The organism is Rhodopirellula sp. MGV, from assembly GCF_002251265.1.
Lineage (GTDB): Bacteria > Planctomycetota > Planctomycetia > Pirellulales > Pirellulaceae > Stieleria > Stieleria baltica_A.
This window is the reverse complement of sequence record NZ_NPDI01000047.1, coordinates 1-200,270: the sequence shown is the minus strand read 5'-3', so window position 1 is coordinate 200,270 and position 200,270 is coordinate 1. Positions and strand designations below refer to the sequence as shown.

At 54.4% G+C, this 200,270-nt stretch carries 145 protein-coding genes, 3 tRNA genes, 1 other RNA gene and 5 pseudogenes; 78 read left to right on the top strand and 76 right to left on the bottom strand.

Annotated elements, in window-relative coordinates; translation table 11 throughout:
• Positions 1–140: 140 nt before the first annotated feature.
• On the bottom strand, positions 141–473 hold the full coding sequence (locus CGZ80_RS27665) for a hypothetical protein (RefSeq protein WP_143544007.1): 333 nt from the start codon (positions 471–473) through the stop codon (positions 141–143).
• Positions 474–2,381: 1,908 nt separating this feature from the next.
• On the opposite strand from CGZ80_RS27665, the gene CGZ80_RS17560 reads away from it, so the two are divergent.
• From CGZ80_RS17560 to CGZ80_RS17515, 9 genes are all read left to right on the top strand, one after another.
• A complete protein-coding gene (locus tag CGZ80_RS17560; RefSeq protein WP_198953725.1) occupies positions 2,382–2,750 on the top strand; it encodes a hypothetical protein in 369 nt (122 codons plus the stop codon).
• Complete coding sequence (locus tag CGZ80_RS17555) at positions 2,747–2,938, top strand: DUF2997 domain-containing protein (protein WP_094416792.1); 192 nt, start codon at positions 2,747–2,749, stop codon at positions 2,936–2,938. The genes CGZ80_RS17560 and CGZ80_RS17555 overlap by 4 nt, the downstream gene beginning before the upstream one ends.
• A gap of 53 nt (positions 2,939–2,991) precedes the next feature.
• Positions 2,992–4,470, top strand: coding sequence for an AAA family ATPase (locus CGZ80_RS17550; protein ID WP_094416789.1), 1,479 nt, complete (start codon positions 2,992–2,994; stop codon positions 4,468–4,470).
• A gap of 84 nt (positions 4,471–4,554) precedes the next feature.
• Entirely contained in the window at positions 4,555–4,734 is a 180-nt protein-coding gene (locus tag CGZ80_RS17545) for a hypothetical protein (RefSeq protein ID WP_094416787.1), read from the top strand.
• Positions 4,706–5,113: a hypothetical protein gene (locus tag CGZ80_RS17540; RefSeq protein WP_094416785.1), complete on the top strand. Its 408-nt coding sequence runs from the start codon at positions 4,706–4,708 to the stop codon at positions 5,111–5,113. Before CGZ80_RS17545 ends, CGZ80_RS17540 begins: the two co-directional genes overlap by 29 nt.
• Before the next feature lie 98 nt (positions 5,114–5,211).
• The gene (locus CGZ80_RS17535) at positions 5,212–6,165 is read left to right on the top strand and encodes a hypothetical protein (protein ID WP_094416783.1); all 954 of its coding nucleotides are present in this window, start codon (positions 5,212–5,214) and stop codon (positions 6,163–6,165) included.
• The gene (locus CGZ80_RS17530; protein WP_198953724.1) at positions 6,162–6,419 is read left to right on the top strand and encodes a hypothetical protein; all 258 of its coding nucleotides are present in this window, start codon (positions 6,162–6,164) and stop codon (positions 6,417–6,419) included. The genes CGZ80_RS17535 and CGZ80_RS17530 overlap by 4 nt, the downstream gene beginning before the upstream one ends.
• A 351-nt stretch (positions 6,420–6,770) precedes the next feature.
• Entirely contained in the window at positions 6,771–6,929 is a 159-nt protein-coding gene (locus CGZ80_RS28705) for a hypothetical protein (RefSeq protein ID WP_158249740.1), read from the top strand.
• Between the two features lie 416 nt (positions 6,930–7,345).
• Positions 7,346–10,234, top strand: coding sequence for an FG-GAP-like repeat-containing protein (locus CGZ80_RS17515; protein ID WP_158222753.1), 2,889 nt, complete (start codon positions 7,346–7,348; stop codon positions 10,232–10,234).
• A gap of 872 nt (positions 10,235–11,106) precedes the next feature.
• Here CGZ80_RS17515 and tnpC read toward each other — a convergent pair.
• Positions 11,107–12,279, bottom strand: a pseudogene (gene tnpC / locus CGZ80_RS17510) (IS66 family transposase); the annotation flags it as partial.
• 15 nt (positions 12,280–12,294) lie between these two features.
• The gene (locus CGZ80_RS17505; protein ID WP_094416772.1) at positions 12,295–12,558 is read right to left on the bottom strand and encodes a DUF6444 domain-containing protein; all 264 of its coding nucleotides are present in this window, start codon (positions 12,556–12,558) and stop codon (positions 12,295–12,297) included.
• A gap of 225 nt (positions 12,559–12,783) precedes the next feature.
• Between CGZ80_RS17505 and CGZ80_RS17500 the strand changes: the two genes are divergently transcribed.
• Complete coding sequence (locus CGZ80_RS17500) at positions 12,784–13,749, top strand: DNA cytosine methyltransferase (RefSeq protein WP_094416770.1); 966 nt, start codon at positions 12,784–12,786, stop codon at positions 13,747–13,749.
• A 354-nt stretch (positions 13,750–14,103) separates the two neighbouring features.
• On the opposite strand, the gene drmB is transcribed toward CGZ80_RS17500, so the two are convergent.
• Genes drmB through CGZ80_RS27660 form a run of 4 tightly spaced genes read right to left on the bottom strand, consistent with a single transcriptional unit; the run spans position 14,104 to position 23,574 of the window.
• The gene (drmB, locus tag CGZ80_RS17495) at positions 14,104–15,942 is read right to left on the bottom strand and encodes a DUF1998 domain-containing protein (RefSeq protein WP_094416768.1); all 1,839 of its coding nucleotides are present in this window, start codon (positions 15,940–15,942) and stop codon (positions 14,104–14,106) included.
• A 9-nt stretch (positions 15,943–15,951) separates the two neighbouring features.
• Positions 15,952–19,347, bottom strand: coding sequence for a helicase-related protein (locus CGZ80_RS17490; protein ID WP_094416766.1), 3,396 nt, complete (start codon positions 19,345–19,347; stop codon positions 15,952–15,954).
• A 13-nt stretch (positions 19,348–19,360) separates the two neighbouring features.
• The gene (locus CGZ80_RS17485) at positions 19,361–21,154 is read right to left on the bottom strand and encodes a nuclease-related domain-containing DEAD/DEAH box helicase (protein WP_094416764.1); all 1,794 of its coding nucleotides are present in this window, start codon (positions 21,152–21,154) and stop codon (positions 19,361–19,363) included.
• A complete protein-coding gene (locus CGZ80_RS27660; protein ID WP_233148489.1) occupies positions 21,142–23,574 on the bottom strand; it encodes a DrmE family protein in 2,433 nt (810 codons plus the stop codon). Before CGZ80_RS27660 ends, CGZ80_RS17485 begins: the two co-directional genes overlap by 13 nt.
• Before the next feature lie 1,129 nt (positions 23,575–24,703).
• On the opposite strand from CGZ80_RS27660, the gene CGZ80_RS17475 reads away from it, so the two are divergent.
• The gene (locus CGZ80_RS17475) at positions 24,704–25,090 is read left to right on the top strand and encodes a hypothetical protein (protein WP_094416760.1); all 387 of its coding nucleotides are present in this window, start codon (positions 24,704–24,706) and stop codon (positions 25,088–25,090) included.
• 1,590 nt (positions 25,091–26,680) lie between these two features.
• Here the strand turns inward: CGZ80_RS17475 and CGZ80_RS17470 are convergent.
• The 5 genes from CGZ80_RS17470 to CGZ80_RS17445 all read right to left on the bottom strand — a co-directional run bounded on the left by CGZ80_RS17470 (position 26,681) and on the right by CGZ80_RS17445 (position 33,541).
• Positions 26,681–27,508 carry a hypothetical protein gene (locus CGZ80_RS17470; RefSeq protein WP_094416758.1) on the bottom strand — a complete coding sequence of 276 codons (828 nt, stop codon included), beginning with the start codon at positions 27,506–27,508 and terminating at the stop codon, positions 26,681–26,683.
• A gap of 14 nt (positions 27,509–27,522) precedes the next feature.
• Positions 27,523–28,374 (bottom strand): hypothetical protein, encoded by an 852-nt coding sequence (locus CGZ80_RS28070; protein WP_146042971.1) that lies wholly within the window; start codon positions 28,372–28,374, stop codon positions 27,523–27,525.
• A 1,171-nt stretch (positions 28,375–29,545) separates the two neighbouring features.
• The gene (locus CGZ80_RS17455; RefSeq protein ID WP_094416750.1) at positions 29,546–31,357 is read right to left on the bottom strand and encodes a hypothetical protein; all 1,812 of its coding nucleotides are present in this window, start codon (positions 31,355–31,357) and stop codon (positions 29,546–29,548) included.
• A gap of 509 nt (positions 31,358–31,866) precedes the next feature.
• Positions 31,867–33,339, bottom strand: a complete 1,473-nt coding sequence (locus CGZ80_RS17450) for a site-specific integrase (RefSeq protein WP_143544003.1) — start codon at positions 33,337–33,339, stop codon at positions 31,867–31,869.
• 128 nt (positions 33,340–33,467) lie between these two features.
• A tRNA-Val gene (locus CGZ80_RS17445) sits at positions 33,468–33,541 on the bottom strand.
• 213 nt (positions 33,542–33,754) lie between these two features.
• On the opposite strand from CGZ80_RS17445, the gene CGZ80_RS17440 reads away from it, so the two are divergent.
• Both CGZ80_RS17440 and CGZ80_RS17435 read left to right on the top strand, forming a co-directional pair.
• The gene (locus tag CGZ80_RS17440; RefSeq protein WP_233148488.1) at positions 33,755–34,066 is read left to right on the top strand and encodes a hypothetical protein; all 312 of its coding nucleotides are present in this window, start codon (positions 33,755–33,757) and stop codon (positions 34,064–34,066) included.
• 227 nt (positions 34,067–34,293) lie between these two features.
• On the top strand, positions 34,294–34,590 hold the full coding sequence (locus CGZ80_RS17435; RefSeq protein WP_094416746.1) for a hypothetical protein: 297 nt from the start codon (positions 34,294–34,296) through the stop codon (positions 34,588–34,590).
• A gap of 196 nt (positions 34,591–34,786) precedes the next feature.
• Here CGZ80_RS17435 and CGZ80_RS17430 read toward each other — a convergent pair whose 3' ends face one another.
• Both CGZ80_RS17430 and rpsR read right to left on the bottom strand, forming a co-directional pair.
• The gene (locus tag CGZ80_RS17430) at positions 34,787–35,215 is read right to left on the bottom strand and encodes an acyl-CoA thioesterase (protein WP_094416744.1); all 429 of its coding nucleotides are present in this window, start codon (positions 35,213–35,215) and stop codon (positions 34,787–34,789) included.
• Entirely contained in the window at positions 35,212–35,475 is a 264-nt protein-coding gene (rpsR, locus tag CGZ80_RS17425; RefSeq protein ID WP_094416742.1) for a 30S ribosomal protein S18, read from the bottom strand. The genes CGZ80_RS17430 and rpsR overlap by 4 nt, the downstream gene beginning before the upstream one ends.
• A 1,101-nt stretch (positions 35,476–36,576) precedes the next feature.
• On the opposite strand from rpsR, the gene fusA reads away from it, so the two are divergent.
• From fusA to CGZ80_RS17370, 10 genes are all read left to right on the top strand, one after another.
• Positions 36,577–38,658 carry an elongation factor G gene (gene fusA, locus CGZ80_RS17415; protein ID WP_094416738.1) on the top strand — a complete coding sequence of 694 codons (2,082 nt, stop codon included), beginning with the start codon at positions 36,577–36,579 and terminating at the stop codon, positions 38,656–38,658.
• A gap of 400 nt (positions 38,659–39,058) precedes the next feature.
• Positions 39,059–39,457: a hypothetical protein gene (locus tag CGZ80_RS17410; RefSeq protein ID WP_094416736.1), complete on the top strand. Its 399-nt coding sequence runs from the start codon at positions 39,059–39,061 to the stop codon at positions 39,455–39,457.
• A complete protein-coding gene (locus CGZ80_RS17405) occupies positions 39,441–39,824 on the top strand; it encodes an FKBP-type peptidyl-prolyl cis-trans isomerase (RefSeq protein WP_094416831.1) in 384 nt (127 codons plus the stop codon). The genes CGZ80_RS17410 and CGZ80_RS17405 overlap by 17 nt, the downstream gene beginning before the upstream one ends.
• A gap of 111 nt (positions 39,825–39,935) precedes the next feature.
• Positions 39,936–40,154: a hypothetical protein gene (locus tag CGZ80_RS17400; RefSeq protein WP_143544002.1), complete on the top strand. Its 219-nt coding sequence runs from the start codon at positions 39,936–39,938 to the stop codon at positions 40,152–40,154.
• A gap of 302 nt (positions 40,155–40,456) precedes the next feature.
• The gene (locus CGZ80_RS17395; RefSeq protein ID WP_094416829.1) at positions 40,457–41,011 is read left to right on the top strand and encodes a dihydrofolate reductase family protein; all 555 of its coding nucleotides are present in this window, start codon (positions 40,457–40,459) and stop codon (positions 41,009–41,011) included.
• A 191-nt stretch (positions 41,012–41,202) separates the two neighbouring features.
• Positions 41,203–42,492, top strand: a complete 1,290-nt coding sequence (locus CGZ80_RS17390; protein ID WP_094416732.1) for a TlpA family protein disulfide reductase — start codon at positions 41,203–41,205, stop codon at positions 42,490–42,492.
• Complete coding sequence (locus CGZ80_RS17385; protein WP_094416730.1) at positions 42,489–43,250, top strand: hypothetical protein; 762 nt, start codon at positions 42,489–42,491, stop codon at positions 43,248–43,250. The genes CGZ80_RS17390 and CGZ80_RS17385 overlap by 4 nt, the downstream gene beginning before the upstream one ends.
• A 236-nt stretch (positions 43,251–43,486) precedes the next feature.
• A complete protein-coding gene (locus CGZ80_RS17380; protein WP_143544001.1) occupies positions 43,487–43,816 on the top strand; it encodes a hypothetical protein in 330 nt (109 codons plus the stop codon).
• 251 nt (positions 43,817–44,067) lie between these two features.
• Positions 44,068–44,676: a PEP-CTERM sorting domain-containing protein gene (locus CGZ80_RS17375; protein WP_094416726.1), complete on the top strand. Its 609-nt coding sequence runs from the start codon at positions 44,068–44,070 to the stop codon at positions 44,674–44,676.
• A 70-nt stretch (positions 44,677–44,746) separates the two neighbouring features.
• Positions 44,747–45,148: a hypothetical protein gene (locus CGZ80_RS17370; protein WP_094416724.1), complete on the top strand. Its 402-nt coding sequence runs from the start codon at positions 44,747–44,749 to the stop codon at positions 45,146–45,148.
• Between the two features lie 98 nt (positions 45,149–45,246).
• Here CGZ80_RS17370 and CGZ80_RS17365 read toward each other — a convergent pair whose 3' ends face one another.
• From CGZ80_RS17365 to CGZ80_RS17350, 4 genes are read right to left on the bottom strand one after another with little or no spacing between them, the layout of a single operon-like run.
• Entirely contained in the window at positions 45,247–46,938 is a 1,692-nt protein-coding gene (locus tag CGZ80_RS17365; RefSeq protein ID WP_233148487.1) for a hypothetical protein, read from the bottom strand.
• Between the two features lie 24 nt (positions 46,939–46,962).
• A complete protein-coding gene (locus tag CGZ80_RS17360; RefSeq protein ID WP_143544000.1) occupies positions 46,963–47,382 on the bottom strand; it encodes a hypothetical protein in 420 nt (139 codons plus the stop codon).
• A complete protein-coding gene (locus tag CGZ80_RS17355; protein WP_094416827.1) occupies positions 47,382–48,320 on the bottom strand; it encodes a DUF1559 domain-containing protein in 939 nt (312 codons plus the stop codon). The genes CGZ80_RS17360 and CGZ80_RS17355 overlap by 1 nt, the downstream gene beginning before the upstream one ends.
• A gap of 57 nt (positions 48,321–48,377) precedes the next feature.
• Entirely contained in the window at positions 48,378–49,133 is a 756-nt protein-coding gene (locus CGZ80_RS17350; protein ID WP_094416720.1) for a PEP-CTERM sorting domain-containing protein, read from the bottom strand.
• Between the two features lie 554 nt (positions 49,134–49,687).
• On the opposite strand from CGZ80_RS17350, the gene CGZ80_RS17340 reads away from it, so the two are divergent.
• Both CGZ80_RS17340 and CGZ80_RS17335 read left to right on the top strand, forming a co-directional pair.
• Entirely contained in the window at positions 49,688–51,040 is a 1,353-nt protein-coding gene (locus CGZ80_RS17340) for a sulfatase-like hydrolase/transferase (protein WP_094416716.1), read from the top strand.
• 104 nt (positions 51,041–51,144) lie between these two features.
• Entirely contained in the window at positions 51,145–52,065 is a 921-nt protein-coding gene (locus CGZ80_RS17335) for a PQQ-binding-like beta-propeller repeat protein (protein WP_094416714.1), read from the top strand.
• A gap of 64 nt (positions 52,066–52,129) precedes the next feature.
• Here CGZ80_RS17335 and CGZ80_RS17330 read toward each other — a convergent pair whose 3' ends face one another.
• The 7 genes from CGZ80_RS17330 to CGZ80_RS17300 are packed head-to-tail and all read right to left on the bottom strand — an operon-like array spanning position 52,130 to position 59,969.
• Positions 52,130–53,302 (bottom strand): type III polyketide synthase, encoded by a 1,173-nt coding sequence (locus CGZ80_RS17330; RefSeq protein ID WP_094416712.1) that lies wholly within the window; start codon positions 53,300–53,302, stop codon positions 52,130–52,132.
• 13 nt (positions 53,303–53,315) lie between these two features.
• Positions 53,316–54,527: an NAD(P)/FAD-dependent oxidoreductase gene (locus tag CGZ80_RS17325; RefSeq protein ID WP_158222751.1), complete on the bottom strand. Its 1,212-nt coding sequence runs from the start codon at positions 54,525–54,527 to the stop codon at positions 53,316–53,318.
• Complete coding sequence (locus CGZ80_RS17320; RefSeq protein ID WP_094416708.1) at positions 54,524–55,231, bottom strand: methyltransferase domain-containing protein; 708 nt, start codon at positions 55,229–55,231, stop codon at positions 54,524–54,526. The genes CGZ80_RS17325 and CGZ80_RS17320 overlap by 4 nt, the downstream gene beginning before the upstream one ends.
• Positions 55,221–57,506, bottom strand: coding sequence for an efflux RND transporter permease subunit (locus CGZ80_RS17315; protein ID WP_094416706.1), 2,286 nt, complete (start codon positions 57,504–57,506; stop codon positions 55,221–55,223). The genes CGZ80_RS17320 and CGZ80_RS17315 overlap by 11 nt, the downstream gene beginning before the upstream one ends.
• Complete coding sequence (locus CGZ80_RS17310; protein WP_158222750.1) at positions 57,506–58,303, bottom strand: NnrU family protein; 798 nt, start codon at positions 58,301–58,303, stop codon at positions 57,506–57,508. The genes CGZ80_RS17315 and CGZ80_RS17310 overlap by 1 nt, the downstream gene beginning before the upstream one ends.
• Before the next feature lie 58 nt (positions 58,304–58,361).
• Entirely contained in the window at positions 58,362–59,201 is an 840-nt protein-coding gene (locus CGZ80_RS17305) for a methyltransferase domain-containing protein (RefSeq protein WP_094416702.1), read from the bottom strand.
• A gap of 51 nt (positions 59,202–59,252) precedes the next feature.
• Positions 59,253–59,969, bottom strand: a complete 717-nt coding sequence (locus CGZ80_RS17300) for a YceI family protein (protein ID WP_094416700.1) — start codon at positions 59,967–59,969, stop codon at positions 59,253–59,255.
• Positions 59,970–60,313: 344 nt separating this feature from the next.
• Here CGZ80_RS17300 and CGZ80_RS17295 point away from each other — a divergent pair, with 344 nt between their 5' ends.
• Together CGZ80_RS17295 and CGZ80_RS17290 are read left to right on the top strand one after the other, a co-directional pair.
• Positions 60,314–61,072 (top strand): hypothetical protein, encoded by a 759-nt coding sequence (locus CGZ80_RS17295; RefSeq protein ID WP_094416698.1) that lies wholly within the window; start codon positions 60,314–60,316, stop codon positions 61,070–61,072.
• A 143-nt stretch (positions 61,073–61,215) separates the two neighbouring features.
• Positions 61,216–62,019, top strand: coding sequence for a hypothetical protein (locus CGZ80_RS17290; protein ID WP_143543999.1), 804 nt, complete (start codon positions 61,216–61,218; stop codon positions 62,017–62,019).
• Between the two features lie 51 nt (positions 62,020–62,070).
• Here CGZ80_RS17290 and malQ read toward each other — a convergent pair whose 3' ends face one another.
• Both malQ and CGZ80_RS17280 read right to left on the bottom strand, forming a co-directional pair.
• Positions 62,071–63,588: a 4-alpha-glucanotransferase gene (gene malQ / locus CGZ80_RS17285; protein WP_094416694.1), complete on the bottom strand. Its 1,518-nt coding sequence runs from the start codon at positions 63,586–63,588 to the stop codon at positions 62,071–62,073.
• Between the two features lie 310 nt (positions 63,589–63,898).
• The gene (locus CGZ80_RS17280; RefSeq protein ID WP_094416825.1) at positions 63,899–64,564 is read right to left on the bottom strand and encodes a sugar phosphate isomerase/epimerase family protein; all 666 of its coding nucleotides are present in this window, start codon (positions 64,562–64,564) and stop codon (positions 63,899–63,901) included.
• Positions 64,565–64,794: 230 nt separating this feature from the next.
• Between CGZ80_RS17280 and CGZ80_RS28315 the strand changes: the two genes are divergently transcribed.
• A complete protein-coding gene (locus CGZ80_RS28315) occupies positions 64,795–67,680 on the top strand; it encodes a PSD1 and planctomycete cytochrome C domain-containing protein (protein WP_198953723.1) in 2,886 nt (961 codons plus the stop codon).
• A gap of 41 nt (positions 67,681–67,721) precedes the next feature.
• Complete coding sequence (locus CGZ80_RS17265; RefSeq protein ID WP_094416692.1) at positions 67,722–69,227, top strand: DUF1501 domain-containing protein; 1,506 nt, start codon at positions 67,722–67,724, stop codon at positions 69,225–69,227.
• 25 nt (positions 69,228–69,252) lie between these two features.
• Here CGZ80_RS17265 and mgtE read toward each other — a convergent pair whose 3' ends face one another.
• Together mgtE and efp are read right to left on the bottom strand one after the other, a co-directional pair.
• Entirely contained in the window at positions 69,253–70,599 is a 1,347-nt protein-coding gene (mgtE, locus tag CGZ80_RS17260; protein ID WP_094416690.1) for a magnesium transporter, read from the bottom strand.
• A complete protein-coding gene (gene efp, locus CGZ80_RS17255) occupies positions 70,599–71,168 on the bottom strand; it encodes an elongation factor P (protein ID WP_094416688.1) in 570 nt (189 codons plus the stop codon). Before efp ends, mgtE begins: the two co-directional genes overlap by 1 nt.
• A 249-nt stretch (positions 71,169–71,417) precedes the next feature.
• Here efp and epmB point away from each other — a divergent pair, with 249 nt between their 5' ends.
• Positions 71,418–72,368, top strand: coding sequence for an EF-P beta-lysylation protein EpmB (gene epmB, locus CGZ80_RS17250; RefSeq protein WP_198953722.1), 951 nt, complete (start codon positions 71,418–71,420; stop codon positions 72,366–72,368).
• A gap of 28 nt (positions 72,369–72,396) precedes the next feature.
• Here epmB and mtnA read toward each other — a convergent pair whose 3' ends face one another.
• The gene (gene mtnA / locus CGZ80_RS17245) at positions 72,397–73,431 is read right to left on the bottom strand and encodes an S-methyl-5-thioribose-1-phosphate isomerase (protein WP_409994553.1); all 1,035 of its coding nucleotides are present in this window, start codon (positions 73,429–73,431) and stop codon (positions 72,397–72,399) included.
• Between the two features lie 250 nt (positions 73,432–73,681).
• On the opposite strand from mtnA, the gene CGZ80_RS17240 reads away from it, so the two are divergent.
• The 3 genes from CGZ80_RS17240 to CGZ80_RS17230 all read left to right on the top strand — a co-directional run bounded on the left by CGZ80_RS17240 (position 73,682) and on the right by CGZ80_RS17230 (position 77,342).
• Positions 73,682–74,992 carry a prepilin peptidase gene (locus tag CGZ80_RS17240; RefSeq protein ID WP_233148486.1) on the top strand — a complete coding sequence of 437 codons (1,311 nt, stop codon included), beginning with the start codon at positions 73,682–73,684 and terminating at the stop codon, positions 74,990–74,992.
• Position 74,993: 1 nt separating this feature from the next.
• Positions 74,994–75,743, top strand: coding sequence for a methionine-R-sulfoxide reductase (locus CGZ80_RS17235; RefSeq protein WP_233148485.1), 750 nt, complete (start codon positions 74,994–74,996; stop codon positions 75,741–75,743).
• 105 nt (positions 75,744–75,848) lie between these two features.
• Positions 75,849–77,342, top strand: coding sequence for a Gfo/Idh/MocA family protein (locus CGZ80_RS17230; RefSeq protein WP_233148484.1), 1,494 nt, complete (start codon positions 75,849–75,851; stop codon positions 77,340–77,342).
• A gap of 92 nt (positions 77,343–77,434) precedes the next feature.
• Here CGZ80_RS17230 and mdoH read toward each other — a convergent pair whose 3' ends face one another.
• Positions 77,435–79,408 carry a glucans biosynthesis glucosyltransferase MdoH gene (gene mdoH, locus CGZ80_RS17225; RefSeq protein ID WP_094416682.1) on the bottom strand — a complete coding sequence of 658 codons (1,974 nt, stop codon included), beginning with the start codon at positions 79,406–79,408 and terminating at the stop codon, positions 77,435–77,437.
• 20 nt (positions 79,409–79,428) lie between these two features.
• Entirely contained in the window at positions 79,429–80,067 is a 639-nt protein-coding gene (locus CGZ80_RS17220; protein ID WP_094416679.1) for a hypothetical protein, read from the bottom strand.
• Positions 80,068–80,492: 425 nt separating this feature from the next.
• Here CGZ80_RS17220 and CGZ80_RS17215 point away from each other — a divergent pair, with 425 nt between their 5' ends.
• The 7 genes from CGZ80_RS17215 to CGZ80_RS17180 all read left to right on the top strand — a co-directional run bounded on the left by CGZ80_RS17215 (position 80,493) and on the right by CGZ80_RS17180 (position 90,272).
• On the top strand, positions 80,493–81,740 hold the full coding sequence (locus CGZ80_RS17215; RefSeq protein WP_094416677.1) for a glucoamylase family protein: 1,248 nt from the start codon (positions 80,493–80,495) through the stop codon (positions 81,738–81,740).
• Between the two features lie 75 nt (positions 81,741–81,815).
• Entirely contained in the window at positions 81,816–83,513 is a 1,698-nt protein-coding gene (locus CGZ80_RS17210) for a glucan biosynthesis protein (RefSeq protein ID WP_094416675.1), read from the top strand.
• A gap of 298 nt (positions 83,514–83,811) precedes the next feature.
• A complete protein-coding gene (locus CGZ80_RS28065) occupies positions 83,812–84,174 on the top strand; it encodes a PilZ domain-containing protein (RefSeq protein WP_158222749.1) in 363 nt (120 codons plus the stop codon).
• Positions 84,175–84,261: 87 nt separating this feature from the next.
• Positions 84,262–85,572 carry a homoserine dehydrogenase gene (locus CGZ80_RS17200; RefSeq protein WP_094416671.1) on the top strand — a complete coding sequence of 437 codons (1,311 nt, stop codon included), beginning with the start codon at positions 84,262–84,264 and terminating at the stop codon, positions 85,570–85,572.
• Positions 85,573–85,800: 228 nt separating this feature from the next.
• Entirely contained in the window at positions 85,801–86,856 is a 1,056-nt protein-coding gene (locus CGZ80_RS17195; protein ID WP_094416669.1) for a type II secretion system F family protein, read from the top strand.
• Between the two features lie 253 nt (positions 86,857–87,109).
• On the top strand, positions 87,110–88,561 hold the full coding sequence (locus CGZ80_RS17185) for a GspE/PulE family protein (RefSeq protein ID WP_233148483.1): 1,452 nt from the start codon (positions 87,110–87,112) through the stop codon (positions 88,559–88,561).
• An 85-nt stretch (positions 88,562–88,646) separates the two neighbouring features.
• Positions 88,647–90,272, top strand: a complete 1,626-nt coding sequence (locus CGZ80_RS17180; RefSeq protein ID WP_094416665.1) for a sulfatase — start codon at positions 88,647–88,649, stop codon at positions 90,270–90,272.
• Between the two features lie 119 nt (positions 90,273–90,391).
• Here the strand turns inward: CGZ80_RS17180 and CGZ80_RS17175 are convergent, their stop codons facing one another.
• Positions 90,392–91,306, bottom strand: a complete 915-nt coding sequence (locus tag CGZ80_RS17175) for an alpha/beta hydrolase (RefSeq protein WP_094416663.1) — start codon at positions 91,304–91,306, stop codon at positions 90,392–90,394.
• Positions 91,307–91,533: 227 nt separating this feature from the next.
• A complete protein-coding gene (locus CGZ80_RS17170) occupies positions 91,534–93,168 on the bottom strand; it encodes an ABC transporter permease (RefSeq protein WP_094416661.1) in 1,635 nt (544 codons plus the stop codon).
• 307 nt (positions 93,169–93,475) lie between these two features.
• Here CGZ80_RS17170 and CGZ80_RS17160 point away from each other — a divergent pair, with 307 nt between their 5' ends.
• From CGZ80_RS17160 to CGZ80_RS17120, 9 genes are all read left to right on the top strand, one after another.
• Entirely contained in the window at positions 93,476–95,929 is a 2,454-nt protein-coding gene (locus CGZ80_RS17160; RefSeq protein ID WP_094416657.1) for a hypothetical protein, read from the top strand.
• Between the two features lie 13 nt (positions 95,930–95,942).
• Positions 95,943–96,869 (top strand): ATP-binding cassette domain-containing protein, encoded by a 927-nt coding sequence (locus tag CGZ80_RS17155; protein ID WP_094416655.1) that lies wholly within the window; start codon positions 95,943–95,945, stop codon positions 96,867–96,869.
• A complete protein-coding gene (locus tag CGZ80_RS17150; RefSeq protein WP_094416653.1) occupies positions 96,866–99,376 on the top strand; it encodes a hypothetical protein in 2,511 nt (836 codons plus the stop codon). Before CGZ80_RS17155 ends, CGZ80_RS17150 begins: the two co-directional genes overlap by 4 nt.
• 80 nt (positions 99,377–99,456) lie before the next feature.
• Positions 99,457–100,362, top strand: coding sequence for a 4-hydroxy-tetrahydrodipicolinate synthase (gene dapA, locus CGZ80_RS17145; protein ID WP_094416651.1), 906 nt, complete (start codon positions 99,457–99,459; stop codon positions 100,360–100,362).
• Positions 100,363–100,466: 104 nt separating this feature from the next.
• Complete coding sequence (locus CGZ80_RS17140; protein WP_198953721.1) at positions 100,467–101,108, top strand: sigma-70 family RNA polymerase sigma factor; 642 nt, start codon at positions 100,467–100,469, stop codon at positions 101,106–101,108.
• A complete protein-coding gene (locus CGZ80_RS17135) occupies positions 101,108–103,342 on the top strand; it encodes a serine/threonine protein kinase (protein ID WP_094416649.1) in 2,235 nt (744 codons plus the stop codon). The genes CGZ80_RS17140 and CGZ80_RS17135 overlap by 1 nt, the downstream gene beginning before the upstream one ends.
• A gap of 186 nt (positions 103,343–103,528) precedes the next feature.
• Positions 103,529–104,680 (top strand): prenyltransferase/squalene oxidase repeat-containing protein, encoded by a 1,152-nt coding sequence (locus CGZ80_RS17130; protein WP_094416647.1) that lies wholly within the window; start codon positions 103,529–103,531, stop codon positions 104,678–104,680.
• A gap of 22 nt (positions 104,681–104,702) precedes the next feature.
• Positions 104,703–105,482: a hypothetical protein gene (locus CGZ80_RS17125; protein ID WP_143543998.1), complete on the top strand. Its 780-nt coding sequence runs from the start codon at positions 104,703–104,705 to the stop codon at positions 105,480–105,482.
• Positions 105,483–105,639: 157 nt separating this feature from the next.
• Entirely contained in the window at positions 105,640–107,757 is a 2,118-nt protein-coding gene (locus tag CGZ80_RS17120) for a peroxidase family protein (RefSeq protein WP_094416643.1), read from the top strand.
• A 33-nt stretch (positions 107,758–107,790) separates the two neighbouring features.
• On the opposite strand, the gene CGZ80_RS17115 is transcribed toward CGZ80_RS17120, so the two are convergent.
• The 5 genes from CGZ80_RS17115 to ligA form a co-directional block, all read right to left on the bottom strand.
• Positions 107,791–108,129 (bottom strand): hypothetical protein, encoded by a 339-nt coding sequence (locus CGZ80_RS17115; protein WP_094416641.1) that lies wholly within the window; start codon positions 108,127–108,129, stop codon positions 107,791–107,793.
• 6 nt (positions 108,130–108,135) lie between these two features.
• Positions 108,136–108,993: an alpha/beta hydrolase gene (locus CGZ80_RS17110; RefSeq protein WP_094416639.1), complete on the bottom strand. Its 858-nt coding sequence runs from the start codon at positions 108,991–108,993 to the stop codon at positions 108,136–108,138.
• A 420-nt stretch (positions 108,994–109,413) separates the two neighbouring features.
• Positions 109,414–109,487, bottom strand: a tRNA-Met gene (locus CGZ80_RS17105).
• Positions 109,488–109,720: 233 nt separating this feature from the next.
• Positions 109,721–109,879 (bottom strand): hypothetical protein, encoded by a 159-nt coding sequence (locus CGZ80_RS28060; RefSeq protein WP_158222748.1) that lies wholly within the window; start codon positions 109,877–109,879, stop codon positions 109,721–109,723.
• Between the two features lie 176 nt (positions 109,880–110,055).
• The gene (ligA, locus tag CGZ80_RS17100) at positions 110,056–112,104 is read right to left on the bottom strand and encodes an NAD-dependent DNA ligase LigA (protein ID WP_094416637.1); all 2,049 of its coding nucleotides are present in this window, start codon (positions 112,102–112,104) and stop codon (positions 110,056–110,058) included.
• A 226-nt stretch (positions 112,105–112,330) separates the two neighbouring features.
• On the opposite strand from ligA, the gene CGZ80_RS17095 reads away from it, so the two are divergent.
• Positions 112,331–113,116: a sugar phosphate isomerase/epimerase family protein gene (locus CGZ80_RS17095; protein ID WP_094416635.1), complete on the top strand. Its 786-nt coding sequence runs from the start codon at positions 112,331–112,333 to the stop codon at positions 113,114–113,116.
• A gap of 14 nt (positions 113,117–113,130) precedes the next feature.
• Here CGZ80_RS17095 and CGZ80_RS17090 read toward each other — a convergent pair whose 3' ends face one another.
• Both CGZ80_RS17090 and CGZ80_RS17085 read right to left on the bottom strand, forming a co-directional pair.
• On the bottom strand, positions 113,131–115,137 hold the full coding sequence (locus tag CGZ80_RS17090) for an ATP-dependent helicase (RefSeq protein WP_094416810.1): 2,007 nt from the start codon (positions 115,135–115,137) through the stop codon (positions 113,131–113,133).
• Positions 115,138–115,301: 164 nt separating this feature from the next.
• Positions 115,302–115,940, bottom strand: coding sequence for a hypothetical protein (locus CGZ80_RS17085; protein ID WP_094416633.1), 639 nt, complete (start codon positions 115,938–115,940; stop codon positions 115,302–115,304).
• Positions 115,941–116,108: 168 nt separating this feature from the next.
• Here CGZ80_RS17085 and CGZ80_RS17080 point away from each other — a divergent pair, with 168 nt between their 5' ends.
• The 4 genes from CGZ80_RS17080 (at position 116,109) to CGZ80_RS17065 (ending at position 119,957) form a co-directional block, all read left to right on the top strand.
• On the top strand, positions 116,109–117,305 hold the full coding sequence (locus CGZ80_RS17080) for a Gfo/Idh/MocA family protein (protein WP_233148482.1): 1,197 nt from the start codon (positions 116,109–116,111) through the stop codon (positions 117,303–117,305).
• Positions 117,306–117,523: 218 nt separating this feature from the next.
• Complete coding sequence (ispD, locus tag CGZ80_RS17075) at positions 117,524–118,237, top strand: 2-C-methyl-D-erythritol 4-phosphate cytidylyltransferase (protein WP_094416629.1); 714 nt, start codon at positions 117,524–117,526, stop codon at positions 118,235–118,237.
• On the top strand, positions 118,234–119,517 hold the full coding sequence (tyrS, locus tag CGZ80_RS17070) for a tyrosine--tRNA ligase (protein ID WP_094416627.1): 1,284 nt from the start codon (positions 118,234–118,236) through the stop codon (positions 119,515–119,517). The genes ispD and tyrS overlap by 4 nt, the downstream gene beginning before the upstream one ends.
• 170 nt (positions 119,518–119,687) lie before the next feature.
• Positions 119,688–119,957, top strand: coding sequence for a hypothetical protein (locus tag CGZ80_RS17065; RefSeq protein WP_198953720.1), 270 nt, complete (start codon positions 119,688–119,690; stop codon positions 119,955–119,957).
• A gap of 344 nt (positions 119,958–120,301) precedes the next feature.
• Here CGZ80_RS17065 and ffs read toward each other — a convergent pair.
• Positions 120,302–120,396, bottom strand: an RNA gene (ffs, locus tag CGZ80_RS17060) — signal recognition particle sRNA small type.
• Positions 120,397–120,441: 45 nt separating this feature from the next.
• Complete coding sequence (locus tag CGZ80_RS27655; RefSeq protein ID WP_143543996.1) at positions 120,442–120,690, bottom strand: hypothetical protein; 249 nt, start codon at positions 120,688–120,690, stop codon at positions 120,442–120,444.
• A 102-nt stretch (positions 120,691–120,792) separates the two neighbouring features.
• Here CGZ80_RS27655 and CGZ80_RS17055 point away from each other — a divergent pair, with 102 nt between their 5' ends.
• The 6 genes from CGZ80_RS17055 (at position 120,793) to CGZ80_RS17030 (ending at position 130,388) form a co-directional block, all read left to right on the top strand.
• The gene (locus CGZ80_RS17055) at positions 120,793–121,746 is read left to right on the top strand and encodes a DoxX family protein (protein WP_094416808.1); all 954 of its coding nucleotides are present in this window, start codon (positions 120,793–120,795) and stop codon (positions 121,744–121,746) included.
• A gap of 91 nt (positions 121,747–121,837) precedes the next feature.
• Entirely contained in the window at positions 121,838–123,691 is a 1,854-nt protein-coding gene (locus CGZ80_RS17050) for a Gfo/Idh/MocA family protein (RefSeq protein ID WP_094416623.1), read from the top strand.
• Positions 123,692–123,981: 290 nt separating this feature from the next.
• A complete protein-coding gene (locus tag CGZ80_RS17045; protein ID WP_094416621.1) occupies positions 123,982–124,842 on the top strand; it encodes a YgfZ/GcvT domain-containing protein in 861 nt (286 codons plus the stop codon).
• Positions 124,843–124,963: 121 nt separating this feature from the next.
• The gene (locus tag CGZ80_RS17040; RefSeq protein ID WP_094416619.1) at positions 124,964–125,857 is read left to right on the top strand and encodes a DUF58 domain-containing protein; all 894 of its coding nucleotides are present in this window, start codon (positions 124,964–124,966) and stop codon (positions 125,855–125,857) included.
• Positions 125,854–127,842, top strand: coding sequence for a vWA domain-containing protein (locus CGZ80_RS17035; protein WP_094416617.1), 1,989 nt, complete (start codon positions 125,854–125,856; stop codon positions 127,840–127,842). The genes CGZ80_RS17040 and CGZ80_RS17035 overlap by 4 nt, the downstream gene beginning before the upstream one ends.
• Before the next feature lie 251 nt (positions 127,843–128,093).
• Positions 128,094–130,388, top strand: coding sequence for a hypothetical protein (locus tag CGZ80_RS17030; RefSeq protein WP_143543995.1), 2,295 nt, complete (start codon positions 128,094–128,096; stop codon positions 130,386–130,388).
• 465 nt (positions 130,389–130,853) lie between these two features.
• On the opposite strand, the gene CGZ80_RS17025 is transcribed toward CGZ80_RS17030, so the two are convergent.
• The 3 genes and pseudogenes from CGZ80_RS17025 to CGZ80_RS17020 form a co-directional block, all read right to left on the bottom strand.
• Positions 130,854–131,897 (bottom strand): methyltransferase, encoded by a 1,044-nt coding sequence (locus CGZ80_RS17025; RefSeq protein ID WP_094416613.1) that lies wholly within the window; start codon positions 131,895–131,897, stop codon positions 130,854–130,856.
• A 135-nt stretch (positions 131,898–132,032) separates the two neighbouring features.
• On the bottom strand, positions 132,033–132,329 hold the full coding sequence (locus CGZ80_RS29265) for a hypothetical protein (protein ID WP_409994552.1): 297 nt from the start codon (positions 132,327–132,329) through the stop codon (positions 132,033–132,035).
• 156 nt (positions 132,330–132,485) lie between these two features.
• A pseudogene (locus tag CGZ80_RS17020) lies at positions 132,486–133,438 on the bottom strand (sulfatase-like hydrolase/transferase); the annotation flags it as partial.
• 340 nt (positions 133,439–133,778) lie between these two features.
• Here CGZ80_RS17020 and CGZ80_RS17015 point away from each other — a divergent pair.
• Entirely contained in the window at positions 133,779–134,174 is a 396-nt protein-coding gene (locus CGZ80_RS17015; protein WP_094416611.1) for a hypothetical protein, read from the top strand.
• Positions 134,175–134,204: 30 nt separating this feature from the next.
• Here CGZ80_RS17015 and CGZ80_RS17010 read toward each other — a convergent pair whose 3' ends face one another.
• A complete protein-coding gene (locus tag CGZ80_RS17010) occupies positions 134,205–134,633 on the bottom strand; it encodes an Rrf2 family transcriptional regulator (RefSeq protein ID WP_094416608.1) in 429 nt (142 codons plus the stop codon).
• A 150-nt stretch (positions 134,634–134,783) separates the two neighbouring features.
• Between CGZ80_RS17010 and CGZ80_RS17005 the strand changes: the two genes are divergently transcribed.
• Positions 134,784–136,124 (top strand): hypothetical protein, encoded by a 1,341-nt coding sequence (locus tag CGZ80_RS17005; protein WP_233148481.1) that lies wholly within the window; start codon positions 134,784–134,786, stop codon positions 136,122–136,124.
• Here CGZ80_RS17005 and CGZ80_RS17000 read toward each other — a convergent pair whose 3' ends face one another.
• From CGZ80_RS17000 to CGZ80_RS16970, 8 genes are all read right to left on the bottom strand, one after another.
• On the bottom strand, positions 136,125–143,198 hold the full coding sequence (locus tag CGZ80_RS17000; protein ID WP_094416606.1) for a hypothetical protein: 7,074 nt from the start codon (positions 143,196–143,198) through the stop codon (positions 136,125–136,127).
• Positions 143,199–143,283: 85 nt separating this feature from the next.
• Complete coding sequence (locus CGZ80_RS16995) at positions 143,284–146,532, bottom strand: vWA domain-containing protein (RefSeq protein ID WP_094416604.1); 3,249 nt, start codon at positions 146,530–146,532, stop codon at positions 143,284–143,286.
• A complete protein-coding gene (locus tag CGZ80_RS16990) occupies positions 146,529–147,083 on the bottom strand; it encodes an RNA polymerase sigma factor (protein WP_094416602.1) in 555 nt (184 codons plus the stop codon). The genes CGZ80_RS16995 and CGZ80_RS16990 overlap by 4 nt, the downstream gene beginning before the upstream one ends.
• Positions 147,084–147,251, bottom strand: a complete 168-nt coding sequence (locus CGZ80_RS28055) for a hypothetical protein (protein ID WP_158222747.1) — start codon at positions 147,249–147,251, stop codon at positions 147,084–147,086.
• A gap of 83 nt (positions 147,252–147,334) precedes the next feature.
• On the bottom strand, positions 147,335–147,838 hold the full coding sequence (locus CGZ80_RS16985; protein ID WP_233148480.1) for a YaiI/YqxD family protein: 504 nt from the start codon (positions 147,836–147,838) through the stop codon (positions 147,335–147,337).
• A gap of 8 nt (positions 147,839–147,846) precedes the next feature.
• A complete protein-coding gene (locus CGZ80_RS16980; protein WP_094416600.1) occupies positions 147,847–148,695 on the bottom strand; it encodes a dienelactone hydrolase family protein in 849 nt (282 codons plus the stop codon).
• A gap of 154 nt (positions 148,696–148,849) precedes the next feature.
• Positions 148,850–149,938: a Gfo/Idh/MocA family protein gene (locus tag CGZ80_RS16975; RefSeq protein WP_158222746.1), complete on the bottom strand. Its 1,089-nt coding sequence runs from the start codon at positions 149,936–149,938 to the stop codon at positions 148,850–148,852.
• Positions 149,939–150,266: 328 nt separating this feature from the next.
• Complete coding sequence (locus CGZ80_RS16970) at positions 150,267–153,686, bottom strand: AAA domain-containing protein (protein ID WP_094416596.1); 3,420 nt, start codon at positions 153,684–153,686, stop codon at positions 150,267–150,269.
• 381 nt (positions 153,687–154,067) lie between these two features.
• Between CGZ80_RS16970 and CGZ80_RS16965 the strand changes: the two genes are divergently transcribed.
• On the top strand, positions 154,068–155,069 hold the full coding sequence (locus CGZ80_RS16965; RefSeq protein WP_094416594.1) for an aldo/keto reductase: 1,002 nt from the start codon (positions 154,068–154,070) through the stop codon (positions 155,067–155,069).
• Between the two features lie 27 nt (positions 155,070–155,096).
• On the top strand, positions 155,097–155,948 hold the full coding sequence (locus CGZ80_RS16960; protein ID WP_094416592.1) for a TauD/TfdA dioxygenase family protein: 852 nt from the start codon (positions 155,097–155,099) through the stop codon (positions 155,946–155,948).
• Positions 155,949–156,131: 183 nt separating this feature from the next.
• Here the strand turns inward: CGZ80_RS16960 and CGZ80_RS16955 are convergent, their stop codons facing one another.
• The gene (locus CGZ80_RS16955) at positions 156,132–156,572 is read right to left on the bottom strand and encodes a hypothetical protein (protein ID WP_094416590.1); all 441 of its coding nucleotides are present in this window, start codon (positions 156,570–156,572) and stop codon (positions 156,132–156,134) included.
• 237 nt (positions 156,573–156,809) lie between these two features.
• Positions 156,810–158,099, bottom strand: coding sequence for a DUF3472 domain-containing protein (locus CGZ80_RS16950; RefSeq protein ID WP_233148479.1), 1,290 nt, complete (start codon positions 158,097–158,099; stop codon positions 156,810–156,812).
• 165 nt (positions 158,100–158,264) lie between these two features.
• Here CGZ80_RS16950 and CGZ80_RS16945 point away from each other — a divergent pair, with 165 nt between their 5' ends.
• Both CGZ80_RS16945 and CGZ80_RS28700 read left to right on the top strand, forming a co-directional pair.
• Positions 158,265–159,599 (top strand): hypothetical protein, encoded by a 1,335-nt coding sequence (locus tag CGZ80_RS16945; RefSeq protein WP_094416588.1) that lies wholly within the window; start codon positions 158,265–158,267, stop codon positions 159,597–159,599.
• A gap of 1,366 nt (positions 159,600–160,965) precedes the next feature.
• Positions 160,966–161,598: pseudogene (locus CGZ80_RS28700) on the top strand (hypothetical protein); the annotation flags it as partial.
• Here the strand turns inward: CGZ80_RS28700 and CGZ80_RS28310 are convergent.
• The 4 genes from CGZ80_RS28310 to CGZ80_RS16930 all read right to left on the bottom strand — a co-directional run bounded on the left by CGZ80_RS28310 (position 161,515) and on the right by CGZ80_RS16930 (position 163,314).
• On the bottom strand, positions 161,515–161,703 hold the full coding sequence (locus tag CGZ80_RS28310; protein ID WP_198953727.1) for a hypothetical protein: 189 nt from the start codon (positions 161,701–161,703) through the stop codon (positions 161,515–161,517). The pseudogene CGZ80_RS28700 and the gene CGZ80_RS28310 overlap by 84 nt on opposite strands.
• Before the next feature lie 204 nt (positions 161,704–161,907).
• Complete coding sequence (locus CGZ80_RS29020; RefSeq protein ID WP_255407719.1) at positions 161,908–162,042, bottom strand: hypothetical protein; 135 nt, start codon at positions 162,040–162,042, stop codon at positions 161,908–161,910.
• A 3-nt stretch (positions 162,043–162,045) separates the two neighbouring features.
• Entirely contained in the window at positions 162,046–162,486 is a 441-nt protein-coding gene (locus CGZ80_RS16935) for a hypothetical protein (RefSeq protein ID WP_094416586.1), read from the bottom strand.
• Positions 162,487–162,672: 186 nt separating this feature from the next.
• Complete coding sequence (locus CGZ80_RS16930; RefSeq protein WP_094416584.1) at positions 162,673–163,314, bottom strand: hypothetical protein; 642 nt, start codon at positions 163,312–163,314, stop codon at positions 162,673–162,675.
• Positions 163,315–163,689: 375 nt separating this feature from the next.
• Here CGZ80_RS16930 and CGZ80_RS16925 point away from each other — a divergent pair.
• Both CGZ80_RS16925 and CGZ80_RS16915 read left to right on the top strand, forming a co-directional pair.
• Positions 163,690–164,053: pseudogene (locus CGZ80_RS16925) on the top strand (hypothetical protein); the annotation flags it as partial.
• Between the two features lie 483 nt (positions 164,054–164,536).
• Positions 164,537–164,935 (top strand): tetratricopeptide repeat protein, encoded by a 399-nt coding sequence (locus tag CGZ80_RS16915; protein WP_094416580.1) that lies wholly within the window; start codon positions 164,537–164,539, stop codon positions 164,933–164,935.
• Positions 164,936–165,178: 243 nt separating this feature from the next.
• On the opposite strand, the gene CGZ80_RS16910 is transcribed toward CGZ80_RS16915, so the two are convergent.
• The 7 genes from CGZ80_RS16910 to CGZ80_RS16875 all read right to left on the bottom strand — a co-directional run bounded on the left by CGZ80_RS16910 (position 165,179) and on the right by CGZ80_RS16875 (position 172,493).
• The gene (locus CGZ80_RS16910; protein WP_158222745.1) at positions 165,179–165,604 is read right to left on the bottom strand and encodes a PEP-CTERM sorting domain-containing protein; all 426 of its coding nucleotides are present in this window, start codon (positions 165,602–165,604) and stop codon (positions 165,179–165,181) included.
• A gap of 672 nt (positions 165,605–166,276) precedes the next feature.
• Positions 166,277–166,813 carry a DinB family protein gene (locus CGZ80_RS16905; protein WP_094416575.1) on the bottom strand — a complete coding sequence of 179 codons (537 nt, stop codon included), beginning with the start codon at positions 166,811–166,813 and terminating at the stop codon, positions 166,277–166,279.
• Positions 166,814–166,953: 140 nt separating this feature from the next.
• Positions 166,954–167,038: transfer RNA gene (locus CGZ80_RS16900), tRNA-Leu, on the bottom strand.
• Between the two features lie 208 nt (positions 167,039–167,246).
• The gene (locus CGZ80_RS27650) at positions 167,247–168,140 is read right to left on the bottom strand and encodes a hypothetical protein (RefSeq protein ID WP_143543993.1); all 894 of its coding nucleotides are present in this window, start codon (positions 168,138–168,140) and stop codon (positions 167,247–167,249) included.
• A 236-nt stretch (positions 168,141–168,376) separates the two neighbouring features.
• Positions 168,377–169,429 carry a potassium channel family protein gene (locus CGZ80_RS16885; RefSeq protein WP_158222744.1) on the bottom strand — a complete coding sequence of 351 codons (1,053 nt, stop codon included), beginning with the start codon at positions 169,427–169,429 and terminating at the stop codon, positions 168,377–168,379.
• A gap of 259 nt (positions 169,430–169,688) precedes the next feature.
• Positions 169,689–170,693 carry a hypothetical protein gene (locus CGZ80_RS16880; RefSeq protein WP_233148477.1) on the bottom strand — a complete coding sequence of 335 codons (1,005 nt, stop codon included), beginning with the start codon at positions 170,691–170,693 and terminating at the stop codon, positions 169,689–169,691.
• Positions 170,694–170,918: 225 nt separating this feature from the next.
• Positions 170,919–172,493, bottom strand: a complete 1,575-nt coding sequence (locus CGZ80_RS16875) for an arylsulfatase (protein WP_094416567.1) — start codon at positions 172,491–172,493, stop codon at positions 170,919–170,921.
• A gap of 352 nt (positions 172,494–172,845) precedes the next feature.
• Here CGZ80_RS16875 and CGZ80_RS16870 point away from each other — a divergent pair, with 352 nt between their 5' ends.
• A complete protein-coding gene (locus tag CGZ80_RS16870; RefSeq protein ID WP_094416565.1) occupies positions 172,846–174,075 on the top strand; it encodes a DUF1015 domain-containing protein in 1,230 nt (409 codons plus the stop codon).
• A 140-nt stretch (positions 174,076–174,215) separates the two neighbouring features.
• Here the strand turns inward: CGZ80_RS16870 and CGZ80_RS16865 are convergent, their stop codons facing one another.
• From CGZ80_RS16865 to CGZ80_RS16855, 3 genes are all read right to left on the bottom strand, one after another.
• A complete protein-coding gene (locus CGZ80_RS16865; RefSeq protein ID WP_158222743.1) occupies positions 174,216–176,084 on the bottom strand; it encodes a caspase domain-containing protein in 1,869 nt (622 codons plus the stop codon).
• Positions 176,085–176,172: 88 nt separating this feature from the next.
• The gene (locus CGZ80_RS16860; RefSeq protein WP_143543992.1) at positions 176,173–176,598 is read right to left on the bottom strand and encodes a hypothetical protein; all 426 of its coding nucleotides are present in this window, start codon (positions 176,596–176,598) and stop codon (positions 176,173–176,175) included.
• A 287-nt stretch (positions 176,599–176,885) separates the two neighbouring features.
• Entirely contained in the window at positions 176,886–179,084 is a 2,199-nt protein-coding gene (locus tag CGZ80_RS16855) for a serine/threonine-protein kinase (protein ID WP_143543991.1), read from the bottom strand.
• 390 nt (positions 179,085–179,474) lie between these two features.
• Here CGZ80_RS16855 and CGZ80_RS16850 point away from each other — a divergent pair, with 390 nt between their 5' ends.
• The gene (locus CGZ80_RS16850; protein ID WP_094416557.1) at positions 179,475–180,830 is read left to right on the top strand and encodes a PQQ-binding-like beta-propeller repeat protein; all 1,356 of its coding nucleotides are present in this window, start codon (positions 179,475–179,477) and stop codon (positions 180,828–180,830) included.
• 157 nt (positions 180,831–180,987) lie between these two features.
• Entirely contained in the window at positions 180,988–182,412 is a 1,425-nt protein-coding gene (locus CGZ80_RS16845) for a class II fumarate hydratase (RefSeq protein ID WP_094416798.1), read from the top strand.
• A gap of 189 nt (positions 182,413–182,601) precedes the next feature.
• Here the strand turns inward: CGZ80_RS16845 and CGZ80_RS16840 are convergent, their stop codons facing one another.
• The 3 genes from CGZ80_RS16840 to CGZ80_RS16830 form a co-directional block, all read right to left on the bottom strand.
• The gene (locus tag CGZ80_RS16840; protein ID WP_094416555.1) at positions 182,602–183,765 is read right to left on the bottom strand and encodes a sensor histidine kinase; all 1,164 of its coding nucleotides are present in this window, start codon (positions 183,763–183,765) and stop codon (positions 182,602–182,604) included.
• Positions 183,766–183,926: 161 nt separating this feature from the next.
• Positions 183,927–184,385 carry a response regulator gene (locus tag CGZ80_RS16835; RefSeq protein WP_094416553.1) on the bottom strand — a complete coding sequence of 153 codons (459 nt, stop codon included), beginning with the start codon at positions 184,383–184,385 and terminating at the stop codon, positions 183,927–183,929.
• A complete protein-coding gene (locus tag CGZ80_RS16830; protein WP_143543990.1) occupies positions 184,382–186,160 on the bottom strand; it encodes a sensor histidine kinase in 1,779 nt (592 codons plus the stop codon). The genes CGZ80_RS16835 and CGZ80_RS16830 overlap by 4 nt, the downstream gene beginning before the upstream one ends.
• A gap of 715 nt (positions 186,161–186,875) precedes the next feature.
• On the opposite strand from CGZ80_RS16830, the gene CGZ80_RS16820 reads away from it, so the two are divergent.
• The 3 genes from CGZ80_RS16820 to CGZ80_RS16810 all read left to right on the top strand — a co-directional run bounded on the left by CGZ80_RS16820 (position 186,876) and on the right by CGZ80_RS16810 (position 195,403).
• Positions 186,876–189,095, top strand: coding sequence for a hypothetical protein (locus tag CGZ80_RS16820; protein ID WP_143543989.1), 2,220 nt, complete (start codon positions 186,876–186,878; stop codon positions 189,093–189,095).
• A 150-nt stretch (positions 189,096–189,245) separates the two neighbouring features.
• Positions 189,246–193,382: a protein kinase domain-containing protein gene (locus tag CGZ80_RS16815; RefSeq protein WP_094416544.1), complete on the top strand. Its 4,137-nt coding sequence runs from the start codon at positions 189,246–189,248 to the stop codon at positions 193,380–193,382.
• A gap of 227 nt (positions 193,383–193,609) precedes the next feature.
• Positions 193,610–195,403 (top strand): hypothetical protein, encoded by a 1,794-nt coding sequence (locus tag CGZ80_RS16810; RefSeq protein WP_158222742.1) that lies wholly within the window; start codon positions 193,610–193,612, stop codon positions 195,401–195,403.
• Between the two features lie 187 nt (positions 195,404–195,590).
• On the opposite strand, the gene CGZ80_RS16805 is transcribed toward CGZ80_RS16810, so the two are convergent.
• A complete protein-coding gene (locus CGZ80_RS16805; protein WP_158222741.1) occupies positions 195,591–196,037 on the bottom strand; it encodes a DUF805 domain-containing protein in 447 nt (148 codons plus the stop codon).
• Positions 196,038–196,177: 140 nt separating this feature from the next.
• Positions 196,178–196,387, bottom strand: a complete 210-nt coding sequence (locus CGZ80_RS16800) for a 2-hydroxymuconate tautomerase (RefSeq protein ID WP_094416538.1) — start codon at positions 196,385–196,387, stop codon at positions 196,178–196,180.
• Between the two features lie 144 nt (positions 196,388–196,531).
• On the opposite strand from CGZ80_RS16800, the pseudogene CGZ80_RS29260 reads away from it, so the two are divergent.
• From CGZ80_RS29260 to CGZ80_RS28050, 4 genes and pseudogenes are all read left to right on the top strand, one after another.
• Positions 196,532–196,729, top strand: a pseudogene (locus tag CGZ80_RS29260) (transposase); the annotation flags it as partial.
• Between the two features lie 146 nt (positions 196,730–196,875).
• Positions 196,876–197,112, top strand: coding sequence for a toll/interleukin-1 receptor domain-containing protein (locus tag CGZ80_RS16790; protein ID WP_094416534.1), 237 nt, complete (start codon positions 196,876–196,878; stop codon positions 197,110–197,112).
• Between the two features lie 129 nt (positions 197,113–197,241).
• Entirely contained in the window at positions 197,242–198,960 is a 1,719-nt protein-coding gene (locus CGZ80_RS16785; RefSeq protein WP_094416532.1) for a DUF4062 domain-containing protein, read from the top strand.
• Positions 198,957–200,270, top strand: a 1,314-nt coding sequence (locus tag CGZ80_RS28050; protein ID WP_158222740.1) for a hypothetical protein, incomplete at its 3' end; no start/stop codon positions are given. The genes CGZ80_RS16785 and CGZ80_RS28050, both read left to right, overlap by 4 nt.

Here is a 200,270-nt window from a genome sequence, read left to right as displayed (position 1 = left end):
GAGTTTCTGCAGGGGAAGACGGACCAAGCGAGCAAGCTAGTGCGACGACAAGAATGCGGTCGAAAGCAGGCATTGGGGATAATTTAGGAAAATGCAAATAACGATTTCGATCACGTGGCCGCCGCGAGCAACTGACCACTTCATTGAACACAACTCGGCGGCTCACGTGCATCGAGTTGTTCGCGGTCTACCCTGGACGACAGCTTGCAGTACGCCGCTGACGACAAGTTTACTCGACTGGACCTGCGAAGGGTGACGAGCAGCAAACTGGCAGTCGGAACATCAGGCGTCGGATTGTCTTGAATCGTGCTCAGCAATGCGGTGCTCGTAATCGCAATCGGTTGCCAAGCGTCGGCTTGTCTCCATCGGCCGAGTCGACCGCGCACCAACCAAGGCGTCGATGAAACAGGTGAACCACGAAGTTCGCGAAGGACACGAAGACAAGACGGGCATGACCACAAGGCGTTGGTCATTGCAGTCACAACTGCGAGCGCGAACGATTTCGATCACGTGGTCGCCGCGAGCGACTAACCACTTCATTTAACACAACTCGGCGGCTCACGTGCATCGAGTTGTTCGCGGTCTACCCTGGACGACAGTTTGCAGTTCGCCGCTGACGACAAGTTTACTCAATCTGCATCGCGAAGGGTAACGAGTTGCGAACTAGCAGTCAGAACGTCAGGCGTTGGATTGTCTTCGGTCGTGCTCGTGCTCGTGCTCAGCAACGCGGTGCTCGTAATCGCAATCGGCTGCCAGGCGCCGGATTGTCTTCCTCGGCCGAGTCGACCGCGCACCAATCAAACCGTGACATCAAGAGCGATCAATAGGAAACGGAGGTTCCGTGAACTCCGATGGGCGAGATTCGAATGCACCATCCAGGCCGTCGACGAGCTGTTAAACCACGAAGTTCGCGAAGCACACGAAGAAGAGATGGGCACGACCATGAGGCGTTGGTCAGAGCTGCCAGCGCGAACGATATTAGTTAACGGTAACTCAGTGACGCATAATACCGGAATTTGGGTACTACGCCCCAACTCAGTGCGCCTTTTTCCTGGATATCGCTTAACTCGACCATCGGAGGGGTAGATAGTGTTTACATGTTTATCGTTCACGTGATTTTACCCCGGGGAAATGCTCGCAGTGGATCTGGTGCTTCTGCCGCAGCACGGGCTATTGAAGCCATTCAAGCGTGGATGTCGCCGCTAGCTATGTGGCTTGCGAAGGAGCGTCTTGACCGTTTGTGTTTGGTCGCCTGATGTGATGCACCTACTTAGGCTTCAACTTGATGTGGAAAGCAGACTCGGACGAACTTTCTGGAAATACCTGTCTCCGGTTTGCTAGCACCCATCCCATCGTGAAAGTATTCAATGCCAATCGAAGTCGTCGTCAGGTTATTGCTCAGCAACGCTCTAAAGTTGGGCTGCAGCCAAAGACTGTCGCATTCAGATGCGTCCCTTGCACCTTCACACATGCTTTTTAAGTGCTCGGTGCACCAATCGTAAAATCCGTCTCCCCTTGCAGCGTCCCACAGGTGCTTTTCGCGGCGTTCCAGACTCTCGCGGTACCTCCGTGGCTACGCCGCGACTTTGCGCCCAACTCGGCTTGGCAAGCACTTCACTGAGCACCGCTGATTAGCTCTCGCAAGACGCACAGCGAAGCTTACGTTCTGCGTCTGACTCCGTATCGGACAGGCCTGTATCCGCAGCGATTTCCCTCTGATCGAGCGCCCCTCCACGCCAAGGAAATTGCATCGCCAACCGGTACGCCTTTCGCCTCGAATTCGACCAACTACCAAAGCAACGCGTTTTGGTTAGCTGGGGCGGTTGGATGTGCAGGCACCAGCGGCGAAATACGACATCAATCCCTGATCGCAATGGCAGCATGATGGAGTTGCTGCTTTGAGAAGATACCCAGCATTGAATGGCTCGGAAACGCAGCAGGCGATAACAGAGGCCAAAGTCGTCACGACTCGAAAAGCTGCTTACACCTGCAACTGATGCCTCGGTGATGTTGGCACTGGCCTTGATTTCGCCTCTGAGGTCACTGATAGATCATCCACTTCGCGCCGTTCGCCGCGAGCGATCATCACAGGGATTCACTCCCTACCAATTGATCAAGGAAAATCAAGGTCTCCACGATTTCTTTTGCTCATCCACGTCGATCTCAACGTGAAAGCTGCTGCTCGATTGACAGCTGCAATTCGCCGCGTGCAACGTGAGCAAACTAGGCGGCGCGGTTACGGGAGCTCGATGATGGCGTCGCCGACCTCTATTCGCGGACCAACAAAACAAAATTTTCGACTTTATCGCGCTACGTCATGGTGAAGGGGGCCGAGTAGCCTCCAGCGAACGAACTCGTTATCTAGAAACGGAGGTTTCAACGTGTCACACGTTGTTGAGATCCAGACAGAAGTACGCGATGCGTTGGCAGTTCGCGCTGCCTGCAATCGTCTATCGCTCAATTCCCGGGCGCCCGGAGAATTTCCTCTTTATCGCCACACGGCTTCCGGCCAACCAGTTTTCCTTCGTGGATGGCGATATCCAGTGGTCTTTGATTTGGCCACCGGTAAATCCTCTTACGACAATTTCGAAGGCCATTGGGGTGATCCCAAGCGGCTGGATGAGTTCATGCAGGCGTACGCGGTCGAGAAGGCCAAGATTGAAGCCCGCAAGCAGGGCTACTCCGTCTCGGAACAGCTCCTAACAGATGGTTCCATCAAAGTCACCGTCCAGGTTGGAGGTGCGGCATGAAGACGATTGAATTGATCGTCTCACCGGATGGTTCGTCCAAGGTGGAGACAAAGGGCTTCGGCGGCACTCAGTGCCAGCAAGCCAGCCGATTCCTTGAACAAGCACTCGGCAAGAAACAGAACGAAAAGCTGACCTCGGAGTACTTCAAAACCCAGGTCAGCCAAACCAACCAAGCCCGGCAGCAGTGAACGCTCGCCGGGCTTTTTTATTGACACACACAACAACGAAGGAGAAGCTTCGAATGAAACTTACCGAACGAATGCGTGAACTGATCCAAGCCTGCTTCTCAGGCATCTGGATCGAGTCACATGAGCACAGCGATGCGATCGCTGAACTCTCAGCCTTGTGTCGAGAACATGACTGGGAACTAATGGCTTGGAACGTCAGCCAGGGACTGCGTCGAGGCGGCAATCACGCTGAAGAATCTGCAAGCGATCCACTCACGGCGCTGAGATCGCTGTCGGCGGGCGGCGCGACCGAGAAACCACGGCTGCTAGTGCTGGAAAATTTTCACCGCTTTCTTGGTTCGCCAGAGATCATCCAAGAAGTCGCAACAGCGGTCCTGAGCGGCAAAATTGATCGTGGATTCATCGTCATCCTCTCGCCGACCGTGCAGCTGCCTCTTGAACTGGAAAAACTGTTCGTTGTCGTGGAGCATCAACTGCCAGACAGGTCTCAACTGCTGGAGATCGCTGATGGAATCGCCACCGAATCTGGTGAAATGCCTTCGGGCACAGAACGAGACTTGGTGATTGATGCGGCAACCGGACTGACGCGGCTTGAAGCGGAGAATGCGTTTTCGCTTTCGCTGGTTCGGTACAGCAAACTGGAACCATCAGCGATTTGGGAATTGAAAACTCAAATGCTGAAGAAAACCGGAACGCTGGCACTACACCGAGGAATGGAGAGTTTTGAGCATCTTGGAGGACTCGATTCATTAAAGAGCTTCACAAAACGCTCGCTTCTGCGACGATCAGATGTGAACGGGCCTCGTCCAAAAGGCGCGTTACTTCTTTCACCGCCGGGATGTGGTAAGTCTGCGTTTTGCAAGGCACTTGGCAGAGAGGTTGGAAGACCGGTTGTCGTCCTGGACGTTGGCAGCTTACTCGGTTCGCTCGTCGGCCAATCCGAAGAACGAACCCGGGCAGCGCTTCGCACCATTGATGCCTTGGCCCCATGCGTTTGCATGATCGACGAAGTCGAGAAAGCATTCGCCGGGATGGCCTCGCAAAATGACAGTGGCGTGTCAGCAAGAATGTTCGGCACCTTCCTTAGCTGGCTCAATGACCATCAGTCAGACGTGTATGTCGTGTGCACTGCCAACGACGTGCAAAGTCTTCCCCCGGAATTCAGTCGAGCCGAGCGGTTTGACGGGGTGTTCTTTCTTGATCTTCCCGGACGTCCACAAAAGGATGCGATCTGGAGCCTGTACCGGTCGCAGTTTCGGCTGCCCCACGACCAACCTCTGCCTGATGATGAAGGCTGGACAGGGGCAGAAATCAAAGCGTGCTGCCGATTGTCAGCGTTGTTGGATTTGCCACTCTCTCAAGCGGCGCTCAATGTTGTGCCAGTTTCGAAAACATCGGCCGAATCTGTTGAGCGACTTCGAATGTGGGCCGATGGGCGCTGCCTGTCAGCCGACTCACCTGGTGTCTTCCAACTTTCGAACAACAAGCCAAAGCGAAGACGCAACGTTACAGCAAAACCATCGGTTAACTGACCGTTTCGTTTCCTTGGAAGTCCATCCTCTACGCAGACCGCAAAGTAGCTGTCTGCGTTTTTCTTTCTCAAACCGATGTTACCTATGACCCTTCAAATCGCACTGATCCTCTTTCTTTCGCTTGGAATCGCTATTGCCGGACTGACCGTGGTTCACGAGCGACGAGACAAGCTGGCAACCAAGCAACTACTGATCCGAGTATTGCGTTCAACTCAACACAAAGGAGTAACTGACGATGAAGCAGCAGCTGTCGATGCTGACTAGCATTGCCGCGATGGCCCTGATCCCTGGTTGCCTGGACTCTGATTCAGGCCTTACGAAAAACCAAGTCAGCCAGATCCTAGAGATCCAGCAAGAAACGCAGCAAGAACGTTCCAGCTTGTCGCGTCAACGTGATGACTTGGAACAAGACCGTCGCGCTTGGGCTGAGCGTGAACGGCAAGATCCAATTATCGCGACATCCATTTACAACGGAGCGTTGATAGTCGCGTGTTGCTTGCCATTGGCAATGATCATTTTGTTGCTTGCCCCAATCAATCGCGAACCGTCCGTGGAGCTGATTTGTGAAACACTGATCGATGAGACCTCGCCCGATCAGCCAAAGCAAAACACGATTGAAAAACAAAACCGTCGGCTCCATTAGTCCGACACTCGAACCTTTCCGCCAACGTCCAATGCCCGAGCACGTATTTATTGCTCGGGCTTTTTTTGTATCCCTACCTCTACAAAACGAGTTTACCAATGAGTATTGCCATTGAACCTGTTTCAATCGACTCACCAACAGACGTTTCGCCATCCACTGCTGAACTTCTGCAGTCAGAGACGATTGCCGTCCGAATGCAAATCCGCTGGCCCGGTGTTCGAAAGTCACTCTCGCGAGAACACCAACAGCAAGCGGCAAACACCTTTTCCGCCGAAACGAAATCCGTGTCGATCTCCAAAAAGCTACTCGATACCAGTCACCCTGCGTTTCGTGCGGCAACGGGCGTCCGCTCGAATGCAATTAAATACTGGAAACAGTCGACTTTGCCGTATATCGAGCCGGGGATCCGTTTGCTTCATCGCAAGGATATGCAAACATTCGAACTGTGCATGACGAGCCTGAAGAGCGATCTCGTCGATGCGGTTGACAAATTAAGTCTCCAGTACGAAGAGATGATCCATCAAGCTCGAGAGCGACTCGGCAACCTTTTCGATTCAGCTGACTACACGGCAAACGTCAGCGACCTTTTCGCCATTGACTGGGAATACCCTTCGGCCTGTCCTCCAGAGTACCTGCTGCAGCTAAGCCCGCGACTCTATCATCGCGAATGCGAGCGTATGAAGTCACGGTTCGAAGATGCGGTCGCGATGGCCGAACGCTCCTTCGCCGAAGAGCTTTCGCAACTAGTCGGCCACCTTGCGGAACGATTGTCTGGTGAACCGGATGGACGCCAAAAAGTTTTTCGTGACACGGCGGTTACGAACTTAACCGATTTTTTCGATCGATTTCAGCGATTGAATATTCGATCGAATGCGCAATTGGACAACCTCGTCGACCAAGCGAGGCAAGTTCTTCAAGGCAAGCAAGCTGAAACGTTGCGAACCAACGAAGATCTCAGGCAGAAGGTTTCGCGCGACTTAACTCGCGTGGAAGCATCGCTGGATGGCTGGTTAACCGATCGTCCCCGTCGCCGTATCATGCGATCTCGATGATGAACACGGAATTGGTCATCACAGCAACTGGGACAGTTCGAGCGATCTATAGCGAAACGATTTGCTTTCAGTCGCTCGGGCAACCATCGATTCGCAGGGCCTCCCACGTCGAACCGACGGAAGGAGGCCAGTGGATCGCCGACCTTTCACCGGTCGGCGGCCCGAAACTCGGGCCATACACCATTCGTTCCAAAGCACTCCACGCGGAAGTTGAATGGTTACAAACTCACTGGCTTGCAAATCCTTCAGATTAGCGAGCGGGGCAATTCACCGCCGTTTCACCATCTCTTCCTTGGTACTGCCACTGGGAGAATTATTTCGTTAACAAGGAACCAAAGATGCCTATGAAATTTACAGTCGGCTTTTTTCGCAAAAAGGGCTTACCAGACTTTAGCTCAATTGGAGCCAACTGCAGCCTTGAAGTTGAACTGGAATGCAGCGCGTATTCTGATCCTGCTCGCTTGCGATCAGAAATCAACCGTGCCTATCAAGAAATCAGACTTGCTGTCGAATCACAATTATCCGTTCCGATATGCGATAGCCTTTCCGATTCAAACGACGCTCAGAGCGCACAAACAAGAACGTCGAAAAGCAACAATCGGTCAATGCGAAAAGCAACTGAAAGCCAAATCCGTGCGATCCAAGCGATTTCAAAACGGACTGATATTGACCTCCAACCACTACTTAGCAAGCTAGGCGTCAACGAACTGAACGCCCTAACCGTAGCATCCGCTAGCACGTTGATTGATCAGTTGAAGTGCTAGGTAACGGTAACCGAATAGCCAGCTCGAATCACAACGATTCGAGATAAGCTCGTCTGAAAGGAACGCGACCGCCAGAGTCGCTTCCTTTCTTTTAGCCCACAGCCAAGGCAACACACACATTTCGATAACTTCGGCCCCAAGATTCATTACTCGCAGATCCAGGTCAACAGTTCAAAAACACTCGAAACGCAACTCTTGGGAACGAGGCTGGCTGGTTTCTGGTGAATCCGCCACCCCCCATTGCCAGAAGTCCCAGTTCAGCAAATCATTGCACGCAACATTCAAGACTTGACCAACCAGCGACAACAAATCCAGGAACGCCGAAAGTGCGAGTTAATCCCCAAAATTACAAACGAGGTCAAAGATTCAGGATCATTCAATGCCTGGAAACTCGGCACATGCTATCGGCGACAGGCATGAGTGAAAATGATGGTGTCTCATTTGGGCAACTACGAATCGGTCAACTCGATGCATTTGCGACGATCGAAGTGGTCGGTGGCCCGGCGAAGCTTGACGCGTGGATTGACTTCAATAACGACGGCGTCCTATCTGGCCAATCAGAACAAATCGCAGATTCACTTGAAGTTGCCGAAGGTTTAAACCTCTTGCAATTTGACGTTCCGCCAACGGCAGTGTCGGGTCTGGTTCAGTCTCGATTTCGAATTAGTACTGCCGGCAATCTTGGCGTTGCTGGGCCTTCGCCTGACGGAGAAGTGGAAGACTATTCGGTCCAGATTCTACCCAACGTTGTTTCAAGCGGTGTGTTTTCGGCAATCAAAAACATTTCTCTCGAATCCGATAATCCTCGTAGCGTCTTCCCGGCCGATCTTGATGCTGATGGTGACATGGACTTAGTGGGGGCTTCAGATCACGATGACACTCTCGCATGGTACGAAAATGATGGGGACCAAATCTTTGCGCGCCATGCAATCGACGAGACACTTGATGCAGCGTGGGATGCGGTTGTCGCAGATATCGACGGAGATGGGGACCTAGACATCGTCAGTGCATCACGGGGCGACGCAACAATTGCTTGGTTTGAAAACGACGGAAATCAGGAATTTGTAAAACATGTCATTTCAACGTCAGTTAGCAATGCCCTTACGGTCACCACTGCGGATCTGGATGGCGACGGTGACCTTGATATCGTTGCCGGTGGGCGCGAAGCAAACACGATTTTTCTATTTCTGAATGACGGAAATCAAGTCTTTTCCGAGTCTATTGCCAGCTCAGAAGCGAGTGGTGTCGAAACAGTCAAAGTCGTTGACCTTGACCGAGACGGTGACCTCGACTTGCTCGCATCTCTCGTTTTCAGCAATTCGCTTGTCTGGCTTGAGAATGATGGAAACCTCAATTTCTCGACTCACACGGTCGATTCCGCAACTCCCGGCGCGAGTTTCATAACCGCTGTTGATCTCGATGCTGACGGCGACTTAGATGTGCTCGGAACAGGAAGCTTCGGCAATGAACTACGATGGTTCGAAAATGATGGGAATCAAACATTCCTGGCTCACCTGATAGACGGCTCCACTGGTAATTTGACGACCAGCATCCCATTCGACATCGACGGAGACGGAGATCTCGACATCGCGGTTTCTTCTCCACGCGAAGGCGGGATCGCTTGGTACAAAAACGACGGAAACCAATTCTTTCAACGCCATGAAATAAGTGTTGAACCAGACTTCGCTTGGCACATTGACGCTACCGACTTGGATAGCGACGGTGACCTGGATCTGATTTCGACCTCGCTGAGCGACAACCGCATCGCATGGTTTGAAAACTTTAACTTTGACTTCGGAAACGCGCCAGCTCCATACCCGACCAAACTTGACGACAATGGCGCCCGCCACATTCCAATCGGGCCATCTCTCGGACCTACGAGAGACGATGAGACCGATGCAAAAATCGGTTCGGATTTAGACACAGACGGTGTGACCGCACCGATCTCTATCCTTGGATTCGAAACCTCCGAAAGCGTCAACTCTCTGATCATTGAACTGTCTGAACCGGGAATCGTCGAAGCATGGGCTGACTTTGATCGTAACGGTCAATTCTCGGGCTCAAACGAGCAGATCGTTTCTTCGTATCCGGGCGAAGAAGGTGTCAACGCGATCAGCTACAAAATCCCACAAAACCTTGCTGCTGGGGAACTCGTCGTCCGTGTTCGGGTAAGCAGTGACGGCGGGCTTGCCCCAGTTGGCTTGGCGCTCGATGGCGAAGTAGAAGACTACGCGTTTGCAGTGACCATTCCGCACGACTTAGTGATTCGGGAAGACGCTCTTCAAAAGCAAATCACCCTCTCTGTTGTCGAATCTGACCTTGTTGTTGAATACAGTAACACCGAACTATTCCGTGGGCCAATCGCTGAACTAGATAGCTTCCAAATTGCTTCCAGTGATCGCCCAACCCAGCTAGGCGTCAATTATTCCTCGCTTCAAAAGGTACTTGGCTTTATCGAACAAGCTGGCACCCAAATATTTGACTCAATCAGTTTGGTAGGCGGCGGCAGTGCCACCGTCTCCTTGAGTGAATTGCTCGGACGAAGCCTAGTTCAACTCAGTCGTCTGGACCTGGGAACAGATAACTCACTTGCAATCGAAATTGCGAGTTCGCACTTTTCTTCGAATGACGTCAACGAGAAAACCAAAATCGAAATCGGTGGCGAAACAGAAGACCGAATAGTCTTTCGAGATCCAAGCAATTGGAAGCTTGTCGCAACAATCCAAGACAACACATTGTCTCGACAAGTCTCAACGCTCGACGGAAAAGGCGAAATCACTCTAACACCAGAGTGGAAGCCTTGGCAGAACCCACTCGAACCGAGCGATGTTAACGGTGATGGCCGCGTTTCGCCCCTCGACGCGTTAATGGTGATCAATGCAATCGGCCGTGGCTCTTATTTGCACACTGGGACTAGCCAGCTTGTTTCGCCATCAACGCTAGCAGCATGGCCGAATGTTTACGTTGACCAGAATGGGGACGGGCAAATGTCTCCAATCGACGCGCTGAGAGTCATTAACCAAATTGCCAGAAACGAAACTGCACTGGCCCCTCAAGCTGCAACCCTACATTCCAACACGCCAACCATCGCAACTAGCGAGGAAGAGCAGGCAACAAATACGTTGCCTGGATTGCCAGACAAAACCAACCCCACGATTCCATCGGCCGACGATGGGAGGTGCCTAGAAACGGACGCGATTGATGCAGTGCACGCGACAGGCACTGAGTTTACTGTAGCGGAAAACTCGCTCTTTCAAGCATTGCTCGAAGGCACTGGCAGTGAATTTCCCAGCCTCAACTTCTAAACGTCCTGACTTCGGGCAAACGCTCACAGGCCGGGGTGGTAATCAGAAAATCAGCACGCTAGCTGTAATGACCGATCTGGTTGGCCGCTGGACTAGCTCGTACTGAATCAACCGAGAACGCGCGCGTGTATGGCTATGCGGCGGAGACATTTCCGAGTCAGCAGGATGCTCACGCCATCCTGAATCGAACCGGCCAAACGCTGTAGTACTCGCCCGCCATCCCGCAGTCCAGCTACCGGTGACAGTGCTCACAGAGGCATCTCCCCTGCCGCATCAGGTCACGGATCGAATCTCGAAGTCGACAAATAGGCGCGCATCGACCTCACCATTTGCAACTCACTTGGGGTAGCAGCCGCTGGAAAAACTTTCAAACACACGCTGGTTAACTGCGTGCTGACACGCAGCAACGTCGAGTCGGTCTCATTGTGCTTCTCTGAGCTGTCTGTGGTTCCCAGCGAAGGTACTCTTCAATTTCGGCGACGTGCCCGCACAATACCTCACCATTCTCTCAGTGCCGCAATTCGCAATCACTCCGATCGCAAAACGCTGACCGCTCGCTATGCGGCGTTTAAGGGCCAGCGTCCTGCTCAACGATCGACTCGACACCAGTGGCACGGCATGGAGAGACCTTTCTGATCTGTGATTCTCTACTATTCACGTTCAACGTGGATTCTGACGTCGCAACGTCCAGAGACAGCGACGCGCCGCACAACGATGCAGCCCCCCAGCGAGAGCCTTACGCAACAGCTCATGGAGCTTCGTATCCCGACTTTCCGCGATCAGTTCCAGCCGATGACGATACGTACGGATGCGGTAACTGTTCACGGTTCGGCGCGAACATTGAGACAGTTGACGTGAGACCAGAGAAGATTCTACCCGGCGGGAAGCAGAGGCGGTGGACGCTCGCCGCGGAAAAAGTGATCGAGGCAACGTCGTAGGACATTCAGTAGCGATTTGTCATGATCCGAACATGTCGCCATGACCGTCCAAATGCGTTCCAGCCAACGTTGACCGCTTTTGCTTTTGCTGCCCTGGGTCACCTTCCGGTCGATCACGACGAAACGAATTGCTTGTTCGGCAACGTTATTGGTCGGTTCCAGGCCCGGCGTCGTCAGGAATTTCAAATAGCTCTCGCCGTCGTTGGCAAAACGTGCCGAAAGGTTGCGAGCCTTCTGGTCGTCCGGAACGCGAAAGCGAGCTCGCGTAAGCACTTCCATCGCCGCGTCTTCCAGTTCTCCGTCAAAACGATCGCCCAACTCCTCGCGCCGATGAATCACACCGAACATATCCCGGATCGAATCGAGCAGGCGACTCGACCACCCGTGGGTGCGGCCCGTGGAGTGTTCTTTGAGAAATCGCAATTCACGAATCAAGTGTGCGAAGCAGAACTGAATGCTGCAATCGGTCAGCCCGCGATACTTGCGGTACGCACTGAAGTAATCGCAACCGATGATCCCGTTGAATTCTTCTCCAAGAACATCCAGCAGCACGCCGCTGCCTCGCGAGGGATCGATCTTGAAAACGGTGAAGCCGCTGCCGCGGAAGCACCATGTCCACATTCGCTTTCCGCTATCGCGGTGCCCGGTCTCATCAATGTTCAGGATTCGCTCGGCTTTCAGCCTGCCAAGCAAATCCTCGTAGAGCGGCGCAATTGCCTGACTGACTTTCGTAATCACTTTGGCAAGCAGTCCCCGAGAAAGCTTCAAGCCGTAGACGTCGCGAAGGTATTTTCGGATCGTTGCCAGCGAGGCGTGGCAGGCGCCTTTGAGGAAGCCGATGATGCTGGAAAGCTCGACGCCACAGAGACCGGCCTTGCGAATCTCCGGTGGGATAGTGCAGACGTGGGTCTTGTCGCATGCCGCACAGTGGCTGGCGAGCGCTTGGTGTTCGGTCGTTTGGGTGCGGCTGACGATCTCGATTTGCTGGACCGTGGAGACAGGGTTCTCCGTATCGATCGTTACCGGGCCACCACAACACGGGCATTGCTCAAAAGAATACTGGGTCAGCCAGTCAAGTTCATCCTCGGGCACCGCGGGGCGAATCGTTCGCTGATGACCCTTTTAGCCGCCTTTCTTGCGTTTTCCGGCGGGCTTTCGAGGCCGGATAGGCTTGACGATGTCCGAAGACGGCGACATAGAGCTGTTGCTCGAGTCCTTTGTCGCAGCAGCCAGTTTGGCTGTCACTTCGTCAAGCTTCGCACTGGTTTCGTTGAGCTTTGCAGTCGTTTCATCGAGTTGCTTGACTACAGCGTCAAACTTCCGCTCCAACTCGGCGAAGCGTCGCTCCCAGCGTTCACAGTCCAGACATCCATTTCCCGTGCTCATGGACGACGATTCTATCCGGCATCGTCGACTCCGCGAATATCAGTTTCCTACCTGTGAACAGTTACCGGATGCGGAACCGATGAGCCACCGGGAGCATCTGGCGGGCACCTCTAAACAGAAAGAAGCACGTCTGCTTTGGCAGCTGAGGTTTAGACAACCTTGACCTAGCCTTCAACCAATTCGTATGAGATACTGTGATACTCGATGATCTAGGGAAGCAATGGGATGCAACAAGAGATACGGACCTGTGACCTTTTCTGTGGTGTTGGCGGCAGTTCACGCGGCGCATTCATGGCTGGTGCCACTCCGGTTGCCGGCTTGGATATGTGGGGCCCAGCAACAGAAGCCTACAGCGCCAACTTTCCTGACGCGATCACCTATCGCATGAAAGCGAGCTCACTCAAACCTAAAATCTTACTTGATGATGTTGGTAGCATTGACTTGCTGCTGGCTTCACCGGAGTGCACAGCTCACAGCGTTGCCAAAGGAAAGAAACCTGGATGCGAAAAGAGCCGAGAAACTGCATTTGAAGTCGTAAGATTCGCGAAGGTGTTGAAACCGAGATGGATCGTTGTGGAGAACGTCATACAGATGCAAAGATGGGCCCGATTCGACGAATGGAAATCGAAACTTCAGAATTTGGGATACCACATTAGCGCTGGAGTCCTTGACGCACAGTACTTCTCAACAGCAACCTCGAGAAAGCGATTATTTGTCGTGTGCGATCGATTACGGATGCCTTCTCTACCAACTCAGCAACAATTGAGTTCAAAGACAGTAGAACATATCCTAGGTAAAGGCGAGCCACCGAACGCGCCTTGGGCACTTACTGAGGTGAAAACTCCAGATCGCGCTCTTGCTACGCTAAAACGCGCGGAACGAGCGATCGAATCACTCGGCAAGAAGACTCCGTTTATTATGGTCTACTACGGGAGTGACGGGGCTGGAGGATTTCAGCGAATTGACCGACCGCTAAGGACAATCACAACGCTCGACCGATTTGCATACGTGCGCCCATCCGGCTCAGGGCACGAGATGCGGATGCTACAGCCTACGGAGCTCGCAGCGGCAATGGGGTTCCCATCCTATCACAGGCTGCCGAATACAACTCGACGTGAGAAGATCAAGTTGATCGGAAACGCCGTTTGCCCAAAAGTCATGGCAGCAGTAGTTAAGACACTGACTTGCTAACTGGTGGTGAGCAACAAATTCCGGCAGTTTCACCCTTTCGACGGTATCGCTGACCAACCCTCCCAGATTCCGATTCTCTTTCAGTCGCCACGCCACAGTTTGCGAAGATCACCTTGGTCGCCCAAGCGTGCCTGAGTCATCTTATTTTTCCTTTTGAAGACCAGTACGTATTTCCAAAAATGAAAACGCAATTCACAACAAAAACTGCGGTCAATGAACACAGCCCCTAAAATCCGTGAAGAACCCCACTCTTTGACTCGACGCAATACAACTTCGCAACGGCCCTGTATATCCATTGCGAAAGTCGAAAAGTAGATTTAGATTTTATTGTCGAGCGATTCAATTCCTGTGTCTTCAGCCATTGATTAGCTCAGCAAAAAAACCAATACCAGCATCGATAGGCGTACCAACAAGGAGCCCTCGGTCTAAATACCGGTTGCCTTCTTCACAACTTGTCTCGGGAAGCAAGGCGCATGCATGACAAGCAGCTCGGTTAAGCGAATCAATGCCCTGGCCGCTGCTTTCGATGCACAGCGGGTCAGACGAACACCAGCGTGCATCCTGGATCGCACCACGGAACAACGATTCGAGTCGCCCAGGTTTTCCTTGTTGGACCAATCCTCCCATCGTCCCTTCGGAGTCACCAGCGGCGGTGTAGATCAGAATACCTGACATTTCTTTGCCGGGTTCGTCCCAGCAATAGAGTCGTTCGCGAAGCGAAGAACTGCCGTAGCCACACTCGAAACTGAGACGCCGAATTAGGATGTGGGCAAGCGTATGAAGCAAAAAAAAGCGGGGTGGGAAATTCCTCGGTGGCCGCTGCAGCTTTTCGCACATCTGATGATGCCCATCAATCATTGATTGAACTCTCTGCTGAACCGCAGACGTAATCCATGCATCGATTGCTGGAGTGTTAAATCGGAAGAACAGTCCTTCACCGTAGACTCGCATTGCGGGAAGCCAATTTCTGCGTTGCAGACTCAGCTGATCTTGGTCGTGGGTATCGAACTCTCGATACGGCGGCGGGTCGATTCGTGAAAATCCCGTAAGGGCACGAGTTTCAGCTAGTTTTTCGACCAGGACAATTCGGTCGAGTATTTTTCCAAGGAACGGTTCGTAGGCATCTAGCTTTTGAGGAACCGTGACAAACTCGTTCTCGTCGTCGCCCGAAGCCTCTGAAAGTGCAGTGTACTCCGAATGGCGAAACTCTTCTTCGCTGACCGCCTCCCCACTCGGTTCGAGGCCGCGCATCTTCTCTTGGGTCACGTCGAACAACCTGTCCGGGTCGACTTGAAGGATGGTGGCAATGTTTGTCACCGTTTGTCGATCCGGCGAATTATCTGGTTGAGGATTGCCGGCAAGTACCTGCCAATAGTGCGGTTGGTCAATTATCGTCCTGAGCGGATCGCTGAACGGCGGAATCAAAATGGCACTGGCGACTTTGGGGAAGTAAAGATTCGTCGCACCTCGCTGCAACATTCTTGGTGTTTCATCACACTCTTCGTCGGTCCCGTGCGGACCAAGCCATGGTCGGTTGCGGCTGCATAACAATCCTTCAAGTGACTTGGGGCCAGCCGAACCGCTCATTGTCCGAGATGACTCGCAGGTTTCGCAAACTACTTTTAATCCACCCAAGCCAGAGAAGCGTCCATAGTTCAGCCGAAGTTGCGGTCGTTTGCAAATCTGAACATCGGAAAGGTCTTCCCCGGATTTTCGGTGTGCCCACAGTTCCCACGGAAAGTCGTCGATGTGGCCATTTGGGCACGCCACAATGAAGCGGACCGGCACCATCCTCCACCGTTTCTTCTCGGGTAGCGATGAGCACGATGGTTGCTTTTTCTCGCCGGGCTTTGGTTTAAATCGGCTGCCTAGATCACTATCGCATCGCGGAGGTGCCGTTTCGTTCCACTTGCTCTGCTTCAATGCACGGCAACGTGGGCAAAAGTGCCACAATGGAAATCGAATGAACGGAAGCAAGGCACCCGCATGGCCGTCGCCAGGCGCTGGCGGCGGCGCACGAAAGAAAGTGACGCCCAGTCGCCTCGCAAGCCGGTCGTCGTTGATCGGACACTTCGGTTTGTCTGGCCAGACGTCGAGTCCCGCACTCATCAGGCTCTGACCGGGAAGATCAAAAATTGCTCCGACTCCAAACGGCACTACTGCTTGTGAGCGACGAATCGTTTTTCTTGCCATGATTTATTCCTATTCGTCGTTCTCGTAACTCGCGATGACTTCTGCTCGACACTCCACATCTACGTTTCGCATCGAGCTGGGTGTTGACCATGCCGAACCTGCCCAAGACGGCAATGGTTCGCTTCCTGCTGGATACATCAGCGGTCGAAGCTCTGGTGGTTTACCGAAACCGCCCCATTCCGATGGTTTGACGCTAGACCATTTCGATATCAATGTCTTCAATTTTGATTTCAAGCTCCCGGCATGTTCGGGATCGACAACTGAGCAACGTCGTTCAATCTCGTTGACCAACTCGTTCAACGTGACAGAAGCCGGGTCGAACTGGTCCGGCTTGGACACACCAACTAAGTGCCGCGTCAGTACCACCAGCACTCCGTGCAAGGCACGCTCCATGACCGGAAGCGAGAACGGCGTGACGCTCGTCGGCTCCACGTGCTTGTAGAACGCTTCGTGGTAGGCGCGGAAATGCTCGTAGTGCGATCTGTCTCGCGGTTTGCCGGGGTTGTACATCGCGACAACCAAACCGGGGGCATCCTTTGAACGACCGACACGGCTGCTGGCTTGGATATACTCCGAAGTCGTCTTGGGTTGCCCAACGACCAGCATCAGCCCAAGCCGATCGACATCGACTCCTACGGAAATCATGTTTGTCGCCAACAGGGTATCGAGCGGCTTGTCTTTCCAGTCGTCGGACACCCGCGGATACCTCTTTTCGAGCCGTTCCAAGATTGCCGGGATTTCATCGGCTGTTCGGCGGCTCGTCAGTTCGACAGGCGAACCAAGACTGCGATGCAATTCTTTCGGCGTCGCCGTGCGGGTCGTGATCGACCACATGTACTCGGGGATATCGGCTTCGACGAGCGTTGCCGCGTGCCCCAGTTCACGCAGGCTGCTGAAGTATTGCAGCACCGTCCAATAGGGATCGCGTGTTTCTTCCGGGACGCCCTCCGGCAGTGGCATCGACTTGCAAGCGTGGAAAAGCCCACCAAGGGTTCGCACCATGGCGGTCACGAAAGACGGTGCTGCGGTTGCGAAGATGCCGAGGTAAAGTCGGCCTGGAGTGTCCTGGTTTTCTTTCGCAAAGAACGAGTCCGAAATATCGAGTCCCTGAGGCGGGAATTGCGAAGTTGGTCGGTCATACAACGCTCGACATTGGTGCCACGCCCGGCGGATTGTTGCGGTGGACGCGACGATCTTCGGTTTGCGACCTTTCCACGAACAAAGCAAGTCGATCGCAGACTCGTACAACCCGACAACCGATCCTAATGGACCGGATATCAGGTGCAATTCGTCTTGGATAATCAGGTCCGGCGGATCATTTGAACCGGGAGTGCCAATGCCGAAAATCCGTCCTGACATTTCTCGCCATGCCAACATCGCGAACTTATCGACCGTCCCGATGATCAGAGTTGGAGGTGCCTCATAAACATCATCATCAATCACGACAACGGGCAAACGTCTCTTTGGCGATGAGAACTCACACGCCGCTTCGGGGCACACGAAGATCACTGTCTTCGGTTTGCCGTGAGGTTGGTAGCCAAGATTGTCGGGCTCATCCATTGCCGTGCCGCACCAAGGGCACTTGAGCATCTGAAATTCATTGGCTTCCTGGCTATTGGGCTTCGCCAAGTTGTTGAGCGACTTGACGGCAGGCTCTCGATATAACGGTGTCAAGGAACCTCCAACCCAAAGACCAATCGTGATCGCTTCCTCGCCCAAATCGTTGGGTCGCCCGCGACGAATTAATTCGCAAGCGCAGATCATCGAGCTTGCACGCTGGAATTGTTGTGCAGTCAAGAGGCGAAGTGTGTATCGCATCAACACAGTGCAACCCGCGTTGTCCGGCCGAATCAGCCGACGTAGGAAAATGTCGGTTGCCGCGAGTCCAAGGTAGGCCTCTGTCTTGCCACCACCGGTTGGAAACCAGATCAGATCGACAAGGTCACGCTCGGGATGCTCGGATCCATCTTCATTCGTCTTGAGCGACGAAAGATTCATCAATATGAATGCAAGCTGGAATGTGCGCCAACGTCCTTCCCACTGAATCTTCGGCTCGTAGCTCGTCGGTAGCGGTTTCATACCGACATCAGTTGGTCGTTTGGGCCGCCGAGAATGATGCTGCTGCATCAGAATCGCTTTGTTGGCAAGCATGAACGCTTCAAGCATCACCGAGTCGCTCCCGAGCAACTCGATCCCGTCGCGAATGCGACCAAGGCATGTTCGGCAATGCTTCAAGTTGTCGGTCGCTGGCTTCTTCAAACGGTCGGGCAGACCGGCAACCTCGGCTTCCTGCTCTTTGATCCAGTTTTCATAGTCGTCGCCCAAGGGCTGAAGGATCGAGGGGATGCTCGCTGGCTTGACCTGCCCGTCGGCTCCCGACAGAACGTACATGCTGAGTTCGTCGCCCTCGGTGCTTCGCGGCTCAACCGGTGGCACCTTGACGCGCGGAATTGTGACCGTGCCGAGAGACGCAACCTTTCCATCAGTTTCAGATCCCCAATCGACCGAGCATCCGTGGCCAACGGCAAACGCTTTTCTTGTTCGGTAAAGCAACTCCAAGGCGGCTTCCTCCTGAATGTCGGGGGTGTCGCTTTTGGTCGCGTCCCGATCAGGCAACACCTTGTATTCACGAAATACCGTCTTCCCAGCAGCTGACTCGACGCTTACCGAGACTTGAAAGAAGCAATCTTTCGCGCTGATTCGACTGTCCAGTCCGCTTTGGTGATCGTTTAACAGCGAAAGCGTCAGCAGAACGCTCCCGTCCGATCGATGGCGGAACATCCCTCGGATCAAAAGTGAATCTACAAGTGTTCGCTCCCAGGGAGTTAGCTGAGCTAATTTGGGTACGGTCAAGGTTTGATGGGGAATTTCGATTTGGACACGACGCCACTCCTGCCGCTCGCGTGTTTGTGGCCCATCGTCAGTTTCGACGACATAGGGAACAGTCCCGCTTTCGTATCGTGCAGCCGAAACGCGGATTATCAAGTCGCCAGCGTCGTCATCGCATAGGCATGAGAACCCGATGGCTGACGGGTAAAACTCGTTGGCTAATCGAACTGTTTGATCATAAGCATCGGTAAGTGAATCGCCAGAACTTCCATCGCGTTTGGGTTCACTTGTCGGGTCGCCCTCCAGCGGATCGGTTGGTTCTTCGTCTGCGACAGCGGCGGCCTCCGCTGTCTCGTCAGTCGCGTCGCCTTGGTCATCGTGCTCGTTAATCACCTGCTGTTGCGGAAACAGCACGCCGGCAGAGTACCGCTGGGTTGGTGACTCTTCCAACCTTTCAATATACGGCTGGTCGGCGTTGACATCGTAGTCGTGCGGCGGCAAGCCAGGGCCGACCAACTCTCGATCGAGCGCGTCGATCAACTCGTCACGGAACGTCTCTTCGTTTGATTTCGTCATGATATATCTCGATTCAAACTCCCAACTTGACTCGTTTTTTCAGCCAATCTTGTTGGCGTTCGTTGCAAAGAGCTTCCAGTTTTTGGTTAATAAAAACGCAAAGCCCAATCCTTGCCCGCGACATTCCGACGTAAACGACTCCTCGCCACCAATCGGGCGTCAGTTCGTCAACATCAGTCAGAATGATGAAGTCGTTTTCGAGTCCCTTGAAAGACGAAACGCTGCAAGCAGTGACTTGATTAAGCAGCGGCGTCCCCACTTTCCATGCGTTGTCTTCATCGACCGATGCAAGCGGGAAATCTCGGAATTGACTCGCGCAGCAGTCTTCCGCCTTGCGGCACGAAAGAACTGAGATCTGATAAGGGGCGATGTCCTCGTTAAGCAATTTCCTCAGCGTTGCCCCAAGCAATTGTCGCTGATCCACAACTTTTTTGTACCAAGCCGTTCTAACAGGGATACCATCAACGGTAGCGGCGGGCGGAAACTGCGGAAGCGTTTTTATCTCGGTTTCTTGTGCAATTTGAATTGTATTACGGCGGTTCGTTGGAAGCAGTGAGACGACTCCGACCGGAATTAGCCGAAACAATGCCTCGTCTTCATAGACTCCAAACACGGACGCTTGGTTGTTGCGATCACAGAAGAACCACCACCGCCCCTTGTTCAATCCGCCGACCACCATTGCATCGAGCACGTCAAGCATGGGACGCGAAAGCATGTCCTGGGCTTCATCAATGACCAGAGTCTGATACTGCTTGCAGTCCTTTACCATCAACGCTTGCAGCGCATACTCGGGCATCAAACGATTAAAAATCTCAGCAGGTTCTTTGCCAACCTTTGCTTCCTCAAAATCCGCTTGCACGTCCGAACCTTTGATCAGGTCATTCAGTAGGGAGTGGATCGAATCGACGATGACTGAACCACGCTCGGTTGATGCCACGTTCTTTCGCAAAACTCCCGCAAGCACGCGGTTGAAGCAGAGCAGCAGGACTTCACCGTCGGTTCGGCTTGCCTCTCGCCTCGTGATCTCGGCTGCCAACAATGTCTTGCCCGTCCCGGCTCCACCCTGAACGATCATTCTGGGTTCAGGATACTTCTCCAAAGCATCGAGAACCTGATACTGCTCCGCTTCCAAAGCATGCATTTTGTGTGTTGCGGCGTCCGCCAATGCCCCCATCGAGGGAACGCGATCAAAATCACCGCGAAGAAAGCCTGATAAAAGCTCAAGATCTTTCTCCGTGGGAGCATAACGCCCCTTACTGTTGCCAAGCGAACTACGCTCACGCCAATACGCCGCGAGCTGCTCCACATACTTTTTGAGTGACTGGTTGTTGGTCTTTATGTTCTCGCGGTCGTAAAGCTGACGGCGATCGGCCTCCGCACCAAGCTGATCGCCCAACGAGCAGTCGGGAGTAACGACACCAAAGCCGTAGAGCAAACGCTGCTGGCGACTGTCGCCCGATTCAAAATGCTTACGAACTCGCTTCTCAAGTCCGAACATCGCGCTGCTCGCTTGATCAAACGGTCCCTCGGATTTCGTCGTCGTCTTGTTGTAGCGGTTCGTGAATTTCCAAACCCCATTCTCGCGTGCAACTCGGCCGCCCTTGACTTCTAGAACGAAGATGCCAAGACGCGTCAGAAGCAAGAAATCAATTTCCCCACGACGCTTGGAATCGTGTTCGCTCAAACCCAGCGAATGCAGACAGATCCAGTCTTCCGTTCCTGGAGCATCCCGAATCCAATCAAAGACTCTTCGCTCTGCGGAACTCTGGACTTCGGGATGAATCGTGGGTGGGATCATTCGGGCCATGAATCACCGGCGACAAGTCGGTTGGCGGCCGTGTATTTGACGGGAATCGGTTTGGATGCCGTTTCCGCAACACGAACGAGAATGAGATCACCGTCAAGGTGGATAACAGGCTCGTCCGCCTGCTCTTGTCGCACTACCTCCGCAGCCTTCGCTCGAATTCGTTTGGCGATTAATCGAGGTGCTTTCTGCTGGTGAGCACTACGCACGTTGCGGATTGCCTCAACCACTGCTTTTAACTGGCTCTTAAGTGCCTCGTCGTCAGTAACCTTTGCGATAATTGGGACATCAGTACGATATTGCTGCGGAGCGATCATGCCATCATCGCGAATCCAGTTGCTGATTGCTTGAGCTTGAGAGTTGCAGCCCGCCGCCCGAAGCTTTGAGCACATCGACTCGTCCGACACAGAATGTTCGCTCATGTAATTGCGCAAAGCCACTCGCCAAAGTCCGCTAATTTCACGCTGGCCATCTTCGATCAACTCATCGGCAACTTCGCGAATCAGATCGCGGCTCTTTGTGCGAAAAACAATCCTATCTCCCACCGAAACATCTTTGGCACCACAGACCTTCACGATGGCCTTGTCGTCATCAGCGTCAAACGCCGTATCGAACAAGTGCGTGACCACGTTCAATTTGTAGTTGTCGGTGAAAAGGCCGTACAATCCCCCGGCAAACAGAAGAAGCCTTGCTTTGGTGTCAGCGTCCGAGTGCCCCCCACTGACTCGATCGTAGATCCGCTGTCGAAACCGTTCGTCGATTTCACTGCTGACCTCTTCAATGTTGTCAATTCCAGACTCTTCCGACTCAACCACTTCCACTTTCTCTTTCGGCTTCTTCCAACCATCAATCGCCGGGAAGATGGCCTGGCGCCCCTTCAGTCGCTTTCGCTCCTCACGCATCGTCAGGCGGTGCTCAGCAAACTGTTGATGCCAACGACGCTCGACATCATAAAGAAGCAGGATGAGCGGATCGGCGATTGGGGGCGTCAGTACAGAAGCCATCCGCGACTTCCTGAACCAGCCCGTTACCAAAAGCCCGTTATGAAATAGCTCGCCAGAGACGGCCGATGCGAAAACGCGATTTCGTCTATGCTTATATATGCCCTCGAGTTCCATGACCAATCGCGCATCAGGGCACAGCAAATCAATTGTGGGGTGTTTTTCAAGAACCCCCTGCAAGGCAATTTGCTTTGGGTTCCTTCTCAGCATCTGATCTCTGAACTCAACAATCCGATCGACCACGAGTGCGGCCGCCGAACGTTCCTCCGCTGAAAGGTAGTTCGATGAGTTCATGACCTTTGTCATGGCCGTGATACGGTGATCGACATCCACCACAGATTGCGACTTATTGGTCAGCTCAGCCGAACAACGCATAAGTCGCGTGATGGCGTAGAACGCTTCCGAAACTATCTCCTCAAGCTCCCGCGGGCCGTCTGGACCACGTTGCTTCGCGAGTCTTCGTAGTGAACAAAATGTCTTGTATGTGTCAGTGACAATTGGAAAAGCAATCTTCTCGACGATCGGTCTTGCCGACGATGTCGACTGAACCCGTGATTCGAACTTTGCAATCTCGCTATTGCTTGAAGGCAGCCGTTTTTCCGGCCAAACGAGCGCCCGAAGATCATCCGCGCCCCATTCCCAAACGCTAAAGTCGTTGTGCTGATCAACTTCGGTTTCGTTCGCTATCCGCTCAGAGGCAATAAGGAGGCACGGAATCTTGCGAGTATTCAGGCGTTTTATGCTCGCGTGCTTTTCTCGATTCCGACCTGCAACATCGACAATCACTAGCTCAATATCATCTTGATTGTCTTGCGCAAAACTACACGCAACATCCAGGTCCGAAGCGAATAGCAGCACTGGCTCTTGGGCCCCAAATCGTGTCGACCAACGCTCCATCTCTTCGCCGTCTGCTGACACTTGGCCGACTGGGATGACATCTTTGATCGGCTGTCCGTACAAGAGGGTCGACTTGCAGAAATCAGCTGCAACTGTCGTCGGCATTACGACGATTACCTTTTTCGTGATCGCGTGAACGTCTGCCTTGTTCGGACCGTTAAATAAGAAACTCAGTCCAGACAGCTCCGAGATTTCGTTTCGCTTCCCTCGTTTGATTTCGCCGCGAACAACACGGTCGCGGTCAACCGGCACCAAGCGATACAAATCCGAGATTGGCCAGGAAGTTCTCGAACGCGTCGTAACGCCCTTGGTTGTGTTGTATTTCAACAACCAAAACATCCTACGGCCGTTCGCATCTTCAAAACCATCGAATTCAGCCACCGCTTCGTAATCGACCAAGACCTTCTGCCCAGGTGAGAATGACTTTTCGGTCAGCTGCCGAAGCCCCGCTTCGTGTGCCAAGCCTAGCGTCGACACGAATCCGAGCAAAATCGCAATCGGTCCCGTCTCCGGAGCAATCAGCATCGTATTGATTGCATCGTCGGAACGCAGGTCTCCACAGGACAACGCAGAGTTCAAAATTGCAAACTCCGACGCGGGACGTGGCCCCGATCCATCGTCAAGAGTTAGCATATTCAAGAACGGCCAAACTCCTACGACATGATCGAGAAGTTCGATCAGCGGTTCGCGAAGAGGACTGACCAGATCAATCGCGGTCTGCAAAATAAATAGATCGTCCAAATATCCGATAAGGCCAAGATCGTCGTTGATCGCATCGTCGTCCTCAACGAAGTAACGAAGAGCACCTCGAGCGCAGATTTTGTCATCCTCGGAACGAGTAGGATCCTGCAAAACGCCCATGAGCGTCTTCGCGTTGTTCGACATTCGCTTTAGAAAGCCACATTCGGCAAGCCCTTGAAGCGCGTCCAAATTTTCTTTAACGCGATCAATAAGTTCCACATCGCAGCCATCCAAGAGCGAAAGTCTTTCGAAAATTTCCTCGGCCGATTTTTGTTCATCTTCGGTGATCGCAGGAGGATGGTAGGCAACCGGCTCACCGAGCCGCACCGCAATTTCGTGCACCGCGTAGCTCGCAATGAACGCTTTCCCAAGTGCGTGAAATTCAGCGGTATCTAAGGTGTCTTCCTCCACCGCCTCGCTGGTATCGTCTCCCGCCGGCCCATGGCTACTGACAATGAATTGGATCGCGCCACGAGCGATGGATGCAATGTCTTCCGCCGTTTCGTGAAGTCTTAGAAAGTTTGCAAGTTGGGTAAGATTGCGAAGTAGAGCCTGTTCGAATCCGAACTGAGGCTTTAAAGAATTTGCCCAATCGCCAGTCTGCTTCAATAGGACATCGACGCGAATTTCTTCACTGCTAAGGTTGTGTATGGTTTGAAGCAGATTCTCGCGATCTGCAAAAGAAAGATGTCTCGCCAAGACGTTCCGCCCTACGTTTCATACTCGACTTATGCACAAACTTCTTAAGTGTTGATCCAACATTGTAGATTACTTTCGTGCAGGATGCATCTGCGAGTTGAGCAGGACCCAGCTAGCCAATGTTGTTTTTTGCTTAATTAACCGACGCCCCACGCTCCCACACTACTTCCAGGGGGCAAGGGACGAACATCAAGACGCTACAGACTGCGATTTGATGGGCGAGTCGCGTCGATCACGCTACATACTCCATGGTGTCAATGACAAAACATTCGCACGGCGAAACACGGAGCGAGTCGCCCCGATCGCCACCAACTCACCGGATTTGCTTGTCTATCGCGACCCACCAACACTGAAACTCCGTAACCATGCTAGCGAGAAACTCGTCGATTCATGGCAGTTTTCTGGCTCGAAAAATCGTCGATTGCCCGAGCAGTGCTGGGCTGGCGTCTTCCACGAAAACCTCTTGTCGAACCTATTTTCCCGCCAAATCCTGCATCACCTTAATGACCGCCATGCCGCGTCAGCAGCGGGGATCTTTCAACATTGCCTTGGCTTCACGTACAAGCAGACAACGGAATCGGCCGCACTAAATATTGCCTGAGACTACGCACTAATTTAACAGCGTGCTAACGTCAGCGCCCCCCTGCTACCCACCTCGCCGACTGACTGACAGGCAATGCCACGAAAATCGGGAAACGAACTCGCGAGCACCTAGAACTGCTTGGGGTCGACCGGATAATTGATCAGCACGTTTCCCCAGCCATAACCTTTCAGTTCAAATCGCCCAGGTCGCTACGGATCCACAAACCGATGCCCGTCATTATGATTACCGCTTACTTTCCAACTGCCGCGACTTATTGAATAGGCCCAGCGTCCGGCACTCCTCAGCTCGCCACGAGAATGACTCTAAATCGCCAGCCAAGACCGGAACCGCTTCGGTATCAAAACACGGCGGCGAGTTTCACTATCCCGAAGCCTACCCACGATGACCAATCTAGCTTCAGTCGCCGATTTTCCGGGCGCCCGGAAAACGTTGACTCCGGAAAGTGGCGAACACTAGCACGCCGACTATGCAGTTGAACGACTCGCCTTCACAAGTCCTTGATACGGTCATTGCTTCGCTCGAAATCCCTGAACAGCGAAGCGTCAGTGGTGCTATGCAGCTCCTGTGATGGCGAAACACACTGGGCCGCCTAGAGCATTTCAGATACCGACCAACTGTCCACAGAAGACAAACAGGACACTGACAGCAAGCCAACACCAATCGCTCTCCACGCCACGGTCTCAATGCCGACCATTCGGCATCTCAACGTGGATACGAATTCGGCTCAGGTGCTGGATGGCGGTGCTCGCAGCGGGCAGCTCACCTGCCTCGCAAATTGCGCTGGTGCTTCCAAGCCACGGAGCGAGTTGCAGCGGTATGAACCGCAAAACCATATCGCCGGACGCCACCATCAGCTACCCAAAATCACGCATTCTTGACCTAGACGCCCCGACAAAGGCCTAGCCGTGAGGCCTCCAAAGAAAAACGAATTCCGTCGCTTAAAACGCGTCGTGCGGAAGGGCTCTCAAATGCCGTTTTCATTGGGATTTTTGGCAAAACGGAAAATTTTAGGTAGGTGATCTCTGCACGCTCGGCGTCAAGAAGAGCAATCAGACCACTCGCAGGGAAAGCGGAAAACGCCAAATTCCATCCGACCTGATGACGAAAAAACGAACCCACAACCTAACAGAGGTAGCTGCGAGCCTGGGTTTTCAACAAACAAACGAAAGCTTCTTGAACAGGTATGCGTTAGCCCATGACTAACGGACAGCACTAATGACGTACCGCGACTGCTGACGGAGATTGCTGTTGATGCGAGGCATGAAAGTCCGAAACGTCGACCGGTTCTTTGAGGTTGAATATCGCGGAAAGCCCTCGCACCGCCGCCTTGCAAGCGGGGATGTGCTCCACCGCTCCCAGCTTCGTTCGTTCCACACACGCTCGCCGATGCCACGACTGACGCTATGGGCAACCGTTCGCTACCTCACCCAGCTGGAACGCCTCTCAGTGATTCAAACCGCTTTTCTTTTCGCTGGCATCTGTCCTGGGTTCCGCTCGCTCTCCTTACCCTACGCTTGGCACGACTTCGCTGGCCGTTGGGCGGCTGCGCCGTCCGATGTCTCCAAGCGTCGCTCATCGTTTGGTGACTCAACAGTTTTCGCTTCGCCCGCCTCTTCCTCCACCTGCAAACCTAGATTCTGGACGCAGCTTTGAAAAACGGTCAGCCATCTTGGCAAATCGGTTGCAGGCACGATCCGCCTGTGCTTGTAACTTGCCATTCAACTCCCGGCCAACCGCGTCCACCTGAGACGCAGCCAAGGTACAGCGGAGAGACTCAAGCCAAGCGATGACAACAGCTTCAGCAAACATCCTTCTGAGTGGGTCACCGCCAGCGGCACCCAACATCTCTTCGATCCTGTGATCCACTTCGCGCAAAACTGCGATTCGCACGGCATACGAACTCCCAGCCAGTGAATCCGCAACCTGCGCACGAGCTATCTGCACGACGCAGAATAGCGAGCGGGCCAAATCATCTGACTGCTGAACGAGGCGACCTAATACCTCTCTCGAAAGCTGGCATCCTCCATTAGCTCGCTTACAAAGCTCTGAAATTCTGCGTCTCGCTGGATAACCATCCAGTACCGCTCGCAACTTACCGAGCTCGATGGACTCACTAGACATCGCGATCTCCTTAAAGACCTTCGAAGTACACAACTTGCCTAAAGATTTCCAAACTCCGGAAGACGCCTCAAGCATCGACAGCAACCGGTTGAGGTCGACGGCTTGACGCTGTTCCTTTTCAATTGCCTGGAACGCGGATGCCCTCTCCGCACTGCGTAGACGATAAGCTCGATATAGATAATGCGGGTAAGGCTGCGCATACGATCCTAGATGGAACTTCTTCACCTTTCCGCCCAGCCGAATCGTTTGTGTCACAAAGTCAGTTGACTTCACTGTCCTTAGTTCAATTGACATCACAATTCCCTTTACTAGGCGACATTCTTGGAATGCCCGCGCACGGAACGATCGGCGGTGCGAGGCTCCTGCATCGACGCTGCAGAACTGGCTGCATCAGAGCAATCAGAAAAAACGCTCTGGAGAAGTGAATCACTGACCTGATCTACCAAAACCGCTTCGCAGACCGCTTGCAATTTCCCTGCGACTGCGATTGGCAGTGATGCATTCGCGGCCACTTCTTCAAGCGACGCCTTGAAAAGATTGTCTGTCGGGGGCTGCCCCAAACGCGAAGCCAACACGATCAACTCCAAGCTCTCTCTTTCGCGCCCCACTGGCGTCGACAAATCATGGACAAGCCCTTGATCGACGAACCCCAAGTGTTCAATCCAATGCTCAACGACTTTCGGACCGCCTCGAAGTGCCTGCTGAAAGAGAACCATGCGAAGCCGATCATCGGCAAAACGACTATCACGCACGACCCGACTCGCGAGCCATGCACTGGCGCCGGACCTAGCCGATACGTCAAAGAACGCTGTTGAGTAAGCTTCGACCACGCCAATCGGCAACCGGCACAATCGAGCGACATCGGAGTGGCATTCGCACACAAGCAACCGAGCCTCAATCTCCAATCGCTTGAGCCGAACCCTGCGTAGGGCCATCGCTAGACGGATCTGGTCCGCTAGCTCCGCTCCGTAGTACACGCATCGCCTTTCATCACTAACAAGAACATAAACACCGATTTGGGTGAAATGATCTGCGGCGCAAAGCTCGGGATGTCGCTTTGCATAATGGGTAATGCGATTCCATCGCCAATCCGGAGACAACCGGGCGGCGTAACGACTGAAGTAGCTGTCAATCTGGAGAGAAGGGCGGGAGTCGATCATTTCTTTAGGCTCACGAACAAAGCGAAGCGTCTTTCCACTCGATTACACAACAAACCTGGAAAAGCTGCAAAAATTCGCTACCGCTTCAGCACGGCTGAGAAAACCTGACCGAGCTTGATTCGCTCGCAATTGACCTCCGCTTCGCACGAGCGACACTCCCAATCGCTGCTCTGGAAATCCCCAGAGAAAGGCATTGTGGCTTACCGAGCCTCTAAAAGGTGGCTTTGCCCTGCTGAGTGGTCGGCACCTTGAGCGATGACGCCTTCTTTCGATTTTGCCTGGGCGAGAGCCAGAACAAACGGAACGCGTGGAACTCCGCCATTTCGTTTCCACACACACGGCATTCGCTACGCCCGCTTGGCCTTGGCATGCACCGCCCCAAACGCGAGAGAGCGTCCTACGCTGAACACAACCATCATTCGGCTGCGAACGGCGAAACATGAGAGAAACGCTCCAACAGCGACGTCCTTGTCGCCACAACACGCAACACAATTCTCCCGGGCGCCCGGGAACTCGGGTTAGTCATGACAGTCCGGCGCCCGGGAATCTTCGCTAGCCATGGCTGAATCACCCGAATGGCTTCGATAATTCACTTCTCCCGACCCTATATTCCCCCAAAAAGCGATACGAGTCCATGCAAACCGAGGAGCTCAAAAACGACGAATCGCGACAACGCTCAATTGGCGACGAGCAACTATCGAAACACCGACTCCGCAAGAGGAAAGCAGCAACACGAAACCATTGGCAAAGACTACGTGGCACCCGCACGCTCACCGTCGCGAATCACTTACTCCTGCGAAAGGCAATTCCACCAAATCCAGCATGCCACCAGTCTTTCCGTTTCCCGGACCACAGACTCACTCTGCGGTTCCCAAGAATGCGTCTTACCGTCAACGAGATCCGTAATTGCCCCCCCTCGTCGACCAAAACACTGATTCCCAACATCCCCTGAATGCTTCACAACACCCACCGGCTATTTCGAAACGTGAAGACAACACACCAATCAACCAACTTAACACTGCTAATTTCCATTGCTCCTTTCGCGGCTTTTTGAATTCAAAAATCGCGATCTTTAAAACCAGACGGCTTAAGTCCCTGATACGGCTGATACCCCCTGCCTTATGGCAGCAGGTGACAGAGCAAGCTACCTGAATCTGCTCCCAAACTTCGATCACAGCCCAAGCCCCGACGAGCGTCCCCCCTTTGCCCTACGGCCGGACGTTGCTTCGCCTTTACTCCGCTTAATAAAGTTCGCCAACTTCTCCGGCGTGAAATTCGCTTTGACAGCGATTCCCCCATACACCATTGACAGCTGGAAATTCTTTCTGGCAGCTTTGTAAATTTCATTTGCTTCATCTACATCTCGCTGCCATTCGATGGGATCAAAAGTCGACTGAGATTTAACACACGCATACTGAGCAATAACCATCAACTGTTGAAAGGTAATTCCTGAGCACTTTCCGACAATCGTGTGTAGTGCTGAACAAGCTGGAAGTCCGTCCAAGCGGTGCCGACTACATCCGAGAAAACGCAAAATCAGCTCTTTGCCGAGAGTAAACGTATTACGCGCCGCTGCCACTGGCCGGGGGTGTTTCTGTTGACGAAGAGCAAGTTCGAGCACCCTTTCCCATTCAATCCACTTTGCTGAAAGAGAGAGCCGAACCCTGTGATCAACTTGGAGCATGACAGGAGTCAGCAAGTCGACAACATCACGCGCATCGCGGTTCGCAGCGATTGAGTTAGCCAAACAACACATTTCTTCAAATGCGTCGACTTGCTCTGGAACTGGCTTCATTTCCCGGTAGTAGGGCGGCTTGGGCGTTTTTCGTTTCGGCATTTTTTCAAAATACTTAAAGGCGTTTAATGGCTGCAATTGATTTACGATGAGCTCTTTTGCCTCAATCTCAAGACGCTTTCGAGTTGTATCGTAATCCTCTACGGAGATTGCATTGGCTTGACCAGAAAATTCAAAAACGATCACGCATTGTTTCCCCAACCTCGCAGGATGGAAATGATAGGCGGTGGATAGTTCCACACGATCGCCATTAATCAACCCCAATGGATTGATGCCAAATTCTTCGCACAGCTTGCTATGCCGAGCGATCGTGCGTGGGCTATCCTTCGGCTTGTAACATCGCCGAATGTATTCGATAGTGTTTACTAAGTGGCTGGCTTCCATCCGGTTTCTGCGACCACTTTTGTTGGTCAACTTCTCGGTGTAGATGCGGTCGCCGCAGGCACTAAACCCCACTGATTCAGAAACACCGAATTCCCGTCCAGTCAACTCCTCCCATTTGCTGTTGAGCTTGGCCTCTACAAGAGTCGGATTTGAAGGCGATTTCATGCATATCAACATATGAATGTGTGGGGAAATGCATCCATTCGACATCAGTTTGGGGTGCACTGCGATCTGCCGCATCACAATTTCGTGACCATCAACGCCATTAATACTGCGTGAAAGAAAGCGACTAAGTCGCTTAACCGAACTGGCGATGAATTCGTAGCTAAGGCGCTCACCCTCTTCGGAGTTTGGATGATGCGTCTCAGGAATATGGAAAACACAATGGTACACTTCCTCGTTTAGCTGAAAGCTGGATCCTCCAAACACTTTTGCATCCGCTATTTCAGCGGCCCTGCGCCAACGGCAACGCAAACAACACTTGGTTTGATCACATGCAAAACAGGGAGCAACACCGTCAAAGGTACCAGCGACGATCCTGCCACACAAAAGCGCTCTGCTGAATCTATCAAGCAGCCCTGTCGTCGACGGATTGAATATGTCCGGGTCGAGCAATTTCAATCGCTCCTTAACAATCTCAAGGCTATTCTCAACTACACAGCGGTACTTCGCTATCAAAAACTTTCTATTCGCATGCTGGACTATTGGATCACGCTCCAAAATGCCACAACTGCCATTTGGCCAATGAACTTCGCCGTCATATCCATGCACCAATCCAGGACGCCGCCTTTGGAAACCCACCATAACACTCACCAAATCAAGTACACCGAGGGTTCAGCTCCCAAAGCGACCTATCGCGTTTTGAAACCGAATGACTCAGCAAAACAGCACGAACATTGACTAATCAGCAAATCTAGGGCGTTCCGGCGCCAGCGCATCGCGGCACTTATCAACTGGCTGCGGTCTATTTACATTGACCAATTTACCCCATGGTCTATAAGAAGCAGTCTTTTGAGCACCATTACGCAACACGCTGTGGCATGATTGAACCGCACCGCACTCGCGACCCAACAGATCCCCTTAACGGAGCAACAACCAGCCTGCGGTGGCCCGGGCGCCCGGAACCACGCTAGCGTTCCCAGACAAATCACTTTAGCAAATGTGGAATGGTATCGCCCGGAATATTTACCTTGGTGCGATTACCCTGGCCCGCCGCTAGGCTATGCCGACCGATAGGCAATCAAGCAGCCCAAAAATCAACGGCGGTAAATATTGCTGGATCACATGCCAGAGAGACCCAATCACCTTAAGAGTCAAGAAGACCTGATCCCCAGTTCCACCTCAAGCCAATCGATCGCTTGGTAAAGCAATTGCTGGGGAGGCAGGGCGTAGTGCTTCCCACTGACACGGCTCTCTGCTTGGTCGAGAAAGAGAGACTCAAGCCCATTGAATTCCTTGCTGTCTCGAATCAGCGATGCGGATAGCTTCTTGAGCATCTTCATCGTAACTTCGATCCCCGTTTGACCGCGCAGGTACCGAATCGCCAAACGAACAGAGTCTCTCTTCTGAAGCTTGTTGTCATCCTTGATGCCGGACTCCACCAGAATACGCCCTTCCTTGGTTAACAGAACTCGCTCGGGCGACTCGCTGCGGAACTGCTTGAGCAACTCGAACGTCCGCGGCCACAACTGATAAGTGACCGTAGGGACACTTTTAAACTTACGGGTCTTATTTCGCTTCCGCGTGATCGTCCCTGCCTCCCAATCAACGTCGGCAGGACGCAAGTCGGACATATCGATTTGCGTCATCCCGCAGTTTAGCCCGAGCAGCATGTACAGCTCTGTTCGCTCTGAAGCGTTCGCCTTCAAGACCTTCCAGTCCTCAATCGAGACGACCTTGATCTTCACAGGCTTCACGGCGATCGACATGTGACGGCTATCAAGATTACGTGGAACTTGATCGATTCTTTCGGTGTGGTACAGCCACCGAACCCACTGCTTCACCGCACCAAGGATGTCTTTTGCGTAGCTCGTCGAAATCTCCTCATTTGAAATCTTCTCAAGCACGCTTTCGCGAAAGCCGTCCAACCAGCGAGCGTCAATTTGCTTGACGGATTGCCCGACGCCTTCCCAGCCCTCCAAATACGACAGGTGCCCACGCAACGAATCAGCACGCCCTGCAGAGATATTCCCAGAATTCGCCTCCGCACGCTTGTGATCCAGAAAGGCAGCAATGGTCTCAGCGATCGAATCTGGCTCCGCCTTCACTTCGGCATGCCCGAGCCGATCATCAATTCGCGATCGCCAGATCGCGTCGAGTCTCTTCGCGTGCTCACGCTGCGCCTCAACGCCCCCACCTTGGCTTCGGGGCTCATAGACCAACAACGCATCAATCTCGTGATCCTCGAGCTCTGACAGCGGCTGGGCAGCAAGGAATCGGCGACCGCTGGCCAGCGGTTCTAAAAACTCGGCGGCAAGATCTTTCTGCAAGCCCTTGATGACTCGACTGGCCCTAGCGAGAAGAGCCTTGTCTTCAACTTCGCTGGCATAACCTAGAACAGCCTGCCACTCAGCCAGGCAAGCCTCGTAATCTCGCTGATGCTCGCGAGCTCGCAGAAACTCAGAATCGAGCTCTGTCTTCCGCCTCTTCCAAGCGGCCTGAGCCGCCTTGTGAGCCACGCGATCTGACTTTCCGCTGCCACCGTCAAAGCGAAATGACTGGCCCCGATATCGGACACGCCATTTTCCACGGCTTGCCTCCCAATTCAGCTTTGCTTCACGTGCCATGTCTATTCCCCGGTGGGCCACTATCTTGGGCCACTAAACTGTGACCAAATGTGTTTTAGTGGCCCAGCGGGAAATCAACAAGCAAAGTCGGCGCATAAAAAAACACCGCGAATTGCGGTGTTTTTGAGTGGGCGATACAGAACTCGAATCTGTGACCTCCACGATGTCAACGTGGCGCTCTAACCAACTGAGCTAATCGCCCTTTTTGCTCGCCTGACAAGTGCTCTTGCCCGGGAGTGTCTTTGATCGGCAAGTGATGAACGAAACTTCAATCAAATGCGTCTCGCGACGGGTTGCGTAGTCTGTAGCGATCCGGGCTGATCGTCAAGACGCTCCCGCCATTTCTTGGCACAAGGATTGCCATTTTTTATTCGACTTGCCCGCCGCTTTCGGAACGCCTATTAATTCAAGCACTATGTCAAAGTTCTTCGCCGGAATGTTTTGCGGTGCCCTGCTGCTGTTCGTCGTCATGCACTACCACATCGTGCATGGAACCAACGGTGTCGTCCTGGTCCCCAAAATCAGCAACAACCTGTCAAACGTCTACACCGACATCCGTGACTTCGATCTGAACGATTGGCGGAACCACAAGACACTGGCTGCTGCCATCATGCAAAGCAGCCAGTCGAAACTACTCGAAGACTCTGCCTACAACAGTTTCGGGCAATCAATGCGACAAGCCGTCGACCATCTCTTCGGCGATGACTCACCGAATGGCGTGCATTAAACCGCCCGCCTGAACGGTCCCAAAGAATCCAAGTACTGAACCAAAACTCAGCACCGAGAGCGTGAACGCCCCCACGCGGTAACAGTTTTTGCGACGATGCGGCTTGGAATGGCAGGGTTTGACCAGCCCACGACATCTGGCCTTGGATCAGTCGTGCAAAATGGCTTTGGCAGACGATAGCAAAACGTGGACAACATCCTCCCATCTGATGCTGATCGGCTAGAACCATGTCAATGTACCGAAATCGATACTTCCTCTTCGGGATACTGCTTATCCTGCTGGGACTGCAATTTCGCCGCGTCGAGTCGTTTGTGCTGAACGAACCCTCTACACGATTCATGGCGAAGATGACCAACACGCCATTGGTCGACAATTCAACGACCGTCGGCGCGCTCATTGAACCCGTCGTCCCTAAACCCAAGAAACGTGTCCAACCGCCTCGCTGGCTGGGACTGTCCATGATCGCCGTTGGCGTCGTGATCACGTTTCATTCGTTTTCAATCCCAAAGTACAAAGGCGATTGATCGCGAGAGAACACGCGACTGATTCGAAAGTGGGGTCGTGGATTTTGCTAACGTAAGATCGCCTGCGGAGCTAGACGCTTGAAGGCTCCACTGAAGGATCTTTAACAAGATCCACTACGGTTGGAGATGAGCTGGAGGCGAGGGCCGAGACACCTGGGCGACGGATCTTTGACAAGATCCACTACGAGGCATTCACCTAGATCGATTCGAGCTTGGCTCGGATGTCGGCGGGGATTTCGGCTTTTTGCAAACGGCCACCAGACTGCAACTTGCAGCAGACGACGACGATTTTGCCGGTGGCGATGGGAAGCATTTCACCGGCGTCTGATTCGCGGAAGAACGCGATCTCATACTGGACGCTTGAGCGACCGACCTTGCCGACGGTCACATCGACGGTCAGCCAATCTTCGAAGCGCGCGGCTTGATGGTAGTCGCAAGAAACACTGACGCGCGGCCAAGTGACCTCGTCAGCAGCGTCGTGGGAATCGGGAATGATCTTGATTCCCATCGAACGCAGCATTTCGTGTTCGGCAGATTCCATCCAAGGAAAGAATGCCGAAAAGTGAACGATGCCAGCCGCGTCGGTGTCTCGAAACTCGACGCGGCGGTTAGTCCGAAAGCTCATTCGCCTTGGTAAGGCAGAAGCGCCATGTAGCGAGCGCGTTTGACAGCAGCGGTGACAGCGTGTTGGCTGACCGCGGTGCAACCGCTCTTGCGGCGACCGACGATACGGCCTTGGCGGTTGATCATTTTCTTGAGCAGTTCAACGTCCTTGTAATCGACATACATCGGACGTGGTCGCTGGCCATCAACGAAGATTGGATCCTTCTTCTTGGCGCGGGAGCGGACGCGTGAACGTTTGCGGGCTCGGCTACGCGAGCTCATTGGGCGTGGAGGCATTGCTTTTAATAGCTCTCGGGTTGGCGGCGATCGGGCGCGGTCGCAGCACCCTTGTTCGGCATCTTGGCATAACGGCCATAGTATCGAACCTGGGTTGGCTTTTCGGTGTCAAACCGAAGTGACCGGCAATCAGTCGAATTCGCCACCCGAACCGGGTCGGAATCAAGTGATCCGAGCGGTTTGTTTTCGCAGTCCGATTTCGACAGCGAGAGGGGGATTCGACGAAGCTGGCTCGCCAAAGCTGCGACGACGGTCGTTGAGACTGGAGCTTGCCTGGGAAACGGATCCCACGGCGCGGCTCAGCGACTCGCCTACAAAAAATCTAATGGAGCAGGAGTATGTCGGTCGGTTGAACCGGCCACAAGAGGAAACTATGCGGCAACGAAGCAAATCGCGAGGAATTACGTGTCAACCGGTGGCAAAGTCAACCGGTCGAGCTTGCGTTGCGTCGTTTACCGAAGCCGCAACGGGCCTTCACCTTCGTCGCAGTCACCTCTGTCTTAACCGCTGGGGCGTAAAACGCAGCTGCCTATCGACCCCATGTCTGGGTGCCCGCGGTCCGGCCATAAAGGCTTTTGATCGCGGCATCGTGGGGACTTTCCGCGACAATGCGAAGTCGGAATAAAGCGATGTTGTGTGAGGTTGAAAGCACCTGCTCGGACCTCCGCAAACGCATCAAAGCCGACTGAACGGGAAAATGGGCCGCGATCCCATGGCCGTTTCGCGTCGAGGGGCCGATTTGCCCTTCCCGCTAGGCCAATCCTTTGCCATATTCCGCAAAAATTTCCAGCCGCGCCGGCGAATTACCGATCCTGGTCAAACGAACTCGTTTAATCGAGCCGATCGGATCATCCGATCGTTCACCGGCTTGGCCCCACCCGTTGACCGGTCAGCGACGGATTTGAACCCGGGTGGTTCCCCAAGTTTGCGAATGTAGGCGTCAAAGGCTGATCGCCATCATTTCCACTCAAATCACTGCAAACTCAATCGCAGCTCGATAGACACGAAAACATTCAACCCCCGACCAACGACTGCGGCAGTTGCCGTGTTATCTCCCGGTCGGTTGCCAATGCTAGGTAAAAAAAGATGAAACTGGAGAACGTACGAAACATCGGGATCAGCGCACACATTGACTCGGGTAAGACCACCCTTAGTGAGCGAATCCTGTTCTACGCTGGCCGAATCCACAAGATCGAAGACGTTCGCGGCGGCGGCGACGGCGCGACGATGGACCATATGGAACTGGAAAAAGAGCGTGGGATCACGATCACCAGTGCCGCAACCAGCCTGAAGTGGAAAGGCAAGAGCATCAACCTGATCGACACCCCCGGCCACGTCGACTTTACCGTCGAAGTGGAACGCAGTCTTCGCGTTCTTGACGGTGCGGTCCTGGTTCTTTGCAGTGTCGGTGGTGTTCAAAGCCAATCGATCACCGTCGACCGCCAGATGAAACGCTACCAAGTTCCACGCTTGGCGTTCATCAACAAGATGGACCGTACCGGTGCAAACCCCTTCAAGGTTGTCGAGCAACTGCGTGAAAAGCTGGGCGCCGAAGCGTTCCTGATGCAGTACCCGATCGGCAAAGAAGAGCACTTCGAAGGCGTCGTCGACTTGATCGAAATGAAGTCGTATCGCCACGCCGGTTCTGAAGGTCAAGACATCGTCGTCGGCGAAGTCCCTGAGGACATCAAAGACGAGTGTGAAGAGCAACGCGTCCACATGCTCGAACAGTTGTCGATGTACAACGACGAGATGATGGAACTGTTGTTGAGCGAAGAAGAAGTTCCTAAGGAAATGATCTACAAGGTCACCCGTGACGCCGTCCTCGGCGGAGCGACTCCTGTTTACATGGGAACGGCGTTCAAGAACAAAGGCGTTCAACCGTTGCTGGACGCAGTCAACCGTTACCTGCCAAGCCCTCTGGATCGTGAAATCTACGGACGCGACCCTCAGGACGAAGAAAAGCGAATCGAACTGAAACCCGATCCAGACGCACCGTTCGTCGGCATGGGCTTCAAGATCGTTGACGATCCGTTCGGCCAGCTGACCTTCATGCGTATTTACCAAGGCAAGATCGAGAAAGGCGGCACCTACGTTAACCAACGTACCGGCCGCAGCGAACGATTCAGCCGTATCGTCCGAATGCACAGTGACAAACGCGAAGAAATCGATTCGGCAGAAGCCGGCGATATTATCGCTGTCATGGGAATCGACTCGGCGAGTGGTGATACCTACGGTGCGACCCGTGACCAGTGCACACTGGAATCGATGTTCGTCCCAGACCCCGTTATCAAAATCGCCGTGGCTCCCAAAAGCCGTGGCGACGGCGACAAGATGGGCAAGGCACTGCAACGGTTCCGCAAGGAAGACCCAACGTTCCGCGTGATGACCGATGAAGAGACCAACGAAATCCTGATCAGCGGGATGGGTGAGCTTCACCTGGAAGTTTACATCGAACGAATTCGCCGCGAATACGACGTCGAAATCGAAGTCGGAGCACCAAAGGTAAGCTACCGCGAAAGCCCAACCAAACCCGTCGAGTTCAACTACAAGCACAAGAAGCAAACCGGTGGTAGCGGTCAATACGCTCACATCGTCGGTAAGCTCAGTCCGCTGGAATCGATCAGCGAAGACAGCTTTGAATTCGAAGATCACGTCGTCGGTGGACGTATTCCTAAGCAATATATCCCTGCGATCGAAAAAGGCTTCCGCGACATCCTGGGCAAAGGCCCCTTGGCCGAGTACCCCGTGGTGGGAACCCGAATCGACCTGCAAGACGGCTCGTTCCACGAAGTCGACTCGTCGGAAAAGGCGTTCTACACCGCAGCTCAAGGCTGCTTCCGTGAGTACTTCAAGCAAGCCTCACCAAAGCTGCTCGAGCCGATCATGAAGGTCGAAATTGAGTGCCCTGAAGATTTCCAAGGTACCGTCGTCGGTGACGTGATTCGCCGCCGGGGTATCATGAGCAGCAACGACAGCGTTGATGGCAACAGCATCATCATCGCCGAAGTGCCGCTTGCAGAAACCTTCGGTTACGCGACCGACCTGCGAAGCATGACGCAAGGTCAAGGGACGTTCACGATGGAACTGGCAACCTACCGCGAAGTTCCTTCAAACATCCAATCGGACATCATCGAAGCAAAACGCAAAGAGAAAGAAGGCAAGTAATCGCCGTTCGCTCCAAGCGTTTAAATCAAAACGAAATCCCTCGCCAGCAGCTGCCGGCGAGGGATTTTTTTTGTTGAGTTCACGTTGCTGGAGTCTCGCCTTTAGGCGATTTTCGGTTCTCGGCTTGCGGCGATGGTGCAGGCGAAAGACCAGTACCATTCAACCGCTGGCTATCGCCTATGCGGCTTATGAGTGCGAGCAAGCATTGCGAAGCCCAAAGCAGGGACTCATCGCTTCGTCCACTACATTTGCCGGGGAACGTTCGCTCCGGTTCCGCCCGATTGTATCATGCGAGAGCCAGCTGCTGGTTGCTACGGTCGCAAGAGATGATGCGCATGGCGGTTTGCTCCCGCCGTCTTTCTCGCTTTTCTGGACGCGTTTCGCTGTTATAGTTCAATGCATGCCGCTTACAGAAATCAATCCCTACACGCCGACGGACTCTGACTCTACGGGAGCAGACGATCGCTCGCTTTGCCCTGTCTGTGCACAACGAGTTGAGTTCGCCCGATACGTCTTTCCGTTCGGGTTTTGCCCCGGATGTGGAAACTACTTGGCGGTCCGAAATTGGAATGGGAAATCAACGCTGTGGGCTGTGCCGATCGCTTTCGTGGTGCTCGCCTCAGTCGTTGCGGATGTCTTCTGGAATCTGGATCTCGACGACTGGATCTTGCCATCGTTCATCGCTGTATTCGCACTGGTATTTTTGCACGGACGAATTTTTGGCAAGTTGGTCCCCGCGGTCTGCTGGGGATTTTTTGCGGTTCCCGATGATGACCGAAACGATGAAGCCACCTCTTAGTTTAAAGATTGTCAATCTGTCGATTGGCTCTGGACGTCACTGCGTCCCCGGCGACGTCGCTGTCTGTCACTGCGTTTGTTTGCTTCATCAGGGCGATCAATTGTTTGCTTCTGAGGCGAGCCAACCTTACCAGATCCGCGTCGGTGCACGGAACAGCTTTGCCGGGATCGAGTATGGGTTGCTGGGCATGAAAATTGGCGGACATCGAAAGATCATCGTCCCACCAAACCTGGCCTATGGCGAACGCAAGGCTTTCCCCGAACTTTCCGAGAAATCATTGCTGGTGTATCAAATCAAATTGACCGACCTGCCAGCGAAATGGGATCCAGAGATGGATCGCCGCTTATCGGAACGCACCAATCCATAGCAGCCTCTCGATCAACCTGTTCATTGCGGCTTGCTGCTCGGTAGCAGTACAATTCTTGTCGGTGCTCCCGGTGCACTGGACGTCGATTGCGAAGGAGGTTTATCAATCACAATGCTTTTTGGCCCTACACAACCTGATTTGGTTCAACCAACGGATGCGGAACGCAAGCTGGTTGCGGACGCCGAAGAACGAATTGCCGAGAGGACAGTTCCAACGATCGACGGGAATCACGAATCGGCAACGTTCTCCTGGTTTGGAATGGGCCTCGCAATCGCAAGTTTGCTGCTGATCAGTCTGTTGGTCTTCGCGATCTTTACGGCACTTGCCTAGTGGGCGAACGCTTTCTGTAACATTTCGTTCGAGTTTCATTGCGATGGTGTCTTTTTTCCATCAGTCCATTCGACTACGAAGCAGATCAAGAAGTTGCTTCACCGGCTGGACAAAGTGCAGACGCGTGACGCTGCTCCGATCAAGTTAGAACGAGAACGTCGCGGTCAGCCTTCAGCATTATTGAACGCCAATTCAATCGCTCTCGTTGTTCATTTGCGTTGGCCACTACAAGCGAGCTTGAATCCGCTGTGATGAACCAATGCTACCACTTCCACCGGCAAATACTTGAGAGCTTGGATTCGATGGGTCAATTGACTTTTGCGATAAACGTTACCCTCGACGGATGCGTCGACCATCAAGAAGGGATCGCCGACGACGAAACGCACGCCTATTTCACGCGTCTGATGGATGAGTGTGGGGCGATGCTATGGGGGAGGGTGACGTACGAGATGATGGAATGTTTCTGGCCAAAGGTGGCTTCCGGTGAAATTGAAGCTGCCCCGGCGATCAAGGAATGGGCGGTCAAATTGCAGGCGAAGCCAAAGTATGTCGTTTCAACCACGCGAAGCGAGTTTCAATGGAACGGCAGCCATCCTATCGAAGGTGACTTGGTCTCGGGCATCACGCGGCTGAAAGAGGCGTCGCCGAACGGTGTGCTGCTTGGCAGTGGAACGCTGGCAACGGAACTCGATCGATTAGATCTAATTGACGAGTACAAGTTTCTCGTCCATCCCCGAATTGCCGGCCATGGGCCGACGCTATATCAAAGCGGACTACACGCAACTCGGAAACTTGAACTCGTTGAAGCAATGCCGCTGACCAACGGTGCGGTTGCGATGCACTATCGGCGGATGTAGTCCGGCAAGTTGTTTGGAATCAGTAAAAATTGGATCTGTGCATTCACCTGCTGCGGCAATGCAGTAGGAAGACTTCCTGTCTACAATTTGGGTGTGTTGCAAACGAGTCGTTCGCACCGAAGCCGGAGCAATGCTTTCCGCCGGTAGAGGTTGACTTGAGTTACCAGGTCGTTACCCGAAGAGACTGACCGATGTACCGATTCTTAGTTGCAGTCAAGTTGTCATTGATGTGCGCAATGGCTGCTCATGCCGGTGAGCTTCAAAACTTTTTTGTCGCGCCGCTAACGACTGAATTGCATCGAGCAACAGTGTCGGCGGATGCCGATGCCTATGCGGTCGTAAACTGCAACGGACTGATCGCAAATGACGAACCGGATCTGTCGAAGTTTGACAAAGACGGATTCCTTGCAGCGTTAGTCAATGCTGCTGACAAGCGAAAGAAGTTACGTCTTGTGTGCAGATACCAGGTTCCTGCAAATTTCGGAACCGACCTACGCCAACGTTTGAATAAACAGTTGAAACAGGTTTGCAGGGAGGCTGGGTACGAAACGATCTCTGCTACCGAGATGAGCACGTCCGCCGATTGGCGCAGTGAGTTTCAGAACGTTTTGTCTTTCGACCAGCCACTGCACGCGAACGAATCATTGTTTGAGAATGAACTGGTACGGGCCTACCCGATCCAGACTCAACTTTCGAAACACGTTCATGGTGACGCTGATTGCATGGTCAAGGTGTTTCACCCGATCGACGGGCACACGACGGGCATTTCCACGGAACTTGCTTCATCAATCCGACAATTCGTCGAGCAATCCAACTTGGGCAATAGGGAAGCGATCCTGTTCAAGTTGTCGAGCACGGAAGCTGGTAGCGAGCGGGTTGATGAACTGTTCAACGCAAGACGCCCACCACAAAAGCCCGACACCGATATTCCTGTGATTTTGGATTTGTACAAGTCCAGTGTTGCCGAATACAAACCGTCTGCGGCGATGGAATTGGCACTTAACCTAGGGTTCGAGCGAATTGTCTACTCGCATTCCCCCGGCGGCGGAGCACCAGAATTGTTGGTTGGAAAGGAAGCCCCAAGTTTTAACCTCCCGACGCTGGACGGAGGCCAACTGGACCTGCACGAATTTCGCGCCGGACGGCCTGCGTTAGTTACGTTTTGGGGACTGGCCTGCGGACCATGCAGAATCGAAGCGCCGCACCTCACGCAGCTTCATCAGCGTCACGGGCAGGACTTTGCGATTGTCGCTGTCAACGGCTACGATGATGACCGAGACTCTGTTGCGAAGTATGTTGCCAACGACGAACTGTCACACCCAATCGTTCTGAACGGCGGGTCGACCGCAGACGAAAGCTATCATGTTGGTGCCTACCCGACAACGTTTTGGCTCGATCGTGATGGGACTGTTATCGAGTACGAAGTCGGATTCACTTCCGCCAAGCGACTTGAAAATCATGTTTTGAGGCTGATGGAATGAATCGAATCACTGCGGTTCTCGTTGTATCGTTGCTGGTCGCCAAGTTTGCGGCGGCGGAGACAGCAACGCTGAAAATGCGATTTGTTTTTGATGGCGATCCGCCACCGCGAAAACCCATCAATGGATTGCCAGCGGGGCTAGGTGCGGCTGCGCCGATCGAAAGTGAACATTTGATCGTTGGTCCAAAGACAAAGGGGATCAAAAATGTCGTGGTGTATCTCTCTACCGGTCGTGGTGCTGCGGAGATCGAAATACCGACTTCGAAGCCGCAGACACGAACGATGAGCATGGCGAACTTTCGTTTCGATCCGCACGTGCTTATTGCTCACACCGGAGACACGCTTGAGCTTGCTCCGAAGGACCAGGTGACATACGCCCCAAACATCATGTTTTTCAAAAACCCGGCAAGCGGTCTCTATGTGCCGCCTGGAAAGCCACATCGATTTTCGCTGCGGTTCGATGAGCCAGCGCCCGTCCCAGTCAACTGCAACGTTCATTCTTGGATGCGAGCTTACGTCGTTGTGCTCAATCATCCCTTCGCCGCCGTGTCTGATGCCGAAGGCGAGTTGACCATTTCTGGTTTGCCACCTGGCCGTACGCTCGCTTTTCGCGTCTTTCACGAAGCAGGCCGTGTTTCGAAAGTGAAGCTTGCTGGCGTGGAAACTGAATGGTCGCGGCAACGTTTCGAAGTTGACTTGGTTCCGGGCTTGAACGACCTCGGCGAGATCCATGTCTCACCTGAGATGCTTGCACGTTGAAATAGCGACTTCATTGTCCGCCGCTCCAATCACGCAAGAGGTCCCCTCACTTAGCCTTGCGTCGATTCACCCGCAGTTTCTAGGATGCGCCACCGTTTTCGATCGATCAAAAATCAATTTTGGGGTCTCGTATGCGTTACTTGAAACTCGTCGGATGTCTTGCTGTTGTTCTAACAGCGGCGGTTTACGTGGTCGCGGATGCTCAAACGACTAGCGTTGCAAACGCAGACACTTCAGTGAATGCGGACGCAAAATTGCAATTCGCAATCGAATACGACCAAGCACAAGATCGACTCTACGCGGTCTCCAGAGCGAGTGCAAACAAAGCATCAAAAACAGCGATGCTTGTTACCTGTGACACCATCCGATTCGAACCCAACTCAATTGTCTTCACGAATGCGGAGTTGGAATCGCCAGGCCAGAAAATCAAAGCTGACGCAGCGACGGTCAGACTCGATCGCGTCACTGGCTCGAATGTGTCGTGGCATTTCTCTGAGAACGCAACGATTTCGATGAGCGGCAAGGATGCGGCCGAATCGTTCCTAAAAGAGTCTTCGCGAGATTGAACGAGATCGCACGACCATTAGCCGATCCTTTGAGTCCTGTTGATTTTCAGATTGGATCTCACCCAATGGATTCTTCTATTCAGCGAAAGTAGCAGGGTGAACACTGCTTTCGCGAACAAAGATACAGGTTGCTTGAATCGCAATTTTTGGCTGGCCGGCGTGTTTGCGTCACCGGGCATGTGGCGTGCGGATTTCCTGTATGATGCGGTCTTTACAAATGACCGCACCAAATTTCTATCCACGAGTCAGCGATGCCCCACATCCGATTTGCTTTTCTAGCTTTGCTTCTCTTGCCCGCGTCCGATCTGTTTGCGGGAGTGCTGCTCACGATACAGCCCAACGCCGCCAACGATGCGGTTTATTTTAGTGGCACAATGTCGTCGCCACTTTCCAACGATTCCACGTTCACGACTGAGTTTACAACTGATAACAACGGTACGGTGTTAGTTGGTGGAAGCCTCGCAACTTTCCTTAAGTTCGACGATGTTGGAAACTTTAAAACGAACAACAACAACGAATTGTCATTGCGTGATGGCTTCGGCGGGTTTCAGGTTCTATCGGGACCTGGATTGTTTGAAGGGCTTTATCTGGACGACGATGGCAGTGGTGTTAACGACGACTTGGCCATGATCTTTGGCGGAACTGGCCAGTTCACGGCGGGCGATTTTTTGGCAAAGGTGCCAATGCATCCCAATGGCTTTTCGTGGAACTGGAACTTGGGGACGTACACGAATAATTCGAACGTCACCATTTTGGTAACCAATACCCCTTATAGTGTCGGGGCAGTACCAGAGCCGACTTCACTTGCGATCTTCGCCGTCGGCATGGTTGGCTTTATCGGTAAAAGACGTCGCCGCTAGCACGTTTCCGTCGCAGCAAAGACACTGACTCTCCCACCACAAGAACTCCGAAACTGGAGCGAACGATTCCATGCCAACGCTCATGTATGCCTCGTCCAAGCCAATCGAGCTTGCCGCGATTCAAGATGTGGTTCCCGAAACGTTCGACTCGTCGGTTGTGGAGAAACTTGGTGGTTCGTTGAAGTTGCTCACGGTGGCTGACGACGGAGCTTCCTTTTTGCAGGTCAATGCTCTCGACGATGACTCCAATGCGGATACGGCTGAAGACTTTCAGGGAATCACTGAACCGGCCGATTTTGTAACGCATGCCCAGTCAGGGAGTTTGCATTTTGCGTTGTTTTCCTGCAACGATGCGAAGATGGCAGAGATCAATGACATTGTGCAGCGTTGCGCGGCGGCTGGAATCCTCCAGTTCGACGTGACGAGGGCTGACGTCGTCCAATTGGATGGTTCGTCTTCGGCAGCAGAGTAGGATTGTGACATAAAAAAAGCGAAGGGCAGTTGCCCTTCGCTTTTCCAATCGCGGACGCGATCTGGTGCGACTTGTTGCTGAGTGTTCTTACAGACCACTCAGTTCAATCGTATCGATGTGAGTGAACTTGCCGATTTCCATGTTGCTCCGCCGATCATCAACATTTTGTTATTGGCGACGGGGATCATGCGGTGAAAGAACCGTGCCGGATCAGCGGTTGCCAGCGTTTCCCAGCTCTTTGCGTCACTGCTAAGCAGGTGCAGTCCGCCGTCCATTGACGTGACAAATAAGTGTCCGCCGCAAGCGAATGCAGAGCTTCCAAAGCCGGACATGCCGCCGCCTGGGATTGCCGGGCCTTCGGACCATTGATCGGATTCCGGATCATAGACGGCAACTTTGGTCGTTGGCCCACGTTCCGACTGCATCCCGCCGATCGCATACAGTTTGTCATTGTAAGCAGCAACACTTAGTGCTCGGCGTTGGAACGGTGGCTCGGCAAGCGCTTCCCAAGTTGCGTCGTCCTTCGAAAGATCCAGTGAGTACGCCGATTGGTGCCACTGTTGACCTTCTTCGGTACCGTCCAGTTTCCAGCCGCCGATGACATAGACTTTGTCACCCAGGATGGCAGCATCGAACGACGAACGTGGTTCAGGCAGCGCGGGCATCACTGACCAAGCACCGGTTTTCGGATCAAATTTGGCGACATCGGTTTGTGAGACCAGCTTGTGTTCCTCACCGGTTTCGTTCATCGCGGTGAAGCCGCCGATGCGAATCAATGAATCACCGTAGGCGACCAAGGCCAGGCCTTGCAAACGCGGTCCGCTGGCGAGCTTTTTCCATTCACCATCTTTGTTTTCCAGATCCAAGCACCACAGTCGGTCGGATTGCTCGGCAACCGAGTAGGAGTGTGCTTCGCCGGTGTGTCCGCCATAGACATACAGTTTGCCAGCGCAGACAGCAGCACCAAAGCTGGTCAGTTCTTCTGGCAGATCTGCGTAGCCAGATTCGTTGAACGAGGCTTTGACCGATGATTCGGCCGCTGGTCGTTGTGGTTCGTGTTCTGTCTTTGGTGCAACGTCGGCGCCTTCGAAGTAAAACGTGCTGGTCAGGTAGTCAGCGGTGCTGGTGTATGCTTCGCCATCCAGTTCGCCTTTGACGTCTTCTTTGGTAACGCCGACCAAGATCGCATTAAGACCTTGCGTCATGTCTTTCGCTTGGAAGGTGACGTTTCCGTCGGCAGCGGTTGCTGCGGAAGCTTTGACCTCACCATGAGCGCCGTACAATTTGACTTTCGCGTCTTCGAGCGGTTTCCCGTTTTGCAAGACCGTGACAACAACGTGATCACTGTCTGCTTTTCGGATGACACTTTGCAGCACGGCGTCGCTACGGATTTCGCTTGGCCACTTCGCGGCATCTTGTTGCGGAAGGTGTTCGACGTGATACGTCAGTTTCATTCCGTGATACAGCCCGTACGTTCCGGTGGCGTAGAACTCACCTTTGTTGCTGACGGCACCATCGCTTTGTAATCCGTGCAGTTGGTCGGTTTCGACTTCGACCATCCCAATCGCATCGGATTCGCCCGTTTGATGAATCGCAATCTTTGCCAATCGTTCCGGCAAGTGGTAGGTACGGTCTTCGGTCGATTCACCGAACCAAAAGATGACTTCGCCCGACGGCGTCGAACCAAGCCAAGCCATGTGTGCGTTGGCAGTTCGCCCGGCCATCAACGCGACGGCAATCGCTACGAGCGAGTACGCCTGACATCGCGTGAGGAGGTTGCGCAAATTCATTTCAATACCGTGATTCAAAGGCTTTTATAAAAAACTGACGTCGAATTCTAAAATGTTTTCTTGATCGGGCTGCAACGTACATTCGAGTTTGCTGTTCTCGTCAAACTCCGGTGCGATAACCGCATCAGAAGGAGGCAAACCCGCTTTTTGCTCGTCGGGCAATGATCGTAGAACCCCAGCGGGGATCATCGAAAACCGCACGCGATAGGATCCTCCGTGCAACCCATTGTTCGGAGGAAGACTGAACTTGCCGGAAAAAACCGGCGCCGATGCTTTCGGCCCTGTCGTCTGGCCCATCGGTTCGAAGGTCATGACAGCACCCGACAAAGCCTGTCCATCAACCGTAACGGTTCCTTCGGCAGAAATCTCGGGCTTCGATTGACTGCAACCAACCAGCGAAGCAATTGTGAGAAACCCAAGCAACATGCAAATGCCTGAACGCATCACCATGGATCCTCACGAATGACTTCACCGTCGTTTCGAGCGGCGAGATAGCTGAGCACGGTCGCGTTCACTGACTCGGTCAAAAAGCGAACACTGCCGTCAACCAAAACCATTTGTACGCCACCAGGGTGTTGGCTTCGAAACGATTCATATGATGGAATGTCCAAGATCGAAATCTCGGTGGCATTGAAGGTCCCAAACACCGATGCGCTTGAATGGTACGGATAACTGACCGCCCACTGACCAAAGGAATCTCCGGCGCCACCTGGATAGGGAAACGGCAGCGAACTGGTCTCTTGGAATTGTTTGCCGAACTCGCCGGCAAGCAAAGTTGACGAAGCGCCATCGAAGGCACTGATGTCTGAAATATCGATCCAGTGCATCCAGGACCTCTCGGGAGCGAGTCCCAAGTTGATTCGTTCGCTGCGGAAGACGTTCATCGCATCGATGATCGCACCGTCGTTCATCTGGTTGCGGTACTTCTTGGTTCCAGTGGAGAACGCATAGCACGAATACCCGTTGGCTTCACCGCTTGGCAAAGGTACCGAGGGGCAAAGATAAACCTCCGGCGTTTTCTTGCTGGCCGCCAAGTTGTCTTCGTTTTCCAAGCCTTGATTGAGATCAAACGATTCGTACAAGGCTTGGTTTTCTAAATAAGGCAGGATCGAAACCCAGCCGGTCAGTCCCAACTCGTTGATGGGAGCTTTATTTGTCCCGTCGACTCGAACCCCAAGAGCGCTGGGCGGCAACTTTCGATACACATCGTTGTAGTTGTGCATCGCAATCCCAATTTGCTTGAGATTGTTTGAACACGACATCCGTCGAGCCGCTTCACGTGCCGCTTGCACGGCGGGTAACAGCAGCCCTACCAAGATGCCGATGATCGCGATGACCACCAGCAGTTCGACCAAGGTAAACGCGTGACGTTTTCGATTCATTTTCCCAAGCCCCCTCCTGCGTTTGGATGAACGAGTCAGTGTGACGAATTGGTTTGATCAGGCGACGACCGATTGGCGGCGACGACGACGCATGCTGACAACCGTACCGATCAACCCCAGTGCTGCGAATGCGCTCGGCTCGGGAATCGCGGTTGGCGAGAGAAACGCGGTGTTTGAAGTAAACGAATCGACGTGGAACTCGGCGAAGGAAACGTGTGGTCCCGTTGCAGAGAAGTCGATTCGGTATTCCGCTTGGCTTTCGTTGAGGTCCCACATCGCGAGGTAGTCGACGTTCGCGCCGCCGGTTCCGCCAGCGCCTTCACGAGACAGTTCTTTAACCATGGTGGGCGCGATCGTCCCGACGTTCGAAACGTCGCTGGACAGAAAGAGCGAGCTGTAGTCGATCTCGGCGCCGCTGGTCCGGAACTGAGCGACGATGCGAGTGTTCGCCCCTTCCGTTCCCGATGCCACGATGCTGTTGTAATTCAGTGCCGCGAACGGCGAGTAGATGTTGCCGCTACCGACTTGAATCGCACCAGGGCTGACCGAGAACGAGCCGACTGTGCCGAACTGACCCGCGTCAGGGGTGACGTCGGTGAATCCGGCGGTTGGGTTATCCGCAGTGGCTTCGAAAAAATCCCAGCCGTTGTACGTGCTGCCAGCATCGCCGCGATTCCAGCCAAAGACGTCGCCGGAAACTTCCGGGATCGAATCGCCCGGTGCATAGATGTCCGCTTTTGCGGTGGACACGGTGGACAGAATGCCGAGCAATCCAAGGATTGGCGCGGCGCAAAGACGCATGCTTAGACGCATGGCGAGGCTCCCAGTTGAAATGTCGAGTGATCAAAGGCGGGCGCACACGCGCCTGCCTTGCCTTCTGCTCGCTCGCTGGGTTGGTAACACCTGTCGCCCCGACATCGATCAGGGGAGGTCTGCCTGCCTTGCTAGATACAAAAGCTTGTTGAGAATGATTCGCATTACAATAACGACGGGTTGTAATGGTGTCAACGCCTACAACACGCAACTTTTGTTCGTTGTTTTGGTCGCCTGTGGCACACCTCTTAGTAAAGGGAACAAAAATCGCATTCGAGAATGGGTATGATGGTCCGTTGAACGGTCGCCACCTGATGCCAACCTTGCCTCATCGCGGCCCGTTGATTTTCCAATGTCAGCTTTTACCGGGCGAACGTCGCGTGCTTTACAGCAGCTGCGGATCTGAAGGCGGTATTGGCAGAGAGCAACGCTGATAATCAACAGGCTGTTCGTGATTGGTGCCTGACAAATTGGGTAACGCGATCGTCCCCTCCTGCCTCGATTCCCGCCGCGACAATTCGACGATCTGTCGCTCCCTCGAAGACTGTTGATTCATGCGAGTTCTGTTTGCTTTGGTTGTCCTCGCCGCCGCATGGTTTCCCACTGCGCGATCGCGGGCCGCTTCCCCACCTAATTTGATTCTGATCATTGCTGATGACCTTGGTTACGGCGATGTCAGTTACCAAGGTGCCCCCGATCTGAAAACGCCTCGGATCGATCAGCTGGCCAGTGAGGGGATTCGATTCAACAACATGCGGGCTAACTGCACCGTTTGCTCGCCGACGCGAGCCGCCATCATGACGGGACGCTACGCCGATCGGTCTGGTGTTCCAGGTGTGATTCGTACCAATCCTGAAAACAACTGGGGCTATCTATCGCCCACACTTTCCACACTTGCTGACCGCCTGCAGTCAGCCGGTTACCACACGGGAGCCGTGGGAAAATGGCACCTCGGTTTAGAAGCTCCCAATGTTCCGACGGAACGTGGTTTCGACTTCTTCCATGGCTTTTTGGGAGACATGATGGACGATTACTACACGCACCTGCGTGGTGGTATCAACTTCATGCGTCTGGGAACAAAGGTGATCGAACCGGAGGGACACGCGACGGACTTGTTTACCGACTGGGCGATCGAGTTCGTCAAACAGCGTTCCACAGAGCCGCAGCAACCGTTCTTTTTGTACCTGGCCTACAACGCGCCGCACTTTCCGATTCAACCTCCGAATGACTGGTTGAAACGAACGCAGCAAGCCAATCCGGGGATGGACCTGAAGCGAGCCCAGAATGTGGCGTTGGTCGAACACCTTGACCACAATGTGGGACGATTTCTAGACCAACTCGATGAACTGGGATTACGCGAAAACACGGTCGTCGCTTTTACCAGCGACAACGGCGGATCGCTTCCGCATGCCCAACGCAACTTACCGTGGCGAGATGGCAAACAGAGTCACTACGACGGCGGCTTGCGTGTTCCGTTTATTATTCGAACACCCGTCGAAAAGCTTGCCGGCACTGAGAGCGACTATGTGGGCCTGAACTTTGACCTGCACGCCACGTTCGTTGAACTCGCCGGAGCGAACGCAGACTCTGATACCGACGCGGTCAGCTTAACGTCAATTCTGCGTGGCGAATCAATGGGGACCGAGCCGCGAGAACTGTACTTCGTTCGTCGCGAGGGCAACAACCGCTACGTTGGTGGAGCCTACCATGCCGTGATTCGCGGCAAGTGGAAGCTCCTTCGTAACGATCCCTATTCACCACTCGAACTCTACGACTTGGAAGCAGATCCTTACGAAACCAATGACGTGATTCGAACCACCCCACGGATCGCGAACGAACTAAAGGGTTCGTTGCGTCGCCATATTCAACTTGGCGGCCAGGTTCCTTGGCAGGCACCTCCACAGTAAAAGAAACGGGGCGGTGCAAGTCCCGTCATCGTGACAAATCATGGCGAATTCACTCGCCAGATCGTTTCTCCTTTCGTCCACCTAACTCTTCACAACGTAAAACAATGCGACTGATTTTTTCGACGCTCTTGCTCACCATCGCCAGCGCCGTAACCGCCTCGGCCGGACATCCACTTGTTGCCAATGAAGGCGGAACGCTGTGCTGGTTCGATGCCGATGGCAACTGCACCGCCAAAGCACAATTGAGCGGAGCACCACACGACATTCACGTTCTGGACAACGGCAACGTCCTGACTCACCAGAACACTGAAGTCGTCGAACTGGACGGTAAAACTCATGAGATCGTTTGGAAATTTGAAACGCGAAAGCTAACCGACAAACGACGGATCGAATTGCATTCTGTCGCGCCGCTGCCGAATGGCAACATCATGGTCGCACTCAGCGGACAAGGCACGATCTATGAAATCAATCGGGACGGGAAGGTCGACCGAAAATTCGATATGAAAATCGATCGTCCCCACCCACACCGTGACACTCGTTTGGTCACGCCGATTGTAAAGGGAGATGATTGGACCTATCTGATCGCTCAAGAAGGCGACGGCTACGTCCGCGAATACGATCGCGACGGAAAGATCGTCTGGGATTTCGACGTTCCGATGTTCGGAAAGGAAGAAAAGGGTGGTCACGGGCCAGAGGCATTCGGTGACGCGGTCTTTAGCGCGATCCGACTCGACAATGGCAATACGCTGGTCGCAACCGGTAACGGTCACAGCTTGCTGGAAGTCACACCAGCGAAAGAGATCGTCTGGAAAGTTGAACAGAACGATCTGAAAGACATCACGCTCGCTTGGGTCACCACGCTGCAAGTGATGCCCAACGGAAACATCGTGTTTGGCAACTGTCACGCGGGCAAAGGCCAACCACAAATCGTTGAAATCAATCACGACAAAGACGTCGTTTGGACCTTCATGGACTTCGAAAACCTCGGCAACTCGGTCTCCAGCTCGGTCGTGTTGCCGCAGTAATTGCTGCTGAGCACAATTCGCTCGTTCTTCGTCTTGAGAGGCAGCTTCCAAGAAGCGGCGTTGGTCACCGGATCAATGCCGCTTCGATGCTTAACCCCGGTCCGAAAGCCAACATGACGCAGGGTAAAGCGTTGTCCGTTTGGATCAATTGCTCCAGGATGAAGAGCACTGTTGGCGAAGACATGTTTCCGTATCGACGTAGAATGTCGTAAGACGCACTCAAGTCAGCGCGTTGCAAATTCAACGCTTGTTCACAAGCACGTAAGATTCTTGGGCCACCCGGATGGATCGCCCAGCCGCGAACTTCATCGGGGCTCAATCCTTGTTCGGCGAGCCACTCGCAGAGCCACGGTCTGAGCTTTTCTTCGATGATCGACGGGACGAGTGCAGACAATGACATTTCGAACCCGTGGTCGCGCACTAACCAACTCATTTGGTCTGTCGAGTCGGGAATAATTGTCGATCCGGTTGCCACGACTGATGGCAACCGAGTTTCGCCTTCCGTCCCCGCCGACCCGACAAGCGCGGCGGCACCATCGGCAAACAAAGCGTTGGAAACCACTTGTTCTGGATACCAGCCGTAGTGTTGGTGGAGCGTGCAGAGTTCAACAGCGCAAAGCAGCACTTTGGCAGAAGCGTTCGCATCAACAAAGGACTGCGCAACACGCAACGCGTTGATCGCGCCGTGACACCCCATGAACCCGATATGTGTTCGAGCGACGTTGGGCGACAACTCGCATTCACGGATCAGATTCAAGTCAACGCCTGGTGCGCTGAATCCGGTACAGCTGACGGTGATCAAATGTGTGATCTCGGCGGGTTCGAAGCCCGCGTTTTCGATTCCGCGCGTGGCAGCCTCCACAGCGAGAGGTCCTGCGCAACGTTCATAAAACGCCATCCGTTCGGCCGTCGTTGGGCCTCGATCGCTTGGATCTGTCGCGGGTGGGTAGAGAGATTGCTCAACAGTGCTTTGCACACCAACCGAATGGTTGTTGGAAGCGTTGTCTCGATCGAATTCGAGTGAGCTTTCCGATCGCGAATCGCCTTCAGCGGTGATGGGGGCTTCGATTGCGACGCTGTACCGCCGCGTGACAACACTTCGACGATAGAGAACGCCCAGCAGTCGAGCTTGTTCTTCGTTTTCGCAGCAGATCGTTCGTGCAAATTCTGCAGCACGCGTCTGAGAAATACTGTGGGGCGGATTCGCAGTTCCGAGTCCGTTGATTTTTAGTGCCATGTTGATTCGAATCCTAGGCCGATAACTCGGCATTGATCTGGTTAACGACTCGGTCCGTGATTCGTGGGAAAGCGGCTGCAAGCGAAACGGTCAATCGTGCAGCGGTCCGATGGCGGAGTAGCCACGCCAGGCGTCGACACCATTGCTGGCGTCGCTTGACCAGTTCCGCCCATTGCTGATTCCACGTTCGGCAACCGAGATCGCAGTCGTCGGTTGCGATCATGGATGCCGCCTGACAAACGGATTGACCGCCAATGAACGCCCAGGCCATTCCTTCGCCGGTAAACGGTTCGACATAGCCAGCCGCGTCACCGATCACCAAAATTCGATGTCCCACGACGCGATCAATCGCGCGACTGAGTGCTGGCGTTCCGCGCCAATGAGCATCTATCTCCGGGAGCATGGGAAATCCGGCACGCGTCAATAGCCACTGGAACGTCGCTTGTGGTGAACCGCATGATTTCAGCAAATCCGGTGAAACGGCTCCGGCGACATTGAGGTAGCCCGATTCGATACGAACGAGACCGCCATATCCATGCTCGGTCGCCGCCATCGTGATACAGCCGCGCGGTACCCAATCGATGTCACTGGAACAACCGAGTGAAGCTCCGATCCCGATGTAAGAGTTTTGATTCACGTTGTCCTTGAACTCGCCAGTCGCGTTCAGGCTGGGGTGTCCCAATCCGTCAGCAACGATGACGACTTTGGCAGAAATCTGTGTCGATGTGCCATTGCTGCCTGTCGGTTTCAAAGCGATCGTTCGATAGTGAGACTGGCGATTTGGTTCCGGCAGAACTTTTGCCGCTGTCCCTGTGCGAATGATCGCCCCTGCTTTTTCGGCGGCTTGTAACAACGTTTGGTCGAGCAAAGATCTTGAAACGGCAAGCCCCATCGGTAGCTGTCTTTCGAATGAAGCTCCGTAACCACGAAGCGAAAATCGATTCAACGTTTCACCGTTCAAACCGTCAATCGTTGAAGCGAGTCCGGCGTTCCGTAACACTTGGAACGCACGATGATTCAAACAAGCGCCACAGACCTTGTCGCGAGGAAAAGTTTGCTTCTCCACGACCATTGTACGCATGCCGGATCTGGCGGCATGGATCGCTGCCATCGCTCCGGCGGGACCTCCACCGATCACCAGGCAATCCCAAATTTCTGAATCCGCGTCTGCAAGGCAGTTGTGTCGACTGAATACCTCGGTTCGGTTTGGCTGTTCTGCTTTCATCGTTTGCACCATGAAAGCAGAAAACGCTGCGGCCAATGGCGACGCAGGTTGACGCCGGAGAGACCTGCGCGTTCAGCCAATCGCAGCGTTTCCTGATCGGAAAAAGCTGCTTTCACGGATTGTGGACCGTCAAAATGGACAATCGGTGATCGTGACAACAAGCGAACGCCAGCCCAAGCGAGTACAAGTCCGAAATCAGTGCGTCGCAGGTCATCGATCAACAAACAGTGTTCGCAACGCTCAGCCATCGTTTTGATCAATTGGACGGCTTCGCTGTCGGAAAGGTGGTGCAAAAAGAGCGAACACATGATGACATGGTAGCCATCCGGTAATCCCCGTTCGAGAACATCACGGATGAAGAAATTGTTTTGCAACGGGCTGGACGTTTTGGCAAATTCGCTCGCATGGGCAACGGCTTGAGGGCTAATGTCACAACCGTCAATTTGGAAATCTCGGTGATGCTTTGCAGCTTTTTTGGACAAAGCGATCACCGTGTCCCCGCCGCCTGAAGCCACATCAAGAATTCGAATCGTTGACGCATCGATCGCTTGGATCTGTGCTTCGATCGCTGACCAAAGGAACCGTGAACTGCCGCTAAAGCGATTGATTCGTTTTAAGCCACGGAGCGCCGCATCGTGTTCCGACCGAGCAAGCGCCGGATCGTCCATCAGTTCGGGTTCAAGAATACGCTGGTCAACGAGCATTGGTGTGTTTCGTGTCTAAGGTTTCTTGTTCGAGTTTCCTGCTGGTGGAAAACCGACCGAGCGGACTGAGCAACATCGCTGGCAGAATCAACAGGTCGCCGATCAAGGCGGCCGACAACAACACCACGCTCATCCAAGCGAATCCGGATGTTGGCACAAAATCGCTGAAGATAAAAATCGAAAGACCTCCACCGCAGATCACCGTGGTCTGAATCATGGCGGGGCCACAGTGCTGGTACGCCAGACGAACCGCTTGCTGGCGACTCGCTCCTGAGTCGATACCGCGTTGATAGAACGTCAGATAGTGTAGGGTGTCATCAACGGCAATTCCCATCGCGACGCTTGCGGTCATGATCGAACCGACATCAAGGGGGTGTCCCAACCAGCCAAGTAACCCGAACAGCGTCAGCGCGGGGAAGACATTGGGAACCATGGAAAGTAGTCCCGGAATCACGCCGGCTTGTATGACGATCATGACCATCGCGATCAATCCAAAAGCCAATAAAAAGCTTTCGAATAAGTCGTTCATCAGCCGCTGCTGGATGCCATGGACCAACGGCATCAATCCGGAGATTTTAAGTTGCCCTCGTCCGGTTTCGGCGAGTGCGGCTTCAACTCGATTGATGATTTGCAGATAGTCATTGCCGCCGAGCGCGCTGACATACGCCGTTGTTCGCCAACGCGTCACCCCGTTTTCCTCAGTACGGCAAAGGTTTTGTTCGCTTGCAATCCCCCGGACCAGCTCCAGTCTCAGTTGGTCATTGTTCAAGTCGGTTTGCCAATCGATTGGGATTTCGGCGGAAGCTGTCCTCGATGGCGAAAACGTGATTGCCGAAATGACCGATTCGACTTGTGGGATGGCTTCGAGGTGCGTCTTGATTTCGGTCAGGCGGTCAAGTGTTTGTGAAGGATCATTGGCGTCCTCTGGAGTGAAACTCACTACGACTTCGATGGGAACCAACGCCCCAACGTTGGCTTCGATCCAGCGATAGTCACTGACCAATCGACTGTCAGGTGAGAACAGCGTCTCGATTCGTACCGAAGCATTCAATTGGGTGATACCGATCCCCATACCAACCATCAGTAAGAATGCAAACAGACTGATGAATGCCGCATGACGTTCGATCGCATCTGCGTATCGCCCCCACAATCGTGTAGGGACGAAGCGAGAATTCGATCTCGGTTGGCGAATCGGTTTGATCAGCAACGATCCAGGCAAGAACGTCAGTAAAGCAATCACAGTGATGATCACTCCGAAAGCCGAATAGCCGCCGAATTGGCGGACCGCAACCAAGCCGCTCACCGCCAGCGATCCCAATCCAATGGCAGTTGTCAGCGATGAAAGGCTGCACGGCAACCAAGCGACGGAAAATGCGTGCGAGACCGCCTTGCTTGGCGAATCCCCGGTTCTGATCGCGTCGAGATAATAATTGATGAAGTGAATCCCACCAGCGATTGCGAGGACCTGAATCAGCGGTGCGAGAACAGCCATCAACGCTGTCATGGTGCCAGCGGTTAGATCCACCATCGCCAGCGTGATCACTTGGCAAAGCAGCGAAACGCCGAATACCAACAATGTTGCTCCGAGCGAATCCAAGCACAAAAAGCAGATCAAAAACACCAAGCAGGACGATAGCGGTCCCATCATCTGGATCGTGTTTGTGGTCGCTCGATCGACTTCATAGCCATCCATGATCGGTCCGGCCAAATGTTGGTCGTCCGGTTGGACCCCACAATTTTTTAAGGCGCTCGCTTGGATCAGCGGAACCAGCCGACTGCGTTCTTGGAGTGCTTGCTCGGCGAATCCGATCACCACACACGTCGTTGCGCCATCGGGACCGATCAAGGACTTTGACAACCGATGGACGGCTTGCTGACGAGAAAGTTGCAGGGGAGGCGAGGTCATCTCCAGCATCATCTCGCGCCCTGACAACACTTGATGAAACAATGGTTGGCCATCCGTCTGAAACGCGGATGCGTCACGCAAGCTGTGAACGAAGGCATCCAGGGACGCGTCATCGATCGTACACCCAGGCCAGGAGATCACGACCGTATCGGAAGCGCCAAAGTCGTCACAAAATTCGTCATAGTCACGCCGCGGTTCAAATCGGTCGTCAACCCATTCGAGCGGCGAGTTTGATCCTGTCGATAGAGTTCGCTGGGCTGCCGGTGCGACCCAAATCATCGTCACGGCAACGTAAAAGACGACAAGCAGGAACCGTTTCCGATTGCGAGCCACGCTGACTTCGCTCGTGTTCGTCTCGTCGGCTTGCATCAAGCAGCCTCACGCTGGGGCTCTGCGGCCGGCAACGAAGACGGTTCTTCTGGAATGATCTCAGCTGATTTCGCACCGCGCCGACCAAGCGGTCCCCAAAAGAACAACGGATAGCCGGGAACACGAGCTTGATAGTACTTATACGGCTCGCCGATATAAAACTCCAAGCGTCGATCCTTTAGAAAGCTTCCATAAAAGATGTAAGCTGTCCAAATCGCGGTTAGGACTGCATGGTCGAGCGTCATTGTTGGAGTGAACCAGACCAATCCGAGAAAGCTTAGATAGACCGGATGGCGGAACAGCTTGTATGCGCCACGCGGTTTGAATTCACGCCGTGGGGACGGTTGTTGGCGAAGCCAGTGATAAAACGGCGTCCAGCCGGTTTGATAGCCCAAGCCGGTCAGTGAGAGCGAATAAATCAACGCTCCCCAACTGATGTAGAACGCCGTTCGGACGAACGCCGCGGTCTGGCCGGTGGCTTGCCATAGTGTCGTTTCGCTTGTTCGCCAACCGACGAACATGACTAACAGCGAGACGCAGGTGACCACACAAAAGACGCTGTCGTAAAACGCAGAGGGAATCCATTTGGAGAGTACGCGGCGTGTCTTTGGGGCCAGCATCAAACTGTGCGCGAACGCGAACACCAACGCCAGCACGGTGTCGACGAGTATCCAGTTCCCGTGACTGGATTGAATCGATCCGTCACGGAGAAACCAAAAAAGGTACCAAACCGTGACTAAAAACAACGCTTGATTGGCGAAGCCGAACGTCAGCCCACTGGCGCGTCTAAGTTTCATGTTTAATCGAAGATTGCCAGTGGCATCCATGCATCGTTCCTTCAACAGCGAAGACGCTCTATTGGCGAGGCTTTTCGGCGATGATTGCGCCGTATTGCATCGCACCACTACGGTAGGCTTCCAACAACGTGTCGAAGCCGTCTAAAAATTCGACTTGGTCCTGGTCCAGGACCTTTGCAATGTGACGAACGCCGGTTCGTGAGACTCGGCGTTTGCAGATTTCCCAGGTTTTGGCAGCCCGATCAGTCCAATCGATTTTGTCACGGACGACCAACCCGGCACTGGTCATCCAATTCGCATAGTCGTCTTGCGTCGCAAGTGAAGGACAAACAAACCGTCGGCAGACTTCTTCTACCTGTTGCCGGTGATCGTGACGCGAGGTGTCTTGGCCTTCAAACCAAACCGCAATCGCCATTCGCCCGCCTGGTCGCAACCAGCGTGCCGCGTTCTGAAAGAAAGCGGGTTTGTCATAGAGATGTTCCGTGCATTCGATGCTCCAGACGACATCGAATTGGTTCTCCGAAAACTGAATGCGTTCGGCGTCGTCTGCGATGAATCGCGTTCGTTTCGATTGACCTTTCAGAGACGCAGTCACTGCTGCCCAGCGGCGTTGGATCGGGCTGAGCGTCACGCCGGTTACATGGCAACCACGATGTTTGGCCAAGCGGATCGACGAGCCTCCCATGCCACAACCGATATCAACAACTTGGTCACGACTGTCAACCTGAATGAGGTCTGCCAACGTATCGGTCAGTTGACATTGGGCTTGGAACGACGACTCGTTACCCGACCATAGTCCGTGATGAATGTGTGGTCCCCAAAGCAACCAGTAGAACGCTGTGCCGAGTTGATAATGTTGGCGGATCGTGTTCTTCTCAACGCCTTCGACAGCAATCATGCTGCATTCCTTAAATGGAGGTTCTGAGGGATTCGCTGGTGAGGCACGCGACTACTGATCAACGCTCGTTGGCACGGTCGATTCGATGCTCGGTGCAACCCAAAGATCACCATGGATCCGCAAAGCGTTTGCGACCCCGATCGCGCCAAACGCTTTCGAAAACGGTGTGATGCCAAAGTCTGTTTGTTTGATCACGAAGTTTCCACGAACGTGCAACCAACCGCGTTCTTGTTCAACTTCCGCTTTGACAGTCAAAGGGCGCTTGCGACCGTGCAGTGTGAACTCGCCGACCAGTTCATAAACCGCCTTGCTGCTGCCGGCGGTTTCTTGAGCCGCAAGCGCAGACTTAATGGCAAACGTTGCTGTCGGGTAGCGTGAGACGTTCAGAATGTCGGTGCCTTTCATATTCGCGTTGACGTCACGGCGGGTGCCAGAATCGGTCGTCCCAGAAAGGCCGATGTATTTGCGGGCTCGTGGTGTATCTGCGTCAAAGGATGTCATGTCGAAGACGAGTTCGCCTGCGTTCGTTTGAGCCCCCAATTGCAACGTGCCCGATTCCAATTTTCCTTCGATCGCGTGCTGGTGCCCCAATCCCGTTTTGTCAACGAAGGTGTAAACGCGGCTGAATTCGGTGTTCAAGTCGCCCGGATGCAGCTTCGATGGGGAGGCCGATTGGTTTTGTGCGACAGCGACTGTCGCATTGCCGTAAAGCAACAGCAGGGTGCACGCCGCAAGAACGGTCGTCCTGAATGACCGACGCAAATTCATTTGAAGTCCCTTTCGGATGAGTGCGATTTAAGATCGCTGTGAATCAGCTAAGTACGAAAGGTATAGTATTTCCGGTTTTGCCGCCATCGGAATTGGGCAAAGAAAGCGGTAAGCGGGAGTATCGCAGTCACCCACTGACGAAAGTTGGTGGTGTGTTGTGGTCCAGCGGAGCGTGCGTTTTCGGATCGGTATGTGCCGTTTTTGGCACGAGACGTGGGCTCACGTCATTGTTTCAGCGGAGTGCGTATAATTGACGCTGCCCGTTTGATCCTGATTCGTTCGAACCGGCAAAGACTTAATCGCTCAATCAGCCCCCCCGCCATTCGATACATTGCACCCGATCGATGATCCAGCTTGACGCCGCACACTTTTCGAATCTGACCAGCGCCGTTCAACGAACTGGCAGTTTGACCGGAGGTGCCGTTCGAGGCCTACCCAACGATGTCGTGATTGATGGATTGCACGGCGTCCAATCCTATGGGTCAGCGATCGCAGAAGCCCAGAAGGAGTTTCAACTCGGCCGGGCACGCACGGCGTTGGAGCGGGTGCGTCAATTGGAGACCAGCTTTAGCAGCTCGGTCGGCCAATGGAATGGAACCGTAAACTCGATCATCTCCGGAGCCAAACAAGGCCGGCAAGCTGTGCCAGCAGCGAAATTAAACGAGGTTCGAAACGCGCAGACGCGAATGCAAGTGTTAGTGGGACCGGCGACAAAGGCGTTCCGCGATTTAATCAGCGCACTTGAATTCGAGATCTCGCTGGAAGGCCATCAAGGCGGGGAAGACAAGGATGCCGACAATCTCGCAGCGGATGATGGAATCCCGACGATCCCGGAGCCATTTACGAAGGGGTACCACGTTGTCACGCAATTGCACCTTGAACGAGGTGGTGACAACAAAGCCCGTGTGGTACCCCAGTTCGAACCTAAGCAGTTCTATCTTCTTGTCGGCGATGAATCTGCACGCGTCGTCCGTGTGGACGAACTGAATCAATCTTCCCTCGCCGTCTATGACTTTGAATTAGAAGACAACACGACGCTTGAAGGGAAGCAGTTGATCGCTCAGTTGCGACGTGGCGTCTGGGCCATCTCACGCGAACACTAGAATGCGGTCGGCGCAAAGACGCCGATATCTGGCGGATTGCGACTTCCTGCAGCGTTTGCCCGCAATTTTGCTGCAAATTCGAACTCATTTATCCGCCGAAATTGACAAATTTCAGGCACAAAATTCCACCCACCAAATGGGCTATGAATCTTGCCGGATTTCCGCATTTTTCCGCTTGCATTTTTTATTCTGTTAATAGAATCATCCGGGGGGCACCAGAACAGCACATACGGACGAAAGGTTACACCTTGATGTTAAACAGCCTCAGATCAGTGATATTTCTCGCCACCCTGTTGGCGGCTGCCAACTCAATTCAGGCTGGCATATTAAGACTTGAAATCGGCGGAATTGAGCTCACCAATTCCCCGGCAGACGACATTGCTTCTGATGCTATCGTGGTCACCTTTGATGACATGGGAACTTCAGGTTCCGTGCGGGTGACAATCGACTTCCAAGGCGGCACTGGGGTCGATACGCAAGCAAAGCTCAACGATATCGTTTTCAATCTTGATCCGAGCCAGTCGATTAGCAGCTTTGCCTTCGTCGAAGGAATTGCGGCGACGAAGAACGGAACGCAGCAAATCTTTTACAGCGCGGCGGGCGTGGGAACAGGTGCACTTGCCGGTGCGAACATTCTGTTTGATTTCCCACCGCCAGGACATGACCCACCACTGCAGCCCGGTAGCAAGTCGGTTTACGATATTTTTGGCTCTGCAGGGCTTACCGCGGCTTCGTTCAATGTGAGCGGCGGTTCACAACCCGCAACGTCACCATTCATCGCTGCGGTACACATCAACGCGGTGAACAACGGCGAAAGCGGGCACTTCAAAGCGACTGTCACCACTCCGCCCGGCAACCCACCGCACCATACGCCCGAACCAGGCGCTATGGCGATCTTTGCAGCGTTTACCGGACTGCTCGCGGTCGGACGTAAACGGAAGGCCTGAAGAAAGTAACCAGACCTGAATTGAATTCTTTGAACGCTAGTGGCATTGTTGCTAACTAGCGTTCTTTGTTTTACCACGCCCTGCAGCGACGGTAAGTTCTCTTAATCGGTCTGACAATTCGTCGCTGAAGGCCAAGTAAGGACAACGCCAACGCCAACACTCTGAACCGACGCCAGGAATGTTCATTCGAGCCGTTTCGTCGTAGGAAAGAAGATCCTGCACCGGCGCAATCGCGACGTGCGAGGGCGACTCCCAAATCAACTTGATCAAATCCCATGCGACCGAATCAGCGGTCACTTCATGGCCAACATATTGGTTTAGGTTTCCGGCTTCATGTGCCGTCATCTCATTCTTGAACCAGCCAACTGCGGTGTTGTTGTCGTGCGTTCCGGTGTAGGCAACAGAGTTTTCGGCGTAGTTGTGTGGCAGGTACGGGTGTTTCTCGAGGTCATCTCCGAAACCAAACATGAGGACCTTCATGCCGCCCAATCCGTACTGGTCCATCACTTCATAAACATCGTCGGTGATCGTCCCTAAGTCTTCTGCGACGAATCGCTTGGAATCGATCTCGCTGAACACCGTCTTCAAGAAGTCTTGGACCGGAACGTCGGCCCAGTGTCCGTTGATTGCGGTTTTCTCGCCGGCTGGGACTTCCCAGTATTGGACCAAACCGCGGAAGTGATCGATTCGGATCTCATCGTAAAGCTTGATGTTGTGTTTGAATCGATCGATCCACCAGCGGAAGTTTTGCTGCTTCAAGACATCCCAGCGATAAACCGGATTTCCCCAAAGCTGTCCCGTCTCGCTGAAGTAATCCGGCGGCACACCGGCGACCCACTCGGGGCGGAATTTTTTATCTAGCTTGAAGCACTCGGGACTGGACCAAACGTCAGCGCTATCGGTTTCCACGTAAATGGGTAAATCGCCCATCACCTGGACACCTTTCTGATGGCAGTAATCGCGGACCGATTGCCATTGCTTCCACACGATGAATTGGACGAATCGGTGATACATCAAATCGTGTTCGTAGAGCTTCGCGAATCGCTGCATCTCCTTTTCGTCACGATAGCGAAACGGCTCCGGCCAACTGCACCAGATCTCACCCCCGAACACCTGCTTCAACACGACAAACCGAACGTAGTCTTCGAGCCAACCAGAAGACTCTTGCTGGAACGCTTCAAACTCAGCGGTGAAAGCGTTGGTCTTTTGAAAGTTTTCGAACGCTTGCATGAGCAGGGCTTCTTTCAGCATCTTGACTCGCCGAAAGTGCGCCGGACCGCTCTCTTGAGCATAGATGTATTCGACGTGCTCTTGAGTCGTGAGGCCTTCGCGCAGCAGGATTTCAGGGCTGACCAATAATGGGTTCAACGCGAACGCCGACAGACTGCTGTAGGGAGAGTTGCCGGTCAGTGAGCTGGTCACGGTCAGTGGCAGGATTTGCCAGACGGACTGTTCCGCAGAGGCCAAGAAATCAACAAACCGAAAGGCTTCTGGCCCGAGATCGCCAATTCCGAAACGACCGGGCAACGAGGTGACGTGCATCAGCACGCCGCTTTTTCTGTCATTCATTCGAAAGAATCTGAATCGTCGTTTTGTTCAATTTGTGACGTAAGACGGAGACCATGCAACGGTTGCTGACGCCAAATGCCTGCCAAGTCAGTCTACCGCTGCGGGACAAACGCCACCGAGCTTGCCGCGATTAAAACGTCGCTGGCGTCTTGCGATCCTTGTCACGTCCCGAAGGTGGGCCGAACGTCCCTTAGAAAAACGCGCAAATGCGCCACGAATGAATCTAGGTCATGGTGAATGTCGGTGAGTGACCGAAAACTCTCGATCAACTAACAATCTGAGCGTCATCGACGCGTTCCCCCACCAACGCTTACTGTCGAGTGATCGTCCGGAAGGCATTGATCGAACGCTTTAGATTCTCTTGCCGATCCCCGGGGATTGCGTAGCACTGCAAGCCGATCGGTCCGCTGAACTCGATTGCTTGAAGTGTTCCAAAGAGGCGTTGCTGAGGAAAATCGCCGCGATCGAGTGTTTGAATCAGTTCGCTCCAACTATCCCCATCGACGTTCGCACCGCAGGTACTGACCGCTCCCAAGACCGGCGCGATGCGTTGTAGTGTTCTCTCCAAGTCGTCGGGCGACTCGTTCTTTAAGTAGTGGCAAAGATTAAACATGATCCCGAGGTTGGGATGGCTGACCTCTTCTATTAGCTTCATCGCATCGGAAGTGGTCGCAATGGCGAACCCGTGGTGTGGATACAGCACGACCTTGATCCCCATCGATTGCGCCAAAGTCGCCGTTTGCCGGACGGCCTCGACGGTCTTTGGCGTACGACGCTGAACGGTGAGCTCGATCATCGCACCACGGTTCGCGAGAGGTCGAATGGCTTCGGCGTTGATTGGACGGTCATCCACATTCAGGTAAACGCTCAAGACGCTCAATCCCGCCGCTTCAAATGCAGCCACCTTCGTCGCCAACGCTTCACCCGAAACCTGGATCTGGCTGACACCGTCATATCCCAGCTTTTTCAGTGTCATCGCGGCATCGGAATCACTGCCCGACGGCAATCCATTTTCGAACGCGAAAAACTTCAGTTGGGTTGGTTCCGAAATTTGGGTCTGTCCCAAACCGAGGTTTGCGAGCGATAGCACCAGGCAAAGAACGTGCGAAAGTCTGAACACTTCGGGTACCGGTGGTTGTGTGAGTCGTAAAACGAACAGTGTACCGAAAGACCCTCGCAAGCGGACACAACAGCTATAATGTCTCGATGCGATACACCACTTTCATTGCGACGCTCATCGCCTCGGGACTGCTCGTCGGATCATCATCGACGGCTAGCGAATTGGACTTTTCCCGAGACGTGTTGCCGATTTTGTCCGACAAGTGTTTTGCCTGTCATGGCCCGGACACCGACGACGGATTACTGAGGCTCGATACCGCCGACTTCGCGTACGAAGATCTTGGCGGCTATCGCGCCGTTGATCCTGATACGCCAAACGATAGCGAGCTGCTGCAGCGGATCCAATCGAACGATGATCCTATGCCGCCGGTCGATGCCGACAAGCAATTGACTGACAAAGAACGCGAAACACTGGCTGAGTGGGTTTTGCAGGGTGGGTCCTACGGTGTCCATTGGGCATTCGTTCCGCCAACGGCGTCAGGCCGACTCGACAAACACGAAGAATGCTCGGTCGACGTGTTCATCGAGCAGCAATTGAACGAACACAATCTCGAATTTGCTCCCGAAGCCGATCGGCGAACGTTGGCTCGGCGTGCGGCGTTAGTTTTGACTGGCCTGCCACCGGAGTCCAACCAGCTGGAAAAGTACCTCACCAGCGACAAGGACAACGCGTTTGAAGAATTCGTTGACCAACTGCTGGCGAGTCCGCGATTTGGCGAACATCAAGCGAGGTTCTGGTTGGACGCTGTCCGGTACGGTGACACCCACGGGCTCCATCTCGATAACCGCCGCGGGATCTATCCCTACCGTGATTGGGTGATCAAAGCGTTCAACGATAACTTACCGCTTGATCAATTCATTCAGTGGCAGCTCGCCGGTGACATGGTGGAGACAGATTCGATTGAGCCTTTGGTTGCCAGTGGCTTTGTGCGTTTGAACCCCAGCACCGGTGAAGGAGGCGCAATCGAAGAAGAGTTCCAAGCGAAGAATAGTTTCGATCGAGTGGAAACATTGGGCACGGTGTTCCTAGGTTTGACGCTGACTTGTTCAAGATGCCATAACCACAAGTACGACCCGATCTCGCAACAGGAATACTACGAACTGCTTGCGTTCTTCAATAACACCGCTGAACCGGCTCTCGACGGGAACTCGTATACGTACGGTACGACCGTCGAGGCGCCGAGTAACCAACAACAATGGCAACATTGGACGAAGCTTGAACGTGAAGCGATTCGCTTGACCGAATCAGCCAGACAAACGGTGCGGGGCGAGGAGACCGACAGCCCGGATCGCTTGATGGAATTCGCATCCGGGCGAAAAACTGATTCTGCACCGGTATGCTTTGTCTCCGACGCGATTCGGTCCGATGCAGGCCCACCGGCGTTTCCTAGCCAATCCTCGACCAGCGATACCGAATGGAAGAAGCTGGAAAACTGGAACGGCAAAGTCGATGAATCGATCGAGTTGCTCGCCCACCGGAAACCGGATTGGTCGCGATGGATCGCATTTAAGGTTGACTGTGATTCGCCGCAAACGTTTGTACTCTCGTACTCCGGTGGTAGCGGAAGCGACGTGTTCCTTGATAACGAGCAAGTCGCTCAAACACGCGCCGATGAATTGATCGATGATCGGGAGCTGCTGCTGTTGTCGGTTTCGGCAGGAACTCACGAGGTGATGGTCAAACTGGTCGGCGACGAAACAATCTCTCGGACGGAGTTGTCCTGGCATTCGCCGTGGGCTGGTGTTTCGACCGCCGGTTGGAAACATGCATCACTTGAAAATCGACTTTGGATGATTGCCGATCCCAACGGTCCTTTCAACGAAACGCATTTCGCGCAGACAGCTCATTCGATGGCTCGGGCGATCCATCGCCTTCGCAAACAGTTCACGACGACACTGGTCGCAAAGGAATTGCCCACGCCGCGTAACACGCACATTCTGCGTCGCGGCGAATACGACCTGCCCATTGGTGATCCGCTACAGCCTGGCGTGTTGAGCGTCCTGAACGGCTTCCCAGACGCGGCACCACGGAATCGCTTGGGGTTAGCCCAATGGATGACGTCTCCCGATAATCCGTTGCCGTCACGCGTACTCGTGAACCGAATGTGGCAGCGTGTCTTTGGGGCTGCCTTGGTCCGTACGCCAGAAGATTTTGGTGTTCAAGGCGAATACCCTACGCATCCCGATCTGCTCGATTGGTTGGCGATTGAGCTGCAGCAAAGCGGTTGGGATTTTAAACACATGATGCGGTTGTTGGTCACCAGCCAAACCTTTCGACAGGATTCAACTTGGCGTGACGACGCGAACGATCCGGAAAATCGTTTGTTCGCTCGCGGTCCCGCATTTCGATTGGATGCTGAGGTCATTCGTGACATTGGACTTTGGGCCAGTGGCCTGCTCGATCCGACCATGGGCGGCGAAGGGATCAAACCCTATCAACCGGAAGGGATGTGGAAGGCCCTCGCACACCCGGCGAGCAACACTCGCCATTATGAACCGGACCAGGGGCAACGTCTTTATCGACGAAGCATTTACGTTTATTGGAAACGGACCAGTCCGCATCCAATGATGACGTTGTTCGATGCTCCCGATCGCGAATCCAGCTGTGTGCGCCGAAGTCGTACGAATACGGCGTTGCAGTCGCTCGCGATGCTGAACGAAAGCCAACGGATGGACATGGCGCGGGCACTTGCGGGACGCTTGCTTTCCACGTGTGATCATGACGAAGCACGCGTGCAATTGCTCTTTGAAATCGTTGCCGCCCGACCGCCTCTGAAAAACGAATCCGACACCTGTATGGAACTGCTCGATCAGATGCGTAAGCGTTACCAAACCGATCAGGGGGCCGCAGCGGCATTGATCAAAGTTAGAACAGACGATCAACCAAGCGAACTCAATCTTGTTGAAACCGCCGCGTGGACTCAGGTAACCAGCGTCGTCTTGGCCAGCGATCTGGCAGTGATGTTGTACTAGTGCGGCCCCGGATATGAAGCGAGTAGCAGAGTAACAGACTGATGAATCCAATCCGAGAACATGAATTGATGACCACCCGCCGACAGTTGTTTGGCCGGGGGGCATTGGGGGTGGGGACTGCCGCGTTGGCGAACCTGTTCGGAGACAGCGCACGTGCTGATCAACGTCCGACCGCCAAGGAACATGGCGGGCTGCATCACGCGCCCAAAGCAAAGAGCGTGATTTACCTGTTCATGAGTGGCGGTCCCAGCCAACTGGATTTGTGGGACTACAAACCGCTACTTGAGAAAAAGTTTAGCGAACAGTTGCCAGCTGAGATTCGAGATGGCCAGCGAATCACCGGCATGACGGCGAATCAGCAAAATGGTTTGCCACTATGTCCTAGCAAGTACAAATTCCGAAAAGTCGACAATCAATCCGATGGTGTTTGGGTCAGCGAATTGCTGCCTCACACGGCGACCGTTGCGAACGAGCTTTGCGTGGTACGGTCAACGTTCACCGAAGCGATTAATCATGACCCCGCGATCACGTACATTCAAACGGGTAGCCAGGTTCCGGGCCGACCGAGCCTTGGGGCATGGCTCAGCTACGGTTTGGGGACAATGAATGAGAATTTGCCGCATTACGTTGTGATGCACGCACGCACGAACTTCGCCGAACAGAGTCTGTTCAATCGTCTGTGGGGAACCGGATTTTTACCCAGTGAACACCAAGGAATCCTGATGCGAAGCCAAGGTGATCCGGTGTTGTACCTGAGCAATCCCGAAGGCATCAGCCACCAAGATCGCCGCAAACAGCTCGATGCACTCACGGCACTCAATCAATCCCAACATCAACGATTCGGACATCCTGAGGTGCTCGAACGCATCAAGCAGCACGAGATGGCGTACCGAATGCAAACGTCGGTTCCGGAGTTGATGGACTGGTCCGATGAATCGGCAGAGACACTGAACTTGTACGGTGAGGATGTGAATACACCGGGGACCTTCGCGGCTTGCTGTTTAAATGCACGACGGTTGGTCGAACGTGGTGTACGCAACGTTCAAATTTTTCATCGAGGTTGGGACGCCCACGGACGGTTGCCGACCGAACATGAATCCCAATGCAAAGACATCGATCAAGCCTGTGCGGCGCTGATCAAGGACTTGCGACGAAGAGGGCTGCTGGACGAAACGCTCGTCGTTTGGGGCGGTGAATTTGGTCGGACGGTTTATTGTCAAGGCAACCTGACCCGTGAAGATTACGGTCGTGATCATCACCCGAGATGCTTTACAACTTGGATGGCAGGCGGAGGCGTGCGATCGGGGATCACCTACGGCCATACGGACGACTATGGATACAACATCGCCGACTCCGACGGCGTGCCGCTCTATCCACAGCCAAGCAAAGAAAAGTGGACGCCAGGGACCATGCACATCCACGACCTCAATGCAACGATATTGCATCTGCTTGGGATAGACCATCGAAAGCTGACGTCCCGTTACCAAGGTCGCGATTTCAGACTGACCGATATCGACGGTCATGTCTTACACGATTTGATCGCCTAATTTCTCTCGTTGCCGTATTGGCCGATTACAACAACATGCGAGCGATGTTGATGTAAATGATGATCCCAAGGATGTCGACAATCCCGGCGACAAACGGATTGCTCATCATGGCCGGGTCCAGGCCAAGACGCTGAAAAATCAGCGGCAATGAAGCACCGAAGAAACATCCCACAAAGATGACAGCGACCAACGTGAGCGGAATCACACACGCTGCCGTCAATGAAGGAGCGAGGAAGATCGCGACGGCGTAGCCGATCAATGCGAGAAACGTGCCGAGGACGGTCGCGACGATGATTTCTCGGCCGAGGACGCTGCGCCAATCCGAGATTTCAACTTGCCCGCTGGTCATCGCAGTGATCACCAACGTCGCGGACTGGCTGCCCGAGTTTCCGCCGGCACTGATGATCAATGGAATGAACGAAACCAGCCAAATGTAGGTGTTGAGCTCTTCGTGGTAGTGTTCGAGCGCGAACGCGGTGAGCAACGCTGCGAAGAACAGGATGATCAACCAGATGCCACGTTTCCATGACAGGGTCAACAGGCCGATTCGCAAGTAATCTTCTTCCAGCGGTTCGACCGCCGCAATTCGCTGAGCGTCTTCGGTCAGTTCTTCGCGGACAACATCGATCACGTCGTCATGGGTGATGATTCCCAGCAACTGCCGCCCGGAGTCGACAACTGGAATCGCCAACAAGTTAAAGTGTTCGACCTTTTCGGCGACCGATTCTTGGTCTTCGTCAACTTCGGCGACGATGACATCGGTCTCCATCAGTTGCCCAATCGTTTTCTCGGGCGTGCGGAGTGACGAAACCAATTGTCGCGTTGAAACGATACCGCGAAGCAAGTGATCGTCGTCAACGACATACAGGTAGTAAATCGTTTCTAGTTCGCTCGCCTGATTGCCGAGGGCTTCGAGAGCTCCGGTGACGGTCAGCGATTCAGAGAGCATCGCGACTTCGGACGTCATCAACGCCCCGGCGGTGCCTTCGTGGTACGAGCACAGGCGTTGGATATCGCGTCGATCAGCGACTGGCAACAGCGGCAAAATCGCTTGGGCTCGCGATGGTGTCAGCTGTTGAAACAAGTCGACACGGTCATCGGAAGGAATCCGATCGACGAGCGCAGCGACCTGCCGAGGCTCTTGCGATTGCAAAAGCTCGACTTGTCGCTGTTCGTCAAAGTAGCCAAAGATTTCGGCACGGCGGTCTGGTTCCGCGTACTGCAGGACCGCCCACAAGTCTGTGTCCGCCAAACCCTCCATAAACTCTGCCGTGCGACCTGCGTTCAGTGCAGTGCAGAACTCCGTCAGCTCGGCCTCGTTGGTCTCGGCCAGCATTTCACGGAGTTCAGGCAGAAGGAGCGGGTTCACCATCAATTGCTGACGCGTTCGACGTATTCGCCAGTTCGAGTGTCAACTTTGATCACGTTGCCTTGCTTGATGAAGCCTGGCACGATGAACTCGGCACCGGTTTCAACCATTGCTGGCTTGGTAACGTTGGTCGCGGTATCACCCTTAGCACCAGGTGCGCACTCGGTGATTTCCAGTTCGACCATGACGGGAGCTTCGACAATGATTGCGTTGCCGTTGTACAACGTCATCGTGCAGATCATGCCGTCTTTGAGGTACTTCCAGATGTCTCCGGCGACCTTTTCGGGAACTTCGTATTGCTCGAAGGTTTCCTGGTGCATGAAGACATAGTCGGGGCCTTGGCGGTAGAGGAATGAGACGTCGGTAGTTTCGACATCTGCCGATTCCAGCGAGTCACCGCCTTTGTACGTCCGATCCAGGCTTGTTCCGCGGATCAGGTTCTTCAGCTTGCATTTGTAAAGTGCGTTGCCCTTACCAGGCTTGACGAACATCATTTCCGTCATCAGGTAAGGTTCGCCATCAATTTGGACCTTCAGCCCTTTTCGAAAATCGCTTGTGTTGTAAGTTGCCATGTTTTCGTTCGGCTCCGTTGAATTCCGTCCCGGCGAGCGTGTAGGGGAATGATTGGCTCGGCAGTTTACCGGCCAAAACTCGTTTTGTCCTCACCAGCTTTCCGCCCTGTTTTATCCGGCAATGCCCTTTTCGTCACCGGGCCTTTAACCATGTTCTCAAACGATCTTTCCACAGCGACCGAGACCGTGACATTTCGCGGGCCTCGGGCCGATCGCAACCCCGGATCATCAGTGTCCTGGCAATCGGCAATGAAACACGCGATTCGCAGCGGCGAGGAACTGTGCCGATACGTTGGGATCGATCCGGAAACTGCAGGGGTGCTGGAAAATCGATTTCCGACGTTTGTCCCACGTGAGCTTGCCAACCGGATCAAACGGGGGGACCCGAGCGATCCAATCTTACGTCAGGTTTTGCCGGTCACGAATGAAACCGTCGAGGCAGCGGGGTTTGTTTCCGACCCTGTCGGCGATTTGAACGCCAGTCAAACCGGCGGCGTTTTGCACAAATACCATGGTCGTGCCTTGATTGTCACTCATGGGGCCTGCGCAGTCCATTGCCGATACTGCTTTCGACGGGAGTTCCCCTACTCCGAATTGAACGCCCAAAAATCCAAGTGGGCTCCGGCACTGGACTACATTCGCAACGACGCGACGATCGAAGAAGTCCTGCTGAGTGGCGGCGATCCGTTGACACTCTCCGACGCCAGCCTTGCAGGGCTGATCGATGAGTTGGCAGACATCGAACACGTGCAACGCGTTCGATTGCACACGCGGTTGCCGATCGTGATCCCTCAGCGTGTCACGTCAGAGTTGCTGAATCTGCTTGGCGGAACTCGACTGGGCGTTTGGATGGTGATCCATGCCAACCATTCTCAGGAGTTTGATGCAGCAGTGGACGCTTCGATCAAGCGATTGCGATCTGAGGGCGTTACGGTACTCAACCAATCGGTCTTGTTGGCCGGGATCAATGACGACGCGGACACGTTGATCGAGCTCTCCAAAACGCTGATCAACCGTGGTGTGCAGCCATACTATTTGCATCAGCTGGACAAAGTCCGCGGTGCCAGCCACTTTTGGGTTTCGCCGCAAGAAGGCCGTCAATTGGTGCAGCAAATGCGTGAATCGCTGCCTGGATATGCGGTTCCGACCTACGTCGTGGAAGAAGCGGGCGAACCGAGCAAAACGCCAATCGTGTCTTAGGAAAAGCTTGCCAGAAGCGACTCTGACGCTAAACGGTAGCCGCGAAATGCTCGCGAATATTTTCCAGATTCGGTGACTCGATCACTCCGATTTCGGTGATGATTGCGGTGACGAATTCAGCTGGCGTGACGTCGAACGCAGGATTCATCACATTCGCTTCGTCTGGAACGATCCGAGTTCCGTGTGGGCAGGCGACTTCGTCCCGATCGCGTTCTTCGATCGGGATGTCATCACCATCGATCAATTCCATGTCGAAGGTGTTGCTGGGCGCGGCAACGTAAAACGGTATGCCGTGGTGTCTGGCCAAAACCGCGACGGAATAGGTGCCAATCTTATTTGCGACATCACCGGCCGCGGTAATCCGGTCCGCGCCGACGATCACCGCTTTGATTTTGCCTTGTCGCATGAAAGCGCCCGCCATTGAATCGGTGATCACGGTGACGTCGACGCCTGCTTGAGAAAGTTCCCAGGCGGTCAATCGTCCGCCTTGCAGTAGCGGTCGTGTTTCGTCAGCGAAGACCTTGATTGCTCGTCCGGATTGGTGCAAGTGATAGATCGGCGCGAGTGCCGTTCCCCAAGTCGACGTGGCTAACCCTCCGGCGTTGCAGTGCGTCAACACGGAGTCGACTTCGCCGAGTAAGGCTGCGCCGTTTCGCCCGATGGAGCGGCACATCTTGCGATCTTCCTCATGAATTCTTCGCGCTTCGGCGATGAGCGTTTGTTTCAATTCGGGTTCCGGCGTCGTTTCAACCAACTCCTTCATCCGATCGAGAGCCCAGAACAAATTGACGGCGGTGGGGCGACTGGTCGCCAAAAATTCGATCGCTTCGAGGTAATCCTGCTTGGTAGCTGCGGCTCCGGGGTCGCCCGATTGTGCCAGACAAACGCCGTAGGCGGCAGCGATGCCGATGGCGGGGGCCCCACGGACAACCAGACGACGGATCGCACTATGAGTCTGTTCGACAGTCGTACAAACCAGATACGTTAATTGCATCGGCAATTTGGTTTGATCGATTAATTCCAGCTGGTCGGTCGTGAATCGAAGCGTTTCAGGGGCGTGCATCGCCATCGGTCCGGGCGTTGGAGGGATCGGTCGCCGTCGCTACATTAATGCCGTGTTAGATTATCAACGGTGCGGATTATCAACAGACAATCGACGCCGAGACATTAGATACTCTGCCTGCAAGGATTCAAACCGCCCGTTAGTCACCGAAGCACGTTTTACTCTCGTGTGGTGGACAGCGATTGCAGATTTACGATTCCTTTGGTGAAGATTCCCGTCTCGGGGGCAATCATTAAAGCAGGGTGATTCGATGGCGGGGTCGCTGTCGCTTGTAATTGGCTTTTATCCCACGAGACTGGTTCGCTTGATCAATTCTTGGATACTGCTGCCGATCGAGGGTCGTGTCTGTTTGTTGGCACTACTCGGCGTCTTGTTGGGCGTGTTCTGCAATTTTGCGATCTACAAATTTGCATGGACCCCGCGGCCAATCGGTCCTTGGCTAAAGCCCTCGCCGGACGTCCCAGCACGTCGGGTGAGCGATCGAATCCCAATTATCGGTTGGCTCGGATTGCGCCGTGAGCGACAAGTGCACGGCAACGGGTTTTGGGTGCGATCGATGCTGATCGAAATTGCGATGGCAATCGGCATTCCGATGTATTACTGGTACATCACCCAAACCGGCGCGGTGCTGCCGATCGGGTTTCGCAATGCTGCTTTCCTGGTCATCGCGGAACCCTACATGACAACGGTGTTCGCGTCGCACGTCGTGCTGATCACGATCATGGTCGCGGCCACGTTCATCGATTTTGATGAAAAAACGATCCCTGACATTTTGACGATCCCGGGGACGATTTTCGCGCTCGCGTTTTCTTGGCTCTCGATTTGGGTCTTCCTACCGTGGGACAGTCCAAACGGTCCAGAGCCAATCACGTTTGCCACACCGGGTGGAATTGACCCCGCGTGGCTTGGTCCCCAAGGCTGGTGGACGGCGATCGGCATTTGGTCGATGTGGTGCTTCGCGCTTGCCAACCGCCGCGTGATTTTGCGTCGTGGTTTGGCAAAGGCGGTTGTCTATTTCTGTGCCTCACTGGTGCGGAACTACAACTGGAAATTGTTGCTGGCGATTTGGATCAGCGGTGCGATTGCGATCCGTGTCCTTTATTCATTCAACGGGATTCCGTGGATCGGATTTCTGTCTGCACTGGTCGGCCTGGGGGTCGGGGGCGGCGTCGTGTGGACCATCCGAATCGTGGGCAGTCTGGCAATGCGCAGGGAAGCTCTTGGATTTGGAGACGTGACGTTGATGGCAATGGTCGGGGCGTTTATCGGCTGGCAGGGTTCAGTCATGGCGTTTTTCGTCTCTCCCATTGCCGCGATCGTGATCGTGTTGATCTACGCGATTTTGACGCGAAACGCCGAAATCCCCTTTGGGCCGTACCTTTGTGCGGGCACGATGCTGACAATTATTTGGTGGGACGACCTCGTCAGCGGTTGGTTCGTTGGGAACTTCGCCGTTCTGGGACAGTTCATCCTTTGGCTGTTCCTTGCCCTAGCGGGTATGATGGGTGTAATGCTGTTCTGTTATCGAGTTGCGATCGAGTGGTACCAGGGAAATGAATGAAATGAGCCAATCAACGAAAACACGGAGTTGGATCGCCGTTGCCGGTTCCACGGTGATGGGAGCCGCGATCCTGGCAGGGTGCGTCGAATCGGCACCGCAAGCATCCGTTAGCGACATCGTCGTGTCGGAAACCTCGGCACCAGCGGGCGATGCCGCCCCGGTCGACGAGGCAAAATCGCAAGACGAAAAACAGAAGACGACCGCGGTCAGTTCAGACGCGACAAGTTCAGCCAAGGAAAAGAAGATGAGCAGCGATTCGCAGAGCGACGAAATCAAGCAAGAAGAAAAGTCCGTCGAAAAGTACAACCCGCTGAATGCCAAGGAAGCGTATGTGATCATGCAGAAAGGCACCGAGGCTCCCGGCCCCGGCGGCTACACCATGACCAAAGACGCTGGCACCTATATCTGCCGCCGCTGCAACGCGGCGCTCTACAAGAGCGAAGCGAAGTTTGAAAGCCACTGTGGTTGGCCCAGCTTCGATGACGAAATTAAAAACGCGGTCAAACGCCAAACGGACGCTGACGGTTACCGCGTCGAAATTATTTGTAACAACTGTGGTGGCCACCTCGGCCACGTCTTCGAAGGCGAGCGATTCACCGAAAAGAACACTCGCCACTGCGTCAACTCGATTTCGATGAAGTTCATCGCTGAAGGCAAGCCGCTGCCACCGAAGTTGGTTAAAGAAGACATCGAAAAAGAAGAAGCAGAGGCGAAAGCGAAGAAAGAAGCAGCCGCAAAATCAGCCGAATAGTCGGCCGCTTTTCGCCGATTCGTCTTCCTGATTCATTCAGGTGTGATTGCGTGTTAGAATGTTTCCTTCCAGGCTACATTTCCTTCCACCAATCCCACCTTATCGATGAGCCAGACCAACAACTCGATCAATCGGCGTCAAATTCTGAAACAGACCGGGGTTGCCGCGGCAGCCGGTTGGATGGCGGGCAGCCAACTGATCATCACCGGCACCAAAGCGAGCGGCCAAATCAATGGTGCGAATGATCGAGTTCGCATTGCTGTCGCGGGGCTGAATGGCCGCGGCCAGTCACACATCGGTGGTTGGCGTGGCCAAAAGAATGTCGAGCTCGCTTACGTCGTTGACCCTGCCAGCAAAGTGCTGGCAAACACGATGAATTCGCTCGAAAAGCGTGCCACCGACAAACTGGTCACGCAGGGCGTCGATGATATCCGAAAAGCTCTCGACGATGACAGCTTGGACGCGATTTCGATCGCGACGCCAAACCATTGGCACTCGTTGATGACGATCTGGGCTGCGCAGGCGGGTAAACACGTCTACGTCGAAAAACCGATGAGCCACGACATCGAAGAAGGTCGTGTTGTCGTTGCCGCGCAAAAGAAATACGGTGTCGTGATTCAGCACGGTACCCAACGCCGCAGTGATGCTGGTATCGCCGGACTGCACGAAGCGCTCAAGTCGGGCAAACTGCCACGGCTAAAAATCGCCTATGGCTACTGCTGCAAACCGCGATCGGGAATCGGCTTTAAACCGGTGACGACGCCGCCAGCCGATCTGAATTGGGACCATTGGAAAGGCCCCGCCGTGATCGAGAACTATCACGCCAACTACGTGCCTTACAACTGGCATTGGTTCTGGGAAAGCGGAAACGGTGACCTCAACAATCAAGGGACTCACCAGTTGGATGTCGCACGGTGGGCGATCGATGACGATCAAACACACCCCGTTCGTACGATGGCGATCGGAAACCGGTTCCAATGGGATGACCAAGGCGTGACGCCCAACACCATGTTTGCGATGGCGGAGTATCCCAACGGACAAATGGTGTTCTTTAACGTTCGCAACGTGAACTACAAAGGCTACCAGCACCAAGTCTTTAACGAGTACTATCTCGAAGACGGAAGTGTGATCACCGGCGAAAGCAATTACAAAATCTTGCGTCCCGGCGCCGCAAAGCCAGAGCCACTGAAACTTGAACGCGGTGATGTCACACCGGGCGGCAACTGGGGTGCCTTCATCGCCGCCGTCCGCGCAAATGATCCCTCGATGGCGAACGGAAATGTCTCCGACGCGCATTATGGATGCGTGCTCGGACACATGATGAATAACTCTTACCGCCTAGGCGAAGAGGTCGCACTGTCAGGCAACCCGGTCGACTTCCAGAATGATGACGCGACCGAGCACTTCGAAAAACTTCGTTCGGTGATGACAGACGGAGTTGGTATTCCGAGTGACGCGAAATGGAAGCTCGGTCCACAATTAAGCTTCGATCCGAAATCAGAACGCTTTATCGGAGAACACTCCGAGGAAGCAAACAAGCTGGTCAAGGACCCGAACAATCCAGGCTATGAAGTGCCTTCGCTCGAGTCGATGAGCTGAGCGAAAACGGTGTCTCTCAAGGGGCACCCATGCGAACGACGATGCGGCTACCTCGTAGCCGCATCTGCTGTTGCTAGGTCGCCCGCAAATTCCTAAGCGGATTGCGACATCATCTGCGTGTGAACATGCAATTGCTGTAACAGTTCAGTGTCGCTGAGAACTTGGGCTCGCTCGCTGACGGGGATGTTCTCGACGTTCCCTTCCGCTAGCTCTTGAGTTTGAGTTCGTTGCTCGGAACTGAGTGGGCGATCTGCATCGCTCGCCTTCAGGACGCGACAATGAATCGTAAAGAAGCTTGGGTCGTCCAATACCCTGCGGAACAGTCGACCGGACTGACCGGCCATCGCCTGCTGATTGGCTTCATAAGCTTTCTTGAAGTTCTCGCTGAGCGGCGGTGATGCAATCTCTTCAGGAATCAACAGCATTCCCCATCGTCCCAAGTAGTTGCCAACCGCTTGGCTGCCGAGCAACATGATCATTGGAATCGATAGCAACAAACCAACGATGATTGGCGAGAACCAAATCAGCAACGGAGGGTTGGCGTAATAGATCGCAATCGTCAGTGCGGCGCCGATTAATGTGAATCCGATACCTTGGCGAGTCGCATCGATGATCGATACTCCATGTTCGCCGCGCTGTTGAGCATTCCACTGGATCTTTTTGCCGCGTAGTGTCGCGATCACGAAACGCGTGTGGAGAATCGCCATGATTGGTGAGATTAAGATCGAAAGCAACACTTCCACCAGTACACTTGCAGCAAGATTGCGTTTGCAGCGTTGCGATTCCGACTGGTACTTCGCGGTAATCGCATACCCGTATGCTTTAGGTACGAGCAGCATCATCATCGCCGCGGCAAACAACGCAAACTGTCCGTAACCTTGAACCCAAGTCAAATCGGATGCGGTACCGTCAAACAGCCAGCCTGCAATACAGGCCAAGGTAAACGCAATCCACAGTGGCGAACTGACATAGGACATCACACCGCTGGCAAAGTGCAATCGACTGGGCAATCGAAAGCCGTCGGAAATGATCAACCGAGAGTGTTGCAGGTTGCCTTGGCACCAGCGGAGATCGCGTTGGGCATAATCGGCTAACGTCGTCGGGCACTCTTCGTAGCTGCCGCCCAAGTCGTCGGCCAGCTTGACTTTCCAGTTAGCGGCGACCATCAGAGCGGCTTCTACGAAATCATGACTCAGGATCGCGCCGCCCAACGGAGCGACACCCGGGAGAACCGGCAGGTCACAATGATCGCGAAACGCATCGATGCGAATGATCGCGTTATGTCCCCAGTAGTTTCCCTGGTCCCCGGCCCAGCGTGAGAATCCGCGGACGAACACATTGCCGTAAGCATGAGCTGAAAACTGCTGCAATCGAGCAAAGATTGACTGTCGACCAATTGGGATCGGTGGAACTTGGAGGATCCCTAGCTTCGGGTCGGCATTGATGCGTCGAACCATTTCGACCAACGTTTCGCCAGCCATCAAGCTGTCTGCGTCGAGGATCACCATGTATTGATGATTGCCAGACCAGCGGGTGCAAAAGTCGGCGATATTGCCAGCCTTGCGTCCAATGTTTTCGGATCGGTGGCGATAGTAAATCTTGGCCTTGCTGCCGAGTCGCTGCATTACTGTCGACCAAACCCATTGCTCGGCCAACCATTTCTCATGATCGGTCGAGTCGCTCAGTACGTAGAACTCGAAACTGTCTTGCGCGTCGAGACGTACAAGGTCACGATACATCGCTTCGACACGTGCGAAGACGTCTTCGGGCGATTCGTTGTAAACGGGAACCAGGATGGCGCACGAAGGTAGCTGCGCGTTCGTCTCAGGATCCTCTGGTAGCTCGCGAACAGTTGGTGGATTGTTCCAAAGGTTTAAAAATCCAATCGTGGCGACCGCGAAAGAAAACGCGATCCACCCGAAAAGGATTCCAAACAGGACAGCGCCGATCCATTCGAAGACGTTCGCACCGCCCGTTTGAATCGTCGTCACATAGGCCCAGAGACCGAGCGCAGTGATCGCGAAAGTCGCAAGTGCGATGCACTTGCGAGTCATTGAAATACTCATCGATGCGTCTCCCAGTCGTCTTATTCAGAGATCGTGGGAGATTCACCGCTTGGACGCGACGGCGAAACGATCGCTTGCAACGTCAGCGCGAGTTGTTCAAAGCGGCGATTGACCATCGTCACCCACCACTGCGGTCGCAGCACCGGCATCAGCTGTGGCGTCCCGTTATGACGCATTGGCCGATCGTTTCGTTTAGGCAACACGGTCACAGCATGTCGTTGACCATAGGCACGGCTACGATCTTGTTGGCTTTCGCCATCTCGCAACAGCACTGGGTCCTTCATGACTTGCGACAACGCCAACACACAGCGTTGATTGACAACGTCGCGGTCGATGACTCCTTGGCATCCGATCGAGTGAAATGCAACCTGATCATGAATTCGCTGCATCTCTTCGATGGCGACCGACAGCGCGTCACTGACCAACGTTTCATTGGTTCGTGCTTCATCGCCGCGTTCAATTGCCATTGCAAGAATGCGGTGTGACTGGTCACGCAACACATCGGGGTGTTGGATTCCGCACAGACGCAGGTAACCCGCGACGGCCATTAACGCGTTATCGGTCGCGGACTGAACCTCGCTGTCGCGAGGCGCAGTCGCTGACGTGTATGGATGCTCCGGAGTCTCTGTCGAAGCAGATGTTTGTGGGTCAACAATCATGACCCCCTCCTTTCGTAATTCATTGTTCAGAAGATAAGCAGACAGGACTGGGGCGTTCGCTACGCGACTCGCGTGCCAGTTGTGTAGAAAAGAGAATCGCCATCGGAGTGTGATGGTCGAGATCAAAAATAATGTTGCTTTTGTCTTTTCAAAGCCAACTAGGGTATGTCGTCTCGGTAAGGGAAGGACAGCCAACGGTAATTTGGTTGCAAAGCTCCTTTGCGGTGCGAAGACTCGAAAAGAAACTTTTCTTCAGAATTCAAGCAACGACAAACTAGCGAAAATTGAAGGGCAATTTAATCGGCTTTGGTTGCCAAAAACTTTTTCAGTGCGTGTATGACGCGTTGTCAAATCTTCAACTGAATGAATTTCGATACTTTGTAAAGCTTCGCTCGCAGTTTGATTGAGCGATCCGCGACCACGCAATGTTGCACGAAAACCTTCCACTCGATTCCGGACAGCAAGCGTTCGCGTCAGACTTGATCTCGCGCGGCTTAACGTTCTTCGTTGCCGCGTCGGATGACAGTACTGGGCTGATTGCCGACCGTGCTTCATTTCGAAGCACGGGGGTGTCCGATACCAGCAGCGTTGCTGCCTGTGGGTTCGGTTTGTCGGCGTTTTCCATTGCCGCCGAAACTGGTCGGATGCCGGTCAGCGAGGCTGCGGATTATGTAAAACGCTTGCTTTGGTCGCTCTTTAATCACGTTGATCACTTTCAAGGCATCTTCTTTCACTTCGTTGCGCGAAGTTCTGGCAGACGCGTGGCGAACAGTGAAGCATCCACCATCGACACCGCATTGGCCGTCGCTGGCGCGCTGCACGCTTCGTCTGTATTTGCCGACGATCCCCTCGTCAACGAGCTTGCCTTATCCATCTATGAACGTGTCGATTGGCAAAGCATGTTGTCGGATGATGGTTGTCTGCATATGGGCTGGACTCCCAAACACGGACGTTTGCCATACAAGTGGGACCAATTCAGCGAGCATCCGATCCTCACGCTGCTTGCGATTGCTTCCGAGACGTATGGCATTGATCGAACAAGCTGGCTGTCCTGGCGCCGCGAGCCACAGTTGCACTTCGATGGTGAACCGTTTCTGAGTTACCCACCCTTGTTCGTGCATCAGTATCCATGGGCCTACTTCGACGTACGTAACACCCTTGATCCCACTGGCTGGGACTTTTGGCGCAATAGCCAACTCGCACACCTTGCGCAGATTCGATTTCAGCAGCAACTTGCCGAGTCGCAGCCTGAGAAGTTCTCTCACTATGGTGCGAAGCTTTGGGGGCTGACCAGTAGCGACAGTGTTGACGGATATCGCGATTGGGGCGGCCCCTTCCATGATGGTCCTGCGAAACCGGAACGCGGTATCGACGGCACCGTGGTGCCAAGTGCGGCAGGGGGAGGATTGGCCATTTGTCCCGAAGAAGCGTTGAGGACGTTGCTTTATCAAAAGGAAACGTATGGTGCGTCGGTGTATGGCCCCTTCGGGTTTATCAACGCCTTTCATCCGACCAATGGCTGGAGAAGTCCCGACGTCATCGCGATCGATACTGGAATCACGATGTTAATGGCGCATAACTTGCTTTGCGGTGGCGTCTGGAATGCGTTCATGAAGCATCCCGCGGCAAAGCGGGCGTTAACCCTAGCGGGGTTCACACCAACCGCACGTTAACGCGAAGCAATTGCTTCGGCGGCTGACGTAGCTTGCCCTAGTCAAACCCTTTTCACTTGTGACGAGACACCTTGGATGTTCAATCAAGGCCATTCGAAAATCGGAATCGCGTGCGTTGCGGTTGCCGGATTCACGTTCTCTGAGGTCGCGTCGTCTTACGGCCAGGAAGCTGAGCTTCCCTCTACAGCGATCGCCGCAAATGCCGTTTCGACGGAGGTATCCAATCGACCTTCGGTAAAGACGCCCGAGCTTCAAGACCAATTCGTATTGATCCAGTCTTATGACGACTTGCGGCGACTGGCAGCGAAGCAAGCGAAATTGCCGTATCGACCAGAAGAGCAACTCAATGAAGAGCTCGCGAAACTTGATTACGACGAATACATCAAGATCAAGTATCGGCACGAACGTGCGACATGGTCAGAACAGGGACTGCCGTTCTGGATCGAAACCTTTCACCGCGGGTTCGTGCAACGTGATCGCGTCGACCTTTTCACCTTGACGCCAATACCGCACGAAGACAATGGAGAAGGCAATGAAAACGCAAAGGTCTGCCAACGGGTGAATTTCTCCTGCGACGACTTCACCTATCCGAAATCAGTCGACGTCAGCGCGATTGGAAATGCTGGCCATGCAGGCATTCGCTTGGTCGGCAGGTTTCCTGGACTTGAAGCACCGGAAGAGATCCTGTCGTTTCTCGGTTCAAGTTACTTTCGAGGACGCAGCGAAACAACGATCTATGGCAGCTCTGCACGCGGGTTAGCAATCAACGTCGCGATGCAGCAAGAAGAAGAGTTTCCGGACTTTCGCGCATTCTGGGTCGAGATGCCGGCAAGTGATGATGAAAGCGTTTCGGTGCTGGGATACCTGGACAGCCCATCTGTTTGTGGCGCGTATCGCTTTGTCCTGCAGCCCGGGATTGCAAAGTCGGATGTCGAGATTCAATGCGAGTTGCATTTTCGTGAAGTACCCGACAAAGTCGCCATCGCCCCGTTGACGTCGATGTGGATGTGGGGCGACGGACTGAATGGACCGCCGCTCGATTCACGTCCTGCCGTCCATGACTCGGACGGGCTACTGATTTGGAAAGGCGGAGAAAATTGGCGGTGGCGCCCCTACGCTCGGCAAAGTTACCCGTCGGTGACTTCGGTTCACGTCGATGAGTTACACGGCTTCGGCACGTTACAACGAAACCGGGCGTTCTTTCATTACGACGACCACAACGCGCGATATGACAAACGTCCCAGCGTTTGGGTCACTCCAAAAACTCCTTGGACCAACGGGCACATCGAGTTGCTGGAGCTACCAGGTGCACACGAAGGCGTCGACAACATCGGGGCGTACTGGATTCCTGATCAACCCATCGATGTGTCCGAGCCGCTGGATTTTGAGTACACGGTCAGCTTCTTTGCCGGCGATCCAGAAATTGAACGCTGCGTCGCGAAGGCAACCAACTTGAGTGTCACGCGGTCGGAGGGACTTGCGGAAATCGAAATTCGGTTCGCCGGCGATGCGATCAAAGATTTGCCTGACGACCGAACCCTCGAAGTTCAAACGGCGGCTATCCGCGGAAAGGTCACATCGCAATCCATTCGCCCGACGGAAACGGGGGACTGGGTTCTAACTTCCATCGTCGATCCTGACGAAACTGGCCCCGTCGAACTGAGTTGGACACTCGTTCACGATGGCAAGGTCGTTAGCGAAGAAGTCGCCTACCTGTTGCCTGACAAAGCGACGACGTTCACTTATCCGGCGGTCTACACGCGTCAGGAATAGCGATCGGAGCTGTGGGGAATTCAGCAACTCTGCGTCGCGGATTTTCAACATCGCACACCCAGCGGAGGTTTTCGGTGTGTCTCGATTTCGCGGCGCAAGCAGAGCTTTTAGAAACTCTTTTGGTAATTTGAAGAATCGGTGTGGATTAAGTTTGCGTGTTCGCGAAACCGCAAGCAAGTTTCCGTGGGGCAACATGGCCTATAGCACACTCTCGGTCGGATGCCGCCAATCTGGCTGCGATCCCTCATCCGTTACTGAAGAACTTTTCTGCCCTTCAAATTCTGGAGTCTTCACCCCGATGCTACGTCTTTCCGGTTCGGCGCCCAATCTGGACGTCGAAAATGCGGTTCGTGACATGCTTGACGAGGACGCGATCTACGACAACGAAAACCGCAACGCTTTCCGCGAACACCTCGTTCGCCCCGTCACACTTGAAATTCGTGGACAATCCGAATCGATCGGTGCGTTCTCTCGGAACGTCTCCGCGTCGGGGATTGGCCTGGTTACCGCTACGGCTGTCAGCGAAGGTGCCACGGGCGTCTTGACTGTCGAAAGCTTGAAAAATGGCCCGCTAAAGCTTCTTGCCCAATGCCGTTGGTGCCGTCCGTTCGGGAAAAGCTGGATGATTTCCGGCTGGCAATTCATCAACATCCATCGCTAGATCAGAATTTCGCCACTGCCGGTCGGAGGCGATAACAATTGGTATGCCGTCTCGTTCTCGGACGGGATCGCGGTTAACATCTGCGTCATGGAAAAGACAAATATTGCAATCGTTGGACTGGGAACCGTTGGTAGCGGCGTCGCGCGTTTATTGCTCGACCATGGTGACCGCACTGCTCGTCACGCCGGACGCACGATGTGGCTGCGAAAAGCAGTCGTGCGTGACCTCGAAAAAGCGCGTCAGCGGATGGAATTGCCTGACGGTGTCCTGACGGATTCATTGGACGACGTGATCAACGACAAGGAAATCACCGTTGTCGCGCAATTGATTGGTGGTTTGGAACCGGCTCGTACCATCATGCTGAAATTGATGGAATCCGGCAAAGACATCGTCACCGCGAACAAGGCGTTGTTGGCCGAACACGGCCCCGAATTGTTTGATCGCGCTCGCCAGCTGGGACGGAATATCGCGTTCGAAGCGTCCGTCGCTGGCGGAATCCCGATCATCGCAAACATCAGCCAATGCCTTTCGGCCAACCAGATTCAATCGCTGGAAGGCATTCTGAACGGGACCAGCAACTTCATCGTCAGCCAAATGGACGAAAACGGCAGTGCATATGCCGATGTCGTTGCCGAAGCACAGCGACTTGGTTATGCGGAAGCCGACCCGACGATGGATGTCGATGGTACCGATGCCGCACAAAAGCTGGCGATCCTGGCGCATCTCGCCTTTGGGGCGACGGTCAAATGGAGTGAAATACCGCGAATCGGGATCGACGGTTTGGATCCCGCAGACCTTCGTTACGCACGAGAACTTGGCTATCGGATCAAATTACTCGCCGTCGCGAACCTGACCGACGAAGGACTAGAGCTTTCGGTCGCACCGACGCTTCTCAAAATCGGCACGCCGCTGGCTGAAGTTCGCAACGCGTTTAATGCCATCCGGGCTGTAGGGGATGCGGTTGGCCCAGTGTTCTATCATGGACTCGGCGCGGGACAAATGCCCACGGCATCTGCTGTCGTCGCGGACTTGATCGATACCGCAGTCGGCCGTACCAAGCTAACGTTTCAAACGCTGGAATACTTCAGCGGTGAAACCGCCCCACGCGCGATTCAACGCGACGCGGCGAGCTTGAAAGGACGTTACTATTTGCGTCTTTCCGTCGCCAATCATCCGGGAACGCTTGCGGCAATTGCCAACGTCTTGTCCGAGCATTCGATTTCAATCGCGTCGGTCATTCAACATGACACCGACACCAGCGATGATACCAATCGCATGGTTCCTCTCGTGATCATGACTCACGAAGCGAGTGAAGGTTTGGCACAACAAGCGACGGAAAAGCTTGAGTCGCTGCCCGTTGTTCGTGGGGCTGTCGTGCGTCTGCGAGTGAAAGAGTAAAGCATTCATCGAAGGAGCACTCATCCTTCGCCGCTTCTTTACAAAATCCAAACTCCGAATTGTTATCCTGCGACGAGTGAATTCGCCAGCGAACGGAAACGCGGTTTCCAGCATTGTTGGCGAATCGATCCACTCGTAATACGATCCGGATGACACGTCGTCGCTGTGGGCAATCGCCCGCGACCAGGCAATCGTCGATCCTCCGGTGAATGCCATAGGATTGCAGTCGTGCTGGCGGGGCGAATTAAACCACAAACACTGAGCACGTTATGCGAACGTGTCGGTGTCTCTTTCGAAGTCGGGCTTGATCCTCATCGCGTGTTTGCACGTGAGGCGGAGAATCACCGCAGCAATTACGGACGAAGAATGAAGTCCGTTGCCGACCATGTGCAAAAAGGCGGCTCGCTTGCCGACGCGGTCAAAGCACAAGGCCCGTACTTTCCAGAACACTTTGCACAGATGATCGAAGCCGGTGAGCGTGCGGGTCGTCTGGACCGCGTCCTCGATCGACTTGCCGAGTACTATCAGCAACTCGCCGACTTTCGACGCATCTTCATGAACTCAATTCTTTGGCCAGTGATCCAATTGGTCATCGCGGTCATGGTCATTGGCATGATGATTTATCTGCCAAGCGTGATCGTGCCGAGTACCAGTGAAGCCGAAACAGACTTGCTGGGCATAGGACTTGTCGGTGAGAAAGGCTTGATCACCTATGCGTTATACGTCGCGCTTTCCGCAGTCGCCGTCGTGTTGTTCGTGATGGCGATCACACGCGGTTACTTCAATTTTATGACGGACTGGTTCGCACGACTTCCGTGGATTGGCTCCAAACTGCGTGTGTTTGCCGAGGCGCGATTCGTCCAAACGCTTGCACTTGCGATCGAGTCTGGGCTCGACGCTTGGTCCGCCGTCGACTTGGCGTTTCGAAGTGCGGGCACGCCTCAGTATTCGAGTCGGGCCGAGTCAGCGAAACAGGCGATCTTGCAGGGGCGTGAAATTCATACCGTGATGCAAGAAACAGCTCTGTTTCAAAAAGACACCATCGAAGCGGTTGAGCTGGGCGAGGCTTCTGGGCGTCTCTCGGAAACACTCGATAAACATTTCAACCACCTCAAGACGCAAGTTCGCAGTTCGATGGGCATGATCACGTACCTGGCATCGGCGCTCATTTGGGCAGCCATCGCGGCGGTCCTGATCCTGATCATTTTCCGAGTCTTTTCGCTTTACATCAACAACATTGGTGACGCGGCTGTTCACGCCCTTGAAAGTCGAGGTGACGTCTAGCGTTTCAAGATTCTTCAAGCCTGGGGCGGCTGCGTCGTTTCAAACGTCGCGTACCACCAACTGGAAAAGCAGTTCCTGCTGGGCCTCGATTTGCATTCTGGGAAATCCACGGCACTGCTTGGCGACGCAGTCGCCCCAGGCTTGAATCGATCTTGAAACCCATGCGGCAAAGTCAGGCTCGCCGGAGCCGCTTCGCCCACAGTCGCTGGATTCACCCACGACCTATTACTTCGCCCCGATTGGACCTTGTCTCATGTTTGCTCGCTCTTGGTTTCGCCGACCAGCGGATCATGCCGTGGAAATTCCCAGCCCGCGGGACGAGGTTCACCAAGGCAACGGCTCGGCACGTATCACGCCACAACCTAACTCAGTTTCTGCCGGTATGATCTCGCAACCGTTCACCGCAGACCACGACTCGCATGTCGATGCCTCGCACGAATCCACAAACGGTTCCGAGGTTTCCGATTTACTTCACGAACGCGAACAGATCGTCGATCGCATCAAACACCTGCGCGCAAGTACCGATGCCTACGCATCCGAGTTCGTTGAACAAATTCTGGACTTCGCTCACCGTGTGAAAACCAGCGATCTGCACCTGCAACCGACTGCCAACGGGCTGGAAGTTCGTTTCCGAAGTGATGGCGTCTTACATCGGCTGGGTGAATTTCCCGCTGGTGCGAGCTCTTCGGTCGTGTCCAGGCTGAAAGTGCTTTCTAGTTTGCTCACCTATCGAAGTGATGTCCCGCAAGAAGGCCGAATCGATTCATCGCCACGTCCTGGGGGGAATGCTTCCTCGGCGACAAACACAACCGAGATTCGTGTCAGCACTTACCCGACCCTCCACGGCGAACGAGCAGTCTTGCGGTTCTTTGGACATGGAAATCAGTACCGGCATTTAAGTGATCTCGGACACTCGGCCGAAGTGACCGAGTCACTCACCGACTGTCTCGCCGAAACAAGTGGCGCGATGATCATTTGCGGGCCGGCAGGTAGCGGAAAATCGACTACCCTCTACGCGGCGCTTCGTCATCTTGTCCAAGAGACCTCTGGCAGCCGAAACTTGATGTCGCTGGAAGATCCGATCGAAGTTCCGCTCGATGGGGTCTCACAAAGCCAGGTCAACGCCGCAGCAGGCTTCACGCTCCAGGCCGGACTGCGATCCTTGCTTCGGCAAGACCCCGAAGTGATTATGGTGGGCGAAATCCGCGACCCGGAAACGGCTTCGATCGCTATCCAGGCCAGCTTGACGGGGCAATTGATGTTGACCAGCTTCCACGCTGACAGCACCGTTGTCGCGGTCAGTCGATTGCTTGACTTGGGGCTCGAACCGTACCTCCTACGCAGCAGTGTCATCGGCATCTGTTGCCAACGCCTGTTACGCAAGCTTTGTCATTGTGCCGTCGAATCACGGGATAGCACGGATCATTTCGGACTACCAATTGAGTGGTGCCGCAAACCCCTCGGATGCGACGACTGCAACGAGACGGGGTACCGAGGCCGCGTCATCGCGAGCGAGTTCTTGTCGTTGCGAGACGCGGGACATGCAGCCGAAATTCTTGATACCAAGGACTCTCGTACTGCGTATCGTATTGCGGTAGACGCCGGAATGAAGTCGATTTGGGAATGCGCCACCGACCTCGTTCGCGAAGGTGTGACCAGCCCAGCGGAAGTTCGACGCGTATTGGGCGTTACCATGCGAATCTGATTCAATGCCGCTATGCTGATACGTTTCGAACGATGTGAGCGCGACTCACGCGGCGCGAAGGGTTCCTACCAGTAGCAGGCGGTCAATGAATCGGTACAAGCACACGTTTCCGAGCAGTTTGCTCGTTCTGTTTTGGTGCTGCATCTTTACGGCCCACGACAAACTTGACGCGGCAGAAAAACACAGTAGCAAGCGACCCAACGTCATTGTGTTCTTGGTTGACGACCTCGGTTGGCGAGACCTTGGTTGCTACGGGAGCCCGTTTTACCAGACGCCCAATATCGATCAGCTTGCCGAGCGTGGGATGCGATTTACATCCGCTTACGCGGCATGCCATGTTTGTTCGCCAACACGTGCCAGTTTGCTCACGGGAAAATACCCGGCCCGTTTACAGCTGACGGATTGGTTGCCCGGGCGAAAGGATTTTGAGTTTCAGAAGCTCTTCAATGTTGAAACCATTCAGCACCTTCCGCTTGAAGAGGTCACGCTTGCCGAGCAACTAAAATCGCGCGGATATCGGACCGCTCACATTGGAAAGTGGCATCTCGGCGAGGAACCTTTTGGACCAACCAGCCAAGGTTTCGATTTGCAAATCCCACGTTGGAACAAAGGTTGGCCAAAGGCCGGCTACAACTCTCCATTTGAGATGGAAGGTCTGGATGATAAACCAGGCGAGTATTTGACCGATCGCTTAACTGATGAAGCCATCAAGTTCATCGAAGAAAGCCAAGACGAGCCTTTCTTTCTTTACCTGTCCCATTTCGCGGTTCACGACCCAATCGAAGGCCGTGAAGATTTTGTGCATCAATACACGGAGCGAGTCGAACGCAATTCTGATCCGCAATATATCCTGGAAGCGAATCCCGACGATCCGTCACCGCTGTCCCGCGCCGATTTGGACGCTCGCTTGCGTCGCCCGTCCTGGTCCGGATTCAAAGTGTTGCCGGAGCGAACAGTGAAGGTCAAACAACAACAGAACAATGTTCAGTTCGCCGCAATGGTCGCGGCGATGGACGAAAGCCTTGGAAGGATTGACGCGACACTCACGCAGTTGAGTGTGGCTGACGATACGATTGTCGTTTTCTTCTCAGACAATGGTGGAATGTCAGCGGCAAATTTCGGTCGCCCTGATCGAAAGATCTCGCCAAAGCAACTTGACCGGGCTTTTTCGACTTCCAACCTCCCGCTGCGTGGCGGAAAAGGCTGGCTGTATGAAGGCGGCATTCGCGAACCACTGATCATCTATTGGCCTGGCCAGACATCTCCAGGGAAAGTTTGTGATGTTCCGGTAATCAGTACCGATCTCATGCCGACAGTTTTGCAGATGGTCGACGAAAATATCTCGGGAGCCTCGGCAACATCAATGAAGAATCACTCGGATGGGGTCAGCCTGACTGCCCTGCTGCGCGGCGAAACAGAGCTGAAACGGGATGCGATCTATTGGCACTTCCCGCACTATAGCAACCACGGCATGCAAAGCCCTGGCGGTGCGATTCGCTGTGGTGACTTTAAATTGATCGAGTATTTTGAGAACGGAACGGTACAGCTTTTTGATTTGGCAAACGATATCGGCGAACAAAATGATCTCTCAAAAACCGAACCGGAGAAAACCAAAGAACTGCTTGGCAAACTTCGCCAGTGGCGAATGCAAGTGAACGCGCAAATGCCGAAATCAAAATCGCAACCGCGTGATCCACAACGCCAGCCTTGATGTTCGTGCAAAACATCTCGACTGGCGTTGTAAAATTACTAATCCGGAAATGTGTACCGCTTCAGCAAGTCGGCGGAATTTGGCAAGTCGGCGGAATTTGTTTGAACGTTGCCGAGCGGTTATGCCTTTGGCTGAAAGACCAGCTGCGCGAAGTGGTACAAGTTGTTACGCCAGTGAGTGGCATCGTGACCATAGGAATCGACGTTCCAGTGATGTGGAATGTCATTCTCTTTCAGATGCCGTTGGACACGCTGACTGACGCGAATCAGGCCATCTTTATTGCCGCATGAAAGCCACAGCAGTTGCACCTGCTCTTTGACCTTCTCTGCATTCGGGATGAGTTCTTCGATCGGCTTGGTATTCGGCGCGGAGGAAAAGCCACCGATCCAGGCGAACTGTTCGAGGTTGCCGAGTCCAAAATTCAGCGATTGACCGCCTCCCATGGAGAGCCCCGCGATCGCGCGATGCTGGCGGTCGGTATTGACCGAGTAACGTGATTCAATCGTGGGAATCACGTCATTGAGTAAGTCTTTCTCGAAGACAGCGAAGGCTGGGGCGGATGCGAAGATGTTGCCTTCGGCGCGATCGTTTTTCTGCGCCCGTCCGTTTGGCATCACCACGATCATCGGAACCGCCTTTCCATCGGCAATCAAATTGTCAAACAGAACGTCAGGCGTTGCAAACCGTTCCCATTCGGTCTCGTCTCCACCAATCCCATGCAACAAATACAGAACCGGGTACTTCTGGTCGCTGGAGTAGCCCGGCGGCGTGTAGACATTCATCTTGCGCGTCGTGCCGACGGTCTTGGAATCGTACTCGATTATCTCCAATTTCCCGTGCGGAATGTCCTCACGTTTTTGGACGATCGTTTCCGGTGGGTCTGGATAGGTCTGTTTGTCATCGGGACCGAGTTCGATCGGACCGCCAAAGCCGCGGGGTTCGCGGTTGCCGTCTTGACCGAATAGAATGGTAGCGGGCGATAAAGCGACCGCCAGGGTCAAATACAGACAAGTGACTGGGAAAGCGTAGCGCATGAGAGGACTCTCGCAGTGGAAGAGGGGATGGGTTGCTGGCCGGGAGGAATCAAGAACGCGGACAGCCGCCATTGGTTTTATTGATCCGCGAGCGGACTTTCCATGAAGAATCACGCAATGATCCATAGATTTTTGACATCACGACGCTCATCCGGAGAAAGTCTAAACGTGCGTGCACGCATTAGTCCGGATTCGGCCCGATCTGCCCAGGCGATCTGCCCAGGCGATCAGCCATCCGAAAGCCCTTTGCGGCTTCGAAGTTTCAGCAACATGGCCATCGTCGCGCCGAAGACCAACGCAACGCTGAATCCAAAGTATCCGAACACGCCATACAAGAATCCTTCGTTGATGACTCGGTTGTCTGGAACAAGGTCTTCGTTGAGCGGTAGCCAAAACAGAGCCGAAAAAGGACTCGCCACCCCGACCCAATCGACATCGGAAATCGTGTTTGCCGGCATGTCGAGCATCCGGGTGACAATCGACAAGGCGGGCGGCACGACGTAAATCAGCAGCAACACCGCATAGGTCGTGAGCAGAGCAATCGACGTTTTCCTCGCAAACATCGAACAGGTGAGCGCCACAACGCAATTCACCAAGCAAACCATGCCGACGATCAGAAACATCAACGTGACCGCGACGATATTGGTCCAAAATGCGGTATTCAGCCCGGCGCCTAAGATGAGCGGCCAAAGCAGGAATCCGGTCAGCACCACCGAGATTCGAAACCGTACGACAAACTTGCCCCACAAAATCTGAAGAGGTGAAAGTGGCGTCGTGAGCAAGAGGTCAAGGGTTTGGCGTTCGCGTTCGCTCGTGATACTGCCTGCCAAAAATGAAGGCCCGACGAGCATGTTGAACACGATCACATAAACGCAAAACCAGGGTGCGTGCTGTTGTTGAAAAAACAAAAAGTATCCCATCATCGGGATCGCTAAAAGAATGCTGATTTGGATCACCAAACGCAGCATCAATGTTCCTTGGCTGAATATCTCGCTGTGTAGTTCTTTGTCATAAACGGGATTGGCCCCGTCAGCCATCATCTCGTCTTTCTTCGGTGGAGCGAATAGACGGTCGGGGAATTGGTCGGGTTGAATCACCAAGCCGACTGCGTCCTCTGCCTCGCGTTCTAAATCGATGACTTCTTTGCCTTCGCTGCCGACATCAGGCGGATAAAGTAATCGTCCAGCAGCGGCCGCCCCCATCAGAATCACTGCCGCCAAGCCGAACGCGGGGAACACCACCGTCGCGAGCTTTAATCGCAGGTAGCCGTCTGCCCCCAACGATCCCCACAGAACGCATGCTCCGATCACCAGCGGTAAGATCGTCAAATAGCTGACCACCAACGCGCTGCTCGTTCGCGGAAAGTAGCTGCTGCACATCACGCCGATGGCGCCGAACAGGATCACCGAGACGATCAGACCGAGGTATGCGGCCAAGACTTCATAGACGTGCACGCCGCCAAGAGGCAGACAGAGCACGATGATTGGCAATGAACCGATAATCAGCATGCCCAAGTGAGTCAGCGAAGCGACCATTTTGCCAAACACAATCGCGCCGGGCCGCATCGGACTTGCGAGCAGCATCTCGTATGTCTTTCGTTCTTTTTCGCCGGCGATCGTGCCCGCTGCGAAGCTTGGCGCCATCAGCGAGGCGATCACGTATTGCCCGAGGAAGAACAGGTTGACCAACTTGGTTGCCGATGCAGGGTTGGATGTCAGGTCCAACCGCTGATCGCTGGGCCAAGCCGCGATCACCACCGCGGCAAGCAAGATCTGATAGAGCGCGAGTAATGCAAACGCACGTTTGGTTCGCAAGTTGACCAACAACTCACGCTGCAGTACCGGGTTTTCAAGGATGTACATCAGTCGTTACGGTGGTCCAAACACGCTCGGTGTATCGTGTCGATCGTCGATGAGGGCTTGCATTGTAGCACTGTGATGCGGCATCTGGCAGCGTATTGGTGCTGGGCATCAACGTGCAAACTTTTGCGTTGGCTTCCATGTGATCTCGTGCGGCGGAAACTTCGTTGGGCATAATTTTATGCTTCCGCCGACCCCGGATCGCCCAAGGTCGCTTAGAATGCAGCCACTGGTTGTTCGTGCCTCGTAGACGGCGGCACGTTCAACCGTAGAAAACTTTTTCGTTTCACCTTTCGCGACCACAATCGGAATGCCGCGATACGCGTTTTTTTGTTACGTCCTTTTGACGGTCCCGTTGATTGTCGGTTGTGAAGGCTGCCGCCCCAATTCGCCGACAACGGCGGATGGCGAACCGATCCCAAAGGAAGCGTACACGGTCGGCCCCACGGTCAGCTATCCACAAGATCAGAACTCTGGATTCGGACTTGCCAAACCGGGCCACTGGGGAACTGCGGAGCAGTCGCTTCGCAGTAACCAAAGTGACCGACGCGGCGAGATGTCCACGCAAGTGTCGGTGCTGTTGCAAGATCGCGACCTGCAGCAGATTGGCACACTAAAATCGATTGCTTCAGTGCGACCGGTGGTCTTGCCAGAAGGCCAAATGCGACGTTTGGATTTCCGATATCTAGTTCCACTTCCGAACGATAGCTTTGCCACACGAGTCAATGTTTCCAGTAGCTTGATGGCGGACAGCGGCGGCGTTTTGGACACCGGATCGCAGCCGCTTGTAGCGATGGGAAGCAGCGAATACAGCTTCGTTGTCCTGACTACGCGACCGGAACGATTCACCCGTTTTCAAACCGCCAACTGGGCGAGTTTTAAATCGGGATCGCTGATCGACGAAAAGTTGACGATCAACTATCGAGTCATCGTCCCGAAGGCGGACAATGGGATTTTGCCATTGCCGGAAACGTTCTTGGACATGACCAGCATCGCTGTCATCTTCTGGGATGATCTCTCGCAAGACGCTTTAACTCCTTTGCAACAGCTGGCGATTTCCGATTGGGTCCGTTTCGGTGGCCGCCTAATCGTCAATGGTGCTGCTGCGAGTGAATCGATCGTGAATACCTCGATCGCAGACCTGTTGCCACTCGAGCCGACCAGCAACATCGAGCTTGATGGTGAAGCGGCGGCGGAAATGTTGACCAACCATTCCGTCAAGGATGATCGCAGCTTGGCAAAGCAGCGCAGTGTGTTGGAACAGGATTCGAGTCATGTCGCGATCGACGGAAGAATCACTAGTAAGGCTGAATCCGTCGCAGGAACCGGCTCGCTGGTTCTTCGCCAACGCTTTGGTCGTGGTGCTGTCGTACAGTCGCGGTTCAACCTGACCGACAGTTGGATCATGGACTGGGATTCGTACGATAGCTTCATCAACAGCGTGTTTTTGGGGCGACCGGCACGAGTGTTTTCTGTCGCCCAGGGATCCGTCGCTTATGCAAACGGTGACTCCGAAGGGGAACCGCTCGATGTACATCCCGACGATTTAGAGTTGCGTTTTAGCAAGTCCCGGAACAACGCAGATGCCGCAGCAAATACGCACCTGAGAATCGCCAGTCGTGATGCGATTCTGAAGCAATCGGGGCCAATAGAGACGTCGACCGGCAGTGTTTTTGATCCGCTTTCTTCCCCTCATCCGATCGGCGGATTGGGCGCATGGAATGACAACAGTGATGTCATGTCGGTTTTGAGATCGACATTGATCCAAGAAGCGGGGTTAGAAATCCCGGACTCGTCAATGGTCGTCCGCTCGCTGTTGGTGTATTTGGTCATCTTAGTCCCGGTCAACTACATCGTCTTTCGTTTGATGAACCGCTTGGAATACGCTTGGTTCGCGGTACCCGTGATTGCAATCATCGGCGCCGCGTGGGCCGCCCGCCAAGCTCAACTGGACATCGGGTTCGCGAGAAGCAGCACCGAAGTCGCAATTGTCGAAGCCTACGCCGACTACCCTCGCGCTCACCTCACCCGATTGATGGCGATCTATAACTCGTTAAGCAGCCGGTACACGCTGCAGTTCGCGACGCATGACGGCGCCGCCGCAACATTGTCGGACGAATCGAATCCAGACATCTCCATCGAACCAACATTTCGTGTTTCGTTCGACGAGGGACCGGCGTTCCACGATTTTGCAGTGTCGAGTAACCGGATGCGATTCGCCCATACCGAAGAGATCATTGATTTAGGTGGTGGGATTCGCATCGATCCAACGACGGATGGTAGCGGACAAGGCCAATTGATCAATGAAACGGACCTCGAACTCTTTGACGCGATCGTCGTGCGACGTGACGAGACAGGGGAATCACACATTGCGGTGATCGGTGCGATCTCTCCTGGTGAGGCGCAGACGATCGAGTACGGCCCCGCTTCCGGCGTTTCACTTCCCAGTGATTTGCCACTGGACATCGATGTCATCATGGGGCGGTTGACTGACCCCGTCGCATTGCCAGAGGATTCGATTCGATTGATCTGCCGCGTTGATGGTCGTATGGACGGCCTGACGATCACACCGAACGCGAGCCAACAGAACGCGCAAACCGTCTTGTTGGTTCACTTGCAAGAGCCACCGCTTCCGGAAATTGAAGCGGACGTTAACCTGATTTCTTCGTTTGCGCGTTCAGTGTCGCCGACTGACGTCACCGAAGAAACGACCGGCGACAGCGAATCGAACGAGAACACGACCGAAAGCCAGTCTTCCAACTAGCCGCATCAGCAACATGATTACTTTGACGGGATTCGGAAAGGATTACGGCGACTTCACGGCGGTGAAGTCACTGGACCTGCACATCGATGCGGGGGAAACATTCGGGTTCATTGGGCCAAATGGTGCTGGCAAAAGTACAACGATTCGATTTCTGGCAACCTTGTTGCGGGCCTCACGTGGACAAGGCGAAGTCGCCGGCTGCGACGTGATGGCAGACCCCGTGGGCGTTCGGCAAGCGGTTGGCTACATGCCGGATAACTTTGGTGTGTACGACGGAATGAGGGTTTGGGAGTTTCTGGATTTCTTTGCCGTGGCGTATCGCATCGGACGTAAGGATCGAAAGCAGATCATCGACAATGTGCTGGAGTTGTTGGACCTCACGCACAAACGCGATGACTTCGTCAATGGCCTGTCTCGGGGGATGAAACAGCGACTGTGCTTAGCGAAAACACTCGTCCATGACCCGCCGGTGTTGATTTTGGATGAACCCGCCAGCGGGCTGGATCCGCGTGCGCGCGTCGAAGTCAAGGAACTATTGAAAGAACTTCGCCGCATGGGCAAAACGATTTTGATCAGCAGTCATATTCTGACAGAGCTTGCCGATTGCTGTACGTCGATTGGAATTATCGAACGCGGCCAACTGCTGATGCATGGACCGATCGATCAGGTTTATCGCCAGATTCGCAGAAACCGGCACGTCGAGATTCAGTTCGTCAAAGGCAAGGAGGCTGGGCTGTCGATTCTGCGAAGCAACCCCAACCTACGTGCACTTGAAGAAGGCCCGACGTTCACACTGGCGGAATTGGAAACCGACGATGAAGGTTTGGCCGAGTTGATGGAAGCGATGATTGCCGAAGGCGTTCGGATGCGGAGTTTTAACGACCGCGCACCGACACTCGAAGACGTGTTCATGACGGTTACGAAAGGTTTGGTCACGTGAAGTTGCGAATTGCAGGCCGCGGGATCGCGGGCGGCCTGTTGGTGGTGACCACCTTGTTGGCTACCGTGTTCCCGTTGCTGACTGGCGATCGGATTGCGTTTCGTGATGCCAGCCACTTCTATTTGCCTTTGTATGACTACGTGGCGTTTCGGACTCAGTCGGAGTGGATGCCGCTTTGGAATCCGCTGGACCATACCGGGATCCCGCTGATTGGCGAAGCAACCACGGCGGTCCTTTACCCGGTTCGATACGTCCTCTTTTCCGCTCCGGTACCAACGGAATGGTCGCTGAATGCGTATCTGGTTTTTCACCTTCTTCTGGCAAGCGCCGGGGCCGCATGGTTGGCGCGAAGGTGGTCGATCAAAGGTTTGGGCACGGTGGTCGCGGCGATCGTTTACCCGCTTTCTGGAAGCGTTTTAGGTCTTTGCTGTAACCCTCCATTCTTAGTGGGGGCTGCCTACATGCCGTTTGCGTTGGGGGCGCTGCTAGGCCGATTTGCAAAACAGGATTCCAACGAGCCACAGTCCAAATGGTTGCGTGATGTCGTGATCGCGGGTGGATCGCTCGCAATGATGGTTCTTGGTGGTGACCCGCAGGGCGCGCTGCATGTCGTCTTGATCGCGTTGTTGTGCAGCGTTGTGCTGTTGTGGAAAATCAATGCTGAACCGTCATGGTTGCAGCGGTGGCTTGGCCAAGCAGGCAAGTTGAGTTCGGCATGTTGCCTCGCAGCGTTAATTGCCGCGCCTCAAATCGCAGCTTCGATCGATTGGAGCCGACAAAGCGATCGCACCTTGGCGGCTAGCGAGCGAGCGGATCTGTATGACTTTTCGGTACCGCCCTGGCATGCATTGGAACTGTTCTCAGCACGGCCTTTCGGCGAATTGTTTCCGATCAATCGAAGAGTCTCCAAACTGCTCGCTGGAGACGGACGAATGTGGACGCCAAGTCTCTATGCCGGAATTGTCGTTGGATGCGCCCTGCTGTTGCGTTTGGTGTCGCTGCGAAGTCGCCAGCAAAACACGTTCGACCCGTTCGGAATGGTCGCGGTCACCGGACTGCTGCTCAGCTTTGGACATTTCGGACTTGTGTGGATACTTCAGCAGATCCCCGGTGTCTTTGAGGGGGCGAACAGCGCGATCGGCGGCGCGTATTGGTGGCTTGGTGTTTTGGTGCCGGGGTATGACAGCTTTCGATACCCGGCGAAATGGCTGCCCGTCTTTGCGCTCGGCGCGGCGATGATCACCGCCCGTTGGCTCAGTCGTCCCGCGTCCGATCTTGATCAAAATGAACAGCGGTTTGAGCGGCGATGGTTGGTGGGTATCGCCAGCGTGTTGGCACTCGCGTTGGTCGCAATCACCGCGCTAATCTCCGCCGCTCAAAACGAAGGCGACCGATTCCAGACATCGGGGATCGCAGACGAGTACTGGGGACCGCTCGACGTACTTGGCGGATACGAAGTCATTCAATGGTCTTTCGCTTGCTCGCTGATTGCGATGTTCGTCGTGATCGCGTTGCGTCAGACGCAGCGACGTTCTGCGACGAAATGGGGCACTATCGCTTGGATCGCACTGATAAGCGTTGATTGTTGGTCGAGCGGCGACGATTTGTTGCCGACAGTATCGATCCGCAAAGAGCAGGCGGCAGCCAACAGGATTTCGCCTGCAAATCCGCATGTTGCACGAACATTGAGAACGCAAAAGGGAGCGTGGCCGACGCTTTGGAAACGGGAATCAAACGCTGACCGTGCGCTACAGGTCGCCGCAAGCGAACGCGCCGCATGGTTCGGACGTTGGCATTTGGCCGAGCGTTCCGCCGTAGTGAACAGCATGGTTTCGATTCGCAGCCTCGGATGGGCAAAGTTTTGGAGGGCGGTCGAACGGCAGTCACCAAACTGGGATAGCGCGGAACAGCGCCAATTTTGGAAATCATTTCGTCACTGGCTTGGTGTCGAAGGCATCTCCCACGTTGATGGCGACAAAGTAATGCCGTCCGAAGGGTTGGCGTATGCCTTTATCACAAGACGCAGTCTCAAGGGCGGTGCGATGGCTCGGTTGGCGACGACTTGGAAGGCGCCGGAGACGATGGAATCACTCGTTGCCCAATTGGCGAGCGGTGATGTCGCGACCGTTCCGCGGGTCGAATTTCCAGTACCGAGTGAACCTGAAACGGACAACGACGGTCAGTTGCAAGAACTGGATGCGGAGCGATACCTGGTTCAATGTTCCCAGGATTGTTTGCTGGTCCGCAGCGTGCTTCAGGACGGAAACTGGCGAGCCGAAATTGTTCCGGCAAACGGAAACGATCAATCCGTTGCCGTATCGGTGCCTGTACTGTCGTCAAGTTTTTTAAACCAAGCGACCCTGATTCCCGCTGGTGCCTGGGAAGTGCGTTTTTTCTACCAACCGACTTGGCAAGGTCCTTCCATTTGGGCGTGTCTGGCGGGGGGCGGGATGGTGGTCACGCTGCTTTTCGCGTCCGTTGTTTTGGGAATGCGGGAAAGCCGGTGATTGTTGATTCGGTCCAAGCCCGTTAACCTACGGCCATTGGAATTGCACGAGAACCCTTCAAACAGCTCAAGGATTTTTTGATGACCGCACGGCGTGGATCTGAATTTGCCGGCCTGTCCGTCGCCATTGTGACACCGTTCAAGGACGGTGAAGTTGACTACGGTCGTTTGAAAGAGCAAATCGAATTCCAAATCGAAGCTGGCACGACGTGCTTGGTACCGGTAGGAACGACGGGGGAGTCTCCCACGTTGACGCACGATGAACACGAACGCGTGATTAGCGAAACGATTCAGTGTGCCGCCGGTCGAATCAAGGTGATGGCCGGTACCGGCAGTAACAGCACGGCCGAGGCCCTGCGACTGACTCAGCGTGCGGCCAAAGAAGGTGCCGACGCGACTTTGCAAGTTGCACCATACTACAACAAGCCAACTCAGGAAGGCTTTTATCAGCACTTCAAAGCGGTTGCGGAAGCTGTCGATATCCCGGTCTGTGTTTACAACATCCCTGGCCGCACCGGAAAGGAGATCGAAGTCTCCACGATTCAGCGTCTCAGTGAGTTGCCCGGAATCACCATGGTCAAAGAAGCGACTGGCAAGCTTGACCAATGCTCGGCAATTGTCGGCAGCACCGACCTGACCGTACTCAGCGGCGATGACTCGCTGACACTGCCTATGATGAGTGTCGGTGCCGAAGGTGTGATTTCGGTCGCAGGAAACTTGGTCCCTTCAGACATGATCAAGTTGGTCAACGCAGCTTCCGCCGGTGACTTCGCCCTGGCTCAGAAGATGCACCACAAGTTGTTCTCGCTCTGCTCGAACATGCTCGGCTTGGCGACCAACCCGATCCCGGTGAAGGCGGCGATGCGAATGGTCGGACGTGATAGCGGCGACCTGCGGTTGCCGATGACGCCGCTCGATGCCGAATGTGAAGCCAAGCTACAAGAGACGATTCTGGCTTACGGTTTGGCGAGTGCCGCTGGCGTCTAAACAGTTCAGTTGATGAGGGTTGCCGCAAAAGCGAATGCCCTGATCGGTGCTTACCAAGACGATTGCGGGTAGAATAACGCTGCCCGCGATTGGAAAATTGGTAAATGACACAGCCGCAACACAACAGCGAACCGACCTCCGGCACGATCGAACAGTTGATCGCGTCGGCACGCGACGGTGATGGGAGCGCGTTAGGCGACTTGCTCGTTGTTTATCGCAAGTACCTCGTCTTTCTCGCCCGGACCCAAGTTCACGAGAACTTGCAGGTCAAAGCCGACCCATCAGACTTAGCTCAAGAAGTCTGCATGGCCGCGCATGGCAATATCGCCGAATTTCGTGGCGAGAGTGCAGCCGAATTTGCCGCTTGGTTACGTGGGATACTGTCCAATGTCCTGGCCACACACGTGCGGCGTTATCTTGGTACCCAAAAACGCGATGTACGCGTCGAACAGAGCCTGCATCAATCGTTGAACAACGGTTTGAATGACGCTTCGAAATTCTTGCACTCACAGATCGCGGCGGATCTTACCTCGCCGAGTGGTAAATTTGCTCGTCAAGAACGCTTCTTGGAACTGGCATCTGCGATCGAATCTCTTCCGGACGACTACCGTCAAGTGATCGTATTGCGTCACGTCGAAGCGTTGCCGTTTTCTGAGGTTGCCCAGCAAATGGGACGCACCGTCAACAGCGTCGAAAAACTTTGGGTGCGTGCTTTGGCCAAACTCCGGTCTTCGGTCAGTGAATAATGAATGCTTTCGATGATACCGATGTCGAAGACCCACTGGTCATGGCGGTGAAAGAGTTCACTCAAGTGATCGAATCGGGGCAGGCTATTTCGGTCGATTCGTTTCTCGAAAAGTACACTGATATCGCGGATGATCTGCGCCCGGCGCTCGAAGGCCTGTTGATGCTTCATGGCGCCGGGGAATCCGTCGCAAGTCCCACAAAGTCTAGCGATCAGGAATTCGTCGGCCAGCCGGTTGGCGACTTTCAGATTTTGTCAGAGCTCGGACGTGGCGGAATGGGGATCGTCTACGAAGCGCTGCAGTTGTCGCTTGGCCGCAAGGTCGCGCTCAAGGTGCTGCCGTTTGCAAGTGCACTCGACGAAGTCCGCCTGCAGCGTTTTCGCAACGAAGCTCATGCCGCGGCGGCGTTGCACCACACCAACATCGTGCCCGTTTATGCCGTCGGATGCGACCGTGGTGTGCATTACTTCGCGATGCAATTAATCGATGGAGAAACCCTTGCCGAATTGACTCGACGGTTGCGGTTGGACATGGATGTAAAATCCAATTCGTCCGCCGGTGCTTCGCGTTCCGGCCAAACGCCGATCGATCAGACACGCCCCGCACGATCGTCCACTCAAGGGACCTTTCCTAGCAGCCATCGCAGAACCCAGCACTATCGCCGCACTGTCAAAATGATTGTTGAAGCGGCATTGGCAATTGAACATGCTCATGCCTACGGCGTTATTCACCGGGACATCAAACCCGGCAATCTGATTCGCGACCGCATGGGAAAGGTTTGGGTCACTGACTTTGGGTTAGCGCAGGTCGAAAGCGAGGCTTCACATTTGACGCGAACCGGTGACGCGATGGGGACGTTGCGCTACATGAGCCCTGAACAGGCCTCCGGAAATCGTTTGTCGCTCGACCATCGTACCGACATCTATTCTCTCGGCATCACGCTGTACGAATTGTTGGTCTTGCGCCCAGCGTTCGATGGCGAAAACTACCGAACATTGCTAAACGCAGTGGTCGACAAAGATCCGCCGCCTGCCTCCACGATTGATCCCGGACTCCCCAGCGAACTTGACACGATCATTCGCAAAGCGATCGCGAAATCGCCGGCAGATCGTTACCAGTCGGCGCGTGAATTTGCCGACGACCTCCAACGATGGCTTGATGACAAGCCGATTACGGCGCGCCCTCCGACGGCAATCGAACGGCTCAGCAAATGGCGCCGGCGGAATAGCGGATTGGTGGCGGCCGCAAGCGCGATCCTGCTTGTTTCCACAATAGCTTTGGCCGGAACGACGTTTTTTGTCTGGCGGCAACAGCGAATCACCAGCTTGGCGTTGCAGTCAGAGACTCGCGAGCGATTTCGTGCTGAGGCGAGTCTGGCGCAAGCACGCGCTGTCGTTGACACATTCAGCGAACTGAGCGAGCAAGAGCTGGCTTATCGTCCTGATACTCAAGACCTGCGACGTCAGTTTTTGGAAACGTCGTTGGGCTTCTATCAAGATCTGCTCTCACAAAGTGCTGACGATGAGGAATTGTCGAAGCAGATTAAGCAAACGGCCGCAAAAGTGACACGCTTGGTCGACGAGTTGCAGATCCTGGAGAACGTGCAACCGATGTTGCTTCTCAACGACCCAAACGTCCACGTCGAGCTTCAGCTTGATGATGAAGATGCCGAAGCGTTGTTAAATGCGGTCGAGCAATTTCGTCAGCAGCGCGAGCAGTTGGCCAATCAACAAGTCGGTGGACTGTTATCTGAAAACGAAGCGATCTCAAACCTGTTGCATCGGTTCGACAGCTTTGTGCAGTCCGAGTTGTTGCCGCACCAGATGCTGCGACTCAAGCAAATCAATCGTCAGCGCTGGTTGCCGTTTACATTCAAGACGCGTGAAGTGATACGAGAGCTAGAACTTACGCGGGAGCAATCTGTCGATATCAGTCGCATTATCGAAGAAACTCGACCGTCACGGTTCCGTCGACGCGGCGAACACGGCGATTTTCAAAACCCAAATCGCGGGCCAGCCCCACCCAGCCCCCCAGACGCAGACCACGGTGAGTTTCCCAATCCGTCTGACCGCCCTCCGGAAGACAGACGACGGACTGCCCCACATCCGATGATAAAGGGGCCTCCACTCGGTACAGATTACACCGTCTCTGAAATCGAAAAGATTCTCACGCCCAGTCAACTGGAGCGTTGGAAAGCACTTGTCGGCGAACCTTTCGAATTCCGCCGCGACTGACCGCTGGTTTGGCGTCGCTGGGATGGTGGAGGAGTTTTTACCCGGTTTTCCACGACAATTGGGATGTTTTTCAGGGCAATTGGAACGCTCACTGCAACATTCAAAAGAGGCGTGTTTGTCAACACGCCCAAATCTGAATGAAACGCAGCATTCACGCTGTTTCCAGTCCTACCAGGAAAACCCTTCATGATTCGACGACGGAAATTTCACCACTCTCGACGGTTTATTGTTCTTCTCGGTTTGCTCAGCGTTATCCCAAACGTAACCCGCGGCGAAGATAGTCCGGCGGCATCGGCGACCGAGTCGACTGAATCCAAACGCCGGGAAATTGTGGAGAGTGGATTGGCCTATCTTGCAAAAGAAGGGCAAGACGACAAAGGCATGTTCTCCTCGCGAGTCGGCCCGGGGGTCACCGCGCTGGCGGTGACGGCTGCACTTAAAAATGGTCGCAGCCGCGATGACGCAATGGTTGCGAAGGGCCTTCAGGCGCTGGAGAGCTTTGTCCATCCCGATGGAGGCATCTACGGCAACGGTCGATTGCGGAACTATGAAACCTGTGTCGCGATGGTCGCCTTCTCCGAAGCGAACTCGGATGGCAAGTACAACGAATTACTCGCGAAGGCCAAGGACTTTGTCACCGGTGTCCAATACGGTCAAGCCGAACGTGATCCTTCGGATCCCTGGTACGGTGGCGCTAGCTATGGCGGAAACGGCCGTCCCGATCTATCCAACACCGGATATCTGATCGAAGCTCTTCATAGCATGGAAACCAGCTCAAGCGATCCCGCAATTCAGGCCGCACTCGCGTTTGTTTCCCGCTCACAGAATCTGAAGAGCGAACACAACGATACGCAGTTCGCCGACAAAATCGACGATGGTGGCTTCTACTACGAGATTCCGACGGAGAAGATTGATCCGAGTACATCCGCCGAACGCTACTCGCCCAACGGCGGTTTGCGAAGCTACGGATCAATGTCCTACACCGGTTTGAAAAGCATGATCTATGCCGGCCTGACGAGTAGCGACCCACGCGTCAAAGCGGCGATTCAGTGGGTCAGCGATCACTACGATGTAACCTCGAATCCGGGTATGGGATCAGCCGGGTTGTATTACTACTACAACACGTTCGCTGTCGCGCTAGACGTTACCGGTATGAAAACGGTGCAAGACGCCGACGGTAACAGCCACGATTGGCGAAAAGACTTGGTCAGCGAGCTTGCCAAACGTCAAAACGATGATGGTAGCTGGAGCAATACGAACAACCGTTGGTTCGAGAACGACAAGAACTTGGCGACTTCGTTTGCACTGCTCGCACTCTCGCACGCGGCGTCCAAATAGTTTTGAAGGAGTCAACGGATCCATGCAATCAGCTGAACCTCAACTCCGTCATTTGAGACCATCGTTCGCGGTGCTAGCGATGACGTTTTATGTTGCGATGCTGATTGCATTTGTCAGTTGGCTGCTCGCTGACCCCGTCGCTGAAGAACAAATGACGCTCTTGCGCGACGGCAGTGCATCGATGAATTTTGTCTCTGCGACAGAGGTCATGATCGAGTCGGTCGGTGAAACTCGTGTTTGGATGATGGGGATCGCTTGCGCGGCACTGGTCGCCTTCACAGTTTTGGTCGGCCTGCGATTCTGCATGCGACGGCAGTTTTCGCTGCGACAAATGCTCACCACGACGGCGCTCATTGGCGCCTGGTGCGGAGCCTTGGTCGCCAGTCATCAGATCACATGGAGCGGAAAACGGATTCGTGCCATGTTTCGGGTTGATGCTCTCGAACAGCTCGCCCAAACCCTGCATCACGATTGGCCCCAGGCTGATGGGGAAATCGAAGGCCTGGGGCCTTTCAACGCATACCCCAGCGTGCGGCCGTCCGTGTTGTTGCTTCTCACGCCGTTTCCGCTGCAAGGTACAGACACGGTCATCGCCGCAATTGAACGCGGTTCGAACGGTGCACTGCGTTTTCAACTCGGCGGAAAAGACGGTGGCGACTGGATCGAATGGCACGACGCATCCAGCCTTCCAGCTAGCTTTAAGGGCGGATTGGCGGATGACCACCAGTTGCAGCGGTTCAGCGAAATTGGCCCGAACTGGTATTTAGTTCGCTATACGGACGAACAGACACAATCGGGTTGACCCCTACTCGGGACGGATTAGGCTTTAGCTCCGACGTATTTGCATCGAGCCGCCCATCCTTGCTGGTCGCCCCAACCGATGAACTCTGTTTCTCTCTGTGAGTCGACGGAATGCGTCCGTGTTGACATCTGCCTCAAACTGATTTGAGGCGTCACGGATGCGATCAATTAGACGCTTGCTATCGACCATTGAGGTGCGATCGCGGCAGCGACGTGTGCGAGTTCGGCGCCGGCTCTCTGCTGAGCGGCTCCACGACCGACGTGTCTTTACAGCGGTGCCGCTGCACAATTTTTTCGACGCCGAAGACGTCAATGATGATGGTCTGATTTCACCTTCGGACGCGCTTGCGGTGATCAATGCGATGGCCAGTCCCACGCAAAGCAAGCGTGTGATGTTCACCGACGTCAACGAAGACGGCGTCAACTCCCCGAGCGACGCGTTGATGGTGATCAATCGCTTGGGACGCGAACGAGGCCGTGCAGACAACGAAGGACCTGCCAACACCCTGATGAACTCGTTGCCTAAACCGGTCAGCGAATATCGCTCTTTCGATGGCAGCAACAATCATCCGACCAATTCGGATTGGGGGGCTGCGGGACAAGCACTTCTCCGTCTCGCTGATGAGGACTACTCCGATGGTGTTTCGCAACCGTCGGGCGTCGATCGTCCGAGCCCACGTGTGATCAGCAATCAGCTTTCCGCCGAGTCGCCGCTGGAGAAACGAAATGATCGCAACCTGTCGCCATACCTCTATCTATGGGGGCAGTTCCTTGACCACGACATCGGATTGACAGAACCCCCGATCGAACCGGAGCATCGAGAGTCGTTTTCGATTGAAGTGCCCGTTGAAGACCCTTGGTTCAATCCATTGGGGCGAAGTGATGTCTCTATTCCATTCACACGCAGCGACTATGACTCCTCGACAGGAGACCCTTCGGCAACGCCCCGCCAGCAACTGAATTTGATCACTAGCTTCATCGACGGATCCCAGATTTATGGTGTCAGCGAAGCGGACAATGCCCGGTTGCGATCTTTCGTTGCCGGTCTATTACTCGTGTCCGACGGCCAGATGCTGCCGAAGGATAGCGACGGCGAAATAATGGCGGGCGATGTCCGTGCGGCCGAAAACATCGGCCTAACCGCAATGCACACGCTATTCGTACGCGAGCACAACCGCCTCGCCAAGCAACTTGCGATTGCCTATCCGGAGATGAACGATGAGGAGCTTTTTCAACAAGCTCGAGCAATCGTGATCGCCGAATTGCAGTCCATTACCTACAACGAATTTCTGCCCGCGCTTCTTGGCAAGCGGCAAATGAAACCGTACTTGGGCTACGAGATTGAAGTCAACGCGGGCATCGCCAATGAATTCTCGACTGCCGCATTCCGGTTTGGTCACAGCACGATCAATCCGGAAATCGAATTGTTCGACAATGACGGCCTAGCCACGTCGGACCCTATCTCGCTGACTGATGCGTTCTTCAACCCAAGCATGCTTGACGAAATCGGAATCGATCAAGTGCTCAAGTTCGACGCCTCGACTTTGGCAATGGAAGTCGATCTCGAAGTTATCGATACGCTACGGAATTTCTTGTTTGGTCCTCCCGGGGCTGGCGGACTCGATCTCGTCTCCTTGAATATCCAGCGCGGACGTGACCATGGATTGGATGATTACAACTCGGTGCGCGTCGCTTGCGGTTTACCGCCGGTTGCGACGTTTGCTCAGATAACTTCCGATCCAGACTTGGCAGCGAGGCTGGAAGCAATTTATGGGAACGTAGACAATGTCGATCTTTGGGTAGGCATACTGGCTGAGGACCATCAGTACGGAAGTTCCGTCGGCGAACTCGGTCGAAAGATTGTCGCTGACCAGTTCCGGCGGCTGCGCGAAGGGGATCGCTTCTACTTCGAAAACGTTTTCAGCCAATCGGACATCGAACGTATCAAGCAAACCAGCCTTGCAGACATCATCGAACGCAATACCGAAGTCACCGGACTGCAAGACAACGTGTTCTTCTTCCGTGCACAGATCGAAGGATCAATCATTGAACATCCCAGTGGTGGACCGGTCGCTGCAGTAGCGGTTGAATTGCGTGCCGCTGACGGCGAAGTCCTTCAATCGGTTTTGACCGACGAAAAAGGGAATTTTCAACTCGATCAATTCAAGGTGACCGGTTCCTACCAAGTCCATTTGCCGGGGGCGAATCAAAGCCGACTTGTCTCAATCACGAGCGGTGACCAACGATACCAAGATGTCAGTTTTGTACTGACATGAATTAGGCGTCCGTCGATGCGCACTCAGTGAAGGCTAGCGTTTCGATTGCGATTCCATTCGGTCAAACATCTCGTTGAAACTCTCACGCATACATTTGACCGAACACCAATGGAGGTCGAACTGACCACCTTCGACGGAATCGACGAGTTCGTCCCCGCACGAATCACGCATGTCGGGTTGGGCTCCGTGAAAGCCAATTGCCAAAAATGCCTCTAAACGCTCCTCGTGAACGGAATCCATGCGATCCTCAGAAAGCAGGATCGCACCGCCGCTGAGATACGCAAAGCCGTCTGATATTCCGCAACCGCAATTGGGGCAACTTAACATCACGCTGCTTTGTCCGCGAAGAAGCGGAGACTTTGATTCCTTCATCGACGTTTACTTTTCTGAAGATCCGCTTGTCTTGACGCCAGAAGCTGGCAGGTCGGCCAGGAATTGATCGAGCTGTCGAATGTAGTCATTGGTCAGCCAATCGTTGTGATTCGCTCCTTCGATTTCAACGAACCGCTTTGGCATCTTTGCTGCTTGATAGAGCTTTTTGCCAAGTGCAAGCGGAATGGTCCGGTCTTCGGTGCCGTGACTCTGCAGTATGGTGGCATTGCAATTGGCGATCGCGCTCTCGGAGTCTAGTTTGGCTTTTGGGACCAACCAGGCGAGTTTTGGAAAATGAACCGTTGCAACATCACGAAGCGATGAAAACGTGCTCTGCAAGATGATCGCTCGCGGTGGCGAATTCGCCGCAAGTTGAACCGCGATCGCACCACCAAGAGATTCGCCCATCAGTACGATGTCGCGATCATTGACTTTTGCAAGTTCACGAAGCTTTGCCCTGGCCGCCTCCGCGTCCTGCAACGCTCCTCGCACCGTTGGCTTTCCTTCGCTTTTTCCGTAACCGCGATAGTCAAATAGAAACACGGCTACCTTCAGTTCGGACTGCAAATAACGCAGCCACTGGGTACGCAGTGCGATGTTTCCCGCATTACCGTGACTCCACAAGACAACAGCTCGCGGATCGTCAACCGGACAGTACCATCCATGTAGCTTGGTCTGATCGGCCGCAGTGAAGTAAACGTCTTGATGGACGACGTTTCTCGCCGACCAATCGCCTTCCGGGTACTTCACAGGATGGAATAGCAAGACTTCATCCAGTGTCGGACCGGATCCCTGCGCTGGGCATTCTGCTGCGCACAAGACGCTCGCGATCAACGCAACGGTCAAGACAAGCGGATAGAGCATCGACGGACGTATGAAATGATGTGTACCAAGACAAAAGTCACGGGCCGTCTAAATCGTATCACAGACCGCCACGCCCCACCGACTCCTCCCAACATTGCCCCGTCTGCCAGAAAGGTACCAGGTACCTTTTCCAGCCCTCTCGGGGGCATTTCGCAGTGGATGAAGCGGTGAGTGCCAGCCTTTGCCATGCCAAGTCGCTCTCGCCATTTCATTCTTTGAGCCAAAGGTCCAGCCGATTACAAAGCCTAGCTCGCAGAGCAACAGGTCCAATCCGTTGCAAAATTCTGCGTTCCGCTGGGTCCGCTTCGGTAAATCAGCACCTTGGGAAATCACCCAGACTGCCTAAAAGGTACCTGACACCTTTTTGGGTGGGCAATGAAAAACCCGCGTGAAATTGCTTCCACGCGGGTTTTTATCTAGTAGCGGCAGAGGGACTCGAACCCCCGACACGCGGATTATGATTCCGCTGCTCTAACCAGCTGAGCTATGCCGCCTTATTAAATTTTGGAGTGCCTTCGGCGAGGCACATTATTTACAAAACATCGGTCCGCCCAACAAGGGCCTCCCGGTGTTTCCGAGCCCGATTTTTGAATCATCGTTGCCCGATGCTACCTGCTACTTGTCGTACAACGGACTCGCCTAAGTTCACGTCGTTTGGAAACATTTTCGCTTTCCATTTGTTTCGTCGCAAACAGGCGTTCAAACGAAGCTCTTGCCCCGACTTCCTTTAGTCAAAGTCGCCGAAATCGGCATCGAAATCGCCGTCCCACCCGCTACTGGAACTGCGTTCGAATCCGCCCATCGAAAAGATCGCGAACAGCAGCCCGACACCTAGCACCAAACCGATGCCGACAAAAATCTGATTTTCCTGAATGAAGGCTTCCATCGCGTTGTTACCTCGTTCGATTCGTGTGCCCAGTGAACTGATATAAAACTACGTCAACTCTCTCAGGCTCAAGAACTTCCGAGAACAGGCCACTGAAAACTTCGTCAGCCTCGGGGCGACAAAACCCACCGCTCTGATTAGGCAGGTTCTATGCGTCATACCACTGGTACCTGTTGCTACGACTCGATCAATTCCCGGAACTGCTCTTCAGTGAGCACTTCCACGCCTAGTTGGTTCGCTTTGTCCAGCTTGCTGCCCGCCTTTTCTCCGGCAACCAAGTAATCGGTGTTCTTGCTGACGCTTCCCGAAGCTCGTCCTCCCAGGGACTCAATCAGCTTCTTGATCTCATCACGCTTGAAGTGCACCAGCGTCCCGGTCACGACCAACGTTTTGCCTTCCAGCGGCAACGATCCAGCCTCGGTGACCTGCACTTCGTCTTCCAGTTTCACGCCAACAGCAGCAAGTGCATCCAGGGTTTCCGTCCCATAACCGCTGTGCAGAAACTCGTGCAAGCTTTTCGCGATGCGATCGCCGATTTCGTGAATCGAAGCAAGGTCTTCAGTCGTTGCTTTGCGAAGTAACTCCACTGTCGGATACTTCGCCGTGATAAGTGATGCCACGCGGGGCCCGATATGACGAATCGAGATTGAAGACAGTACGCGAGCGAGTCCGCGCTCCTTGGTCCCCGCGATCCCTTTCACCAGGTTCTCCGCGTTGCGTTTACCAAACTTCACCTCAACCAGCTTGCCGTCTTTGCCTTTGCGTTGCTTTTTCCAATCCAGTTCGCCGAGTTGTTCCACCGTCAAGCGATACAGGTCCGCGTAATTGTGGACCAACTTGTGAGTCAGCAACAGATCAACGACTTCTTCCCCCAATCCATCGATATCCATTCCCGGTCGGCTGCCGAAATAGATCAAACGTTGTTTCAGCTGTGCGGGGCATTGTGGGTTGGGGCAACGGATATAGACCCCGCCTTCGTCGCGAACCAATTCCGTCTTGCACTTCGGACAAGCCACGGGAAACTTGAACTTGGGCAGCTTCTTTGTCCGTTCGTGTTTTTCAACCCGGACGACTTTGGGGATAATCTTGCCAGCCTTTTCGACGACGACGACATCGCCGACGCGAACATCAAGCCGTTCGATCTCGTCTGCGTTGTGAAGCGATGCGCGGGACACCGTCGTGTCGGCAATATTGACCGGCGCTAAATGGGCTACAGGAGTGATCGCGCCGGTCTTGCCGACTTGGACCGAGATTTTTTCAAGCGTCGTGGTCGCTTCGTAGCGTTCGAGTTTCAACGCGATCAACCAGCGTGGGCTTTTGCTCCGCATGCCAAGCTTTTCACGCACCGCGAAATCGTTGACCTTGAAAACGATCCCGTCGATTTCGAAAGGCAAATCTGGCACCGATTCATCCAGCTTGGCTGCGGCTGCCAAAGCGTCTTGCCACGAATCAAAAAGCTGCACGTCAGGCGTCATCGGAATGCCATATCCGGCGACCTCTTTTAGAAAGTCCATGTGGTTGGTCGCTTTCAGTCCTCCACCCAAACCGATGCCATGGCAAAAGAAACGTAGTTTGCGTGCGGCGGCAATCGACGAGTCCAACAGACGAATCGTTCCGGCGGTCACGTTGCGTGTATTCTTGTAAGGTTCGCCACCGGCGGCGACCTGCCGGTCATTCAACTCCGACAGTTCTTCGTTGGTCATGTAGACTTCACCGCGAACTTCCAGCACGTCTGGAATGTCGTCGCCGGAAAGTTTCAGCGGGACGTCGCGTATCGTTCGCACGTTGTGCGTGATGTCGTCGCCGACGGTGCCGTTGCCGCGAGTCAGGCCAAGATCCAACCGGCCGTCAGTAAAGCGAATTGATGCGGCGACGCCATCGATCTTGTACTCCATCACCCAGCTGCACTTTTGACCTTCAAGCAGCTTGTCGGTGCGTTCGAAGTACGCCTTCAACTCATCCAGCGAATACGTGTTGTCGATCGACAGCATCGGAACCGAGTGCTCGACCTGTTCCAGGTGCGGCACGGGCGCGTCACCAATACGCTGCGTCGGCGAGTCAGCGGTCAGCAGTTCGGGATGCTTCGTTTCCAGACCCCGCAATTCCTCCAGCAACCGGTCGTATTCCAAGTCCGAGATCGAAGGCGTGGCAAGCACGTAATACGAATGATCGTGCTTGCGAATTTCGTCCCGCAATTCCTCGACGCGCTGTGCCGGCTCGGACATGAATTCTCAGACCTGAAAAGAAGGAAGCGTGATGTCACGGTCGATCGACCATCCTGGCGATTGCCTATGATAAGCGATCGAAAACCGGCGGGAACGGGAGGCAATCGGAAGGGGCCTAGCGGAGCGGCGAGCTTCGCTTGCTCGGATTGCGGTGGCAAGGTAATTTCACGGTAATTGGCCGCCCGCAGCTTTAATGACCTCTTACCAGTGTTTGACAGTTTCCCTAATGACCGAACTGAAACTCGCAATTCGTTTGGATAGCCTTCGATTGCCGCTCAAAAAGTCGCTGGACGTCGCGGCGCGAATGGGGATTCACTCGGTGGAACTCGATGGGCGAGGCGAAGTCCATCCGGAAGGGCTAACTGATACGGGCTTGCGTCATTTCAAGAAGCTGCTCGACGAACGTAATTTGCGCGTGGCGAGTATTCGATTTCAAACGCGACGTGGCTATGACAATCCCAATGACTTGCAACGCCGCGTCGACGCGACCAAGTCGGCGATGCAGTTGGCATACAAGCTTGGTGCCCGTTCGGTGATCAACCACATCGGGTTTGTTCCCGATGACGAATCGGACCCTCGCTTTGAAACCCTGTCTTCGGTGCTGCAAGACCTTGGACGCTATGGGGCTCGCGTGGGGGCCTTCTTGTGTGCCGAAACGGGCGCCGAATCAGGCGAAACGCTACGTCGTGTGCTGGAGAAGGACGACGAAGGTTTTATCGGCGTCGCGTTCAATCCGGGGCAACTGGTCGTCAACCGCTATGACGCGATCGAATCGTTGAAAGTTTTGAAAGACCGTGTGCAAGTGATCTGTGCGACGGACGGTGTCCTTGACCTTGCCGCAGGACGTGGGATCCGCGTCCCGATCGGCGAAGGCACCGTGGACTTTCCGATGATCTTGGCGACGATGGACGACGTTGATTTTAATGGCCCACTGTTGGTCGGTCGCGAAGACTCGACGCTCGACGAAATTCGCCAAGGCGTCAACTATCTAGCGAATCTGATGCGGTTCTGATTTGGCCTCGCCAACTACCGCGAGCGAGCAACCCTGCCGCCGCGAGGCTTTTGGTATTTCTTTGCGTTCTCGGCTTGGCCGGTGACTTCGTAAAGAAACTGGCTAGGGATGGTCGGGACCGCTTTACCCCATTTCCGCCGCGTCAATGCCAGCGACATGGTCAGTTTTTCTTGGGCGCGAGTGATGCCGACGTAGCACAAACGTCGTTCCTCAGCGATGTCTTCGTCTCGCCCGGATTTAACGCTTCGCGAGTGCGGCAGCAGACCTTCTTCGAGTCCGACCATGTAGACGACAGGGAACTCCAGTCCTTTGGCGGCGTGCAGCGTCAGCAACCACACCGCGTTTTGCGCCGCCAGCTTGTCTTTCTCGTTGCCCATCTCGCGACCAGCCAAGGCGATGTCGGCCAAGAAACCGGTCAAGTCGGCGTCTTCGCGGCCGTCTTCGAACGCTGACATCGCGTTGGTGACTTCACCGAGCGAGTTCAAGCGGTTTTGGCGGTCTTCTGGTTCGTCGTAAAGTCGATTGATCTCGTCGCTGTACGATGTCTGCGTCAGCAGTGTTTCCATCGCCGCGGTCAGCGAATCGCTTTTCGCCCGTTGATTGACATCGTGGTGAATCGATTGCAACTGAGCCACGCCACGTTGTGCGGCGGGCGACAGTTCGGCGACGACTTCGGGACGCTGCATCACTTGCCAAATCGGGACACCGGCGGCGACGGCATGTTCCATCAGCGTCTTGACCGATTTGGCACTCAAGCCACGCGCCGGCGTGTTGATCACTCGCAGCAACGAGACTTCGTCGTCCGGTTGGTCAATCCACTTCAAGTACGCGACCATGTCACGGACTTCGCGGCGATCGAAGAACGACTGGCTGCCCAACATCACATACGGCACGTTGGCTTTGCGTAGTTCGGTTTCGAACAGACGTGGTTGTTCGTTGGTTCGGAACAGGATCGCGATATCGCGCGGCTGGATGTGTTGGTTTTCGATCAGGTGTTTGATTTCGCTGACGACCGACTGAGCTTCCTTCGTTTCGTCTTTGTGCTGTGCGATCCGTGGGCGAATACCGTCGGGACGTGAAGCGCGAAGGATTTTGTCGTGGCGATACTTGTTGAACTGGATCAGCCGGTTGGCCATTTCCAGAATCGACCCGCAACTCCGATAATTCGCTTCCAAACAAACGACTTTCGCATCCGGCCAGTCGTTTTTGAAGTTCAAAATGTGGGTCACGTCAGCGCCACGCCACGCATAGATCGATTGATCATCGTCACCAACAACGCACAGGTTTCGATGGCGGTCGGCGAGGTGGCGGGTGATCCGGTATTGGCTGCCGTTGGTGTCTTGGTATTCGTCGACCAGTACGTGATCGAAGCGTTTTGCTTCTTCGTCGCGGATCGCGGTGTGCTCGTTGAACAGAATTTCGGTTTGCAGCAGCAGGTCGTCAAAGTCCATCGCGCCGCGGCTTTTGAGGCCTTCCTGGTAGCGACGGTACCCGGCGGCAGCCAAGTGTTCTTTATCGTTGGATGCTTCTAGCGGCGCGCGGTCAGGCAGGATCGACGCGTTTTTCCAGTTGCTGATGATGTTCAGCAAATCCCCGGGTTTAAGCGCCGTGCCGGGCAATCGCAATTCGCGAAGCACCGATCGTGCGAGCGACTCTTGGTCGCTGCGGTCATAGATCGAAAACTTATCGGGGTATCCCAGTGCGGTCGCGTGACGGCGGAGGACTTTCACGCAGTGGGCGTGAAAGGTACTGATGGTCGGCTCGGGACGTTTTTCACCGCGTTTCTTTTTCTTTTTGGCATAGCCGAGCAGTTCGCCAATCCGCTCCTTCATCTCGCCGGCCGCTTTGTTGGTAAACGTCACCGCCAGAATTCGGTCGGGCGAAGTACCGTGCTTGATCAAGTTCGCGATACGGAACGTGACCACACGGGTTTTTCCAGTTCCGGCGCCGGCGAGCACCAACAGTGGACCCGAAAGTGTGTTTACCGCGTCCGATTGAGCGGGGTTCAATCCGTGAGCCAACGAGGAGCCTGCTCGTGAGAGTTCAAAAAAAGCGAACACGGCAGCGCGGCGTAACCGGCTGCCGTGAAGATTTAACGTCGACGCGAAATGCTAATGATTCTGCGAGGTTCGGCAAGCGAAAAGTGTGTCCCGTTGCCGGCGCACAAAATTAACGCTGTCCATCATTAACGCTGTGCGTCGCGATCAATGATTGGGTCAGCCGATCCGGTCGACAGCAGCATCAGGCCGCCTTGTTGCGGCTTTCCCGAGTTCAACAAGGTGCGGTTGAAGGGGATGTAGTAGCACGCGTATTGGCCGGTCGACGTGTTGAGCACATAGACGACAGACGAAGCGACTGGGTTGTTGTTGCTGCTGGGGGCATCGACCAGCCCAGTCGCCATCATGAAACCAGCACCTTTGCTGCTTCCCAGGACATCTTGGACGTTGACGGTGAACAAGCCGAGGAATTTTCCGAGGCGAGGGTACATCACCGAACACTGCAGCAGTCCAGAATTGTGGTCCAACACGAACAACCCTTCGGCTTCATTGCTGACCAAACCAGTTGCCATCGAAAATTTTTCGCTGGTAACGGCGGCGGTCGCATTGAGGGCTGGGAACTGCCACTGGGCGGCCGGATTCAACGTCGATTGTTGACGGATCGCATGCGATTGTCCGGCAAAGTAAGCGGCCGCGAACGTTGCGATCAGCGTGGTTGTCGCAAACACGGCGGCGAGTTTTGCACCCTTTCCAATTCCCCGGGGGGAATCGACAGCTTGTTTAGCAGTCGACGATTCGGTGTTGGATTCGGTAGGCAAAGCAGTCATGAACGGAGCTCCAGTCGGACGGTTGGAAAGTTGCAGACGAGCCGGACAAGCGGATGACGGGGAATTGTAGCGCAGGCGGAGGAACTTTACGATTGCATCCCGCTGAGATTTTTTCCCCTTGAAGCGTTTATTGTCCCCCTTCGCATCACCGAGGTCAACAAAACCGCCATGGCTCTGAATGAACCCCTTAACCGTAAGCTCCGAATGGCACTGGTTGGCGGAGGACAAGGCTCCTTTATCGGCCGCGTCCACTCCATTGCCGCTTGCTTGGACAATCGCGCGACGCTGGTCGCCGGTGCACTCAGCAGCAACCCGGAACGCGCCAAAGCGTCGGCTCCTGATTATGGGATCGCTCAAGAACGTGCTTACACCAGCTATCAGGAATTGCTGGAATCGGAATTGAAGCTGCCTGAAAGCGAACGCATCGACTTCGTCAGTATCGCGACACCAAACCACGTGCACTTTGAAGTCGCCGATGCGGCCATCAAAGCGGGCTTCAACGTTGTCTGTGACAAGCCGATGACGTTCGATCTTGCCCAAGCGGAAGAGTTGCTGAAAACGGTACAAAACAGCGACGTCGTGTTCGCGCTCTCACACAACTACACCGGCTATCCCTTGATTCGCCAAGCACGCGAGATGATCGCGAGCGGTGAACTGGGCGAAATCAACGCCGTCCGTGCACAGTACATCCAAGGCTGGTTGCGCACCTCGCTTGAAGCGGAAGACCAAAAGCAAGCGGCTTGGCGAACCGACCCCAGCAAGAGCGGTGCGGCTGGCGCATTCGGCGACATCGCAACGCACGCTTACAATCTCGGTCGCTACATGACCGGCTTGCTGCCCGATCAAGTGAGCTGCAGCCTGAAAGCATTCGTCGAAGGCCGCAAGCTGGACGACTACGGAACCGCGGTGATTCGTTATGAAAACGGCGCCCTCGGTACCGTCACCGCTTCGCAAATCAGCCACGGCCGTGAAAACGATTTGGAAATCGAAATCGACGGCACTAAGGGGTCGCTGAAGTGGCGTCAAGAAAATCCCAACGAGATGATCTATCGTCAAAACGGCAAGGCGCATCAGATCCTGACTCGCGATCCGAACGCACCGTACATGAACCCACTCGGTGCAGGCGCCTGCCGCTTGCCTTCGGGACACCCCGAAGCGTTCTTCGAAGCGTTCGCCAACGTTTACGCCTCGGCGTTCGACGCGATGGCCAAACGAGCCGCTGGTGAAAAGGTCGAGCAAAAAGACACCGTCTACACCAACTGCTACGACGGTGTCGAAGGCATGTACTTCATCCAGCAGTGCGTCGCCAGTAACACCGAAAACGCCGCGTGGTTGCCACTGAAGCACGAAGCCGCACGCCGCTAGGGTTTGGTTGAGAAAGAAGACTGGGACGGTTGGAGTTCAGGCTTCAGCCGTTCGGTCGGATGGAGTTTTTGCGATGCTTGTGAAGGCGTTGTGTTAACGAAACGGGACTTGGGACCGGGGTGGCTCGGGACCGAGAATCGCCTAAAGGCTAGACTCCAGCGAGGAAACTGCTGGGAGCTTCTTTCTCTTGAATTGTTTCTGTCGGTGGCGAGGAACAGATGACTGACTCATCCTTGGGCGTTGCCGTAGTCATGCCGGCTGCGGGCAGCGGGCGACGTTTTGGTTCCGACCGAAACAAGCTGTTCGCATTGCTTGACGGAAAACCGATTTGGGAACGTTCGGCAGAACGACTGCGCGAACATCAGGCCGTTCGCCGGATCGTGATGCCCGTCTCTGCTGACGACCTTTCGTATTTCCGGAGCGAAGTCGCCGACGTCGTTGCTCAGCTTGGGATCGAAATCGTTCTGGGCGGTGCTGAGCGAACCGACAGCGTCGGCGCGGGTCTAAAGGCATGCGAAGGCGATGACTCGATCGATCTCGTTGCGATCCATGATGCAGCTCGACCGTTGGTGACCGTGGACGAACTGGAGCGGGTCTTTCGCAAAGCGAGCCAATGTGGCGCGGCGATCTTGGCTGTTCCAATGACGGCGACGGTGAAGCAGTCACTTGACGAGGGCGAATCCTGTTCGACCATCGACCGCAGCACCCTGTGGTTGGCACAAACACCCCAGGTGTTTAAACCGGAGGTTTTGCGTCAAGCTTATGCGCGACATCGAGGGCGGCCAGCGACCGACGACGCAGAGCTTGTTTCGCGGATTGGTGTCGACGTGGCACTGGTCGAAGGTTCGTCCGAAAACATCAAAATCACACATCCCGGCGACCTGACCATCGCCGAGGCCATTTTTAACAGTCGAAAAAACGTAACACGATGAGCGATTTAGACCTAATTTCCGAGCTGCGTTGGCGCGGGCTGATTCACCAAATGACCGACGAAGCCGGCTTGGCAAAGCTGCTCGCGAGCGGCCCACAAACGGTCTACATCGGTTTCGACCCCACCGCATCGTCGCTGCACGTCGGTTCGTTGATGCAACTGATGATGTTGCGACGGTTTCAAAAGGCTGGCCACCGACCGATCGCGTTGGTTGGCGGGGCGACCGGGATGATCGGCGACCCCAGCGGCAAGAGCGAAGAACGAAATCTGTTGGATGCCGATCAGCTGGCGGCCAATATCGCCGGGATCGAAGGCCAAATGCGCAAACACTTGTCGTTCGAAGGCGACCAAGGCGCGCTACTGCTGAACAACTACGACTGGATGAAGGGCTACGGATACCTGGAATTCCTCCGTGACATCGGCAAAAACTTCCCCGTCGGCACGATGATGGGCAAGGAATCGGTGCGGGCGCGGCTGGGCAGTGACGCCGGCCTGAGCTACACCGAATTCAGTTACATGCTGCTGCAGGCGTACGACTTCGTTTACTTGTGCAAACATCACGGCTGTCATATCCAAGCGGGCGGCAGCGACCAGTGGGGCAACGTCACCGCTGGAATCGACCTCGCCCGGCGGATGCTGTCCAAGCAAGTCTTCGGGCTCACCGCGCCGCTGTTGACGACGACCGACGGCAAGAAAATGGGCAAGACGGAAAAAGGCACCGTCTGGTTGGACCCCGAACGCACCAGCCCGTACGAGTTCTACCAGTACTGGGTCAACGTCGACGACGCAGATGTGATGCGGTGCATCGCATACCTGACCGAAATCGAGCGAGAAGAATTCGACCAGCTGGCCGAATTGACGAAAAGTGACCCGGCGCGGCGAACGGCCCAGAAACGCTTGGCGGAGTGGTTGGTTGAATTCGTGCACGGCGACGAAGGCCTCCGCTCGGCTCAAGCGGCCAGCAAAGTGCTCTTCGGTGGCGAGATCGAATCGATGGACGACCACCAACTGGGCCAAATCTTCGCGGATGTCCCCAATAAGCAACTCGACCGTGACATGCTGTCCGGAGAGGGACTGTGGATTATTGAAGCCCTCCAATTGGCGGGGTTGGCGAACAGCGGTGGCGATGCTCGCCGGGGGGTCAAAGAGGGCGGTGTTTATCTGAACAATAGACGCGTAACCGACATGAACCTTAAATTGACCGATTCTGACCTCGCGAGTGAGACTGTGATGGTATTACGCAGGGGCAAAAAAAAGTACGCGTTGTTAAAATTCGCTTGAGCGATCGTTGTTCGTGTTAGCGTTTCAACGATCGAAACCTTTTCGCTTGGCGTTGGTTTCATCTGATATGAACGCAAAACAACACTTTTCTCGCGGTTTCATCGCCGCACTACTGATTTTCTGCACAGCGTCTGTCGACACAGCGCCCGCTTTTGCACAGCGAGGCGGTGATGACGGAGGACGCGGTGGCGACCGTGGGGGTGATCGCGGTGGCGACCGTGGCGGATTCCGCGGCGGGCCTCCCGGTTGGCGAGGTGGACGACAAGATGATCGCGTACGCCGAACGAATCATCGGCCGGTACGACAGCAACAACGACAAACAGCTCGTCAAAAGCGAGTACGAAAAGATGTTGATGAGTCCGGTGGCTGCGGACGCAAATCGCGACGGAATCATCACCGTCAAAGAATACGCATTGTGGATGCAATCACGACGCCGCTAACCCGCAAGTTGGAGTCTAGCCTTTAGGCGATTCTTCCATCCCGCACGTTGGAGTCTAGCCTTTAGGCGATTTCCGATCCCCAACCTCACAGATACACCCCCGCCCCGCCATCAACGCGGGGCCCTGTATCGACTGTTCCCAGCACGTTCAAACGCAAGCGAGGTTGGCATTTACCAAGCCAACTGCCGACCAAGCTGCCGCGACTACAGCCTTCTGTGCCGCATAGCCACTCAACAAGAACGCTACTTTCGCGGGAGCGAAAGGCGACAATAGAAGACACCGTGCTTGTCTCAAGAAGGATCTGCCGAAAACATCTTTGCGGCAAATCAAATTTTGTGCTGCACGTTGGAGGCGACCCTCACACAAAGCTACATCGCTTATGGCTGCTCCAGTTAAGTCCTGACCAGGTTCACGACTCACAGTCGCAAGGGTCGCCACCGACGCACAGCAGGCGAATGACAGAAGCGAAGATTCAGCTCTCTCGTCAATCGGGCCAGAAGCTTAACGTGAGCAACACAAGTTGGAAAGGCACGATCGCAACCAAGTTGGCAGGAAGCGGCAGATTCGCGATCGCGGGTGTCGATTCAATCGTCAAACCTTCTTTCAGCCGCATTGACGCGTTGAACAACAGCGTCCCGACATCCGCTGCGTCGGAATCGTGCCTCGCCGATTCCGCTGTTACGGGGGGCGGGCACGAGGCTTTCTCCTTGGCGTGGAAAGATTTGTTGTCCATAATGCGGACTTCCCGCCTCGACAGCTTGCGGCCTTTCAACGGAAACGTCTGCTTTCGCAAGCCAGCCTACCAACTTGCCTAGCATCGGAGCCATCTGCGATCGTGAAAACCCTTTTCTTATTCCCACTTCGACTACTTGTCGGTTGGGGAATCTCACCTCGGATCCTCGGAATCCTTGCGATAACGATGCTGGTCCTGCTTCGGCTGACAATCGGATTCCACTTTCTTAGTGAAGGCAGCGACAAGGTTCGCAAAGGCGACTGGGACGCAGCCCCGTTCTTTGCCAACGCAAAAGGCCCCTACGCGGAGCACTTCCACAGTCTGGTTTGGGACCGACGTGGCGAATTCCGTATGGATCGCAAAAACCACGAGTGGTGGCTCGGCGAGTACTCCGATCGGGCGGCCGATTACTACCAGTTCGGTGACAAAGAGAAAAAGGCAGCCAAGGATGCCTTGAACACGACGCTGGAGAATTTCGATCTGATTATGGCGACCTACGCCGATGACATCCGCGAGTACAAGCTGGGTGTCGCACAGGTCGCAAAGCTGAGCAGTGACCCGGCACGTCAGGGTGTCGAGAGCTTGGCCGACCAAGTCGAAACGGTTCGCAAAGAGAACGAAGCGAAAATCAAACCGGTTCTGACTGAGATCGATCAATTGTGGAGCGCGTACGAAGCGACCATCAATTCTCTGGCCGCTCCAAACCAGCGTGCCATGTCGCCACCGATCAAAATCCAGCGTCCACGTCTGGAACGAATCGATACCTCCGTTCTCAATCGGGTGGTGCCATACTTTGACGTCGTGATCGGTTGGTGCCTCCTTCTGGGACTGTTTACTCCACTCGCGTCGTTGGCCGCGGCCGGTTTTCTCGGTTCAGTTTTCCTGAGCCAGTACCCGCCTGCGACCGGACCGACCAGCAGCATCTACCAGATGGTGGAATGCTTGGCGTGCCTCGTATTGGCTGCCACAGGTGCCGGGCGATTTGCCGGCTTGGATTTCTTCTTGCACTTGATCGTGCGAAAGTCCGTCGCGAAAACCGCGACGGAGAAAAAGTAAATCCAGATAAGATGAAGGGACGCCGCCCAAGAGCCGTCCTTGTCGCATTTCCCCACACAACAAAACAAACCACCGTTTCGAGGATAGATAGATGGTCGACAAGCTTTCTGCAGACGAGCGCACCGTCGGTGAAGCAAACTATTACAACGCCGTTTCCAGCTACTACGACGTCAACCGACGCGACTTCTTGCGTGGAATCGTCGCCACAGGTGCCGTCAGTGGCGCCGGCCTTGGTGCCGCCTACTTCGGTTACGGCGAAGTCAAAGATCCCGTCCGCGTCGCAGTCATCGGTACTGGCGACGAAGGCAACGTTTTGCTGGGCGGATGTAACCCTAACTACGTCGACGTCCGCGCAATCTGTGACATTCGTCCGTTCAGCCAACACCGCGCGTTCCACGGTGACTGCAGCAGTGCGTCTGCTTTGGTTCGCCGCCCCGGTCTGATCCGCGTTTGCGGTTACAAAGACGAATCGGAAGCTCGCAAGCACGTCAAGGTTTATGATGGCGTCAAAACGGGCGGCATCATGGAGTGCTTGGACGATCCCGATATCGAAGCGGTGATCATCGCGTTGCCACTGTGGTTGCACGCTCCTGTTGCCGCCTTGGCGATGGAACGTGGCCTGCATGTTCTGACCGAGAAGCTGATGGCTCACAACGTTGCCCAGTGCAAAGTGATGAGCCGTATGGCAGCTGAGTTGAAGGACAAAAAGAACAACCCGATTCACTTGGCCACCGGTCACCAGCGTCACTACAACGTCAAGTACGAAAACGCGGTTAACTTGATCCGCTGGGGACTTCTGGGCCAACTTCACCACATCCGTGCCCAATGGCACCGTGGCAACTTGCCCGGACGCGACAGCTGGTCGATGCCGATCCCCGGAGGTGAAATTGACGAGAACGGCAAGCTGTTCGATCGCATCGCCAAAGACCTCGCACACCGACGCAACGCGCTCAAGAACGCAACCTCGCCAGCAGACATCGAACGTCTGCAAGCCGAAGTCGCCCAGTGGGAAGCGTGGGACGCCGACAAAATGCTCAACGACCAGTTGGCAAAATTCGGCTATAACGATTTCTCGGTCAAGTTCCCAGGTGGCAAAGAAGAGATGTTCTCGGCCGCCGAAGAACTGCACCGCTGGCGTTTGTTCCAACGGACCGGTGCTGGTCTGATGGCCGAGCTGGGAAGCCACCAACTGGACGCCGTCAGCATCTTTTTGTCCTCGTTGCGAAGCGATGGCAAAAAGGTCCACCCGTTGAGCGTTCATGCTGTTGGCGGTCGTCACATCATGCCACGCGATCGTGAAGTCGGTGACCACATTTACTGCACGTTCGAATTCCCTGGCCCAGAGTATGCCGAGACTTTCGATGTCGGTTACCACGATAACATCGAAGGCTATCCCAACGGTGCCGTGCCAGGTTACGAGCAAGACCCGAACAAGAAAGTTGTCGTGACCTACAGCACGATCAACGGCAACGGGTTCGGCGGCTGGGGCGAAGTCGTGATGGGTTCCAAAGGCACCTTGATCTTGGACAAAGAGCAAGACGTGTTGCTGTACCGCGATAGCGACACCAGCAGCAAAGTCGGCGTCAAGAAACAGGACGGCGGCGGATACGCTCTCGATACCAGCGCCAGCGGTGACAATGCAGCTCCCGTCGCACAAGCCGCGTCGTCCGGTCCGGTTAGCCGCGGATACCGCGAAGAGATCGAGCACTGGGCATACTGCATCCGCAACCCTGATCCAGACAACCATCCACGCTGCTACCCCGAAGTCGCAATGGGTGACGCCGTCATCGCGTTGGGTGCAAACCAAGCACTCAAGAACGCGGCTGCCGGAAAGGGCGGGTACCTGCAGTACAAGGAAGAATGGTTCGACGTCAATAACGACGCCACGCCCGACGGTAGCGATATCGCCGAGCAAAAAGCGTACATGCTGAAAGACTTGAGCTAGTTCTCACTCAAAGCATGTCCAATCAAGCTGCTCGTGGACCAAGCGTCCTCGAGCAGCCTGCGAACTTGCGACTTATTGCTCTGAACACTGTCGCCTTTCACGCCGCAAAAGATGCGTGCATCTCTCTAAGCAGGCGGATCGAAACGCTAACTGTTGATCTCGCAATAGACATCAACCTCTCACTCGACCGTCCGCGACTCTTCCGGCATTGACTGCCAATTGCGCTACCGGCCGGGATTCGACTACTTCGTTCGTTCCGCCCCAGTTGCCATCATCCTCTTAGCCTTTCCATGACTGCGATCTTTCGACTTTCCGAACTGACTGTGCTCGATATCGTCGGTGTCGACGCCGCCACGATTTTGAGCAATTTGACGACCAATCATGTTCGCCAGTTGGAAGTCGGCTCGGGCTGTGAAACGTTTATCACCGACGTTCGCGGTAATACGCTCGGGTTCGTCGACGCTTTCCGAACCGCCGAAGGCTATCGGCTGATTGGTGCTCCTGGACAGGCAGACGCAATCACGGCACATGCCGATAAATACACGATTCGTGAAGATGCCGTCCCGGTCGACCGATCAAGCGAGCTGACCGCGTTTGTCTTCGCACCAAATTTTGCGAGCGGTTTGGCTTCCGAAACCGATTGGTCGCAGTCCAATGCCAATCGCTATGACGTGCGTTGGTTGGGTGAAGGCTCGTTCGTCGTGCTAACGGAAACGCCTGGCGCGGTGGAGCAAGTCATCCAAACGGTTGGCGAGTCAATTGGTGATGACGAAGCGTTTCATCAAGCTCGCGTGGCCGCCAATTTCCCGTGGTACGGCGTCGATTTGGGTGTGAAGAATCTTCCCCAAGAAGCGAACCGAATCGAGCAATCAATTTGTTTCACCAAGGGCTGCTATCTGGGCCAAGAAACGGTCGCGCGTCTCGATGCACTCGGCCAAGTGCAAAAGCAACTGATGCGTTGGCGGATCGAGGGCACGATTCCGGTTGCCGGCGCGGAAGTCAAATCGGGGGATAAAGTCGTCGGCCGACTCACTTCGATTGTGTCGCTAGCGGACGGCACGGGATTGGCAATTGGTGTAACCCGGCGATCGCATTTTGATGTCGGATCAACCGCCGAAGGCGATGGCTTTACGGCAACCGTGATCGAATAGCTTGCCGTCGCAGCGGCAGCAGGTTGTCGCTTCGTCGCTTGCCCAGACAGAATGTTTGCCCGTGGCTTCTTTTCGTGGTCCGAGGTCCCCTTGTCTGGGCAAAATTCGGTAAACTGTTCGCATGAGCGCTGCACCTGATACTCTGCAACTTTTGTCGCCCGAACTGCTGGCCAAGCTGGAACGTTTGGAGCTTGTTTCCCGCAAAGTTTTTCGCGGGCGGATGAAAGGCGAACGACGAAGTAAACGCAAAGGGCAAAGCGTCGAGTTCGCCGACTTTCGCAACTACGTCCCGGGCGACGACCTCCGTCTGATCGACTGGAATCTCTATGCCCGCCTGGATCAGCTTTTTTTGAAGCTGTATCAGGAAGAAGAAGACCTTCACGTTTATGCGTTGATCGACTGCAGCGAGTCGATGAACTTTGGAACGCCCACCAAGCTGCACGTTGCCAAGCAGATGGCCGCCGCACTGGGGTACATCGGCCTTTGCCGCGCCGACCGCGTCAGTGTCCAGGCACTGGGCGACCAAGGCCGTCGCGCACCTGTCCTGCGTGGCCGCACCGGTCTGTGGCAGATGTTGCAGTATCTCGAATCGATTCAAAGCGGCGACAACGTTTCGCTGTTGGACGCGGTGAAGGACTTTGCGATCCGCAACTCGGGGACCGGTGTCGTCGTGTTGTTGACCGACCTGATGGACAAGAATGGGTTCGAATCGGCACTGCGTCTGTTGATCGGACGTCGGATGGATGTCTACATCATGCATATCCTGTCGCCGGAAGAAATCGATCCGCCGATTCGTGGTGACCGACGCTTGATTGATATCGAAGACGGCGATGAAACCGAAATCACCGTCAACGCCTACGTGCTCGAACGCTACAAGCAAACACTGCAGTCGTTTTTGACGTCGATTAAAACGTTCAGCGCACGGCGCGGCATCGCATACCTTCCAGTTCGGACTGACCAAGCGGTTGACGACGTGATGACCAAGTACCTTCGTCAACGGGGCGTGGTTCGATGACCTGGATCTCGACATTGTTGCCTTGGCAATGGGCCGTGTTCGCGGCCGTGCCAATCGGCATCATCTTGTTGTACTTTCTGAAGCTCCGCCGTGAGCCGATTGAAATTCCCAGCACGTACCTTTGGTCTCGCACCGTCGAAGACCTGCACGTCAACAGCTTGTTCCAACGCATCCGACAGAACCTGCTGCTGTTTTTGCAGCTTCTGATCGTGTTGTTGGCCGCACTCGCTCTACTGCGTCCCGGACAGCAAGGCGAACGCTCGGGGCTGACACGCAAAGTCTTTCTGCTCGATTCGTCCGCAAGCATGATGGCGGAAGATCTGGAGGCCGAAAATCGTTTCGAAGCTGCCAAAACGATGATTCGCGAGCAGATCGACCAATTGGAAGACGAAGACACCGCGATGTTGATCACGTTTAACGACCGCGCCGAAGTGTTGCAGTCGTTTACGAGTGATCGAGGGCGTTTACGCGCGGCGCTCGATCGCGCCCAAGTCACCAACCGACCGACCGATATCATCGGCGCTTTAGAAGCCGCTGATGGACTTGCAAACCCCAGACGCAGCAGCGAAGCAGGGGACGTGAATGACATTCAGGTTGCCGATCCGATGCCCGCAGACCTGCTGATTTTCAGTGACGGTGGTTTTCCCGATGTCGCCGAATTCAACGTCGGTTACCTGACACCGACTTATGTGAAGATCGGTTCGGATCAGCCTCGAAACGTTGGCATCACTGCGTTTAGCGCCGATCGAAATGTTGAGCGTCAAGGCGACGCTCAAGCCTTTGTCAGTGTCGTTAATTTTGGCAAACAGGCCGAATCGCTGAATGTATCGATCTATGTCGATGGCCAATGGCGTGATTCGGCGTCGGTTGATCTCGAAGCCGACGAGGAAGGCTCGCTGACGTTTGCATTGACTGACCAAAACGAAGCCGCCACGTTGGAAGCACGGTTGGAATCTCCCGACGGCGAAAAGGCTTTCGAGGACGATCTAAGCATCGACAACTTTGCCTACGCCGGACTGCGTCCGATGCGAACCGTTTCGGTGTTGGTGATTACTGACGGCAACCGTCCGTTGGAACTTGGGCTCACGACGGACAGTGCGTCCAAGATTTGCATCGCAGATTTCCAACCGCCAAGCTTCATGGAAACGCCTGAGTACACCGCACGTGCGACGGCGGGCTTGGACGACCTGATCATCTACGACCGATGCAGCCCCAAAACGCTGCCGATGACCAATACCTTTTCGATCGCCAGTTTGCCAAGTGATCAATGGGAATGGACGAGCGAGCCGGGGCAAACGATCTTGGTCGATATCGATCGGACGCAACCGATCATGCAGTACCTGGAGCTGTTTTCGCTGCTGATTTTTGAAGGCCGCAGCGTGAAAGGGCCAACAGGAACCCGCGAGCTGCTCGGCGGTGACGACGGTTCGGTGATGGCACTCGCACCTCGCGACGGATACCAAGACCTAGTCCTGGGTTTCGCAATTGTCACGCGTGGCGATGACGGCATCCCACAAACCAATACCAACTGGTTCGCCGAGCGTTCTTGGCCGGTCTTTTTGCTGAACGTGCTGCGGCATTTGGCCGGTGCGGCTGACGCGACCAACGCCAGTTCATTTTTGCCAGGCGATACGGTTCGTTTGAGGGTGGAGAGCCAAATCGGCGAAGTGAAAATCGGTCGCGGATCGGGGACACCGGAAACGGTTCCGACCGGACAGTCGGGAACCGTCGAGTTCGTCGATTCGGAAATGCCTGGAAACTACCGCGTGACCGCCGACGACAAACTGGTCGATTTGTTCGCGATCAACCTATTCAGTCGGCGGGAGAGCCAGATCACTCCCCGACCAGAATTTGAAATCGGATACGACAAAATCACAACCTCTGGTACGATTGAAACCAGGCAAGAGTATTGGCGTTGGATCCTGCTGGTCGTCTTGGTCGCCTTGGCCGCCGAATGGTGGCTGTACAACAAGCGTATCGCGTAGCGGTTGGCATCCTCGGTGGCTTATAGCCCGGTTGATTTCGCAAGGTCTGCTTTTTACGCCGCGAAAATCGCATACGTCTGCGCTACTTTCGCGGAGCGAAAGGCGACATTGGGAGACCCGATTGGAAAGGGCCGCCAATTCACTCTGCCGTCTCGAACAGTTAATCAGCGCAGGGGTGTGACTTGATCTGGCAATGCTTCCGAACGGTTTTCATCGTCGCGATCCTGTGGCAATTGACGTCGACTATTTCTGTGTGTGCAGCGACACGGCATACCGATCGCATCTTCGAAGACCTTTGCAATTCACTGGTCGATGCTGGAAAGGTCGATGACGCGATTTGGATTTGCCAACGACAACTTCAGCAGAACCCTGACAGCACCCTCGCCCATGCTCGTTGGATCGGTCGCTTGTCGATCGTGCTTGCCGAAAAGGCTTCTGCATCGCTCTATGACTCTCGTGCTTCAGACCTAAACGAGACTTTCCAGCAGGCGTTGATCAATACCAACCAGCCGATCGATCGGTACCTGCAAGCCAACCCCGGCTTTCACGCGCAATCATTTTTGATCGCGGACCGCATTACGGCATCCACGCGAGTCCTCCGTACCGCAATCCTGGTAGCCTCGATTTCGTCGCAGACGGATCCTAACGACGACACACTCTTGCGAGCGATCAGTCGTTTGGAATACGAGGCAAGTGGTCTGGAACGGTCGGCCAAAGAATGCTGGACGCTCGCCAACACAACTCCGAAACCCGAAATTGAATCGGATCAGTGGCAACAGCTCATTCGTGAGCTTGCGATGCAGCAAGTTTCGCTTGCCATCATGCAAACCGAGCTGTTCGACCGCGGCAGCAACGATTTCGCTGCCGCTGCCGCAAATGCGACCGGTGTTGCAACCGAAACACTTCGTCAATTACCCGATGGTGTCCCCGCCAAACGCATCACGCGGATTCTGTTGGTTGAATCGCTCTTGCGAAGTGGTGATTCGCGAGAAGCCGAGCGTGAACTTGGACAACTGACGGATGTCAATCAACCGAGTGACGATTTAACACTGCGGGCATTACAGGTCCGGATCGCGTTGAACAACAAAGACGTTGATGAAGCAGAACGGTTGGTTGCTGCACCTACGGCCGCGACATCAATCGAATTGGATTTTGCCAAGTTAGAAATGCTGCTGGCGAAAGATGAAAGCGGCGAAATGGCGTCGAAGTGGTTGGCGACGATCGAGCAGCATGGTGGGGCATTCGCACGGCGACGAGCGGAGGCGTTGATCGTCCGGCACGCAAAGTCTATTGGCGGAAACGACGCAACTGCAAATCCAAAGTCGATGTCGCCAGCCGTGATCGCGGCTCAAGGAGAAGACTGGTTGCGACGTGGCGATTACCTTCGGGCAGCGAACTTACTCCGCGATGCGGCATCCGTCTCAAATGCGGAAGCGGCGATTCCATACGCGACGAAAAGTGCAGCGTCAGCAATCAAAGCTAGCGAGCCTCGCCACGCGATTGATACGCTACGCCTGGTTGCGATGAAATTTCCGAACGAGCCGACCGCATTTGAATTGATGACACAGGCTGCGTTGCTTGCCGCGAAGTTGCCTGCTGACAAGTCTTCGCAGACTCCGTTCGAGTTGCTGGAATCGCTGCTCACCGACATCACGCAGACTTGGCCAACACACGAAAAGACGCCCGCGATTGCCGAATGGCTTTGCAAGCTGTATCGCCAAACCGATCGGGATGAGTCCGCCGCGGAGTTCACGTTGCAATGGCTAACCCTGCGTCCGGACGCAGCCGCATCATCGCTTGTCGAGGAAACATGGTTCGAGTACCTGTCAGGCTTAGATTCTGAAACGTGTACCGCGTCAATTGACCGGTTGAATGCTGTCCTGTCAGAGCTGACGTCGGCAAGCGAAGAGAACGCATCGCCGTTCATTGGAGTCGTTAGCTTGTTGCTCGATCAACCGGCAACGTTCCAGTTTGCGGAGCCTGATTCACAGATGGGCGATGACCGGTTTGTCTGGACGCTCTACAAATTGCGATCTGGCGAAGCGGCGAAGTTGCAATTTGATGATGTATCGGCAGATCGCGTGAAACGTGGACGCTGGCGGTTGGAACGTGATATTCGAATTGGTGCAGGTGACGCGCGGTCGACAGCGCAAGCACTTGCCCAATGGCCGGGCGCGACCGCCGTCCAATCCGCAATCGCGACGTTTTGGAACGAGGGTGATGACGCATCCATCAACCGGCTCAAGGACTTGGCAGTTGATGCCGCGACGACGAATGATCAAGCCGATGACATCTTGCGCGTGCTAGCCAGTTCAAACTCGACCGCAGCCAAACGAGCCGCAGCTGAACTTGCCGAACGCCGCGCTGCGTCACAAAAGATTCGCAGCTATGGATGGTACCAAGCCAAGCTCAATGCGATCGAATGGCTCCAGGAAGCAGGCGAAGCGGACGAAGCAACGAAGCGTGCAAGCTTCCTGTTGCTGTTGCATCCACCCAAAGACGTCGCTCTCCGGCAAAGGTTAAAACAATACACCACCGCGCCATGACCGATCACATCGATCAGTGACTCGCCGAAAACACCCACCGGGTGGTGTTTCAGGAAACGTGCCGCGGCGATGTATTTGGCATTGATCGTGTCGATCGCAAGGATCGAAAGTCGTCGAAACGGCCGTGGCGACGTCGGCCCCTCCGGGGCGAACGCATAGTGAGCGATTAGTCTCGGGGCTGCTGCCCCGAGCTACCAAAGCCGGCCCCTCCGGGGCGTGCGAGTTTTGATTCAAAGATCGGTCTCAACAGAACGACGTCCGAATACGGTGCGAAATTGCAATTCGGCTGCCTCGGAACACAAAAGCTCTGCAGGTACATCAAACAATTCTGATGCGCCACCACCGGCCAATTCCGCGTCGGCAGGATTGACTCCGGAGGAGTCCGCGTGGGTAGCTCGGGGTGTCAGCCCCGAGATTACGACGCGAACCACGTCATCGCCCCGGAGGGGCCGGCGGTGGTTCGCTTTAAGCCTTCTTTGTTGCGACAAAGAAGCCTCGGTCGGCTAGGGTGTCGACGTAGGGGGCGCATTCGAAGCCTTGCTCTTCGAAAATCTTGCCGTATTCGGCTGGGCTGTAGCACCGACCTTGCGTGATGTTCGCTAACAACACCGAATATTCGGCAACTGGGAGTGGGCCATCCTTCGCGTCGTTTAAGAAGGCTTCGTGAACGATGACTTTGCCACCGACTTTCAGCGTCAATGCACACTTCTCGATCAGCTTGCGCACGTCGGGAAAGTCCCAGTCATGCAGGACATTCGACAAGAGGATACAGTCCGCTTCGGGCCAAGCGTCCTTGAACATGTCACCGGTTTGAACCGAAAGCCGATCTTGTAAACCGTGACGTTCGATTTCTGAACGAGTGATCGCGTCGACCGGAGCTTGCTCGAACACAACCCCGCGAAGCGATGTGAACCGACTGGCCAGGGTTGATGAATAAATTCCTGAACCGCCTCCAACATCCAGCAATGTCTCGACGTCTTGCATCCAGGGATCAAGGGCAGCTGCCATGGCTTGGCCCATCGCGACGCCACGGCAATTCATCAGCGCGGTGAAGCTCTGTGCGAACGCATCGTCCATCATCGATTCGTGCCAATCGCTGGTGTCGTCCTTGGCTTGCCAGTTGGCCGCTTTGTTCTGCGTCAGGACCTGCATGCAGCCCTGTGCGATCGGCGAATCGGCAATGGGCTGATAATACGGTCCCAAAAAGTACAACGAGGAATCGACCAAGTGCTCTTCGGCCATCTTGGTCAGCCGGTGCGTTTCACCTTCGGACACCAGCCATCCGCCAGCACGGCAAAGCGTTAGCAAGACATCAAGCGGCCGCGCGGCAAAATTGAAATGCGAAACCAATTGCGCTGTTGTGACGGAGCCTTGACCATCAATCCACGTGAAGAGGTTCAGCTTCAGGATCGCGACTGCCATCATGTCGGCGGCGTATTGTCGATCCCGATAGCGAAGGAGAAGCGCGGGATCGGTCGTCGGTGCGGAAGCGAGGTCGCCTTGGGACATTGTCAAATCGGTGGGGAGAGTCGAAGGGCAGAAGCGTACTGACGCTGTCTTGATCACTGCCGATCTTAAACGTGTGAGTTATTTGGCGACAGCGGTCACGAGACAGTAGCATAGGCAATAGCCAAGTGGTACGAGCTACAGGCTTGGCCGGACCTCGTTGCCCTTGTCATCGACCGGATAGACCGCGTGATGTCGTTCGAGCTGCTCACCCATTTCTTGGATCATCTGTTCCAGAATATGCGGTTGAGATTCCGACAAATCGTTCTGTTCGAAGGGGTCACTGGCGAGATTGAACAGTTGAACGTGGCTGTCGCTTTGGATGCGTTTCTCTTTCGCGTATTGATCTGGAAACGCGTGGAAGATGGCTTTCCAGTCGCCGCTGCGCCAAACGGTGAAGTAGTTGCTGCGATGCACACCGTGTGGATAGTGCATCAAGAACTGCTGTGGGTGCGTGCTATCGGATTGTCCCGTCAGCAGCGTTTGCAAGGGCAGGCCGTCAACGGTATGACCAGCGGGTACATCAGCTTCTGTCAGTTGTACAAGTGTTGGAAAGACATCGGTCACGTTGGCGACCTGAGTTTGAACGGTGTCCGCCGGAATTGGGAGTTGTTGTTGAAATGCGTTCGTGGAATCTCGTTTCGCCCAGGAAGCAATGAACGGCACGCGCATGCCGCCTTCGTAGTGGGCGCCTTTCTTACCGCGTAGGGGCGCCGCACAAGCGACTTCGTGTTGGTGTCCGAGCGGCGCGTCGCTGCCGTTGTCGCCCAAGAAGATCACGAGCGTGTCCTCGGCGATTCCCAATCTTCGAAGTGATCGAGCATTTCACCGAGCGATTGATCCATGCCTTCGATCAACGTCGCGAATGCTTGAGCCTGTGGCGAGACGCCCGAGTTGCGATAGTGGTCGGCAAACCTTGGATCGGAATCAAACGGCGCATGAACGGCGTATTGGGCAAAATATAGATAGAACGGTTCCCCTTTTTCAACCGTTTCCGAAACGCGATTCTTGGCTTCGATCGTTAACGCTTCAGTCAAAAACGTGTCTGTCCCGTGGTACTGCTCAAGTCCAGGAACCGCGTGGTTTTCACGTTTGGTTCCCAAGCCATAGTTCTTCTCGCCATAGTAGCTGCCTGGTGCGCCGAACGCGGCACCGGCGACGTTGATGTCGAAACCCAGATGGCTGGGGTCGGCGCCTTCATGATCGGCCGCCGCGAAGTGTCCTTTGCCGACATGGATGGTGGTGTAGCCTTGCTTTTGTAGCAATCCTGGCAAGGTCACATCGCTGCGATCGAGGCCGGCCCAATTCCAATTCGGCGGACCATTTTTTCCGCCATTGTTTGTTTCCGGATTGATCCAATTGGTAACGCGATGCCGGGCCGCATTCTGCCCCGTCATCAGACTGACTCGCGTCGGCGAACAGACGCTCATCGCATAAAACTGGCTGAATCGAATTCCCGATTTCGCAAGCCGTTCCATGGTCGGCGTGCGATAGTGGTCGTTAAGTGGGTAGCGTTTTGGCACGCCATTCTCGTCGACCAACATTGGGACTGACGTGTCCATCACTCCCATGTCGTCCACCAAGAACACCATCACGTTGGGACGTTTAGCGTTCGATGTGTCTGCACTCGCCACGCAGGGAAGAGTCAGGACGAGTAACACCAACAAAGTGGTTTGCATTGGACGCATTATTGATCACGTTTGTTGTGAGGCGGGAATTCGCGAGGCGGGCGAGAGCTTGGGAAGACTGCTAGTCTATCACGCAGCGTTTACATCGTGTGCTGCGATACGAAGGGGGCGTTCGAATCTTCTTCCGGACATTCAGGCACTCTGCCGATACAATGGCAGCCTTGCAAACCAGATCTTGTTTACTGGAATCAGCGACGTGGAACATCGATTCAATCCGGCCGACGCACAGACATATTTTTCGACGAACTTTTGGAAGAACCACATCTTCGTCGGCAGCGAACTCAACAAGAAGAAAGCGGAAGTTGTTTTCCAGCGGCGCGGCGTCGATGTCAGCTCTGTGATTTGCATGACGCGTTCTGAGCTGATCATGTTGGCAAGTGACTTGCACAATCGCCAAGCCGAATTCGCACGCGGCGGCCCGAATGCCAAGTACATCAGCCGGGTCGCCTTTGATATTTGGCAACGCGGCGGGCCACGCTCAAGAGATCGGCAAGCGGCGTCTCATACAAAGTCCAAGTTTGAATACAAAGTTCGATCAACCAACGGCGGTCGTATCGTCGTCTGTCACTACGAAGGCACCTGTGACATCTAGCATCACAGAACCATGCGGACCACTTGGCGACTACTCGGAAATCGATTCACAAAGCGGAATGACCGAGGTGGTTGAATTCAAAAGGTCTTCCAGGGTGACGTTTCCGAATGCTTGTTCGGCCTGCGCGTAGGCTCGGTCAAGTTCCGCGTGCAGCGGACAAAGCGTGTGGTGCGTTTTCAAACCGAGTGGGCATTGGCGAATTCGCTCGATCGGATCGACCAAGTTGACGACGTCCAGAATCGTCACTTCGGCAATCGGCTTACTAAGCACGTAGCCACCGCCAGGGCCCGGACGCGACCCCACCAGCCCTCCGGCGGCCAAGTCTTGCAAGACGCGTGTCAAATAGCGCCGCGGCACTTTCGTCTCGGCGGCCAGCTTGTCCGCCGAAGCCGCTTCACCGCGCCGATTCGCTAAGCAAACGACCGAACGCAACGCGTATTCAGCTGTTTTGGAAAGCATGTCTTTGGCCCGCCTGATCGAGTATCCGAGGCTGCGACGGGCTGTCGCTTGACGCTGCGGAATCGAATGTGTACCGTTTGGTGTAGATTTAGCCTAGCGGTTCGCGCGGGTGATTGCAAATCGGTTCGACAGCGTCCGAGGTGTTTTTCGATGATGGCACACAAACGATCGCTAGTAGCTCGTTTCAAGGCGAGCGTTTCGCTGGCGGGTGCTCTGTCACTGCTGATGTTCGGCGAGTCTCCTGCGAGCGCCCAGCGTGTCACCTACGAACAGCCGCCGATCGACTATCTGAACGCCGAGGTTCACGATCGTGTCGCGGTCTTGATTGAGAAAATCGAGTCAGGCGAAGCGACACTCAAGTACGACTCGCAATTCGGGTATCTGAAATCGATTCTTGAAGCCCTGGATATTTCCGAGAGTTCGCAGTCGCTGGTGTTCTCGAAAACAAGTTTGCAGCTTTCGAAGATTTCGCCCCGGCGTCCTCGAGCGTTGTACTTCAACGACGATGTCTACGTCGGGTTCTGTCAACGCGGTGATGTCATTGAAATCGCCGCGACAGACCCCAGGCAAGGCGCGACGTTTTATACGCTGAAGCAAACCGAACAAGAGCGACCGCGCATCGTACGTGATCGAGGCGGTTGTTTGTCTTGCCATGCATCGAGTCGCACACAAGACATCCCCGGATACTTAGTCCGGAGTGTTTTCCCCGATGCAGCGGGTCGTCCCAAGCTAGGCAGCGGCAGCTTTACGACGGACCACACCAGCAAGTTTCATGATCGTTGGGGCGGTTGGTACGTCACCGGCAATCACGGAACGATGCGGCACATGGGAAACACCATTTGCCGAACCGATGAGATGGAATTTGATCGCAGTGCCGGTGCGAACGAAACCGATTTGTCTGATTACTTCCGCACCGATGCTTATGTGAGCCCCAACAGCGATATCGTCGCATTGATGGTCCTTGAGCATCAAACGCAAATGCACAACGCGATAGCGGCTGCCAATTTTGAAACCCGTTTGGCGCTGCATCAGTCGTTTCAAATGAACGAACTGCTGGAACGCCCGGAAGGTTTTGTCAGCGATAGCGCCAAGAGGCGGATCAGCGCGGTCGCCGAAGACCTCGTCTACTACATGCTGTTTGGTGAGGAGTTCCAATTGACCGACGCGGTCAGCGGCAACACGTCGTTCGCCGATGAATTTCAAAGTCGCGGTGTTGTCGATTCGAAAGGGCGATCGCTTCGTCAGCTGAACTTGCAAACGCGTTTGCTGGAATATCCGTGTAGCTACTTGATTTACTCTGACGCGTTTGCTGCACTCCCTGACCTCGTTCGGCACGAGACGCTGGAAAAGTTGGCAGCGGTTCTTGAAGGACAGAACCAAGCCAAAGAGTTCCAACATCTCTCACCGAAACTTCGTCAGCAGATCTCTGAGATCCTGCTGGAAACGGTTCCCGAGTACCGCGACATGATCACTTCGCGGAATCAGGGTTGATCACGCGAGTTCGCTTGGTCGTCGCGACGATAACAACGCGAACGCCACGCCTAGCATCGCCAGCAGGCCGAGCAAGCTGGCAATTTGCCATGGACGAAGGTCCCACTGACGTTCAAATTCCAGTTCCAACGCCAACGCTTCGCTTTCGGCGACCTGCACCGTGCGACTAAAACGGTACATCGTTCCCTCTTCCGGCAAACTGATCGTGATCGCTTGTGGTGCCGGCTCGCTGCCGTGCTGGTGTTGGACCAACCGCGTCGCGATCTGACTCAGCACCGCGTTGTCTTCCAGCGTATTGCCTTGAAGCAACTCGCTGATTTGCTGGGGGCGGAAATTCAACTCGTTCTGTTGCAGGATCGGGTTGATCGCTGCCGCATCGCGTAGCTGTTTATTATCGAACGCAAACCCTTCACTGGGGCGATTGTCCAGGTACATCCGTTGACGGCGGGTGTTCAGACCGACGATCGCCTGTTGCGTTTGAACCTTTTCCAGCTGAACCCGAGCGTCTTCGTTTGACGCCGCATCAAGAGCGTATTGGTTGGCGACGCTATTGAGTGCCCAACTGGCTTTTGCCTGATCCCCGGCTTGCAGGAACTCGTTCGCCTGTTCGAGTAACTGGGTCGCTTGTGCGGCGAGCTTGTTCCGACGACTGCTGGTTTTGGACAAGTACGAGCCGCGATCGTATTCGAGCTGCTGTTCTTCTTCGACCAGTTCCAAATCGCCGCCATTGTCGGCCAAAGCGAATCCGGTTGGCGCGACAACGTTCCAGTGGATGTTTTCCAGTGGCACGTTCAGCAGCGGTGACGTGAGACGCAGATCGCTGATGCCGCTGCCTGTGACTGAATAGGTGAATTTTACGTTCGCGGATCGCTCGCTAAGTCCCGGCAGCACGTAGAACTGCCAAGTGCTGGACGACTCGCCCAGACGAATCGAGTTCACGCTTTCGCCATTGACAAACACATTGAACAGCGTACTTCCGGCGGGCAATTCGACGGTCAAACTGCTTCGCTGGATCACGTCCATCGTCAAGTCAACTCCAGTGATTTGATCGCCGGTTGATGACAGTACGGTCGTCAGCGTTCCTTCGGCCACACGCAGTTTCAATGATTCGGCCAGGGCATGCCTTGCGACGGCGATCTGGATCGTTTGATCAGCGACGTTGGCGCGGAAACTGAGGGATGGCGAGTTACGATTTCCGCTGTTTCGAAGCTCGGCCGGAATCGCATTCCAGTCCACACGCTGCCAGCCATCCGGCAGGCTCGGTGACTCTAGCTCCAACCTTCCTCCCGCGCGAACGGCAACATAATAGGTCAGCTGTTTGACGCTCGGAAAGCGAATCGGCGTCAGCGTTTCCGCACCCGAGGTGCGTTCACCGCGTCGTTCAAATTCGATCCGGAACTCGGTTCCACCGACCACTCGTCGTTTGAACTGCAGTTCCCAGAGGTCGCCTTCGTCGCCGATGTGAACGAAGTCGCTGACCGCTTCGCCGACGGCCCGCAGCGTTTTGATTTCGTCTTCATCCAGGCCCGGCAATTCGACTTGGATCGAGCGTACGGATGCGTTTTGCACTTCCAGTTTCGCCATCAGAGCGCTACGTGTCTGGCCTTCGCGTAAGCTGACTTCATGCAACACTTCGCCAGTGATCCAGGGCGCGAGCTTTTCGATCCCCAACTGCAAGCTCCAATCGCGTTGCAACAAGCGAAACGCCAGCACGCCTTGCCCCGCACCGCCAAGCGATCGCGGGTCGGTCTCGGAAATGTTTTCCCGCGCCAGCGTCCGCAAGCGGATTCCCGTGGTTGGGCGAACGACCAGTTCACCCGTTTGACGCGTCGATTGATTGAGCACCAACTTTGGTACCGTCCATTCGGTGACGTCAGCAGGTGTGTTGCCGATCAGCGTGATAGCGAATTGTTGGGCACCGATGGTTTTTCCATTCAGGTGTAGCACGGCTTGCCGCTGTCCGTTTTCTGTGACTTCGGCCCAGTGGTGGAGCGAGTTCCCGGACAGCGATTCGATTTCTACTCCATCAGGAATCGGAAACGTCAATGTGAACAGCCCGGCACGTGAAATCTCGACGTTCAAAGCCACCGACAACACGATGCGTTCGTCACCGAAGGACAGCACTTGTTGGGAAATCACACGGACCTCGGGTTTCACCGGCGCCACGTTCAACGTCAGCTTGCCTCCTTCGGCACCATACCGATAGACGCGATGCAATACGGATTGGGTATCCGGCAGCATCGATAGGTCGAAGTCATTCAAGTTGACCGCCGAAAGCTGTTCGGTTTGCAGTCCTTCGGGTTGTGCATCAGGACCGAAGGCGATGCCCAACAAACCGATCTGGCCATCGGCGTTTTCGACCTGCAAATTCGAAAGCTCAAGATCCGTGGGAAGGGTCGCCAAACCACGCTGTGTTTGCACGGTAACTGCAAACGGTGCTGCTTGTGGCGGTTCCAGCTGGATCGCGAGTCGTCGCTGTTCGGCATCGAACTGCCAAGATCGAACCGGCCCACCCACATCGCTGACCGTCAAACCGGCAGGCACCAAAACCGACAGCTGATTGAGTTGTCCTTGTGACGGCCGGATTTGTAATCGGTGATTGCCGTCGACCACACCCGGACCTGGTAGATAGAGGTCCGTCGCTTCGACGAAAAAGACGGTGGCTTCGGAAGAGACATCGCGTGCTTTCGGACGCAAATAAACGATGGCGCTCGAGGCATCGTGGGCATTCGGGCCAAGCAACAACTGAACCTTCGGTTGATCCGTTGCTGGAGTTGATTCGATACGAACGGCCGCCGGGCTGGTGACTTCCCAAGTCGACTTGGGCATCGCGATGTCCAGTCGATGCACGGCAGCCATCCCGGTCAAAATCGGCAACCCGTTGGTCGCATTCACCGAATCAACTTGATAGGTCAGCGAGGCGGAAAGACGCTTTTCCGTGGTCGAGTCATCTTCGTCGGAAATCGGCAAGCTGGTGACATAGGCGATCGATTGGTCGTCCAAAGCCGTTTTGCTGATCCGCAACTCGTCGCTTTTGAAAGCTGTCAGGATCGCGGGTGACTTCAAAACGATAAATGCGTCACCGGGTTTACCAACCAACTCCATCGTTACGTCGACGGTCAATCGATTCGCGGCCGTGTCAACGTTCCAGTGCTCTTCAATCACACTCGCTGCTTGATAGGACATCGATTCCTGTGCGACGAGATGCGACGACGGGAGCGACAATAAGAGGAAGCCCAGCAGCAGCCCGGTTGGCAATCCGCCTTCACCCGTTGACGGGCTTTCCGGATCCTTGCTGGAGTTCCGTTGCAATTTATCAGCGGTCAGCTTGAACCAGTTCTGGATTTCGTGAACGTTCTTACGGGCGGCAGGAACCCATCCGAACGCAAACAAGGCGACGGCGGAGATTGCGAAGAACCATGGTGCGCCGCCACCTTGAAGCAAGATCCCGCACGACACCAGCAACACGATCGCGATTTTGTAGGCATCGGACAGGTATTGCTCCCGCGCGGATTTCGTTCCGTCAGATCGTTTGACGCACCAGACGGCAAGCATCAGCAACCCAACGGCGGCAAGCACGACGCCAACCCACGATACATCGACAGTCCAGCTGGGCAGGTTGGCGACTTCAAGAACAATACTCTCTCCGGCGGAAACGACGGGGATACTCATTTCCAACGGTTGAGGCGATCCGATTCCGGCCCAGGCCAAACCGGCGAGGTACAACGAAATCAACACCGCGACGGTTGTCGAAAGAGAGCCCACAACCAGTCTCCATCCGGTGGTTCGAATTCCCCAAATACCGACAAGCGTGAAAATCAGAATCAGCACCATACCAGGGAGCCCATAACGCGCCGTCCAGTGGAAACCGCTCGGCCGCGTCACTGGTGCGGGAGGTTGGACGTTACCGCCATCAGGAACCAACACATGGTTTTCGTCACCTTGGACGGACCATTGCGTTTTCAAGACCGGTGCGTCCAAAATTGGCAGGGCGAGTGACGGATGTTTGGGGTCAACTGATGGTTTCCCAAGTCGTAGCCGGACTTCGATTGGCTCGTTCGGGTCGGTGTTGCCAGGTAACGGGATCAGTGTTGTTTCGTCCGATTGACGAGCGGTCACGATGGCACCGTTCACAGAAACTTGCCACAGGCGAACCGGATCGGCGGGCAGTCGTAAACGCAGGTTTCGTTGGCCTCGAGATTTGACGTAGTACAGCACATCGGTGACCAGTTCACCGTCTTGCGAGACTTGGCTGGTTGCTTCCGAAAACTCCACGATCTGCGGAACCGTCGCACCACTGCGGAACCAATTCACGTTCAAACGCAGTTCGAACGGACGTTCGGTGTATTGCCACGTTCCAAGCGCGGGCGCGGTACTGAGCAAGCGAAACTCGGCTGGCAATTCCAGCGGATCAAGCTCCAACAGGTCGTTGGAAGCGATCACGGTTTTGAGTTCGACTTGCATTGGGCTGACCACTTGCAAGAAACCTCGCTCGCCGTCGACACCTTGAGGAGCGACTTGGCCCGCAACAAAGTCTCCTGATGCTTCGTCCGTGTCTTGCTCGAACGTCACCAACAGTGTGTACGCTCCCATCACTGGCTGGTGAAGCGTGACAACCAAGTCACCGCCATCACGTCGCCAGGTGCGAACGTCTTGTCCGTCAACCACAATGTTGCCAAAGTTCTCCGGTACAGCGATCCGCCATTCACTGACCGGTGCACCAGTGACGAAGTAGTTGATCAATGCACTACCATAAAGCGTTTCGCGGTTTAACGAATACAGATGGAACACGTCGGACTGTACGTTTCGTTGCAACAATTCGATGGACGCGGTTGCCGACCAGTCTTCTTGACGCAGACGGAAAGCCTGCTGCAGCCCCGGTGTGTTTTTAGGAAAATACGCAACCGGTTTCTCGACCAAGAAATTTGAATCCGACATCGACACCCGAATACCAGCAGCGCCCATTAACCCGATGTCACCACGCACCGTCTTTGCTTCGGGGAACATCAGCTTGGGTAGCTCCCATGGCCCTGCGGCCGCGGCCACGTTTTTTTCCAAATGCAGGCTAACGAGTTGTCGTCCCGCGACGTCGCCGCCGAACATGACCGTCAACTCACGTTGTTGCGCCTCGATGTCGTTGCTTGCGACATAGTCCAGCACCGAGCTGCCAGTCACTGACACGACGGAATAGTCAGCCGGAATCGAGAAAGCCCAGTCACGAATCGGAGCTTCGCGGATATCCAGCTCGACGTCAGCGTGCAAACTTCGATCTGCTTCACCGACCTCGTACGTCACGATGGCCGAGACGCTGACTTCGGGTTGCACCCGGTCCGCCGCGACAAAAAACGAATAATCCGCCGAAGGGAACCGGTACACAAACACTTGGCGTGCTTCGATTGGCTCGGCTGGGAATTGGTCGGGTGCGAGCTGCGTTAACCCGCTCAGATCAACCGGTTCGAGCGTCACCGATCCGCTATTGGTCAGTCTCAAAAAACCGGAATGGCGAATGGTGTTTTGGGGAGTCAATCGCAGGCCTTCCACTCGAACCGGAAAGGCGTCGAGTGTGGTTTGAGTTCGGACGCTGATTTGATCCTGTGTCTTGATCGGTTGAGCAAGACGGATTTCCAGGACGCGTTGATCGCCATCCGTTTTGACCTGCCATGCGATCAAGTTCGCGCCTTGAACGTCGAGCACTTCGCCCGGCCCATTCATCGACAACTCGAGCGTTGCCAACTCGCCTTGCAGTACGCGATAGTCAATCAGGTGACGCTGCCGCAGCAGTCCCGCACCGACGGAGGTTTCGATTTTTCCGTTCGTGGTGAAGAACAGCTTTCCTTGTTCGGTTTTCTGGGAGGACTTCCAACGCATCGCGACGTTGCCGGTTGCTGGTAAGAAACCTTTCCAGGCATCGTTGTCCTGGCGTGGGACGACGAATTGACCTTCAGAAACAAACTCGAGATCTGTATCCATTCCGTTGACAACCACCGGGACAACGGCACCGGTCGCGATTTTGAAATCGACCTGCCGTTGATCTTGCTCAACCGATTGGATTGCAGCGACGAAATCGATCGACAAATCGAACTCGCCAGCCTTGGGAAAGCTCAGGACATAGGCAAATCCCTCTTGCTGATTCACCAGGGACAACGCAAAGTCGGCCGATTCGGTCGCATTGCTGATCGCCGCGTTCCCGGACAGGAACGTCATCGACTCGCCATCGTCCTTAACAACCGCCTTGGCATTGAGTCGAAAACTGATCGATGAAGCGTTCGGGTCAACCGCACCTTCTAACGTTGCGTCAAAGAACTCAATTGGCGAGGTCGTGATTCCGCGACGCGTGAGCCTGAGTCGAAGCTGTCCGCCAGTGCTCGTTTGAAAACCGATTTGATTGGTCTCGGTTTTAAGCGGCACAAAGCCATCAACGTTGGTTGTCACCAGTCGTTCGGAAGCGGGGACATTTAGAGTCACGGTTGAATCGAAGGCGATCGCTTCTGCGGGCGACAAATGCAACAGATCCATTTCGGTTGGCAGTGCCAATTCCTCGGACCGCATCGTGATGTTGGCTTTCAACTGGACCGCATCATCAGTCAGCTGAAGATCCAGACGCCGTTTGCCGTTTTCATTTCGGACGGACCACGACTTCAAGGTGTCACCTGTCACGCTGACAACCTCGCCGCTTCCCTCCAGGCCAAAGGACACCACGTTGTCATCGCCCTGGACGAGGTTGACCATCAAGTCGACCGATTGTGTGACACGACTTTCCGAGAACGTTGCTGAGGCAACGGCCTTGGCGGTGTAGAACGTTGCGGCCGATTCGGTTTCGGAATTCCCTTCGACAATGATTGTCGTTTGTCCCGATTTAATTCGTCGACCACGGCGTGGCTTTGTGTCGTCGCTGCTATCGCTTCCCTGTTGAGGAGCTTCAACTGCCTCGCTGGCTTGCGGTCCCGAGTCCTCGCCGGTTTGAGCCGGTGCGGGTTTCGACCAGACACAGGTGCTGATCGTTAGTACGGCGAGCAACAACGCCAGCGGCGGTCGCACAGATGAAAACAGGCTGTGGTGACGACGATTCATCATCGAGGAACTCCAACGATCAAACGGTGCCGACAGTCACGGTTGACTGTCAGACCAGACAAGGGAAGGTGTTTCAATCAACAGCCTGTTAGTTGCCCGTGAGCTGCTGGGCTTTGCCGATCATGTCTTGCAACTGTGTGACACGTGGCTGTGCGGCAAACGTGCTTGGCAGATCGTTCAGGTAGCTTTTCAGTGTGGCGAAGTCGATCGTTGTCCCGATGGGATCCGCTTTCAACTTCGAAGCGAACAAGGCAGCGACGGTTGCCAGCTTGATGGCCGGGTCTGCTGATTCCAAACGGGAGGGCATCGGGTCGAACGGGATTGGCCAACGACGTTCGACCATTCGTCCGGTCGCGACATCTTGGAACCGCACGGAGACCGATCCGACATCGCCACTGCCGTTGGGTTTGACTTCGACTTGATAGACTGCCACACCGGCTTCTTCGGCGGTCAACTCTGCCGCGTCGACCGCGTCATTGTGGAAGTCTTCTTTATTCAGACGGTGTTCATCGAAGCCAAGCAATTTGTACTGGCCAACGCGTTCCGGATTGAATTCGACTTGGACTTTGACGTTCTTGGCAAACGGACGTAGGGACCCGGCGATCTGCTTCGCAAATGCTTCATCTGCTTCGGCCACCGAATTCAACAAGTAATATCGTCCATCGCCTTTACGTGTCAGTGATTCCAGGACTTCGTCGTTTAATCCGTCGGCTCCAATTCCCGCCGCATCAAACGCGATGCCGCGGTCACGAAGCGTCTCGATCGTGTTTGACAATCGCAACGGGTCGGCATCGCCAAGGTTCACGGCGCCGTCGGTCATCAGGACAATTCGGTTTTGGGCGTTCGGATCGAAGTGCTCGGATGCCTTTTGTGAGGCAAGTTCGATGGCCGCTTCGAAATTGGTTCCGCCTTGTACCGGTGTTTGGTCAAGCACCTCTAATAGCTGTTCGCTTTGTCCGCCTGGCAGTTGGTCGACGACTAAGCGCGGTTGGCGGGCGAAGCTGATTAAAGTGACGTGATCGTTGGGAGTCAGTTGTTGTGCCAGCGTTTCAAACGCCGCACGCAGGGTTTGTTGGCGGTCGCTTCGTTCCATCGATCCCGAGTGATCCAGCAGAACTGTCAGTTGCAAAGGCGTGCTGGCGGCACGTCCGAAAGCAGCCGTTCGCATCGACAGACGCAACACGTTTCGTTGTTGCATGCTGGGGTGGATCGCTTGATCGATTCGACAAGCCACTCGTTCGGAGGCTCGTGGCAAGGGATCGTGATATCCGAACGCATTGACAAATTCTTCCACGCGTACCTGCTGTGGATTGGGCCAGGCGTTGTTTTCCAATTCCGATTTTGCGAGCTGGAAGGAGACGTCACTCACATGCAGCGAAAATGTCGAGAACGCGTTGTCGGTCGCATTTAGCTCTTGAACCTCTGCTTGGGCAGGTGTCGCCAACATCGGCACTTCGGCCAATTTTTTGTTGAGGGTAACGTCCAATCCCGAGCCCACGAGCGGTTGGCCCGCCGGAAGCTCGAGTCCCAAAGCGACTTCCGCCTGCTCGGACTTGGTTGACTGAGACTCTGCAAGTTCGGATAGTCGCTCGGTTTCGAGCGAGGGGAGCGATTCATCACTTAAATCGCCAGGCAACCGCCGATCGTGAATGGAATTTGCGGCGGGCGCGCGCCCGGCGACGATCGAAGGCTCGGAGTTTGGCGTCGCAGGAATCAAACCCGAATTCTCAGCGACATCAAATTCGCTCCAGAGTTGATTTCGATTAAGCGGTTTTTCGCCAGCCGACCCCGCGATTTGCAATTTGTCCTTCGCTCGCACATCCCGGTCCGAATACATCCAAGCATTCGAATTCTTGTCTGCTTGGCCGTTCGACTCACCACCTGCAGCGATTCCCCAGTCGCTTTTCGAGTTGGGATCGCTAAACGGATGGTCGTTGGAGTTATTCACGCCAGCGATCTTATTGTCAAAGCCTTCGAATCGTTCTTCGGATTCCCCGAGAACTATCCCAGGTGTAATCGCATCCTCAATCAGCCCTTGTGCAGAACGCATCACTCCATCTGACATCTGTGGCGACGGAGCGAAGCCACGCGTACTGAACAGGTCCATCGGAACAGTCCCTAGTGACTCAGCCGCCGGAGCGTCCGCGGCCAGCGAGTCACCAAGCGATGAGTCGATACCTGGCGCGGTGACTGCTGGCCTGCCGGCTTCTACGCCACGCTGTCCTGGGGCGGTTGGTGCTGCTGAGTAACCCAACGCTACGGAAGGAGCGGGGGGCGGGGTTTCCGGGGCGCCTTTTGCGTACTCGCGGTATCGATCGGCACGACTGATATCAATCGCGAAATCACCTACAACATTGAATCGGGAGCTTGATTGCGGCTGGCGATCACCATCCCCAGCGATCGCGACGCCGCCGAAACGTGTTACGCGGGACCGCCCGCTTTGCTCTGATTCGCCCGATTGACTCTGTGCAAGTTGGCGTGACACTTCGCTCATGACACCCGACTTGTCATTGCCCAATGCGCCGCCTTGCATCCCAAACAAGTCATCGTTCCTGCGGAAGTGCAGCGTAGGGCCATCACTTGGCATGTACTGGACGTCGTCCGAAAAATAGTAGTCCGTTCGATTCGTTGATCCGGCATTCAACGTTTCTTTCAGCGTCGATAGGGCAGACGTAGAACTCGCTTTCTCCGCCATTGTCACTGGTCCGCTGCTCGGAACGGCGCCGCCATAGAACGCACCGATAGGTTTACCAGCTGCGACGACAGCGCCTTTTGACTCCTGGAATCCATCGAAATCACCGAATTCGTCGGCGTCGCCAAGTTCAAATCCTGCCGCGACCTTCGCATCGGCACCCTTTGGTGAGGCGGTCATGGCCATTTGTTGGTTCAGCAATCGGTACAGCGCAAAGCTGCTCGCCATGCCGACGAAAATGATCGCTGCCGCAACACTCAAGATCGCCTTGATCACTTTGCGGCGAACGGGATGGATGGGTTGAAACACGATCGAATCGACGTGCTCTGAGTTGTCGTCAACACGAACAGGTTCAGTCTCGTCGGCTCCGTCAAAGGCTGCCAGAAGGGCCTCGCGTTTCGACTCGGGCAATCGCCACTCATCGTCACCGTCAGCGAGCACGTCATCGGGCTCTCCAGCACCTACAACTTCCATCAGCTGATGAAGTTGCAAGGTTTGATGATAGAACACCGCGGCGTCAGCACGCTGCTCGATCAACCGCAGCAATTGTGCTTGTTCAAAGTCCGACGCTTCGCCGAGCACGAACGCGACAATGCGGGCTTCGAGTTGCGAGTCGAACGGTGGATTGGTAGATTCGTCTGTCATGAGTCTTCATCGATTCCGAGTGAACGAAGTCGGTGCGCCAGTTCTTTGAGAATGTGGTGGAGGCGATAGCCGACGTTTCCAACGCTCAGTCCAGTCCGTTCACTGATCTCTTTGTATTTGAGGCCTTCGAAGTACTTGAGTGTCACCAATTGGCGATCGACTTCATCAAGTTCGCCGAGCATCTCCCGCAGCTTGGCCATCGCCTCCATCCGCTCCAGCAACGCTTCGGGCAGGTCTTCGCCCTCGGCATCCGACGGTTCGTCGGTTTGGCCGTGCGAAAACACTTCCCGGCGATGGTTGCGGAGGTGGTTGTAGACCCGGTTGCGAACGCTGCGGAACAGCCATGCTTGTGGAGCATCGATCTGGTCCCAACGTTGGTGGAGCTGCAGGAAAACCTCCTGAACGATCTCTTCGGCGACAGCCCGTCGCCCGACAATCGAGAACGCATAGCGCAGCAATCCCGTCTCTTCGGATTCGAATAGACTTCGAACCGTAGTTATCTGGGGTTCCTGGTCACCGGACCGGTCAATGGGCGGTGTCGGTTTCAACATTCACTCTGCTTCTGCTTCGTCGGGCAGGCCAATCGCGAACAAGTCGCCTTCACCGTAAAGAACCGCTAGCAGACGGTTTCTTAGAAATCCCGATGAAAAAACATGGGAATCCAAGTCAGAGTAGTCTGCCAATCCTCCACAGATCAAATCAATCTCGATGCTTCCCAACGCGGATTTCCGCCACCGACACCATCGATAGGACCACCGAGGAGCAGGGAACGAAACATTTCAGCTCCCAGTTCCACCGGGGCTTACCGCGCCGACCGTTTGAGCAGTTTCGTTAACGTTCGATCCAATTGATTGGCGAACGCCTGAGCGTCTTTTTTCCCAAACGCCTTCGGCCCACCGGTCTCAACCCCCGAAAGACGGAGCTGTTCCATCAAGTCGCGGGTCGCCAACCGATTATGAATGTTGCGTTCGTTGTAGAGTTCGCCGCGACTTGTGATCACCAAGACCCCGTTTTCGATAACGCGTGCAGCGAGCGGAACGTCATCGGCGATCACCAAGTCCCCTGCTTTTGATGCGGCAACAATTGCATGGTCAGCCATATCCGCTCCATCGCGAACGGTGACCCGTCGCACAAAAGCCGATTTAGGAATGGGAATCGATTGATTGGCAACCACGACAACGGGGATCTGTCGGCGGTCGGCTGCTCGGTAGACCAACTCCTTGACCATCACGGGACACGCATCGGCGTCAATCCAAATGGTTGGCGCCGGAGGTGTTTGTTCAGAATCGGATGGTTCGTCAGTCAACGTTTTAATCAGGCGAGCGACGTTTCGAACAACGCCAGCATACGCGACCACGCACGTTCGGACTGCTCGGCGTTGTAAACACGAGTATCGGGAGGACACCAGCCGTGTCCAGCTGGGTAGACCTCAATCTCCGCTTTCAAGTCGGCGTCGGCGAACGATTCTTTGAGCACCGTTTTCGATTCCGGGTCTCGCTCGTCATCGTTTTCAGCGATCGCAATCAGAAACTGTGCCTTCATCTTGGGAATCAGGAGGTGCGGGCTATCGGGATTCGATGTCACCAAACCGCCACCATGGAACGTGCACGCCGCGCCGATACGGTCTGGCACGGTTGCGGCCGTGCGAAAGACGATCGGGCCTCCCATGCAATATCCTGTCGTGGCGACTTTCTTCGCCGTGTCGACCTGGGGCTGTTCGTCCAGCCAACCGACAAAAGCTTTGGCATCGGCCATCTGAATTTCCGGTGTCAGCGATCGAGCCAACGGCAGGACTTCCGTGATGGCAGTGCTGGCGCCGTTGCTTGCGGTCGGAGCCTTTTGTTTGCGATAGAACGGATTGACGACCAAAACGCTATACCCGGATTCTGCCAGACGTTTGCCCATTTGGCGAAACGCGGGACGCAACCCAAAAATATCCGGCCATATCAACACAGCGGCATGTGAGCCGGACTTGGGGGCAACGAAGTAGGCGTCGCATGTTCCGTCATCCGTTTTGATCGAAACATCTTGCTCGGAAACTTCTGCGGCTCCGGCAGCGCTCGGGAAGAACATCGCCGCACCGACACCGGCCGCCGCGATGGAGCCGAGGTCGCGACGTGAGTAACGCTTCAGATCGTCGTCAAAATGGTCTTGATCACACATGCTCGGATTCCTGTGGGGTGTTGCTGATGATTGTATCGCCGGCGATTCACGATTGTCGAGCACCACGAATCAACCACACGAGTTCTCGGTGACTTTAACAAACTGCCAAGAGTCCCCTGATTCGCGGCCTATTCTTACCATCAGCCACAGCACCTTAGTTCGCCGGTACACGCAAACCGCTCGCTTGCAGCACGGCACGATGCGTTGCCAAGTCATGCTTGGAATCCCACTGCAATATTTGTTCTCCTCGAATCACTGCCGCCAAGTCTTTGAATTCGGCGTCGTAACGCCCGCTCGGAGTATCAAATTCGATCGGTTGAAATCCTTTTCGAAATCCGTCCTTCGCGGTCGCCAGTCCGAGTCGTCCGGATGGGGTCGGTTCCAGTGGATTAATCTCGAACGTTCCTTCGGTCCCGGTGATCGAGAATGACCGTCGCGGTCCCCCCATCGGATCGATATGGTTGCAACGGATCGTCACGAGTGTCTTGGGGTACTCCAAAACGGCGAGCTGGTTATCCGCAAAGTCGTCCTTCTCAGGAAAGCTCCGTCGCGCAAACGACGTGACGTTGCTTGGCGGACCAAGCATCCAAACGACTTGATCAATCAAATGACAAGCTAACTCGAACATGCCGCCACCGGCGTATTGCTCAAGCTCCTTTCGCCCGCCGTCGTTCATGAATTTGCCCATCATGGCGTTGATCTCGGTGACTTCCCCCAGCACACCTTGCTCCATCAGTTTTTTAGCGAACTGAAACGCCGGGTTGTAACGCAACATGTACCCCATCTGCACCGTTAAACCGCGTTCGTTTGCGATCGCATGCAGACGTTTGCAATCGGACATTGATTCACCCGCAGGCTTGTCCAAATGAATGTGTAGCCCCGCTTGAAGGCACTTGATACCCGTCGGCACCAACTGCTTTACCTCAGTCTCCACCGCGCACGCTTGCAGCCCTTCCGATTTCAAAAGCTGCTCTTCAGTCAGCCAGGTGACATCGCGAAAAGCGGGATGATTCGCTAGGGCTGCGCGACGCGATGGATCAGGCTCACAAACCCCGACGAAATCAAACGTGTCGGGAAACTTGCGAATCGCTTCCAGTTTTCCGATCGCGTGGGCGTGCTTCGTTCCAAATTGCGCGATGCGAATCCGTTTGGATGGTATTGGTTGCTGTGCTGATGCAGGCCCCACAACATGAACTGCCGTCAGGGCCACAATCGTTTTGATTGTCTTGCGTCGATTCGTCATCCAACTCTCCTCACACCCTGATTGCCTAGTGGTGCAATACGATTTGTTCATAAACACCGAGCGAAGCGGCCTGTTTTTTTTTCTTTGTCCAATGTCGACTTCTCCTCCGGAAAAGCAGCAGAGACCGCTACCTTTGCGGAGCGAAAAGCGATACTCAAGTATCAACAGCTTCTAAGTGTATCCCGGCTCTGTTTCGAATGCTGGGGAATTACCAGCGGCTTCACTGTGGCGACTGTGGCGAATTGATATTGATCGGCGCGAGATGGGCTGCTACCCGCGGGACGTCGCATTGGCTGACACTTATCCCGCGAATACACAAGCCATCGACTCAACCGATTGCTTCCGTCGCTTGCGCTTTCGTACAAGCAGCCAGCGTCGTGCAAAGTTCGTGACTCGCCGCGGAGCCACCGTCAACGCCGTAAATCGCCAATAGCGAACGCGCTCGTGTCATCGCAACGTACAGACCGTTGGCAAGGATCTTGCCTTGCGCAGCGATAAAGTGATCAACACAAGGAATCACCACGACTTCGGATTCATATCCTTTGTAGGAATGGGCAGTCGTCGCAATCAGAGTGTTCGCCTTGCGTTCAAACGATCGATTCCGCTGAAACGAAAGCTCAACGCCAAACTCCTTTAACTTCGGTTCAAGCATCGATTTCAGAGTCTCGCTCGCACCGCCGTTGTAAATGACACAAATGTCGGTCGGTGAGATCCCGTCGACTTCGATCAAGTGTCGCAAGTGGCGACCAACAACACGCATTTCTTCATTGCGATGTTCACATTGACGGTACATCGGCTTGGGGCCCTCGACTTGGCTGTATTTTGCCTCCAGCCAAACTTGCCCATTTCGTTCTGTCGGTTTGAGCAATCCCATCGACACCAACTCTTGTTGATCTTGACGTCCTCCTTCACCCGAAAGCCGACTGAGCACGTTCGCGGCGAACTCGGTAATTGGACGTGTCGAACGAAAACTTTCCCGCATGATCGTTGATCGGCCCCGCATGTCCAATCCGAAGTCGGTCCATTTCGGCGTCTTGGTGTTGTAGACGTTTTGCGCGTTGTCGTAAAACAAATGCGCCGAACGACTGTTGGCATCCGACTCGTCTGATTGCTCCACCACCGACAACAACAGACGCAACGTCGCCGGGCCCATATCTTGTGCTTCGTCGATGAATAAAGCGGTACAACGCGGTAGCAGGTGGTCGGTGTCCTGGCGATTGAGAAACTCTTCAGCGGCGCGGTCGTAGTCAAATCCAAAGTCATCCATCTTCAACTGAACGCTCGGCAACATCCCTGATAGTACGTCTTTCACATGCAGTAACTCGACGTGTTCCCATGGGAAGGTGGTCCTGTCGAACAGTTCGCCTTCGTTCAGCGAATCCCATGCGGATTCGATCGATTCACACAACAATTGATGAAGACTGCGGTTCGCATACACAGCCCAAATCCGCGCGTCCTTCCGGTCGCGAAGTCGTTTAACCGTTTTCGCGAGCCAATTGCACAGCACCACGGACTTTCCGCTGCCAGCAACCCCTCGTACGAGTCGTGGTTTGCCGTCCAGTTCCAAGTTCGTTAATCGCTGCTGTTCCTGCGAAAGCTGTGGTTTCATCGGTTTGCGAGCTGCAATTTGATCCCCCATTCGACAACCGGGAGCTTTCGGATTGCCTGTTTCCGGTGGTGCAACTTGGTAATTTGCCGAAGGATCAACGACACGCATGGTTGACGCTTCGGATCCCAGTCGATGAATGGCGCTTGAAACATCACTCCACACAAACCGATCAGCCTTTTTCACCAAAACAGAAGGCTTTAAGTGCGATCGTAGCGATCGCAAATACGGTTCTTCCATTTCGGATCGACTAGCGAGCACGATTACCGCTTCGCGTGCGCGGCTGATTGCGACATTGACCAGACGCTTCCATTCGACGATCCCCCAAGTGTGGTTGCCAGCGTTCACCGTATCAAAGATGACGATATCAGCTTCCGATCCTTGTTGGCTATGAACGGTTGACGCCTCCCAAGTCGTCAGACCCCATCCCGCCAACAGGTCACCGACCATGTTGGCTTGTGCTTTGAACGGCGAGATAAACAAACCGTTGGCGTCGCGAACATCGTTATCGGCAAACAACTTCTTCAGGACACTCTCGGTGATCGCACGAACCCAACTTTGATTCCCCGGACCTCGGCTCGCCCGGATCGCTTCCAGGGGACAATCCTCCGCATCAAGGACATACCAAATCGCGCGTGAGTGGTCTTTCAGAAAGGGCGTGAGGGCTGATGAAGCGTTGACGCGCTCAGTCGCTGTTTTTAAAACGCCATTGTATTGGTAGGCCGAGACAACCGCACAAATCTCGGGATGCATCCGCCGCTGCTCCGTCAACAAGTAAACGGCTTTTGGCACGTCACTGGTTTCCTCAAGGTGGCTTAGTCCGCTGCTGGCTAGCCAGGTCTGTTGTCTCGTAGGCAACACACGTGAGATGCGACTGATTGGCGCAAGCTGCTTTGAATCGCCAACCAAGATTACCCGCCTTGCCGCTAACAAGGATAGCGCGGCGATGGCGGCTCGTGAAATCAATCCCGCTTCGTCGATGACGATCGTCGTGAACGGGCAGTCTCCTTCATCAATCAGTCCCTTCACCGTTTCATCTTTTAAGAATCGCATCGTCCGAAATGCAGTTGCGACGATCACACGTTTGTCCGGATTGACAAAAATCCGTTGGCTTTGGTCGTTCCCTGTCGTTCGCAGTTCAGCAATTTGCTTGCGAGTGAACGCCTTCTCTTCCCAGTTGTCGAAGAGCGGCAATTGTTGGGTCAACGCACTGATTCTCGAAAGCACTTGCGATTCGGTACCCGCCAACATCGAATCAAGTTGCCGATTGACGAACGAGGTGAGCGATGCGCCTTTTCCGATCCGCAGCAACGTTTCCGATTCGAGCAATTCTGGACAGGCGTTTTTTGCTGCATCACCCAGCGAAAGTGCAACCGCATCGGTCGCCCTGTTGGTCGTCGACACGATCAGGACTCGTTCGGCGTTTGTTTCCGAAAGCGTCTCGCCAACGACCCTGGCGATCTGTTGCCCGGTCGTCCAAGTTTTTCCCGTTCCAGGCGGTCCCCATAAAACTCCCCAAGAATGCCTCCACCACTCGGTCAATGCTGGAAGCCCCGTTTGCGCCGAAGCGATCTTCGGGTGGATATCGCCTTCCGCTGCGGCCAACCGCGAAGGCAGCTGTGATTGAAGGGTTTCGAACGACTCGCCGCTGTAAAGTTCATCCAGTACTGACAGAAACTCAAACGGTCTGACAAAAAACGGACCGATGGCCGGAACCTTTTCCAGGTCATTCAACGCAACGAACAAGCAACCATTTCGTTCGTCAACTTCAACAATCTCACCGGACCAAATGAGGTCATCCTCGAAGTCAGCCTCTTCGTAGAAACGGTCCGAATACGACCGATCGTCATCAAGCGAGCTGGGGCAAAACGCAGTTGCGCCTTCCCAGGTCCAGTCGAATTCAACTGCTTTGCCGATATGGATCACAAATACGGTACCGCGATCCCGTTCGGCGAAAAGACTCACCTTGGTGCATTGCAGCCGTTTCCAGCGTGAGCTGTCGCGGTACTCTTGCCGAACCGCCGCTGACGCGTCGGCAAGTTTCTGCGGGTCGCCGAAAGGCAGATCCAATTCTGACGCATACCGTGCTGGCTCAAACTCGAAGTCTTCCGCCAACCAATCCGAATCATCTTCATCGCTCATCCGAGCTTCACCATCATCCCGTTAGTTGCGACGACGGCGTTGCAACGCGAAACCTAACCATTCGTCATCAATTGTCACGCGGACCAATTTTAGTCCTGTTCGTGTGATTCAATCAACGCGTACTTGCAGCTTGATGATTCACTGGCATGGCGTTTCTCCCAACAAAAGAAACGTGTATGTCCGCTATCTTTACGAGACAGATGGCGAATTTTAACGAAACAAACTCTGAATCCTGACAGGCTGCAAAATCTGTCCTTCACAACGCGCAACATTCACGGAACTGATCATCACATCACTTTGTGCGAAATCGCTATGCTATGAGTTCCTCCTCACCGTGAAGCGTTCGGTTTCACGCCTTCCCACCACTTATCCAATCTACTGATGCAATATTACCAGTTCCATGGCACGGAACTTAGTGTATCCCAACTCTGTTTCGGTTGCTGGGGTATCACAAGTGATTTCCATTGGGGTGACCGCTACGAGACGGATTCGATCGCGGCGATGAAAACGGCAATCGAATGTGGCGTCAACTTCTTTGATACCGCACCGATGTATGGCGATGGTGCCAGTGAAACGATGGTCGGCAAGTTTTTGCACGACAATGGACTTCGCGACGAAATTGTGATTGCTAGTAAGATCCGCCCCGGAAAAATGCGGGCCGCAGATGTGATTCAAGAGTGCGATGAAAGCTTGTCTCGTTTGAAAACCGATTACATCGATTTGTACCAAACCCACTGGACGGACCCCGACGTTCCGTTGGCGGAGACTTGGCAAGCGATGTTAGATCTGAAGCGTCAAGGCAAGGTAAGGCATCTCGGTGTGTGTAACGCGGGGCTGAATGACTTGTCCTCAGTCGGGGATATCGAAAAGCCGCTCAGCGATCAACTGCCCTACAACTTGATCTCGCGGATGATTGAATTCGAAATCTTGCCACAGTGCGACGCAGACGGGATCGGGGTTTTGGTGTATAGCCCCCTGATGCATGGAATGTTGTCTGGCAAATTCCACGCGGCCGAGCAGGTTCCAGATAGCCGCGCCCGCACCCGACATTTTTCTTCGCAGCGCCCGCATACCAGGCATCAAGAAAGCGGATGCGAAGCGGCGACATTCGACGCAATCAATGCCATCGTTCGATTGGCAGACGAAACCGGCAAGAGTTTGCCAGAACTCTCGCTCCAGTGGCTACTCTCGCACCACGGGATAGCGAGCCTGATTGCCGGGGCCAAAAACGAATCGCAAGCACGCCAAAATGCGAACTTTGTCAGCGACACATTGGACGAGGACATCGTTGCGAAGCTCGATCAAATCACATCGCCCGTTAAGCAAGCCTTGGGGGCCAACGCCGACTTGTGGGATGGCGGCGAAGCATCACGGTACAACTAATCGGACTCATCACAGGCAAAAGGAACCATGTCAAACTATCAACATTTTCAATTGCAACAGATTGCCGGTACGTTGGGGGCGGAAGTCAGCGGTGTGGATCTTTCTACGCAGCTATCCGACGACGTGATCGCCGAAATCCGCAAGGCGTTGCTTGATCATCTTGTCTTGTTTTTCCGTGATCAGAATTTGACGCCGGATTCACAAATCGCATTTGCCCGTCGCTTCGGCGATTTGGATCAACACGATTTCGTCAAAGGCTTACCAGATCACCCAAAAGTGATTCGCGTGTTGCGAGAAGCGGACGAGACCACGATGAATTTTGGCGGAACGTGGCATTGCGATGTCACTCATCAGGAATGTCCAGCGATGGGATCAGTCCTGTACGGCGTTGATGTGCCACCGTACGGTGGCGACACGTTGTTTGCGAATCAGTACATCGCATACGAAACGCTATCGGCCGGGATGCAACAATTGCTCGACGGTCTGACCGCGGTTCATTCCGCACGCGGACCATTTTCGCCGACTGGTCGAGCCGCATCCTACTGGAAAAACATGCAGGTCACACCAAGCGAAAAGGCCTATGAAGAAGTCGAGCATCCGGCGGTCAGGACACACCCGGAAACAGGCCGCAAGCTGCTGTTCGTCAATCGTACATTCACGGTTCGCTTCAAAGACATGACCGAACGCGAAAGTGCTCCGCTGTTGCAGTACCTCTTCGAACATGCCAGCCAAGAGCAATTCACCTGCCGATTTCGCTGGACCAAAGGTGCCGTCGCGTTTTGGGACAATCGTGCTGTTCTTCACCACGCACTGGGCGACTACAGCGGACACCGTCGCGAAATGCTTCGCGTTGCCATCTCCGGCGACCGACCGTACTGATTGCATCTCGCCTGCGCCGATTCCCGATGCCTTCATGGCAACGCTTTTCAGCCAAGGTGGCATTCGCGGCAACTTCTTTTGCGAAGCATGAGGTGACACCGCGAGAGGAAAAATCTAAAAGGGCTAAATGCCGCTATTTAAAGTTACTTGTACTGATCACGGTGGAGTGATGCGTCAACCGTTTTATTGCGAAGTCACACTTGTCGCCCGCGCCAGGTCAATTTCGGCTGCCAAGCGATGTGCCGTCGCCAAGAGTTTCGTCGGCGCGTCTGCTTGCCCTTTCGCATAAAGTCCTTCGAAAAGTTCCTCAAGCTCTTTTAGGTTTTCAACTCGCGACCTCAACACTTCAATTTGTTCGTCTGATGAAGTTGCGAGTTCGAGCTCCGCTGCGAATAGATCGTCGCGAGCGTCCAGCACTTTGTTGAACGGCACAATTGCATTTTGAAATTGGACGGTCAGATATTCGACGCGTTTCGCCAGAACATCTCGCCGTTTTTCCATCAGCTCTCTCACTTTTGCCGACTCTTCGCCGGCAACCGTCTCTGCTGTCAATTCGGAATGCACCGCTGTCGCTGCAAGAGTCACCGCACCTAAAACAAGCACAACGAAACGCTGACGAAACATAGGGGATCTCCAATTCTTTGAGAAACGCGGCAAGCACCGAGTCTGGTCGCAATCGAAAACGCCTTTTCCGCAGATACCAAGCATCGGCTCTAGTTGATGCGATTGTAGAGTAACCAGACGCCCCGATCACTGCTTTCCAGCAGTAACTTGGGAGGAGCAAGCTAATCAACGAATTGCAAATCGAATTCGGTGGCAGCAGATTCTCAAAGTCCGGCTGGAATGGTGAACGCCAACACGTTAGGGGTGTGAATCTGTTGGTAAGTTTGCGAAATCGATCCTCGGTTTTTGGTCGCTGGATGAATCACGTTCGAACATCTGACCTCGACGACCGGTTTCGTTGAAGAAGCCACAGTTGCGAAGGACAAAACGATTACCTTCGGCATCTCCTTGGAAATCCAGTCGGTGTCTTCCCGAGCCTGTTCCGTCGACGCTAAACACCGCTTTTGTGCACTCGTGCCACTGTCCGCTGTCGTCGCAAACCCAAACGTTTCCATACAAGCCACGGCGTTCGATGAATCCCGTCGACGGCATGAAGTTTTCCAGAAACGAGTGAAAGCCTCGCAGCGAAGTATCCGTTTGCGGACGTCGAAAACTCGCAATCAACCGCCAAGGCTCACCCTTCTCGCTAAACCACGATGTGTAAATCGTACTTCCCTCCCCCGTTGGTTTCACGGCGGTTAGAAACCGATAGGTGACGCCAGCCTTCCATGGTTCAATCAGGTAGCTCTGCCCACCAGATCCTTCGTTTCCAAATTCACCAACACGCACGTCCTTACCGCGGGCAAGCAACTCCACACGTTGGTCGGCCGGAATCTCGCTGGGGCGGTCCGTCTTGAACGGACTCCAAACCGAAAACAAGACGCGACGCTCATTGGGACCATTCACCTGAAATCCGAAATAGCCTTCGCCGAAGCCATTCGCCATGAAATACGTTCCCAATGTGTCCTCGCCCTCTGGAACTGTGATCTCTGAATACGCGTACTCCAAGGTGCGTTGCTCTGGGACAACGTATCGCAAGTGCACCGATGGACCGCGACGTCCCCAGTAGAACATGCCTCCGTCGTTGTTTCGAACAAAGTCGACGGTTAATTCAGTAGCGTCCGAAACGACCTTCAATTCACGCAGCGAGATTGTTGTTTTATCGGTTGTCTTCGCGAGCTGAAAATCGACACGTACATATCCGGCATGATCGATTTCGACTTGCCCCAAAGAATACTCAGCGACGCTTGCCTCAACCTTTGTTTCAATTCGTTTCCCTTCAACCAACGTCACCAAGTTGGCCGCGGTGGCATCGCTACTTGCCGAAAGTTTCAATTGCAGTTTCGCCGGACGATCGATATGAAAGTAAGCGGAATACACTGCCGCCGTATCGCGCCAGGAAAGCGTGCCGTCGCGACGATCAGCTCGATCGTTCAAATCAGGAGCCGTGCGGAATGCGTTGCCAGCCAAGGGCACAGTCCATTCACCGGCGACCGCCACGTTCACCAGGAGAACGAGCAGCAGGGGGGCGTTGCAGTAGCGTATCATGGTGTTGTTTGAATCTTGCGAGGAAGACTGACGGCGTGATTGGAAGCGGTATCATAACCCGTTGTGCTAACAAGCTATGTTCGAACAATTGACTTACCGGCGAAGTGCGTCGCTGTGTCAGGGGGCCGTTAACGCAAGTCGCCGAGGGGGGGCCTGGCACGTACTATGATTCGATTCTTGACGATTGGTGTTCTGATTGCGGCCGTTGGTGTGATCGCATTTCTGCAACACAAAACGCCGAGTCCTCCACTCCCAAACTTGGACGACGCCCACAGGGATCTCAGCGAGTCGCTCGCTATCTTTCCTGGCGCAGAAGGATTTGGTACGGATACTATCGCTGGCCGTGGGGGGCGGGTCTTCGTTGTCGAGACACTTGCCGACACGGGGAGCGGATCACTGCGCGAAGCGCTCAATGCAAAAGGCCCAAGAACAATTGTCTTTTCAGTTGGCGGTGTGATCGAGGCGGCAACTAATTTCGTCATTGCCGATCCATTTGTCACTATCGCGGGACAATGTGCACCCGCACCAGGGATCACGCTGTCTGGGGCTGGCCTTTCGATCCGAACCCATGATGTTCTGGTTCAACATCTCGCGATACGAATTGGCGACGGTCCCGGTCACAAGCCCGAAGATCGCGATGCGATTCAAGTCATCGGAAGCGAAGACGGTGAAACGTCGGTGTTCAACATCGTGATCGACCATGTCAGTATGAGCTGGGCGATCGATGAAGGCTTCTCAACTTGGTACAGAGGAGTGCGGGACGTGACGGTAAGCCACTGCCTGATCGCCGAACAGCTCGACAATTCGCTGCATCCAAAAGGGAGACATTCGAAGGCGGTCTTGATTGGGGATCACAGTCGGCGCATCAGTTTGATTCGCAATGTGTTTGCACATTCGGACGACCGCAACCCAACGATCAAAGGCGATACCAGCAGTTTGGTCGTCAATAATCTGGTCTATAACCCCGGTCGTTGGCCAGTCGGCTACTTTGATCCCGAAGGTTCCGGTCCGCTCGCTTCAACGCTCTGGGACAATCAATTCATCTACGGCCCTTCAAGCCAAAACGAGCATGCTGTAGTAATCGTCGAAAACAATATCGCAGCGGGCAGCCAACTCCATCACTCTGGCAATCTCGGGCCGCACAATGACCTGCTCGATATTCGGTCGAACGTAAGTCCCTTGGTGACATCCGCACCGGTCACGGTGAAACCGCTCAAACGACTTGATGCGACGGTTCTAGAAAACGAGTTGCTGTCCAACGTCGGGAGTCGACCCAACGACCGTGATGCGAACGACCGCAGGATCATTCAAACGATCACCGAGCGACGCGGTACGATCATCGATTCAGTCGCCGAAGTTGGCTTTGCAAAGCCAACTTCAAGTTCAACCAGACTCACGCTCCCCCCTGAACCAAACAGCGATGACGACGGTGACGGATATTCAAATCTCGAAGCATGGCTTCATTCTGCCGCCGCTCAACTCGAATCACCGCCGGAGTAGTGCCGCTACCTGTTCGCGCGATGTTCGCAAGCACACTCAACTCTAAGTTCGATCATGACAGTGCATTTCTGTTCCTTGTGGTCGCATCAATCATCCGCCGCAGGTTCAATCGGTGCTTCCCCGTCGTTTGCCTCTTCTTGCTTCATTGATTCAGTTTGCACTTCAATAAATCCAATGCAGAAAAACAGGAGCAGTACTCCCGCGAACACCCATCCAGGGAGATGAAAACGCACTGCCAAAGCGATAAAAACCAGTGCGATGAGAATTCGGAAATGAACTGGTATGATACTCTTCCGAACTCCAACATTTCATGGATTGGGGCATTGGTCACACAAGCTGGCGCAACGAATCCCAGAGCTTGAACAAAGCCAACATTGAAAACGATGACATGAGGCGTCTTGATAGTCCAATTGCCTTTGCCTTTTCAGCGACTGCGATCTGATCCATAGCGACAAGCATCCGGTCCTCGATTGCGAACTAACAATCTCGCTTCGCCCACGTCAGGGTTGGTGAGTGGCACCATCCGCTAATTCACTTAACATCCTGTTGATTTTCGAGTGTCGCCTTTCGCTCCGCGAAAGTAGCGTTCTCCACCGCTGCTCTTGCGAAGCATAGGGCCACGTAGGAAGTGAACAAGTTTGAAAATCAACAGACGATTGAACGCGTTTCCGCTGGCCTACAAGCATGCCATAAACTCCAGCCAAGAAACCGCTCGCTAGCGCGAATGCGGCTGATAAGACACAGGCCGCGCAACAATCCAACCACTGCTCCCAATTAGCCGCATGGCGCTAGCCACGGTTCCGTTGCATCCGGTCCAGCAACTCCGAACGGCCAGGATTGCAAATTGCAAAATGAACATTGCAAATTGAATCGTGCGTGTTGGTCACGGATCATCGTGTAGCGACGCCGGCCCCTCCGGGGCGATTGCATGGTGAGTTTTTTAAAACTCGGGGCTCCCGCCCCGAGCTAACCAAGCCGGCCCCTCCGGGGCGTGTGCGGTATGACTCAACACTCGCCCCAATGGAATCATGTCCGAACACGCAGCGTGATTGCACTTCGACTACGGGCAGGCTTGACTCCCGAGGAGTCCGCGTCGGTAGCTCGGGGTGGCAACCCCGAGATTGCGATACGAACCACAGGCTCGCCCCGGAGGGGCCGGCGGTGCGAATTCCACAACTCGTGACGAATGGTGCCACCCACCAAATGCTTGACTCGATCCGCTCGTCCGGTAGATTGACCGCGCCCCCACACAGGAGAGTGCGATGCCTCGGCCTCAGCGATGTGAACAGTTCACCTCATGTGATGTCTGTATAGTCCATGTCCAGCAGTGTTGTGTTCGCCGCGCTTGGCTCGCCGGCGTGGATGCCGTTTCCGGGAAGGACGCTTTAAATCGCAGCGGATTGTGGATGAGGCTGGCTTGTTGGCCTGCGTCATGTCCGTTGATCTCAGTACGTTGATCTCAATCCGGTCCGTGCGGCGATGGCAGAGAGTCCCGACCAATGTCCCCATACAAGTGCTTACGATCGGGCGAAATCAAAACGCGGCGAGCAGATCCCATCGACCGCGTTTGATCTCAAGCCAGTGAGCACCGCAGAAGCGGGGCGGGAGATCCGCGAAACACCAGTCGATGAACTGCGCCAAAAGCGAAAGCAAAGCCGCAAGAACCCGACAGGGAAACGCATCCGGCGCGACGCTTGGCTCAGTCCCCTGAGACTCAAACCCGACAAGCGTTCTGATGACGCCGAAGTCCATGCCGAAGGGGTGCGAAGCAGTGACCGCGGCTTTTTGAATGTGGACTGGGAGACGTACTGGGGACTGCTTCGCTGGGCAGCGAAGCAGAGTGTCGACGGGCTGTCGGCAAAGGTCCCGAAATCGTTCGGCCAAGTTCTTCGGAAAGGCCTCGTGTATCGGTAGCTCAGAATCCATCCGAGAGCACGCAAGGCAAACAGGCCGGCAGCATCATCGCGGCCAAGCAATCGCGGCGGCCTACTTCGACTAGCGTGTCGCTGATCAAATTAGCCATCGCCAACGCACCAGCCACCGAATGAAAGTGAAAGCCTTCGGTACCACGCTGCGCCGACTCTGTATCAAAACTCAGTTGCATGATCCTGAACGAGCCAGCTAATCGCGGCAGAGGCCCAACGACCGCTTATTGTACCGCGAACGCCGTGGTTCCATTACAACTCGCTTATCTGGATGATGGATGGCACCATCCATTCAGCTCTCTCTATGACATGTTTTGGCAGGCCTTCGGAGCCACGGGCTCGCCAAATTTCATAACCGAAACGTAGCTTGCGAACTTGCCGGGCTACTTGGTCTTAACCGGCGGTTTGGCCGGTGGCGACTTGGGCGGGCGCGCTCCGTGCTGGGGCTTGCCTTTGCCACTTGGTGGCATGACCGGCGGCTTGGGTGGTCGCTTACCAAAATCTTGTTTCTTGGACATGGGCTAATCCTTGACGTTTTGGATACAGAACAGGGCCAGCAACAGAGCACCGAGGATGAAGCTGATCAGGGAGGCAATATTTAGAATGAGGACGACAGTGCTCCAGAGATTGGTCTCATCGATTGCATCTTCGTTTTCGTTTACTTGCCTGGCATCGAGAATCTCGCGGTAGCGCACGAAGGCCGCCTGCGAGGTCAGAAATGATGCCATGGTGCAGCAGATGCTTGCGAGCAGCAAAGCCCAGGAGCCGACAATCAGGACGGCGGTCCCATCACGCGGCTTTCCTTGTGCGATGTCTTTGAAGAAGATGATCGACAGGCCGAACGCACCGGAAGCGAGCGTAATGAGCCACTTGTCATAGGTAGCGGCGCCGGAGTGCTCCGCCTCAACCGTGGACTGTCGCTCGCTGAGATAGGCTTGATAGTCTAAGTCCGAATCATTCATTGCGGCTTATGCGGTGCAGGTTTGGGCCGGGGCCTGGGCTTGGGCAGGGTCGGTGGCCGCTTGCCACGCTGGATGATGCGATCGCTTTGTTGCGGAAGTTTCGGCTTGGACTTAGACGATTTCTTCATGGGACATGGAAAGCGAGAGATAAACTGAGCGCTGCCTGAGCGGAGGTCTGGCAATTGGCTACCGCCATTCGCCAAATGCATCTTCTGCCCATTTCGGGGCTTGCTGGGCAATCTCCCCAAAATAATGTGTCGCTAAGGCATGGTTGCGAATTGCGTCGATTAGGTCGCGTCGCTGCTCCTCTTTCTTGGAATCCTTTTCCCGTGGCTCGCAGATGTCGATGCAATCCCCCCGCCATGCATCGACGTCCTCCCTTTCCGTGAATTCGAGCGGTGCGTAGTAGCCGACGCATTCGCGACATACGCCAGCGAAAGTTCCGGGCCGCATGAAGCTGAGATGCACCTTGACGGTCGCTTCAAGATGCTGAAATGGCCCATCGCAGATGGCACAATTACCAAAATCGCCGAAGCTATTGGATAGCGTCTCAAATCTCCATCCGGTGTCCGGGTCGATAGAGTGGTCGCGGATGACCGCTAGAATGCGTGGCAAAAACTCTTCGAGTGCGTATTTCGCCTCACAAAGATTGTCGTAATCTTCGCTCGTGAATGTGCCTGGGCGATAAAAATTACCGGGATCTGCCGCCGCAATGGTTTTGGCGGCGTGAAGAATGTCGCGAGAAGGGACGGGCTTGGTCAGCTCGTCGATGCGACGATCGAGAATTTCGATTTGACGTACGTAATCTTGCTTTCGCATTTCAGGCATAACGTTCCCTCGCTTAAGCACGGTTTTTCCTTAATGCTGTTATTTTTGCGACAAGCGATAGCAAAGCAAGTGAGACCGAAGAAAAAATAGAGAATATTTGCGGGGCCTATTTCAGGTTTCGTTCTCGCAATTGTCGCTCATATTCCTCGTATACCCTTTGGCGAACTGCGACGGGACATGGAAGGCGACCGGCGGCGCAGGCCTCAACGACGAACGCGGTGAAGTCGACGCTGTGGAAAAGATCGTCAAGTATGTCGGAATCGAATGGCATATCGTAGGCATGCCACACAAGAGTCCGAATGGTGCCACCCACCAAATGCTTGACTCGATCCGCTCGTCCGGTAGATTGACCGCGCCCCCACACAGGAGAGTGCGATGCCTCGGCCTAAGCGATGTGAACAGTTCACCTCAGGTGATGTCTGTATAGTCCATATCCAGCAGCGTTGTGTTCGCCGCGCTTGGCTCGCCGGCGTCGATCCCGTTTCCGGGAAGGACTATTCCTTTCGCAAAGAATGGATCCGCCGCCGTCTCGAAGCGCTCGCCTCGGTATTTGCCGTTGATTTGCTCAGCTATGCGGTCATGAGCAACCATATGCATCAGATCCTCCGCAACCGGCCGGATGTCTGTGCTCAGTGGAGCGACGAAGAAGTCGCGATCCGCTGGCTGCGTGTCTTCCCCGGCAGACGACTGGAAGAGCACCTCGCCAAACCGAACGAAAACGATGTCAACAGGCTGGTGAGCAGATTATTCGTACAGGAACGAAGAAGGCAGATGTCGGTAAGGCCGGAACCTGCGAGACACTGGTGTTTCGCTTTGGAATGGCCGATCTCGACCCTGCCATCGACCAGCGTAAGTGGGTGCAGGCGATGATTGACAGGCTCGAGTCTGCATTCGATAGAACGAACAGACAAACGCCCGCTGCCGATCGGCTGGATTGGGAGTTTGAAGATGCGGAATTTGGCGAGGGCGAAGCACGGATCTACTTTAGCTGCCGGGATACTAGGCGTTTCTTTTCGGCGATCAGTGAGGAGCTTTTCCCAAGTCAGTCTCAGTGTGTTCTGCGGTTTGGGCACTACCTTGACCCGGAATGCACAGAAGAATTTGTCAACTTCGGGCGATAACACGACTAGGGTTGCAGTACGACGGCAAGGTCGTGGTCGGTTCGCAAGCTTATAACGAAACTTCGAATCGACTGTCGCGCCGCAGTCATATCAGGTGTAGGTTGGAAATTTCACCTTCTGTCTATCAGCGGATCACTGCGCTGTCGGAGCAAGGCAATGTGTTGATGGAGGAAGAAGCGTTTACCGAAGCTAGAGCGAAGTTTCAGCAGGCGATCGAGCTACTGCCTCCCCCGGCGATGCAATGGGAGGCCGCCACGTGGCTGTACGGCTCACTGGGTGAATCAAAGTTTCTACAGTTTGATTTCCCAGACGCCGAAGAAGACTTTGGGATTGCGATCCAGTGCCCCGGCGGCAACGAAAACCCGTTCATTCATCTTCGCCTGGACGAGTGTTTGCTGACTCGAAACGAGCCAGATCAGGCCGCTCATCACCTGACAGTGACATTTTATGGATGGCACCATCCGGCCCGTGGAGTGATTGCTTTACCGCAGTGGAGTTGAAGGTACCTTGACTGAACCGCTCGAAAGCTTTTGTAAGTGGACGAAGCGATGATTCGCTGCCTTCGAACCCACGGACTTCGGTTCATCCTTGAGTCCATAGGTCCGATCTGTTGCAGAACCCAGACTGGTGTTTCTAAATGGGGGCATCTTCAAGGCTTCAAAAATCCGAGAAGCCTCAAAATGGAAACGGGCGGCCATTCACAGGCCGCCCGTCAGTTTACGCTTATGGATTGACGCTGATTACTATGCTTCTCGTCGACGACGAAGCCCGCCAAAACCTGCGATGCAGGCGCCAATCGAGAACATGGCAAATGTGGTTGGTTCAGGAACCGTCGCGACTTGGTTTCCGATTTGAATGGAAATGGACTCGCTGGTAACGGCGTCCGTAATCGTGTAGAGACCTTCCGTTAATCCTAAGCTGGCAAAGGTACCCGACTTTGACCAGGAGACGTCCGGGGTCCAGATATTGCCTGAAAGGTCATCGGCCGCAATGGCGATTCCAGGAGTTCGCAGACCACCGCTGAAGTAGTATGTCGCGAATTGGGTCGTACCGGTCGACGACCAATTGAAATTGGAGGTGGTAAACATATCACCAACCCATGGCGAAAGGTCGGTGCCTGCGTTAAACCCAAAAGCAGTGTTTACCGCCCCCATCGTGGTATCGCCCATGATATCTGACTGAGGAGCCGTGTTAGTCTCGACCCCAGAGTTTCCCCAACCGGAGGTTGGCACGGAAACCAAATTTGCAGTGTTAAATGTTCCGGACGATTGCATCAAAACGCTTCCACCTGATTCAGTAAAGTGAAATAGAATTCCACCCTGAACTTGCCCCGCTGTTGCAAAAAGCACGGCAATACAAACCACTAACTTCTTCAATGAACGCATCGTTGGTCTCGCTGCTGAATACAAGAATTGATTCACCAATTCGTACGCCCCCTACGAATCACAACGCGTGGGAGACTACCACTCCCCCCAACGGAAGCAACCAACGGAAGGGTCACTTTCAGCATATTTCAACCAATCCGGTAGATTGACATGCCGCATTTCTACACGAACTGGCGGGCCTCGCCTCGCGTGACGCAATACGCTAAGTCGTGACGCAATACGCTAAGTCGTGACGCAATGCGGCAGGAATTGTGGCATCATCTTTTTCAATTGGCACAAGGGTCGAACCTATCAGATCACCACAACTAAACGCTGTCTTATTGGTCCAGTGAGAGGTTGCTGTGTGCAATTCGAGCATTGCAAAATCTCGCTAGTTCGAGCAAAAGTGGTCTGTTTCGAACTAAACAGGTACCAGGTACCTGTTTAGAAAGATGCAGTCAGCTTCCACTCGGGAGTTCAGCTGGTTCTTGCCATCGTGATTAGCATTACGTCTGGTAGCTCCGTATGGCCGACTTGGCGGAGCATGTTGATTAGTTGTGACGTCGTGTATTGCGCGTGGGTGCAGACGTGTAGCAAGATATCCACACACTTCGTAGAAGATCGTTGACCAGAGAGTGAGCTGACCTTGTTGATCGGGCGGTTTAAATCGGCATCCTTGAGCGCGTCCAGATAGCCTTGCCACTCTTTATCAAGCAAACGCCAGCGTTGTTCGAGTTCGCTGAGAGTCTGGATTGGATTGTCTCCTTCTTGGTTCCCCGGAAGCTTTCCCTGTTGATCACCTGGCGTAAGCGGGGTCACGTCGCCTTTCAGTGCAGCCAGCCAAACGTATTCGGCGGCGTAGAGGTGAGTCAGTGTTTTCCAAATCGAGCCTTGTCCGATCTCAAACCGTTGCCGAAGCTGCTCCGCCGAAAGCTCTTGCACGGCGGCAAGCAGTCGATGGTTGGACCATATCCGGTGCTGATGAAGTCGATTGATTGAGAGAGTCTCCGGCATCGCGATCCTCCTGTGGATGGTGTCGCCAAAGATCGTGATTCTCGCATTGAAGTTCGCTGACAATGAGGCGAAAGTTGCGATCGGCGCATCAAAAAACCCCGACAAGCTTGCGAGCTGCAATCTTGCCAGGGTTGATTGAGTGCGGATGAGAGGATTTGAACCTCCACCCCCTTATCGAGGACTAGAACCTGAATCTAGCGCGTCTGCCAGTTCCGCCACATCCGCTTGGTTCTACCTAGAGTGAGTCGACTGTCGCCGGGTTCGCTCTTCGGTGGTGCAGTAAAGTATCGGCTCCGCTCGTTCCTTGCAAGCGGCTCGAGAACTTTGTTTTAAGATCGAGCGATGCAGATCCCCTCAGAACCTCGATATTCCCGAAATCTTGTCTGTCCGGCCTTCGGTGGCAAAGCCAAAACTCGATCAGCCAAACCAATCATTACGGCGAAAAGTAACGCAACCAATTGCGTAATGCTTGTCCGGGAACGTATGCCACCGGTTGCCCCCACAAGCCCTGCCCGACCTGGACCATGTAACGATCTTGGCCCAATGAAATCAGTGCACGTGCGGGTGCCGCGGGCGTTGCCACTGGTGGGGCGATCATCGGTCCCGTCGTGGCGACTGTAGGCATCACCGCCGGAGCTGCTATTTCTGGTGCAAGTGACGTCGGCGCAACCGTCGCATACCCCATAGGAGCGACCGCGCCACAGCCTCCGCTGTAGACATTCGCTGCCATGTATTGGTAGTGGCTTGGAGGCGTAATCTGGTTGCAATTGTCCATTCGAGCGAAAGCGTTCGACCGCAACGACGGCGGGTCCATCGGCGTCAAATCCGACGGCGAGGGAACATTAGAACTGTTCGCAAATGATTGTGCGGGAGCGGGCGAAGGGAGACTTCGCTGCGACTGTGGGGCAGGCGTGTAGGGCGCAGTCTCCGGTAAGGCTGGGTCTGGTGACGTCGGCATCGAAGGGGCATTCGTGCCGCCAGGAATATCGCCACCTGGGAACCCCATCCCGGAACCTTGCATCCAGACCGTCTGCTGGACTCTTGAGCTGGCTGCAACATCCGCGTCGCCTCGGTAACCGACCTGACGCAACGAACTGGCTTGGTTGCTTTGCAGTCGACCTGTTGGCTGATTCGTCGCTTGCCCGAGCTGTCCGCGGTACGATTCCAGAAGACCTGCCGACCCGATCGATTGCATTCGCGATGCTGCTGACGAAGGTCGCTGTCCGGCTTGGCTTGAAAAACTAGGGCCCTGTGCAAATCCGACGCTTGAGAAGGCGGAACAGCACAGTAGCGCCAACGAATAGTTTGATGTACGTGAAAGTCGCATGAGTCACTCGTTTTATCGTTTGGTTGCTTGTTGCAATATCAATTGAGAGTGACTTGATGCAAGATCGATGCCGAAACCGCCCGTGAAACGCGACGGGAAACCCGAATGTTCTGAAGGGGCATCCTGACCAAGTATTTGTCCGCGATCGTGATAGAAAGTCGATCGCGTTATTCAACGCAAAACGACAAACTGCCAAATTGCACAACGCAGATTTGTCGGTGGGCGAAGAAAGGATTTCACACGCTGGCCAGCGTGGCACCTTGATGCGAGACCTTGTGATGGAGTTTTGCGAGGTCTTCGCGATGGGAGAGCACGATCAGATGGTCTCCGCAAACGATCGTTCGATTGGCCTCGGGATTCCGAACGATGTCACCTTCGTGTCCCCGAATCGCGACAATCACGTTGCCACCGTCACCGCTGCTTTCGATTTCACGTACGGTCCTGTTCTGGAAAGCTGACTTCCCGTCGATCGGTATTTCAAGCAAGTCCAGTCCGAAGATTTTTAAGTCTTGGTTCAGTCGATAGAGCGAACGCGTGTCATCGACGATCGATTCGATCGTTGGGCAGGTGATCAAGTGCGCGATTCGTGAAGCACCAATCATGGTTGGCAAGACGACACGCGTCGCCCCGCTGCGATACAGTTTTCGTTCCGTCGATTCGGTCTCACATCGGGCAACAATCTCGATCGATTCATTCAGCTCGCGAGCGGTCAATGTTGCGAACACGTTTTCGGCATCACTTGGCAAGACCGCCGCAAAAGCACTCGCGCGATCGATCCCGGCGGAGGTGAGTGTTTCCTCGCACGAGGCATCACCACAAATCACCAGGTGACCTTCGCGTTCGGCTTCATTAAGCCGCTGCATGTCTCGGTCGATCACAACGAAGTCGACACCAAGGTGCCGTAGCTCTTTGACGAGGTTTTGGCCGACACGACCGTAGCCACAAACGATCACATGACCGGTCGTTTCCTTGATGCCCAAACTCATTCGGTGTGCCCCTATGGCTCTTAAGACTTCGCCTTCGGTAATCATCTGAATGAAGGCACCAAGAACGTAAATCGCCGAACTGCAACCGGCCACAATCAGTGAGGCCGTGAACAGTTTCAACGAGGGCGAATCGATCGGTTGAACTTCGCTGTAGCCGACTCCAAAAATGGTGATCACCACCATATAGAGCGCGTCTACGTAACTCCAACCGGCGACCACATAGCCACAGATAGCGATCAGGCATGTCACGGTCAAAACCGTGATCCCAACCCGCATTTTGTGTATCGCAGTGGAGTTGAACATTCCCTTGATGCTTAGATAGCGGAGACCAATCCGACGCCAAGCCATACGGCATCGTCCCTGTTTCAGAATTGGTCGCTAATTGGCGTGCGGCAAGGGAACTGAGGGACAACGTCCAGATTCAAATTCGGACAATCGTGACAGGGGGGATCATGGCAACCGTGTACATGCACGTCTCTTCACCAAAACAACACGGGCTGAAATCGATCACCGATTCCAGCCCGTAGCGTCATTCGATTGTCAACCAGCAAGGCTTGCTAGCCTAGTTGGGGCGTGTTGCGATCCGCTGTTGTCCTTTGGGACGCAGTACGAAAACTTTAGGATCGTCAACGATAAACGTTGTGCTCCAGCGCTGCCCGTCGTCAGCACTGCAGACGTTGTAGAAGAATGTACGGAACCGCTCGGCGCGGTAGCCATACGGGTACTGGCTGGTGATGTAGTCGTCTTCGGTTAGGTCGTCGATGCCTGGCGAAGCGTAGTAGTGCACCATGCCGTCCGGAGTCACGCTCATGCCCATCGTCCACCAGCCGGTGGTGGTGATTTGGGGACCACGGAAATCCCCGCCTCGACTATTTCCGCGAATTCGCAAGTACGCGTAGTCGTGTTCTTTACGAGTTTGCTTTTTGCTCTCGAACTCGACAAACATGCCGGGCCAGTAGACTTCGTTGCCCATCTCTTCGACGGTGCGTTTGAAGATCCCAACGCCGACTTCCTTGTCAACCATCGCTGTGGTTTCGAGCGCCAGACGGAAACCGAAGTGTGGACCACTGCGGTCTTCCCAAGACTCAACCGGCGGCAAGAAGACTCGGGTCGTCACCGATGGGACTTCCGAGATGTCGAGACGTCGCTTGAGGCGGTACTGGACATTGGCAACGAAGTCGTCTTGGTGCATCGTGCCGCTGGGACGGCCGGGGATTCCGGTAAACTTGCTGCGCATCAAGAGAGCGCCGGTGCTTCCGGGAATCCCACCCTCTGGGGTCGATACACGTTTGACAACATCTGGGTGGCCGCGTTTGACACCTTCGTACCAGCGTCCGTTGGTGCTTCGCCCCATCGGTCCACGCTGATTTTCGTCGATATCCTCGGTGCTTTTCGGGTCACGTGGAATGTAGTTCCACGACGGATCTTCGAAGTCGTCGGCAACACCGACGATCTCGCTTCCGGTACCCGGTACGACGGGACGTTGGGCATCCGCGTCGCTAGATTGCGCCGCAACGGATAGCAGCCCCATTGAAACCAATACAAACGATCGTGCGAGCGTTTTCATCCCTGATGTCCTCATCCCACGTCACATCGAGCTAGCGTCCAAGAATCCTTTGGACACGACAAATCGGGGCGCGCAGATGCGCGAGCATGCGATGAAGCTTTCCCCCTTGCTATCGGAAGATCGGCAACATGGGGTTCAGGCTGTAGGGGTTTTTCTTGTTTTCGGTATTTGGCGAGTCAATTGGTGTTGCGTTTCGATTCGCTAACCAGGCTCGATCGTGCGGTACTAGCGGCTCGATAGATCGAATTGCTGAGATTGCCTACTGGGCTTTGCAGTTTCACTTTGCGTATGGGACTTTGCTCCCACTCGGTTGGCCCATTGGTCGTAGGCTTCTGCCATTCGCGTAACTATTGCCGGTTTGGAAAGGCTCAGGTCTTGTGTCTCGGTGCGATCACGGGACAGGTCATAGAGTTCCCAGGGCTTGCCACGTTCGGCGACAAGTTTCCATTGGCCATCACGAACGGCATGGTTCGCGGAGAACTCCCAAAAGATCGGCGGACGTGACTGTTGTGGCGAGCCATCGAAGGTGCCGAGCATCGAAATGCCTTCCATCGGCAATGTCAATGTCTCCGTTTCCTTTGCCGAACCAGAGGGTGCATACTTGCCGCCGGCAAGTTCGACGAACGTCGGCATCAAATCGACAATGTGATGGGTCGCATCTGAGAAGCCGCCGATTCTCGTGATTCGATTTGGCCAATGCACGATCATTGGCGAGAGTGTTCCGCCTTCATGTGCGTATTGTTTATACAAACGCAGCGGCGTATTGCAAAAATGGGCCCAGCGGGCATCGTAGGCGACATCGCTTTCAACAGGTCCCGGAGGAACGCCTTCTGATTTCAATCGCTGATACGGACAGGCACCGTTGTCGGAGAAAAAAATAATAAGCGTGTTGTCAAGTTCGTCGTGACGCTCCAGGTCATCGATCAGTCTTCCGATGTTTTGATCTAACCGGTCGACCATCGCCGCATAGACTTCCATCATTGGGATTAAAAAGTCTTGCTGCGATGGAGTCAGGTTGTCAAAGGGTTCGACATTCGGGTCACGTTTTGACAACGGCCACGTGCGATCGATAAGTCCTAGTTGCTGTTGCCGCTCGTATCGTTGTGCCCGCAGCTTGTCCCATCCCGCGTCGTACCGTCCGCGATACTTGGCGATCGCTTCTGCTGGAGCCTGCAAAGGAAAATGCGGAGCGTTATGGGCGAGATACAAGAAGTAAGGTTGTGAGCTTTCACCGTCTTGCTGCTGGCGGGCTTCGTTGAGAAACTCGATCGCATAGTCGGTGAACGCGTCGGTTGAGTAGAAATCGCTTGGCGTTTGATACTCGTCTCGATCCAGTCGCATCAAGTTCTCGCCACTTCCCCAATCTTTGCCGGTGAAGTAATTAATCGCACCACTTAGGAAGCCAAAGTACCGGTCGAACCCACGGTCCATGGGGTGACCAGATAGGTGCCACTTGCCGCTCATCATCGTTCGATAGCCGGCTTGTCCCAAGACCTCCGCAAGCGTCACGTTCCCTGGTTTTTTCAATTGGTTGGTCTGATGATGCCAAAGTCCGGTCAGCAACGATGCTCGCGTTTCGGTGCATTTTGCGTTGTTGTGGAAATCTCGCAGTCGTAAACCGTTTCTGGCCAAGCGATCGAGATTCGGGGTTTCGATCTCGCTGCCATAGCATCCGATGTCGGAGAAACCCATGTCATCACAGACAATCAGGATGATGTTCGGCCGCTCGGCAGCAGTACCAGCGCGAGAGCAGACGAGCGAGACAACCAGGCACAGCACAAGATTTAACAGCGATTTCATGATCGGCTCGCGGGGAAAGAAAAGACGCAGGAACCCGGCACGGAACCTTGACGGACGAGTGGGCTAGGAAATCGAACAGCGTGATTTCGCGTCCAATCGGATCAGCAGAGGCGGCATTCAAACTGGGGACGCCCCCAGTTTATCCGGTTCAAGGGCACCATTGTCGGAGATGGTTTCACGGATTCTGGTCAGCCGCACCGGATGGGCGAGGGCTGTCGCAATTCCGTTTGCGCGTCTATAAAAACTGGGAAAATCTGGTGCGAGGGACGAAGCGATCCGTCCGGATTCGAAACTTCGCAACCTGCGAAATCGCCAGAAAACAAACCTCTTTTACGATTTCCCCATCGTCACCATGCCACGCGTTAAACCATTTCGTGCCGTCCGTCCCCCCGCCGAAAAAGCGGCCCGCGTCGCCAGCGTCCCCTATGACGTTGTCAATCGCGCCGAAGCAGCCAAACTAGCTGAAGGCAATCCGGAATCGTTCCTGCATGTCGTCCGACCAGACATCGACTTGCCGGCAGACACGGATCCGTATGCCGACGAAATCTACGCGAAGGCGGCGGAGAACTTTCGGCAGTTCATCGACACTGGCGTTCTGCAGCAGGACGAACAAGAATCAATTTTTCTATACCGCCAAATCATGAATGGCAAGAGCCAGATTGGGGTGGTCGCGTGCTGTCACGTTGACGATTACGAAAACAACAAAATCCTGAAGCACGAGTTCACCCGTCCTGCAAAGGAAGACGATCGGACTCGCCACGTGATGACGTTAGCCGCGAACGCGGGCCCTGTCTTTTTGACTTACCGTGATCACGAGCAAATCAATCAGTCCGTCGAATCCGCGATTCAAAGTGAGCCGCTGTTCGATTTCACCGCCGAAGACGGTGTGCAGCACACCGTCTGGAACGTTGACTCGTCTGAGATCTACTGCAAGGCGCTTGGTGAAGTCCCAGCGTTCTATGTTGCCGATGGACACCATCGCGCTGCGAGCGCGTGGCGTGCTGGTAAGGCTCGCCGTGAAGCGAACAGCAATCATACCGGCGAAGAAGAGTACAACTGGTTCTTGACCGTACTGTTCCCTGCATCACAGTTGAACGTTCTGGCTTACAATCGTGTGCTCAAAGACCTCAACGGGCAAACGGCCGTAACGGTGCGCGAGCGTTTGACTGATGTCGGCACGTTGGAACCAACGGACAATCCCGTTCCAGATAAGGCAGGCAGCTTTTGTATCTATATGGAAGGCAGCTGGTACAAGCTGGAAATCGCCGATGAAGCGATTGATCACAGTGATCCGATCAACTCGCTGGATGTGGCGCTTTTGGAGAAGCGTGTAATCGGTCCAATCTTTGGGATCGAAGACGTACGCACCGATCCAAGAATCGACTTTGTTGGCGGTATTCGCGGAACTGGCGAATTGGAACAAAAGGTTGAGTCGGGAGAATGGGCTTGCGCCGTTTCGATGTACCCGACTTCCATCGAGCAGTTGATGGCCGTTTCGGATGCCGGTGAGGTGATGCCTCCCAAGAGCACTTGGTTTGAACCCAAGCTTCGCAGTGGGTTGCTCGTGCACTTGCTGGACTGATCCGCTTTGGATTCCTTTTACCCGGCACGGTCATCACGATTGGCGACAATCATTCGGATGACCGTGTCCTAGCGGCAACGCGAGCGTCGCTATCGACGCTCAGTTGGGGCAATTCTTGGGCAAGAGCCAGATGATTTGCTTTACGCTTCCAGCAAATGCTTGGCGAAGATATCGCGATTGACGACCAAGTTGTTTGGGTTGAAGTACGAACTGTGAGCACAGCCGAGCGAATACCCCAGCCACCCACGCTCACAACCTGTCGGTTCAAGCTGCTGATAATCTTCCGTCACTGGAAAATACGCTTTCAAAGAACCGCCTATCCCGTCGCCTTTGGCCGCGACGTTGAACCAACGCTGAACAGACTGCGGCTTGACGTTGCGCAAGCCAAGTTTCCATCGCACGGTTGAGATTGACAAAGCGCTGCCCACAGTAAAGAGGTTCTTTACTTTCCCTGGCAAATGTTCGGCATCCAGTTGTAACAGGCCTTCGTAGGCAACGACCGTGCCCCAGCTATGTGTGATCAAGTCAATCGTTTCCCCGGCGCTCAAGCGAGGCCGTACGACTTCATAAAACCGTTGCAAGATCGCTGACCGAACCGATGGCCGAAGCAGATACAACAAGAAGTCATCAAACTGTGGTCCGCCGCCACGTGAGCCAATCGATCGTGGATCGGCGCCGTAGCCTTCGTTGCGTTGTTCGATTTCATACATCATCTGCAGTCTGAACGATTCCATTTGGTCGTGATCGCCCGTTGAAGCAAAGGCCCTCGCGTTGACCAAATTGCTCCAATGCACGCCGAACCGAGATTGGTTCAGATTGCCCGCGCCATAGAGACCGCCTAGAAACGGGGTCATCGCTTGAAACCAAGGCAGCGAGTAGTCGCCCGGATGTTCATCGATTCCATGAACATAAACCAATTTCCGGGTTTCCGAATCAACATCGCGGCTGGCGGGCGCTGATTCGTTGCGTAACAGAAACGCGACGTCGCGCAGCGTTTGAATCAACATGTCGCGATTCGAAGTGCCAATGGGAGTCGGCTGTGTCGAGGTCGACTGGTCTGGCGCGGTTCCAGTTGTCGCCCCTGGGACGTCCGCTTCCGGAGTTTGTACCCGCGGGCCTCGATCCCATGCGAACAGCGGGCCGGAGGAAGGTGCACCGTGGATCTGTGGATTCTGGGCGTAAGGATTCCCAACCAAGGCCGCGTCCAGTTTGCTTTGCAATTCGAAGGTAGTGATTTCAGGATTGCTGCGGACCGCTTGGCAAAAATGATACGTGAACGCACCATTGTATTGCGTATTGATCGGCGCGTCTTTTGCGGTCTGATCATCACGACAAGCGGCTAGATGCAGATGATCATATTCTCGTGCCAGTGCCCGCGGGCGTTTTCGCCTTCGATCGATCGCCCTTGAATTCCCCAGTAACAGCTCGGGAGGAGGCAGAAACCTTGGCGTGATCGCAAAGTTCTCGATTGCTCTGACGCCGCCCAATCCTCGATCATTGGCCAAAAACTCCGTTGCCTCCACGTCAACCAGTTTCGGTTCGGCACCGAAGGAGCCGGGCATCAACAACATGCGAGTGATGGTCCCCGAATGACAGCAATCGGTGACCACAATCAGCTTTACGCCATCGGGCTTCTCTTTGATCCACTTGTCTAGGTCGTCGTCGAGTAAGTACGTCTTGGGATTGTTAAAGTCCATATCCCAAAGGCAGAACATCTCGTCATTGCCGTCATCGTCTTCGCCTTCCTCATCAACCTTGAACGTGCCGTGTCCCGAAAAGTGAAATAGCAGCGTATCTCCCTCGGTTGCTCCACTCATCAGTGACTTCCAAGCCGAGCGGAGTTTCTTTCTTGTGACATCTTGGTTCAGCAGAACGGTGATGTCGTTGGGATGAAAGCCGAGGGTGTGCTGCAACAGGTTCTGCATGTTGTGAACATCAGCGACGCACCCTTTCAGATCGAGCACGGACTTGTAGTCATTGATTCCGCAAAGCAGAGCTTTCTTTCCCATCACGCTGTCCATCTAGATGTCGAAGCTATCGATACAACACAAAACTTGACTGGAAACCGAATCGGTGTGTAACCGCTGATGTAGGCCATCATTTTTGGGATGGCTTTGCCCTTTCCCATGTTTCGTTGAAAACGCCTTGCAGATCGTTTTGCAAAAGTTTGTCGTCTTCGATGATTAATTCGAAACGCATGGTTTGCCCAATCAAGCTAGACGTGCTTTCACCAGCGAAGTCGATGCTTTCGGCGTACTTTTTCCCGTCCAATTTGTACGTACCGCCATGTTGGAACACGATTGTCCCGCTGATTGGGTCCGGCTGAACGACGCACCAGTGAGTTGGGGTGATCATTTTCAAACGAGTTCCCACACCAGAAGGCGAGCCTGGCGTAACGGTTTTCGTCAGCACCCATGTGCCAATCAACTTCTCGCTTAAATCTGACCTCTCGGCTGGAGCATCAACCACTTTGGTTTCGGCTTTCTCCACAGCGTCTTGTCCGACAGCGACTGTCGAGTGCATTGCAGCAAGACAAACGCATGTCGCCCACAAAAGAACTGGACAAAGAATCGACTTCAATCGCATCGCCTTGGGACCTCGGTTTAAGAGAAGCTGAGTATCGATCCGTCGAAATTCATTGAAATTTCTCGACGCATCAACCACTGCGAAACAGTCACGGTGTGCTGTTGGTCCTCTAACAGACGATCGCAGCGCGAACCGGTCCGCGGTGGGGGCTATGGATCTTACCCGAGATGGGAAAGCGTTTGGTACACAAAAGCCATCTTCTTATGCCGGTTTGTCGAACTTCGTTATTTCCTAACGAGACTTGCGACATAGATATCGTGAATCGGGTCGTCATCACGAATCGCACTGAAATACAGTGTTTTTCCATCGGGTGACAAACGCGGGTGTTTTTCAAACCCCGGACAGTTACAAACGTCGGAGAGTCGTCTGACATAGAGAAACTCATCATCCCAACTATCACGTATCGCAACCCAGAGGTCCGGATTCGTGTTCAAGCGAGAGAACACTAACAAGCGGCCGTCATCACTGATTGAACCACTGACCTCGCCAAGGTAGGTGTTGATCGATGTCCCCAACTGAATTGGCTCTCCCCAGGGACTGTCGAGATTTTTGCGGCGAATGACGAACAAGTCCCATGACGTGACGCTTCTTGAAACGACCGCATTTAATCCGTCGGAAGTCAGATCAACCGACGGCTGGTAGTCTGTGCACTGTAACAATGGAGTCGGCTCGGACCAGGCTGATTGACGTGATTCTCGGCGGATCACCATGGCGGTTTTCGTTTCTCCGTCGGAGAACGTGAATGCGATCGCGTTGCCATCGTCAAATAGGCTTGGTAACACCTCATCATGTTCGCTGTTGATATGCGGTCCAAGATTCGTTCCGCTGGACCATGGCTGGTCGATCGCATCGCGTTGGAAAACCCAGAGATCTGCTCGCCCCATCGATTCGTCTTGGCGCGCCGACGACGAACAGACCAAGACCAACCCATCTGAACTTAAGTCGGCGGAATTCTCGTAGAACTCGGTATTAATCGGACTCGGCAATTTTCCCGTCACACGGAATTCCCACTCACCGGAACGCAACATTTCTGCCGCGTTCAGTTCGGCCTCTTCAATCGCGTTTTGTTCCGAAGCAACCAATGCAAACGCTTTACTGGAAGTGGCATTCAGTGATCTGCCGATCCAATTTGCGAAGAGAGCAGTTGTCAGTGAGATGACGAGTCCTCCCCAAGTCAGCGAGTTTCTCGTCCACCGACTGCAATTTTGAGTGCCCGGGACAGACGTCGGCAAATTCACTGGCACAGCAGTGCGTTCACCGGCGCTGGCGGCAGTGTCGTCTTCCTGCAGGGCTTCCACGGCCGCCGCTAGATCATCAGCCGCGAAGTCTTTCAGCGCCGTCGCGACTTCATCCGCTGTTTTGGGACGTGCCAGCGGGTCTTTTTGCAACAGCCGATCGATCAGTTCCAACACGCCATCAGGAATCTCCGGACGATACACCGTTGGATCGACAGGCGTTTCGTTCTGCACCGCAACAAACATTTGTGCGGCGTTGCCAGTGCCAGAAGCTTCGATCGGGAGCCGCCCTGTCAAAAGTTTGTAAAGCGTGACACCCAGTGAGTACAGATCCGATTGACGACCGATCGCTGTGCCCTGGGCTGCCTGCTCAGGTGACATATACCCGATCGTTCCAATGGCCGAACTGGATGGTTTCTCCGCAGCGAATTCCTTGGATGCATCGACACGATCTTGGACGGAAGATTCAAACGCGGCCAATCCGAGATCCAACAACTTGACCTCTCCCGTTCGGTCGACAATCAGATTGCTGGGCTTGATATCGCGGTGAATGATCCCCTGCTCATGTGCGTGGTGTAGTCCCAAGGCGGCTTGACGGACGATCTCCGCCGCAATGCCGATCGAAAGAAACTTGCTCTCTTTCATGGCGCGGGACAGAATTTGCCCAGCACTGGGACCGTCGATCAACTCCATCGCGAGGTAGTACTCGCCGTCAGCGAAACCGCCATCGTATGCTTCGACAATATTCGAATGCGATAGTCGGCCGAGCGCTTTTAGTTCCCGCTTGAATTGACCGATCTGCGTTTGATCCGCCTCTTTTCCCGCGGAGATTAATTTGATCGCGACCGTTTTGTCCAAACTGGTATGCACGGCTTCGAAAACGGTTCCCATTCCGCCTTCGCCGAGCTGTCGGCCGAGTCGATATGCGCCGATTAAGTCAGGACGCCGTGCCGCTGATGCTCGTTTGTGTTTCCGATTGGTCATTTCAACGACCGTCGGCGTATCAATTTCCGAACCTTCGCCAAGATTTAAAGCCTGCTGATCGTTGCGAGCTCCATGTGTCTCAGCATCACTCGACGTACCGTCATTCCCTATTCCATTCCCTATTCCCGTTGATTTCGCCGAAAACGTGCGTGAATTTCCGTTGCCGTTCACGTCTGGGTAAGGATTCATATCCGATGGAGACAACAGTTCAATTCCTCTTTGCGTCAAGTCAGTATCACTGTAGCAGCAACCGAAGTCCCGTCATCACGGCAAGGTCGCTAGGTCTGAGAAAACGCTGGTCTAATGAACACGGGGCGCGATCCCTGCCCTCGCGCCAAATCCAAACACCATCGACATTTCATCTTCACTCGCTGGTCAACACTCCTTGATACTCGTCTAGAATACGGACAAGTCACTTGAGCCACTTCGTCGGTAACCTGCCAGTGAAAAAAAGGCGTTCCTCCGCGGAACTGTTGGCGACGGTTTCGGTTTAACCAACCGGAGTGACTTGCGCGTTAGCCAGCCAAAATGACTATCGCGAGATTGATTTCGATACAATTCCCTCGGTGACCGCCAAAGAGACTGGGCCCGCTAATGAGAACGTTCGCCACTGCATTGCTTCTATCCGCCATCACTTCCATTGCCGCAGCCGCCGAACCCACGGGCGACTGGACACGCTGGCGCGGCCCACAAGAATCTGGCGTCGCGGAAAACTCGAAGCCACCGATTGAGTGGAGCGAATCGGAAAACATTCGCTGGAAAATTGAAGTCCCGGGAGCTGGCAGCTCCACCCCGATCATCTTGGGGGATCGTGTCTACGTTGCGACCGCCATTGAGACCGAACGCGCAAAAGAAGGCGCAGACGAAGCAACAACCGGCCAAGCTGCGGACAATCCAGATCGTGGCCGACAGCGCGGAGGTCGCCGTGGTTTTGGCGGCGGATCCGTTCCTACGAAATTCCACCAGTTCGCAATCATTGCTTACGACCGTAAAACAGGTGACGAAGTCTGGCGTTCTGTGATGACCGAAGAGGTACCTCACGAAGCGGGACACAATACCAACACGTTCGCGTCGTCGTCGCCGTTGACCGATGGCGAGACGCTCTATGTTTCGTTTGGTTCGCGTGGCGTTTTTGCTTTGGACCTCAACGGGAAAAAGCTTTGGGAGAAGAACCTCGGGACGATGCAGACTCGCAACCAGTTCGGCGAGGGCAGTTCGCCTGCACTCGCTAACGGTGTACTAGTCGTTCCCTTCGACCACGAAGGCGAATCCTTTATCGTTGCACTCGATGCGACAACGGGCGATGAACAATGGCGACAAAAACGCGATGAGCCTACCACTTGGGCAACCCCACTGATCACCGAGTTCAACGGTCAATATCAAGTGATCACCAGTGGCACCAATAAAGTCCGCAGCTACGATCTCGCCAACGGAGACTTGATCTGGGAATGTGGCGGTCAAGCTTCCAATCCGATCCCTTCGCCAGTTCGTTACAAAGACAACGTGATCGTGATGACGGGCTATCGAGGTTACGCAATCTATTCGATCCCGCTCTCCTCCAAGGGTGACATCACCGATACTGACCAGGTCAGCTGGATCGGCGAAGACGCCGCACCCTATGTGCCCTCACCGCTGCTTTACAAAGGCCAGTTGTATTTTGTCAAAGCCAACAACGGCATCATCGTATCGCGTGATGCCGAAACCGGTGAAGTGATCATTGACGAATCACGCTTGGACGGTATCCGCAGCATCTATGCGAGCCCGGTAGCTGCCAACGACTACATTTACATCACCGGTCGCGATGGCGAAACGATTGTCATCAAGCACGGAAAGTCGTTGGAGATCGTCGCGTCGAACAAACTGGACTCCGAAATCGATGCATCCGCAGCCATCGTCGGCGACGAAATCTACTTGCGTGGCAAGCACCACCTCTACTGCATCGCAAAGTAGCGACGATCCGGTCCGCTTGAAGCAAACGCATTCGCACAACCGCGGTGGCCACCCTGCAGGGGCCATCGCGGTTGCTTTTTTGTGCGGCTATGCCGAATCCGTGTCGCTCGATAAACTTATCATCCGAATTGAGAAACCTCTGCTTGGAAAAACGATCATGACGGACTATCGAAAAGAACACGACTCGATGGGAAATGTCGAAGTTCCCGCGAACGCTTACTACGGTGCACAAACTCAACGCGCCGTCGAAAATTTCCCAATCAGTGGCTGGCGTTTGCCTGATGCGATGATCCGCGCGATGGGAATGGTCAAACACGCTTGTGGTGTCGCGAACCGAGATCTCGGCAAGCTGACCGGAAGCGGGAAAAATCCGCTCACCGATCCTCAGGTCGAAGCGATGTTGGCCGCGGCAGAAGAGGTCGTCGATGGCAAACTCTCGGAACACTTTCCGATCGATGTCTTTCAAACCGGAAGCGGTACCAGCAGCAACATGAACGTCAATGAGGTGATCAGCAATCGTGCGATTGAGATCACCGGCGGCGAATGGACACAAATGGAAAAGCCCATTCACCCCAATGACCACGTCAATATGGGGCAAAGCACCAACGACACATTCCCAACCGCGATTCACGTCGCAACAGCCGTTCAAATCCAAACCGCGTTGCTTCCCGCTCTGAAAAAACTGCACAAAATTCTGTGTGATAAAGCAGCCGCGTGGGACAAGGTGATGAAGATCGGTCGGACGCACTTGATGGACGCCACACCATTGCGTTTGGGACAAGAGTTCGGCGGATTCGCCCGGCAAGTCGAACTGTCGATCCGCCGTGCCGAAATTGCCCGCGACGCCGTTCTGGAGTTACCCGTTGGCGGGACCGCTGTCGGCAGCGGAATCAATACACATCCAGAATTCGGATCTCGCGTCGCGAAAGCGCTTCAAGAACGCACCGGCATTGAATTCATCGAAGCGGTGAATCATTTCGAAGCGAACGCACAACGGGACGGCCTTGTGCAGTCGCACGGCGAGCTGAAATGTGTTGCTCAAACGCTGTTCAACCTTTCCAACAACATCCGTTGGCTTGGAAGTGGCCCGCGATGTGGATTCTATGAAGTCAAGTTGCCATCGCGGCAACCCGGCAGCTCGATCATGCCCGGCAAAGTGAACCCGGTGATGTGTGAATCGATGATGCAGTTGACCGCGCGGGTGATCGGTAACGATTCCGTCATCACGGTCAGCGGTGCAGCAGGTGGAAACTTTCAATTGAACATCATGATGCCTGTGATGGCTCATACGATTCTAGAATCGATTCACTTGTTGTCGAAGGGCGTCGACGCGTTCATCGAGTTCTGCGTTGAAGAAATGGAAGCGAACGAAGAATCGTGCAACGCTGCGGTAGAGCAAAGCTTGTCGATGTGCACGAGCTTGAATCCGTTGATCGGATATGAAACCGCAGCGAAGCTGGCGAAAGAAGCTTTTGCGAGCGGACAGACGATTCGCGAACTGTGCTTGGAGAAAAACATTCTTCCGGAAGCCCAGCTGACCGAAGCACTCGATCCTTGGAAGATGACTGAGCCCCAAGAATAGTCTGCGAAGGAGTCGCCACGCGGCATGGCGTCGAGATCATGTCGCGTTCAGAACACAACGTTCCAAGCGTAACAGTTTGTTGATTCTCAAATTTGTTCTATGAAGTACGTCGGCTTTTGCACCGCAAAAGCGCGGTGGAGAACGCTGCTTTCGCAGAGCGAAAGGCGACACTCTAAAATCAACAGGCTGCTAAGGAGCAAAATTTTCGTTGCTCACTCGATTCTCACGTTGGGATCTACCGTGTGGTGCGGGGATCGAACTTTCCGCCTGGGGATCAGCCAATAGCTTAAGATAGAACGTCGTTCCATGACCGAGCTCGGACTTGCACCAGAGTTTGCCTTTCAGGCTTTCGACTATTCGGGAACAGGTAGCCAAACCGAGTCCGCTGCCTGGGAGCTCATCGCCATGTAGACGGCGAAAGGGCTCGAAGATCTTGGTGAGATTTTTCTCGGCGATCCCCATTCCGTTGTCGCGAATGGAGATGCAGACACCATCATTTAGCGGCCGGTTTCCGATCGAGATAACTGGTGGCGATTCACCATGATACTTGATCCCATTTTGGATCAAGTTCTGCATGAGTTGAACAAGCATTGGCTCTGATCCATAAGCGGTTGGAAGGTTGCCGCGTGTCACGACGGCTCCCGCGCGCTCGATTTGTTCATCGAGGTTTTGCAAAGCCTGATCGACGACGGAATTCAAGTCGACTTCGGCGAGCTCGATGTTTTGGGCATTTCCAATGTTGTACTGGTGCAATGCCGCGATCAATGATTGAAGGTACCGTGCGGATCGCTGAACGTGGCCGAGACAGACTTTCTGGTCTTCGTCCAGGTTTCCTCCCAGTGATTGGACGAGTATTTCGGTGTAAGCAACGATCTGTCGAACGGGGGCTGAAATGTCATGGACCAGCACTCGTGAAAAATCACGCATGTAGCGTTGTTGCTCGGCAAGTGAGTCCTCCAGCAATCGTTTTTTGATTGCCTGTTCGATCGCATGGATAAGCACATGAGGTTGGAGCGAGGCTTTGCGGACGTAGTCTGAGATGCCGCTTCGCATCGCCTTGAGGACGACATCTTCATTCCCGTGGCCGGTCACCATCACGACGGGCAATTCGGGGGACTTTTCCTGGATTTGTTTTGTCGCATCGATCCCGTCGTCACCCGCGATGTCAAAATCGACAATTGCGCAGTCGAACGTTTGAGCTTGTACACCGGCTACCGCCGTTTCGACGTCCGCGAATTCGGTCACCAGAAAATGCGAATCGGGTCGACTAAGCAGCCGACGAATGGCTTTCCGGTCTCCGGCATCATCGTCGAGTACAAGAATGCGAATTTCATCGTTACCAGAGATGGCCACAGCAACAGTCTCTCGAAAAAAAGTAGCAGCGGATTAGAACATTGCGATAACTCGGAAATAGGTGGCACCCGCCGAATGGTCACAGCGATATGACGATGCACATGACATTGCCGTTGGATACACGACCATGACGTACGGCTTCTTCTGTGCCAAACGACTGCTCAAATCGGCATGCAAACGACTCTCCAATAATTGTCAAGCAACGTTGTCAATCGCCAGAAATCCTCACCGGCAAGTTCTTTGACGATGTAGCCTGCGACATTCAAATCGTACGACTCGATTCTGTCCCGGTGGTCATCGGAGGTCGTCAACATGAAAACGACCATTGACTTTAGCTTGGGGTCAGCCCGAATCGTCCGCACTAACTCGATTCCATCCATTCGTGGCATGTAAATGTCAACGAGCATGACGTAGGGGCGAATGAGACTTAGTTCGGTATGCTCCCCTCGAAGAAGCTCCAACGCTTCGACGCCGTCGTTGGTACGGACCAATTGATTTCCGATTCTGGCCTTCTTAAATGCTCGGCGGATCGCCTTTGCGTCTCCGTCGTCGTCTTCAACAAGCAAGACAGTGATTTCACCTCTTTCCGGGCTAGGCTTCTGTTCCTGGCAGCCATTCATTGAGGATCGCACAATTTAAACCCTTGTTTGTGAATTCCTTCTTCAACACACTTGGGCCAGTGGATCCTGAAAAGGCAACCACCTAATTTTCCTGTCTCAAGTTCGATGGCCCCGCCAATCGTTCGAATATGTTTCTCTACAATCGCCAAACCCATTCCACTCCCTTCGATCTGGTCACGCGGCTTGAGCGTTTGAAACATCTTGAAGACTTTGCTGCGGTATTTTTCTGGAATACCGGGGCCATCGTCTTCAACTTCAAATGTGATTTCATGTTCGTCTTGGAACGCACGAACTTCGACCGTTCCGGTGTCTTTGTCGTGATGCTTGACTGAGTTGCTGACAAGATTCAGTAGGACTTGTTCCAGCGGCATCCGTTTTACAGAAATGTCGTGGAGGTCCTTGCACACACGCACTTCGATACCGCTCGGCGGGCTGACCAGAGACGCGATCTCGTTGACCAATTCGTCGGCTCGGATTTGCTCCGTATACCCGTCCGTGTAAAGACGTCCGATTCGCGAAAACGTCAATAGGTCATCAAGCAACGATTCCATACGCACCGCCCGACTACGTACCAACTTTAAATTCTCTAAGCTGTCGGCGTCGAGACCTGAGAGGTCCTCGATTAGCCATTGCGTCGCGTTTTCGATGACTCGTAGCGGTGCTTTCAAATCATGCGACGCAACATAAGCAAACTCGTCCAGTTCACGGTTTGAAGCTTCCAGCCGCCCGATCAATTCCATTGCTTCGGACTGGCTATCTCGAAGGCTGTTCAACGTTTCGGTGAATGTGGTGGCAAGCAGGCCAATTTCATCTGGCTGTGTGGTTGGTAACGAGATCGATGCGTGTGGATTCCCCGCGAGTTTGTTGAGCTCGATCGACATTTCACGCAGCGGACGGGTGAGTCTCGAGCCGAGAACGATTGCGACGACGACCGACATAGCGACCAGCAAACTTGCAACGCCGATCATGACTTGATTCAGCCTTCTTGGCGTCGCCAGCAATTGATCAACACCGATCCCAATGATGACTCCGATTCCCATGCTCTCGTGGTCGGAGAAGTCCTGAACGAGTTTGTAACAAAAGAACATTTTGTCGTCAGCGAGGATGGTCAACGGCTTCGAGAGGGTGTGGAGTCGCTTAACGACCTTTGAGCCGACGTAATCACCCGACTGATGAAACGCGAACCCGATTCCTCTTGTTCCAGGGTGATAAACGAGATAGTTCTCGTTTGAATCAACCACATACATGGATCGATTGACATTTGCGACCTCGATCGCTTCCTGCAACCATCCGGCATAGTCAGCGTTGATGACGATTGCGCCAAACAGTCGGTTCCCAAAGTAGGTTGGCACCACACAACGTATTGTTGGAACCTTTGGTTCCCCAACCGCGTTGTTCTCACGATTGAACGTCACTTCACTGAAGAACGGCGACTTCGTCGAGTGAGAAAGCAGCCGCTGCATGTATGGCTCACACACCTTTTGCTGCAATGCATTTTCCTCTACGACGCGGAGCTTTCCGGCGACGCGGTTGACCCGCACAAGTTCCCTGCCCTCATCAGCAATCCCAATAAAGCGGATCTGTGTGTAGTGGTCGCGAATCGTCGCCAGTGATAGGAACGCGTTGGTCAGACGTTCTTTCCACTGACCTGCCGTGGAGCCGTCAAGCGGGTCGACCAAGTCGCCTCTCTTCGACGTTCGTTCGATCCCACCGACCGAAGAAGAATTTGCAAGCACATAGGCATCGTTCTTCATTTCCAAGAACTTGTTTCGCACCTTCGCCGCTTGAAGCCTTGTTTGCTCCCTCAAACCTTCATGCGCCGCGCGAATCGCGGACTGATTCGAGTTCCAACAGGCGATGCCGCCGATAACGCCAGCCACAACAAATGCGATACACGCATTGAGTAGGATGATCTTCGATCGTAGCAATTTGAATTTGCCAAACACGTCGAAACCCCAAGCGCGTCGAAAGTATTGAGTGACAGCAATTCGCAGGTGGTTTTCTATAGAAAGGTCATTTCGTCTTGAATAAACGGATGCAGGCCCGGCTTTGGGGCGCTGGGAATTCTAAGAAAATATTTTCGCAGTTGCACCTCCATTTATTGGGCATGACCTGGATGTTGCCATTTTGAATACGAAAATTAAGGGCACACTGTCCAATTGTGAGTGCATGCCGACAGTAGTGAGGGCGTTATCAAGACAGCGCGTTACGGATGTTCGACATTTGAATGAAGCAGCGTTCACGTCTACCGTTTCGGCTGAACGACTTGCTTTGACCCGGTGACTGTCGCACTGCCTACCTACGTCCTGAAAAATCCGCTGACGATCTGCTGTGTAAGCAACCTGCGATTTCACGAACCATGCGATCGACGAATGTACATTTGCACCGATGACAATTTGACCTCGTTGCCCTCGACATATCGCCGTGATAGCATGCCATGCCCCTCCGCAGGGAGGTGTTTCAGTCGGACCTAATTTGCAGGCTTCGTAGATGGCTCAGAGTTTCTTCCTGAATAGCCGGTATTGCTCCCCCGCTGTCCTCTGTCTTGTCACCGCACTGGAATTCCTCAGTGCTCCTCTTTCCGCCCAGGGATTGCTTCAAAAGCTTCCCAAACCAAATGACGACGAGATCCGGATTGCCTCCAGTAAACTTGACGTGGCGTTTCCCATCGCTATGGAGAACCGGCTTCCAAAGCTGCAACAATTCTTACAGACTCAAGAGCTTGATCCCGCTCCGCGCTACGCGTTGCTCGTAACGATTGAGCAAGAAGGCGCTAAAAGCAAAAGCTATGCCGCTTGGTACAACGCATTGCTAACGCGATTCGAGACCTTCGAAACGCCCGATAGCAGATCGGAGTTGTTCGGCAAGGCGCTGCTTGATTTCGCATCGAATTCGCCTGATCTGTTTATGCTTCCGCAATTTACAGATCTTGCACTGGAACTTTCGCAGTCGCAGATTGAAGCGGGGAATCGAGACGGTGCTCTGCGATTTATTGAACGAATACTTTCGAGTCTGCCGAACCGTGTTGCGAACTCTTTGACTCGGTTACGGAATGCAAAAGACAATATTGCGAAAGAGCTGGCTGAAGAGAAGCAATTCCAAATCGCAATGGAACATGTCGCCAAGGATGACAGCGACCAAGCGTCTTGGACGGTGGTGGGCCGTTGGTTCTTGGTCAAATCGGGCGATTGGAACGGGGCGAAAGATGCGTACGCAAAGTCGTCAGACACGTCGTTGAAAAAAGTCGTCCAACTTGATAGCAGCGTTTCTCCACTAGACTTTGTCGCCGACTGGAAGGATGCCATTGCAATCCACGCGGACGACACTGACTTGGTCTGCCAACTGGTTGCCGTTGCAAACAAGCTCACCGAATCGCGGGTGCAAACAGCAGATGATCCGATCGATCGCAAAATCCTTGAAAACTTCGCGGAGTACCTGAAGTCAAATGCCACTGGAAACACCGCCAACAAACCCTATCAAACGCTTATCTTCAACGGAATCGATCACTCCGGATGGGAGATTTCGACATCCGGTGGCAAAGGCGGGTGGCGGTTGACGGAGCATGCTCTACTTGGGTTAAGCAAAAACGGGAAAGCCAGCGTTTCAAAGCCGTCCGTTGGTCGTGACACTCATCTGACTTTCCATGTCCGCCTGAGCAGCCATAGTAAGTTTTCTGCCAAAGTTCGCTGGAAGGATGACGCTGAAACGAAAGAAGCAATCACGCTTTTGCTCGAGTCTGATGCCACTGATGTGAAAGGTTTGTTGACCGTTGGTGATAAACAAGAAAAACTCTCCGCCGCCATGCAGCCGTTCAAATGGATCACCTTTGATGTCGTCTCACATGATCGCCGGTGCACCGTTTATGCGAACGGACGCAGCTGCGCAACAGTGCGAAATTTCATCAACTCAGAAAGTGCCGACGGAATCTGTTTCGAAGTCATCGGTGATGACAGCTTCGTGGAATTGACGGACGTCGCTGTCGGTCAAGTACAACAATACGCCCAGTCGATCCGAAACGTGCAAGGCTCTGCACCGGAAACATCGAAGAGCATTGCGTGGATCGCTGCCGCTTCCACTGATGGTCCAAACAACCAGATTGACGCCCAGTTAATCCAAAAAGGCATCGCACTGGAACCGACTTTTCAGCAACCGGCCTTTTTCAAGTCCGTCTCCGATGTTGGCGGCCGCTCGATGCGAAAAGTCGGACGAGAACTCATTATCAGCGGTCTCCCAGTCAAGGGAAAACCTCAATCGCATGGAGTGAATTTTGGCGATGCCGATTGGACGAACTATCGCTTTTCCGTCGAGTTTCGACTCGAACACGGGACAAGGGAAATTGGATTGGTTGCCTGTTCAATCGAAATCCCCAAAGACAACTTTTGGTCGATCAACACAGGGGCATTTCAATTCGATTCATTGGACCTGCGGGCCAATGTCGATGGCCAGTCGTCCTTTCGAAATCCGGCTCGGCGGTACACGAGGGGAGCTGGAAACTTCGAACAAGGAACGTGGTACCGGATGGAGATGGAGGTCAACGGTAACGAGGTGTTTGCCTTCGTCAACGGAAAACAGATCGCTAGATCGAGCCACAAACAGATTCAAGGGGGCCGGGTCGGGGTCAACGTCTTCGACAAACCCGTGGTTCGCTTCCGGAATCCAAAGGTTGTCGACCTACAAGGTAACGTGCTTCTGTTTGGCTTTCCCTTTTGATGTATTCACTGGTTCCCAGGCATTGCTGAGGCCTCGATGGTGAGATCTGTTCCTTCGTCAACGAAATTCTGCATGAATCACTATTACGCCGTTCCGATTCGCTAAGATCGTTCTGACTGTGATTTCATCTATGACGAAAGTCGGGAATCGATGAGTGAAGACTATCAACGCGAGAAGATCGGCGGCGAAGCCCTAACCAAGAGCGAAGTTACCGCGAAAGCCGCTGAACAGAGCACCGAACAGCCAACGACATCACGACGCTTTGCGCACTTTCAAGTTTTTGAAAAATTGGGTAGCGGAGCGTTTGGTGCGGTCTATCGAGCACACGATACAAGGCTGGATCGCAGCGTTGCGATCAAGGTACCGACGAAGCGTGTCTTGGAATCGCCCCAACTGCGTCAACGATTCGAGCGTGAAGCGCGTGCAGCGGCCGCGGTTCAACATCCAAACATTTGCCCCATCTTCGAAGTCGGCCAGTACCAGGATGTGCCGTTCTATTCGATGGCACTACTCCGGGGCGGATCATTGCGACAAGCAATGGGACGGCAAGCGCTTTGGACAACTCGTCAAGTCGTTGGCTTGATCAAGAAGCTTGCGGCGGCGTTATCAACCGCGCATGCCGCCGGTTTGATTCACCGTGATCTGAAGCCCGAGAATATTTTGATCGACGATCAAGGCCAGCCGGTGATTGCCGACTTTGGTCTCGCAAAACGATCTCGGGGAACAGCAGAGAAAATCACCGCAACAGGCGTTGTGGTCGGCACGCCAGCCTACATGTCGCCGGAACAGTGGAGCGGTGAGGAATCCAACCCTGCATGCGATGTATTCAGCCTTGGTGTGATCTTCTATGAACTTCTCTGTGGTACTCGACCGTTCGAAGGCAATCATCAAGAACTCCTGACGAAGATCGCGTCGCCCGATTGGGAGCCACTTGCACCACATGAAGTCCGCAGTGACATCGAGGCGGAAATATCCAATCTCGTCATGCGTTGCCTTGGCAAAGGTCCACAGCCGCGCATCGCAACCATGAACGCGTTGCTCGGTGAGATCCGCAGTATTTCACGTCGACTGAGCACGGACGTTGACCGTCGGGCGCCCAACACCAATGACCCTCGACTCGATAGCCTGATCGAATCACTCGCGAGTTGGAAATCGAATCCGCAGCCAAAGGTGGTCCCACTATCAATGTGGATTGCGGGCTCGGTGTTGACGTCCGCGTTCGTGTTAATTGGGTTTCTATTCTTTTTCCAGACCGGCTATGGCAAAGTTCGGTTGCAACTCAATTTAGACACCTCCGATCCGGCGATCGCCGTTGTGATTGATGGTTTGTCGATCGATCCCGCCTCGCTGGCGGATGAAATCGAGTTGCCGGAGGGTTTTCATGAATTGGTAGTCACCCGAAATGGAATCACAATCCAGCAATACAAGTTCGAAGTCATCGCTGGTGTGACAACAGTTGAACAAGTTCCCATCGATGGTATTTCACCGGACCAATCGCAAATTCACAGCATAGCGAAGCAGTGGCTTGAATCCGGTGCAAGCTTGGTCGTCAAAGAACGCGACCTTCATCGATCGACCATCCGCTCGATCGATGATTTGCCACAAGGATCCTTCACGGTGACGGGGATTCAATGTAACGAATCCTGTGTTCCGCCAGTGGAATTGTGGACCTCGCTCGACGCGTTGCCTGAGCTTGATACGTTGACGATCGAGAATGCGAGCGAGCTGACCAGTTCGATTCAATCCCGCATCGGACGCGTCACAACCTTAAAAGACTTAACACTAGCAGGGCTGCGTCTCGATGCCGTTTCGCTGGTCGGTGACAACCAACTCGCGGGGCTGGAGTCATTAGATCTCCGCTCGGCCACAATGGGACCTGCTGAACAATCACAGAGCCTGTGGACATCACTCGGGTCGTTGCGTCGGTTGAATCTGTCCAACACAGGTACGCTGCTGGACGACCTACCGATCGAAGCGCTGCCAAAACTTGAATCGCTTATTTTGTCTGGCACACCGACAACCGATCGGGCGGGGCCGTGGCTTGCCAGCCACACCTTGTTAAGTGTCGTTGACCTTTCCCAATGTCCAATCACGGGGCAACTGTTCGAAGTTTGGCCGGTACACGGCTCGTTGCAATCGTTGTCGCTCAATGACTGCGCAGTCACTGACATCGATTTTTCTCGTCATTTGAAACAACACCTGCCCAAGAGATTGTCGCTGTCTGGCACCTACGTGACAGAAGACTTTGTGACCTCGATTCGGCAAGGCACGCCTGATCACGAAATCGTTTGGGAACCAACAAGAGCTCGCAACCTTGATGAAGTGGTTGCGAAAGTCGTGTTGGATTCTGGTGGCGAAGTGATTTGGAATGACAAGCTTCCATCGGATGTTCAGGTCGAAACCGCGGACTCCCCGCGAAAGCAGTCACGTCGCCTCATCGGTATCGACATCGGATCCGCTACCCGCGTTTGGGAAGTCGTCGATTGGTTACCGTTGATCGCGAGATTACCCGCGCTGGAATCTCTGTCTCTTCACTCCGTTGTCATCTCCGCTGAACAAGCTCGTTCGCTGATTCATTCACCACGGTTAAGCGACGTCAATGTCGCATTGAGCGGTCTGACGGATGAGTTTGCCGCACAACTGGCGAACCGACCTCAAATGCGGTCTTTGGTCATTGACAGTACCATGCTCGGTGACAGGTTGGCTGAAGCGATCAATTCAGGTGCATTACAGACTCTCACGATTACCAAACACCCGGCTGGTCAGAACGCGACCTTCTCTTCGCTACAATCAGTGAAACGACTGACTCATTTGCGTTTGGACGGGATTCCACTGGACGACTTCATCGAGACTGTTCCAGATGGCCCCCACAACCTCGCGGAGCTTTCGTGCAATGTTGCGAGCGATTCGGCAGTCGAAAGCCTGCGTCGCTGGCCATTGCTCAAGCGACTCAGCCTTGCAAACTCGGCGGTTACTGATCAAGCGATCGCGGCATTGAGAAGCATCTCGGACCTTGAGTCAATTGACCTTTCCGGCACCAAGATTGAAGGGGCGACGTTTCAATCGCTACGAAAACTGCCGCTCAAACAGTTGATTCTAAACAACACGATGCTATCCGGCCCCGGTGTGCTGGCGATCTGCAGCTTGCCTCATCTCCAAAGGCTGGATTTGAACAGCACCCAAGTGGACAATGCCAGCTTAATAAGCCTGACAGCACTCGGTGAATTGAAAAATGTTTCGTTGGACCAGGCCTGGACAACGGTCAGTGGGCGTGAAAGGTTCCGCACCGCGATGCCCGAATGCGACGTTTGGCCAAAAGATGAGCAACTCAATTTAACGCACGATGATCTCGCGGAGATACTTGAATCAATCCTCAAGAAGAAAGGCATCGTCAACGTCCGTGTCGCGGACGGCAGCTTGAAACGACTTGTCAGCGGCTCGGAGATTCCCCAAAGCAACATGACCGTCGTCGGCGTTGACCTCTCCGCTGCAACGGTAACTGACGAAGACGTCGCCCGGCTCTCCAGATTAACGGACCTGCAACTGCTGAATCTTTGGGGAGCGAATTGCACAGCCAAGGCGATGATGCACTTGCAAGAATGGAGCAACCTGCAGTCGTTGACTCTTGATGGATTCGACTTAACCGACCGCGGAGCCCGCTACCTGCTCGCGTGCCCCCGATTGCGACGACTTCGCATTGCGGACGCACAACTCACCGACGCGGCCGGCCAGATCATCCAGCGTCTGACGAACCTGGAACTGTTACAACTGAATAACATCGAATCCATCACGCCAGCTATTTTGGAATCGCTCCAGACGCTTCCACAATTGACAACACTCGATGTCAGTTTTCCTATTCGGGGCCATGCAAAATCACTTGCGCGTCTACCCTCGTTGGAATATCTGATTTTCACACGCTGCAATGAATTGAGCGAAGCTGACTTTGAAGAAATATCGCTCCTAAGAAACGTTCAATTCTTAACGATCAGGAAGTGCAGCCTAAGTGACGAAGCGGCGTTATCGCTAGCGAAGCTGAAACGCATCTCTACGCTCCTGCTAGAGGATATGGTCCTGTCTGCCAGAGCTTTGAAACGTCTGGCCGGAATGAACCAACTGAAGTCACTGAAATTGAGTGGGCTCACCTTAGATCGCGAACACGTTCAATCGTTGATGACCTTAGACAGGCTTCGCCGCCTGAGTCTTGCAAAGACCGAATTAAGTGAGACGGACGAGCATATGTTAAATCTTTGGTGTACGCGGCGAAAAATCAAATTCGTCATTGAATGATCCGACGACCTGACCATTCGCTTGCAAGGGCCCGCCAGAGGGTTAAACTCAATCACCCGAACATGACGGTCTAGGCGAGCCGTTTTGCAAGGTGCTGGTGGACTCCGATTCCGTTTGATTCGTACTTGCTCACCGCAAGAAATACCAGTGATGTGCATCGCCTGATCCAGCCGGCGAAAAATGGGGCAATGAATCCGTATCTCCAAGTAGTTTTCACGAGATTTAAGATGCGTCGTTTCCAACAATTATTTGCTTTGCTGTTGTTTGTGCTGCCTTGCGATGCGCAGGACACCGAACGAATTCTCGATGAGGTCGACGTCGAGCGGATCGCCGATGAGGCCGAGGACCTCCGGCTGATTTCCGAATTCGACGAATTGGAACAGCAGGTTTCCGTCGCATGGACTCCAGCGATAGCGGAGCGTTCTGGAGATCTAGAAGACGGATTGCTAGTGCCCTTCCGTATTCATTGCGACGGTTCATTGGTCGCATTATGGCCGATACCTCAAACCTATTCGCAGGAGCAGACTTGCGAGGTAGCCGTTCCGTATACAGAAACGTTTACCCGCGAAGTCACAACCGTTGTCCTGGTTCCCGAAACAAGAACCCGAACCGTTCAGGTCACAAAGCACCAGACAGAGACCAAGACCAGAACAATTCCCGTTACAAAAACGCTCGAAGACGGGACCACGGTGACCGAAACGCAAACTCAAGAGTATACGATCCAAGTTCCATATACGGAAGAAATTGAGGAGACCTACACGGTTTGCAAACCGGTGCATCAAACGCACGAAGTTGAGTTCCCCGTAACTAAATTGAAATATCAGTCGGCGACAGTCCGAAAGGAAGGGACGACGTTTGGTTCGCAATTGTCAACGATTCAGCCCAACGCATTTCCGGTTCTTCGCGGCGATCGACGAGCGGGCGAATGGGATGAGTTTTTCAAGGAAATCGTGCTTTCTGGGGAGATGTACGTTGTCGTATTTGAGTCGCATGAGGACTGGCTGCCAGCCTGGGACACGGTCTTGGATCCAGATGCATACGTCATCATCTTGGATCAGATAACGGAAGCCCCAAAACAGTTGCAGGTCGAATCGGAAAACATTTGCAACACGCTCGGTTCGCCGATTCTCCCGCTTCCGCTACTTGGAAAACGATCGGAGCAGCCAGACCACCAGTACGCGTTCAGCCCATACGTGCAAGCCAAATCGTTTCGACCGAACGCATTATCACGCCAGCCAGTCCTACCTTCGCAACGCCTTGCATCTCACAACTTGAGCTGTGACTTTGCGAAACATGATTGGATCTATGAAATCCAAATGAAAGCGACAAGTTGGTCGACCGTCGAAGGGAATGCGGTGACTGATTTAGCGATCGAGCGAGCACTTGCCGAAGGCGACTCTTTTATCATCGCTCCAAATGTCCCCGCCCGAGCAGCGTGGCTTGATGTGTTCTTCAAGTCGACGCTCGTTTACTGGTCGGCTGAGCATTCGGTAATCGCGTCTGGCGGCGAGGAAATGAATGTCGACCAAATCGATCTCTCGTTAGCTGCCATCGATGCCTTGGAGCAAGAAAATGTCGACAAGATTATCGACCTCGTTTCGCAAGTGCGTGATTTCAGTTTGCTGAACGCAAACTTCTTTTGTCAAGCAGCTTTTCTTTTGCACCGGGAAGGACGCGGGGGGATGGCGGAAGCCTTCGTTTCCCATGCCTTGTCCCTCAATCCGAAACCGCTCAATCGAAAACAATTGATCCGAAGCCAAGGCAAGTCACGTCTATGGCTAGAGGAAACGGTCCAGGACCTTCCGCTGCAAGATGGCTCAGTAGCACGGCTAAACCAAACCAAGTTGAGCCGGATGTCTGAGATTTACGAGCAGCTCGCAAACGCCTCAATACCAACCGCCGCTTCGCAATTTCAAACAAACGGCGAATCCTTGGGGCCGATTGTCTTAGGTAAACGCGAAATGGACGCAGCGCCTCAGCCAATTCCCGATCCCGATTACGCAGCGGGTCCACAGGAATAACTAACTCTGATCACTTCAGATGCCAACTCGGATGCGTTGTTCCGGTCAGCTTTCGATCAGCGAAGCGTTTTGCTTGCTGATCGAGAGCCATGTCATTTTGTTTGCTTGCGGGAACGGGCAGTTGTGCGAGAAGTGAATTGAATCGAAGGCGACCATTCGAAGGCTTATACCGTAGATCAACAGGCTGCTAATGCGTTGCACGATCGTTGAACGTCGCCAGAGGCCATATTAAGCGCGGATCCGTACCGTATCGGTTGACAGCACGTTTTCCTTTTCGCACACCGATGTTGTAGAACAGAAATGGTATGCCGATTCCCGGTATTAGGCCTGAGAGGACAAACCAACCTGGAAGTCCGAGATCATGAAACCTTTTGGCCCCAACGGCGAGTCCATTCCAAGCGATGATGTAGGGGAACAGGAAAGAGCAACCTTTCGCGACTGGGAAAACGGCTGATGCGGAAATGGTGATTGCCAGAAACAACACCCAGGACGCAATCGTGAGTAGAACCGCGATCCACGCCATGCCGAGTGAGAGTCGCCCACGAAAAGAATACAGAATCCAGACGATGTCAAAATAGCCTTGGACAGCAACGACTGCGTGCGGTTCAGTTCGGAAAGTCTTGGCGTTTTCCAATTGGCTAGTGCTTTGGATCTCCGAATCGCTTGTCAGCAACAGTCTGCACCCGGGGCATGTCCCATCCTCCGAGGGCACGACCTGCACGCGACAGTTTGAACAGTAAACAATGCTCATCGAATCGTCCTAGTTGACGTTGGTCATTGAGCGGGTGATTGCGTTTTTTTCCAGTCATCGGTCAGCATGCCGGCGTACCCCCAGTTCACGTCTGCGATTTCGGCGATCACGATGTGAATATGCTCAGGTTTTTTGCCAAGAGTCTGGACCAGGGAATCAGTGATGTCCTTGACAAGTTGTGATTTTTGCTCCCGGGTGGCTCCTTCCGTTATCTGCAAGTTCACATATGGCATTTGCGTATTGGCTCTGCTTTAAGTAGGAGTTGTTGGATTTCGTTTCGCGACCAAAGCGTCCTATTAGAACGAATCGACTCCCGAGATGCCAACTGTTTCGGGCATGGGAGATCTGCAGTCGGTTAGAGCCAAAAAAAAGTTTCCCGAACGCTCAAAAAGCGGTTGAGCCGAATACTAAGCTACTTCGGGCATCGAATCGCCAACGCAATAAGCATAGGAATCAACAGCCGCATTCAGTCGATCAAGTCGGCAGCGAAAGGATTCAGTAGCTTCGCCAATTATCGGCTGCAAGCTCTGTACTACTGCGGCAAGCTTGAAGCGGGCCCGGATGGCCGCCCATAGAATCCGTGAAAAAACCATCGAAATGATCCGACAGTGTAGGTCGAATTCGATTCGCAAAAACGAGTAGGACCGAAAGTTAGAATAGGATATCTTTCTTAGCAACAGCGCGAATGATAAGACGGTGGTGCGTGACGGAGCGGTATTGGATGGACGGGGTGAAGGCGTGGTTCGGTGAATGGTTTCTCAAGCCCGGCGACAGCATCCCGGCAAAGATCGTGGAAAGGCTGGGACGTTCACGCATCCAGGTGCTCTGCATGTCGGCAAATGCGTTCGGCTCGAACTGGTCGCAGTCGGAGGCCGGTACTTGCCGCTTCCGCTACCCGTTGTACAAAGAGCGACGCTTCCTTTCCCTACGCCTCGAAGACTCCAACTCACGAACGTAAGAACGACGTGCCCAACACTTTTGCCAACAAACCACGCAATGTTCCGCAGGTCATGGTTTCCAGCACATTCACGGATTTGCAGGAGCATCGTGCATCATTCTCCGCAGCGAAAAACTCATCTACCCTTCCATGAGCAACACCGGCGATTTAAGAGCAATAATTAGCGCCACTGCGCGCGATCTGCCCGACCAGCGTCTTGCCGCACAAGATGCCTGCCTTTCCAACGACGCATTTCCAGTCTGGATGAAGCACCTGCCAGCGCAAGACAGGGACGGCTTCAAGGTCTCTATGGAAATGGTGGACAAAGCGGACATCTACATCGGCATCTACGCATGGCGATATGGTTGGATTCCAGACTTCGACAATCCCCAACAGGTGTCGATTACCGAGCTGGAGTTCGACCGAGCCGTTAAGCGGAAAGCGTCGGGCAAGCTCAAGGAGCTTCTCATTTTCATCATGGATGACTCCGTCAAAGTCTCGCCCGCAGACATCGAGATGAACGATGTCGCGCAGCAAAAGCTCAAAGCGTTCAAAGAACGCGTCTCCACGAAGCGAGTCGTCGGCTTCTTCAAATCCACGGATGACCTGCAGCGCCAGATCAGCGAAGCACTCGCTGCTTACAAAAGTCGCAACCCCGCAAAAAAGGCGTCCGAGTCCCTTGAGTCTCCCTCGGCCGAGATCACCTCCATCCCCAAGCCGCCTGCCTTCTACGCCGAGCCGGACTACATCGGCTCGCATAAATTCGTTGGACGCGCGCGGGAACTCGAAGAACTCAGCGACTGGGCCAACCCTGCCGATCCCACGAACCTCCTCCTCTTCGAAGCCATCGGCGGCAATGGCAAGAGCATGCTCACCTGGGAGTGGACGACCAATCCCAAGCACGCGCTCGCCGCGCGCCCGAAGGACAAACCCTGGGCCGGTCGCTTTTGGTATTCGTTCTACGAGGGTGGCGCGAGCATGGAGGACTTCTGTCAGCGCGCGCTCGCCTACATGACGGAGCGCCCGCTGAAAGACTTTGCGAAAAAGAAAACTGCAGCGCTGAAGGATGAACTCCTCGCCCGGCTCCATGCCCAGCCTTGGCTGCTGATCCTCGATGGACTCGAGCGCGTCCTCGTTGCCTACCACCGAATTGATGCCGCCGAAGTTCGCGACGAGGAGGCGAACATCCCCACCGACCAAATCGCAGACCGCAACCCCTGCGACGCCATCCGTGACGAGGACAACGACCTCCTTCGCGCCCTCGCCGCCGCGCGCCCGTCGAAACTTCTCGTCAGTTCGCGTCTCACCCCGCGCGTCCTGCTCAATCAGGCCGGCCAGCCCATCAACGGCGCGAAACGCATCACACTCCCCGGTCTGCGTCCGCCGGATGCCGAGGCCCTCCTGCGCTCCTGCGGCATCGAGGGGAAAAGCGATGCCATCCAGAGCTACCTCACCGCCAACTGCGACAACCACCCGCTTGTCATCGGCATCCTCGGTGGCTCATCGCCAACTACCTGCCCGCGCGCGGCGACTTCGACGCCTGGTCCGCCGTCCCCGACGGCGGAGCCGCACTCGACCTCGCCAGCCTTGACCTCATCCAGCGCCGCAACCACATCCTTGAGGCTGCGATCGAAAAGCTGGCGGACGCCAGCCGCCAGCTCCTCTCTACCCTCGCTTTGCTCACCGACTCCGTGGACTACGAGACGCTCAAAGCGTTCAATCCCCATCTGCCGCCGGAGCCGGACGAGGTGGAAAAGCCGACGCCGCCGGAGAACGGGTGGGAATGGAAGTTATCAGGTGATAACGGGAAAGCCAAGCTGCGGAATGAATACGAAGACGCTCTTTCAAAATGGAGAGACCAGCCTGTGATTAAGGCATGGCTCAAATCACCGGAGTTCCGCGCCGCGCCGAAGAATCTGGAAGTCACCGTCAAAGACCTGGAGCAGCGCGGCCTGCTGCAATGGGACGGCCGCACGCGGAAGTATGACCTGCACCCTGTCGTCCGCGGCGTCGCCTCGGGCGCGATGGCTGCGGCGGAACGTGAACGCCACGGCCAGCGCGTGGTGGACCACTTCACCTCCCAGCCCCACCGTCCCTATAAGGAAGCCGAGACGCTGGAGGACCTGCGCAACGGCCTGCATATTGTTCGCACACTCATTAAACTCAATCGAGACCCTCACGAAATCCTGTATGCCTATGGCAACGGTCTGAGGCAAGCGTTATCCAACCTGGACCTAGAGGAGGTAAATTTGGCGATTTTGCGACGATTCTTTCAGCAAGATTGGGGAACTCTCGCTGGTGGTCTTTCTGACTACGCAAAAATGTTTTGCGCTAATGCGGCAGCCTATTCTTTACGCGCATCAGATGCAGCAGCCTCTATTGTGGCGAATCGGGTTGCATTCTTCAGCGCTTTGGAAATGGACGATTGGCATGTTGTCAGAATGTCTGTGACCAACACCGCAATCGATCTCTCACGCCTAAACCGTTGTGCTAGACAGGAAGCGTGGGTTGTTTTCGCAGTAGAATTGGCTTTGCTCCGGGGTGACGGACACGATGTCTTCCGGGCAAAGCTGGATAGGTTCGAGCAACTAGCCGAGCTCGGATGTTTTAGTGATGCAGAGGAAAACTGGCTTGCCCTGGACAAGATGGGGCGCAACTGGCCTGATTGTTGTTACAGGTCAGGTCAAGCAGAGTTTGATTACGCTCGTGTCCAGTATTGGAAAGGAGCATTGCAGGAAGCACACCTAGCCAAAGCCGAGCGATTGACAGTAAAAGGCAAGCGGCGGTCAGCCATCCGCGCGCTCCACAGCCTGCGTGGCATCTGGCGGCTGGAGCAGGGGGAGTGGCAGCTGGCGGGGGCGAGCTACCAGGAGGCCGTGCGCTTGGCCCGTGAGCGCAGTCTCACCGACACAGCCTCCGAGACGGGCCTCGCTCTGGCCAAGTACCACCTCGGCCAGCTCGCCGATCCCCGCGAGGAAGCCGAGCGTCTCGCCCAACTCCGCGACCCCGCGCATCGCCTCCTCGCCCAACTCTGGCTCGAGCTCGGTGACACAGAGCAGGCCAAGAAGCACGCCCGCGCCGCCTACGAGTGGGCTTGGGCTGACGGCGAGCCGTATGTACGCCGCTACGAGCTCACCAAAACGACCGAACTGCTCCAGCAGATGAATGTCCCCCCCCCC

Bases quoted from the DNA above. Each gene is read 5' to 3' on its own strand.
- CGZ80_RS27665 (WP_143544007.1), bottom strand. From the start codon at position 473: ATGACCAACGCCTTGTGGTCATGCCCGTCTTGTCTTCGTGTCCTTCGC.
- CGZ80_RS17555 (WP_094416792.1), top strand. From the start codon at position 2,747: ATGAAGACGATTGAATTGATCGTCTCACCGGATGGTTCGTCCAAGGTG.
- CGZ80_RS17550 (WP_094416789.1), top strand. From the start codon at position 2,992: ATGAAACTTACCGAACGAATGCGTGAACTGATCCAAGCCTGCTTCTCA.
- CGZ80_RS17545 (WP_094416787.1), top strand. From the start codon at position 4,555: ATGACCCTTCAAATCGCACTGATCCTCTTTCTTTCGCTTGGAATCGCT.
- CGZ80_RS17540 (WP_094416785.1), top strand. From the start codon at position 4,706: ATGAAGCAGCAGCTGTCGATGCTGACTAGCATTGCCGCGATGGCCCTG.
- CGZ80_RS17535 (WP_094416783.1), top strand. From the start codon at position 5,212: ATGAGTATTGCCATTGAACCTGTTTCAATCGACTCACCAACAGACGTT.
- CGZ80_RS17530 (WP_198953724.1), top strand. From the start codon at position 6,162: ATGATGAACACGGAATTGGTCATCACAGCAACTGGGACAGTTCGAGCG.
- CGZ80_RS28705 (WP_158249740.1), top strand. From the start codon at position 6,771: ATGCGAAAAGCAACTGAAAGCCAAATCCGTGCGATCCAAGCGATTTCA.
- CGZ80_RS17515 (WP_158222753.1), top strand. From the start codon at position 7,346: ATGAGTGAAAATGATGGTGTCTCATTTGGGCAACTACGAATCGGTCAA.
- CGZ80_RS17505 (WP_094416772.1), bottom strand. From the start codon at position 12,558: ATGAGCACGGGAAATGGATGTCTGGACTGTGAACGCTGGGAGCGACGC.
- CGZ80_RS17500 (WP_094416770.1), top strand. From the start codon at position 12,784: ATGCAACAAGAGATACGGACCTGTGACCTTTTCTGTGGTGTTGGCGGC.
- drmB (WP_094416768.1), bottom strand. From the start codon at position 15,942: ATGGCAAGAAAAACGATTCGTCGCTCACAAGCAGTAGTGCCGTTTGGA.
- CGZ80_RS17490 (WP_094416766.1), bottom strand. From the start codon at position 19,347: ATGACGAAATCAAACGAAGAGACGTTCCGTGACGAGTTGATCGACGCG.
- CGZ80_RS17485 (WP_094416764.1), bottom strand. From the start codon at position 21,154: ATGGCCCGAATGATCCCACCCACGATTCATCCCGAAGTCCAGAGTTCC.
- CGZ80_RS27660 (WP_233148489.1), bottom strand. From the start codon at position 23,574: ATGCTGATTGCTCCGGAGACGGGACCGATTGCGATTTTGCTCGGATTC.
- CGZ80_RS17475 (WP_094416760.1), top strand. From the start codon at position 24,704: ATGGGCGAGTCGCGTCGATCACGCTACATACTCCATGGTGTCAATGAC.
- CGZ80_RS17470 (WP_094416758.1), bottom strand. From the start codon at position 27,508: ATGTCAATTGAACTAAGGACAGTGAAGTCAACTGACTTTGTGACACAA.
- CGZ80_RS28070 (WP_146042971.1), bottom strand. From the start codon at position 28,374: ATGATCGACTCCCGCCCTTCTCTCCAGATTGACAGCTACTTCAGTCGT.
- CGZ80_RS17455 (WP_094416750.1), bottom strand. From the start codon at position 31,357: ATGGTGGGTTTCCAAAGGCGGCGTCCTGGATTGGTGCATGGATATGAC.
- CGZ80_RS17450 (WP_143544003.1), bottom strand. From the start codon at position 33,339: ATGGCACGTGAAGCAAAGCTGAATTGGGAGGCAAGCCGTGGAAAATGG.
- CGZ80_RS17440 (WP_233148488.1), top strand. From the start codon at position 33,755: ATGTCAAAGTTCTTCGCCGGAATGTTTTGCGGTGCCCTGCTGCTGTTC.
- CGZ80_RS17435 (WP_094416746.1), top strand. From the start codon at position 34,294: ATGTCAATGTACCGAAATCGATACTTCCTCTTCGGGATACTGCTTATC.
- CGZ80_RS17430 (WP_094416744.1), bottom strand. From the start codon at position 35,215: ATGAGCTTTCGGACTAACCGCCGCGTCGAGTTTCGAGACACCGACGCG.
- rpsR (WP_094416742.1), bottom strand. From the start codon at position 35,475: ATGAGCTCGCGTAGCCGAGCCCGCAAACGTTCACGCGTCCGCTCCCGC.
- fusA (WP_094416738.1), top strand. From the start codon at position 36,577: ATGAAACTGGAGAACGTACGAAACATCGGGATCAGCGCACACATTGAC.
- CGZ80_RS17410 (WP_094416736.1), top strand. From the start codon at position 39,059: ATGCCGCTTACAGAAATCAATCCCTACACGCCGACGGACTCTGACTCT.
- CGZ80_RS17405 (WP_094416831.1), top strand. From the start codon at position 39,441: ATGAAGCCACCTCTTAGTTTAAAGATTGTCAATCTGTCGATTGGCTCT.
- CGZ80_RS17400 (WP_143544002.1), top strand. From the start codon at position 39,936: ATGCTTTTTGGCCCTACACAACCTGATTTGGTTCAACCAACGGATGCG.
- CGZ80_RS17395 (WP_094416829.1), top strand. From the start codon at position 40,457: ATGGGTCAATTGACTTTTGCGATAAACGTTACCCTCGACGGATGCGTC.
- CGZ80_RS17390 (WP_094416732.1), top strand. From the start codon at position 41,203: ATGTACCGATTCTTAGTTGCAGTCAAGTTGTCATTGATGTGCGCAATG.
- CGZ80_RS17385 (WP_094416730.1), top strand. From the start codon at position 42,489: ATGAATCGAATCACTGCGGTTCTCGTTGTATCGTTGCTGGTCGCCAAG.
- CGZ80_RS17375 (WP_094416726.1), top strand. From the start codon at position 44,068: ATGCCCCACATCCGATTTGCTTTTCTAGCTTTGCTTCTCTTGCCCGCG.
- CGZ80_RS17370 (WP_094416724.1), top strand. From the start codon at position 44,747: ATGCCAACGCTCATGTATGCCTCGTCCAAGCCAATCGAGCTTGCCGCG.
- CGZ80_RS17365 (WP_233148487.1), bottom strand. From the start codon at position 46,938: ATGAATTTGCGCAACCTCCTCACGCGATGTCAGGCGTACTCGCTCGTA.
- CGZ80_RS17360 (WP_143544000.1), bottom strand. From the start codon at position 47,382: ATGCGTTCAGGCATTTGCATGTTGCTTGGGTTTCTCACAATTGCTTCG.
- CGZ80_RS17355 (WP_094416827.1), bottom strand. From the start codon at position 48,320: ATGAATCGAAAACGTCACGCGTTTACCTTGGTCGAACTGCTGGTGGTC.
- CGZ80_RS17350 (WP_094416720.1), bottom strand. From the start codon at position 49,133: ATGCGTCTAAGCATGCGTCTTTGCGCCGCGCCAATCCTTGGATTGCTC.
- CGZ80_RS17340 (WP_094416716.1), top strand. From the start codon at position 49,688: ATGCGAGTTCTGTTTGCTTTGGTTGTCCTCGCCGCCGCATGGTTTCCC.
- CGZ80_RS17335 (WP_094416714.1), top strand. From the start codon at position 51,145: ATGCGACTGATTTTTTCGACGCTCTTGCTCACCATCGCCAGCGCCGTA.
- CGZ80_RS17330 (WP_094416712.1), bottom strand. From the start codon at position 53,302: ATGGCACTAAAAATCAACGGACTCGGAACTGCGAATCCGCCCCACAGT.
- CGZ80_RS17325 (WP_158222751.1), bottom strand. From the start codon at position 54,527: ATGAAAGCAGAACAGCCAAACCGAACCGAGGTATTCAGTCGACACAAC.
- CGZ80_RS17320 (WP_094416708.1), bottom strand. From the start codon at position 55,231: ATGCTCGTTGACCAGCGTATTCTTGAACCCGAACTGATGGACGATCCG.
- CGZ80_RS17315 (WP_094416706.1), bottom strand. From the start codon at position 57,506: ATGCAAGCCGACGAGACGAACACGAGCGAAGTCAGCGTGGCTCGCAAT.
- CGZ80_RS17310 (WP_158222750.1), bottom strand. From the start codon at position 58,303: ATGAAACTTAGACGCGCCAGTGGGCTGACGTTCGGCTTCGCCAATCAA.
- CGZ80_RS17305 (WP_094416702.1), bottom strand. From the start codon at position 59,201: ATGATTGCTGTCGAAGGCGTTGAGAAGAACACGATCCGCCAACATTAT.
- CGZ80_RS17300 (WP_094416700.1), bottom strand. From the start codon at position 59,969: ATGAATTTGCGTCGGTCATTCAGGACGACCGTTCTTGCGGCGTGCACC.
- CGZ80_RS17295 (WP_094416698.1), top strand. From the start codon at position 60,314: ATGATCCAGCTTGACGCCGCACACTTTTCGAATCTGACCAGCGCCGTT.
- CGZ80_RS17290 (WP_143543999.1), top strand. From the start codon at position 61,216: ATGAATCTTGCCGGATTTCCGCATTTTTCCGCTTGCATTTTTTATTCT.
- malQ (WP_094416694.1), bottom strand. From the start codon at position 63,588: ATGAATGACAGAAAAAGCGGCGTGCTGATGCACGTCACCTCGTTGCCC.
- CGZ80_RS17280 (WP_094416825.1), bottom strand. From the start codon at position 64,564: ATGACACTGAAAAAGCTGGGATATGACGGTGTCAGCCAGATCCAGGTT.
- CGZ80_RS28315 (WP_198953723.1), top strand. From the start codon at position 64,795: ATGCGATACACCACTTTCATTGCGACGCTCATCGCCTCGGGACTGCTC.
- CGZ80_RS17265 (WP_094416692.1), top strand. From the start codon at position 67,722: ATGAATCCAATCCGAGAACATGAATTGATGACCACCCGCCGACAGTTG.
- mgtE (WP_094416690.1), bottom strand. From the start codon at position 70,599: ATGGTGAACCCGCTCCTTCTGCCTGAACTCCGTGAAATGCTGGCCGAG.
- efp (WP_094416688.1), bottom strand. From the start codon at position 71,168: ATGGCAACTTACAACACAAGCGATTTTCGAAAAGGGCTGAAGGTCCAA.
- epmB (WP_198953722.1), top strand. From the start codon at position 71,418: ATGAAACACGCGATTCGCAGCGGCGAGGAACTGTGCCGATACGTTGGG.
- mtnA (WP_409994553.1), bottom strand. From the start codon at position 73,431: ATGCACGCCCCTGAAACGCTTCGATTCACGACCGACCAGCTGGAATTA.
- CGZ80_RS17240 (WP_233148486.1), top strand. From the start codon at position 73,682: ATGGCGGGGTCGCTGTCGCTTGTAATTGGCTTTTATCCCACGAGACTG.
- CGZ80_RS17235 (WP_233148485.1), top strand. From the start codon at position 74,994: ATGAGCCAATCAACGAAAACACGGAGTTGGATCGCCGTTGCCGGTTCC.
- CGZ80_RS17230 (WP_233148484.1), top strand. From the start codon at position 75,849: ATGAGCCAGACCAACAACTCGATCAATCGGCGTCAAATTCTGAAACAG.
- mdoH (WP_094416682.1), bottom strand. From the start codon at position 79,408: ATGAGTATTTCAATGACTCGCAAGTGCATCGCACTTGCGACTTTCGCG.
- CGZ80_RS17220 (WP_094416679.1), bottom strand. From the start codon at position 80,067: ATGATTGTTGACCCACAAACATCTGCTTCGACAGAGACTCCGGAGCAT.
- CGZ80_RS17215 (WP_094416677.1), top strand. From the start codon at position 80,493: ATGTTGCACGAAAACCTTCCACTCGATTCCGGACAGCAAGCGTTCGCG.
- CGZ80_RS17210 (WP_094416675.1), top strand. From the start codon at position 81,816: ATGTTCAATCAAGGCCATTCGAAAATCGGAATCGCGTGCGTTGCGGTT.
- CGZ80_RS28065 (WP_158222749.1), top strand. From the start codon at position 83,812: ATGCTACGTCTTTCCGGTTCGGCGCCCAATCTGGACGTCGAAAATGCG.
- CGZ80_RS17200 (WP_094416671.1), top strand. From the start codon at position 84,262: ATGGAAAAGACAAATATTGCAATCGTTGGACTGGGAACCGTTGGTAGC.
- CGZ80_RS17185 (WP_233148483.1), top strand. From the start codon at position 87,110: ATGTTTGCTCGCTCTTGGTTTCGCCGACCAGCGGATCATGCCGTGGAA.
- CGZ80_RS17180 (WP_094416665.1), top strand. From the start codon at position 88,647: ATGAATCGGTACAAGCACACGTTTCCGAGCAGTTTGCTCGTTCTGTTT.
- CGZ80_RS17175 (WP_094416663.1), bottom strand. From the start codon at position 91,306: ATGCGCTACGCTTTCCCAGTCACTTGTCTGTATTTGACCCTGGCGGTC.
- CGZ80_RS17170 (WP_094416661.1), bottom strand. From the start codon at position 93,168: ATGTACATCCTTGAAAACCCGGTACTGCAGCGTGAGTTGTTGGTCAAC.
- CGZ80_RS17160 (WP_094416657.1), top strand. From the start codon at position 93,476: ATGCCGCGATACGCGTTTTTTTGTTACGTCCTTTTGACGGTCCCGTTG.
- CGZ80_RS17155 (WP_094416655.1), top strand. From the start codon at position 95,943: ATGATTACTTTGACGGGATTCGGAAAGGATTACGGCGACTTCACGGCG.
- dapA (WP_094416651.1), top strand. From the start codon at position 99,457: ATGACCGCACGGCGTGGATCTGAATTTGCCGGCCTGTCCGTCGCCATT.
- CGZ80_RS17140 (WP_198953721.1), top strand. From the start codon at position 100,467: ATGACACAGCCGCAACACAACAGCGAACCGACCTCCGGCACGATCGAA.
- CGZ80_RS17135 (WP_094416649.1), top strand. From the start codon at position 101,108: ATGAATGCTTTCGATGATACCGATGTCGAAGACCCACTGGTCATGGCG.
- CGZ80_RS17130 (WP_094416647.1), top strand. From the start codon at position 103,529: ATGATTCGACGACGGAAATTTCACCACTCTCGACGGTTTATTGTTCTT.
- CGZ80_RS17125 (WP_143543998.1), top strand. From the start codon at position 104,703: ATGCAATCAGCTGAACCTCAACTCCGTCATTTGAGACCATCGTTCGCG.
- CGZ80_RS17120 (WP_094416643.1), top strand. From the start codon at position 105,640: ATGCGATCAATTAGACGCTTGCTATCGACCATTGAGGTGCGATCGCGG.
- CGZ80_RS17115 (WP_094416641.1), bottom strand. From the start codon at position 108,129: ATGAAGGAATCAAAGTCTCCGCTTCTTCGCGGACAAAGCAGCGTGATG.
- CGZ80_RS17110 (WP_094416639.1), bottom strand. From the start codon at position 108,993: ATGCTCTATCCGCTTGTCTTGACCGTTGCGTTGATCGCGAGCGTCTTG.
- CGZ80_RS28060 (WP_158222748.1), bottom strand. From the start codon at position 109,879: ATGGAAGCCTTCATTCAGGAAAATCAGATTTTTGTCGGCATCGGTTTG.
- ligA (WP_094416637.1), bottom strand. From the start codon at position 112,104: ATGTCCGAGCCGGCACAGCGCGTCGAGGAATTGCGGGACGAAATTCGC.
- CGZ80_RS17095 (WP_094416635.1), top strand. From the start codon at position 112,331: ATGACCGAACTGAAACTCGCAATTCGTTTGGATAGCCTTCGATTGCCG.
- CGZ80_RS17085 (WP_094416633.1), bottom strand. From the start codon at position 115,940: ATGACTGCTTTGCCTACCGAATCCAACACCGAATCGTCGACTGCTAAA.
- CGZ80_RS17080 (WP_233148482.1), top strand. From the start codon at position 116,109: ATGGCTCTGAATGAACCCCTTAACCGTAAGCTCCGAATGGCACTGGTT.
- ispD (WP_094416629.1), top strand. From the start codon at position 117,524: ATGACTGACTCATCCTTGGGCGTTGCCGTAGTCATGCCGGCTGCGGGC.
- tyrS (WP_094416627.1), top strand. From the start codon at position 118,234: ATGAGCGATTTAGACCTAATTTCCGAGCTGCGTTGGCGCGGGCTGATT.
- CGZ80_RS17065 (WP_198953720.1), top strand. From the start codon at position 119,688: ATGACGGAGGACGCGGTGGCGACCGTGGGGGTGATCGCGGTGGCGACC.
- CGZ80_RS27655 (WP_143543996.1), bottom strand. From the start codon at position 120,690: ATGGACAACAAATCTTTCCACGCCAAGGAGAAAGCCTCGTGCCCGCCC.
- CGZ80_RS17050 (WP_094416623.1), top strand. From the start codon at position 121,838: ATGGTCGACAAGCTTTCTGCAGACGAGCGCACCGTCGGTGAAGCAAAC.
- CGZ80_RS17045 (WP_094416621.1), top strand. From the start codon at position 123,982: ATGACTGCGATCTTTCGACTTTCCGAACTGACTGTGCTCGATATCGTC.
- CGZ80_RS17040 (WP_094416619.1), top strand. From the start codon at position 124,964: ATGAGCGCTGCACCTGATACTCTGCAACTTTTGTCGCCCGAACTGCTG.
- CGZ80_RS17035 (WP_094416617.1), top strand. From the start codon at position 125,854: ATGACCTGGATCTCGACATTGTTGCCTTGGCAATGGGCCGTGTTCGCG.
- CGZ80_RS17025 (WP_094416613.1), bottom strand. From the start codon at position 131,897: ATGTCCCAAGGCGACCTCGCTTCCGCACCGACGACCGATCCCGCGCTT.
- CGZ80_RS29265 (WP_409994552.1), bottom strand. From the start codon at position 132,329: ATGCACTATCCACACGGTGTGCATCGCAGCAACTACTTCACCGTTTGG.
- CGZ80_RS17010 (WP_094416608.1), bottom strand. From the start codon at position 134,633: ATGCTTTCCAAAACAGCTGAATACGCGTTGCGTTCGGTCGTTTGCTTA.
- CGZ80_RS17005 (WP_233148481.1), top strand. From the start codon at position 134,784: ATGATGGCACACAAACGATCGCTAGTAGCTCGTTTCAAGGCGAGCGTT.
- CGZ80_RS17000 (WP_094416606.1), bottom strand. From the start codon at position 143,198: ATGATGAATCGTCGTCACCACAGCCTGTTTTCATCTGTGCGACCGCCG.
- CGZ80_RS16995 (WP_094416604.1), bottom strand. From the start codon at position 146,532: ATGACAGACGAATCTACCAATCCACCGTTCGACTCGCAACTCGAAGCC.
- CGZ80_RS16990 (WP_094416602.1), bottom strand. From the start codon at position 147,083: ATGTTGAAACCGACACCGCCCATTGACCGGTCCGGTGACCAGGAACCC.
- CGZ80_RS16980 (WP_094416600.1), bottom strand. From the start codon at position 148,695: ATGTGTGATCAAGACCATTTTGACGACGATCTGAAGCGTTACTCACGT.
- CGZ80_RS16975 (WP_158222746.1), bottom strand. From the start codon at position 149,938: ATGACGAATCGACGCAAGACAATCAAAACGATTGTGGCCCTGACGGCA.
- CGZ80_RS16970 (WP_094416596.1), bottom strand. From the start codon at position 153,686: ATGAGCGATGAAGATGATTCGGATTGGTTGGCGGAAGACTTCGAGTTT.
- CGZ80_RS16965 (WP_094416594.1), top strand. From the start codon at position 154,068: ATGCAATATTACCAGTTCCATGGCACGGAACTTAGTGTATCCCAACTC.
- CGZ80_RS16960 (WP_094416592.1), top strand. From the start codon at position 155,097: ATGTCAAACTATCAACATTTTCAATTGCAACAGATTGCCGGTACGTTG.
- CGZ80_RS16955 (WP_094416590.1), bottom strand. From the start codon at position 156,572: ATGTTTCGTCAGCGTTTCGTTGTGCTTGTTTTAGGTGCGGTGACTCTT.
- CGZ80_RS16950 (WP_233148479.1), bottom strand. From the start codon at position 158,099: ATGATACGCTACTGCAACGCCCCCCTGCTGCTCGTTCTCCTGGTGAAC.
- CGZ80_RS16945 (WP_094416588.1), top strand. From the start codon at position 158,265: ATGATTCGATTCTTGACGATTGGTGTTCTGATTGCGGCCGTTGGTGTG.
- CGZ80_RS28310 (WP_198953727.1), bottom strand. From the start codon at position 161,703: ATGCAACTGAGTTTTGATACAGAGTCGGCGCAGCGTGGTACCGAAGGC.
- CGZ80_RS29020 (WP_255407719.1), bottom strand. From the start codon at position 162,042: ATGTCCAAGAAACAAGATTTTGGTAAGCGACCACCCAAGCCGCCGGTC.
- CGZ80_RS16935 (WP_094416586.1), bottom strand. From the start codon at position 162,486: ATGAATGATTCGGACTTAGACTATCAAGCCTATCTCAGCGAGCGACAG.
- CGZ80_RS16930 (WP_094416584.1), bottom strand. From the start codon at position 163,314: ATGCCTGAAATGCGAAAGCAAGATTACGTACGTCAAATCGAAATTCTC.
- CGZ80_RS16910 (WP_158222745.1), bottom strand. From the start codon at position 165,604: ATGGGCGATACCACGATGGGGGCGGTAAACACTGCTTTTGGGTTTAAC.
- CGZ80_RS16905 (WP_094416575.1), bottom strand. From the start codon at position 166,813: ATGCCGGAGACTCTCTCAATCAATCGACTTCATCAGCACCGGATATGG.
- CGZ80_RS27650 (WP_143543993.1), bottom strand. From the start codon at position 168,140: ATGCGACTTTCACGTACATCAAACTATTCGTTGGCGCTACTGTGCTGT.
- CGZ80_RS16885 (WP_158222744.1), bottom strand. From the start codon at position 169,429: ATGTTCAACTCCACTGCGATACACAAAATGCGGGTTGGGATCACGGTT.
- CGZ80_RS16880 (WP_233148477.1), bottom strand. From the start codon at position 170,693: ATGAAAACGCTCGCACGATCGTTTGTATTGGTTTCAATGGGGCTGCTA.
- CGZ80_RS16875 (WP_094416567.1), bottom strand. From the start codon at position 172,493: ATGAAATCGCTGTTAAATCTTGTGCTGTGCCTGGTTGTCTCGCTCGTC.
- CGZ80_RS16870 (WP_094416565.1), top strand. From the start codon at position 172,846: ATGCCACGCGTTAAACCATTTCGTGCCGTCCGTCCCCCCGCCGAAAAA.
- CGZ80_RS16865 (WP_158222743.1), bottom strand. From the start codon at position 176,084: ATGGGAAAGAAAGCTCTGCTTTGCGGAATCAATGACTACAAGTCCGTG.
- CGZ80_RS16860 (WP_143543992.1), bottom strand. From the start codon at position 176,598: ATGCACTCGACAGTCGCTGTCGGACAAGACGCTGTGGAGAAAGCCGAA.
- CGZ80_RS16850 (WP_094416557.1), top strand. From the start codon at position 179,475: ATGAGAACGTTCGCCACTGCATTGCTTCTATCCGCCATCACTTCCATT.
- CGZ80_RS16845 (WP_094416798.1), top strand. From the start codon at position 180,988: ATGACGGACTATCGAAAAGAACACGACTCGATGGGAAATGTCGAAGTT.
- CGZ80_RS16835 (WP_094416553.1), bottom strand. From the start codon at position 184,385: ATGAATGGCTGCCAGGAACAGAAGCCTAGCCCGGAAAGAGGTGAAATC.
- CGZ80_RS16820 (WP_143543989.1), top strand. From the start codon at position 186,876: ATGGCTCAGAGTTTCTTCCTGAATAGCCGGTATTGCTCCCCCGCTGTC.
- CGZ80_RS16815 (WP_094416544.1), top strand. From the start codon at position 189,246: ATGAGTGAAGACTATCAACGCGAGAAGATCGGCGGCGAAGCCCTAACC.
- CGZ80_RS16810 (WP_158222742.1), top strand. From the start codon at position 193,610: ATGCGTCGTTTCCAACAATTATTTGCTTTGCTGTTGTTTGTGCTGCCT.
- CGZ80_RS16800 (WP_094416538.1), bottom strand. From the start codon at position 196,387: ATGCCATATGTGAACTTGCAGATAACGGAAGGAGCCACCCGGGAGCAA.
- CGZ80_RS16790 (WP_094416534.1), top strand. From the start codon at position 196,876: ATGGACGGGGTGAAGGCGTGGTTCGGTGAATGGTTTCTCAAGCCCGGC.
- CGZ80_RS16785 (WP_094416532.1), top strand. From the start codon at position 197,242: ATGAGCAACACCGGCGATTTAAGAGCAATAATTAGCGCCACTGCGCGC.